The sequence below is a fragment of the Kolteria novifilia genome (assembly GCA_007748055.1).
Classification (GTDB): Bacteria; Planctomycetota; Planctomycetia; order Kolteriales; family Kolteriaceae; genus Kolteria; species Kolteria novifilia.
In genome coordinates this window covers 2,768,234-2,998,919 of sequence record CP036279.1, presented here as the reverse complement: position 1 = coordinate 2,998,919, position 230,686 = coordinate 2,768,234, and the positions used below count along the sequence as shown (strand labels likewise).

151 protein-coding genes, 3 tRNA genes and 1 pseudogene (1 of these 155 only partly in view) are annotated in these 230,686 nt (G+C 61.6%); 71 read left to right on the top strand and 84 right to left on the bottom strand.

Translation table 11 applies throughout. The annotated features are described in order from the left end of the window. The first annotated feature begins 145 nt into the window (after window positions 1-145). Together Pan216_RS11070 and Pan216_RS11065 are read left to right on the top strand one after the other, a co-directional pair. The gene (locus tag Pan216_RS11070; protein WP_419193519.1) at window positions 146-559 is read left to right on the top strand and encodes a PIN domain-containing protein; all 414 of its coding nucleotides are present in this window, start codon (window positions 146-148) and stop codon (window positions 557-559) included. Window positions 560-1,728: 1,169 nt separating this feature from the next. Further along, entirely contained in the window at window positions 1,729-2,241 is a 513-nt protein-coding gene (locus tag Pan216_RS11065) for an REP-associated tyrosine transposase (RefSeq protein ID WP_145258052.1), read from the top strand. Window positions 2,242-2,597: 356 nt separating this feature from the next. Here Pan216_RS11065 and Pan216_RS11060 read toward each other — a convergent pair whose 3' ends face one another. The 3 genes from Pan216_RS11060 to Pan216_RS11050 form a co-directional block, all read right to left on the bottom strand. After that, the gene (locus Pan216_RS11060; RefSeq protein ID WP_419193518.1) at window positions 2,598-3,938 is read right to left on the bottom strand and encodes an ABC transporter permease; all 1,341 of its coding nucleotides are present in this window, start codon (window positions 3,936-3,938) and stop codon (window positions 2,598-2,600) included. Window positions 3,939-4,152: 214 nt separating this feature from the next. Beyond that, on the bottom strand, window positions 4,153-5,943 hold the full coding sequence (locus Pan216_RS11055) for a permuted SH3 domain-containing protein (RefSeq protein WP_145258051.1): 1,791 nt from the start codon (window positions 5,941-5,943) through the stop codon (window positions 4,153-4,155). Continuing rightward, window positions 5,940-9,239, bottom strand: coding sequence for a TolC family protein (locus Pan216_RS11050; protein ID WP_145258050.1), 3,300 nt, complete (start codon window positions 9,237-9,239; stop codon window positions 5,940-5,942). Before Pan216_RS11050 ends, Pan216_RS11055 begins: the two co-directional genes overlap by 4 nt. A gap of 816 nt (window positions 9,240-10,055) precedes the next feature. Between Pan216_RS11050 and Pan216_RS11045 the strand changes: the two genes are divergently transcribed. Beyond that, entirely contained in the window at window positions 10,056-11,798 is a 1,743-nt protein-coding gene (locus Pan216_RS11045; protein ID WP_145258049.1) for an LIC_10190 family membrane protein, read from the top strand. A gap of 169 nt (window positions 11,799-11,967) precedes the next feature. Here Pan216_RS11045 and Pan216_RS28250 read toward each other — a convergent pair whose 3' ends face one another. The 3 genes from Pan216_RS28250 to Pan216_RS11035 all read right to left on the bottom strand — a co-directional run bounded on the left by Pan216_RS28250 (window position 11,968) and on the right by Pan216_RS11035 (window position 14,014). After that, window positions 11,968-12,126 (bottom strand): hypothetical protein, encoded by a 159-nt coding sequence (locus Pan216_RS28250; protein ID WP_419193517.1) that lies wholly within the window; start codon window positions 12,124-12,126, stop codon window positions 11,968-11,970. 164 nt (window positions 12,127-12,290) lie between these two features. Further along, window positions 12,291-13,481: a M20/M25/M40 family metallo-hydrolase gene (locus tag Pan216_RS11040; RefSeq protein WP_145258048.1), complete on the bottom strand. Its 1,191-nt coding sequence runs from the start codon at window positions 13,479-13,481 to the stop codon at window positions 12,291-12,293. Window positions 13,482-13,537: 56 nt separating this feature from the next. After that, window positions 13,538-14,014, bottom strand: a complete 477-nt coding sequence (locus Pan216_RS11035) for a GNAT family N-acetyltransferase (RefSeq protein ID WP_145258047.1) — start codon at window positions 14,012-14,014, stop codon at window positions 13,538-13,540. A gap of 226 nt (window positions 14,015-14,240) precedes the next feature. Here Pan216_RS11035 and Pan216_RS28245 point away from each other — a divergent pair, with 226 nt between their 5' ends. Continuing rightward, window positions 14,241-14,519: a DUF4404 family protein gene (locus Pan216_RS28245; RefSeq protein ID WP_419193516.1), complete on the top strand. Its 279-nt coding sequence runs from the start codon at window positions 14,241-14,243 to the stop codon at window positions 14,517-14,519. Window positions 14,520-14,686: 167 nt separating this feature from the next. Here the strand turns inward: Pan216_RS28245 and Pan216_RS11025 are convergent. Both Pan216_RS11025 and Pan216_RS11020 read right to left on the bottom strand, forming a co-directional pair. Further along, a tRNA-Ala gene (locus Pan216_RS11025) sits at window positions 14,687-14,759 on the bottom strand. Window positions 14,760-15,217: 458 nt separating this feature from the next. Next, a complete protein-coding gene (locus Pan216_RS11020; protein ID WP_145258045.1) occupies window positions 15,218-15,577 on the bottom strand; it encodes a hypothetical protein in 360 nt (119 codons plus the stop codon). A gap of 354 nt (window positions 15,578-15,931) precedes the next feature. Here Pan216_RS11020 and Pan216_RS11015 point away from each other — a divergent pair, with 354 nt between their 5' ends. Both Pan216_RS11015 and Pan216_RS11010 read left to right on the top strand, forming a co-directional pair. Further along, window positions 15,932-17,416, top strand: coding sequence for a sulfatase family protein (locus Pan216_RS11015; RefSeq protein ID WP_145263856.1), 1,485 nt, complete (start codon window positions 15,932-15,934; stop codon window positions 17,414-17,416). Window positions 17,417-17,494: 78 nt separating this feature from the next. Continuing rightward, a complete protein-coding gene (locus Pan216_RS11010; protein ID WP_419193515.1) occupies window positions 17,495-18,955 on the top strand; it encodes an outer membrane protein assembly factor BamB family protein in 1,461 nt (486 codons plus the stop codon). A gap of 1,204 nt (window positions 18,956-20,159) precedes the next feature. Here Pan216_RS11010 and murB read toward each other — a convergent pair. Then, a complete protein-coding gene (gene murB / locus Pan216_RS11005; RefSeq protein WP_145258044.1) occupies window positions 20,160-21,038 on the bottom strand; it encodes a UDP-N-acetylmuramate dehydrogenase in 879 nt (292 codons plus the stop codon). Window positions 21,039-21,500: 462 nt separating this feature from the next. Between murB and Pan216_RS11000 the strand changes: the two genes are divergently transcribed. From Pan216_RS11000 to Pan216_RS10985, 4 genes are read left to right on the top strand one after another with little or no spacing between them, the layout of a single operon-like run. Next, window positions 21,501-21,773 carry a WXG100 family type VII secretion target gene (locus Pan216_RS11000; protein WP_145258043.1) on the top strand — a complete coding sequence of 91 codons (273 nt, stop codon included), beginning with the start codon at window positions 21,501-21,503 and terminating at the stop codon, window positions 21,771-21,773. Between the two features lie 8 nt (window positions 21,774-21,781). Continuing rightward, window positions 21,782-22,384 carry a hypothetical protein gene (locus tag Pan216_RS10995; protein WP_145258042.1) on the top strand — a complete coding sequence of 201 codons (603 nt, stop codon included), beginning with the start codon at window positions 21,782-21,784 and terminating at the stop codon, window positions 22,382-22,384. Then, window positions 22,381-22,605 carry a hypothetical protein gene (locus Pan216_RS10990; RefSeq protein ID WP_145258041.1) on the top strand — a complete coding sequence of 75 codons (225 nt, stop codon included), beginning with the start codon at window positions 22,381-22,383 and terminating at the stop codon, window positions 22,603-22,605. Before Pan216_RS10995 ends, Pan216_RS10990 begins: the two co-directional genes overlap by 4 nt. 48 nt (window positions 22,606-22,653) lie before the next feature. Next, window positions 22,654-26,622 (top strand): FtsK/SpoIIIE domain-containing protein, encoded by a 3,969-nt coding sequence (locus tag Pan216_RS10985; RefSeq protein ID WP_145258040.1) that lies wholly within the window; start codon window positions 22,654-22,656, stop codon window positions 26,620-26,622. Between the two features lie 165 nt (window positions 26,623-26,787). Here the strand turns inward: Pan216_RS10985 and Pan216_RS10980 are convergent, their stop codons facing one another. Beyond that, complete coding sequence (locus Pan216_RS10980; protein WP_145258039.1) at window positions 26,788-27,198, bottom strand: hypothetical protein; 411 nt, start codon at window positions 27,196-27,198, stop codon at window positions 26,788-26,790. A 214-nt stretch (window positions 27,199-27,412) separates the two neighbouring features. Between Pan216_RS10980 and Pan216_RS10975 the strand changes: the two genes are divergently transcribed. Continuing rightward, window positions 27,413-28,120 carry a lysophospholipid acyltransferase family protein gene (locus Pan216_RS10975; protein WP_145258038.1) on the top strand — a complete coding sequence of 236 codons (708 nt, stop codon included), beginning with the start codon at window positions 27,413-27,415 and terminating at the stop codon, window positions 28,118-28,120. Window positions 28,121-29,618: 1,498 nt separating this feature from the next. Here Pan216_RS10975 and fliD read toward each other — a convergent pair. Together fliD and Pan216_RS10965 are read right to left on the bottom strand one after the other, a co-directional pair. Beyond that, entirely contained in the window at window positions 29,619-32,378 is a 2,760-nt protein-coding gene (gene fliD / locus Pan216_RS10970; protein WP_145258037.1) for a flagellar filament capping protein FliD, read from the bottom strand. A gap of 189 nt (window positions 32,379-32,567) precedes the next feature. Then, window positions 32,568-33,875 (bottom strand): glycosyltransferase family 87 protein, encoded by a 1,308-nt coding sequence (locus tag Pan216_RS10965; RefSeq protein WP_145258036.1) that lies wholly within the window; start codon window positions 33,873-33,875, stop codon window positions 32,568-32,570. A gap of 240 nt (window positions 33,876-34,115) precedes the next feature. Between Pan216_RS10965 and Pan216_RS10960 the strand changes: the two genes are divergently transcribed. Then, window positions 34,116-35,891, top strand: coding sequence for an ArnT family glycosyltransferase (locus Pan216_RS10960; RefSeq protein ID WP_145258035.1), 1,776 nt, complete (start codon window positions 34,116-34,118; stop codon window positions 35,889-35,891). 760 nt (window positions 35,892-36,651) lie between these two features. Continuing rightward, complete coding sequence (locus Pan216_RS10955; RefSeq protein WP_145258034.1) at window positions 36,652-38,136, top strand: OprO/OprP family phosphate-selective porin; 1,485 nt, start codon at window positions 36,652-36,654, stop codon at window positions 38,134-38,136. Here the strand turns inward: Pan216_RS10955 and Pan216_RS10950 are convergent. Further along, the gene (locus Pan216_RS10950; protein WP_419193514.1) at window positions 38,089-39,411 is read right to left on the bottom strand and encodes a cation:proton antiporter; all 1,323 of its coding nucleotides are present in this window, start codon (window positions 39,409-39,411) and stop codon (window positions 38,089-38,091) included. The genes Pan216_RS10955 and Pan216_RS10950 overlap by 48 nt on opposite strands. A 293-nt stretch (window positions 39,412-39,704) precedes the next feature. Between Pan216_RS10950 and Pan216_RS10945 the strand changes: the two genes are divergently transcribed. From Pan216_RS10945 to Pan216_RS10925, 5 genes are all read left to right on the top strand, one after another. Then, window positions 39,705-40,148 (top strand): hypothetical protein, encoded by a 444-nt coding sequence (locus Pan216_RS10945; protein ID WP_145258032.1) that lies wholly within the window; start codon window positions 39,705-39,707, stop codon window positions 40,146-40,148. Between the two features lie 403 nt (window positions 40,149-40,551). Further along, complete coding sequence (sthA, locus tag Pan216_RS10940) at window positions 40,552-41,955, top strand: Si-specific NAD(P)(+) transhydrogenase (protein WP_145258031.1); 1,404 nt, start codon at window positions 40,552-40,554, stop codon at window positions 41,953-41,955. 576 nt (window positions 41,956-42,531) lie between these two features. Then, window positions 42,532-45,324, top strand: a complete 2,793-nt coding sequence (locus Pan216_RS28240; protein WP_419193513.1) for a sulfatase-like hydrolase/transferase — start codon at window positions 42,532-42,534, stop codon at window positions 45,322-45,324. 168 nt (window positions 45,325-45,492) lie between these two features. After that, a complete protein-coding gene (locus tag Pan216_RS10930) occupies window positions 45,493-47,418 on the top strand; it encodes a DUF5060 domain-containing protein (RefSeq protein ID WP_145258030.1) in 1,926 nt (641 codons plus the stop codon). 29 nt (window positions 47,419-47,447) lie between these two features. Beyond that, window positions 47,448-49,424 (top strand): FAD-dependent oxidoreductase, encoded by a 1,977-nt coding sequence (locus Pan216_RS10925; protein ID WP_419193512.1) that lies wholly within the window; start codon window positions 47,448-47,450, stop codon window positions 49,422-49,424. A gap of 266 nt (window positions 49,425-49,690) precedes the next feature. Here the strand turns inward: Pan216_RS10925 and Pan216_RS10920 are convergent, their stop codons facing one another. The 7 genes from Pan216_RS10920 to Pan216_RS10890 all read right to left on the bottom strand — a co-directional run bounded on the left by Pan216_RS10920 (window position 49,691) and on the right by Pan216_RS10890 (window position 58,449). Then, the gene (locus tag Pan216_RS10920) at window positions 49,691-49,888 is read right to left on the bottom strand and encodes a cold-shock protein (RefSeq protein WP_145258028.1); all 198 of its coding nucleotides are present in this window, start codon (window positions 49,886-49,888) and stop codon (window positions 49,691-49,693) included. 54 nt (window positions 49,889-49,942) lie between these two features. After that, the gene (locus Pan216_RS10915) at window positions 49,943-51,304 is read right to left on the bottom strand and encodes a DEAD/DEAH box helicase (RefSeq protein ID WP_145258027.1); all 1,362 of its coding nucleotides are present in this window, start codon (window positions 51,302-51,304) and stop codon (window positions 49,943-49,945) included. Between the two features lie 482 nt (window positions 51,305-51,786). Further along, a tRNA-Leu gene (locus Pan216_RS10910) sits at window positions 51,787-51,869 on the bottom strand. A 124-nt stretch (window positions 51,870-51,993) separates the two neighbouring features. Next, on the bottom strand, window positions 51,994-53,439 hold the full coding sequence (locus Pan216_RS10905; protein ID WP_145258026.1) for a sulfatase family protein: 1,446 nt from the start codon (window positions 53,437-53,439) through the stop codon (window positions 51,994-51,996). A 100-nt stretch (window positions 53,440-53,539) separates the two neighbouring features. Further along, window positions 53,540-54,919 (bottom strand): Gfo/Idh/MocA family protein, encoded by a 1,380-nt coding sequence (locus Pan216_RS10900; protein WP_145258025.1) that lies wholly within the window; start codon window positions 54,917-54,919, stop codon window positions 53,540-53,542. A gap of 163 nt (window positions 54,920-55,082) precedes the next feature. After that, window positions 55,083-56,942, bottom strand: coding sequence for a sulfatase-like hydrolase/transferase (locus Pan216_RS10895; protein ID WP_419193511.1), 1,860 nt, complete (start codon window positions 56,940-56,942; stop codon window positions 55,083-55,085). 586 nt (window positions 56,943-57,528) lie between these two features. After that, window positions 57,529-58,449 carry a sugar phosphate isomerase/epimerase family protein gene (locus Pan216_RS10890; RefSeq protein ID WP_145258023.1) on the bottom strand — a complete coding sequence of 307 codons (921 nt, stop codon included), beginning with the start codon at window positions 58,447-58,449 and terminating at the stop codon, window positions 57,529-57,531. Window positions 58,450-58,729: 280 nt separating this feature from the next. Here Pan216_RS10890 and Pan216_RS10885 point away from each other — a divergent pair, with 280 nt between their 5' ends. Continuing rightward, window positions 58,730-61,702 (top strand): sulfatase-like hydrolase/transferase, encoded by a 2,973-nt coding sequence (locus Pan216_RS10885; RefSeq protein ID WP_145258022.1) that lies wholly within the window; start codon window positions 58,730-58,732, stop codon window positions 61,700-61,702. Between the two features lie 125 nt (window positions 61,703-61,827). Further along, a complete protein-coding gene (locus Pan216_RS10880; RefSeq protein ID WP_419193510.1) occupies window positions 61,828-63,705 on the top strand; it encodes a PQQ-dependent sugar dehydrogenase in 1,878 nt (625 codons plus the stop codon). A 57-nt stretch (window positions 63,706-63,762) separates the two neighbouring features. Here Pan216_RS10880 and Pan216_RS10875 read toward each other — a convergent pair whose 3' ends face one another. From Pan216_RS10875 to Pan216_RS10845, 7 genes are all read right to left on the bottom strand, one after another. Beyond that, the gene (locus Pan216_RS10875; protein WP_145258020.1) at window positions 63,763-65,022 is read right to left on the bottom strand and encodes an MFS transporter; all 1,260 of its coding nucleotides are present in this window, start codon (window positions 65,020-65,022) and stop codon (window positions 63,763-63,765) included. Window positions 65,023-65,314: 292 nt separating this feature from the next. Continuing rightward, on the bottom strand, window positions 65,315-66,475 hold the full coding sequence (locus Pan216_RS10870) for a VWA domain-containing protein (RefSeq protein ID WP_145258019.1): 1,161 nt from the start codon (window positions 66,473-66,475) through the stop codon (window positions 65,315-65,317). Then, window positions 66,472-68,796, bottom strand: coding sequence for a DUF5682 family protein (locus tag Pan216_RS10865; protein ID WP_145258018.1), 2,325 nt, complete (start codon window positions 68,794-68,796; stop codon window positions 66,472-66,474). Before Pan216_RS10865 ends, Pan216_RS10870 begins: the two co-directional genes overlap by 4 nt. 1 nt (window position 68,797) lies before the next feature. Beyond that, the gene (locus tag Pan216_RS10860; protein ID WP_145258017.1) at window positions 68,798-69,925 is read right to left on the bottom strand and encodes an ATP-binding protein; all 1,128 of its coding nucleotides are present in this window, start codon (window positions 69,923-69,925) and stop codon (window positions 68,798-68,800) included. Between the two features lie 2 nt (window positions 69,926-69,927). Further along, window positions 69,928-71,604, bottom strand: a complete 1,677-nt coding sequence (locus tag Pan216_RS10855; protein ID WP_145258016.1) for a DUF5691 domain-containing protein — start codon at window positions 71,602-71,604, stop codon at window positions 69,928-69,930. Between the two features lie 23 nt (window positions 71,605-71,627). Continuing rightward, a complete protein-coding gene (locus Pan216_RS10850) occupies window positions 71,628-72,956 on the bottom strand; it encodes an SWIM zinc finger family protein (protein ID WP_145258015.1) in 1,329 nt (442 codons plus the stop codon). A 99-nt stretch (window positions 72,957-73,055) separates the two neighbouring features. Then, entirely contained in the window at window positions 73,056-84,266 is an 11,211-nt protein-coding gene (locus Pan216_RS10845) for a DUF1583 domain-containing protein (RefSeq protein WP_145258014.1), read from the bottom strand. Window positions 84,267-84,671: 405 nt separating this feature from the next. Here Pan216_RS10845 and Pan216_RS10840 point away from each other — a divergent pair, with 405 nt between their 5' ends. The 5 genes from Pan216_RS10840 to Pan216_RS10820 all read left to right on the top strand — a co-directional run bounded on the left by Pan216_RS10840 (window position 84,672) and on the right by Pan216_RS10820 (window position 92,777). After that, window positions 84,672-85,676 carry an AAA family ATPase gene (locus Pan216_RS10840; protein ID WP_145258013.1) on the top strand — a complete coding sequence of 335 codons (1,005 nt, stop codon included), beginning with the start codon at window positions 84,672-84,674 and terminating at the stop codon, window positions 85,674-85,676. 39 nt (window positions 85,677-85,715) lie between these two features. Then, window positions 85,716-86,594, top strand: coding sequence for a DUF58 domain-containing protein (locus Pan216_RS10835; protein WP_145258012.1), 879 nt, complete (start codon window positions 85,716-85,718; stop codon window positions 86,592-86,594). A gap of 25 nt (window positions 86,595-86,619) precedes the next feature. Next, window positions 86,620-88,479 carry a vWA domain-containing protein gene (locus Pan216_RS10830; RefSeq protein ID WP_145258011.1) on the top strand — a complete coding sequence of 620 codons (1,860 nt, stop codon included), beginning with the start codon at window positions 86,620-86,622 and terminating at the stop codon, window positions 88,477-88,479. 1 nt (window position 88,480) lies between these two features. Continuing rightward, window positions 88,481-91,036 (top strand): VWA domain-containing protein, encoded by a 2,556-nt coding sequence (locus Pan216_RS10825; protein ID WP_145258010.1) that lies wholly within the window; start codon window positions 88,481-88,483, stop codon window positions 91,034-91,036. 238 nt (window positions 91,037-91,274) lie between these two features. Next, window positions 91,275-92,777: a coiled-coil domain-containing 22 family protein gene (locus Pan216_RS10820; RefSeq protein WP_145258009.1), complete on the top strand. Its 1,503-nt coding sequence runs from the start codon at window positions 91,275-91,277 to the stop codon at window positions 92,775-92,777. A 39-nt stretch (window positions 92,778-92,816) separates the two neighbouring features. On the opposite strand, the gene Pan216_RS10815 is transcribed toward Pan216_RS10820, so the two are convergent. Next, a complete protein-coding gene (locus tag Pan216_RS10815) occupies window positions 92,817-94,022 on the bottom strand; it encodes a glycosyltransferase (protein WP_145258008.1) in 1,206 nt (401 codons plus the stop codon). Between the two features lie 1,308 nt (window positions 94,023-95,330). Here Pan216_RS10815 and Pan216_RS10810 point away from each other — a divergent pair. The 4 genes from Pan216_RS10810 to Pan216_RS10795 all read left to right on the top strand — a co-directional run bounded on the left by Pan216_RS10810 (window position 95,331) and on the right by Pan216_RS10795 (window position 105,537). After that, a complete protein-coding gene (locus Pan216_RS10810; RefSeq protein ID WP_145258007.1) occupies window positions 95,331-98,837 on the top strand; it encodes a hypothetical protein in 3,507 nt (1,168 codons plus the stop codon). Between the two features lie 386 nt (window positions 98,838-99,223). Then, a complete protein-coding gene (locus Pan216_RS10805; RefSeq protein ID WP_145258006.1) occupies window positions 99,224-103,948 on the top strand; it encodes a NosD domain-containing protein in 4,725 nt (1,574 codons plus the stop codon). A gap of 199 nt (window positions 103,949-104,147) precedes the next feature. Next, the gene (locus tag Pan216_RS10800) at window positions 104,148-105,065 is read left to right on the top strand and encodes a DUF1223 domain-containing protein (RefSeq protein WP_145258005.1); all 918 of its coding nucleotides are present in this window, start codon (window positions 104,148-104,150) and stop codon (window positions 105,063-105,065) included. Next, the gene (locus Pan216_RS10795; protein ID WP_419193509.1) at window positions 105,055-105,537 is read left to right on the top strand and encodes a TspO/MBR family protein; all 483 of its coding nucleotides are present in this window, start codon (window positions 105,055-105,057) and stop codon (window positions 105,535-105,537) included. Before Pan216_RS10800 ends, Pan216_RS10795 begins: the two co-directional genes overlap by 11 nt. Before the next feature lie 71 nt (window positions 105,538-105,608). Here Pan216_RS10795 and Pan216_RS10790 read toward each other — a convergent pair whose 3' ends face one another. The 6 genes from Pan216_RS10790 to Pan216_RS10765 all read right to left on the bottom strand — a co-directional run bounded on the left by Pan216_RS10790 (window position 105,609) and on the right by Pan216_RS10765 (window position 115,992). Then, window positions 105,609-107,813 (bottom strand): FG-GAP-like repeat-containing protein, encoded by a 2,205-nt coding sequence (locus tag Pan216_RS10790; RefSeq protein ID WP_419193508.1) that lies wholly within the window; start codon window positions 107,811-107,813, stop codon window positions 105,609-105,611. A gap of 399 nt (window positions 107,814-108,212) precedes the next feature. Next, on the bottom strand, window positions 108,213-110,054 hold the full coding sequence (locus tag Pan216_RS10785) for a S1 family peptidase (protein ID WP_145258002.1): 1,842 nt from the start codon (window positions 110,052-110,054) through the stop codon (window positions 108,213-108,215). Window positions 110,055-110,838: 784 nt separating this feature from the next. Then, complete coding sequence (locus Pan216_RS10780) at window positions 110,839-111,648, bottom strand: response regulator transcription factor (protein WP_145258001.1); 810 nt, start codon at window positions 111,646-111,648, stop codon at window positions 110,839-110,841. Continuing rightward, window positions 111,645-112,130, bottom strand: a complete 486-nt coding sequence (locus tag Pan216_RS10775; RefSeq protein WP_145258000.1) for a hypothetical protein — start codon at window positions 112,128-112,130, stop codon at window positions 111,645-111,647. Before Pan216_RS10775 ends, Pan216_RS10780 begins: the two co-directional genes overlap by 4 nt. Before the next feature lie 293 nt (window positions 112,131-112,423). After that, the gene (locus tag Pan216_RS10770) at window positions 112,424-114,886 is read right to left on the bottom strand and encodes a RecQ family ATP-dependent DNA helicase (protein WP_145257999.1); all 2,463 of its coding nucleotides are present in this window, start codon (window positions 114,884-114,886) and stop codon (window positions 112,424-112,426) included. Between the two features lie 620 nt (window positions 114,887-115,506). Next, on the bottom strand, window positions 115,507-115,992 hold the full coding sequence (locus Pan216_RS10765) for a division/cell wall cluster transcriptional repressor MraZ (RefSeq protein ID WP_145257998.1): 486 nt from the start codon (window positions 115,990-115,992) through the stop codon (window positions 115,507-115,509). Window positions 115,993-116,642: 650 nt separating this feature from the next. Between Pan216_RS10765 and Pan216_RS10760 the strand changes: the two genes are divergently transcribed. The 3 genes from Pan216_RS10760 to Pan216_RS10750 all read left to right on the top strand — a co-directional run bounded on the left by Pan216_RS10760 (window position 116,643) and on the right by Pan216_RS10750 (window position 118,621). After that, window positions 116,643-117,185 carry a hypothetical protein gene (locus Pan216_RS10760; RefSeq protein ID WP_145257997.1) on the top strand — a complete coding sequence of 181 codons (543 nt, stop codon included), beginning with the start codon at window positions 116,643-116,645 and terminating at the stop codon, window positions 117,183-117,185. A 759-nt stretch (window positions 117,186-117,944) separates the two neighbouring features. Next, on the top strand, window positions 117,945-118,208 hold the full coding sequence (locus Pan216_RS10755; protein WP_145257996.1) for a hypothetical protein: 264 nt from the start codon (window positions 117,945-117,947) through the stop codon (window positions 118,206-118,208). Beyond that, window positions 118,208-118,621, top strand: coding sequence for an HNH endonuclease (locus tag Pan216_RS10750; protein ID WP_145257995.1), 414 nt, complete (start codon window positions 118,208-118,210; stop codon window positions 118,619-118,621). The genes Pan216_RS10755 and Pan216_RS10750 overlap by 1 nt, the downstream gene beginning before the upstream one ends. Window positions 118,622-119,631: 1,010 nt before the next feature. Here Pan216_RS10750 and Pan216_RS10745 read toward each other — a convergent pair. Continuing rightward, complete coding sequence (locus Pan216_RS10745; RefSeq protein ID WP_145257994.1) at window positions 119,632-122,037, bottom strand: serine/threonine protein kinase; 2,406 nt, start codon at window positions 122,035-122,037, stop codon at window positions 119,632-119,634. Window positions 122,038-122,222: 185 nt separating this feature from the next. Here Pan216_RS10745 and Pan216_RS10740 point away from each other — a divergent pair, with 185 nt between their 5' ends. Beyond that, window positions 122,223-122,564: a rhodanese-like domain-containing protein gene (locus Pan216_RS10740; protein ID WP_419193507.1), complete on the top strand. Its 342-nt coding sequence runs from the start codon at window positions 122,223-122,225 to the stop codon at window positions 122,562-122,564. Here Pan216_RS10740 and Pan216_RS10735 read toward each other — a convergent pair. Beyond that, the gene (locus Pan216_RS10735; protein ID WP_145257993.1) at window positions 122,558-123,676 is read right to left on the bottom strand and encodes an SGNH/GDSL hydrolase family protein; all 1,119 of its coding nucleotides are present in this window, start codon (window positions 123,674-123,676) and stop codon (window positions 122,558-122,560) included. The two genes, Pan216_RS10740 and Pan216_RS10735, sit on opposite strands and share 7 nt — an antisense overlap. Window positions 123,677-124,107: 431 nt before the next feature. On the opposite strand from Pan216_RS10735, the gene Pan216_RS10730 reads away from it, so the two are divergent. The 4 genes from Pan216_RS10730 (at window position 124,108) to Pan216_RS10720 (ending at window position 128,711) form a co-directional block, all read left to right on the top strand. After that, window positions 124,108-125,808, top strand: coding sequence for a PQQ-binding-like beta-propeller repeat protein (locus Pan216_RS10730; RefSeq protein ID WP_419193506.1), 1,701 nt, complete (start codon window positions 124,108-124,110; stop codon window positions 125,806-125,808). A 616-nt stretch (window positions 125,809-126,424) separates the two neighbouring features. Next, window positions 126,425-127,408, top strand: a complete 984-nt coding sequence (locus Pan216_RS10725) for a DUF1559 domain-containing protein (protein WP_145257991.1) — start codon at window positions 126,425-126,427, stop codon at window positions 127,406-127,408. A 104-nt stretch (window positions 127,409-127,512) separates the two neighbouring features. Then, on the top strand, window positions 127,513-127,656 hold the full coding sequence (locus tag Pan216_RS28235) for a hypothetical protein (protein WP_419193505.1): 144 nt from the start codon (window positions 127,513-127,515) through the stop codon (window positions 127,654-127,656). A gap of 200 nt (window positions 127,657-127,856) precedes the next feature. Further along, on the top strand, window positions 127,857-128,711 hold the full coding sequence (locus tag Pan216_RS10720; RefSeq protein ID WP_145257990.1) for an SDR family oxidoreductase: 855 nt from the start codon (window positions 127,857-127,859) through the stop codon (window positions 128,709-128,711). 242 nt (window positions 128,712-128,953) lie between these two features. Here the strand turns inward: Pan216_RS10720 and Pan216_RS10715 are convergent, their stop codons facing one another. Beyond that, window positions 128,954-129,193 carry a hypothetical protein gene (locus Pan216_RS10715; RefSeq protein WP_145257989.1) on the bottom strand — a complete coding sequence of 80 codons (240 nt, stop codon included), beginning with the start codon at window positions 129,191-129,193 and terminating at the stop codon, window positions 128,954-128,956. Between the two features lie 105 nt (window positions 129,194-129,298). Between Pan216_RS10715 and Pan216_RS10710 the strand changes: the two genes are divergently transcribed. After that, window positions 129,299-130,048, top strand: a complete 750-nt coding sequence (locus tag Pan216_RS10710) for an outer membrane lipoprotein-sorting protein (RefSeq protein WP_419193504.1) — start codon at window positions 129,299-129,301, stop codon at window positions 130,046-130,048. Window positions 130,049-130,365: 317 nt separating this feature from the next. Here Pan216_RS10710 and Pan216_RS10705 read toward each other — a convergent pair whose 3' ends face one another. From Pan216_RS10705 to Pan216_RS10695, 3 genes are all read right to left on the bottom strand, one after another. Continuing rightward, on the bottom strand, window positions 130,366-131,493 hold the full coding sequence (locus Pan216_RS10705; protein WP_145257987.1) for a hypothetical protein: 1,128 nt from the start codon (window positions 131,491-131,493) through the stop codon (window positions 130,366-130,368). 160 nt (window positions 131,494-131,653) lie between these two features. Then, complete coding sequence (locus tag Pan216_RS10700; RefSeq protein ID WP_145257986.1) at window positions 131,654-132,751, bottom strand: hypothetical protein; 1,098 nt, start codon at window positions 132,749-132,751, stop codon at window positions 131,654-131,656. Continuing rightward, the gene (locus Pan216_RS10695; protein ID WP_145257985.1) at window positions 132,723-133,472 is read right to left on the bottom strand and encodes a hypothetical protein; all 750 of its coding nucleotides are present in this window, start codon (window positions 133,470-133,472) and stop codon (window positions 132,723-132,725) included. Before Pan216_RS10695 ends, Pan216_RS10700 begins: the two co-directional genes overlap by 29 nt. A gap of 630 nt (window positions 133,473-134,102) precedes the next feature. On the opposite strand from Pan216_RS10695, the gene Pan216_RS10690 reads away from it, so the two are divergent. Continuing rightward, complete coding sequence (locus tag Pan216_RS10690) at window positions 134,103-135,896, top strand: hypothetical protein (protein ID WP_145257984.1); 1,794 nt, start codon at window positions 134,103-134,105, stop codon at window positions 135,894-135,896. Window positions 135,897-136,430: 534 nt separating this feature from the next. Here the strand turns inward: Pan216_RS10690 and Pan216_RS10685 are convergent. Then, complete coding sequence (locus Pan216_RS10685; RefSeq protein ID WP_145257983.1) at window positions 136,431-138,566, bottom strand: MGH1-like glycoside hydrolase domain-containing protein; 2,136 nt, start codon at window positions 138,564-138,566, stop codon at window positions 136,431-136,433. 168 nt (window positions 138,567-138,734) lie between these two features. Here Pan216_RS10685 and Pan216_RS10680 point away from each other — a divergent pair, with 168 nt between their 5' ends. The 3 genes from Pan216_RS10680 to Pan216_RS10670 all read left to right on the top strand — a co-directional run bounded on the left by Pan216_RS10680 (window position 138,735) and on the right by Pan216_RS10670 (window position 140,101). Continuing rightward, window positions 138,735-138,980: a hypothetical protein gene (locus Pan216_RS10680; RefSeq protein WP_145257982.1), complete on the top strand. Its 246-nt coding sequence runs from the start codon at window positions 138,735-138,737 to the stop codon at window positions 138,978-138,980. Window positions 138,981-139,267: 287 nt separating this feature from the next. Continuing rightward, complete coding sequence (locus tag Pan216_RS10675; RefSeq protein WP_145257981.1) at window positions 139,268-139,690, top strand: hypothetical protein; 423 nt, start codon at window positions 139,268-139,270, stop codon at window positions 139,688-139,690. A 147-nt stretch (window positions 139,691-139,837) separates the two neighbouring features. Beyond that, a complete protein-coding gene (locus tag Pan216_RS10670; RefSeq protein WP_145257980.1) occupies window positions 139,838-140,101 on the top strand; it encodes a hypothetical protein in 264 nt (87 codons plus the stop codon). Window positions 140,102-140,187: 86 nt separating this feature from the next. Here Pan216_RS10670 and Pan216_RS10665 read toward each other — a convergent pair whose 3' ends face one another. Together Pan216_RS10665 and Pan216_RS10660 are read right to left on the bottom strand one after the other, a co-directional pair. Further along, window positions 140,188-141,711: a sodium:solute symporter family protein gene (locus Pan216_RS10665; protein WP_145257979.1), complete on the bottom strand. Its 1,524-nt coding sequence runs from the start codon at window positions 141,709-141,711 to the stop codon at window positions 140,188-140,190. Further along, the gene (locus Pan216_RS10660) at window positions 141,708-141,938 is read right to left on the bottom strand and encodes a DUF3311 domain-containing protein (protein ID WP_145257978.1); all 231 of its coding nucleotides are present in this window, start codon (window positions 141,936-141,938) and stop codon (window positions 141,708-141,710) included. The genes Pan216_RS10665 and Pan216_RS10660 overlap by 4 nt, the downstream gene beginning before the upstream one ends. Before the next feature lie 605 nt (window positions 141,939-142,543). Here Pan216_RS10660 and Pan216_RS10655 point away from each other — a divergent pair. After that, complete coding sequence (locus Pan216_RS10655) at window positions 142,544-142,951, top strand: GxxExxY protein (protein WP_145257977.1); 408 nt, start codon at window positions 142,544-142,546, stop codon at window positions 142,949-142,951. Window positions 142,952-143,960: 1,009 nt separating this feature from the next. Here Pan216_RS10655 and Pan216_RS10650 read toward each other — a convergent pair. The 8 genes from Pan216_RS10650 to Pan216_RS10615 all read right to left on the bottom strand — a co-directional run bounded on the left by Pan216_RS10650 (window position 143,961) and on the right by Pan216_RS10615 (window position 153,467). Then, on the bottom strand, window positions 143,961-145,244 hold the full coding sequence (locus Pan216_RS10650) for an NAD(P)/FAD-dependent oxidoreductase (protein WP_145257976.1): 1,284 nt from the start codon (window positions 145,242-145,244) through the stop codon (window positions 143,961-143,963). Further along, window positions 145,241-145,819 (bottom strand): hypothetical protein, encoded by a 579-nt coding sequence (locus Pan216_RS10645; protein WP_145257975.1) that lies wholly within the window; start codon window positions 145,817-145,819, stop codon window positions 145,241-145,243. The genes Pan216_RS10650 and Pan216_RS10645 overlap by 4 nt, the downstream gene beginning before the upstream one ends. 8 nt (window positions 145,820-145,827) lie before the next feature. Next, a complete protein-coding gene (locus Pan216_RS10640) occupies window positions 145,828-147,141 on the bottom strand; it encodes a coproporphyrinogen-III oxidase family protein (RefSeq protein ID WP_145257974.1) in 1,314 nt (437 codons plus the stop codon). A 182-nt stretch (window positions 147,142-147,323) separates the two neighbouring features. Next, window positions 147,324-148,541, bottom strand: coding sequence for an outer membrane protein assembly factor BamB family protein (locus Pan216_RS10635; protein ID WP_145257973.1), 1,218 nt, complete (start codon window positions 148,539-148,541; stop codon window positions 147,324-147,326). 157 nt (window positions 148,542-148,698) lie between these two features. Then, entirely contained in the window at window positions 148,699-149,901 is a 1,203-nt protein-coding gene (locus tag Pan216_RS10630; protein WP_145257972.1) for an iron-containing alcohol dehydrogenase, read from the bottom strand. Window positions 149,902-150,190: 289 nt separating this feature from the next. Continuing rightward, the gene (locus tag Pan216_RS10625; protein ID WP_145257971.1) at window positions 150,191-151,450 is read right to left on the bottom strand and encodes a bifunctional 3,4-dihydroxy-2-butanone-4-phosphate synthase/GTP cyclohydrolase II; all 1,260 of its coding nucleotides are present in this window, start codon (window positions 151,448-151,450) and stop codon (window positions 150,191-150,193) included. 84 nt (window positions 151,451-151,534) lie between these two features. Continuing rightward, the gene (ispH, locus tag Pan216_RS10620; RefSeq protein ID WP_145257970.1) at window positions 151,535-152,494 is read right to left on the bottom strand and encodes a 4-hydroxy-3-methylbut-2-enyl diphosphate reductase; all 960 of its coding nucleotides are present in this window, start codon (window positions 152,492-152,494) and stop codon (window positions 151,535-151,537) included. A gap of 319 nt (window positions 152,495-152,813) precedes the next feature. Then, window positions 152,814-153,467, bottom strand: coding sequence for a YqaA family protein (locus tag Pan216_RS10615; RefSeq protein ID WP_419193503.1), 654 nt, complete (start codon window positions 153,465-153,467; stop codon window positions 152,814-152,816). A gap of 374 nt (window positions 153,468-153,841) precedes the next feature. On the opposite strand from Pan216_RS10615, the gene Pan216_RS10610 reads away from it, so the two are divergent. Further along, window positions 153,842-154,243 carry a hypothetical protein gene (locus tag Pan216_RS10610; RefSeq protein ID WP_145257969.1) on the top strand — a complete coding sequence of 134 codons (402 nt, stop codon included), beginning with the start codon at window positions 153,842-153,844 and terminating at the stop codon, window positions 154,241-154,243. A gap of 568 nt (window positions 154,244-154,811) precedes the next feature. On the opposite strand, the gene Pan216_RS10605 is transcribed toward Pan216_RS10610, so the two are convergent. Continuing rightward, the gene (locus tag Pan216_RS10605; RefSeq protein WP_145257968.1) at window positions 154,812-155,195 is read right to left on the bottom strand and encodes a hypothetical protein; all 384 of its coding nucleotides are present in this window, start codon (window positions 155,193-155,195) and stop codon (window positions 154,812-154,814) included. Window positions 155,196-155,269: 74 nt separating this feature from the next. Here Pan216_RS10605 and surE point away from each other — a divergent pair, with 74 nt between their 5' ends. Continuing rightward, window positions 155,270-155,968, top strand: coding sequence for a 5'/3'-nucleotidase SurE (gene surE / locus Pan216_RS10600; RefSeq protein ID WP_145257967.1), 699 nt, complete (start codon window positions 155,270-155,272; stop codon window positions 155,966-155,968). Window positions 155,969-156,028: 60 nt separating this feature from the next. Here surE and Pan216_RS10595 read toward each other — a convergent pair whose 3' ends face one another. Then, window positions 156,029-158,230, bottom strand: a complete 2,202-nt coding sequence (locus Pan216_RS10595; protein WP_419193502.1) for a hypothetical protein — start codon at window positions 158,228-158,230, stop codon at window positions 156,029-156,031. 527 nt (window positions 158,231-158,757) lie between these two features. Here Pan216_RS10595 and Pan216_RS10590 point away from each other — a divergent pair. The 3 genes from Pan216_RS10590 (at window position 158,758) to Pan216_RS10580 (ending at window position 161,758) form a co-directional block, all read left to right on the top strand. Then, entirely contained in the window at window positions 158,758-159,756 is a 999-nt protein-coding gene (locus Pan216_RS10590) for a hypothetical protein (RefSeq protein WP_145257965.1), read from the top strand. Window positions 159,757-160,205: 449 nt separating this feature from the next. Next, the gene (locus Pan216_RS10585; protein ID WP_145257964.1) at window positions 160,206-161,279 is read left to right on the top strand and encodes a DUF1559 family PulG-like putative transporter; all 1,074 of its coding nucleotides are present in this window, start codon (window positions 160,206-160,208) and stop codon (window positions 161,277-161,279) included. 80 nt (window positions 161,280-161,359) lie between these two features. Continuing rightward, a complete protein-coding gene (locus Pan216_RS10580; protein WP_145257963.1) occupies window positions 161,360-161,758 on the top strand; it encodes a transthyretin-like family protein in 399 nt (132 codons plus the stop codon). Window positions 161,759-161,955: 197 nt separating this feature from the next. Here the strand turns inward: Pan216_RS10580 and thiD are convergent, their stop codons facing one another. The 7 genes from thiD to Pan216_RS10545 form a co-directional block, all read right to left on the bottom strand. After that, on the bottom strand, window positions 161,956-162,741 hold the full coding sequence (gene thiD / locus Pan216_RS10575; protein ID WP_145257962.1) for a bifunctional hydroxymethylpyrimidine kinase/phosphomethylpyrimidine kinase: 786 nt from the start codon (window positions 162,739-162,741) through the stop codon (window positions 161,956-161,958). Between the two features lie 3 nt (window positions 162,742-162,744). Next, window positions 162,745-165,195 (bottom strand): DEAD/DEAH box helicase, encoded by a 2,451-nt coding sequence (locus Pan216_RS10570; RefSeq protein WP_145257961.1) that lies wholly within the window; start codon window positions 165,193-165,195, stop codon window positions 162,745-162,747. 56 nt (window positions 165,196-165,251) lie between these two features. After that, window positions 165,252-166,199: a bile acid:sodium symporter family protein gene (locus Pan216_RS10565; RefSeq protein ID WP_145257960.1), complete on the bottom strand. Its 948-nt coding sequence runs from the start codon at window positions 166,197-166,199 to the stop codon at window positions 165,252-165,254. 45 nt (window positions 166,200-166,244) lie between these two features. Next, window positions 166,245-166,478, bottom strand: coding sequence for a hypothetical protein (locus Pan216_RS10560; protein ID WP_145257959.1), 234 nt, complete (start codon window positions 166,476-166,478; stop codon window positions 166,245-166,247). Between the two features lie 34 nt (window positions 166,479-166,512). Then, window positions 166,513-167,619: a glycosyltransferase gene (locus Pan216_RS10555; protein ID WP_419193501.1), complete on the bottom strand. Its 1,107-nt coding sequence runs from the start codon at window positions 167,617-167,619 to the stop codon at window positions 166,513-166,515. Between the two features lie 199 nt (window positions 167,620-167,818). Further along, a complete protein-coding gene (mnmL, locus tag Pan216_RS10550; RefSeq protein WP_145257957.1) occupies window positions 167,819-168,808 on the bottom strand; it encodes a tRNA modification radical SAM protein MnmL/YtqA in 990 nt (329 codons plus the stop codon). Continuing rightward, window positions 168,805-169,815, bottom strand: a complete 1,011-nt coding sequence (locus Pan216_RS10545; protein WP_145257956.1) for a hypothetical protein — start codon at window positions 169,813-169,815, stop codon at window positions 168,805-168,807. The genes mnmL and Pan216_RS10545 overlap by 4 nt, the downstream gene beginning before the upstream one ends. 422 nt (window positions 169,816-170,237) lie before the next feature. Here Pan216_RS10545 and Pan216_RS10540 point away from each other — a divergent pair, with 422 nt between their 5' ends. Beyond that, the gene (locus tag Pan216_RS10540) at window positions 170,238-171,446 is read left to right on the top strand and encodes a coiled-coil domain-containing protein (protein ID WP_145257955.1); all 1,209 of its coding nucleotides are present in this window, start codon (window positions 170,238-170,240) and stop codon (window positions 171,444-171,446) included. Between the two features lie 117 nt (window positions 171,447-171,563). Here Pan216_RS10540 and Pan216_RS10535 read toward each other — a convergent pair whose 3' ends face one another. From Pan216_RS10535 to Pan216_RS10525, 3 genes are all read right to left on the bottom strand, one after another. Then, window positions 171,564-172,232, bottom strand: coding sequence for a hypothetical protein (locus Pan216_RS10535; RefSeq protein ID WP_145257954.1), 669 nt, complete (start codon window positions 172,230-172,232; stop codon window positions 171,564-171,566). 368 nt (window positions 172,233-172,600) lie between these two features. Continuing rightward, window positions 172,601-175,378: a hypothetical protein gene (locus Pan216_RS10530; protein WP_145257953.1), complete on the bottom strand. Its 2,778-nt coding sequence runs from the start codon at window positions 175,376-175,378 to the stop codon at window positions 172,601-172,603. Between the two features lie 235 nt (window positions 175,379-175,613). After that, complete coding sequence (locus Pan216_RS10525) at window positions 175,614-176,918, bottom strand: PQQ-like beta-propeller repeat protein (protein ID WP_145257952.1); 1,305 nt, start codon at window positions 176,916-176,918, stop codon at window positions 175,614-175,616. 296 nt (window positions 176,919-177,214) lie between these two features. Between Pan216_RS10525 and Pan216_RS10520 the strand changes: the two genes are divergently transcribed. The 4 genes from Pan216_RS10520 (at window position 177,215) to Pan216_RS10505 (ending at window position 179,485) form a co-directional block, all read left to right on the top strand. Beyond that, window positions 177,215-177,736, top strand: a complete 522-nt coding sequence (locus Pan216_RS10520; protein WP_145257951.1) for a UvrB/UvrC motif-containing protein — start codon at window positions 177,215-177,217, stop codon at window positions 177,734-177,736. A gap of 121 nt (window positions 177,737-177,857) precedes the next feature. Beyond that, window positions 177,858-178,178, top strand: coding sequence for a UvrB/UvrC motif-containing protein (locus Pan216_RS10515; protein WP_145257950.1), 321 nt, complete (start codon window positions 177,858-177,860; stop codon window positions 178,176-178,178). Continuing rightward, window positions 178,165-179,232, top strand: coding sequence for a protein arginine kinase (locus Pan216_RS10510; protein WP_145257949.1), 1,068 nt, complete (start codon window positions 178,165-178,167; stop codon window positions 179,230-179,232). Before Pan216_RS10515 ends, Pan216_RS10510 begins: the two co-directional genes overlap by 14 nt. Before the next feature lie 180 nt (window positions 179,233-179,412). Continuing rightward, a tRNA-Ala gene (locus Pan216_RS10505) sits at window positions 179,413-179,485 on the top strand. A gap of 54 nt (window positions 179,486-179,539) precedes the next feature. Here Pan216_RS10505 and Pan216_RS10500 read toward each other — a convergent pair. Then, window positions 179,540-180,397 carry a phage late control D family protein gene (locus Pan216_RS10500; protein ID WP_419193500.1) on the bottom strand — a complete coding sequence of 286 codons (858 nt, stop codon included), beginning with the start codon at window positions 180,395-180,397 and terminating at the stop codon, window positions 179,540-179,542. 65 nt (window positions 180,398-180,462) lie between these two features. Between Pan216_RS10500 and tnpA (Pan216_RS10495) the strand changes: the two genes are divergently transcribed. After that, window positions 180,463-180,810 carry an IS66 family insertion sequence element accessory protein TnpA gene (tnpA, locus tag Pan216_RS10495; protein ID WP_145257947.1) on the top strand — a complete coding sequence of 116 codons (348 nt, stop codon included), beginning with the start codon at window positions 180,463-180,465 and terminating at the stop codon, window positions 180,808-180,810. Here the strand turns inward: tnpA (Pan216_RS10495) and Pan216_RS10490 are convergent. From Pan216_RS10490 to tnpA (Pan216_RS10480), 3 genes are all read right to left on the bottom strand, one after another. After that, entirely contained in the window at window positions 180,732-181,778 is a 1,047-nt protein-coding gene (locus Pan216_RS10490; RefSeq protein WP_145257946.1) for an IS66 family transposase, read from the bottom strand. The two genes, tnpA (Pan216_RS10495) and Pan216_RS10490, sit on opposite strands and share 79 nt — an antisense overlap. Window positions 181,779-182,113: 335 nt before the next feature. After that, a complete protein-coding gene (gene tnpB / locus Pan216_RS10485; protein WP_145257945.1) occupies window positions 182,114-182,506 on the bottom strand; it encodes an IS66 family insertion sequence element accessory protein TnpB in 393 nt (130 codons plus the stop codon). 2 nt (window positions 182,507-182,508) lie between these two features. After that, window positions 182,509-182,862, bottom strand: coding sequence for an IS66 family insertion sequence element accessory protein TnpA (tnpA, locus tag Pan216_RS10480; RefSeq protein WP_145257927.1), 354 nt, complete (start codon window positions 182,860-182,862; stop codon window positions 182,509-182,511). 473 nt (window positions 182,863-183,335) lie between these two features. Here tnpA (Pan216_RS10480) and Pan216_RS10475 point away from each other — a divergent pair, with 473 nt between their 5' ends. Further along, on the top strand, window positions 183,336-184,580 hold the full coding sequence (locus Pan216_RS10475) for an ISL3 family transposase (RefSeq protein WP_145257944.1): 1,245 nt from the start codon (window positions 183,336-183,338) through the stop codon (window positions 184,578-184,580). Between the two features lie 1,773 nt (window positions 184,581-186,353). After that, window positions 186,354-186,572 (top strand): hypothetical protein, encoded by a 219-nt coding sequence (locus Pan216_RS28230; protein WP_419193499.1) that lies wholly within the window; start codon window positions 186,354-186,356, stop codon window positions 186,570-186,572. A 1,211-nt stretch (window positions 186,573-187,783) separates the two neighbouring features. On the opposite strand, the gene Pan216_RS10465 is transcribed toward Pan216_RS28230, so the two are convergent. The 5 genes from Pan216_RS10465 to Pan216_RS28225 form a co-directional block, all read right to left on the bottom strand. Continuing rightward, window positions 187,784-188,296: a hypothetical protein gene (locus Pan216_RS10465; protein WP_419193498.1), complete on the bottom strand. Its 513-nt coding sequence runs from the start codon at window positions 188,294-188,296 to the stop codon at window positions 187,784-187,786. Between the two features lie 474 nt (window positions 188,297-188,770). After that, window positions 188,771-196,450, bottom strand: coding sequence for an Ig-like domain-containing protein (locus Pan216_RS10460; RefSeq protein WP_145257942.1), 7,680 nt, complete (start codon window positions 196,448-196,450; stop codon window positions 188,771-188,773). Window positions 196,451-197,368: 918 nt separating this feature from the next. Beyond that, on the bottom strand, window positions 197,369-197,974 hold the full coding sequence (locus tag Pan216_RS10455) for a hypothetical protein (protein ID WP_145257941.1): 606 nt from the start codon (window positions 197,972-197,974) through the stop codon (window positions 197,369-197,371). A gap of 58 nt (window positions 197,975-198,032) precedes the next feature. Beyond that, window positions 198,033-198,458 (bottom strand): contractile injection system protein, VgrG/Pvc8 family, encoded by a 426-nt coding sequence (locus Pan216_RS10450; RefSeq protein WP_419193497.1) that lies wholly within the window; start codon window positions 198,456-198,458, stop codon window positions 198,033-198,035. Then, window positions 198,455-198,640 (bottom strand): hypothetical protein, encoded by a 186-nt coding sequence (locus Pan216_RS28225; RefSeq protein WP_419193496.1) that lies wholly within the window; start codon window positions 198,638-198,640, stop codon window positions 198,455-198,457. The genes Pan216_RS10450 and Pan216_RS28225 overlap by 4 nt, the downstream gene beginning before the upstream one ends. A 539-nt stretch (window positions 198,641-199,179) precedes the next feature. Between Pan216_RS28225 and Pan216_RS10445 the strand changes: the two genes are divergently transcribed. The 3 genes from Pan216_RS10445 (at window position 199,180) to Pan216_RS10435 (ending at window position 202,090) form a co-directional block, all read left to right on the top strand. Continuing rightward, on the top strand, window positions 199,180-200,205 hold the full coding sequence (locus Pan216_RS10445) for a LacI family DNA-binding transcriptional regulator (RefSeq protein WP_145257939.1): 1,026 nt from the start codon (window positions 199,180-199,182) through the stop codon (window positions 200,203-200,205). Window positions 200,206-200,277: 72 nt separating this feature from the next. Then, the gene (locus tag Pan216_RS10440) at window positions 200,278-201,483 is read left to right on the top strand and encodes an exo-alpha-sialidase (protein ID WP_145257938.1); all 1,206 of its coding nucleotides are present in this window, start codon (window positions 200,278-200,280) and stop codon (window positions 201,481-201,483) included. 118 nt (window positions 201,484-201,601) lie between these two features. Then, window positions 201,602-202,090: an SMI1/KNR4 family protein gene (locus Pan216_RS10435; RefSeq protein ID WP_145257937.1), complete on the top strand. Its 489-nt coding sequence runs from the start codon at window positions 201,602-201,604 to the stop codon at window positions 202,088-202,090. Between the two features lie 21 nt (window positions 202,091-202,111). Here Pan216_RS10435 and Pan216_RS10430 read toward each other — a convergent pair whose 3' ends face one another. From Pan216_RS10430 to Pan216_RS28215, 4 genes and pseudogenes are all read right to left on the bottom strand, one after another. After that, complete coding sequence (locus Pan216_RS10430; protein WP_145257936.1) at window positions 202,112-203,557, bottom strand: sulfatase family protein; 1,446 nt, start codon at window positions 203,555-203,557, stop codon at window positions 202,112-202,114. A 78-nt stretch (window positions 203,558-203,635) separates the two neighbouring features. Then, entirely contained in the window at window positions 203,636-205,441 is a 1,806-nt protein-coding gene (locus tag Pan216_RS10425; RefSeq protein ID WP_145257935.1) for an aspartate kinase, read from the bottom strand. A gap of 482 nt (window positions 205,442-205,923) precedes the next feature. After that, window positions 205,924-206,241 carry a maturase gene (locus tag Pan216_RS28220; protein ID WP_419193715.1) on the bottom strand — a complete coding sequence of 106 codons (318 nt, stop codon included), beginning with the start codon at window positions 206,239-206,241 and terminating at the stop codon, window positions 205,924-205,926. A 51-nt stretch (window positions 206,242-206,292) separates the two neighbouring features. Next, window positions 206,293-206,790 (bottom strand): annotated as a pseudogene (locus Pan216_RS28215) (reverse transcriptase domain-containing protein); the annotation flags it as partial. Between the two features lie 124 nt (window positions 206,791-206,914). Here Pan216_RS28215 and Pan216_RS10415 point away from each other — a divergent pair. Together Pan216_RS10415 and Pan216_RS10410 are read left to right on the top strand one after the other, a co-directional pair. Next, on the top strand, window positions 206,915-207,130 hold the full coding sequence (locus Pan216_RS10415; RefSeq protein ID WP_145257933.1) for a hypothetical protein: 216 nt from the start codon (window positions 206,915-206,917) through the stop codon (window positions 207,128-207,130). Between the two features lie 171 nt (window positions 207,131-207,301). Then, entirely contained in the window at window positions 207,302-207,697 is a 396-nt protein-coding gene (locus Pan216_RS10410) for a YciI family protein (protein WP_145257932.1), read from the top strand. A gap of 58 nt (window positions 207,698-207,755) precedes the next feature. On the opposite strand, the gene Pan216_RS10405 is transcribed toward Pan216_RS10410, so the two are convergent. Next, window positions 207,756-208,517, bottom strand: coding sequence for a DUF2490 domain-containing protein (locus Pan216_RS10405; protein ID WP_419193495.1), 762 nt, complete (start codon window positions 208,515-208,517; stop codon window positions 207,756-207,758). A 349-nt stretch (window positions 208,518-208,866) separates the two neighbouring features. Here Pan216_RS10405 and Pan216_RS10400 point away from each other — a divergent pair, with 349 nt between their 5' ends. Together Pan216_RS10400 and Pan216_RS10395 are read left to right on the top strand one after the other, a co-directional pair. Further along, complete coding sequence (locus Pan216_RS10400; RefSeq protein ID WP_419193494.1) at window positions 208,867-210,303, top strand: sulfatase family protein; 1,437 nt, start codon at window positions 208,867-208,869, stop codon at window positions 210,301-210,303. Window positions 210,304-210,327: 24 nt separating this feature from the next. Then, window positions 210,328-211,761 (top strand): sulfatase, encoded by a 1,434-nt coding sequence (locus Pan216_RS10395; RefSeq protein WP_145257930.1) that lies wholly within the window; start codon window positions 210,328-210,330, stop codon window positions 211,759-211,761. On the opposite strand, the gene Pan216_RS10390 is transcribed toward Pan216_RS10395, so the two are convergent. Next, window positions 211,745-213,004, bottom strand: a complete 1,260-nt coding sequence (locus tag Pan216_RS10390; RefSeq protein WP_419193493.1) for an MFS transporter — start codon at window positions 213,002-213,004, stop codon at window positions 211,745-211,747. The two genes, Pan216_RS10395 and Pan216_RS10390, sit on opposite strands and share 17 nt — an antisense overlap. Window positions 213,005-213,699: 695 nt before the next feature. Between Pan216_RS10390 and Pan216_RS10385 the strand changes: the two genes are divergently transcribed. From Pan216_RS10385 to Pan216_RS10355, 7 genes are all read left to right on the top strand, one after another. After that, the gene (locus tag Pan216_RS10385) at window positions 213,700-215,856 is read left to right on the top strand and encodes a vanadium-dependent haloperoxidase (protein ID WP_145257928.1); all 2,157 of its coding nucleotides are present in this window, start codon (window positions 213,700-213,702) and stop codon (window positions 215,854-215,856) included. Between the two features lie 924 nt (window positions 215,857-216,780). Beyond that, the gene (gene tnpA, locus Pan216_RS10380; protein ID WP_145257927.1) at window positions 216,781-217,134 is read left to right on the top strand and encodes an IS66 family insertion sequence element accessory protein TnpA; all 354 of its coding nucleotides are present in this window, start codon (window positions 216,781-216,783) and stop codon (window positions 217,132-217,134) included. Between the two features lie 2 nt (window positions 217,135-217,136). Next, the gene (tnpB, locus tag Pan216_RS10375; protein WP_145257926.1) at window positions 217,137-217,601 is read left to right on the top strand and encodes an IS66 family insertion sequence element accessory protein TnpB; all 465 of its coding nucleotides are present in this window, start codon (window positions 217,137-217,139) and stop codon (window positions 217,599-217,601) included. Beyond that, on the top strand, window positions 217,501-218,346 hold the full coding sequence (locus Pan216_RS10370; protein WP_419193492.1) for an ATP-binding protein: 846 nt from the start codon (window positions 217,501-217,503) through the stop codon (window positions 218,344-218,346). The genes tnpB (Pan216_RS10375) and Pan216_RS10370 overlap by 101 nt, the downstream gene beginning before the upstream one ends. Window positions 218,347-218,474: 128 nt before the next feature. After that, window positions 218,475-219,059 (top strand): hypothetical protein, encoded by a 585-nt coding sequence (locus tag Pan216_RS28210; RefSeq protein ID WP_419193491.1) that lies wholly within the window; start codon window positions 218,475-218,477, stop codon window positions 219,057-219,059. A 45-nt stretch (window positions 219,060-219,104) separates the two neighbouring features. Next, window positions 219,105-220,349: an ISL3 family transposase gene (locus tag Pan216_RS10360; RefSeq protein WP_145257924.1), complete on the top strand. Its 1,245-nt coding sequence runs from the start codon at window positions 219,105-219,107 to the stop codon at window positions 220,347-220,349. A 500-nt stretch (window positions 220,350-220,849) separates the two neighbouring features. After that, window positions 220,850-222,010: an ISAs1 family transposase gene (locus tag Pan216_RS10355; RefSeq protein ID WP_145257923.1), complete on the top strand. Its 1,161-nt coding sequence runs from the start codon at window positions 220,850-220,852 to the stop codon at window positions 222,008-222,010. A gap of 45 nt (window positions 222,011-222,055) precedes the next feature. Here Pan216_RS10355 and thrB read toward each other — a convergent pair whose 3' ends face one another. From thrB to Pan216_RS10340, 3 genes are all read right to left on the bottom strand, one after another. Then, a complete protein-coding gene (gene thrB / locus Pan216_RS10350; protein ID WP_419193490.1) occupies window positions 222,056-223,024 on the bottom strand; it encodes a homoserine kinase in 969 nt (322 codons plus the stop codon). A gap of 21 nt (window positions 223,025-223,045) precedes the next feature. Beyond that, window positions 223,046-224,347, bottom strand: coding sequence for a homoserine dehydrogenase (locus Pan216_RS10345; protein ID WP_145257921.1), 1,302 nt, complete (start codon window positions 224,345-224,347; stop codon window positions 223,046-223,048). A gap of 372 nt (window positions 224,348-224,719) precedes the next feature. Beyond that, entirely contained in the window at window positions 224,720-226,027 is a 1,308-nt protein-coding gene (locus Pan216_RS10340; protein WP_419193489.1) for a BON domain-containing protein, read from the bottom strand. A gap of 365 nt (window positions 226,028-226,392) precedes the next feature. On the opposite strand from Pan216_RS10340, the gene Pan216_RS10335 reads away from it, so the two are divergent. After that, window positions 226,393-228,030: a hypothetical protein gene (locus tag Pan216_RS10335; protein WP_145257919.1), complete on the top strand. Its 1,638-nt coding sequence runs from the start codon at window positions 226,393-226,395 to the stop codon at window positions 228,028-228,030. A gap of 193 nt (window positions 228,031-228,223) precedes the next feature. Here the strand turns inward: Pan216_RS10335 and Pan216_RS10330 are convergent, their stop codons facing one another. From Pan216_RS10330 to Pan216_RS10320, 3 genes are all read right to left on the bottom strand, one after another. Beyond that, a complete protein-coding gene (locus Pan216_RS10330) occupies window positions 228,224-228,676 on the bottom strand; it encodes a TadE/TadG family type IV pilus assembly protein (RefSeq protein WP_145257918.1) in 453 nt (150 codons plus the stop codon). 32 nt (window positions 228,677-228,708) lie between these two features. After that, complete coding sequence (locus Pan216_RS10325; protein WP_419193488.1) at window positions 228,709-229,242, bottom strand: TadE/TadG family type IV pilus assembly protein; 534 nt, start codon at window positions 229,240-229,242, stop codon at window positions 228,709-228,711. Between the two features lie 244 nt (window positions 229,243-229,486). Then, window positions 229,487-230,686, bottom strand: partial view of a VWA domain-containing protein gene (locus tag Pan216_RS10320; RefSeq protein WP_419193487.1) — the 3' portion only. Its footprint extends 1,026 nt past the window's final position; the window shows 1,200 of its 2,226 coding nt (coding positions 1,027-2,226); its start codon lies off the right edge, out of view; it ends in the stop codon at window positions 229,487-229,489.

Genomic DNA, 230,686 nt, shown 5'->3' with positions numbered 1-230,686 from the left:
GGGATGATTCGACGTCGCTTCTCGCCGTAAGTGGCCGAGAGGCTGACACTTGGCGGAAGCTGACGAACCTGGCCATGACGGCTGCCCGCTATTGGATACGCGTTGTATTCCGAATCCGCGAGCCGTCTTTCCGAGGACTCGACCGGTGGCCCCACCACGCCTCTTGCTCGACACCAACATCTTGATCGCTTCGGCGTACGCTTCCTCGTCGGCGAGCCGCTGGATTGTCGACGGTTGCCTCGAGGGTCGTTTTCAAGCGGTGATGACCCTCGCGGTCCAGCGCGAGTACGAACGGATCGGGCACGCGGCGCTCAAGCGTCCCGAGCAGCTCGCGCGGCTGTCGGAGCTTCTCGACTCGGCTCGGCTGGTCGAACCGGTCCCGACCCGTCGCGTGGTGCCTGACGATCCCGATGACGACAAGTTCGTCGCCGCCGCCCTTTCCGGCTCGGTCGACGTCCTGATCAGCAACGACCAGCACTTGCTCGACCTCGACGGCTTCGAGTCGATCCGCGTCCTCCGCCCCGGCCGCTTCCGCGACGAATGGGAGGAAGAGGACTGAGGGGAGTGGGAGTTTGTTGGCGATCCGCCGTCGTGGCAAACGTGTCGTCAATACCGGCCGGGTGGCCCAGGTTGCTGCTTCCACACATGCATGGAGCGCAAGTGTCCGGGTGGCCCAGGTTGCTCGTCAACCTGGGTGGCGAAGCCACAAGAGCCCCTTTACCAGAGAGCCCCGATTGGACCATCGACCGGTCTCCCGTGACAGCAGCGACACATTCAGAACGTGCTGAGGATCAGCTGTTCTCGGCGAGGAAGAACGTTGTTTCAACGAGATCGATCCAACAAGCCGCTTCTCGATCATTGAGGGAAGGATACACACTTGAATCAAGAAGTACCAAACACCGACGATGTCACTGGTCTGCCACTGGACGGGGTGGCCCAGGTTGCTCGTCAACCTGGGTGGCGAAGCCACAAGAGCCCCTTTACCAGAGAGCCTCGATTGGACCATCGACCGGTCTCCCGTGACAGCAGCGACACATTCAGAACGTGCTGAGGATCAGCTGTTCTCGGCGAGGAAGAACGTTGTTTCAACGAGATCGATCCAGCAAGCCGCTTCTCGATCATTGAGGGAAGGATACACACTTGAATCGAGAAGTACCAAACACCGACGATCTCACTGGTCTGCCGACGGACGAAGCAACTCGAGCAACCGGAGTCTTCGCACGTGCAGCAGTTCTCCGCCAACAGGCAGATACGGGCGACACGTGCAGGTAGGCAGTGGGCGGCTTGGTTTCGAATAGGTGAATGGTCGTCTCCTCCTGAGCCGGCGTATTGAATCGCGTTTCGATACAGCCCTTCTGGACGGTTCGAGAAGATGAGCGAGTCGATCAACCGCAACAGCCGACAGCAGGGCCTCTTGTGGCGGCGCCACCCAGATTGGCAAGCAATCTGGGCCACCCCTGCCGACAGCAGGGCCTCTTGTGGCGGTGCCACCCAGATTGGCAAGCAATCTGGGCCACCCTGCCGACAGCAGGGCCTCTTGTGGCGGTGCCACCCAGATTGGCAAGCAATCTGGGCCACCCCTGCCGACAGCAGGGCCTCTTGTGGCTTCGCCACCTAGGTTGGCAAGCAATCTGGGCCACCCCTGCCGACAGCAGGGCCTCTTGTGGCTTCGCCACCCAGGTTGGCAAGCAACCTGGGCCACCCCTGCCTTGTGATTCGGAGCGATGAATGGGTCACCGAGTTGTCCACGACGATGAGTTGTTCGCTCACTTCATCACGTTCTCGTGCTTTCGTAGGAGACGCATCCTTGATCTCGATTGGCCCAAGCGAATCGTTCTTGGATCACTTGTGGCTCAGATGGAGAGAGAGTCGGCGACGTGTGTCGGCTTTGTCGTAATGCCCGATCACGTCCACCTCGTGGTCTCCTTCTCTTCCGTGGGCAAGCTCAGTCACTTCATGCAAGGTTGGAAGCGGCGTCCCAGTTACGAGATCCGTCGTTTCCTTCGACGCAGCCACTCCAAGTACGAGGCATGGATCCGAGATGACGAACCGATCTGGCAAGCAAGGTATTATTCGTTCGAAATTTACACCCAGGACAAGTTGCTCGGGAAGCTCAAGTACATGCACGAGAACCCGGTGAGAGCTGGTCTCGTTGCGAATACCGTGGATTGGCCTTGGAGTTCGGCGCGTCACTACGAATTGGGCCAAACGGTCGGTGTGCCCATCGGGTCTGCGGGATGACGGGCCTCTTGTGGCGGCGCCACCCAGATTGGCAAGCAATCTGGGCCACCCCTGCAGACAGCAGGGACTCTTGTGGCGGCGCCACCCAGATTGGCAAGCAATCTGGGCCACCCCTGCAGACAGCAGGGCCTCTTGTGGCGGCGCCACCCAGATTGGCAAGCAATCTGGGCCACCCTGCGGCGCCACCCAGATTGGCAAGCAATCTGGGCCACCCTGCGCGGTGCGGAAAAACCGCATGACGGTAAATATGGGGAAGCAACCCCATCGCGACAACGGGGAGGGAGAGGGCCGCCTCTCCCTTACCCGCTCACCCGAAGGCACCCGAAGCAGGGAGATGCATCGAATCGCCAGCAATGCTATTCGTGACGAAGGGCTTCGATGGGGTCCATGAGGGCGGCGCGGCGGGCGGGATAGAGCCCGAAGAAAAGACCGACCATCATCGCGATGCCGAGCGAAACGAACACCGACCAGGGCGCCACCCGCGGCACGAGATCGCGGACTGCGTCGGGAAGGACCTGATAAACGTCGGGATAGAAGGCCTGCATGAAGTTCTGAAGCAGCCAAACACCCGTCCCGCACGAGAGCCCGAGCAAGACGCCAAGCAACCCGCCGGTCGCGGTGAGCACCAGCGTCTCGGTCAGGAATTGCCACATGATGTGACTGCGTTTGGCGCCCAACGCGCGGCGAATGCCGATCTCGCGGGTCCGCTCGGTCACTGTCGCGAGCATGATGTTCATGATGCCGATGCCGCCGACCAAGAGCGAAATCCCGGCGATGACCACCGACAAGAGCGAGAGGAGCATCCGCATGATCTCGGCCTGCCGCAGGAGTTCCTTCGGGACGACGACGGCGTAGTCGGGGGTATCGTGGTAGCGGCGCAGGAGTTCTTCGACCATCTCGGCGGTGCCGTCGACCTCGTCGAGACTGCCGACCTTGAGGGTGATCTGACTCAGTTCGACGATCTCGCCCTCGAAGCTGCCCGAACGTGCGGTGAGAACCTGGTCGCCGATGCGAACCCGCAGCGTCGAGAGCGGGATGTAGACATCGGCGTTGAAGTTTTGCGCCGAGAGGCTGCCGCCGATTCCCGCCGACGGGGTTCTCGACTCGGTTTGCCCGACGATGGTGTAAAAATCGTCGCCGACCTGAATGCTCTCACCGATCGGGTTCTCGAAGGGGAAGAGTTGCTCGGCGACCCCCGCGGCGATCACCGCGACATTGGACCGGGAGCGGACGTCCTGCTCGGTGAGGAATCGGCCACGGCCGACGCGAAGCTGGTTGATGCTCTGAAAAGCGGGCTTGGCCCCGACCAGTCGGCAGTCCTGTAGCCGTTGCCCATGCCGGACCGCCTTGGTGATCTCGCGCATCGGCACTGCCTCGACGATGGCGGGAATCCCGGTCGTCAAGCGGGTGAAGTCGTCGCGGAGGATGCCGTAGCGGACCATGAGGCTGCCGGGACCGCCGCCGGAGCTGACGTCGGTCGGCTTGACGCTGCGGACGATGATGCTGGTGGCGCCGAGGCTCTTGATCTGCTCTTGGGCGCGTTCGCTGATCCCCTCGCCCATCGCGACGAGCCAGATGACGGCGGTAACGCCGATGAGGATGCCGAGTACCGTCAGCGCCGAGCGCAGCTTGTGTAGGAAGAGGCTCTTGACCCCGACGCGAACCGTCAGCCATAGCGCCCGCAGCGAAAGATTCAACGCAGCCTATCCTCGGTGAAAGTCCCTCGAGTTGCCCGTGGCATGTTGTCGGCCTCCGCGTGGTGAGGGCGTGGTCTGGACATCACGGCCGGGTCGACGTCCTTGGTCGAACTCAAACGCCGGGCACCGTTCCCTTGGAGGGACTCTTGTGGCTGTGCCACCCAGGTTGACGAGCAACCTGGGCCACCCAGATGACCCTCGGTCGGTCCGTCAGCTAGCCCGATTCCGCGGGGGCCGAGGTGGGGCCGGCGCCGGCTTGAGCGCGGAACCGCTTCGCGGCGGCGTCGGCTTCCTGGGCGTCGATGCCGCCATCCTTGTTCGCGTCGAGCCGATCGAAGAAGCCCTTCATCCGATCGGGGACTTCCGCCTTGGTCACCTTACCGTCCTTGTCGGCGTCGTAGGTCATCAGCGGCTGACGCGGGGGCCCGCCGCTCTTCTTCGAGGCCGGCGGACGCCCTCCCTCGCTCGGCATTCCGGGCGAACGCGGCGGCTTGGCTTCCCCGCCCTTGTTGGCGTCAGCTTCCCGGTCATCTTCCGATTCCTTCTCACTCTCGCGTTGCTGGGCGTCGGTCATCTCGGTGCGGACCTCCGGAATGACCGCCCGCGGATTGAGGATGACCCGTTCCCCTTCGACCAAGCCGTCCCTGATCTCGATCGCGGTGTCATTGCTGGCACCGATGACGACCGGGCGTTTCTCGAAGCCCTTGTCGGTCCTGACGTACGCGAAGTAGTGGTCCTCGCCGATCTCGACGACCGCGAGCAGCGGCACCATCAAGACTCCCTCGTGCTCGGCGATGGTGATGGTGACTTCCGCCGTCATGCCGGGCTTGAGGTCCGAGAGCGACTCGTCGTCGATCGAAACGACCGTCGCGTACTCCTTGACCGAACTGGAGAACCACGAACCGGGTTCCGGTTGGTTGGCGACGGAGACGACATGGCCGTCGTACTCGTGGTCGAGCATCTGGATGACGGCGGGCATCCCGGCTTTGACCTTGCTCACCTTCGTTTCGTGAACCGAAACGCGGACCTGCATCTGGTCGAGATCGGGGAGGCGGATAATAGTCTGGAACTCGCGGACGGTGGCGCCTTCGTAGATGTCGATGTCGTTGTTCGACCGACGACGGCGGCTCTGCTCGTTGTTGTAGACGACCATGCCGTCACGGGGAGCGACGATCACCGTCGACAGAAGCTGTTCCTTGAGCCGCTCGAGTTTCGATTTCTCGAGATCGGCGGCGGCCTTCTCCGCGAGCATCTGAGCTTCGGCCGAGTCGCGGGCGCTCTCGAGTTCCTTGACGGTCTTCGGTTTGGTGTACTCGACCAGGACGCGCCGGGCGGTCGTCTGAGCGCCGAGATCGAGTTCGGCCTGCTGCACGGAGAAGCGATTGGCCTCGAGCTGCAATTGGGTAATGTAGCCCTTGCGGAACATCTTCTCGGCGTAGTCGAGCATGTTCTGGGAACTCTTAAGGTTCTCCTCGGCGAGGATGAGATTCCCCTCCGCGACCTGGAGTTCCTGCACGTAGGTCCCCTCGAAGTACTCCTTGACCGCGATCGTCGCCGACTCGTAAGTTTCGAGCGCTTGGATATAGGAGGATCGGGCCCGTTCATACGCGATCGTCTGTTCGGTGATCGCCTGTTCGATGTTGGAGGCCTCGAAGCGAACCAGTTCGGTCCCCTCGGTCACGCGGGTTCCGTCCTCAATGATGCTGAGGATGGTCGTCCCGCCCTGGACCATGCACTTAAGCTCGATGTTGCTGGCGCTTTCGACGTTGCCGTCCTCGGTCACGTTGATCCGAAGGGTCCCGCGGCGCACGGGAGCGGTCTGGATCGAGCCGGCGAGCCCATCGCCCGTCTCCAGCATCGGCCGCAGGAAGGTCGGCGACGTCCAGACGACCGCACCGATCAGGCACAGCGCGAGGATTGAAATGATCCACCGCGACGCGTAGCGAGGGCCGTCGGATTTGCTTCTCTTGGTCCGCGGAGTCGAGGCAGGTTCAGCGACGCTCATGGGGTGTCGTCTTCCTCTAGTGAAAGCGGTGCGCTTGGTGGCAGGATCTCGACCGGTTTCCAAGCCTTAGCCGGTGGAGTTTCCGAAATTGTACCAGTTCCGTCCTCTCGAGGGGGCGTTTGTGATCCGAGAGGAACCGTTTTTGTCTCTTCAGCGGTCGACGCGATCATCTCCACATGACGCGTCGTGGCCGGTTGCTGGCGAATCACTTCGGGCATCACCGAGTTGATCGCCCGCTGATACGCGAGCGCCTCCGCGGGACTCATCCGGAGATCGACCACGACGTCGTGCCAGCGTTCGCCTTCGTCGAGCCTCGACTTGATCTCCCCGAGGCGTTGGAGGAACTCCTGGCGGTCGGCGATCGGGATCTGGTTCTCAGGCTTCTCTCCGCGAAGACGGCCGACGAGACGATTCCACCACGAGGGCAACTCCTTGGGAGCGGCCTCGGAAGGCTCCGCGATCATGTCCGTTGTTGGCTCGTCCGCTTGCTCGGAACTCGCCGATTTGGACCCGATCTTGACGATTTTGGTCTCGTTTTCGTCCAAATCGTGTCGTTTCGGTGCCGATTCGCCCTCATTCTCGTCCAAAAAGGCGGCCAAATCCTCGATCTCGGGCGGAACCTCGAGATACCCCTCCGCCGAGGTCTCGTCGATCGGCCCCACGTCGCGGACCGCGTCCTCGTACTTTTCGACCTGTTCGTAGAAAGCATTGATCGGCCGCTCGCCCCCAGGCGGACAAGAGACCGGACACTTCAACCCCGCCAACGCCTCCCCAACCAACTGCTCAAACGGTTCCTCAATCCACAGATTGTCGTCGTTGACCCGCATCAACCCCAGATCGAACAGCAAGTTGAGTCGAATCGCCTCATAGTTTACCCAAACGCTGAGAAAATTATTCTGGGTATTGCGGAAGTCCGCCAACGCGGCCAGAAGGTTCTGGGCCAACGTCGGGCTGAGCTGCTGCGGCGGTTCACCCGGCAACGGTGGACTGAAGGGCTGATTCAGCTCATCCAACGTCAAATCGACACGGCGAATCGACAGAATCAACGCCCGCCGTTGGATCTCGAGGTTCTTTTCCAGACGATCGAGCTGCCGCAACTCCCGCCGCAATCCGAGCGAGACCTGGTCGACGAATCCCATGTAGCTGCGGCGCGTCTGCTGGTAATCGATCAGCGACTGGCGGAAGGTATTCTTCTCCGCGAACCGGTTCAGCGGAGCGCGGAAGGTGAGCCGTGCCTGCAAGTTGCTGCTGGGACTACGGAAACGGACGGGATTATTCCCGACGGTCCCCAGTTCGCCGTTGACCTCGAGATCCAACAACGCCTTGAGCCGGTTGGCGTTCAAGTCGACCAATCGCCACTGATCGACGACCGAGGCCCGGGCGTTCATCCAGTCCAGACGGTACTGCCGAGCGATCGAGAAAGCCTCGCAGAAGTCGAGCTTGACCGGCACAATGTAGATCTTCTCAAGCCGAAGCCGCGCGTCGAGAAGTTGGATCTCGCTCACCTGCGACTTCACCCGACGAATCGTCTCGACCAGGAAGTTCGCCGCTTCGGCACTCTCTCCGGCCGATTCCATCGCGTCAAACTCGTCGATTCGTGCGAGATTCGTGCGAAAACGCTCCCGAAGAGAGGCGATCCGGTCGGGAAGCCGCGCGATTTCCACATCAAACTGTTCGCGTTCGGCCTCTGTCTTGATGAGCTTGCGACGCTCCGGGGCGGCTCCGTCGAGCTCCGCCAAGTCCCGCGCCACCACCACGAAGAAGTCATTGACCCGATGGACCACTCCCGACAATTCATCACGCATCGGATCGAGCTGTTCCTTCGTCGCCTTCACGGGAAGTCGACCCGTCCGCTCCAGAAGACCCTCCAACTCCCGATTGGCGTCCATCAGTCTCGGGTCGACGAACTCGAAATCGGCCAACAGCGAATCGTCGACGACACAAGGCAGCGACGGCGGCAGATTGAGCGTCGACACCAGGAAGTTCTCAAATTGATCCTGGAAATTGACCTGCCGGCGGAGCAGGTTCGAGCGTTCGGTCTCGATACTCTGCCGAAACTCGTCTACCTGGACGGGGTCGATCAGGCCCGCTTCGAAGAGGGCATCGAGTAGCCCGAGCGTTTGAAGCTGGGCGTCGAGACTCTCCTGGGTCCGCTGAATTTCGTAGATGACCTGGATGAGCCCATAGTAGCCGCCGACGGTCCCTTCACCGCCACCCGCGAGGCCGGTGCCGGTTCCGCCGCCACCTCCGGCGAGACTTCCCCCACCAAACGTGTTGACGCCGAGGTCCTGGCCGACGCCGCCGAAACCACCCTGGCCGACGCCCGAGAAACCGGTCAGCCCCGCACCACCCTGGAAGCCGCCCAAACGCTGGATGCCATCGGTCGTCCCGATGCCGTAGGCGACGTTCAAGTAGAGCGAATTGACGAACCGGGCCCATGACCGAAGGTTCGACAAGAGGCGCCGTTCGACCAGCGTCAGCGGTTCGAGATTGAAGGCTTTGCCGCCAAACTGCAGAAAACGACGGACCACCGAGAAGCTGAGGATCGAGGTCGCGAAGTTCGTATGGTTGGGGCCGGCGAAGTTGAAGACGATCGAGTTGGCCGCCCCGACAAGGATCGAGCCACCGCGAGCGAGGTTCCGCTCCGCCTCGAAATTCGAGCGAAGGTCAAGCACGCTGAACGAGTTGCCGGTCCCTGGACCGGTCGCTCCGATCACCGCCCGTGGTTTATCCCCCTGCACTTGCTCGATGACATCGTTGCCGCCGGCGAACTTCAGATCGAACGCGAACCGTTCGAACGCGACGTCGAGGGCCGAGAGGTAGATCGTCTCGATCTCGCTGCGGTACTCACGTCGATTGAGCCGCGCCAGTGTCACCGCGGTCGGCAAATCGAGAACAATTTGCCCTTCCTCGTTGGTCGGTACGTAAGTTGGCAACAGCCGCAGCCATTCGGAGTTCTCCACGGAAGAAATCGGGCTGTTGGGCCGCCACTTCTTGAAGTTCTTGATGCCGTAAACGCAGCGCATGTACTGATGCGAGGCCGGATCGTCCGGAGGCATCGGCGGATCGTTGGGGTTGTAGGGCGAGAAGAGCCGCGAGCGCTGATCGGGATAGACGTCGAAGTCGCAGAACTGCCAGCGGGGGTTGTAGGACTTCTGCCGGACCAGCCGCGTCGCCTCGCGGTCGGCCTTCTTCCGGTAGTAGTTCCTTCCGCAACCGCCCACGAGCGTGAGCAGCAGCGTCACGGCCAGCGTGACACCGAGCGATTGCGTGCTGTCAAGTCGCAAGACGCGCATGGCATCCTTTCCAAGACATCGTCCACCCCACCGGCGCAATCGGGACGCATCCTACGTCGAGAAGAACCGTCGGATTCGGGTCTTCTGTGATTGTCGACCGATCGGTACGAAACGGATCAGGGCTTCGACTCGACCGCCCGCCAAGCTTCTGACAACTGCGAAAAGAGTGACGACTGTTCCGGTTGTGATGCCTCCGACGCCCTCGGACAAATGCACGCGATCATCAATTTGCCCCAGGACGACGTCGCCCCTTTGGTGGCTCTCCTCTGCCCCCCTGGTTCAAGGGGCGCCGGCATAAAGAGGGTAAGACTCTCGTGGCTTCGCGAGATCCTCCGGGGCGCTGCCTAAGACCCCCTCCTTCTCCCCCTTGGACAAGGGTGAGCAATTGGAGCGCCCCTTGGACAAGGAGGAGCAATTGGAGCGCCCCTTGGACAAGGAGGAGCAATTGGAGCGCCCCTTGGACAAGGGGGAGCTTTCGGAGAGCGATGTCGCCCCGTCGGGGCTCATCTCGTCGCTCGTGTCCTCCTGGCACTTACGTGCCAGGCATTACTTGGCCGCCGCTTCGTCGGTCGTCGGTCGTCGGTCGTCGGGTGGAGGAGCGGGTGCGTTGTTTCAACTTAGGGTAACGACGACGGTTGGAATATCCCTCGTTCCAAGTGATGCAGGCGGAGAATGGGCTTCGCTCAGGTGGGAAAAGTGGCTATCTGGGCCGAAATCGGGCCCGCATCGAAGTCTCGCCTGCACTGGTGGCAGGGGAACGTCGTCTCATGAACACTCCGAACGTTCGCGGCGTTCACTGGGCACAAGGAGTCCCCAATGTTCCCGATGATCAGCGCGATGGCCGCCGTCCTCGTGGCCTGGGCGCTCCTCTCGACCCTGCTGATCGGTCTCGGACTGGCCGTGGCGCGTCTGGCTGGCATCCGCCGACTCGACATGGATCAGTTGCTCGTCGCCTTCTGGATGGGCCTGGCCGCCACCATCGCGGGGCTACAGTGGTGGCACTTCCTTTTTCCAGTCACGGAGGCGATCTACCTCCTGCTCGTTCCTCTCGCATGGCTGGGCTTCCACGGACGCGTCGCCGAGATCCTTGGTCTCCTGCGTGGCGGCTTGAACTCGAGCCCCCTCGCCGTGACGAGCATCGTCCTCGCCGCGATTTGGTTGGCGAACCTCGCGATCGGCCCCTGTAACTCAATCGACAGCGGCATGTATCATCTAAACGTCATTCGCTGGACGACCGACTACGCGATCGTTCCGGGGCTCGGCAATTTGCACGTTCGCCTTGGCTCCAACCAGTCGGGCCTCCTCTTCAGCGCTCTACTCGATACCGGCATCGGGCGGGGTCGATCGCATCACATCGGCAATTCCTTGCTACTCGTGAATCTTGTCGTGCTGAGCATCTGCTGCCTGGAACGTTGGCGTTGCTCGAACCGGCGTTGGACGAGCGATCTCTTCGCCGGGATCCTCTTGGTTTCGGCGATCCAAATGGCGAATCACTGGATTTCGACCTTCAACACCGATCCCCATCCCGCGCTCGCCCTCTACATCGCCGCGTGGCGGTTGCTCGCCTACTGGGAGATGCGCGACGAGCCGAGCGCCACCCGCTCCTACGAACTCCTCGTCGTCGCGACGATGCTTGCGCTCGCGGTGGTGATGAAACTGACGGCGCTCTTCTACGTCGTCGCCGCCTCTTTGCTGCTGGTGACACTGGTCGTCGGCGTCCGTCGTACCTGCGACCGCCGTCACGCCCTGATCGGTTGGGCATGTGCGGGGTTGCTGCTGGTTGCCCCCTGGCTGGGGCGAGGCGTCCTCCTGACAGGCTATCCGCTCTACCCGAGCACCCTACTCGCCGCGCCGGTGCCGTGGCGCGTGCCGAGCGAACTGGTCGATGCGGAACGAGAACACATCCGAGCCTTCGCCCGCGTCCATGAATGGGCGTTCGACCCAATGCGGCGCGCGAGCTGGGAGGGCTGGAACTGGTTGGGACGCTGGTGGAGTCTCGCGGAGCGCGACCTGCTGGTGCCGGCGGGACTTGTCCTCGTGGCGGGGCTACTGCTGCCGCTCGCGTGGAGACGACTGAGCAGCGACGCCCGGCGAAGCCTGCTGCTTCTGATGCCGGCGCTGGTGGGAATCGTCTGTTGGTTCGGCACGGCTCCCGACCAGCGATTCGGGTTCTTTCATTGGTGGATTGCCGCGGGACTGATGCTCTCGCTTCTGCTGAGCCGGGCGAACATTGCCATGCGGCCGGGTTGGCGATCCTCAACGGCCCTCGCGGTCCTGTTGCTCGCGATGGCGAATATCAAGAATCCCTACCAAGGGACGGGAGAGGATGCTGGCTTTCATCCCCTGCCGGTCGCACGAGCGACGCCGCTAACGACCGACTCGGGACTTCAGGTGTGGGTGCCCCGAGAGTGGAAGCTTTGTTGGGACGCGCCCCTCCCTTGCACGCCTTTCTTCAATCCACTCTTGCGGCTCCGGCGTTCGGACGACTTGAGTTCGGGTTTCGTTCTCGATCCCCCTCCGGTCCGGCTGGCCGGTCCCGGACATCGCCCCCACTGGTGAGGTCGCACCAACCGTCCGGAAAACACTCTCAGATCCCATGCCCACAACACGCTGGGTTGGGTGCCATGCCCGCAACACGCTGGGTTGGGTGACATGCCCACGCCTCGTGGGCATGCGTGTGAGGATCTGTTGTTTCCGAACACCCCGGCGTCCCAAACGACGCGACGGTTTACACGTCCTTCTCGAGAAGAACCAAGGCGTACGCGAAATCGCCGGCGCTTCCCATCGGAGTCTCGCGCACCGGTCGCCAGCCCTCTTCGAGCATCCCTTGAACATTGTGGGTTCCACCGTTCTCGGTCGAGACGATGACATAGACTTGACGCTTCATAGGGTCGGTCTCCATAATCCGCCGGTCCCCGAACAAGACATGTCGTCGGCAAGGGACTGAACGAACGTCAGCCCGGATCGTCCGACGCGGGGACATCCCACTCGTGACATGACATCAACGGCACCACCCAAGTGTAGTTCCCCGCGCGCTGATCGCACGTTTCGCTAGAACTCTTCGTCGAGTGGTACCGCGAGCGACAGTCCGATGGTGCAGGCGCGGAGGTACTCGTCAATGTCGAGGAACTCGCGCACCGTGTGGGCGTTGTGCTGACCGCCTCCGAGCGTGACGGTGGGGATGCCGTGAGCGTTGAGCCAGTTGGCGTCGAGCCCGCCGTCGGAAATGTGAAGATCGGGATCGAGCCCCTCCAGCGTCAGGACCTGCTTGGCGATGGCGAGGCACTCTTGCGACTTGTCGAGCCGAAATGCCTCGTAGTCCATCTGGCTCGAGAACTGAACCGACGCCCGCTTTTTGGCGGCGTTGCGGACACCCTTGGCGGCCGCGTTGAACGCCTTGCGGTAGGCGTTGACGATCCGCTCGCGGAATGCGGCATCGTGGCTGCGAGCTTCCGCGCGGACCGAGGCGTGATCGGGAACGACGTTGACCGCGCTGCCCCCGTTCAGGATGCCGACGTTGCTGGTCCCCTTCTTGCGTCCCTTCTGAACGAGCCCGTGCCACCCCTCTTGATGAACGCTGGCGAGCGCCTCGGCCGCGACCACCAGCGCGCTGGCGCCGTCCTCGGGGTGAGCGCCGGCGTGGGCGGCGATGCCGTCGATCTCGATCTGCATGCGCGTCGCCCCGGTGGCGCCGACGATCAGACGTTCATTGGTCCCGCCATCGAAGTTGAAGGCCATCTCCGGCTTGCCCAATTTGTTCACGGCCAGGTGGCGGGCCCCAACGAGCCCGACCTCCTCCTGGACCATGAAGGCGAAGGTGAGCGGGGGATGCGGCAGGTTTCGCTCGAGAATTGCCAGCGCCGTCGAGAGCACGACCCCGACGCCGGAGCGGTTGTCGGCCCCGACCGCGGTTGACGAGGACCTGGGGACGATACGGTCGCCCCTGACGATCGGTTGGCAACCGACGCAGAGCGGGACGGTATCGACGTGGGCGAGCATCATCCGCCGCGGCGCGCGAAAGGTTCCCGGCAGTTTGACGATGAGATTACCGACCTCCCCGCCGTAGGGACTCTTCTTGTGGGCATCGTCGTAGGTCATCGCCGACGGCGCCAGTCCGGCTCTGGTCAGCTTCTCGACGATGAACGCGAGGATCTCTTCCTCTTTTCCCGACGGGCCGGGAATCGCCATCAATTGTTTCACCAAGCTGAGCAGTTCTCGTTTGGGAAGAGTATTCGCGCTCATCGGTTCCTTTCGAAAGGGGGAAACCTTTTTGTAGATCGAACGTCGCTTCTCCCAGTCTACACGAGTCCCTTGACCCAGAAACCCATCCCCCCGGGGACTCCCGAGGTCGGATCGAAACCGACGCGCTGGTAGAGGCGCTTCGCGGGGTGATTGTCGGCGCGGACTTCGAGCGTCAAGCGGCAACAGCCCATCGCCCGCGCCGCGGCCTCGACGTGCCCGAGCAACGCGGCGCCGACCCCCTTCCCACGCGCGGCCGGCGCGACGAAGAAATCGTGGACGTTGAGCAGTGGCTTCGCCGCGAAGGTCGAGAATCCCAGGAAACAAACCGCCAAGCCAGCCGGCGTCGCCCGCTCGCGCGCGACGAAAACGTGGGTCGTGGGATGGTTTCGAAGCCCCTCGATAACGCCGCCGGGCAACGGGAATCTTCCATTGAGCCCCATCGGGTCGCGAGCGTAGCCCTCGAGCAAGGAGAGAACCGCCTGCTGGTCGGCCCGCTTGGTCAAATCGGCTCGGTCGATGTTCAGACTCACCATCGCTTGTTCGCTCGCTCGCGTTTCTCGTGACGTCGGTCCCGTTCGCGGAACCTCGGTGACAGCATATGGGCAGCCTACGGAGACGGGCCGCCGGCGTCAGCGAGAACCGAGCGCCGAGCACGCGCCACGGGGGCCTCACAGTGGTATGAAAGGAGATGGGGCGAGGGATGTCGGTCAAGGTTGTCGAATCGACCCGGAGGGCCCCCAGCCAGAAAGGGACGCGGCGATGGCGGACAAGGTCGAGGAACTCAAAGCAACGTTGGCGCAGCTCCACCAGCAGCTTCAGGATGTCCCGGCGGACGCCCCCGACGTCAAGGCGATGCTCGAGGGAGCGATTGTCGACATTCATTCGACGCTCGACGCCGAGAAATCAGCCGACGAACCGCAGCACGACACGCTCATCGAACCGCTGACCGACGCGGCGAGCCGTTTCGAGGAGTCCCACCCCACCTTGGCGGGCGCGATGACCCGGCTCGTGGAACTCTTGCGCCACATGGGCATCTAGCGCACCGTCAACCGTCCAAATTCGGGTTGATAGTTGGGCGACTTGTTCTCACCGGCTGACAAGCAGCCGGTGGCGCCCGAGCGTCATGTCTTGGCGGTGCACGAGCAGCAAAAAATGGATGTCCAGATCGAGAGAGAAAAGACGATCTGGATAGAGAGGGGAAAAAGTGGAGCGAAGGGGATTCGAACCCCCGACCTCGGCATTGCGAACGCCGCGCTCTCCCAGCTGAGCTATCGCCCCTTTAGAGCCGCAAAGCGTTAAATCATACTCGCTTGCGACATGGTTTCAAGCCCCGGCGGACCAACTTTGGCCCGAGTCCTCCCCGTTGAACGGAAGCGACGTTTCCGGGATTGGCCGTCGGGGCCAATCGTGGCTCTCTCTTACTTGGATACCCCGAATCCGTCGTGTGGGGAAGTGGACAGATGAATATCGAAGACGTCATCGACGCTTCGAACACGTCGATCGCCTTTCTCGTGGTGCTCTTGGTCGTTCTCTTTCTGCTCGTCTACTCGATGGAAAGGCCGTGGTATTAGGCTGTAGGCTGCATCTCAAGAGGCAGCCCTGGCTTCGGCTGGCTGCGTCGGCGCTGGACTTGGTCGGTCTGTATCGACGAATCCAGCGGATTCACCTGCTTCGACCTTCTCATCCCGCACCAACTCGCTGAGCCTCGGGCCGACGATCAACGGTTGAGATGAAGCCTAGCGGCTACGAGCGGTTTGAGACGTCATCGTCGGCAAACTCGCCCGCGACGCGACGCTGGAGGAATTCATGAAGCGGCTTCGCTCGCGCGGCCGCCGTCGCATGGCAGCTTGCCGACCTAACTCATTGTCCCCCAGGTCATTGACGTACCGGAACGCCGCGGATACGGTCACGCCTCCGACGATCATGCCGACCGCGATCAACAAACCGCCCACCGCGGCGAGGCCAACCGTCGCGCCCAGGACTTGCCAATGCCAAGTCGACTCCGGAGCCATCGCGATGGCGTAGATCCCCGCTCCGGTCGCGACCGAGGCCACCGACCCCAGTGCCGGGACGAGGTGAAAACGGTGCGGACACATCGCAGTTCCCTCCCAATCTGAGTCTATTCTACAGACTCCGCGTCGCGTTGGCGGCGGTCCCCCCGGAATCGGACGCGTCCCGAACGGACGCGTTGCGAACGGACTTGTCGATGCGTGATGACGTGGTTGGCGGCGCCGCGCGCTGACGCCCCCAGTCTCTCCCTATTCTAGGACGAGATGCTCGTCCCTTCTCGCAAGCGCAACTCGCGCCCCCCTCAATCGGGCGACTGTGGATGAACCAGACGCGTTGGCAGTACAATGTCGGGCTGCGACTTCGCCGGAGAATGCAGGAACAAGGACTGGCCCGTGACCATTTGGAAACGCTCTCTCTTTTCGCTCTTCGGTTTGCTCGGTATGACTTCGACACTCGTCGGAGAACCGCCGAAGCAACCCGATCAGTCGCGGCCGCCGAACGTCATCGTCATCATGGCGGACGATCTCGGCTACGGCGATGTCTCCTGCTACGGGGCGACGGAACTCGAGACGCCCAACATCGATCGGCTCGCCAAGGAAGGTATCCGCTTCACCGACGGCTACTGCTCCGCCTCGACTTGCACGCCAACCCGGTTCTCGTTCTTGACGGGCAAGTACGCTTTTCGGCAACCGGGAACGGGAATCGCCCCTCCCAACGCCGCGGCGCTGATCCAACCGGGAACGCCGACGGTCGCCTCGATGTTCCAGCAAGCCGGCTACAAGACCGCCGTTATCGGCAAGTGGCACCTCGGGCTGGGAAAACCGCCCAAGCCCGACTGGAACGGCCAGCTCAAGCCCGGCCCGAACGAGATCGGTTTCGACTACTGCTACTTGCTGCCGACCACGAACGATCGCGTCCCATCGGTTTATGTCGAAAACCACCGCGTCGTGAATCTGGACCCCAAGGACCCGCTCTGGGTTGGCAACAAGAAGCCGAGTCCCGATCACCCGACCGGCGTCACAATCCGCGATCAGCTCAAAATGGACTGGAGCCGCGGCCACAATCACACCGTCCACAACGGCATCGGCCGAATCGGCTATTTCACGGGGGGGCACGCGGCCCGCTGGCGCGACGAGGACCTTGCCGACGAATGGGTCAAGCAATCGGTCCGCTGGATCGAGGAGCACAAGGACGAACCCTTCTTCCTCTTCTTCGCCTCCCACGACTTGCACGTCCCACGCATGCCTCACGAACGGTTCCAGGGCAAGACCTCCCTCGGCTACCGGGGCGACGCGATCGCCCAGCTCGACTGGTGCGTCGGGGAACTCCTCGCGACGCTCGACCGCTTGGGCCTCGCCGAAAACACCCTCGTCGTCTTCTGTAGCGACAACGGGCCGGTTCTCGATGATGGCTACAAGGACGGCGCGGTCGAAAAGCTCGGCGCACACCAACCCGCCGGCCCCTACCGCGGCGGGAAATACACGATCTTCGAAGGGGGTACCCGAACGCCCTTCATCACTCGCTGGCCGGGAACCATCAAGCCGGGCACGTCGGACGAGGTGGTCTGCACGATCGATCTTCCGTCAAGCCTCGCGTCGCTCGTCGGCGTCGAGCCTTCCAGTGACGCTTTTCCCGACAGCTTCGACGTGATAGGAGCGATGCTCGGGAAAGAGGGAGCCGAAGGGCGCGACCACCTCATTCAGCAAGGCAATGGTCGCACCGGCATGGCCCTGCGCGAGGGTGACTGGAAGCTCCTTCGAGGCCGGGTCGGCAAAGGAAAGAAGGCGACCACCGAGACGTTCCTCTTCAACCTCGAAAGGGACCCTAGTGAGCAACACAACGTCATCGACGAGCATCCCGAGATCGCCAAACGGCTCGATGCCCGGCTTCAGGAGCTTATCGATCGTGGTCGTAGCCGGACGTGACCGGCGCCGAGTAGGAAGTTCGTCGGAAGAGTTCGCATCCCCAACCCGGAGGAAGGAATGATTGGGACATCAAGCGGCATGGCTGCGCTGAGTCTGCTACTGGTTGTCGGAAACGCGCCGACGGAGAATTGGCCCCAGTTTCGCGGACCGTCCAGTGACGGCGTCGTCGTCGGAGAGAAGGTTCCCGTCGACTGGGACGCCGAGAAGAACGTCCTCTGGAAGTTCGACGTGCCGGGCGAAGGATGGTCCTGCCCCGTGATTTGGGGCGACAAAGTCTTCATCACGGCGGCGATTCCCGAAAGCAAGCCGACTGAGCAAGCAGCGGCACCACGCGAACGACGCGAGAGAGCCGAAGGCAAGGGTCGCCGTCCCGAAGGCGACGCGAAAGGGCGTCGAGGTCCTCCGGACGGAAAAGGGGGCGAACGTGCCAAAGGAAGAGGCGGACGAGGCCGCTCGCGTCGAGGAGGCGGCTACGGCGGTCCCGACCTGACCCAGACCAAGTATCGCTGGGAGATTTATTGCCTCGATGCCAACACCGGCAAACTCCTTTGGAAGGAAGTCGCCCGCGAAGGCAAACCCCCGCTGCCACGCCACCAGACCAACACCTACGCGACCGAGACACCCGTCACCGACGGCGAGCGGGTGATCGCCTACTTCGGCATGACGGGGCTCTACGCCTACGACGTCGACGGCAAACCGCTGTGGAAAAAGGATCTCGGAAACTACCAAATGCGCGCGGGCTGGGGGACGGCGAGTTCGCCCGTTCTCCACGACGGCAACGTCTTTCTTCAAATCGACAACGAGGAGCAATCCTTCCTCATCGCCCTCGACGCGAAGACCGGCGAAGAGATTTGGCGCGTCTCGCGTGACGAGCCGTCGCAGTACAGCAGCCCGATCATCTGGGAGAACAGCAAGGGAACCGAACTGGTGACCGGCGGACAGTTCTGCCGCTCCTACGATCCCGCCACGGGTAAACTCCTCTGGCAGCTCGACATGCAAAAAGGACGTAGCTCCGCGACGCCCCTCGCTCACGGCGATCGGCTCTACGTCGGCACCGAGCATCGCAACCGGGGTGGATCCGACGATGGGGGCGGCTTCCTCTTCGCCGTCAATGCCGGCGCCAAGGGCGACATCACCCCTTCCGGTGGCGCGACCAATAGCAAGGACATCGCATGGGTGTGTGATCGTTCGGGAATCCAGATGGCCTCGCCGGTCATTTGCGACGGCCGTATCTACCTCTTCGAACGCCGCAGCGGTCTGGTCAGTTGCATCGACGAGAAGACGGGAGAGGTCCTGTTCCGCAAACGGGTTCCCAAGGCGGCGGCCTTTTGGTCTTCGCCCTGGACCCACGACGGCAAAGTCTTCGCCCTCGACGATTCGGGGACGACCCACGTCATCGAGCCGGGTGACGATCTCACGATTGTCGACACCAATCCGATCGACGAGCAGTTCTGGTCGACACCAGCCTTCGCCGGCGGCAAGCTCTATCTCCGCGGCGCCAACTTCCTGTACTGCATCGGGAATGAAGGCGGCAAGTAGGAGGTCCGTCTGGCCAACCTTCGTGGTTGCTCAAGACCCACCCGCTTACCAGGCCTCTCTCCCACTCGGGAGAGGGGCCTGGGGGTGAGGGAAATTTTCTTTCGCCTGGGCGTACGAAGCACGCAAGAACAAGATGGTTCGCCGCAGGCCCACCCTACTCTTGGCCAGCCCAGGTTGCTCCGTTGCCAACCCTTTCAACGTCACCACGGAAGGGGGCGCCGCCCCCGGAGAATTAGAAAAGTAGATCGGCAATGCATCAGCTGCGGAGCAGCGCAGGTTAGGTGAACGAAGGATTTGGATCGAGCCCCGAAGGTCGCGACGGTTACCTTCGAATGACCTGCGCCCCTACGGGGCTTCGTGAATCGACTTGCTTCCTTACCAGGGGTTGCCACCCCTGGCTATTAAACTCCGCCGCTTCGCGGCTCAAGAGGGATGCAGAACGAAGGATTTGGATCGAGCCCCGAAGGTCGCGACGGTTACCGTCGAATGACCTGCGCCCCTACGGGGGTTCGTGAATCGACTTGCTTCCTTACCAGGGGTTACCACCCCTGGCTATTAAACTCCGCCGCTTCGCGGCTCAAGAGGGATGCAGAACGAATGATTTGGATCGAGCCCCGAAGGTCGCGACGGTTACCGTCGAATGACCTTTGCCCCTACGGGGGTTCGTGAATCGACTTGCTTCCTTACCAGGGGTTACCACCCCTGGCTATTAAACTCCGCCGCTTCGCGGCTCAAGAGGGATGCAGAACGAATGATTTGGATCGAGCCCCGAAGGTCGCGACGGTTACCGTCGAATGACCTGCGCCCCTACGGGGCTTCGTGAATCGACTTGCTTCCTTACCAGGGGTTGCCACCCCTGGCTATTAAACTCCGCCGCTTCGCGGCTCAAGAGGGATGCAGAACGAATGATTTGGATCGAGCCCCGAAGGTCGCGACGGTTACCGTCGAATGACCTGCGCCCCTACGGGGCTTCGTGAATCGACTTGCTTCCTTACCAGGGGGTTACCACCCCTGGCTATTAAACTCCGCCGCTTCGCGGCCTAGGGGATCGGACACAGTCGATAGGAATGAGGGGGCAACAGATACCACAACCTGCGTCCCCTTAGGATCTTGCCTGCGAACACTCCTTGCCCAATCAGTTCGCAAACGACTCTCCCAATGCGTCATGGGCCGCAGGCCCACTCGACGGCGGATGGGATGCGATCTACCAAACGTCGATTTGCAATTCGAGGCTGACGCCGGTCACCTCCGCGACGCGACTGCGAACCAAGTCGATGAGTCGAAGCACATCCCGACTACTGCAAGGATCGTGGGCGACAATGAAGCGCGGATCGCGTTCGGACAACTCGGCGCCCCCCACACGCGTGCCGCGAAGCGAGACCCGATCGATCAACTCGACCGCGCTTTGACCACGTGGGTCGCGGAAAATGTACCCCGCCGCTTGGAATCCGAAGGGCTGGGTCGCCTTTTTCGAGATCCAAAGCTTCTTGATGCGGCGAACGATCTGATCCTGGTTGTCCTCGATCAGTTCGAACGTGGCGTCGAGGATCAGGGCATCGTCGAGATCGCTCTGCCCGTAGCTGAAACTGATGTCGGCACGACCGCGAACGACGACGTCGCCCCCATCGTGCATGACAGTGACTTCCTTGACGTACTGCCCGACGTCCCCGCCCCGATCGCCGGCGTTCTTGCGAAGCGCGCCGCCGACGGTTCCGGGAATCCCGACGAGCACTTCGAGACCCGACGCCGACGCCCGTGAGGCTTCGGCGATGAGGTCCGAGAGCAACGCTCCCGCCCCGGCCCTGATGGTCGTCCCGGTCGCGCTGATCTCGCGAAAGGCCGGCTCGGTCAACGCGATGACGACGCCGCGAACGCCCTCGTCGGGAACGAGCAAGTTCGATCCCCCGCCCATGATGGCGAAGGGAATGCCCTCGGAGCGGCACGTTTGAACAAGTTTGGCCAGTTCCTCGATCTGGCGAGGTCGGGCCAAGTACTCGGCCGGTCCACCGATCCCGAGGCTCGTATGCTTCGCGAGTGCCTGTTCCTCCGTGACAATCTCCGCGAAGTCCGCAAGAGCATTCATCCCAACCTCACCGCTTCTGTTACTGGGAACCGATCCCGTCCGTTGACGTCCTCGCGACCGGCTCCTCCCGGTCCGCACTTCCGTCGCGTGTTCCGAAAGATTAGGAGTCTGGCCCCCATGGCGGCAACGCGAACGCGAGTGTTATACCAATCCGCCCCTCGCTGGCGGCACGCGGACCGAGCGTTCTGGCGCGCATTCTCGATTCGACCGAGAGCGGAACTGGCCGGTTCTCGCGGGGTCAATCGGCACGGGACGAAGCCCGATTCGCAAGGACGACGCAACCCCCTGGGGCTCGATACTTTACTGTCGCTATGTTCACCGGTAGACTCTCATAGTGGGCCGAAGGCGCGTCGATGAGCGATTTGTTTTACGTTTGGAACAATTGATGGCGGTATTGCTCCAGCGAGGGGCTTGTCGTCGCTCGGTGGTCCGACGAAGGATCCATACGCGAGGAGATCGAGGATGCCGCAAGCCGTAGTCGACCCGGAAGAGGTTCGACGATTCGCGAAGCGACTAAAGCAGTTCAGCGAAATGACCCGGGGAGAGATCGGACGACTCCATTCCCAAGTCCAATCGCTGGGAGCCTCCTGGCGCGACCAGGAACACCAGAAGTTCATGGACGAGTTCGAGCGGACCGTCAGCGACGTCAACCGCTTCCTGGACGCGGCCGACGAACACGTTCCGTTTCTGCTTCGCAAAGCCCAACGCGCCGACGACTATCTCCAGCAACGGTAACGAGCCCCATGAGCCAAGGCGTCAACGTTCGCTCCTTCGAATCCCTGAAGGTCTTCCGCTCCGCGTTTGTCACCTTCGGGGAGGATGCCGGGTCCGCGCTCGAGGAAGCGCGGATGGAACTCAACCGCTTTCTCGACTGGATTCTCGAGGACCAGCCTCGCTACTGGCGAGGGCAAGTGCGCCAGCGGCAAGAGAAGCTCGCTCAAGCGAAAGCCGATCTCGCCCGAAAGAAAACCACGGCCCCCGAGGGAGCCGCCCGCGAGCAGCAGACCGCGGTCCGCAAAGCCAAGCAGCGCGTCGAGGAGGCCGAGGAAATGATCGTCGTCGTCCAGAAATGGGGACGACGAGTCCAAGACGCCGTCCGTGAATATGATTCCCATGCCCGTCGGATGGAACAGGTGCTCGAACGGGACCAACCGGAGGCCGAGCAACGGCTCGGGCGGATGCTCGAGGCCCTGGAGGCCTACTTGGCGATTCAAGCCCCCGACGTGCGTTCCTCCTCGGGGGCCGGCTCTCTATCGAGCGTGCGTCAGGATGTGACCGAGTCGGAGGAGCCCCGTCCTCCGGCTCCTTCCGCCAACGAGGATGAACCGACCAAGGAGTCCGAATGAATCTCAGTGGTGGAGCGGGCAAGCTGCGTGACGCGTTCGAGACCCTGCGGACGCGTTGGGAAGACGTCAGTGAGACCTGGGACGACCCGGCGAGTCGTTCGTTCGGCGAGGATGTCATCGAACCCTACGCCCAGCACGTGACCGGCACGCTCAACGCGATGCGTCGACTTGCCGAAGTATTGGATAAAGCACAACAGCAGATCCGCCAAGATTCCTTCTGACGAGTGGAACACCCTGGGATCTTGCCAACGGACCGAAAGTCGCCAGCGATGAATGGGCTCCCGATCGACCAGCAACTCGAGAACCTCCTCAAGCAGATCGAACGTCTCGTCGGGCGTCGGTCGCTCGCCGAAGACCGTATTCCGCGCGAAGCCGAGGCCGAACGCGAACAGGCCAACGCCGAACGGCAAAAGGCGCGCGAGACGATCGCCTTCTACGTCCAACACGAGAAGGACAAGCTCGCCGAGAAGCAGCAACAGGAACGGACCAAGTTCGAGACCGAGCACGCCGCCGAGCGCCGCCGGGTCCAGCAGGAGGGCCAGCGGCTCGCCGCCCAAGAGGAAGAGGCCTTCGCCGAGGAGATGAACCAGGCGACCGAGGAGCATCAAAACACGCTCTGGACCGCCGAGACCCTCTACGAAGCCTCCAAACGCGACCGCAAGCAAGAGTACAAGGAGATCGAGCGTTCGGTCATCGCCGGCGGCGAACGGCTCCACGAACTGCGCGGCCTCGTCCACAAGCAGCTCAAGACCTGGAATCAAGAGGTCCCCGAAGCCGAGGAAGAAAACGGGAAAGAAGTCACCGTCGACCCCACCGAGCCGCTCGGCCTTTTCCGCGAGCAACTCGGCGCGACCGAGGAATCCTACGAGAGCCTGGCGAAGCTCTTCTGGCCGCGCCTGCTCCAGGGCAAACGCCCCGTCTGGCTCGTCGTCGGCATCCTCCTGATCTCGTTGCTATTCGGCGTGTTACTTGGGAAAGCGATCTGGGATGAACTCATTATCGGTACCAGCATTGGCATCGGTACCGGCATCGTCGCGTCGCTGATCTTCCTCTTCTGGGTCAAGCGCCGCTCGCAACGCGAGATCGACGAGATCATGGGCCCGCTGCTGGTCTCCTTCAACGAAGCCAAGACCGCCCGGAAGAAGGGACACGACATCGTCGTCGAGGCCTACCGTTCCGACCTCGCGAAGTTCAAGCTCAAGTACGAGACGGAAATCTCCCAGGCGCAGCGCGCCTTTGACGAGTACCGCGAGAAACGCCTCAAGGAACACGAGGAGTCGATCCACGAGACGACCAGCGGGTATCCCAAGCGTCTTGAGGCCCTCCAGGCCAAGTACACCGAGGCGCTCGCGGCGCTCGAGAAGAGACACAAGGCCCAGGTCGAGCGCATCGACAAGGCGGGCGAGGAGAAGTTCCAGCTCGCCGACGAGAAGTACGACGAGAAGACCGCGTCGAGTCGCGCCCTCGAGAAACAGCGCTGGGAATTGATCACCCGCGAGTGGAACAACGGGCTCGAACGGTTCCTCGCCAGCGTCAAGGAGATCAAGGAAGCCAACGACAGCCGCTTCCAATCGTGGGCGAAGCTGCTCGAGGAAGGCGTTCCTCTCCCGTCGGAGCCGACGCCGATCGTCCGCTTCGGCGACATGAAGTTCTCCTTCTCGAAGATGAAGGGGGGCATCCCCAAGGACGAGCGTTTCGACAAGCCGGAGCCGAAAAAATTCCAACTGCCGGCGCTCGCGCCCTTCCCCGAATGCGGCGCCCTCATCATCAAGGCGCAAGACGAAGCCCGTCGCGGCGCCGAGTCGACCCTGCAAGCGGTCATGCACCGGGTGCTCACCTCGATGCCACCCGGCAAGGTTCGACTGACGATCATCGACCCGGTCGGCCTTGGGCAGCACTTCGCCGCCTTCATGCATCTGGCCGACTATGACGAGTTGCTCGTCACCAACCGCATCTGGACCGAATCGCGGCATATCGACGAACGTCTCACCGACCTGACCGCCCACATGGAGACGGTGATCCAGAAGTACCTTCGCAACGAGTTCGCCTCGATCGGGGAGTACAACGAGGAGGCGGGCGAGGTCGCCGAGGCCTTCCGCCTGTTGGTGATCGCGAACTTTCCGGCCAACTTCTCCGACGCGGCCGCCCGCCGACTTGTCAGCATCGTCTCCAGCGGCGCTCGGTGCGGAGTCGTTCCCCTCATCAGCGTCGATACCAAGCAGCCGCTGCCGCGCGAGTTTCAACTCTCGGATCTCGAAGAGCATGCGGAAGTGCTCGAGTGGGATGGACAAGCGTTTCGCTGGAAACGCGGCGAATTGGAGCACTACCCACTCACGGTGGAGGAGCCCCCGAGTCCCGAGTTGGCGACGCAGCTCATGCAGCGGATCGGCGAACGCTCCCGCGAGGCCAGCCGCGTTGAAGTTCCCTTCGACTTCATCACCCCCGCCGAGGAGGATTGGTGGAACGGCGACTGCTCTCGCGAGCTGAGCGTCGCGATCGGTCGTTCGGGAGCGACCAAGCGACGCCACCTACAGCTCGGCCACGGCACCTCGCAACACGTGCTACTCGCCGGAAAGACTGGTTCGGGTAAGTCGACAGTGCTTCACATTCTCGTCGTCAACCTCGCCCTCACCTACTCTCCCGACGAAGTTCAGCTCTACCTAATCGACTTCAAGAAGGGTGTCGAGTTTAAGACCTACGCCACGCACCGGCTCCCGCACGCGCGGGTGATCGCGGTCGAGAGTGAACGCGAGTTCGGTCTCAGCGTGATGCAGCGACTCGATGCGGAAATGAAGGCCCGCGGTGACCTCTTCCGCGAGATGGGCGTCAACGACCTGGGCGACTTTCGGGAAAAGGCCGCTCAGGAGAACCACGACCGCGCCCCCCTTCCCCGCATTCTGCTCGTTGTCGACGAGTTCCAGGAGTTCTTCGTCGGGGATGACGCGATCGCGCAGGACGCGGCCTTGCTCCTCGATCGTCTCGTCCGGCAAGGCCGAGCGTTTGGTATTCACGTCTTGCTCGGATCGCAGACGTTGGGTGGAGCGTACACCCTGGCGCGAAGCACCATCGGGCAGATGGCGGTCCGCATCGCCCTTCAGTGCAGCGAGGCCGACGCCCATCTGATCCTCGGCGAGGACAACAGCGCCGCCAAGCTTCTCACCCGTCCGGGCGAAGCGATCTACAACGACGCCAGCGGCGCTCTCGAGGGCAATCATCCCTTCCAAGTCGCGTGGCTGGATGACTGGAAGCGCGATCACTACCTGGCGCTGGTGAGCGAGAAATCGGCGAGCACGGAACATCACGACTTTGGACCGCCGATCATCTTCGAGGGCAATCGCGCCCCCGATCTCCGGGAGTGCCAGCCGCTCGGGCGTGCCCTCGCGAGTGGGACGTGGGTGGAGCAAGTTCCCGCCGCCAAGGCCTGGATCGGCGAAGCGGTCGCGATCAAGGATCCGACCGAGATCGTCTTTCGCTCCCAGGGAGGAAGTCACGTCCTGATCGTTGGGCAGAACGAACAGGGAGCGACCGGCGAAGTCGCGGCGAGCGTCCTCTCGCTGGCCTCCCAACTCGCTCCGATCTCGGCGGCCGAGGGCGTGCTCAGCGAGCGGTTCCTCCTTCTCGACGGGACGCCGGCCGACGCTCCAACCGCGGGCGTGCTCAAGGGGATCTTCGAGCGACTCCCCCAAGACACGACCGTCGCCAGCCCCCGCACGAGCAAGAAAGTAATCGAGAATCTCTGGGCGGAACTGCAACGACGCCAGGAGTGCGGCGAAGAGGAGTTCGCCTCGATCTACCTCTTCGTCCACGACTTGCAGCGTTTCCGGGAGCTACGCCGCGACGAGGATGACTTCGGCTATTCGCGTGGCGACGAACCGCCAACACCCGACAAGCAATTCGCCGGGATGCTCAAGGACGGGGCGGTTTTCGGGATCCATGTCGTCTGCTGGTGTGATTCGGTCAACAACTTGAACCGAACGCTCGAACGAGCGTCGCTGCGCGAGTTCGAGTCGCGCATTCTCTTCCAGATGAGCGCCAACGATTCGAGCACGCTGATCGACACGCCCGCGGCCGGCCGCCTGGGCCGACATCGCGCCCTCTACGTCAACGAGGAACAAGGGATCTTCGAAAAGTTCAGGCCCTACGGCATCCCCAGCGACGAGATGATCGAGGACGTCATCGGCCGACTCGCCGAGCGTCCCGCCCCCATCCAAGAGCCGACGATCGGCGAGGGCGCGTAGGCTCCTACGAGCGGTTCGCGACTCGACCAATATTGGCAATGCGTTCCATGCCCACACTTTGCATGGGGATGCGGGCAGGATCACGCAGAGCCTGGGCATGACATCAAGCGGACCTTCCGCTTGTTCCACCTTTGCGGCCGTCCAGCGAAGGACACCGTCGGGAGACTAGGTGAGTGGCCAGTTGCTCGACTTGCCCTCTTGTTCGATGTCGGTCAGCACTTGAAGCGAGACATCGAACTCTCGAGCGACCCCTTTGAGGTACTTCTGCTCCAACTGCCGCTGAATATCGACAAACTTCGGGTCGGTCACGCCGACGGCATCCTCCGCCTCGTCGATCGAGCGTTTTGACGCGGCCAGGGCCGATCGGTAGATCGTCTTGCGACGCTCGACATCGAGACCGTTGGCGGACGATTTGATCGGGGAGCGCGGCACGACGCGACCGGGTTGCTTGAGGTCGACAGCCGCCTGTTCGTGAGAACGCTTGGGCTTGGAGTTCCCTCCAGTAGCCACCAGAAGCAGCACCACGATCACCGCGGCCGCGGCACCTCCCGCGACCATCAGAAACTGCATGGACACGAGTTAAGCCTCCCTCGTACGATGCGACGACACCCTCCGACAGAACAAAGGATAGCTTTCAATTACACTGGATGACCGGCCCCGACCATCAAGATCGCGTGAAATGGTTCGATCCGACCACCCAGACCGCCCCTTTGGGCTGGCCTCGCCCGCCGGAATCAGCTAAAGGGCCACTGGCGAGGTTTGCGAATACGGAACAAAACGGACTGCGGTGATGTCGAAGAAACTAAAAGAGGCGGCTCTGATGCATGCCGCCGAGTCAATTGGGCCTCTCGTCCTGCGATCGTGGATTGGGAGTCTACGCACGAAGGTCGTCTCCGAGAGTCCTAAACCGCACTTTCTTCGGACTGATTTTGAAGGTTCGTACCTTTACGCCGTCTGGCACGAGGTCCTTCTCCTTCCCGCCCTGCTTGCCAGCATCCGCCATCCTTACGTGGTGATTAGCAATAGTCGTGACGGATCCTACATCACCCGCATTGCCGAGGGACTTGGCTGGAACGTCTTGCGGGGTTCCTCGAGCCGTGGCGCCTTCAGCGTGGTTCGCCAGATCCTCGAAGCCCACAAGCAGGGAGACATCGTCAACCTCGCCTTCACCATCGACGGTCCACGAGGTCCGCGCCGAGAAGCCAAGGGCGGGCTCGCGTATGTTTCGGCTCAGACCCGCTTGCCGATCATCGCGGTCGGTAGTGCTCACGATCGGCCCTGGCGAGCGAAGAGTTGGGATCGCTTTGTCCTGCCGCGTCCCTTTTCGAAAGCCGCGATGTACCTTTCCGAACCGATCGCCCCTCCACGCAGCACCAGCGAATCCGACGTCGAGGCGACGCGTTTGGTTCTCCAGAGTGAGATGACCCGCGTTACCGCCGCCGCCGAGTCCATCGTCGCGGGGGAACAAGCAGCCAAGTTCGTCCGTAAGGCCGCGTAGCCCGTCGCAAGTCATCAGGTTCGTCCAGGGTTCCGCGTGGCGCCCCCCGGCAAGCCGGAAATGGGTGCCAACACGGCGTGGCGATCGCGGCAAGCCCGATTTGTCCAGGGTTCTGCATGGCGACCCCCAGCAAGCCGGAAATGGGTGCCAACAACACTGCATGGCGACCCCGGCAAGCCGGATTCGTCCAGGGTTCCGCGTGGCGACCCCCGGTTGATTCAACCGGGGCCGACGAAGTCGGCTGGAAGTCTCGGGCAAAGCCCTCTTCTGGCAGCGATCATCCGGGCCCGGCGTTCAAACTCCAAACACGACTTCTTGCGGCTCCGCCGCCCCGGTAGCACAGCAACCGGGGCTAGCCGGAATTGGGTGCCAACACGGCGTGGCGACCGCGGCAAGCCGGATTCGTCCAGGGTTCCGCGTGGCGCCCCCCGGTTGATTCAACCGGGGCCGACGAAGTCGGCTGGAAGTCTCGGGCAAGACCCTCTTCTGGCAGCGATCATCCGGGCCCGGCGTTCAAACTCCAAACACGACTTCTTGCGGCTCCGCCGCCCCGGTAGCACAGCAACCGGGGCTAGCCGGAATTGGGTGCCAACACGGCGTGGCGACCGCGGCAAGCCGGAAATGGGTGCCAACAAGGCGTGGCGACCGCGGCTAGCCGGATTCGTCCAGGGTTCTGCATGGCGACCCCCGGTTGATTCAACCGGGGCCGACGAAGTCGGCTGGAAGTCTCGGGCAAGGCCCTCTTCTGGCAGCGATCATCCGGGCCCGGCGTTCAAACTCCAAACGCGACTTCTTGCGGCTCCGCCGCCCCGGTAGCACAGCAACCGGGGCTAGCCGGAAATGGGTGCCAACACGGCGTGGCGACCCCGGCAAGCCGGATTCGTCCAGGGTTCTGCATGGCGACCCCCGGTTGATTCAACCGGGGCCGACGAAGTCGGCTGGAAGTCTCGGGCAAGACCCTCTTCTGGCAGCGATCATCCGGGCCCGGCGTTCAAACTCCAAACACGACTTCTTGCGGCTCCGCCGCCCCGGTAGCACAGCAACCGGGGCTAGCCGGAATTGGGTGCCAACACGGCGTGGCGACCGCGGCAAGCCGGATTCGTCCAGGGTTCCGCGTGGCGACCCCGGCAAGCCGGAAATGGGTGCCAACACGGCGTGGCGACCCCCGGCAAGCCCGATTCGTCCAGGGTTCCGCGTGGCGACCCCCGGTTGATTCAACCGGGGCCGACGAAGTCGGCTGGAAGTCTCGGGCAAAGCCCTCTTCTGGCAGCGATCATCCGGGCCCGGCGTTCAAACTCCAAACACGACTTCTTGCGGCTCCGCCGCCCCGGTAGCACAGCAACCGGGGCTAGCCGGAAATGGGTGCCAACAACACTGCGTGGCGACCCCGGCAAGCCGGAATTGGGTGCCAACACGGCGTGGCGACCGCGGCAAGCCGGATTCGTCCAGGGTTCTGCGTGGCGACCCCGGCAAGCCGGAAGTGGGTGCCAACGCAAGATTAGCCTCTTGCCGCCGCTTGGACGGAGGAGGCGAGTCCGGAGAGTTGCGAGAGGGCGTTCTGTTGAGACGTGAGCGTGGCGATCGCCCGTTCCATCGCGACGAATTCGAGTAGGAGTCGCTCTTGGCGAATCTCGAGCCGTTCGCCGATCTCCTCGATCGCCTTGTTCTGGCGTTCGATCGTCCGGGTGATGTTGTCGACCCGGTTGCTGATCAGGCCGTCGGTGTCGTTGAGGCCGTCGACGAGGGACTCGAACTGATCCGACACGCCGGTCCCCGACGCGCCGAAGAAGTCCTGCACCCCCTCCGGGTCACTGTTCAAGACCGAGCGGAACTTCAGCCGATCGAATTGGAGCTGGCCGCTGCGGTCGAGCGTGATGCCGACATCGCCGAGCGTCCGGACGTCGGATCCCGTGTTGGTGAAGAGCTGATTGGCGAAGTTGACCAACCGCCGCTCCGACGAGCGGATCGAGGACTCGGAGAAGAGCAATCCCGATTCGTTGGAGGTCGTGTCGAAGCTCGCGTTGTCGTCGATGAAGGTGCGTAGCTCGTTGTAGTTGTCGACAAACCCCTGGACCGCCTCGAGAATCGAGTCGGTGTTCTGGTTGATCGAGACCGTCACCGGCGACGTGGAGACCTGATTGAGCGTGATGTCGAGGCCCGGAATCAGGTCGCTGAAGGTGTTGCTCGAACTGGTGATCTGCGACTGCGAGCTGTTGGCGTTGCCCCCGCCCAGCAGGACGATCGCGTCCTGACCGCGCGAGACGTTGGTGAAATCGAGCGAGGTCGCCCCCGGGTCGATCAGCAGTCGGCCGGCAAGACCGCTCTGCCGGCTGGTGAGCGAGAAGCGGAAGGGATTGATCGCCGAGCCGTCGTCGATGATCGTGCTGAAGACCGGCGCTCCCGCCTCGCGGAGTTTGTCCTGAAGGTCCTCAAGCGAGTCGCCGGCGCTGACGTCGATCTTGTATTCGAAACTACCATCGATCGAGCCTTCCAGCGGCTCGCCGGTCGCGATGGGTGAGCCGGTCAACCGCAAGTCCTGCGCGGTCCGGCCACCGTCGAGATCGGTGACGCTGATCGAGCCGGTTCCCACTTCATTGACCAACAGGATCCCGTCGCCGGTGTCGTTGATACGCGCGGTGATGGCGAGGCTGGTCGCGTTGATCTCCTCGATGACGTCCTGAATCGTGTCGTCGTCCGACTGGCGCAAGTCGATCGTCGCGGCTTGGCCGTTGGCGTCGGAGAGGACGAAGCGGCCTTTGCGTACTCCCTCGCCGGCGTTGAGCGTATCGAGTCGCGTCGTTTCGCTGATATGTTGAAGCTCGGCGTCGGCACTGATCGAGCCGCTGGAGGAGATGCTGGCGAGCCCCACCGTGTCGAGCAGATTGCCGCCGTTCTCGTCGGAGAGTTCGAGATAGCCGCCTCCCGAACGTTCGACGACGAAGCCGTTGCCGACGTCGTTGGCGCGAATTGACACCCCGAGGGCCGCACCGTCGGCCGCGGTGTTGAAGGAGTCGATGAATTCCTGCGTCGTCTCGGTCGCGCCAAGATCGAGAACCGTCGTCGGCCCGCCGGAAGTCAGCGTGACGCCGACCTGGAAGGTCGAACCGGCTCCCGTGGTCAACTGGGTATCGGTGCCGCCTTGGTAGCCTCCGCCGAGGCTGGTCAGAAGCGGTGACCCAAGACCGCCCAAAACGTTGCGACCGTTGACGACGGCCGGATCGCTGTTGTCGACGCCGAAGCCTGACAGTCCAAGCTCGAACGCCGCCAAGCTGCCGTTTTGGGCGGTGATTGAAAACGCGGGGGCGGCCGCGGTGGAATTCAGCACGATTCCGTTGTCGGAGAGGGACGCGGTGATCGTCGTTCCTTGATCGTTGATCGCGTCGACGACATCGCCGATGGTCTCGAGACCGAGCAAGTCGACCGAGACGACGTTCTCGCCATCGTCGATCGTGAAGTCGGCACCCGCCGCGGAGGTGATGCCGTTGCCGTCGTTGAGGAAGCGAAGGTTGGTGTCCTCACTCAAGACGAAGACGTCGGAACCGGTCAGCGTGTTGCCGACGGCGGCTCCATCGAGGCCGAGGTCGGCGGCGACGGATCCGGAACCGACGTCCGAAACGCTGAGCTGGGTCGTCGTCAGACCGGTGTTGTCGGTCAGCACGAAGGCTCCGCCCTCGGTGCTGGCGGTGACGTTGATGTTTTGGGCCGCGTTGATGCGGTTGAGGATGTCCTCGCTGGTAACCGATCCGGAAAGGTCGATGACTTCGGACGCACCCGATCGATCGGTGACGCGCACGCTGCCCAACCCGACGCCGTTGCCCCCGTTGAGTAAGTTTAGGTCGGTCGGCGCATCGATGAATCCGCCGAGCGAGATCGAGAGGGTCGTATCGGCGTTGGCGATCGACGCTTCGGGAGAGCTAACGCCCGTCGAGAGAAACTGGTCGGTGGTGACCAACTGCACCGGCGAGAACGAGAACGCGCCGATCGGAGCGTTCTTCCCGGCCGAAGCGGTGATCGCGGGGCTCGAGGTGGTCGTGTTTCGTTCCCCGAAGACGCCACCGATGCCGAGTTGGGCGACGGAAAGACGCGAGCTGACGAGGTTGAGCGAGAAGTTCTGTAGCAGGCCGACGACTTCGGTGTTGGCGTCGACATCTTGTTGGATCAGTTGGGCCGGACGAGCCTCAAGCTCGATGAGCTGCTCGACCAGCGTGCCGATATCGATGCCGCTGAAGGGACCAATACTACTCTGGATGGTGCCCACGTCCACATACTCCGGGCCAAGGTCTTGCCACGAGAATCGGATGAGCTCGCAATCCTCCTCCCCTCCGCCGACGCGCGGAGGGACGGCGAGCGCCGATTCTGCATCACTGAAGTATGGGACTCGAACCGGGGAGTGTCAAACGGCGATCTAGCCAACATCACCATTCGTAAATCATTTCTTAACAAAGCGTTACGCGGCATTCCTGCCGAATGGCCCCGCTGACCCAACGGAAGAAGACCCCAGCTCCACTGACAGGGCTGCTTCGCTTGGACCAGGAAACCAACGCTTGATCACCGCCATCGTCCCGAGGAGAAGGAGAAAGGTGCCGGCGATCCCCGCCCCGCGCAAGTCGCCCGAGGGCCCGACTTCAAAGATCGCGAGCACCGCGGACAGGACACTCGCGAGTCCCACGCGCCACTTCCACGACGTCGACGGATCGAAGATGATCCGCGCGATCAAGAAAGCGCCGAGCAGCGTCACGACCGCATGATGTGGCTGAAAGAGCGGGCTGATCATCAGCGGGAACATCGTCAAGGCCGCCGCGTCCATCGCCAGACGCCACGACTTCGGCAACTCGCTCCCCGTCGCCCTCGGCAGGAGAAGGAACGCGGTGACCAGCCCCATCCAAGCGAACTGAATCAGCCGCGTCAGAATCGCCACCGTTTGGGGTGCCAGTTGATCACCGAGAAGATGGTAGAGCAGAAACTGTGGAGAAATGACGTAAACGTTGAGTTCTAGGACGTTGGTCCCCTGCCCGAGTCCGCGAACGGTCGCGAGCCAGCTCATCGTCATGTTCCAGGCGTCCGACCAACCGAGATAGGCAACCGGAAAGAGGACGAAGAAGACCGCGATGCCCGCGAGTGTCGCGAAGAGGGCCTTCCACTGTCGTTGCCACCAAAAGTAAGGGATGAAGAAGACACTGTAGAGTTTGAGAGCGGCGCTGAGCGCGATCAGCAGACCGCAAGTCCAGCCACGCTCGTGTTTAAGGGCCAGGAGAGCTCCGAGCACCAGCGCGAGGTACATGCCGTTGCAGTTCACCGCGCGCAAGTCCCACTCGACAACGTACTTGACGCTGACGACCGCCACGAGCGCGATCAGCCAGCGATAGGGATGGCGCGAGACGTCGAGCAGTCTCATCAGCAGCAGCAAGTTAATGGGCACCGCCGCCGTGACCATGATCAGCCAGACAAGCGAGCTGGCCGATCCGAAGACCTGTTCGAACAACCACGATCCGATCACGTTCGGCAGCGGGTAGGAAAAGGCTCGCAGCGGCTCGCCCTCGGGCCAGTAGCTGGCGTCGCCGAGCACCCGTTTGATCTGATGGGTGTGAAGGTTGCGATCGCCGAAGTTCTCCGGCACAAAGCCTTTGGTCACTTGATGATGAAACGCGACAAAGAGCGTGGCGCCGAGTATCGAGAGTATCGCGACCCCGTTGACGAAACCTGGATGGGTCATCCAACTAGACAGGCGATCTCGAAGAGAGAAGCTATGATTCATCGGCGTCGATCTGCTCACGAAGGGCCCCGTCGTTAGGAACGTGGCGGGAAATACGGGCTGTCGAGGAGCCTGTCAAGCCACGTCCCCCTCGCTCTTGACGCGGTTTCCCAGCCAACGTATCGTCCCGCGAACGCTCTTAGCCGCGGCCACTCTTCCCTGTGGTCGAGGTACGAATCAGCGTCACACTTTCGGTGGGCCGACCGTTCCCCAACTAGTGCACCGTGAGCGGGAGTTCTCTTCGTGCAGACGACCCTAGACGACAGTTGGAACGAGCGACGACTCCGGCGATCGGACGTCGCGGTTCTAGTGCTGACCTCGGCGCTTCTCTTCGGGTACTCGCTCTTTGGAGGGCGCCCGTTGACGATGCACGAAGGCGTGCTGCCCCAGAGCGCTCGCGAGATGTGGCAGGAAGGCGAGTGGATCATCCCGCTTAGCGGGGGACGTCCCTGGCTCGAACGGCCGCCGCTGCCCCAGTGGATCACCATCGGGGTAACCTCGTTGGTCGGGACGTGGGATGTCTGGTCGGTACGCATCGCGCCAGTGCTGATGGGGATGGCCGTCGTTGTCATGATGGCTCATCTCGCGGCCGGCTGCTTCGGGCGATCGGTGGGGCTCCTGTCGGGGCTACTGCTCGCCACCAGTTTCGAATTCACCAACTACGCCTGGCTCGCCGAAGAGGACATCTTCCTCTGCGCGGTGGTGACGGGCGCGGTAAGCCTCTTCGCCTACATCGAATTCTTCCAAGCGCGCGGCGAGGTCGAGTCGGACCTGCGCTTCTTCGGCTCTCGCCCCTGGAGCGTTTGGGGGCTCTTCGCCCTTGTCGGCATGACAAACCTCGCCAAGGGTCTCGTCTTTGGCATGGTGATGGCGTTGTTGCCGATCGTCGGCTTCCTACTGCTCAGCGGTGATCTAGGCCGGATCCGTCGCTACCTCTGGTGCTGGGGCGGCTTACTCACGATCGCGATCTCGGTGGCGTGGCCGATTGCGGCTTGGTTTCGTCATCCGGATGTCCTCGATCTGTGGACGTTCGACCTCTTCGGCCGACTCAGTGGCAACTACACGGCGATCAACGAGCCATGGTGGTACTACCTCGAAGCGCTGCCCGTGGCGCTTCTCCCCTGGCCTCTCTTCGCCCTGCTCGGGCTTGGAGTGCTCAGCGGCAAGGGCCTTCGCGAGCGGTTCTCCCCGGAGCGTTTCTTCGTCCTCTGGGCGATCTTGCCGATCTTCGTCTTCTCGCTCGCTTCCGGTAAGCATCACCACTACCTCGTGCAATGCTTGGCTCCATGGTCGGTCCTTGGGGCGATCGGGCTCAAGCGTGTGGGAGAGTGGATCTTCGAGGCTCCCCAGTGGGTCCGCAGCCCCGTGGCGGCGCTGTTGGCTCTGGGGCTTCCCGCGGCGATCGCCATCGGCATCTGGGGGGAACACTTGGCCGGACCGAGTTGGCTGCCGACGGCGCTGCTGGTCGGTTTTCCGGTCCTCGCCCTCTGCCTGGGATGGAGCCTGCGGACGCGCGATGGCGTCTTGGCGATGACGACCATTCTCACCGGAGTCATCGCAAGCTACATGTGGGTCTACACCTGCGAACTTCCTCCGCGCGATCAGTGCCAAGATGACACGGCTTTCCTGCAACAGGTCAACGATGTCGTCCCCGAGGGAACTCCGGTGCTCGTCAACGCGGACCTCAACTCCATGGACGCTTTTCGGATTCACTTCTACCTGAATCACCAGGCCCGCTGTTTGCACAACCTGAGCTTCCTCTTGGATGAGCGTCTGGAGGGGGACGACTTCTATCTCATCACCCGGCGCCGCGACGCGAAGAAGCTGACCCGTATCGCGACGATCGAAACGATCGAAGAGAGCTGTCGCTCCCGGCGCGAATCGTGCCCCAGCGATCGGTTGACGCTCTTTCGGATTCACCTCGATCGCAGCCTGCCTCGACTGCCCGGCCCGACGCGCGTCTCGCCCATGCAGGCGATGGGTCGCGAGAAAGGCCCCGTTCTCCCCAACCCGTTCTAGTGCACCGGTCCATTTAACTCTTGGGGCGCCACTGGCTGCTTGTCAGCCAGTGCCTAGGGGTTAGCAGTCCGTTGATCTTTCGCTACCGGCTACGAATGGCCATGTCACAGGCATCTAGCGCATGTCCACGGAGAGTGGGCATGGCACCCGAAATTCTCCTGGGCAATGAATTGGCCAATCAGGACGCTCGGGATAGGCTACCCGTCGCTGCTTTCAGGCCTCAGATCGAATCTATTCGTGAGCATGACACCCGGCGTCTTGGTGCTAGGCTCCGTCTCAAAAGTCGGCTCTGGCTTCGGCTGGCTACGTTGGCGCGAGACTTTGTCGGTCTGCATCGACGAATCCAACGGATTCGCCTGTTTCGACCTCCTCGTCCCCCACCAACTCGCTGTGCCTCGCGCCGACGATCAACTCTTGAGACGAAGCTTGGCCTATCTCGTTATGTCACTGGCCGACAACGGCCTCTAAACGTCATCCAGGCCCAAGCATCAACGAGTGTCTGGGTGTCCCAAGACCCGAACGTGCCCCATCGCGTCTCGGGCATTTAGGCCTTCCACGGAAACGCGCGATCCTTGGCCACAGAGACAGCCGGGGCGATCGCGGCAAATTCGCACTTGAGCCAATCATGAAGATTCCCACCTCAACCACCGCCGCTAGGTGGAATTAATGGAACAACCGTCACAACTTGCCGATGGAGCAAATGGCAGATGATTGATGTCGACCCGATGTGGTCGTCGGCGGTAGTGGCTAGGAGAGCCCAATGGTCGGTCGTACGTTTCCCGTGCTCGCGTTGTTCCTGTCTCTGATCGTGCCAACGTCAGCCATCTCCAGCGACGATTCCACGGCGGAGCCGACAAGTGCGGCCGAAGTGGAAGTGATCAAGGAGCGCATCGAGTCGCTCGAGGAAGTGATCGCGGAGCTGAAGAAGGAACTCGGCGACGACGAGCCATCCAAGAAGGATGAGCCCGAGCGACTCTCCGACGAGTTCATGGAGAAGATCGAAAAGCGCATCGACGAGTTCGAAAAGAAGATCCCTCCCAAGCCCGACACGTTCAACAAGGCCAACATCAAGCTCCAGGGTCGCGTTCACATCGACTTTGTGAACTTCCCGACCGCCACCAGCGGCATCGGATCGTTCGAGAACCCATCGACCGGCGACCAACCGCAGAGCCGGTTTCTCTTTCGACGCCTGCGCCTCGGGGCGAAGGGAAACATCTTCCAGAACCTGAAATTCAAGACGATCATCGAGTTCGCCGACCCAAGTTCGATCGCGATGAAGGACGCCTACCTCGAGATGAACCACCTCCCCATCGTCGAGGATGTGTTGGTCGGCAACTTCAAGCGTCCGCTCGGCATGGAAGCGATCAACAGTAGTAACAACAACGTCTTCATGGAACGCTCGCTGCCGATTCAGGCCTTCAACGAGGACGAACGTCGCTTCGGGTTGATCTCCTACATCGAAACGGACGACGAACGGGCGACGATGGCCCACGGCTTCTTCACGACCAAGAACATCGCCAACGACGGAAACTACACCGGCAGCTTCGGCAACCTCTCGTTCAACAACCGCTACACGTACTTGCCGTGGTGGGACGAATCGTCCGACGGTCGCGGGTTTCTCCATCTCGGTATCGCGAACATGGTGGCCAGCAACGATCCCGACTTTGGCTCGAGTGACCCCAACAACCAGGCTCGCTTCTCGAGTCGCCCCGAACTCCGCTCGGTCAGTCGCTGGGTCGACACCGGCCGCATCGCGGACACGACGCTGTGGGACACGATGGGTCTTGAGATGATGCTCAATGCCGGGTCGCTGTCGGTCGTGAGCGAGTTCCTCCCGACGTGGGTCGTTCGTCCCGGACAAGAGAACCTCTTCTTCCCCGGTTGGTACACGATGGTCGCGTACATCCTCACTGGAGAGACCCGCGAGTATCAACGGTTCAAGGGGGCGATTGGCGGCATCTCGCCGCATGAACCCTTCTTCCTCGCGAAGACGTGCGACGGCCCGAAGATGGGGATTGGAGCCTGGGAAGCAGCCGTTCGCTACTCGTACGTCGATCTCTCCGACGCCGACATTGAAGGGGGCGTTCAGTCGGACGTGACCGCCGCGCTGAACTGGTACCTCAATTCGTGGTCGCGGGTGCAGATGAACTACGTGATCGGCGACATCAAGCAGCATGCCCCGGTCAACGGTTTCACGTCAGGCTCGTTCACCGGCTTCGGCGTCCGCTTCATGGCCTACTATTGATGGATCCTCGCGGGCCTCGCAGCGGCGAAGCCACCGCGCGAAGTCACTGATGGTCAGCCCCTGAAAGACGATCGAGAAGACGACCACGCAGTAGGTGACCGAGATGACCCGATCGCGATGAAGCCAATCGGGCAGCGAAAGGGCCAACGCCACGGAGACCCCACCACGCAGGCCCGCCCACGTCATGAAAAACACGGTCCTCAACCGAAACGCTCGCCGAACCCCGTGGAACATCCGAGAAACGAGAATCCCCAAGAAGCGGGCGACGAGGACCACGGGAATCACCGCGATCCCCTGAAGCAAGTCGCTGAAGAGGAACTTGATCGCGATCATCTCCAGACCAAGAAGCACGAACAGCAGCATGTTCAGCACATGGTCGATCAGCTTCCAGAAGGTGGCCGTGGGCGAGAGACGGCCATGCTCGTCGACATGATTGAAAGCTCGGCGTCGACCGACCAAGAGGCCGGCGATGACGATCGCCAGCGGGGCGGAGACTTCCAACACGCTCGCCAGCGCGTAGCCCCCCATCACCAATGCCAGCGTGATGAGGATCTTCAATTCGTCCTCTTCGGATCGGTCGAGCATGCGGGTCGCGATCGAGCCGATCAGGAGTCCGAAGAGGACTCCGCCCACCATCTCCCGACCGACAATGCCCACAACACTCGACGCGGTCAGTTCCGACGTTCCACCGGCCATCCCGAGCAGGATCAGGAAGGTGGCGACGCTGATACCGTCGTTGAAGAGCGACTCGCCCGCGACCCGTAATTCGATCTTCTTGGGAACGCACGCGTTTCGCATGATGCCGAGGACCGCGATTGGATCGGTAGGGGAAATCAGCGCGCCGAAGAGAAGACAGTAGATCAGATCGACATCCGCGCCGGTCGACGAGAAGAGCCACCACGTCAGGTAGCCCACGCCGAAGGTCGAGACGAGCGTGCCGATGACCGCCATCGCCGCGACCGGCCACTTCTCCGACGCCAATTCGTCGACATCAATCGCGACCGCCCCCGCGAAGAGCAACAGCCCCAGCATGAAGTTCAAGACGAGCGTCTGAAAGTCGATCGTGCCGAGCACCTTGTCGGCGACGTCGATGTCGACGAACGGCGTCCCCTCGGTCATCATCCCGTACTGGTGCCACAGAATATGGACCAGCGAGAGAGCCAGGGCGAAGACCATCACCCCGATCGAGGATGGGAGCTTGAGAAATCGCTGGTTCACGTAACTCGCGAAAGCGGTCACCGTCACCACGATGCCCAGAACATTGAACCATTCCATGGAAGGGTCTCGCGTCACCACGGAGAGTCGGTCGCGACTCGAACGCGACGTTCGTGAGGGAGGTATGAGGCGCTCGGCGACCGAGTCAAGACTTGGCCCAACGATCCACCCTCGAATCGACACCGGATCGTCGGCGCTTTGCCTCATCCGATGACGAGAATCGTTGCCGGATCGCGAGTCCTCGGCATGGCAGTTGCTCTCAACGGGGAGCACTCGCAAGAGCGTTCATCGACTCGGTGTCTTGTCTTCACCGATCGTTCAAGGATTGCCCAAAACTTACCGAGGGAGCACCCATGGCTGGTTCTCAGTACTCGACCCATCCCGCTTGCGACGAGAACGGCGCCCCGAAAGGGCGTCTGGCCACGATCCTCGATACGGCGATGGATCCCTACCTGCACCGCGTTTGCTCGCTGCGCGACGCGTTGGAGCTTCTCGGCGAGTGCCAGCGTCCCACGGGCAAGGATGGCGATTCTCCAGGGGAATCGGCTTCGGAACTCGCGGAAGAAGCCCTCCTCCTGCTCCAAGAGATCGACCACGGTCTGGTCCACATGCTCGACTGGTTCACGCGGAATCCCAATGACGGTCGGCGCATCGTGGCGATGCTTCAGCAGATTCAGTTCGGCGTCTCTCCCGACGCTCCCTCCGAACGAGCGACCTCGTCCCGACGTGGGTCGCAACCACTGGCGAGCGGTTTCGAAACGCGCGAGTCCCAACAACCCGTCCTCGTATCAAATTGAGAATCATTGCCGCCACTGTCTCAGGGCGAGAATCGTACCAAGGACATTTCTCGCCACGCTGTTCGTGAATTTTGGGCGAGATGTCGACTGGGCTCTTTCCACGTCGTGGCCGAACGAACCATCGGACCCTTTCTCCGTTGGGCCATCCGTCCCGCCCACTCCATCTGCCGCCACCCATCCTGCCGAGAGCGATCGACGAGAAGCGGACGACGCCGGCGCTTCCTCCATGCTAGTCGGAAGCCGCGAAAACCGGACGAGTTCGAGAGAGATTCGGCCATTCCCGCTGTGATTGGCGCCGTTCGCGAGAGGAATCACTACGCTACCGGTGATTTTCGGGCGGCGTCGGGCAACCGACGAATGCCCTTGGAGAGGTGTCCCTACCATGCTCGAGGAAGCAAGGCCCATGCGGCATTTCGATTTGGTGGTGATTGGAACGGGCCCCGCTGGCCAGAAAGCGGCGATCCAAGCATCGAAGCTCGGCAAGGACGTCGGGATTATCGAAAAGAAGGAAGTCGTCGGCGGCTCCTGTCTCCACACGGGAACGATCCCGTCCAAGGCGCTGCGGGAAGCCGTGATGGCTCTCACCGGCACCACGGGACAGCGGGAGCGCTCCCGCCCCCAGAAGAAGATTACCCTCGATGACGTCATCTTCTGGAGCAACCGCGTCATTCGTTCCGAGATGGAAATCATCGAAGACCAAATGATGCGCAACGGTGTCGAATTGATCCGGGGCACCGGCCGCTTCGAAGATGCTCACACCCTCAAGGTGACGAGGGAACACTCCAGCGAACGGGTTACCGGCGACTACTTCGTCATCGCGACCGGCACGACTCCCGCACATGACCCGATGCTCCCTTACGACAACATCAATGTCGTCGACTCCGACGGGCTGCTCCATTTGAAGCGGCTTCCGCGAAGCATGGTGATCGTCGGCGGCGGCGTCATCGGCACCGAGTACGCGTGCATCCTCGCCACGCTCGGCGTGCAAATCACCTTGATCGAGGGACGCGACAGCCTCTTGGGATTCGTCGATCACGAAGTCATCGAGGCGCTGCAATACCACATGCGGCAAGTCGACATCACTCTTCGCTTGGGTGAACGTGTCGAGCGTGTCGAACTCTCCGATCCGGAAAACCGGCCCGGTTTTAGCAACAGCCTCGTCCGCGCCACGCTCGAAAGCGGCAAGCACATCCGATCCGACACCCTGATGTATTGCATCGGGCGAAGCGGCGCGACTCAGTCGTTGGGATTGGAGAACGTCGGGCTCGAAACCGACCATCGTGGTCGAATTAAGGTCAACGAGTTCTACCAGAGCGAGGTGCCGCACGTCTACGCGGCCGGCGACGTGATCGGATTTCCCGCGCTGGCGAGTACCTCGATGGAACAAGGACGCCTCGCGGCTTGTCACATCTTCGGCGGATCGACGAACTCCTTCCCCGAGCTCTTCCCCTACGGTATCTACGCCATCCCCGAAATCTCCATGGTCGGCAAGACCGAGGGGCAACTGACCGAGGAAGGCATCCCCTACGAAATGGGAATCGCCCGCTACAAGGAGTGTGCCCGCGGGCAACTGCTCGGCGATGACATCGGCATGCTCAAGATGCTCGTCCACGAAGAGACGCGCGAATTACTCGGCGTTCACATCATCGGCACCGGAGCGACCGAGCTGATCCACATCGGCCAAGTCGCGATGGCCCACCATGGAACGCTCGACTTCTTCATCCAGAACGTCTTCAACTACCCGACCCTGGCCGAGGCCTACAAGATCGCGGCGCTCAACGCGAACAACAAGCTCGCCACCGCGTAGCGAATTAGTCCATCATCCTTCTTCGGATGCCATCCTTCTTAGGGTACCACTGGCTGCTGGTCAGCCAGTGCCAAGGTTCCGCGCGTCACCACAACGCTCTCCACGTTGGAACAACCTCCAACATTCCGCCATTGTCTATCGTGCCAAGTGACTCACGCAATGCCCCCGCCTCGGGGCGTTGGGGAAGGCTGGTCACGAGACCCGTGAATTCCACAGGTTCCCCGTACCGCGCAAGCGGTTTGACCGTCCCACCTTGGACCAATCCGATCCACGGAACATCAATTCTTCACCGTTCCGACATCGCGACTTCACGACTCAAGGGTACAACGTCCGGCGTACCCCTTTGCTCCTTATCCTTCCCCACTCGGTGAGTCGCCCCCCCCAGGCGGCTCACCTCACCTCTTTCTTGCCAGCGTGATCGCTCTCCCCCGTCGACACGGGACGTCGAATGAAAACGTCGCTGCCCAAGGCCTTAGCCGTTACACTGGGAGCTTGAGTTCGGCTCGCCTTCCGAGATGTTTCACTCTGGAGCCGTATTGACCGACCCGCGATCCCCCCGACAGCTATAGGGAAACAATGAACCGACTTTCGATCCTGCTCGCGCTCCTGCTACTCGCCCCATCGCATGCCCGAGCCGACGCGAAACCCAAGGTCGCCAAACCGAACGTCATCTACATCCTCGCCGACGACCTCGGCTACGGCGACCTCTCCAGCTACGGCCAGGACAAACTCCAAACGCCCAACATCGATCGGCTCGCCTCCGAAGGCATGAAATTCACCGGTCACTACTCCGGCAACACCGTCTGTAGCCCATCCCGAGCCGTGCTCATGACCGGTCAGCACTCGGGCCATTGCTATCTCCGCGGCAACCTCCCCAAAGAACAGGGAGCTTCCCTCGATCCCGACATGACCGTCCTTCCCGAGGTCTTTAAGAAGGCGGGCTACACCACCGGCGCGTTCGGCAAATGGGGACTCGGTCCCACCAATCTCGAAGGCGATCCCAACCCGCTCAGTCACGGGTTCGATGAGTTCTACGGTTGGAAGAGCCAGACGATCGCCCACACCTACTATCCCACCAGCGCCGTCCACAACGGCAAAGAGATCCCGCTTGAGGAAGGGACCTTCATCCACGATCTCGTCATGGACAAGGCCCGCGACTTCATCCGAACGAGCGCCGAGAACGACGAGCCCTTCTTCTGCTACATCCCCACGGCGGTTCCCCACGCGGCGATGCACGCCCCCAAGGACCTTCACACCAAGTGGCGTAAGGTCTTTCCCCAGTTCGACAAGAAGATCGGCAAGTACGGCGCCGGCCCGGAAGAGCCCTGCCCCGACGTCCAAAACCCCATCGCCGGCTTCGGCGCCATGATGGAGAACCTGGACAACGAAGTCGGCTCGATCCTCGAACTGCTTGAAGAACTCGGCATCGACGACAACACGATCGTCATGTTCAGCAGCGACAACGGCGCCCACAAGGAAGGGGGACACGACCCGAAGTTCTGGAATTCCACCGGCGGGCTTCGCGGCCACAAACGCGACATGCACGAAGGCGGCATTCGCGCCCCGATGCTCGCGCGCTGGCCGGGCACGATCAAGCCCGGCTCGACGACCGATCATCTCAGCTCCTTCCAAGACGTTCTTCCGACCTGCGCCGAGCTCGTGGGTGAAGACGCTCCTCAGCAGAGCGACGGCATCTCCTTCCTCCCGACCCTCAAGGGAAAGGGCGCCGACCAGAAGGAGCACGACTACCTCTACTGGGAATTCTGCAAGGGACGCGATCAGAAGATCTACTCCCAGGCGGTCCGAAAGGGCAAATGGAAAGCCTACCGTCAGGCCGGCAAACCGCTCGAACTCTTCGATCTCGAAAGCGATCCTTTCGAGGAGCACGACCTCGCGAAGAAGTATCCGGGACTCACCGCCCAGATGGCGGCACGGATGGACGAAGCCCACGAGCCCCTTCCCCCCGCGACGACACAAGCGGTCACCCGAAAGGAACCCGCCAAGAGCACGGACGGTTCGCCCCGTCCCAACGTCCTTCTGCTGTGCGTCGACGACCTCCGCCCCGAGCTTGGCTGTTTCGGGGCCTCCCACATCAAGTCACCGAACATCGACCGTCTCGCGAAGACCGGTCGCGCGTTCAGCCGGCACTACGTCCAAGCCCCCACGTGCGGCGCCTCCCGCTACACCCTGCTGACCGGCCAGTACGGCGGAGCCAGCAACAACGCCCTCTTCCAACGAGCCAAACTCCTGGAAACCTCCCCGGAGTCCGTCTCCCCCAGCATGCCTGCTTGGTTTCGCCAACACGGCTACACCACGGTCTCCGTCGGCAAGGTCTCCCACCATCCCGGCGGTCGCGGCGGAGCCGACTGGGACGACTCCTCGAAACCGGAGATGCCCAAATCCTGGACGCGACACCTGATGCCCACTGGGCCGTGGAAGCATCCACGCGGCGCCATGCACGGGCTCGCCCATGGAGAGATCCGCACCAAGGCCGACAAGATGGATGTCTTTCAATCGACCGAAGGGGCCGACGACGTCTATCCCGACGGATTGACGGTCAAGGAGGCGATCGCCCAGCTCGACCAACTCGCGGCGGACAAGAGGCCCTTCTTCCTCGCGGTCGGCATCATTCGTCCCCACCTTCCCTTCGGTTCGCCGGCCAAGTACCTCGCGGACTACACGGACGCCGAACTCCCCAAGGTAGCCCATCCGAGAAAGCCGGAGGGGAAGACGACCTGGCACGGGTCGGGCGAGTTCATGAAGTACAACCGATGGGGCCGCGATCCCAACGAGGACGCCGCCTTCTCCGAGGACGTTCGCAAGCACTATTCGGCTTGCGTGACCTACGCCGACACCCTCATCGGCCAGTTGCTGGCGAAGCTCGACCAGCTTGGGCTCGCGAAGGAGACGATCGTCGTCCTTTGGGGCGACCATGGTTGGCACTTGGGGGAACATGCCGTCTGGGGCAAGCACACGCTCTTCGAGGAGTCGCTTCGTTCGCCGCTGATCATCTCCTACCAGGGCCTTTCGCAACCGGGGGCGACGAGCGCCGCGGTGGTCGAATCGCTCGATCTCTTTCCCACGCTCTGTGAGCTCACCGGCGTCGAGACGCCCGATGACGTCACGGGTACGTCGCTGCGCCCCATGCTCGACGATCCCGGCACGGCGGGGCACTTCGCGTACGCCTACAAGAACAACGCTTCGACCGTCCGCACGCCGACGCACCGACTCATCGTCCACAAGAACGGTCACGCCGAGCTTTACGATCACACGTCGCCCGAAAAGGAAACGCGCAACATCGCGAAGGACCACCCGGAACTGGTCGCGAAGCTCACCAAGCAGCTCGAACAGCGACTCGCGTCGCGGTAGCGCACCAACGACCTGTTCCCTCCGATACTGGATGCCATGTCAAGGCAAGCGTGGGCACGCAGCGAGGCTCACGCTCGTGTGTTCACGCGGGAGTCACCTGTCGTTCGACGACGATGACTCCCATCGCGCCGGAAGTCCACTTCATCGCGTCAGAGAGGGAACCGATCGATGCTGCGTCTCCTTGTTGTGTCTCTCATGGTCGTCACCGTGGGTACTCCGCTGGAACTCCATGCCGACGAAAGTTCCCCCTCGTCCAAGAACGAGCGTCCAAAACCCGGCGGGGACGGCTCTATCGTGGTGAGTGGCGACCAGAGGCAGTGGCATAAACTCACCCTGTCGATGAGTGGCCCTCAGGCCGACGAACTCGACAACGATCCCAACCCTTTCACGGACTATCGCTTCACGGTGCGATTCACCCACGAGTCAGGATCACCGGCTTACACCGTCCCGGGCTACTTCGCCGCCGATGGGGATGCCGCCAACACGGGCGCGACCTCGGGAACGACGTGGCGAGCCCACCTGTCCCCCGACAAGCCGGGCCGCTGGAGCTACGCGACCTCGATGCGACGGGGAAAGAATGTCGCCATTAACTCCAGCGCGAAGAGTATGGAGCTTCCGGCCTACGCGAAGAGGGGCCAGTTCACCATCGCTCCGACCGACAAGACCGGCCGCGACTTTCGTGCGAAGGGCCGACTCGAGTACGTTGGCAAACACTACCAACGCTTTGCAGGCAATGGAGAGTACTTCCTCAAGGCCGGCCCCGATGCTCCCGAGACGCTCCTGGCCACCATCGACTTCGACGGCACTCGCGCCAACAAGGGGCAGGTCCCTCTCAAGAGGTGGGCGCCCCATGTGAAGGACTGGCGTCCGGGCGACCCGACCTGGAAGGACGGCAAGGGCAAGGGCTTGCTCGGCGCGATCAACTATCTCGCCGCCAAGGGCTGCAACACGATCTCCTTCCTCCCCTACAACGCCGGTGGCGACGGCGACAATGTCTGGCCTTTCGTCAGCCGCGACGACAAGTTCCACTACGACTGCTCAAAACTCGCCCAATGGCAGATCGTCTTCGATCACGCCAACAACCGGGGCATGCATCTCCATTTCAAACTTCAGGAAACCGAGATGGATGACAACCGCCACGGGAAGAACTCGCGGACCAAATCGACTCCCACCGCGCTTGACGACGGCCGGCTCGGCCCGGAGCGCAAACTCTACCTCCGCGAACTGATCGCTCGCTTCGCTCACGAGTTGGCTCTCGTCTGGAATATCGGCGAGGAGAACACGCAGACGCCCGCCGAGCAACGCGACATGATCCGCTACCTCCACGACACCGATCCCTATCGCCACAACATCGCGATTCACACGTTCCCCAACCAACAGGACAAGGTCTACCCGCCGCTGTTGGGCTCCAAGTCACTCCTCACCGGTGCTTCGCTGCAGAACAACTGGAACGCGGCCCATCAACGGACCCTCAAGTGGGTGCGCGAGTCGGCTCGCGCCAACCGGCCCTGGGTGGTCTGCAACGATGAGCAAGGCCCCGCGGCCCACGGCGTCCCCCCCGACCGGGGCTATCGCGGACACGACGGCCTCGCGGGCGAGAAGAAGACCTATGACTTGCACGACATTCGCAAGCTGACGCTCTGGGGAACCCTGATGGCGGGCGGCGCGGGGGTCGAGTATTACTTTGGCTACAAACTCCCCGAGAACGACCTCCTCCTCGAAGACTTTCGCAGCCGCGACCAAACGTGGGACTATTGCCGCGTCGCGCTGGCCTTCTTCAAGGACCACGCGATCCCCTTCTGGGAGATGACCAGCGCCGACGCGTTGATCGGCAATTCGAAGTCGACCAACAGTCGATTCTGTTTCGCCAAGCCAGGCGAACTCTATCTCGTTTACTTCCCGACCGTCGAATCGACCAAACTCGACCTGAGCGACGCTGCCGGCACTTTCACCGTTCGCTGGTTCGACCCGCGGCACGGCGGACCGCTCGCCACCGGCTCCGTCACCGAGGTCACTGGCGGGAAAGCCGTTTCGCTCGGGACACCACCGAGCGCCCCCAAGGAAGACTGGTTGGCGGTCCTGCGGCGACAATGACCATCGTCGCCGACGAAAGGTGGAACCGAATGCCCTTTGAATCGTCGTGTACCCTTTGCTTGCTCGTCGTGATCGGCACCATCGCCGGCGCGAAGGAGAAGCCCAAAGCGATCGAGGCCGACGTTTGCGTCTATGGCGCGACGCCCTCGGGGATCGTCGCCGCGATCGCGGTCAAACGCGAAGGCCGCTCGGTCGTGATCGTCGAACCGAGTCGGTGGGTCGGGGGCGTTCTGGGCGCTGGGCTCAAGCCGCTACAGGACTGTCCCAGCTACGCCGCCACCGGAGGGCTGACCAAGGAACTGCTGCCGACGTTGGGAAAGGATTTTCCCTGGTGGGAACCTTCGGAGAAGAACGACGCGAAGACGGGCGGCGACCGCGTCTACGGACCTGACAGCATCCGTGAGGACTTCGAGTCGCTCCTCAAGGTTCACGGCATCGAGGTCATCCGGGAGCACCGCGTGGCCACTTGTGATCTTAGGGACGCGACGATCGTCAAGGCATCCTTCGATCTCGCCCCTTTCGACGACCTGGGCTGCCCTCCCGCCGAAGCGACGGCCGAGAACAACCTGACCGTCGCCGCGAAGGTCTTTCTCGATGCGAGCTACGACGGCGACTTGATGAAGCGGGCAGGCGTGAGCTACCGCGTCGGACGCGAGGCCGCCGCCGAGTTCGATGAGCCCAATGCCGGGGTCCAGCCCCCCATGCTCTTAACGCCGATCGATCCCTTCGTCACCCCTGGCGATCCCTCGAGCGGCTTGCTCAAGTGGGTCCTCGCCGATCATGGCAACGACGGAGGGGCCGCCGATGGCTACACCCAGGCCTACAACTATCGCTACTACACGACGTCCGATCCGAAGCGACAGTACCCCATCACGCCACCCGCCGACTACTCACCCGAGGACTACGAACTCGTCGGCCGCTACGTGTCCTATTTGGTCGACACGATCGACGACCCGGCGAAGCTGCGCAAGAGTCTCATCGGGATCTTCCCCGGCTGGAAGAACTCCGGAGAGTGGAACTACCAGCGCGACACCCTCTTCTCCATGGCGCCGCTGGGGATCAGCTACCTCTACGCGGATGGCGACTACGCCACGAAGAGCCGCGTCTGGAAGGCGCACCAAGACTATCTTCGCGGCTTGCATCACTTCATGAGCACCGATCCTCGGGTGCCGAAGTCGTATCGCGAGGAGGTCGCGGCGCTTGGACTCGACGCCCGCTTCCATCACGAGACTAAGGGCTGGCCACACCAGCTCTACGTCCGCGTCGCCCGCCGTTTGAACGGCCCCTATACCGTCACCGCTCACGACGTCTACAACCAGACGAGCGTCGACGATCCGATCGGCCTGGCCCAGTACGGTATCGACGTCTACCCCGTCCGAAGGATCTGGGTGCGCGACGGCGATCAGGTCAAGGTCGGCGTCGAAGGCAAAATGTTCGTCGGCGGCAGCAAAGGACCAACCAACGTTCCCTACCCAATCTCCTATCGGGCTATCACGCCGCGTGCCGAGGAGTGCGGAAACCTGCTGGTACCGGTCTGCTTCTCCGCCACACATCTCGGCTACGCCTCGGCGCGGATGGAGCCGGTCTTCATGATCTGCGGCGAGTCGGCCGGCATCGCCGCCTGTCACGCGATTGATGAAGGCACCAGCGTCCAAAAGATCGACATGGCGACTTATCGCCAAGCTCTCGAGAAGGCCAAACAGAAGCTCGTCTGGGATCCGAACGTCGACCATCCGGTCCGCCCCCCGCGAGGTTCCAAGCCGCGAAGCTATTCCTTCGAGAGCCTCCTCGACCAAAGCGACACCAACGGCGACGGCGTCGTCTCCCTAGACGAGTGGAACGCCGCGAAACCCGACTGGTCCTGGCTCTTCGTTGTGACCGATTCCAACAACGACGGCCGCCTCACCGGCGCGGAGTACCTCGCCCTCCAGAAGTTCAAGACCGAGAATGCGGACTGGCAGGTGTTGCTGCGGAAGCAGGGGAGTTCGTCGCTCGAGTCACCCTAGGTGACGATGCGTCGAGAGTGCGAAAGGCGAATTGAATGGTGATGGGCAGTGCGCCGCGTGAGGCCGGCATCGAGGAACGCGTCACGTGAACCGGCTATGAGGCACGGCTCGCATCGTCGTCAATCCTGACGGCGCACTCCAAGAAAAACGAAACCCTCCATCTTTCAGGAGGGTGTCCGACCAGCGGGCCATCAACTAACTTGAAGCCCGCTGGGTCTCGGCGGGCGACCGAGTGACTCGATGCCCGCATTCGCGTTGACTGTCAATTAGACAGGGCGAACGTTCTCGGCGCGCGGGCCCTTGGGGCCTTGGCCTTCCTCATACTCCACCGTCTGATTCTCTTGGAGCTCTTCGATCGTCGTTCCGACCAGCGCGGAATGATGAAAGAAGATTTCGTTACGTTCGCCTTTGATGAAACCGAAGCCCTTGTCGGTGACAAGCTTCTTGATCGTGCCTTGGGGCATTGCGTTCTCCCTCACAAAAAGATGATAGCCATGAACGTGTTTCAGCGCATTGCTCTAGACCGCACGCTCGCTCGGTCGACGCGGTTTCCGCGTTTTCTTCTTGGGACGATCGTTCGACCGGCCCGATGTCTTGACAAAGTTCCCGGAGGAGTGCTGAGCACCCCGCCGCTTCGAACGAGGTTTCGATCTCGCCGCCGGAGCCGGCGTTCGTTCCACCGTCTCCGCGGGAGCAGCCATCGCCTCGCCGGACACCTCGCCCGACTTTCCCTGTATCGATTGAACGGGAACCGGCTGGCCAGTCAATCGTTCAATCGAACGAAGCTGATTTCGCTCGTCCCGAGAACAGAACGAGATCGCCTGACCCGACGCTCCCGCACGACCCGTTCGCCCAATGCGATGGACGTAAACCTCCGGCGTGTCGGGCAAGTCGAAATTGATCACGTGCGAGATCGACGAGAAGTCGAGCCCCCGCGAGGCGAGATCGGTCGCCACCAACACCGTGGGTGTGGGCGAGTTGAATTTGCGAATCGCGGCCTGGCGTTGGGCGTGGCTCTTGTTGCCGTGAATCGAGACCGCGCGGATGCCGTCACGCTGCAAATTGCGGGCGATCTTGTCGGCGCCATGCTTCGTGCGCGAAAAGACAAGCGTCCGGGAACGGGGCGTCTCGTGGAGGAACTGCGTCAGCGTCGCTGCCTTGTCGCCTCGTTCGACGAAACAAACCGATTGCGTCACCTGCCGCGGCGTCGAGGAGACCGGCGAGACGTTGACCTCGATCGGCTTGGTCAGCCACTGCTTGGCCAATTCGCGAATCTGCTTCGGCATCGTCGCCGAAAACATCAGCGTCTGGCGCTGCTCGGGAACGTGGGTGACGATTCTCCGCAAGTCGTGGATGAAGCCCATGTCGAGCATCTGATCGGCTTCGTCGAGGATCAGCACCTCCACCGCGGATAGATCAATGAATCCCTGATCGACGAGGTCCAGGAGTCGCCCCGGCGTCGCGACGAGGACGTCGACGCCCGACTGGAGTGCCCGCACCTGTCTGCCCTGAGGAACGCCGCCGAAGATGACGGTGTACCGAAGGCTCGTATGCTTGCCATACGTCATCAGGCTCTGGCCAACCTGGCCGGCCAGTTCGCGCGTCGGGGCCAACACGAGGGCGCGAATGACTCGGTTGCCGCCGCCCTGCCGTCGTCGTTTCCCGCCTGAGGAGGGGACGGAGGACTCCTCAAGCCGATGCAACGTGGGAAGGGTGAACGCGGCGGTCTTGCCGGTACCCGTTTGGGCACAGCCGAGGATGTCCCGCCCCGCGAGGAGCTTGGGGATGGCCTTTTGTTGGATGGGGGTCGCTGTTTCGTAGCCGGTCGTTTTGAGGCTACGGAGAATTGGCTCGCAGAGCGCGAGATCTTCAAATCGCATTCGTTCTCGATCTTTCTTCGACAAAGCACTGTTTCGGCCGCTCACCGGAGCGGGCACGAGGTGCTGGCAGCGTGAACACACTGACAGCCGATCAATGGTGGAGCAAGCGAATCAGTCTCGGTCGGAAGGAAGATACCAGGAAGAAAGCTTCAATCGGTTGCGGTTGAATCATCGTCCTGGTGACTACAGTCTCGAATTTGAATGAACACGGCCAAACTCATCGAGCTTGCCGGTCTCGCGCCATGTTGTCCGATCATAACACACGTCGTTCGTCCACGATAGATCACCCGGCGACTTTCCCTCGCACGAGGTGCTCCTCACGCCCGCGGGAACGGAAGTTCTCCCATCCCCTTCCAGGACGCATCAAACTCATCGCGACCGATGAAACTTCGCACGGTTCCGCGAACCGCCATCGCTTCGAGGGTCCCGTCCAGCCAGTTCGTCGAGGTGATGGAAGGAATCCGTGTCCGAGACGACTCAAGTGCCGAAGGTGGGACTCGAACCCACACTCAGTTGCCTGAACTGGATTTTGAATCCAGCGCGTCTGCCATTCCGCCACTTCGGCTTGAGATGCAAAAGAACATTCTATGGCCCAGCAGGCCTCCCGCCAATGTCTCGGCACGCATCGTTTTTGGCAAAGAGGATGCGTGAGCCGATCAATCGAATGAGGTGCCACGATCGTCGTAGGTTCACTTCTTCTTGCGATGGACCCCGGAACGGCGCTCGTCGATGGGGGCCAAGGGACCGCCGTGGACCGCAACCTCTTCGTCGCAGCGGGCCCGCATCGTGTCGAGGACCGAGGCGTACGCGGGATTGCTCGCGAAATTCGTGAGTTGGTCGGGATCCTTCTCGAGATCGTGGAGGAACTCGTACACGGGCCACTGATCGAAGTAACGGGCGTAGACATAGCGCGGACCGCGAATCCCCTCCCACGTGATGTTCGGCGCCAGCGAGACGTGCTCGCAGAAGAAATCGCGGCGCCAATCGGAAGTCGGCTCTCCGGCGACGAGCGGCGCGAGGCTCTCACCCTGATACTCGCTGGGGATCGTCGTGCCGGCCCAGTCGAGAAAAGTCGACGGCAAATCGAGGTTGAGCACCATCCGCTCGTCGACGCGACCACGCTTCTCCTTCGGCAGCCGGGGATCGACGACGATCATCGGCACGCGCAGCGACTGCTCGTAGTGCGACCACTTGCCGGCGAAGCCACGGTCGCCCATGTAGTAGCCGTTGTCGGCGGAGTAGATGACGATCGTGTTGTCGGCGAGCCCCCGCTCGCGCAGAGTCTCGAGCACGCGGGCGATGACGCCATCAATGCCGCTGATCATGCGGTAGTACGCCCGCATATTGGTCTGATACTTCTCCGGCGTGTCCCAGCGCCAGAAGTAACGTTCGCGATTGAGTGAGTTCTTCAGGAAGTCGGGTTGGCCGGCGTAGATCGCTGGGTCGTCGAGTCGCGGTGGCGCCATGGTGAGGTCGTCGTACATTCCGTCGACCGCCTTGGGCCAGGGGTAGTGGCCGATGCCCGGACGCTTGTCGCGGTCCTCGGCGTGGGCGGCGTTGAACCAAAGATTGAGGCAGAAGGGCTGATCCTTCGGCTGCGACTCGAGAAACGCGACGGCGCCATCGCCAATCAGTTCGGAAGTGTGTCGCTCGGTCCCATCGGCCTGCTTCTTGAAGTAGGGATTGCGAGAAATCTTCTCGAACTCGTCGTAGTGGTCTTTGGGGTTGAAGCCTTTCGGCGTGTGGGCGTGCCACTTGCCGTAGAAGCCGGTGCGGTAGCCCGCCTGGCGCAGGAGATCGGGATAGAGTTGGCCGAGCGCTTCGGGCTTAATCGCGTCGGGCTGCGTCGGCGTTCCGAACGAGCGGGCGGTCAGCCCCGTCAGGATGGTCGACCGGCTGACCCAACAGATCGACGTGGTGACGAAGGCATTGTTGAATCGCACGCCCTCGGCGGCCAAACGGTCGATCGTCGGCGTCTTGACGATCGGATGACCGGCACAACCAAGCGTGTCGTGGCGTTGGTCGTCGGCGAAGAAGAAGAGGATACTCGGAGGTTGCTCGGCGCCAGCCTTGGTGGCCGTGACGAAGGTCGATCCGATCGCGATCGCGACTATTGAAGAGAGCAGTCGTTGCATGGAGGCCTCTCGAAAACAAGATCCCCGCGCGAGGGAGAAACCAGGCGCGGGGACTCGTGTGATCGGTTCGCGGAGCGAATGAGGACGCTTGCGTCCGAGGTTACAGTTCCCAGCCGGAGCGGTAGGTCGGCTTGATCAGGGCCGCGGCTTCGGGAGCATTGGTCGCCTTCATCGCGGCGCCGTCCCATTCGATCGTCTTGTTCAAACGGATCGCGAGGTTCCCGAGAAGAACCGCCTCGGTGAAGGGACCGGCCTGGGCGAAGTTCGACTGGGCCGCGGGACCGCCCTTGCACGCCTCGAGCCACTCCGCGTCCTCGTTCTTGCAACGCGGCAGCGTCTTGGGCGTCTTCTCCTTATACTCGGCGACACGTTTGGGATCGGTCGCGATGAAGTTGGTGTTGCCACGATTGCCGATGAGTTTGCCCTCGTCGCCGATGAGCAGGTAGTCGAACTTCGTGTACTTGATCGGCTGCGACTTGCCCTCCTTGTCCTTCGAGGTCAAGTCGAGCCCCTCGAAGATTGCCATGTCGGGGTTGCGGTTGCCGTCGTACCACGCGAAGGTCAGCCCGTCGTGAGCGTAGTCGTTGCCGGGGAAGGTGTAGGTAACCGTCGCTTCCTTCGGACCGGAGACGTCCGTGTTGCCCTGGGACGTGGCCGAGACCTTGGTCGGCTGCTTGAGATCGAGCGCCCAGTAGGGCGTATCCATGATGTGGCAGCCCATGTCGCCAAGGGCTCCGGTGCCGTAGGCCCACCAACCGCGCCACTTGAAGGGACAGTACTCCGGGCTGTAGTCGGTATAGTCGGCCGGCCCCAACCAGAGATCCCACGCGAGGGTCTCGGGCACGGGCGCCCCCTTGGGCAACTCGGTCATGCCCTGCGGCCAGATCGGACGGTTGGTCCAGGTGTGGACCTCCTTGACCTTGCCGATGACGCCCGCACGAACCAGTTCGACGGCCCGGCGGACGCCTTCACCCGCATGCGCCTGGTTACCCATCTGAGTGGCGACGCCGGTCTCCTTGGCGAGGTCGGTCAGGTAGCGTGCTTCCCAGATCGTCCGCGTCAGCGGCTTCTGGCAGTAGACGTGCTTGCCCTTCTTCATCGCCATCGCGCTGGCGACTGTATGAGTGTGGTCCGGCGTCGAGACCGTCACCGCGTCGATCTTGTCGCCCAACTTGTCCAGCATCTCGCGAAAGTCGTGAAAGTAGGGAGCGTCGGGGAACTTCTTGACCAGGCCGGGGCGTTTCTCGCTTCCCTTGGCCTGTTTGTCATCGACATCGCAGAGGGCGACGATCTGGCCGCCGGCGTTGCTGACGTCCATGACGTCGGAGTAGCCCTTGCCGCCGATACCGATCCCGGCGACGGCGACCCGTTCGTTGGCTCCCCAAACTCGAGAGGGAATATAGGTGAACGCGAAGGTCGACGCGGCGGCGCTCGCCACGAACTTACGGCGTGACATTCCCTTCTTGGCGGGCTTCGACATGATCTTCTCTCCTCTTGGGTGGGATCGGTCAGGATGGTCGATGGACAACGCGCCCGAGCGGGCCGCTCTTCGGTCTCCCCCCTGCTTTCAACGTCCGAACGAGCCGGCAACGCTCACCGTTGAATCCGGCGGTGAGCCGATGACGCGCGATGATGGTGCCATGCTACATTTGCTCAAACGCTTCCTCCAGAGAGAATGTGACAAACATCCAACGATCGTCCTTCTCCTGGTTGGGCTTGGCGTCCGCGAGCAGCTCCCGCATCCGGGGCAGCAGCGGGCGGGCATGATCCCCCAGCAGTTGTGCCGTCCGCGTGGCATGGAGGACGACGTCGAGATCGTCGCTGCCCATTTCCTCCCGCAAGACATCCAACGCCGCGCGATCATCCCGACGCCCGAGCGCGCCGGCCGCCTCGATCCGGACACTGGGGGATTGGTCGCGAAGAGCTAACCTCAGCGCCTCGATGCCGTGCTTGGGCAAGTCGGGATGAGCATGGAGCCCGACCGCCGCCCAGTAGCGGATTGCCGGGTCGTCGTCCTCGAGAAGCGAGATCTGACGGGACAGCGCCTCGGGACGCCCGACGAGATCCGCGACCTCCAGCAACCGCTCGAGCGGGTAGTCATCACTCCCGGCCATCGCGATCGGCGTCCTCTCGCCCGATCGGCGCCACGCCTCTTGCTCAGTGAGAAATCCGAGATCGCCGGTCTCGAGCATCCAGCGGCGCAGTTCGCCACGTAGCCGCTTCACCTGGAAGGCGTACTTGGGGTCGTCGGCGAGATTGTGGATCTGGTGAGGATCGTGCTGAGAGTCGTAGAACTCGACCAGTGCCCGGCGCGGTCCGGCGTAGCCCATCTGGGTGACGTTCAGCTTGCCTTCGGCCGCGAGACGGGTGATCTCCCGACGCATCGGGGCGTTGTCGGAGTAGCGTTCCGGCTGGTTCCACGAGCGATGCGGCATGTAGTTGCGGATATAGAGCCAACGACCATCACTGACACCGCGGGCGACGTCAAAAGCTTCATCAACGCGATCGCGAGCACCGAAAACGTACTGCCTTGGAGCCCCCTCGGCGTACCCTAAAAACGCGACGCCCTGCATGCGCTTGGGAACTGGCAAGCCGACGAGGCTCAGCATCGACGGGGCAAAGTCGACGAAGCTGACCAAGCGGTCGGTCGTGGATCCCGCCTTGCCGGGGGCGAGATGAGCGAAGCGTTCGGGCACGCGAATCACCAAGGGGACGTGCAAGCCGGACTCGTGCAAGAGCCGTTTGCCGCGTGGCATCCCCATACCGTGATCGGAGAAGAAGACGACGATCGTCTCGTCGGCGAGGCCATCCTCGTCGAGCTGCCGTAGGAGTTCGCCCACCTCGGCATCCATCGCTTGCACGCAGTCGTGGTAGCGGGCGATCGACCGTCGTACCGTCGGCGTGTCGGGGTAGTAGGGCGGCACGTGCACCGTCTTGGGTGACTGCCGGTGCTCGGGATCGAGCTGCTTCGCCACCTTCTGCTCGAACTCATCCCAAGGCCAAACGCTGGTACGGGACTGATGCGACGTCATCAGGTTGAAGACGCTGAAGAAGGGTTTGCCCCCGGGTCGGCTTCGCCAGTGAGCCTTGGCACTGCTCTCGTCCCAGGCGTCGCGAATGAAGGCGGCTTCGTTGGCGACGTTGTAGTCGGTCTTGACGTTGTTCGTGCAGTAGTATCCCGCTTCGCGCAGCAACGCGGGAAAGCCGCGAACCGCCTCGGGAACGGGGAACCGCGAGCGAAGCCGTTGGGTGCCGAGCGAGGTCGCGTACATCCCCGTGATCAGGCACGAGCGAGCCGGCGAGCAGACGGGATTCGTCGCGTAGGCGTGGGTGTAGCGAACGCCCTGCCGGGCGAGTTGGTCGATGTGAGGCGTCCGCGCGTCGGGGTCTCCGTAGCAGCCGAGGTTCGGACTCATGTCCTCGGCGGTGATCCAGAGGATGTTCGGCCGCGAGTCCTCCGCGCCGCCACTGGCCAGCAAGAGCGCCAACAACAAAGAACCCATCAACAAATCTCCTTGTAACCTCATCACCGAAGGGCATATCTTGATTCCCCTCTCCCGCGGGGAGAGGGGGCTTGTATTCGGGATTTACCCTTGCTTTACGAGCCGGAATATCCCTCAACGACGTTTGCGTACCTCTCCGTAACCAAGCGAGTTGCTCATGTCAGGCAATAGCCTGACCTACCGGTCCGTCTATAGTTGCTCATGTCTCCGCAACCAAGCGAGTTGCTCATGTCAGGCAAGTAGCCTGACCTACTGGTCCGTCTAGCTCCAAGTGTCAGGAGTTCCTCACCTCTCCTTGGGGAGAGGTCGGCGAGCGAAGCGAGACGGGTGAGGGAGATTCCGGCTCGGAAATTCAAGGCTCGTTCGCGAATGGGAACCCCCTCACCCCTAGCCCCTCTCCCGCGGGGAGAGGGGAACCCTAAAGCCTGATGCTTGGGCCTAGATGGGCCACGACCGGGTCCAATTCATGCCCACGCAAACATCATCCACGCCGCATGCCCTCGATGAGCGCGAGTCGCTTTCCATGCCCACGGATTTCCGTGGGCATGGCACCCGAGAGGGACTCAAGTCGACATGAATTGGCTGGCTACGTCGCGAGACTCTTGCGAATGCGCTCGAGCAGCTTCTGCGTCGCGAGCACGCCGTCGACTTCGCTCATCTTCGATCCCTCGAACTCGATGGCGACGGGGCCTCGGAATCCCGAATCGACGATGATCTTCATGATGCGCGGATAGTCGATGTGTGTCTCCAATCCCTGCTCGTTGAAGTCGTGCGACTTGGCCGAGACGACCGCCGTGTAGGGCATCAGCGCCTTGGTTCCTTCATAGGCGTCGTAATTGCCGAACTTGCCGAAGTCGGGCATCGCCTTGCAGCGAGCGTGCCCAAGTTCCTTGAAGACGCTCGCGAGCCAGTCGCCCTGTCGAGCGAGGTCCGACGCCCCCGGCTCGATGACAATCGTCAGGTCCCGCGATTGCGCGTAGTCGGAGAGTTGCCGAAGACTCTCGACCGCCAACGCGCGGGCTTCGTCGGGACTCTTCCCCCCCGCCTTGAGGAAGATGCGAACGTATTTGCATCCGAGCAGCGCGGCGCGATCGAACCAAGGCTTCGCGGCGTCGACCGCCTTGGCTCGCTTCGCGGCGTCCTTGGAGGCGGTGTCGAGCGGCCCGATCATAAGCAGGAACAAGTCGGTGCCCGCGTCCGTGGACCGCCCCCTCAGTTCCTTGTAGAAGGACTCGCTCGCTAGCTTTTCCTCGGGGAAGGAACCGTTCCACAGGTCGATCATGTCGATGCCGAAGGTCTTCTTCGCGAAGTCGGGATAGTCCATGACATCGAGTTCGCCCTTCTTGAGCATGCGGTGTAGCGAGTATTGCGAGAGGGCGATCGTGTAGAGGGAATCGGTCGAGTCCGCGGCGAACAGCTCGCGCGTCGCAAGGGGCGATAGGCCGAGTCCGGCCGCCATTGCCGCGCCGCGAGAGAGAAACTGACGCCGGGTAGATTGCTTACTCATCTTGCCCTCGAGTGGCTGATTGCGGTTCAATTTGGAATGCCAGGAGGATCGGTTTCCCGTCTGGTTGTCGACCAGGTTACCAACTCCGAGCCAAGGGTGACATCAGGAAAGGGCGAGCGGAAAGACAGCGCGCCGCCATATACTTAACAACACTAAATATATCTTGCGTGGAGGCAAACTCTCGCGGACAATGTCCTTGAGGTGACCAGACCACACCGACACTCGCTACGTTTGACATGCCTATCCCCTACTGACTTGCCCAGAAGGAAACGACGACATCATGGTTGGCCGCTACTCGCATGGGACGCTCTGGGCTTGCCTTGCCTTCTTCTGCTCCGGTCATTCGCTCCTTGCCGACGAGCCTCCGAACATCGTCCTCATCCTCGCCGACGACTTGACCTATGACGATCTCGGCTGCGAGGGCAATCCCGACGTCCAGACGCCGAACATCGACCGCCTCGCCACCCAGGGAAAACGGTTCACCCACTGCTTCACCGCGACCGCGATGTGTGCCCCGACACGGCAGCAACTCTACACCGGCATCTGGCCAGTGCGAAATGGGGCCTATCCCAATCACAGCAAGGTCAAACCCGGAACCAAAAGCATCGTCCATCACCTACAAACACTCGGGTATCGTGTCGGGATTCACGGGAAGACCCACTTCGGACCTCCGCGCTCCTTCCCCTTCGAAAAGGTCACGAGCATTGACGACTTCATCAATGACGGCGATCGGCCCTACTGTCTGGTCGTCGCCTCCAACGATCCCCATGTTCCCTGGAGAAAGGCGACCGACGTCGACCCGGCAACGCTGACGCTTCCTCCCTATCTCGTCGACACCCCACAAACGCGACAAGCCTGGGCGAACTACCAAGCCGACATCAAAGCGCTCGACGACGAAGTGGGCAAGATCGTCGATACCGTCGACCGATCCGCGAGCGCCGACAACACGCTGGTGATCTTCACGAGCGAACAAGGTGCGCAGTTTCCTTCCGGCAAGTGGACCTGCTACGAGAACGGTCTGCGCACCGCTTTCATCGTCCGTTGGCCCGGTCAGGTAAAACCAGACACCGTCTCCAATGCGATGATTCGCTACGTCGATGTCGTTCCGACGTTGGTCGAGATTGCGGGCGGAGATCCGAAGAGCATCGATACCGGGCGCGACGGAGCCCCCGACGGCGGCCGGGGCTTTGATGGTTCGAGTTTTTTGCCGGTGCTCCTGGGCAAGCGCCACTCGCACGCGCGATACACCTACGGCGTGCATACGACCGAAGGTATCATCGCGGGAAAGCCCTATCCAATCCGTTCGATTCGAAACCGACGCTTCAAATACATCGCGAATCTGATGCCTGACGAAACGTTCCAGAACACACTCATTGCCCACGATGGTTCGGGCTACTGGAAGTCCTGGGTCGAAGCGGCGAAGACCGATCCGAAAGCCGCGAAACTCGTTCAACGCTACCTGAAACGCCCCGCGGTGGAGTTCTACGACCTGTGCGTCGATCCCCACGAACTTGACAACCTCGCCGATCGACCGGAGTACAGCAGCCGCAAGGATGAGATGCGCGGGCTATTGAACGCCTGGATGGAGCAACAGGGCGACCGCGGAGTAGAAACCGAACTCGCCGCGAAGAAGGCGCAACGCCGCGGGCGCCGCAAGAAGGCGAAGGCACGCGGCAATATGAAGTCCGATCGCCCCAACATTGTCTTGATCATGGCTGACGACATGGGGTTCTCGGACATCGGCTGTTACGGCGGCGAGATCGAAACCCCGACCCTCGATCGGCTCGCTCGCGAGGGCTTGCGATTCACTCAGTTTTACAACACCGGTCGATGCTGCCCGACACGCGCTTCGCTGCTGACCGGCCTGCATCCCCATCAGACGGGGATTGGGCACATGACCAACGACCCGCGAGGCCCCAAGTCGAACGACCGCGGCCTTCCCGGCTATCGCGGCTTCCTCAACCGGCGCTGCGTCACGCTTGCCGAAGCGCTCAAGAGCGCCGACTATCACACGCTCATGGCGGGCAAATGGCACGTCGGCTACCACGGCCAGGAGAAATGGCCGCTGGCTCGCGGGTTCGACCGCTTCTATGGCATTCTCTCAGGGGCCAGCAACTATTTTCAACCGCTACCTCCACGCGGATTGACGCTGGGCAACGAGCCGGTCCTGCCTGAGGGGGACTACTACACGACCGACGCGTTCACGGACTATGCCATCGACTTTGTGAACGAAGCGTCCAGCGCCGACGATCGCCCGTTCTTTCTCTACCTGGCGTACACCTGTCCACACTGGCCGCTCCACGCTCGCCCCGAGGACATCGCGAAATACCGCGGCAAGTACAAGTTGGGCTGGGACAAGCTTCGCGAACAACGGCATCATCGGCTCAAGGATCTTGGCATCGTCAACAAGGAGTGGGCTCTTGCCCCCCGCGACGCGCGTGCTTGGGACAATCTCGATGCCGCCAAGCAGGATGAGATGGACGAGCGGATGGCGATCTACGCCGCCCAGGTCGACCGCATGGACCAGAACATCGGCCGACTGGTCGGTGCCCTCGAACAACTCGGGGAATTGGACAACACGTTGCTGCTCTTCCTCGTCGACAACGGTGGCTGTGCCGAGGGAGGCGAACTCGGCGGGGCTCCGCGTGGGGACCTCAACAACCGCGAGAAGTATGGCGTCATTTCCTATGGCCAAGCCTGGGCGAACGCCTCGAACACGCCCTTTCGGCGCTACAAGCACTACGTTCACGAAGGGGGGATCTCGACGCCGCTGATTGCCCATTGGCCCAACGGGATCGCGGAGAAGGGATCGCTACGCCACCAACCCGCCTACCTTCCCGACATCATGCCGACGTTGGTCGACGTCAGCGGGGCGAGCTATCCCACCACCTTTCGCGGACACGAGATTGAGCCCATGGAAGGGATGAGCCTGCTAGCCGCGTTCGCGAACGAGCCTCTCGAGCGTGAGGCGATGTACTGGGAACATGAGGGCAATCGCGCGATCCGGACGGGCGACTGGAAGTTGGTCTCGGCGCGGCGAAACCGGATCATGGGCGGCCCGTGGGAACTCTATGACCTTGCCAGCGACCGGACCGAGGAAAACGACTTGAGCGGCGAACATCCCGATCGGGTCAAGCGGATGGCGCAGCTTTGGACCGAATGGGCCCAGCGATGCCAAGTCCTGCCCCAACGGCCGACGAAGAGCGAGGCGAAACGAGTTCGGACGACTTCTCGGACAAGCCCTTCATTTTGAGGTCGCGCTGTCGCTACGATAGGGGCGGCGACGAGCGAGCCGAGAGCATCGGTTTCCCGCGAGGTCGCCGGTCAAGGGAATCTGACGTTGGAGTCAAAGCAATAATGACGAGATCAGTCTGCGCGATGCTGCTATCTGGAGCTGTCGCGATCTTCGTTTCCGGCGATGCCGGGGCGGCCGAGAACACACTGAGCGATTCGGAGGAGAAAGCCGGCTGGAAGCTGCTCTTCGACGGCGAATCGACCGACGGCTGGCGCAACTACAAGAAGGACACCATCGGCGACGGCTGGGTGGTCGAGGATGGTGCTCTCGTCCGTGCCGAGAAAGGCGCCGGCGACATCATCTCCAAGGACAAATACGGCAGCTTCGAACTCTCCCTCGACTACAAGATCAGCGAGGGGGGCAACAGTGGCATCATGTTTCACGTCACCGAAGACAATCCCAAGCCGTGGCAATCGGGGCCCGAGATCCAAATTCTCGACAATGCCTCCGCCAAGGAGGGGCAAAAGGCGGGATGGCTCTATCAGCTCTACAGCCCTGGCAAGGATCGCGTCAGTGGCGAAACGCTTGACGCGACGCGGCCCGCTGGCGAATGGAACCACGTCCAGCTTCGCGTCACGCCCGCCCAAAGCGAGATCAATCTCAACGGCTACCGCTACGCGACCTTCCGCAAGGGCTCGAAGCAGTGGGATAAGAAAGTCGCCGAGAGCAAGTTTTCGAAGTACGACGGTTTCGGCAAAGCGACTAAGGGACACATCGCCCTGCAAGATCACGGCAATCGCGTCGCCTTCCGCAACATCAAGATCCGCGAACTGCCCGACGACGGCAAGGCCCCCGAGCCAATCGACGGCGAACTGCCCGTCGCGGTGGAGCAGGCCTTTCCGAACATGAAGTGGGCCGATTGGTCTCCGGTCAGCGAGGAGGGCGAACTGCAAGAGTTTCGCCCGATCGTGCTGACTCATGCCAATGATGGCTCGGGGCGGACATTTCTCGCCACCCAGCAGGGAGTGATCTACGTCTTCGACAAGGACGCCAGCGCCAGTTCGAGCAAGGTCTTCGCCGATTTGCGCGACAAGGTGGTCTACAACCCGAAGCAGAACGAGGAGGGATTCCTCGGCCTCGCGTTTCATCCCGACTACAAGGACAACGGCGAGTTCTTCGCGTACTACACGACGACCGATAAGCCGCACACGTCGGTGATTTCGCGGTTCAAGGTCTCCAAGGAGAATCCCGACAAGGCCGATCCCGAGTTCGAGGAGGAGTTGTTGCGAATTCCTCAGCCGTTCTGGAATCACAACGGGGGAACCATCGCGTTCGGCCCCGACGGTTACCTCTACATTGGACTCGGAGACGGTGGCGCCGCCAACGATCCGCACGGCAATGCCCAAAACCTGGGGACCCTGCTCGGGTCGATCCTGCGTATCGACGTCGACAACAAGGACTCCGGCAAGAACTACGCGATCCCGAAGGACAATCCCTTCGTGAACAAGGAAGGGGCCAAACCCGAGATCTATGCGTATGGCGTGCGCAACATTTGGCGGCTCGCGTTCGACCGCGAGACGGGAACGCTGTGGGCGGGCGATGTCGGACAAAACCTCTGGGAAGAGATCGATATCGTCAAGAAAGGGGGCAATTATGGCTGGAATTTACGCGAAAGCATGCACGGTTTCGGCCCAAATGGCTCCGATTCGCGCAAAAACCTGATCGATCCGATCTGGGAATACGACCATCAGGTCGGCAAATCGATCACCGGCGGCACCGTCTACCGCGGTAGCAAGGTCCCCGAACTCAAGGGCAAGTACCTCTACGCCGACTACGTCAGCGGAACGATCTACGCCCTCACCTACGACGAAAAGACGGGGAAAGTGATCGCCAACGAACTCATTCCCAGCCAGAAGATGCCCATTCTCTCCTTCGGCGAGGACGAGGACGGCGAGGTCTACTTCCTGATGGCGACCGCCAACGGGAAAGGCGTCTACCGCTTCAAGTCCGCGTCCAACTGAGACGACATCACTCGCCAGCGACGCTTCCGCTCCCGTACTTGGGAGCGGGCGTATCGCTCAATTGTCCACGACGCTTCCGCTCCCGTACTTGGGAGCGGGCGTCATGGTGATCACCGTGGGCTTTCGCTGCCACGACCCCCTCATCCCCACCGCGACCAGCACCGGAGCGACGGCCGCGATCGCCGAAAAGACGAGAAACGTCGCGAAGTAGCCATAGTCACCGGCCAAATCGTACGCGATCAGCGTACTCAACGAGGATCCGATTCCCTGGGCGGTTTTGACGAATCCCTGCCCGAAGTTGAACGTCCCGGTCCCCTCGGTCAACTTCGCGACGACCAGAAAAAACAACACCCCGAACATCCCCGCTCCGAGCGCGTCGAGCACCTCGACCGCCAGCGCCATGCTGGTCGTCGTCGTGAACGCGAAGAGAACGCCGCGAATCGGCAAGACGCCAAACGCCACCAACAAGAGCGGCCGCAGCCCCCACGAAGCCGACTTGGCGCCGACCACGTACGAGACCGGAATCATCGCGAGTTGTGCCACGATCACGCAGCTCGAGATGATCGAAATACTCTTCACTCCCGCATCACCGGAGAGCCGATCGCCGATCAATGGGAGCATCGCGTTGTTCGCCATGTGAAACACGAGCACGCTGAGCGTGAAGAACATGAACGGACGATTGAGCAACGTCGCGTTGATGATCGCGGATCGGTGCGACCGTCCTTCGGTCCGCCGCGTCCCACCGCGGGCGACGACATGATCGACCGCATTGGACGGGATGCTCATCACGCAGATCGCCGCCCCGAAGGCCAAGATCGCCGCGATGTGAAAGACGGCAACTCCCGAGCCGAAATAGCTCGCCCCTCCCGCCACCACCGCGAGGAGTATGCAGCCGACATGATTGAACGCTTGGTTCGACCCGGTCTGGGCACTGAACCGTTCTGGCCCGACAATCCCGAGCGTCAGCGCCGCGATCGCCGGTTGGATCAAGGCGCCGGCCGCCCCGATCACCGCCGCGAGAAAGCAGACGACGTAGAAGTTGGGATAGAGTGGGATCGCGAGGCTCGAGAGCCCCGACGCCACCGCGACGAAGGCCAACCACTGCCGCTTGTAGCGGGTTCGGTCCAGAAGATAGCCCGCCGGGGTTTGAGCCAGTACCGTCGACGCCGTCAGGGTCGTGAGCGCGATCCCGATCAGCGGCAAACCCCAATGCCCGAGGCTAAGCAGGTAGACGGCAAGAAAGGGAGCAAGGTTCTGTCCGATGTCCGAGGCGAGAAGGTTCAGCAAGTTCAGTCTTGCTGCGTACGGTCGCGACATGGTCCATCACTGCTTCCTACGCCTGGCGCGGGGTCGGCCCGAAGAGTTCCGTTGACGCTGGTGCACACTCGAACGATCAAGTTCGCGATGACGGTGACACCACTCGTTCTCACTGGCTGACAGGCAGCCCGTGGCACCCGAACGTTAAATCTCGAGAGAAGACGGGCGACTCGATCGCCGGCGCGTGCGGATGAAGCGCTTGCGGCCCGCCCTCGGGCGACCGCCGCCCCGGCGTTCTAGGGACGTTCGCGCTCCCGTCAACCGCCCCCCATTCGGCACCCGGGGCCCGTCGCTACGAATCAATATTTCCCCCCGCGAGGACAACGTTGTTGCGGGCTGCCCACTGACCGATGTCCTGCCGGCTGATGGCCGTCGCGATCAGCTCGGGAAACTGGTCCGGCGTGCAACCAAACGACGGAACCCCAAGCTCCGCCAACTGGTGGGCGTTGCCTTCATCGAACATCGGGGTCCCGTCGTCGCTAAGGGCCAAAAGGCAGATCACGTTCACGCCCGACGCGACGAGGGCGGCGATCCGGCTCAGCATCTGCCGCTCGTCTCCCCCCTCGTAGAGATCCGTGATCAAAACCATGATGGTCTTGGACGGCCGGGTGACATGTTGCTGGCAGTAAGCGACGGCCCGGTTAATGTCGGTGCCGCCACCAAGCTGGGCGCCGAAGAGAAGATCGACCGGATCGTCCATCTCGTCGGTGAGGTCGGCGACTTCGGTGTCGAAGACGACCATCCGCGTTCGAACGGCGCGAATGGACGCGAGCACCGCGCCGAAGATCCCCGAATAGACGACCGATGTCGCCATCGAGCCACTCTGGTCGACGCAAAGAATGATGTCTCGAAGTGAGCTGCGTTTGCGCCCCCAACCGACCAGTTGCTCGGCGATGATCGTGCGTTTCTCCGGGAGGTAGTTCTTCAGGTTCTTGCGGATGGTCCGATCCCAGTCGATCTCGTTGGGACGCGGTCGGCTGGTACGTGCCGAGCGGTTCAGGCTCCCACGCACCGCTTGAATCAGCGAGTTCTTCAAGCGGGATTCGACTTGGCGGACGACGCTACGAACGACCGCGCGCGCGGTCTCCTTCGTCTTCTGAGGGATGACTTTGCCCAGCGACAGCAACGTCGCGACCAAGTGAACATCGGGCTCGACCGACTCGAGCAATTCGGGTTGCAACAGCATCTCCGCGAGCCCAAGCCGATCGAACGCGTCCTGTTGCATCACCCGCACGACTGACTTCGGGAAGAACTTCCGAATGTCCCCGAGCCATCGATTCACCTTCGGCGCCGAGCCCCCCAATCCCGCCCCGCGCCCCTCCGCTCCGTAGAGCGATTGCAGGACGCGGTCCATCTCGAGAACCTCCCCTTGCAGACCGCCACAGCTTTGCTCGGCATCCTGCCCGAGAATGAGTCGCCAGCGTTCCAGTCGCGTCTCTTCGCTCGCGCTCATCGATCACTTCCCTCCTCGCTCGATGGGTGATTGATGTCGACGCCGAGAAGGTGAGCGAGCACCGGCAACACAAGCCGGGCACGTTCGTGGTCGACGGCAATTCCCTCGACGGCCCTCGGCCTGCCTCTCGCTGCTGTTCCCCGCCGATGCTCGAGACTCTTGACCTTCTCGCCCATTGCCCGGCGTTCGGGCCCCTGGAATCCCGCGAAGGCACGGCGCAGCAACGGGACGAGTTCCGTGAAGACATCGCCGCTAAGTCCCGCGAGCCACTCGTCCAGCGCGAGCCAGAGTCCATCCTCGTGGAGCAGCACTTGCCCGCTTCCGGTCAAGAGTCCCTCAAGCCACGTCGCCGACTGGTGCGGCGGCACCGCCCTCGAGAGCGCGAGGCGGGCGCGTCGGCAGAGTTCCTCGTCGCTGATCGCCCGTCGTTCCAAAAGTAACCGGCAGGTCCAGCCGCGCACGAGACCGTGAATCGTCTCGTCGTCGGTCAGGGCGAAGAGCGTCTCCTCCCACTCTTGCTGAAAGCCCTCGACGTCGAGAAGATGCAAGCTCTCGTGGACCGAGCCGATGCTCCTGCACATTTGGCTGGCGGCTTCGTCATCGAGCGATGAGCAGGCGGGAACCAGACCGACCACGATCCGTTCGAAGAAGCCTTCGATGATGGGACGAATCTGTTGGGTGGGCGTTTGCCTGACATCGCCGTAGCGGAGCAAGTTCGCCAGCGGAGCTAGTGACTCCATGAGATGACGCACGTCGGCCGAGACCGCGGCGATCGCTTGTAGTCGCGACAGGATCGTCTCGATCGCGTCGGGCAACTCCGCGAGCACCGCGCCGTCGAGCAGTTCGGAAAGCGTCGGAAGGTCCTCGGACTTGAGAGCGTCGTGCGAGACCCGAGCGGCGCTCGCCTCCTCGATCGTGTTTCCCCACACGCTGGCGTCGATGAGCTGGACGACGAACTCGACTTGCCACTGGAGTTGCCAGATCTCGTGGAAGGTTCCACTCTTGCCGCGCACCCGCTCCTTGGTCGCCCACGGAACCCCGATCAAGTCGAGTCGGTGAAAGAGGAGACTTCGGGCTCGGTCGTTCTCCTTGCGCAGGTCAAGATCGAGGGTCTTGATCTCGGAGGTGGCCTTGAGCCGCAGCCGCTTGCTCAGCGTTTCGAGGTCCTTCTGAATCGGCACCATCGGCGTGTCGTCGGGCACGTCGCCGATGCGGTCGCCAATCTCGAGTCGGTCTCGAATCAGCGCGAGCGGCGACGGCTCTCCTTGGCAAAGGACTGCTTGAACCGACTCGGTTAGTTCCTCCAGTCCCGGCATCGGCAACTCGCGGAGGGCCGCCATCGCCTCGGCAAGCCGCACGGTCTCGATCACGCTCGCGCTGGACGCATCGAGGTCGTCGTCGCGCAACAGACGAGCCGCCCGCGTAACCCAGCGCACGGGAGCCCCTTCGGCGGAGTTCCACAGATGCTCGTACCAGCCCGGCGAGCGAATCCCCGCTCCGTAGCCGCTCCGGTAGGAGAGCCGCGAATGCGTCCACGGCACCCACGTCGTCGCCACCTTGGTTCGCGGGAGGCCCTTCAGCACTCTCGCGTCGGCAGTCGCCGTCTGCTTGCCGACGAGCGCGGGCGCGTGCCAGGCGCCGCAAACGACCGCGATGCGCTCGAAGCCCTCCTTGATGGCCTTGCGAATCCCTTGGCGCATCGAGGCTTCGCGTTCGGCCTCGTCGTGGTGCCTCGCCGAGCCGGGCTCCTTGGCCTTTCCCTGGCGCAGTTCGGTCATCGCCTCCATGATGCCCTGAAAGAGTCCCGTCGGATCGATCCGCTGCTCGATCTGATGTTCCCACCAAAGCTCGCGGTCTTGATAACCCGCCGCCAGCGCGAGCGCCCCGAGCGGATCCTCGTCGAGGGGAAAGGACTCGTCCTCGAGTCCCCTCTCGGCGTCGTGTTCCTCGTCCGTCTCCCCGTCGTTTTCGCGCTCGGCCGACATCTCCTTCGCGGCGCGATCCATCGCGAAGCGTTGCCGCAGCGGCAGATCGATGAACCGACTGGGAACTCCGGCCGCACGAGCGTACTGGAGCGCCTGCCACTCCGGCGAGAAGAGTGCGAAGGGATAGAAGACCGCCCGCTTCGGTTCATCGGGAGGATAGACCAGGATCGCGACCGGCGGCTTGAGCTTCTCCCGTCCGACGAACTCGATGATGTCGTCGGCGTCGGGTGGGCCTTCGACCAGGACGATGTCGGGCCGCATCTGTCGCAGCGCCATGACCAAGCTGCGGGCACAACCCGGCCCATGGTGGCGGATGCCGAAGACTTCGACCGCCATCTCAAATGACCTCGCGGCATGCGCGGTAGAGGTCCTTCCAACCGTCGCGTTCCTTGGCGACCGTCTGAAGATACTCCAACCAGACGATCTGATCCTGCACGGGGTCCTTGACGATCGCTCCCGAGAGGCTCGCCGCCAAGTCCCCGGCTCGCAACACGCCGTCGCCGTAGTAGGCGGCCATCGACAAGCCGTTGCCCACCACCGAAATCGCCTCGGCCGTCGAGAGGGTCCCGCTGGGAGACTTGACTTTGGTCCTGCCATCGATCGTCACACCCTCGCGTAGCTCGCGGAAGATCGTCACGACCCGCTTGAGTTCTTCGAGGGCCGGCTTCTCCGCGGGGAGTTCGAGCGCCCGGCCGAGTTGGCCGACGCGCTGTTCGACGATCGACACCTCGTCGTCAAAGCTGTCGGGAACCGGAAGAACGACGGTGTTGAAGCGTCGCATCAACGCGCTGGAGAGTTCGTTCACCCCTTTGTCTCGGTTGTTGGCGGTCGCGATGACGTTGAAACCCTTGCGAGCTTGCACTTCGGTGTCGAGCTCCGGAACGGGGAGCGTCTTCTCCGAGAGGATCGTGATCAGCGTATCCTGGACATCGCTGGGCATCCGCGTCATCTCCTCGACGCGAGCGAGCTTGCCGGTGCGCATCGCCCGCATCATCGGACTGGAGACCATCGCGTCGGGGCTCGGTCCCTCGGCGAGCAGCCGGGCGTAGTTCCAGCCGTAGCGAATGGCGCTCTCGTCGGTGCCGGCGGTCCCTTGGATCAGGAGGGTCGAATCGCCCGAGATCGCCGCGGTGAGATGCTCGCTGACCCACGACTTGGCCGTGCCGGGAAGACCGTAGAGCAGAAGGGCGCGGTCCGTGGCCAAGGTGGCGACCGCGATCTCCATCAGGCGATCGTTACCGACATACTTGGCGCTGATCTCGACCCCGTTGTCGAGTTTTCCTCCAACGAGGTAGAGCTTCACCGCCCAAGGAGAGAGTCGCCAGTTCGGCGGTTTGGGCCGATCGTCGACCTCTTCGAGCACCGCGAGTTCCTCGGCGAACTCCTCCTCGGCGTGGCGCCGCAAGACGGCGACGTCGCCCTCGGCGGGTGACGCCTCCTTGGTGGTCTTCTGCTTGGCGGCCATTCCTACTCCTTGCTCCCGTTCGTTTCGTTGTCGGTCGACGATCGGTCGGCGATCGCCTCGTGGAATCCCTTGCGTAGCCGAACAATCTCGGTCAACTGGTCGATCGCTCGTCCCAATATGCGAAGGCGGTAGTGGTCGGCGTTCGGAAGTTGCCAACGCCGAAGCACCTCGTCGAAGCACGAGGCCGGCACCCGATGGGCGGCAAGCACCAACAGACTCGGCCAGGTCTCCTCGACCGCTCCTCCCCCGCGCTCGAGCTTGACCGGTGACATGGTCGCGGCATGCTCCCTCCCCGCGCCCAGGACGGCCTTCGCCAGGCTCTCCGACCAAGGGGTCGGGAGGTGCTTAAGCGCCTTCTCGGCAAGGGGAACCAAGCGCGGATCGCCGATCAGGGCCCGCGCCTTGGACTCGACGGACTCGGTGGGCATCGCCTCGAGCAATCCGCCGAGTAGCTCGCCGGTCGTTCGCAACTCGTGCGGGGTCGGTGGTCGCCCATGATCGCGGAAGAGCAGCATGTTCCAGCAGGCCTCCAACCACGAGGGTTCGCGAAACGAGATCGCCGCCTGGGCCCAACCGTGAACGAGATCGAACGAGTACTCGGTCTCCCCCGCCGCCAAGAGCAACTCCTCGGCGCTCGCGCCGAGTCGCTCCGACCAAACGGTGGGCGGGACGAGTGAGAGGAGTTGGGTCAACGCGAACGCTCGGACGCCGACGCCGGTGGGGGGATGGTTGCTCATTCCCTCGGTGAACCATTCCTTCGGAATCTTCTCGGGAAGATCGATGCCCAAGCGGCCCTTGGGGGCACCTCGTCCCGCGAGCTTGCCGAGTGCCCCGGCGACCATTCCCTTCTTCGGCGCTGGCTCGAAGGAGATAATCTCCGTCGCTCGCTGCCGCATCCGCTGGGAGAGTTCCGAGCTGGGCAAACGAACGAGAAGGCTCAGCAGCTTCGCCCGCACGTTGCTGCTACGATCGTTGGCCAACGATTGGAGAAATGGCAGGTCCTCGTCGGAGAGACCTACGTGCAGCACCTCGAGCAACGCGACGCGCTGATCGGCCTTCTCCTTCGCGATTCCCTCCTCGAGCCACGTACGGGCTTTCGCCGGATCGTTTCGACGCACTCGCGCGAGCAATGTCCGCCGAGCCGCGGGACTCCCTTCGTCCCAGAGCCGTTTGGTCTCCTCGTCGTCGGCATCCTCGCTCGCACGCGCCGTCGACTCATTCAGAAGCCAGGCCCAGTCGGGGTTCTTCGCCGCCAGCCAACGCCCCCGCTCGCCCCCGACGAGCGCCAACTGTCGACGTAGCTCCCGATCGCGCACGCGCAGCATCGACGGGAGAAGTTCGGGCGGAAGCACGAGTTCTCGCTCCCCGAGCAAGGTGAACGCCTCGAGGAGGAGATCCCTGTCGGAAACCGACCGCGAAAGAAACTCGTCCAAAATCCGCCCAGCGCGATCATTGCAGACGGGACACCGCTCCGGCGGAGCCCCTTCGGGGACATCGAGATCGGCGAGCGCCGCTTTGCCCGCGGCCTGATAGGTCGCCAACGTGCCCGCATGCAACAGGAATCGCCCCTCGACATCGTGATCGGCGGGCAACTCGACCGACTCGAGAATGGAAGAAAGCGAAGGTGGTGGCGGATGCTTCGCGGTGCCAAGCAACGCCGACTTGAGAAGTTCGTCCATGAACGCGAATCCCCTCCACCGTCCTACCGCTGCGTGGTGCCAAGCGAGCGAAACGTTCCATCCGCCATGTAGCCGAGTGGCCAGAGCTGCGCCGTATCCCACTCGGCGATCAGCTCGACCGGATGACCGCCGCTGCCCGCGAGGAGTTGCCAGTGTTCGCCGCGCGCAAGCGGAAGCCCCGACCGGCATTCGTCAACGACCAGCCAAGGCTCCTCGTCGCGAGGGACGATGACGACGTTCCGAAGAATGGCCAGATGCCGGCCCAACCAAGGCTGACGCGCCAACGACTCGGCGACCGCGAGGAGGAAACCGTCCACCGACGCGTGCCCCGGCAACGCCGAATCAAACCGGGAAAGCTCTCCCCGTCGTTCCTTGAGCATGGCCCGTTGCGGTTCCGCCCCTGGATAGAAAACCACAACGCCGTCGAACCAAGTGCCAGCGAGTAGCGCCTGGCCGAAGGGCTGACTGGCGACCGCGAACTGAATGACCAGAGCATGCCGACCGCTCGAACGCCCCACGAGCCAATTGCGGCGAACCCGGAGCCGTTCCTCCTCTTCCTCGGTGTGCGACACGACGGCCCAACGATCACCGATCGATTCGCCGACCCGGTCGAGTTCGTCCTGACTGACCGTCCAGCCGACGAGTTGACGGATGTCGGCCTGAAGTTTCTCTTCGAGTTCATCGAGGCGGCGATAGGCATGCGTTAGGAGCGCGAGCCGTCCCATCGCGGCAAGGAGGCGCTGGGGCCAATCGACGCCCGTCCCCGGGATCTCCCCCATGCGGCGGACGCGGCCGGCAAGCCCTTTGGCCTGGGCGTCGACGAGCCGCTTGGCCTGCGATTCCCAGTAGGAAGGAGGCTTCGTTTCCAGACCGGCGATCCCGCCGCGAACGGTGTCCTTGAGCCAGAGATCGAGCCGCTCGAGACCATCCAGCACCGCGCGGTGCCGTTTGGCGAAACGTTTGGCTTGCGCTTCGGCATCGACGGGTTTGTCGCGGGCGGCTTTCTTTTCCTCGCGGCGTTTGGAGGTCGCTTCGCGCTTCTCGAGCCACGTCGTCACCCAGTCGGGTGGCTGGGCGTTCGGAAAGTCGCTTGGCGATGTCGCCGCCCAGAAGAGCAACCCGAGCACGTGCTTGCAAGGGAGTTTGCGGCTCGGACAGGTGCAGTTGTAAGCGAGGTCGGAGAGGTCGATCTTCGTCTGGTAGACGGCGCTGCCTTGGCACTCGCCCCAGAGGGCTTGATCGCTCGTCCCTTGATGGCGCCACGTCTTGCCCGACCCGAGCTTGCGACCCGCGACGGCCGCTTTCTCATCGGGAGCGAGAGCGGCGACTTGTTCCGTCGTCAACTCGATCATCGCCGCCTATCCCTGGCCATCATGCCTTGGTAACCGTCCCGGCGATCGCGGGTCTTGCCAGATCATACCCTCTCCATGGGAAACGTGCAGGGGAACTGACTACTTCGCCCCGACGTCGCCCTTGCCCGCACCCTCGAACCACGTGTCATCGGCGCTCAACTCCTTCGGCCAGTTTCCACGATAGGTGACGTTGCGAATTCGCGCTTTCGGCAACTCGGGGTAGCGAAAGAAACCAAAGAATCGACGATTGCTCGACTCGATCGGGCGTTCGTAGACGAGCGATCCGTTGAGGGACACCTGAACGATATCCCCCTTCACCGTGAGCGAGACCTCATTCCACGCGTCGCGCCGGAGCGGCACTTCCTCCGAACCTCGGCGATGCGCCGGCTCGTCGACGAGGTTGTCGCTATCGAGGCTCGACCGATTGTGGGGCCCGTCCGTGAGCCGATGGAGCCTCACCCCTTCCTCATCGATCATGAAGCAGAGCCGATCAAGAGCGGGATGAACGTCAACGCGATCGCCGTCGTGGTGGAACTCGTAGGTGATGGTGCCATCCCCGGCGAGCGGGCGGTGATAGCGAAGCAGACTCTGTTGGTAGGGCATGAACCTGATGGACCTTGTCGGAGCCACAATCTCCGTACCACTTCCACTCCAGAAGGCATACTTTCCGGAGATGCTTTGACGAAAGTAGGTAGCGTTCCAACGGTTCGAGCCCTCCCAGCGATCACCGCCGGAGAGCCGGATCTCGGCGGGAATCGTCGGCTTGCCGGAAACGCGAACGTGCTCGGCCACAAACCGACGACCGTTCGGCGGACGTAGCGCGAGCCAAGGATCGACGACGTTGCCCAGTTCGCGCTCGTGTACCTTCTCGCCGTGGAGGAAATAGCGAGCGACGCCGTCCGCGACTTGAAGACGGACGTCGACGTTCTTCTTGGGATCCTCGAGCGGCTTCGCGAGCTTCGTCGTCTTGAGATCGGAGCCAGCCGCTCCGTGGTAGACAACTTTGCCATCGTGATGGACGCCGAACCAATAGTCGTCGTACAGGAGCGCCATCGAGTAGTGATCACGTGACAGCGTCATCGTGACGTCGAACGTTCCTTCCAGCGGAACGGCGAAATAGGCGAGGTCCTTCGTCGTCCCTCCCGCGACTTCGATCGACTCCCCCTTGAGGGACCAAACCCCGGTGGGAAACCCAAGGCCGCGCCTCTCGGCACGCTGCCGCGAGACCGGGTGCCAGAACGGATCATCGGCGAGCAGGCGCGCCTTGTCCTGACGAACGAGCGACGCGAGGTATGCCTGGGCGGCCCAGGAACGAACCCGACTCTCCAGTTCCGGACCAAAGCGATGCCCCTTACCGATCTGCCTCGTGAGCATGACGTCGAGCAGCGCCGCGGATGAGGATTCGAAGCCCGGTTTGTCCAAGAGCTCAACGGCGACGACGACCTCCGGCCACCGTGCTCGAGCAGGAGCCTCCTTCGCAATCGTCTCGAGGTCCGCCCTGACCTCCTTGAGGAGTTCGTGCGCCTTGGCGGTCTCTCCACGAGCGGCGGCCACAAGCGTTTGGAGGGCTCGGCGACCACGTGCATCGAGCGGCGTCTCCCCCTTGACATGGTCAATCGCGGTGGCCAACTCCTCCAATCGTCCGAGGTCGCGTGCCGTCTCGATCAGGAGAACCGCCGGCGAGATCAACGCGCCCGCCGCCGGCTCGTTGGGCAGGACAGGGTCGGGAGCCCAGTCGACTCCGACGCGAACGGTGTCGTGATCCCTCGACGGCAAGACCCAGCGAAGAAGTCGTTCGTAGCGTTCCTCCGGCGGCAAAGCCGTCGCCCGACGGTGGATGCCGAAGGGCTCGCGGTTGATCACTTCCTCCCCGGTCAGGTCGTGCCTCAAGGCGGCTTCCTTCGCGTCGAGGGGAGCGATCGGCGACGTCATCCGCGCCATCACCTCTTTCGAGAGGGACGCTGGCCAGTCCCCACGCAGGACGACGTCGCGAACTCGCGCCGTCCCGCGGTCCTTGTAGTGGAAAAAACTGAAGAGACGATCGTTGCCCGGTTCGAGTCGATACCGCAGGATCTCCTTCCCGTTGAGCGTAAGCACCGCCGTCTCCCCTTCGAGCGTCAGCTTCACCCGATTCCAATCGTCGACCTTGAGCGGCAACGCCCCGGAAGAGGTTGATCCCTCGGGAACTTCGATGGCATTGGCGGGAGGCAGTGCACCGGCGAATTCATCCTTGGCCGTCATCCAGTGCAGACGAACGCCATCGGGCTCGAGGAGGAAGGTCAAGCGATCGAGAGCGGGATGAACGACCAATACGTCCGGTCGATAGAAGAACTCGTACTCGATCGACTCCTTGTCCGCGAGCGGTCGATGGTAGTAGATCCGACTCGGTAGCGGCATCGTGTCATTGCGACGAGCCACCCGTGGCCCCTCAAGCACCCCTTCCCTGGCCGACCAGTCGGTTGGTTCGTCCAAGACGGTCGGGGGCGTGTAGGAAGCGTGGTTCGCCGAGGCACGTCCGCCGTGGTGGACCGGAATTTTCTCGCCGTAGGTGTCGGCAACCCACCCCTCCATGCGATCGCCATCGATGAGACGAACGGACTTCGGGATGCTCGGGTTCCCTTCGAGACGGGGAAATCGGAAGACCGTCTTTCTACCCGCATCGACAACGAGCGAAATCCACGGCGAGGTCGTACTCGGATCGCCCTCCTCGTCGACGAGTTGGCCGTTGATGAAGTGACGGATGGCCTCGGGACTCACTTCCAGGCGGTGACGATTGAAGTGACCCGACGATGAGCTGGGAACGCGCATCGGCGAGATCATGGTGGTCTCGCGCCGTCCCCCGTGTTCGGACCGACGGTAGATGGACCGCATTGAGCTGAACGCGGGAATGTTGGAGATCAACTCGCCGTAGCCGACGTTGGCTTGCGTTAGAAATTCCTGGTAGGCCTCGACCTCGAACGTGAAGCTTCCTTCCAGGGGATAGCGAAAGCTGAGCGTGTCGCGGCCCGGGCCGGCAAGGTGCGTGATGACGTCCTCGTGCACGACCCACCAGGGCCGGTCGAGGCCGGTCGCGTGCTCGCCGCGTTGACGTTCGCATCCGGGGAGCCACAGAAAGGGCCCGATCTCTCCTAGCGACTGATGACCGGCGTTCTGTGTCCTTGCCTTCCGAATGGCGAAATCTCGGTCAACCCGCGTCCGCGCGAACAACCATTGACGCTGGGTGGCCCAACGACGAAGCCAATTCTGAAGCCGTGCCGTCTGCTTCTCCAGATCGGGTCGCCGCATCAATGCCCGCGCGAGAAGGTACTCGTTCCAGAACCTCCGCTCATTCATCTTCTTCGAGGACAGCCCCAACGCTTCCACATCGGCGAGGCGGTTGTCCACGGGCGGAATGACATCGCGATCGTCGGCCGCGGAGAGCTTCGCCATCAGCAGGACGTCGGCCGCTTGAGGAACCTTCCGCTCAACGAGCCCTTCCAAGCGTGCGATCAGCTCGTCAAGCTTGCCGGCCTCCTCGGCGGCGTCGATCAGGTGCAGCGTGGTACTGAAGAAGGTCTCCGGTGACCGTGAACCGGGCTCACCGGCGGCCTCGGCACTCTGCTTCGGTGCTTGCCGCTCCTTGGTGTCGCTACGCAGAGTGAAGGACGCGGGAGGCTCCTCCTCATCGAGGAATCGCGCGATCGACCGGATCTCGCGATGGGGGGGCATCGGCAACGCCCAGCGCCGGAGGACGTCGTAGCGTTCGGTCGCGGGCATCGCGCGGAGCTTCGTTTGAAGGATCTTCGCGATGGGATCAAGGGTGCCAATGAACAGATCGGCGTGGTGGGGTTGTTTGGCGATCCCCTCCATCTGATCGAGCGCCTTGGTCACGTCGCCGGTCAGCGCGTGGAGCACACCAGCGTGTGGTGAGATGGGAAGGGTCACGTTCCCCGCCGCCATCCCGAGGAGCGTCTGGATGACGCCCTTGGTTCCCTTGGTCGTGTGAAGCATCTCCAGGGCGGCTTGATAGTCTCCACGACGAGTGAAGCTCTTCACTAGCGCGTCCTGGAGCGCGGCGGCAGGGAACTCGTTCCGTTTTGACTGGCGGCGAATCTCTCCAAACGCCTTGCGGACGATCTCTTCGGCCAACTCGCCGTTCGCGGAATCCTCCAACGCGGGAAGGATCCCAAGGCACGCACTGATCGCCGACTGGTAGCGGTTTTCTTCGAGATGCTTCTGTAGCGCTAGCAGTCCTTCGCGGGTCAACGTGTCGTCACTGGCGGCGAGTCCGAGCTGGACCTTCAGGATTGCCGCGGGAAGGGTCGCTCCCGGTTCCCCCTCTCGAGCCTCGATCCGTTGGCGCAAGTCCTTGACGTTGTCGGAGCGGACCGCCCACCAGCAGAGCATCTGGCCGATGCTATCGGGACGCTGATTGTCGGTGGCGCCATCGCGATAGAGCAGAACCTCCCCCTTGCTCGACTTGGGAAAGACGACGCCAGCGAGGACCTCGTAGACGCGAGCGGGATCGATGTCGGCTTCACGCCACCCTAGATCGAGCTGACCAACGGTTCGGACCACACTCAACGATGTTTGGGCCCGCGAGGCATTGGCGACCATGGCTTGAGTCGTGGCTCGAACATTCGGGTTGCCCGTGACCAGTTTCACGGGATTGCCGCCATGCAGTGTTTGTTCGACGAAGTCGAGGGAGATGTCCTCCATGCCGATCTGTTGGGCGAGACGCGCCGCCTGCATCGCTTGCTCGAACTGCTCCTGGGTCACGATCGACGGCCGTCGCTCGTCACCATGAGCCGCGTTCCGGTTCGGTAGGATGCGCTCGAGCATCCTCTCGACGTGAGGTCGCGCGGCGTCGGTATCACGCTTCGCCAGTTCGGCGAGGGCCAACTCGTTGAGGATCGCGAGTTCCCAGATCGGCTCGGCCTGCATCCGCGCGGCTTCCAGCGAACGCTCGACCAGCGGCTTCGCACGGTCCTTGAGCGAGGGAACGAACAACGCGTTGCGCGCGACGAGCCAGACGGGCAACTGCCGCAGGGCCCGCGCCCGCATGCTCGACGTCGGCGAACGTCCCTTCTTCGGCTTGGCGAGAGGTTGCTTCTCGAGGATCGCGACCAAGCGATCGATCGACCGCTCCGCCCCCGCGGCATCGTTCACGGCCAGCAAGAACATCGACTCGGCGACCGCGACCGACAAGTCGTCCTTCCTCGCTTGGCGGAGTTTCTCCAAACGATTCCGAAGGACCTCGAGATCGGTCCCGCGTTCGAGCGCTCCGGTGAGCGAGAGTTCAAACAACCCGCGAACGCGAGCCGAACTGATCTCCCGAGGGTGAACGAAGAGAAGATCGTCGATCGCGCTAGTGGCATCGGCGGGAACGTCCGCGGGAACGATGCGGAGCGGATCGACCGACACGTTCGCGTCGAGCTGGGAAAGCGATCGGTCGACACCCTCCCGAACCTGCTTGCCGAAATAGTCGGGTTCGTGTTGGCGGAAGCTGTTGGCGGTCTCGAGGCTCTCGCGATCGTTCTTCAGTCCGGTATAGACGCGAAGCGCGTCCCCCGGTTCCTTGAGTTCGAGCAACTCGTGGGCGATCGCCAACCGGTTCTGGATATTCTCGTACGCCGCGTAGCGTTGGTCGTAGTTGTTCGGCATCCCCTTGGCGGCTTCGCGAACGAGATAGTCACGAGCCTTCTCTTGATCTCCCCGTTTGCGATAGAGGGCCACCAGGCGCTTGGCGGGACTGTGGCCGAACGAGACGTGTCGCGACTCGTCATCGAAACTCCCCTCGTAGAGCTTGAGAGCCCAGGGCTGCATCGCTTCCGCCTCGCCGAGTTCTTGGGCGATGACCCAGCGGGCATAGCTGGGAACCCCGTCGAATCCCTTGCCGAAGAGCTCCTCCAAGATCGACGTTGCCTTCTCGGTCTCCCGCGTTTGGAGGGCGAGCAGAGCGAGCAGCGCCCGTCCCCCTTTCCAACCGGGAGTCTTCTCGAGCTGCTTCTCGATCCGTTGGTGAAGCCGTTGACGAACCTTTTCCTCGCGCGAGGCATCGAGCAGTGTCTTGACGTTGCCGGTGACGATGCCGTCGCTGCTCCACGAATAGATTTGGTCGACGCTGAACCAGGGGTTGCTTTTCGCTTGGTCATCGTTGGGCAGCGTGCTGGCGACCAGGAGTTCGTAGAGTTCCTCGTTCTTCCACCAATTCTTCAGGTTCGACAAGCTGTTGACCAAATAGTGACGTTGATCCGGGAAGACGTCCCAGAGCCGGCGAAAGAGCCGAACGCCAAGCTCGTGGTGCTTCGGGTCGGCCGCCATGATCTGGATCGTTTGCGCGAAATAGTAGGGATGTGTCCCCCCCTGATTGAGGTCGATCGACTCGAGGAGCTCGACGTAGGGCTCGTAGTCCTTCGAGCGCCGCAGCAAGTTGTTCACCGCGTTGACGTGTTGTTGAAGCAGGCGGGGTTCGAGTTTGAACGCATCGAGGTAGTGCTTGAGAGCGGCCTTATCGTGTCCGGCTTTGGCGAGACTCTGAGCCGTCTTGACGAGGAGCGAAGTGTCGTGGGGCCGAAGCTTGCCGAGCTTCTTCAGCATCGCCAGCGAGTCCTCGTTGCGTCCCGCGGCGACGTAGTAAGTCGCCAACCGTTGGCTGAGGACCTCGGAGCCCGGCGTCCGCTCGAGTTGTTCCTCGCTCTGCTTGATCAGCTCCTCAAGCTTGCCCGATCGCTTGATCACTTGGAGCGCGGCCTGGCCGGCCGCATCATCCTGATTGTTGCCACTGGCAGGCGCCCGCCGCGATGACGCGTTGCGCAAGAGCTGATGGGCGATCTCCAGGGCGACCTCCTTCTTTCCCTGCTTCTCGTACTCGGTCATCAAGTTCATGAGCACGCCCGACTGCCTCCCGGCACGACTCCGGACCCGCGCCAGGACCGCGTCGGCCATCTCGTGCATCGAGAGCTGCTTCATCTGGTTGGCCAGTTGCAATTGCGAGGGATGGTCGAGGCGGATGCCGAAGAGCCTTTCGGCGGCCTTGCGTGCTCGCTCGATGTCGCCGACGCGGATGGCGAGCTTCAGCGCGAGTTGTTCGCGTCGTTTGACCGTCGACTGGTCCGTCGCATCAATGGCGTCGAGCACCTCGAGTGCCCGCTCCTGATCCCCGAGGTTCGCGTAGAGTTCGGCGACTTCGATCTTGAAGACTTCTCCGCCCGGTAGTTCCGACGCAGCTTCGATCTCGGCGATCGCCTCGTCCCGATCCTCGTTCCACCAATGGAAGTAGCCGAGAGCGAGACGGGCGTAGAGCCGATCGACGTCGGATTTGGACTGTTCGGCTCGCTGAGTGAAGTGAACCTCGAAGTCATCGAGACGCTCGGCCGACTTGAAGAGTTCGTACGCGGCGCGCAGTACCATGATCGCGGTGGCGTCGAAGAGTTCATTCGTCTTCGGGTACTTGATCGCGATCTGTGTTTGCCCCGTCTTTCTCGGCATGCTGAGCGCGACCGGCCGAGAAGCGTTCAGCCCGGAGTGTCGCGACGAACGATGGTTGGCGATCAGCCGATGGGTCGCTGCCAACACCGCGTCGACCACGGTGAGGAGTTCGTCGTGGCGTTCGACTTTCTGCGCCAGGTGAACGAGCAACAACACGATCGTCGGAGCCTGAATCGCTTGATGAATGCTCCCCGACGTTCGCCGGGGAAGATTCGCGAGTTTGTCAAGCAGTTCAAGCGTCAGCTCCACGTCATAACTCTGGGCGGCGAAGTTCAAGTACTGATGAATCTCAGCCGGCGTCTTGGCACGAGCGACCGCTCGCTGATGAAGGCGCTTGGCCTCGTCGCCGCGGTTGGCGAGTCTCAGTTCTCCGAGCACGATGGAGACCGTGTGAGGTCCATACTGTCCCGTATCGTGACGTGCGAGGATTCGATCGGTGTACGCGACGATCGCGTCGAGTTCGTCCTTGGGGAGGGCGTCGGGCGCCGGTTGCGCCTGATCGCCCGCGTCGCCCGCGCGGCGTTGCGTTCGCAGGCGCCCTCGCAGGGCGAAGACGTAAGCGAACTCCGCGTCCAATTCACCGGAGTCGCGAAGGAGTTTCGCGGCCGTGTAGGTTCTCTGCCCCGTCCTTCGCGCCAGTTGCAGATAGTACCAGTCCCAGCGGGCTCGATAGTTGGGAGGTTCCGCCTCCGCTCTCTTCTTCCACTCCTTGTCAAAGTCAGCATGGGCATCGTGTCGTTTGGCGGCGGCGTCGAGGAACGCGATCGCGACCATGCGGGCCTGCCCGAAGTCGGTCGGCGACCAAATGGATTGGCTGCGCGACGAGATGTTCTGCGTCACGAGGCCCGACACCCTGGCCGCCTTGTACGCCGCTTGCCAGCGTAGGAGCAGTGGAGTGACCGTCCTCTGGTGGCGAAAGGAGGCCCCAACCCGCGACGCTCTCCGAAGTCCCTTCACTAGGATGCTCGACTCATCGTCGTCGAGGCCCAGCGCGAGGATCTGTTCGCAATCGTCGACGAGCTTGTCGTCCTCCTTCTCGAGTCGGCACAGGTAGGCCGAACGATAGAGAGCTTCCCAGTCCTCCTCGTCGCTCGCGAGCAGACCGTCGACAAGTTCGCGGGCCGCCGTGCGCTTGCCGGTGAAGAGGAGTCGGTCGATGGTTCGCAACGTCCGCAGGCGATCGCCCGTCCCGAGCCGCTTCCAGATCACCTTGGCGTCGTCGAGCTTGCCGAGGGCGACGTAGAACCTCGCGAGTCGCTGCTGACTCTCCTCGCTCGGGGCGACTTCGTTGATCTGCTTCTGGAACCTGGCGGCCGACTCGAGATCCCCTTCCTTCTCGGCGATCATCACCAGTTGTCCAAGCAGGACGGTGTCGCGCGAATCGTCCCCAACAAGTCCTTCGAGCTGAGCTCGGGCGCTGCCATAGTCGCCGGCGGTGAGATGAACCTGAGCCTTGCAAAGGACCGCTTCGCGATCGGCTCGGCGGTCACGGCCGTAGCGATCGAGTCGCGTGAGGAGTCGGTCGAGGTCGTTGGTCCGCAGATAGAGTTCGGCCAACTGACTCACGATCGAGAGTTTGCCGTCGAGGTCGTCCGTCATCGCGAACGCTCGCCAATAGAGCGAGACCGCTTCCTCGGTTCGGAACTGCTCCGCCAACGTGGAGGCCAACGTCATCAGCGACTGAGGGTCGGAGGGATTCGACCGCACCGCGCGGCGGAGCGCGTCGAGTCCGCTCTCCTGCTCACCGAGGCGGAAACAGATCTGGGCGAACGTCTGGTAGTGCTCGGGACTACCGGGGGCGGCCGCGAGCAAGTCGCGTCCGGCCTGGAGAGCTTGGTCGCGTCTCCCCAGTTCCAACTCGACCTCGGCGAGTTGGGTGAGATGATCGGTTCGAAACCGCCGATCGATCGTCGAAAGATGGCGCAGCGCCTCGGAAGCCTCCTGAAGATCGCCCGTCAACCGGAAGATCTCCGTCGCGGTCAACCAGACGCGGACCGAGGCATCATCGCGCGCGATCGCCTTTCGAATGGCCGCGAGCGCTTCGGCCGATTGTCGACTCGCCAAATGGTACCGAGCCAGCGACATCCACTGATCCGCGCTCGGATTCTCCTCGGCTCGAAGGCGTTCGGCAAGGTCGGACGTCGCCGCGGCAAGTTTCCCATTCGCCTCGAGAGTCCCGATGCGCGCTCGCAGGCACTCCTCCATCTCCTCATCGGACTCGGCAAGTCGCTCCGCGACGTCGATCTGCGCGAGAGCCTTGTCGAAGGCCTTCGCGTCGGCGAGCAAGCGAGCGTATTGCAGCCGATACGGGAAGTGATCCCCTTCCTCCTCGATCGCCTCGGCCAGCGGAACCAGCGCCTCTTCCTCGTAGCCGAAACCGTCGAGGACCTCGGCAAATCTCACGAGGTTCTCCGGCGACCGATTCGCTCCCTCCGCCATCCCAGCCCAAGTCGTTCGGGCCTCCTCTCGTCGATCGAGCGAATGAAGGTACTCGCCGAGGTACTCTCGATACTGCGGCGCCGCGGGAGCCAACTCGATCGCCCGTCGGTAAAGCTTGACGGCGTCCCCGCGCATCTTCGCCTGTCGGAAGAGATCCGCGACCTGGGCCGAGATGACCGCATCGTCGGGGCGAGCCTCGACGAGTCCGTGCCAAAGCTTGGCCACGGCGGCTTCACGCTCCCTCTTGGAACGCGACTCGTCATCAAGGATGATGCCTCCCCACTCGCGCAGAAGGTCGGGATCGTTCGGCTCGATCTCGTTGAGCGCTTCGAAGTGGGCCAGCGCCTCCTTGATCTTCTTCTCGTGGAGGAGTTGGTCGATCAGCGAGCGTCGCAGGCGTGTATCGGAAGGGGCTTTCTCCACCGCCTTGGCGAACCAGTCGCGGGACTCGGCAACGCGCCCGAGGTTCGCCAGCGTTTTCGCGAGACGAACCATCGCGTCAATGTCATCGGGATGGTCCTCGATCCATTCGGCGTAGTAGCGAGTCAGGCCATCCAAGTCATCGTTGCGCAGGAAGGCCTGATCGATGCGTCGCCGAACATCGCGGTAAACCCAGCTCTTCGGATTGAGGTCGCCGAGCAGCTTCTCGAATCGCGTGAGCGCTTCGTCGCGCTTTCCGAGACGCAGCGTCAAGTCGGCGGCTTGGATCGCGAACGTCATCTTCTGATAGCGGTCGTCGGTCTGCTCAACGAGCTTCTCGTAGCGCTGCAGCGCTCCCTCGTGCTCGCCTTCCTCCGACAAGATCGTGGCGATCCGCTCTTGAACCCGTCGGTCCCCGGGAAAACGTTCTTCCAAGCGATTCCACACCTCAAGCGCCTGCTCGTGGCGGTGCGCCCGCTGATGAACTCGTCCGAGAGCTTGAAAGACATCGACCATGTCGGGGCGTTTCGGCTTTCGGTCGATCGACTCCTCGAACGCCTTGGCGGCGAGATCCCCCTGACCGGTCAGCACCAGCATCTGCCCGAGGTAATAAGGGGCCAGCGCGTTGTCGGGAAGAAGGTCGCGAGCCTGCCGGTAGGCTTTGATCGCACCGGCGTCGTCGCCCCGCCGCGTCTCGATCAAACCGAGCAGCATCCATCCCGTCCCGTCGGCCGGATCACTCGCGACGCGTTGCCGATAGCCCTCGACGAACTGGTCGAGGGTTCCTTGATCGACGTGGTGGTCGTAGAGTCGATCGAGCGCGGCGCCACGGCGGGGGTTCCTCTCGAGGAGTTGCTCGAAGCGTTCCGCGATACGATGCTGCCGCACTTGCTCCGCCGTCGGTTCCTCCTCGGCGCGAAGGGACGTCGATAGCCCGACCACCCCGAGCAGCAACCAGCCAAACACCATTCGTCTTGCCATGACGAGACAACTCCTCTTCGGGGGTGACGAGACTCGAACGGCTATATCGAACAAGTTCGCCGGAAAGGCTTGGTGATGGGACACCACTTCTGGCAATCTGCACAATTCGATGCAAGGCCGCCAGAAAAAAGTCCGGAGGAGAAAATCTTCGGCTAGTCCTGGACGACCCGCCCCAAGCTTGGCATCTTTGGTGTAGCAAGTCGCCAGCAGCGGAGTCTAATCTTCAGTCGGAGGATGCGGGAGCGAGGTCGTTATCCACACACTTCGTCCCTCAATCGGAACATCGGAGCGCTGGATCGTTCGCCGAACGCGGCCCGGAATGATCGCCAGCATCGCGGAGTTCCCATCGCTGTCAGCCTTTCGCCATCGAGACAACAATCCCGCGTTCCCGAGGAGGGGCAGTCCATGGACGAAGCCGAGGAAACCAAGGGACACCTCGACAAGTTTCGGCGCGAATTCGAGACGCTCCGCTCCGAGGTCGCCAAGGTGATCGTCGGACAGGAGGAGATCGTCGAGGGGACGTTGCTGGCACTGATCGCCGGTGGACACGTGCTGCTCGAGGGGGTTCCGGGACTTGGCAAGACCCTCCTGGTTCGGACGCTCGCCGATGCCCTGCACCTCCAGTTTCAACGCATCCAATTCACGCCCGACTTGATGCCCGCCGATCTCATCGGCACCAACGTCGTTCTGGAAACGCCCGAGGGTCAGCGTCGTTTCGAGTTTCAGAAAGGGCCGATCTTCGCCAACGTCCTTCTCGCCGATGAAATCAATCGAGCGACCCCCAAGACTCAGTCCGCGCTGCTCGAAGCGATGCAAGAGCACTCGGTCACCATCGCGGGTCAGACCTACCGCTTGCCGGAACCCTTCTTCGTCATGGCGACCCAGAACCCACTGGAGATGGAAGGAACCTATCCCCTTCCCGAGGCCCAGCTCGATCGTTTCCTCGCCAAGTTGATCGTGGAATTCCCAAGCGCCGACGAGATCGAGGAGATCCTCGACCGAACCACGGAGGTCACCGAAACCAAGGCCGAGGCGGTCCTGCAGGGCGAGGAGATCCTCCGCATGCGTCACGTCTCGCGGGAGATTCCAATCGCCCAGGAGATCCGTCGGCACGGGGTGAACATCGTCCTGGCGACGCACCCGGAGCACGAACTCGCCTCCCCGCTCGTCAAGCGCTTCGTTCGCTACGGTTCCAGTCCGCGCGGCGCGCAGTCGCTGATTCTCTCCGCCAAGATCCGCGCCATTCTCGATCACCGCTATCACGTCGCGCGAGAGGATCTCGACGAGATGGCCAAACCGATCCTTCGCCATCGGCTCATTCTCAATTTCGAGGGTCAAGCCGAGAGTATCAATGTCGACGACGTCGTCGAGGATGTCATCCAATCTCTCTCGGCGCCGGCGGCGGTGTAGCGTGGCCCGAAGCTTGGCACGCAAAGGAGTGAATCGACCGTGGCACTCTTCGGTTCGGACTTCCTGCGGAAACTCGAGTACCTCTCGCTCGTCTCGCGACGGACGTTTCGTGGCCAGCTCCTCGCGCAACGTCGGACGATGCAGCACGGGGGCGGCATCGAGTTCTCCGACCATCGCGACTACGCACCGGGCGACGACTTTCGTCACCTCGACTGGAACGTCTTCGCCCGGCACGACGAGTTGCTCCTGAAGCGTTTCCAGCAAGAGGAGGATCTCCACGTCTACCTCCTGCTCGACGCGTCGAAGAGCATGGGATTCGGAAATCCCCCGAAGTTCGATCTCGCCCGACGACTCGCCGCGGCCCTCGCCTACATCGCGCTGGCGGACCTCGACCGGATCGCGCTGACGGTCTTCGCCGACACGATCGTCGACGACTTCCCGCTGGCGAGGGGCAAGGCCCGGATCCTGACCTTGATGGCCTTTCTCGAAGGGCTTGAGCTTCGGGGTCGCGACACCGACCTGCGCGGCGTCGTTCGCTCATTCGTCCATCGCTCCCAGCGGCGTGGTCTCGCGATCGTCATCAGCGATCTCTTCGATCCCAAGGGCTACGCCGGCGGCATCGACCTGCTACGACACCACGGCTACGAACCGCATCTGCTTCAGCTTCACGATCACACCGAGGCGAACCCGACGATGTTGGGCGACGTCGAATTGGAAGACATCGAGAATGGCTCGGTTCGCAAGGTCACGGTGACGGAAGCCAATCTGCGCCACTATCGCCAGCTCTTCGAGGACTTTCAGAAGGGCGTCGACGACTACAGTCACCGTTACGGCATCGGGCACACGCGTTCGACCGCCGACGTCCCCTTCGACGACTTGATCCTTCGCATGATGCGTGCCCAGGGAGCGGTCCGTTGAAACAGTCATCGTGGGAGCAGCGGCGATGAACCTGACGAGTCCCTCGGCGCTCGGCTGGCTCGCGTTGGCCTTGCCCATCGTCATCCTTTATGTGCTGAAGATCCGCATGCGCCGCGTGCCGGTCTCGACCGTGCTCTTCTGGCAGCAGATCTTCGACGAGCACCAGCCGCGATCCCTTTGGCAGAAGCTTCGGCACCTGCTTTCGCTGCTGGTGCAACTGGCGTTTCTCGCCCTGCTCGTGCTCGCGCTGACCAAACCCTACTTTCCCTGGGAGTCGACCGCGGCGCGCCGCGTCGCCCTGATCGTCGACAACTCGGCGAGCATGAACGCCACCGACGTCGCGCCCGACCGTTTGGGCCAAGCGAAGACGATCGGCCAGGGGATCATCGATGCTTTGCGCCACCGAGACGAAATGACGATCATCACCGCCGGCACCGCCCCACGCGTGGCCTGCGGATTGACGGGTCACCAGCGAACACTGCGGGGCGCTCTGGCCGACATTGAAGCGACCGACGGTCCCACGCGCGTCGCGGAGGCGGTCACGTTGGCCCGCCGATTGATCGGTGATCGCGACCAAGGCGAGATCATCCTCTTGAGTGACGGCTGCTTCGAGGATGACGAAGAGATCATCGGCGCGGAAGACCTCCAGTTCGTCTCGATAGGTAAAGCGACCGACAACGTCGGCATCACCCAGCTTCAGGTTCGCCGGAGTCTCGGCGACCCTATCGGCTACGAGATCCTCACCCAAGTCAGCAACCTCGGCGAAAGCGAGGTCTCCTGCCGTCTCGAGATCGACCTCAACGAGGAGATCGTCGACGTCGTGCCGTTGACACTCGCTCCGGGAGAAACGTGGTCGCGTGTCTTTGAGAAGACTTCCGCCCTGGGCGGCCGACTCGTCGCGCGACTGAACCACACCGACCGTTTCGCCCCCGACAATCAAGCGTATGCGGTGCTGCCCGACCGTCCGCCGCAAGAGGTCTTCCTCGTCGCGAAGGACAATCTCTTTCTTCAGAAAGTGCTCGAGGCCCATCCAGTCGTCCGGCTAAGCCTCGCCGAGCGGCCTCCCGAGACGGTCCCTCCGGGCGCGGTCCTCGTCCTTCACCGTCACGCGGGAAATACGCTCCCTACGGGAAACGTCCTCGTGATCGAGCCGGGCGGGTCGACTCCCCTCTGGACGCTTGGAGAGACGCTTTCGAACCCGATCGTCGTCAAGGAGGAACGCTCCTCCCCCCTTCTCCGGCACGTTCGTCTCAACAACGTTCTCATGCCCGAAGCCCGGCGGCTCGAGCCGCTCACTGACGCGGATGTTCTCGTCGAGTCGGTCTCCGGCGATCCGCTCTATCTCACCTTCGACCGCGGCGACGAGGGGAAGGCACTCGTCCTCACCGTCAACCTCGACAAGGGCGATCTGCCGCTCCGAACCGCCTTTCCGATCCTGGTGACCAACGCCCTCCACTGGTTCGCCGGCGACCAAGGGGAGCTGCGCGAATCGTTGACCACCGGTTCCTTGACGGAGATTCCGATTCCCTCGACCGAGGCGGCCACGTGGAACCTCGTCGATCCACGAGGCGAGGAACTCGCGTTGTCCATCGCCGACGGCAAAGCGACCATCGGCCCGCTCGACCACGCGGGCATTTGGACCGTTCGCCCTTCGAGCATCGAGTCCGCGGAGGACGAGAAACGGGTCGAGCCCGCGCGGATGATCGCCTGCAACCTGGCAAGCAAACGCGAGAGCGATCTTCGCGTCCCTCGAGCCTCGCTCGACGAGTCCGCCCTGCTCCGAGCCGGTTGGGGCGGGCGTCCGCTTTGGTTCTACTTGGTCGTCCTGGCGTGGCTGCTGGTGACGGCGGAATGGTGGCTCTATCAACGCCGATGGATTGGATGACATGTCCGAAGCTTGGCTCGACAATCCGGGGTTCGAGTTCGAACTGACGCGACCATGGTGGTTGCTCGGGCTCGTCGCGTTGCCGATCCTTTACCTCACCTTCCGTCACAGCCTCGTCGACTTTCCTCGCTGGCAACGCCGCCTGTCCTTGGTTGTCCGAAGCCTGGTCGTCGCGCTGTTGGTTCTCTCTCTCTCGGGGCTCGCCCTACTGACCACCACGCGGGAACTCTTCGTCGTTTTCGTGTTGGACAAAAGCTTGAGCGTCGCCGACTCCTCAAGGGAACAAGCCGCCGCGTTCGTCGATCGCGCAGTCGAAGAGGCTGGCTCCAACCGAGTCGCGTTTCTCTCCTTCGGCCAGCGGCCGGGAGCCATCCGATCGGAGCGCATCGGCGAAACGGAAGCTCCACCCGAGCGAGGGACCGACATCGCCGAGGCCATCACCGTGGCGACCGCCGCGATGCCCCCCTTCTACGTGCCCCGGATCGTTCTGCTCTCGGATGGGAACGAGACCGCCGGCGACTCGCTCACGGCCGCTCTCCATGGCGGTGTCCCCATCTCGACCGTCATGCTCGAAACGCGAAGCGATCCGGAAGTCCAAGTCTCCTCCGTCGACGTCCCGGCCCAAGTCGCTCAAGGGGAGCCGTTCCACGTCGAGGTGCTCATCGATTCCAATCATGACGACGAAGGGCTCATCGAGGTCTACAACGGCGCGATCAAGGTCGTGGGAGAACGACGCAAGATCCAGAAGGGAGCCAACCGCTTTCGCTTTCGCCAGTCGATCGACAGCAATCGCTTGGCGGAGTTCACCGTCCGCATCAGCGGCTTCGACGATACGCTTGTCGACAACAACACCCACTCTGGCCTTGTCTTCACGACCGGCAAACCGCGAGTCCTTCTGATCGAGAGCGAGCCGAGCCAGATCCGCGACTTGACGTGGGCTCTCGAGGAAGAGGACATCGCGATCGAGACGCGTCCTCCCGTCGGCATGCCCGAGAGCCTCGCCGATCTTCAGAACTTCGAACTGCTGATCCTTTCGAACGTTCCCGCGACCTCGCTGACGGCGAAACAGATGGAAGTCGCACGGTCCTACGTGCAGGACCTCGGCGGCGGCTTGATCATGCTCGGCGGCGATCAGTCGTTCGGATTGGGTGGCTACTACAAGTCGATCCTCGAGGAGGTACTCCCCGTTCGCAGCGACTTCGAGAAGGAGAAGGAGAAGCCGAGCCTCGCGATGGTGCTGGTGATCGACAAGTCCGGCTCGATGGGCGGCCAGAAGATCGAGCTCGCCAAGGAGGCGGCCAAGTCCGCCGTCGACCTTCTCGGTCCGAGCGACAAGATCGGCGTCATCGCGTTCGATGGTCAGAGCTACTGGGTGGTCGACGTCCGCCCCGTTTCCGACAAGTCGACCATCCTCGAACGCATCAGCACGATTGAGGCCGGCGGTGGCACGACCATGTATCCAGCGATGGAGGAAGCCTATCTCGCTCTCGGTCAAACCGTCGCGAAACTCAAGCACGTCATCGTGATGACCGATGGCATCTCCTCCCCCGGTGACTTCGTCGGTCTTGCCGAGACGATGGCTCTGGAGCGGATCACTCTCTCCACCGTCGGCGTCGGCGATGGGTGTGACGAGGTGCTGCTCGAGGACATCGCCCGGACCGGTCGAGGACGATACTACTTCACCAACGATCCTCAATCGATCCCGCAGATCTTCGCGAAGGAGACCGTCACCGCGAGCAAGTCCGCCATCAACGAGGAACCATTCATCCCTCAAGTCATCCGACCGACGCCGGTTCTGTCGGAAGTCGACATCGAGTCGGCCCCCTTTCTCCTCGGCTACGTCGTCACCCGCCCGAAGCCGACCAGCGAGTTCATCCTCGCCACCGAATCGGGCGATCCACTCTTGGCGTGGTGGCGCTACGGGCTTGGGATGAGCGTCGCGTTCACCTCGGACGCCAAGAGTCGCTGGGCGGCGGAGTGGCTCTCCTGGCCCGGCTTCGGTAAGTTTTGGGCTCAGCTCATTCGGCACGCGATGAGAAAGAGCGACTCGAAAGGGGTCGTCGTCAAGACCACGCGCAAGGATGGTCACACGAAAGTGGTGATGGACGCGGTCGATCCCGCTGGGCGATTTGTCAATCGCGCCGAGACCGAGCTGACGGTGATTCGTCCGGATCTGGCCAACGAGCAACTGACGATGCGGCAAACCGCTCCGGGTCGCTATGTCGGTCACGTCAAGACCGACCAGCCGGGAGCCTATCACTTGCGACTGACCCAGCGCCGCGACGGAAGCCTCGCCCATCAACAGACCCGCGGCACGATCGTCGGCTATCCCGAGGAACTTCGGCTTCGTCCCCCAGATGAGCAACGGCTTGAAGCGATCGCCCGAGCCACGGGCGGCATTCACCAAATTGACTCTGGGGAGGTCTTCGCCACACCCACGACGACCGCCAAGCGGGCGTTTCCGCTTTGGAGCTATCTCATCACCGCCGCGTTGTCGCTCTTTCTCGTCGATGTCGCCCTTCGTCGGATTGACTGGTCGCTGGTCCTCGTGTCCTGACCGGCAAATTCGATTCATGAAGCGTCGTTCATCGTTCGTACAGGATGTTGCCGAGTCGAAGGTGTCTTCCGCATGCCCACGGCCAGCGTGGGCGTGGCCCCCAAGAGTTCTTGGTGGTTGAACGAACCAATCAGGACATTATGTCGACATTGGCGGCATCCGTTTGCCTAGTTGGACCGAATCGTGTACCTTTGGTTAGATTCGCATCGAGCCGATCACTCGAACAAGGGAATGAGCCATGCGTGAGGAATTCCTGTCTCGAATCGCGAGCGTTCGCCGTCGCCAGCACTGGTCGCTCCTGCAGCGAGCGATGATTCGCGGGCTGCTCATCAGTTCGTTGGCCGGCATTCTTCTGGGTGGTTGGCGTCTCTTCACTCATGAGCCCATCACGACACCGCAGATGGCGTTGATCCTCCTCTTGGGGCCGGCGTTATCCTTGCTCCTCGCGTTTGCTCGACTCCTGGCCGGTGACGGGACCAAGAGCGCCGCGAGCGCCATCGACCGGCAATTCGGTCTCAAGGATCGCATCCTCACGGCCCTTGAGTTTCTTCGCGGCGACGACTCCGGCACGCTCCAGTCCCTGCAAATCGAGGATGCGACCGATCATCTCCGCCGTGCTGATCCCAAACGGGTCGTCTCGCTGGTCCCCGCTCGCGAGTTCTACTACGGGTTGGGAGCCTGCTGCCTAGCGGTCGGCTTGCTCGTCATCCCGTTGCCCACGCAGGAGCCCCTCGCCGCGAGCCCGGTCGTCCTGCCTCACATCGAGCAGATCTCTCGCGTGATGGCGGAGGACCTTGATGAACTCGATCAACTCGCCCAGGAGGAGAAGGAGGTCGAGTTTCAAGAGTTGGTCGAGGAGCTACGCGAACAGACGCGGGAACTCGAACAGCCGGGAGTTGATGAGCACGAGGCCCTCGCCAAGCTCTCGGAGATGGAAGCCTCGATTGCCACGCTACAGTCCGAGCACAACGTCGCCGCCGTCGACGCGGCGCTGGCTTCCCTCGGCGACGCGATGAGCGCGGCTCCCGCCCTCGCGGAAGTGGCCGATGCGCTCAAGAAGGGCGATCACGACAAGGCGGCCGAGTCCCTGGAGTCGCTCGAACAGGCCAAGCTCTCGCGCAAGGAAGCCAAGGCGGTCGCCGATCGCATGATGAAGGTCGCCAAGCGCATGAGCGACAATGACATGGGCCAGACCAGCAGCGCCGTGCGTACGATGTGCGAAGGGATGTGCGACAACGACGGCACGAACAAGCGAATGTGCCAAGGCGCCCGGATGCTCGCCAAGCGTTGCCGGTCACAATCGCGTCGAAAGCGAATCGGCTTCTGTCTGCAATGCCAACTCGCCAGACTCTCAGAGTGCAAGGGCAACTGCAACAAGAACAGCTACGTACGGCTACACATGCCCAAGAAGTCGACGCGTTCGTCCCAGTCGTTCGCCATGAGCAGCAGCGGCAATGTCGACGGCGAAAAGACCAACCTCCTCTCGCAACGACAGCGCGAGGAGATCACGGGAATCCAAGGCGAAGGCCCATCGTCGGTCGAGACCTCTAGCGCTCCCGAAACCCGACAGCAGGCCGGGCGTGGATTCCGCGAAGTCTATGGCAAGTACCGCAAACTCTCCGAAACGGTGCTGGAAAGCGAACCGATTCCGCTTGGCCACCGGCAGACGATCCGCCGCTACTTCGAGTTGATTCGGCCCGACCGGCAAGACCTCGACGCGATGGCGCCGCCCGCCCCATGAGCACGGTCGATTCGCGAACGCTCCTACGTCGACCAGGGCTCACTTGCCGCCAACGCTTTGATACAACTTGAGCATCTTCTCGAGACACACCGGCAAGCTGTACTCCTCACGGATCAGCCGAGCGGCCGCTTCCCCCAGCCTCCGATAGCTGACGGGGTCATCGAGCACCCGATGGGCTTTCTCGACCATCGCGTCGAGATCGAAAAAATCGGTCAACAAGCCGTTGTTCCCATCGACGACCACATCGCGCACCGGCGCGGTGTCCGAAGCGAGCACCGTCGCTCCACACGAGAGGGCGTTGAGCAGCGACCACGAAAGGCAAAAGGGAACGGTCAGATAGACGTGAAGGTCGCTGATCGAAAAGAGCTTCGCGAGTTCCTGGGGCGGAATCCTGCCTAGGAAGCGAATCCGCGTAAGATCGTAGTCGTCCTGCGCGAGCACCCAGTCCTTGAACGACGGACCGCCGATCGCTTTCTCGTCGCCGCCGTAGCAGATCCGATCCTCGCCAACGACCAGGACGATGAGGTCGCGTCGTTGATCGCAAAGGCGTTTGGCCAGCTTCATGAAGATGTCGAACCCACGCATCGATTCGAAACCGCGGGACACGTAGGTGACGACCTTCATCTCCTTGGGGAGTTCCTTGTCGCCCATCATCCGCGTGACATTCTCGCGGCGGCTCCAGAGATCGACGTTGATGCCGTCGAAGATCGTCCGCACTTTCGGATGAAAGACCTCGGGCAATCGGCTCCGTTGCCACGGAGTCGGGCTGTAGGCCGCGTCGCAGTTCTCCAGATCCAACAGCAGCATCGCGTTTCGGGCCTTGGCCCGCAGACGGACGATCTCCTCGGAGGTGAATTCGGGGCGAAAGTCGATGTCGGACTCGCGCGGGTGATAGAAGTACTCGAAGTAGTTGATGATCGGGCAGTCGTAGAGTTCGCGCAGAAACAGGGTCGATCCGAAACCGGAATGCCCCACCACGAGGTCGGGCTTGATGTCGGGGCGTGCCTTGAGCGCCTCGAAGACCGCGTGGGTGTGCCAGATCGCGTTCTCGAAGGTCCGACTGCAGAAGTGACTCTTCGAGGTGGCTCCGCCGCGGATCTTGTATTGGACCCGCTCGATGCCTCCCCTCTTGCCGGCCGGTTTCTCGGAAACGAACGTACACCGATAGCCATGATGCTCGACGAGATAGTTGGCGATATGGCCAAACTGCGCCGGGTAATTTTGGTGCACGAACAGCACATGCATGAAACGACTCCACCCTCAAGCAACGCAAGGATCGCTACCGAGGCGTGTGAGGCTTTACGTCGTCAACGACGGATGTCCCACCATTTCCCCCCGGCCAAAGAGTGAAGATCCTAGCCAAAGCCGGGTCGGGGCGACAGGTTCATTTGCCGACCGAACTTGTCGTCTCGGCGAGTCTTCGATGGGGTGAGTTCGAACAACACGGGGGGTGGTCCCTCGAACTTCCCGCCATTCGCGGGAGTCGGGGTCGGCGAATTTCAGAAATTTTCTAACGCCAGGGTGTCAAAATGAGAACCATCGTCCATTCACCAAGAGTGTAATCCAATTCTCGCCAGACATCGGGGCCAATCCCTCCGAACCAATGCTAGACCATATCACCCACACGCAGAGAATGGAGCAATTTCCAGCCTAAGGAGTCGACTCTCCCATCCCCCTTGTAAAAGCCTATTTTCGGACCGACAGATCCTGTTTCCACGGCATAGTCCAACGATAGTGAATCACGGGCGCTCTCGAATTGAGAACACGACACTTCGAGGCCCGTACATCCGTTAGATTCTTCCCCGCTTTCCTTGACAAACGTTGCGTCGTTACCGAATAAATGGAGCATGTGAAGAAGAGAAAAAGGTTTGATGTTTGAACGATGTGGTTCAGCCGTGATTGCGGGTGCGGCTCGATCCACTCCTCAAAGCGGATGCGTTGCAGCACCGCATCCGGATGCAACGGTCCCAGCACCAGATTCAAAATTTGGAGAACCCGCATGCAGCAACCCCCACCTGATCGACTCACCGCGTGATTTCGGATCACCCGACTTCACCGGCGTATTCACCCAATGACACTCGTTCTTGGTTCGCCAGCTTCCTGATGCGGCAGCGCCGTGTCCTGAGGGTCTTCTACCGTCCGAAGACAACGAATGAACCACGAAACCAACGAAATGCCCTCGTTCATCGCAGTTCCACCATGTGACCGTCTCCATGGAAGAGAACGTCAGGAAAGATACTGATCGCCCGGAAAAACGATTCCCAGGTTTGGTCGGTCTCCCGGGCCGCAACGAACGAGCTGGCTGCGGCATCGGACCATCGGGCTCCGATGCCATTGAGTCCCGTATTCCTCGAACAAGTTGCCGCCGATGAGCCCGTCGAAATGAAGACGACGTCGCCCATCCGTTTGGAGAACGATGTGACTATGAACGTTTCCCCCTCACGTTCGCGCCGACTCTCTGTCGAGAGGTCGCCGTCGCGACGAGTCTTCACCGAACCCGTCTTGCGCGTGATCGGTGCGTTCCTTGAAGGCGCGGGAAGGCAGCTTCCGTCCGTGCCCAATCACCTTCGGCTCGAGGAACTCGAGAACCGTTGGGTTCCCGCCACGCTCTTCGTCGACGACGACTTTGTCAGCCCCTCCGGCAACGATTACGCGACGATCCAGAGCGCAATCGACAACGCCGCCGTGGGAGACGTCATTGAGGTCGCGGCTGGAACCTACAACGAGAATGTCGTCGTCGATGTCAATGATTTGACCATCCTCGCGACCGATGGCCCCGATGTTACGACCATCAACGGTCAATCGGGCAACGGCGCCGTTCGCGTCGTCGCGGGGATCACCGACTTCGCCTTCGGTGGCGCGACGACCGGTTTCACCGTCAACGGGGGTGCAAATCAAAACGCCGCCCTGTACCTGGGGGCCAACGGTACTTCTTTCGAAGTCACTGGCAACCGCCTCAACGCCGCCGACGGCGAAACCGCCATCGAAACCGAAGGTGGACAGGCGAATCACGTCTTCACCGACAACATCTTCGACCTGGTCGACGGCGCCACCAGCAGCCGCCCGCTCGTCTACGTCAACGGCCGGTTCGTCAACAACGACTCGACGAACATCGATTTCATCGGCAACACCTTTTCCGCGACGGCAACCCCGAGTCCGCTTCTCGGTCTCGAATCGGGCGACGGGCTGATCGAGGGCAACACCTTCATCGGAACGACCCAGTACGCGAGCATCGAAGTCTTCACGGGCGGAAACACGATCGTCGATAACGTCTTTGAGGGTCCCGCCGCGCCCGGCGTCCGAGAATTCTTGGATCAAACGAGCCTCGGAACCGGTGGTGGGACGGCCTACGACATCCCGACGGTCCTCGCGAACAACACCTTCTCGCATTCGGTCATCGTCGATCAAGGGGGCGGGACCTTCTTGCCCGCGATTTGGGCCAACATTCAAGACGCCATCGATGCCGCCTCGGCGGGCGACACGATCTTGGTCGGGGCCGGGACCTACGACGAAGATGTTGACATCAACAAGAGCTTGACGCTCCTTTCCAGCGCCGGCGCGGAAGAGACCATGATCAACGGTCAAGCCGGAACCTATCGCGGCGCCGTCCACATTCTCCCGAATCTCGCGGACATCACCGTCGGGGGCGAAGACCAAGGCTTCACGATCAACGGGGCCGCCGGAGCCGAAGCGGCGTTCTTCGTCAACCCGAACGTCGACAACCTGCGGATTGAGGACAACATCATCAACGCCCCGCAAGATGGACTCGGGCTCGAGTTCGGCGGCGGCCAGACCAACCACACGATCATCGCCAACACCTTCGGGATCGTCGAAGGGGGAACCAACAACAAGTCGATCGTCTACCTCAACGGTACGATCAGCGTGAACAACGCCTCGACGAACGTCGACTTCATCGGCAACGTCTTCGGCGGCGTCTCGACCGTCAGCCACCTCATGGGCTATGAGGGCGAAGGCGGACTGATCCAGGGCAACACCTTCAGCGGTGCCAGCACCACGGGAAGCCTTGGCATCGGCGGCCTCAACAACACGATCGTCGAGAACATCTTCAACGGACCACCGGCTCTCAACAAGATTGAGTTCGAAGACGCCTTCGATCTCGGCTACAACATCCCCGAAATCCAAGCGACGAACGAATTCGCCCAAAGCGTGCTCGTTATCCGAAACGGCGAGTATCTTCCCAGCATCTGGGCAACGGTTCAGGGCGCCATCAACGCCTCCCAAGCCGGGGACTCGATCTACATCGGCCCGGGCACCTATGAAGGCTTCGTCGTCGACAAGGACGTGACGGTCTACGGCTCGGGCGCCGACGCGGTGATCGCCGGGCCCGTCGTCCTCGAAGCCCAGGGTTCGACGATCATCGACGCGAAGATCGCCTTCGAGCTCACTGGCGAGGAACCGGGCGTCGAACTTCGAGGCGATCAAACGGGAATGGCTCGGACGGTCCTCGAATTCACCTACGATGGAGACGCGACCGGCAGCGACGTCTTGGTCACCGGGAGCAACGCCTTCCTCCTCGGCCTCACCGTCAGCCGCTTGAGCGACGCCAACACGCGGACCGAACCGCAAGTCCTCATCGACGGGGCCAGCGGCACCCAGCTTCTCAACAACAGTTTCACCGGTCAGATCGAGGCGATTCTCGATCCGAACGCGACGCTGTCGGTCTCCGGAAACAGCATCACCACCCCCGCTCCCAATAAGATCACCGTCGCGGGGCCGGGAACGAGTGCCGTCCCGGAGGGAGTGAGCGTCAACCTTTCCCAAAACAATTTCGCCGGCGGCGAGCTGATCCGTTTCCTCGCCGTTTCCGACGCCGGCATCTGGAACTACTTCACCAGCGCCACCGCGGCGCAGGACTTCCCGGGAACCGTCTCGATCGAGGACCTCTTCCCAGGGACGCCGTACATCATCACCGGGTCGTTCCCGGTCGAGATCGCCGGCACCGATCCTGGCGAGTTCACGCAGATCACCGTCGTCGATCAACCGATCGAAATCGTCGACGCGACGCTCAACGTCCTGCTCGACCCGCTCTACGCGGCAACGGTCGGGGATAGCTTCCTCATCATCAACAACGAAGGATTCAATCCGATCGTCGGCACCTTCGAGGGAGTCGCGGAAGGAGATCGCTTCGCGGTCGATGGCGATACCTTTGAAGCGACCTACGTGGGCGGGGACGGCAATGACTTCGTCCTGACCGTCGTCGAGGTGACGCCGCGCGACGTCGGTGGCCAAGGAATCGGTGTCGCTCGTGGTGCCGGCTTCACCTACAACACCAGCCCGCTCTCCGCGTTCGACGCCAGCCAGTTCTCCGAGGTCACCTTCGGCCTCGTCGACGACTTCAAGGTGATCGGTGACTGGGACGGCAACGGCACGCCGAATGTCGGGATCGCTCGTCCCGTCGACGGCGTCCTCCTGTGGGCGCTCAACACCAGCGAACTCAACGCGTTCGATCCGAACGCGTACGTCTCCGGCACCTTCGGGGTCGCCGGTGACACGCCGATCATCGGTGACTGGAATGGCGATGGGGCCACCGAAGTCGGGATCTATCGATCGGCGTTCGCCTCCTGGACGTTTGATCTAAACGGAAACCTTGGCTTCGATCAGGATGATCTGAATCTAACTTACGGCATCGCGGGTGACCTCCCCGTTGTCACGGCCGTCGGAGCGGAGCAGTTCGCTCAGATCGGCGTCGTTCGCGACGCCACTTGGTTCCTCAACAATTCCCCATCGGTCTCCGAGTTCGATGTCGCCAACACGCTGCCCCCGTTCGTTTTTGGACTCGGTGGTGACACTCCCGTCATCGGCGATTGGAACGGCGATGGGGTCAGCGATGTCGGGATCTTCCGCGATGGCGTCTTCTCCCTGAACGTCAACGGCGACGGGGAGTCGTTCACCAACTTCTCCTTCGGACTCTCCGGCGACATTCCCATCGTCGGCCTTTGGACCAATCCCTTGACGCCCGTGACGACGTCCGAGCCACAAACGGAGGGTCTCATCGACTCGATCATGTCGGACGACGAGGAGGACGACCTCCTCGGTTGAGTTTCCTAGCAACCCGTCGATCAACGCGGGCCGTTCGTAGCCGTCAGCAAATCAAACGCCGGCTACGAAGTGTGGTAGAGGAACGAGTCGTCGCCAATCCATTGGTGCTTCTTCGGCGACGGCTCGACGCGAAGCGACCCGCCACCTGGATTCCCCGGATCAACAAAAAACGTGACATCAGCGACAGCGTTCGACTCGGAGTCGCTTCTTCCGGGGAATTCCGAGAAAAAGGCTGTCGTTGACATTCACGTGGCACAGGTAGAGTCCTCATGGAGTGTGTACTCGTCCTGCGTGCTCCCCCCCGGTAGAGCAGCGATCGGCGGCCGGGGAAAGTCTCGTCCAGCGATTGATTCGCCCTCTTTCTTTGTGTGGAGTGATCAAGACTCATGTTCCTAGCCCCTCCTCTTCGCCGGTTCGTCGGTGACCTACTCCGCCAGCGACCGACTGCCTCCAAGGACGCGCGACTCTTCGAACCGATCGAGGATCGCATCGTTCCGGCGATCGTGACCGTCGGCGCCTCCGGTGCCGACCACACGACCATCCAAGCGGCACTCGACGCGGCTCTCATCAATGGCGACGCCGACGACACGATTCAGATCGCCGAGGGAACCTACACCGAGAACATCTCGATCGTCGAGGACGGGATTACTCTCGAAAGCAGCGGCGACGCGGCCAACACGATCATCAACGCCCCCACCGGAACGGTCGTCTCGATCACCGCCAGCGGCGTGACACTCGATGGACTGACCGTTCAAGCGAGTGACCAGCGGGCGATCAAGCTCGATGCCAACGTCACTGACCTAACCCTCGACGATGTTCATGTCGAGGGTGACGGCGACTCGAGCAACAGCGACGTCGGACTTCACATCGGCACGACGATCGACGTCGATCAGCTCACGGTTCGCAACTCGAGCTTCAACGAGCTCAACTTCGGTTTCTACATCGCCAAGGATGTCGGCTCGGGACCTGGCGGATCGAACGTCACCAACGTCCTCGTCGAAGACACGGTCTTCGAGAACAACAGCCACAAGGGCATCTATGCGGAGAAGCTCTCCAACGCCACTTTCACGCGCGTGACGGTCACCGGCACGAACCTCGCCACCTACGACTTCACCGCCGGGATCGACATCAACCTCAAGGGCGAGGAGTCCTACGAGAACCTTCGCTTCGACCAGTTGACCGTCACCAACAACGGTATCGACTCCACCTACGGCGTTGGCTTCACCATCAAGGCCCGCGACGACGGCTCCTATGCCGCCAATCCAGCGTCCCTCGACAATGTCGTGATCACGAACTCGATCATCAGCGGCAACGAGCACGGTCTACGCTTCGGCGAGTTCCGTCAACTCAATGCCGGTCCGACCAACGTCCACGTCAACCAGAACGACCTTTCCGGCAACGTCGGTGACGCGGTCCATCAATTCGTCGCCGCCGACATCGACCTCACCGGCAACTGGTGGGGGAGCATCGCCGGCCCGACGACCGCGACCTACACCGTCGCCGCCGCTGAAGTCGACGACACGCAGGTCGACGATACCGCGACGCGCAACCCCGGCGGACTGGGCGCCACCATCGTCACCAAGAGCGACGCGGGCGCGGTCGACTTCTCGCCCTGGCTCACCGACGGAATCGACGCCGATCCCGGAACGCCCGGTTTTCAGCGTTCCGCCGTCATTCAAGTCGTTGGCGGCTCGAACAACAGCCTCGCCGACAACGACTATCGCCGCTTGGCCAACGCCATCGCGACCGCGACCAGTGGGCAAACGATCGAACTGGTCGGCACGTTCGACTGGACGAATCCGCTGGCCGCGGAGTCTTGGGCCAACGGCGTCGACGGTATCGACGACGGCGCGTACTTCGGCGATGGCGACGGCTTTACGATCCTCGCCGCCGCCGACCAAGACGACGTCACAGTCACCGCCGCGTCGCTCGGCGCCGCCACGATCCTCGGACCCGGCGACCTCACGACGGAGAACCTCGAGTCGTTTCTCGTGGTGACCGGCGGCGGGTTCGACGGCTGGGAGATCTCGAACCTCGAAATCGTCGAATTCGACATGGGTATCTACATGGGATACCAAGAATCGACGTTCGAAGATTTCAAGATCCTCGACAACCACTTCGTCCTCGCCTCCGACACCACCGACGACGTCAACCAGAACATCGCGATCCACCTGGCCCACGGCAACATCCTCGTCCAGGGCAACACCATCGACATTCACGGCGACGGTGTGGGGGGATCCGATGTCGGCCTTCAAGGTAGCACCCACGGTGGCGCCAACTACGACGGGTTGATCATCGACTCCAACACGATCAACGTGCTCGAGGCCCCCACGATTGGCGACCCGCAACGGATCATCGGGATTTGGGAAAATGGGCACGCGCACCAGTCCAACATCCTCGTGACCAACAACCAGTTCCTCAATCTCGCTCCGGGCAACGATCCCGAGGACAACCAACAGTGGGCATTCCAGATCACCTCCCATAGCTCTCCGACGACGTCGGTCGTCTATGCCAACAATACCGTTGTCGGGGCCAACGTCGGCTTCAATTGGCTCGACAATTCCCGCTACGGGGACGACACCGGCGATGCATTCGCGGGCCAGGATCCCATCCAGGTCTATTTCAACACCTTCGAGGAGGTCGGCACCGGCATCCTTATTCGAGAGGGTGGTAGCGCTGATCTTCAAAGCAACCTCTTCACCGATGGCAACACGGCGGTCTTCGTCTCGCAGGAAGGAGCCGTCACTAGCCGCGACGACCAGATCGAAGACTTCGACATCGGCTTCCAGTTGGTCGGGGCCAGCAGCGCCGACTTGCGGTTCACCACCATCTTCGACAGCGGTGATGGGGTCTCCATCGACGAGGGAAGCTCGCTCGTCGCGACGCAGAATCACTTCCACGACGTGACGCGTGGAGTCTTCGTCAACGACGGCACCGCGACGATCACCAACAATAACTTGGTCGATTTCGGCTCGGTCGCGATCGTCAACCTCACCGGCACGACCGTCGACGCTCAAGGCAATTGGTGGGGCACCACCAGCGAGACGGCGATCGCCGCCCTTGTCACCGGCGACGTCGATACCTCAAACTTCCTGACGGCCCCGATCGACCTCGACGAACTCTTCGGCGGGACCTCGTCGGACTTTCAAGCCTTCTCCCTAGGAAGCGTCGACGGCCAGGGAGGTTGGAGCGTCACCAATCCGAATATCGATCAAGAGATTGTCGACGTGGACGGCAACAACGTCATCCGGCTCTCCAACGCCTTTACGATTGGCTCTTTTGGCGACCAACTCCAAACGCCATCCTCGGGAATCGTCGCGGGCGAGTCGCAAGGTAGCCTGAATCAAGACGGGACGGTGCCAACGACTTCCAACCGCTTCTATGCCCAGTTCGACATCACGTCGGCCACCGGAGCGGCCCAACCAGGCCTGAGAACGACCGTAAGCCCAAGCAACCCCGATCACTCTCGGATGAGCTTCGTCTCGATCGACGACGATGGCGCAAACGGATACGACATCACCTTCTTCGACTACACGACCGCGGACGGTTTCCGAGGGACCACGCTCGATCTCGACCTCCCCTACGACGAGTGGCACGAGATCGCGTTCGAGATCATCTTCATCGATGGTGGTCCAGCGAACGACATCGTCAATCTCTACGTGAATGGCGAACTGGTTCACACTGGGACGACCTGGGAAGACTACTACGTCGACCAGTCCGGCCTCGAACAACCGGTATGGGTTGGCCCACGTGGTGTCGATCGGCTCCTCTTCCGCCAATCGGGTGACGCGGTTTCGGAGACGGCTGGCGCAGGCTTCTTCCTCGACAACGTCACGGTGACCGATTTCGGACCGGCACGGCTCTACATCGAGGACATCGCGGCGTCGCCTCCTCCGCCCACTCCCACGGTGCCACCCGTCTCCGAGCCGGAACCGGAGCCCGCCCCCGAACCCGAGCCAACGATCATCAGCGATGACTTTATCGTCGAGATCGAGGGAACCGAAGCCGGCGCGTTCACCCAACTTGGCGTTGAAGGGACCGTCGAGATCGCCGGCGCCAACCTCGTGGTCATTGTTGATCCCGCCTACACGGGCGTCGTCGGCGATGAGTTCGAAGTCCTCACCAACGACGGGACCGACCCGATCGTCGGCACATTCGTCGGTCTGGCCGAAGGGGCTTCGATCGTCGTGGAAGGCCTCGAGTTCGAAGTCTCCTACGACGGCGGCGACGGCAACGACGTCACCCTCACCGTCGTCGGTCAGCCGAGGGAGGTCGACTTCTCCCAAGGGATCGCCGTCACCCGCGGCAACTCGTTCCTCTTCAACACCAGCCGACTGTCGAGTTACTCCTCCGACAGCCTACTCGAGGTCCAGTTCGGCTTCGGAAGCGACCAGCAGTTCGTCGGCGACTGGGACGGCAACGGCACCATCAACGTCGGCGTCGCCCGCATCGTCGACGGGATTCTGCACTGGTTTCTCAACACCAGCGAAATCAATGACTTCGATCCGTCCCAGTTCACCATGGGACTCTTCGGCATCGAAGGCGATCAAGCGATCGTCGGCGACTGGGATGGCAATGGACGAAGCGACATCGGCATCCATCGCTCGAGCACCGCGACCTGGTCGTTTGACATGGACGGCGACTTCGCCTTCGGCCCAGCCGATCTCAACCTCGTCTACGGCAATCCGGGCGACACTCCCGTCGTCACCGCCGTCGGAGCCGAACAGTTCGCCCAGATCGGCGTCGTCCGCGGCGCCACCTGGTTCCTGAATCAGTCCTCCTCGGTGAGCGCCTTCGACCCCGCCAACTTCCGGACACCCTTCGTCTACGGAGTGGGCACCGACTCGTTCTTCATGGGCGACTGGAATGGGGACTTCGTGTCGGAGATCGGGATCTTCCGTCCGAGCGTTTTCTCACTCAACGTCAATGGCGATACCGTCAGCAGCACGGACTTCCCGCTGGGCACGGATGGAGATCTTCCGTTGGCCGGCTTCTGGTTCTCGGAAACGACCGTGGTCAACGAAGCCTCCTTTCTCTCCTCCGTCGCTTCCTCCGAGGACCTGATCGACTCGATCATGGAAGATGGTGACGAGGAGCCGACGCTCTTCTAGGAGACGCGACAACTCGCGATCCCTAGCGATATCGACGGTCCCGCCCCTTCGGGTGCGCGGGACCGCTTCGTTACTTGCGGCGTCTTCCAATTCCCCCTTTCGCGTCGCGTCGAGCCCGATTCCCCGAAGAGCACCCAGTCGCTATCCTTAAGAGTGGTCTTTTCCCGAAACAGACTCTCGGCGCGAGAGAGGGGACACGATGCGAACATGGTGGGACAGACTCGCGAGTCGACGTGCCGTGATGGTTTGCTTGCTGGTGGCCGGTCTTACTCTTTGGACGGTGAAGGATTCGAGCACCGCGGACGAGTCGCGCTCCTCACAGCGATCCAAGGCGATCGCGACACGGCAGCTCGCCAAGCGTTGGCCCAAGATCGCCGCCTCTCAACCACGAGGTTTGGCGCTCGTCGAACTCTACACCTCGGAAGGATGCAGCAGCTGCCCTCCAGCCGACGCCCTGTTGAGCGAACTCGCCACGTTGCGCCACAACGATGATCTGCCCATCTATGCTTTGGAATTCCATGTCGACTACTGGAATTACCTCGGTTGGGAGGATCCCTTCAGCCGGCGCGCCTTCACCGATCGCCAGCGACACGAAAACCAGCGTCTCGAAACGGGACGGGTCTACACGCCGCAGATGATCATCAACGGGATCGCGGAGATCGTCGGGTCACGCCGCCAACTTGTCGATGAGGCGGTCGGGTTGGCGCTAGAGATTCCCGAGGAAGTGACCGTTCGACTTCGCCTGTCCGAGCCTGGCCCCACCGATCGGATCGACGTCGACTACACCGTCGCCGGAGCGTCCCACGGAGCCCTCCTCAGTCTCGCATTGGTCGAGAGCGGTCTGGCCAACGAAGTCGATCGAGGCGAGAACGCCGGCCGGCATCTCGTTCACGCCAATGTCGTGCGAGCCATGAGGACGCTGAGGCTCGACAACCACGGGAAGGCGCGCGTTCGGCTGCCCATTCCCGAGGACCTCGACCCTCGGCGTGCTCGGGTGATCGGGTTCGTTCAAGACGGCAAGACCCTTCGCGTGCTCGGTGCCAGCGACGTGACACTAGACGCTCGCGTGGAGGATGGTCGCCATCCCACGGAACAAGGAGCCCAGCGTGCCGAGTAGCCTCAAGCAAGCCGTCGGCTTGATCGTCGCACTTGTCATCTGCTACGGCGCCGCGGGCATCGGGGCGATGGCGACCTATCCAGGGCTAACCCCTTGGTACGCCGGTCTGGTCAAGCCGTCGTGGACACCACCTAATTGGGTCTTCGGGCCGGTCTGGACATTGCTCTACGGGATGATGGCGGTTGCCGCCTGGAATGTGTGGCGTTTGGAGCCGACGCGACTTGGGCGACTGCCGCTCCTTCTCTTTGGGTCACAGCTTGTGCTGAACACGTTGTGGTCGGTGCTCTTCTTCGGACTCCGCTCTCCGGGACTCGCCGCGGTCGACATCATGGTTCTTTGGGGACTGATCGCCGCGACGATCGGAACGTTTCTCCGTGTGTCGATCCCATCGGGAGCCCTGCTCGTCCCCTATCTCCTATGGGTCAGCTACGCGGCCGCGCTGAATATCGTGATTTGGCGACTCAACGGGTAGTCCCTCCCGCACCCGACGGGAGAACGGCCATGGGCGGCGACCACGTTCCTCTCGGTTCGGTGGCACGACGACTACCCTCCCGGCACGTTGGGCGGCGGCGGGGATGGTGGCGAGGGCGGCGAGGGGCCTTCACTCGATTCGGTCGCCCAGAGCCCGACGATCGGTTGATCCCCGGGTAGGCCGAACGTCAGGTCGCTGAAGGACGAGAGATCGCCATTGAGATTGAGGGCGAAGTTGCCGTCCCGAAAGATCCCGACCTCGTCGAGTCCGTCCCGGTTCCAGTCACCGACCACCGGCGTGTCGGTGGTCACCCCGAACGTGAAGATCGGTAGGTTCGCGAATGGGTCGAACGCTGTCACCGACGTGGCATTGCGAATCCACTCGGCGTTGCGGCGAAGCCCGAGCGAGGTCGTCACCGAGGAGGTCCAGTTCGCGACCACCGGCGTGTCCCCCTCGGCACCGAACGTCAACTCGACGTCGCCCGGCCCGAAGACCCGGTCACCGGTGACGTCCAGCGACCACGCCGCCGTCGAGGGACGGAAGATCCCGACGGTGTCGACGCCATCGCCGTTCCAGTCCCCGACCACCGGCGTGTCACCGACGATGCCGTAGCCAAAGGCGATGTAGTTCCCCGCGTCAAAGCTCGAAATCTCGCTCAGGTTGAGATACCACTCCGCGGTCGACGGCCGGTAGACGCCGACGTTTGTCGTTCCGTTGCCGTCCCAGTCGCCTGTCAAGCCAATGTCATCGGAGAGGCCGAAGTCGATTTGGAAGAAGTTCTGCGGAATGAATGCACTCACGCTGCTGGTGTTGAAGATGAAGGTCGCTCCACGCCGAACGCCGATCCCGTCGACCAACACGTCGCCGGAATCCTCGACCGCGACTTGCAGCGAGCCGAGGAACCCGGGACTGACGCACAGTCCGCCGACATCGCCGACCTGAAGCGGCAAGAGCGTGATCGCGTAGTCGCCATTGTCGGACGAGTCAAACGTTCCCCCCGGAGCGCTGATCTGGTAGGTCGCGGTCCGTGGCGACCCGTTGCCACCGGGCGAGACCGAGACGAAGGTGGCCAACTGCGAAAACCCGTTCGGGCCCGTGACCTGAATATTGGTGCTGCTGAGCGTGGCGACGTTGATCGCGTTTTCGCCACTGTAGGTCACACTGAACTGCGTCGTCGCGACGGCGGAGGTCACCGCGGGAGCGCTCGTCAGTTCGGCGATCGGCGCCCGATTGTCCAGGACCGAGACGGTGCTCGTTCTCGTGTTGACCGCGATCAGGTCGAGGTTGCGGGTGTTGGTCAGGTCGGCCACCGCGAGTCCCGTCGGCCCGCCCCCCACGTCGTAGGAGGGCCCCGGAGCAAAGTTGCCCAAGCCGTCCCCCACGAGGATCGCGACCCGGTTTTCTCCGGTCAACGTCACGGCGAGGTCGGCCGGCCCGGCGTTGTTGAGGTCGCCCGAAACGATCGCCGCCGGCTGCGAGTTGGCGATCGTCCCCACCGCGATCTGCTGAACTTGAGTGAACACCCCGGTACCGTCGCCGGCGAGAAGTGTCACCGAGCCCCCACCCGTGTCGGCCACCGCGAGATCGAGGTTCGCGTCCCCGACGAACAGCCCGGCGACGAGGTCGGTCGGAGCGATGCCCGCGTTGTACTCGAACGGCGTGTTGAACGTGCCGTTGCCGACGCCTTGTAGGAACGAGACGGTGTTCGAACCGGCATTGGCGGTGACGGCGTCGAGGATCCCGTCGCGGTTAAAGTCCGCCAGCGCCGTGTTGCCCGGCCCCACACCGGCGAAGGTGTTGATCGGCGTCCCGAAGAAGCCCGAGCCATTGTTGAGGATCGCGGAGATCGTGCCGCCGGTCGTGTTGGTGGTCAAGATGTCGAGACTGCCGTTGCGGTCGAGATCGGCGATGTCAATCTTCTCGGGGCCGCCGGAGACGATGATGTCGACGAAGGTCGAGAAGGTGCCGTTGCCGAGTCCGCGGAGCACCGTCACGCTGCCACCAATCGTGTTGGCGACCACGAGGTCGTTGATATTATCCCCATCGAAGTCGGCGCTGCGAATCCCGTTGGGACCGATGCCGACGAGGGTATTGCCGATGAGGGTGAAGCCCCCTTCGCCATCGCCGAGCAGGATCGAGACCGACTGGTTACCGCTATTGGTCACCGCCATGTCGGGCAAGTCGTCGTTGTTGAAGTCCGCGATGGCGACATCCTGGGGAGTCGGGCCGACGGCGACGGGAACTTCGACGAAGAAGTCGATCCCGCCTGTCAACACCGTCCGATCCTCGAGCCCCTCGAATCTCAGTGACCGGTTCGTCGTCCCTTTGGAGGAGACGCGCCTTTTCGCGCCGCGTGCCCGATGAAATCTCATTGCAGCCATGTCCTTGATCGTCGCCGATGACTGTCCGTTGCCCAAGAACGAAGTGGTCGGTAGAGTCCGAACGCTCTCCATATTGCCCCCAGACTACCAGGCCATTCGCGATTGTATAGCAGGACGCGGAGAAGTGACGACGAACATCCGAGCATGAGACCGTTGCAAACGGACTGCGACGGGGCGAGTTGGAGGCGCGGAAATGCGACCTCCCTGGGGATCCGTGGTGAAGAAGGTCCGGCGGACACTCCATCGAATGAGCGTCCACCGGATACCGGCTCTCTCCCGATTCCCGCTGCGACGTTAGACGAAGAGAAAGTCGAGGTCCGAGAGGGCAAGGTCGACCGCCTCGGTCTCGGAGAGGGAAGCACCGGCCGAGCGGCGGCGCGTTGACTCCATCGTCGTGGAGTCACTGTCGGAGTCGACGACATCTCGCGAGTCCGTGTCCGCGGAGGTCGTCGCGATCGAGACAAGGTAGGATGTCCCCGTGGCAGCCGTGGAAGACGTCGGCATCGCCCAGTAGGACTCGGCGCTTCGGGAGGAAGCATCAAGGACGGAGGCCTGGCGGGCCTGGTCGAATCGTCCGACAATCGGAACGTCACGCTCGGAGCCGAAGTCGACGGCACGATCGCTCTCATCCCAGATCCGATTGCCGTTCATGTCGAAGATCCAGGTGCCGTCGCGATAGAGGGCGAACTCATCCCTCCCGTCACCGTTCCAGTCGCCGGCCAATGCTCGATCGCCGACGGTGCCGAAGTAGACGGTTTCGTCCTGGTCGTCCCAAACCCCGTTGGCGTTGGAGTCGATCGACCAGGATCCGTTGCGGAAGACAACCATGCTGTCGACGCCGTCCCCGTCGAAGTCACCGGCGAGCGGTTGATCGCCCGCGACGCCGAACGCGACACTTCGATCAGCGGCGTCCCACTCACCGTTGCCGTTGAGGTCGATCGCCCAATTCCCGTCACGGAAGATCGCGACCGCGTCGAGGCCCAGGCCCGCCCAGTCGGCGGCGACCGGCGAATCGCCGGCAAGTCCGAATTGCACATCGCGATCGAACGCGTCGGGAGCCCCATTGGGGTTGGAGTCGCTGAACCACCGACCATTGTCGAAATAAGTCAACTCGTCTTGTCCGTCACCATTCCAGTCGGCGGCGACGGGAGCTTCCGCCCCGGTACCGAACGGAAGCGCGACGTCGCTGGTACTCCAAGCTCCATCGCCATCGGCGTCGAGATACCACTGATCGCCGCGAACGACGGCGATCACCATGCCGCCTTGCAATGTCGTCGACGAAGGAGCGTCAGGCTCGGGGGCCGGGACCGGTTCCGGATCGACCGATTCCGGCGTCCAAGCGAGGATCGAGTCGATCCAACTGGCGTAGACGTCGACGCGCGTGTCGAAGGAAAAGTCGCCCAGTCCCGCGGTCGAATTGGTTCCCCCGGAGGTGACGCCCGCAACGTAGAACTGCCCACCGACCTCCAAGAAGCCGGGACCGCCGGAATCGCCAGGAGCGGTGTTAGACTCCGACGAATCGTCGAAATCCCAGCCGATCAAGGTCGAGGTCACCGAATCGAGGTCGGTCGAGCCCGCTCGCTTGATCCCGAACGACCCGTCGTGGAACCCAGTTCCGTCACCGGTCGCCCCATAGCCGACGAGGATCAGCGACTGTCCCAATACGGGAGTTCCCCGAAAGATCGGGCTAGGGGTGACGTTTAGCACAGGACGATCGAGCCGTAGGATTGCCAAGTCGTTGGCGCTGTCGGTACCGAACTCGCTCTCGTTCCACTCGGGATGCAGAAAAACGTTGGTCGTGGAGTAAGTCTCACCAGCCAAGGTAAAGCGACCGGAGTCGTCGTTCATGCGATCGGTGGGGTGAGCGGCCGTGAGCACGTGATACGGGTCGATGAGGGTGCCCGTGGCAAATCCGCGAAGGGCGTTGCCGACGATGCCGACGGCATCAAACGAGTCCGCGACATCGGCGTTGATGATGCTGGCGGTGACTTGACCGGGTGCTCCATCAGGAATCTCGACAACGTTTCCCACGGTGAGGAGCCGCCGCTCCTCGAGCATCTCGAAATGAACGGATGATCGCGACGGGCGCGTGTTGGAGGGAGAGAAGATCGAACGTGTGGACGACCACCATTCCATGTTGCGAAACCTTTGGTGACGGTGAGCGCGCACGGGTAGCGGAAAGAGGTCGATGGCGACCTCTTCAACGGCTTCCGCACGTCGGCATCACATCCTGCCGAGAACGGTAGGCAGGTAATTCCTAAGCGCAGACGGCTACCCTGCCGCCCACTTCCAGGAGGGGGTTGATTTCATCAAAGCTGAATCAAACGGTTTCTCACCACGACCGAGAATGACGGATTGAGCGAAACGGGATTCGCCGCGACTCCGTTAAATCTGACTTTAGAAAATGATAGGTCACGAATTGATAATGTTCGAAGAATGCAGTGCTAAACTTCCTTAATAGTCTCACCTCGCATCCTAGGAGGCATCTCAAAAGATGCAGCCATTAGACAAATAACCCACTCGTCTTGCGCCGATCTTCATCACTTCTTATTCCACCACCACCATACCCTCCAATTCTTTGCAGCCACACGAATCGGAAGACTCTCTCCATCCAATCGAGAGTCCCAAGCGGCCCTGTGCATCGTCAGAGGTAGTCAGGACAACCAGTTCCATGGAAATGATGACGCCCCAGGGAACTCCATGCGGAACTGATTTGCGAAACGGCCGTGCGGACTGGGGGGAGAGATAACGCGAGCCTCCCCGCGCGGAGAGCGTGGGTCGACGCTCGGGATGCTCTTTGGAGCTGAAGATGTGAACGGCGAGAACAGTGCCCGGTTCAAACTTGAAGCGTGCGTTGGCCCAGAACGGGCGCCGGCGGACAAGCAGCAAGTGGCCCGCTAAAGTCAATTGGACCAGCGCACTAGGCCGAGCGGAAGGGACGGGTCAGCACGAGTTCGTGGGGATGCAGCGTCTCCACGAAGGATCCGCCCAGCTTCTGTTCGACGCTCGGCTCGCCAACGACCGATTCGTGGGAGAACGCATCACGAACGGCCTTCCAACCGCCGTTGCTCCGATTCGGCTCCCCGTCGTAGTTTACGACATGACGGAGCCGGTCGTCGAAAATCTCGCACGTGAGATGGACACTTCCCGGAGCGACGTCCTCGGCATGATGGTCGAGGAGTTCCCGACCGACGTCGAGGAGCACCGCGCACGTCTCGGCGATCTCCGCGGGAGCCATGGGAGTGGTGTGAAAGAGATCGGCGACCAACTCGTCGACTTGCCCGCGATAGTTGGGTCCGTCGACGACGTCGATACGACGCCGCCGGCGCAGGCCCACCTCGGAGCCATCCGGGGACTCGCGTAGCGACAGCAGTTCGCGCAACACCTCGTTGGGATGGAAGGGTTTGGTCAAATAGCGGTCCGCTCCGAGCTCGAACGCGCGAACTCGGCTCTCGTGGTCGCTCCGCGCCGACAAGATAAGGATGCCGACGGCCTCTTGTGGTGGCTCGGCGCGCAACTGGCGGCAAACCTCGAATCCATCGACAAACGGGAGCATCAGATCGAGGATCAGGGCATCGGGCCTCCACTCGCGCGCGGCGTTGAGCCCCGTTTCGCCATCCCCTTCGCCGTGCGTGACGAAGCCGTGGATGTCGAGAAGCTTGCACACCAGCTCGCGAATCGCCGGCTCATCCTCGATCACGAGGATTCGTTGCTGCTCCTGGAGTGTCACGTCCTGTCCCCCTCAGAGCTGCCCGGTTGGGCATCCGAGAGATAGCGCCGTAGTAGGCCTTCCTGGGTCGGAAGTCCTTCCTCCGCCCATCGCGACTCGATACGTCGAGCCAATTCGAGATTCCTCGCCTTCAGTTGCTGGACCTGGTCCCACTCGGGATGATCAGGCTTAATACCTAGATCATCGTGCGTGTCCACACCTAGTACGAAACCCGGGGCTTCGGAATAGGGACGAATCCACATCTTCATGTGGGGGTACCAAGCGTTGCCGATCCGCAGCGCATTCCCGCCGGTCGCCCCCGATGACTCCTGGGGAAGCTTCTCGACGCCGGTCTTGGCGAGGATTTGCTCCAACGTCGCCGAATCGAGGTCGTCGACGAACTGCGCCCGGTTCTTGGGCACGTTCCCATCGGGGTAGGCCAACTCCACAAAACAACGGATCGCCCGTCGTGCGACCTCGGCCTCGAACTCACCCAGACTCATCGAGCATCTCCAGCTCCCCCTTGAGTATTATTCGCCTGAACTACAAGAACGTCAGTACACCCAAGGTTCTACATTCACCAAACTCACCACTATCGTCTCCGCACAATCGCTTTCGCGCGGAGAATCGCGCCCGACTCAACCTAGGCGGCCCGTTGATCTATTCGCCGCCGACTACGAACGGCCCTTTTGACCAATCTCCGCGTCTGGGAAACGCGACGAATCGACGGACTCACCAGCGTTTCTTATCTTCAATCCTGGCCAACATGGCGCGTTCTCGCCTTGGCCCGCCTAAATCAACGGACTGCTAGGCAGCGACGCAACTCCTCCACTTGGGCCATTAGATCGCTCTCGAACGGGTAATCCTCGAAGGGCTCCCAAGGGACACCGACTCCACGTCGCGCCGCTCGCAGTGCATCCGCGAGCACACGGTCGGCCGTCATCCGCCGAATCAGGGCACACTCGCTGATCGAGAACCCCGCCTCGAGCAAGCGACACGTCCAGTGCTCGTCAGGAACCCTCCCGCTCTCCTCGGTCGGGGTCGCCGGAGAGGTGGAGGACTTCGCGGACACCTCCGCCGCCGACTCCTCTCGTGATGCCGACGTATTAGTGCCCTCCCCCATCCCAGCCGACAAGGGCACACTGATGCACTGGGCCATTTTCGCCCAAAGCTCGCGCGGCAGCGGCAGTCGGCTCGGCAGGAGACCCGCGTCCCGCAGCATCGCCGCCCCCTGGGCATTGAGCTTCACCGTCGGCCGCAAGCGATCGCCACTCTGCTCGAGGGCTCCCGCTTGCAGGAGCGCTTCGACCATCGTGATGACATCACGCTGCTGAAATTCGAGCAGCTTCCCAAAGCATTGCTTACGACTGAGCCCGGCCTTCTCGATTTGCTTCGATTTCGACCCGGTCAGAGTCTCCGCGAGACGTCCTTTTCCGAACCGTCCCCGAAGTTCGGCTGCCCCTTCCAAGACCGCCACCAGCACCGCGCGCGAGCGATCGTCCATCGCGATCCCGGCATCACCCTCGAAAGCGCTGCCCGAAGTACGACGCGAACCGCCCACCATGTCGCATTGATCGCAGTGACCACAGGCATCGCTACGCTCGCCGAAGTAGCCGAGGATATGTTGACGACGGCAATCGCGACTGGTCGCGTACGCGATCACTTCATCCAGCTTCTCATACTCACGCTGCCGCCGCCGCTCCAACTCCTCGAAATCGATCGGCAGCGACTCGGCGGGGGTCGTTAGATCGAGCACCCGCGTGGCACTGCCGCGAAAGGGCGGAACGTAGTCGATGTCCAGCCGCGAGCGAAGTTCGCCGATCGCCGCGACCATCGACGAGCGATCGATCTCGAGCGCCGCGGCCGCTTGTTCCGGACGGAAGTAGCACTCCTGGCCGCGACGATCGCCGACGAGTCCTTGCAGAAAACGCAGCACCGCCCGCTGGGTCTTCGCGTTGGCCGGCAGCAAGTCGGTCAGGTCCGGCCCCGACTCGTGAATGGTGATGGTCGCCAGGTTCTCCCGAGGCCTCAACCGTTCGACGACGCCGGCGGACTCGAGGAGACGAAGCGCGGTCCCGACCGCCATCTCCGCCACACCACCGTTAAGTCGCTCGCAAATCTGGGAACGGGTCCACTCGACCAATTCCTGCCCTTGGGAGCGTAGGACGTCGAGCACGTCGTAAATCACACGCCGCTCGGGATACTCATTCTCGATGAAAAACTCTTGGATCATGCGATCGGCCATCGAGAAGAGTAGCTCGCAACGAGCCGGCTGACCATCGCGCCCCGCGCGACCCGCCTCCTGGTAGTAGGCCTCGAGCGTCCCAGGGATGTTGTGATGCAAGACCGCGCGGATGTCAGGCTTATCGATCCCCATGCCGAACGCGTTGGTCGCGACGATGATGTCGCTTCGCCCACTCATGAAGTGGTCTTGAGCTTGCCGCCGATCGTTGGCCATGAGTCCGGCATGATAAACCCCGACCTTGCGACCGCAGCGTTCGCGCAAATGCGCCGCGACCTCCTCGCAGCTCTTGCGGCTGGAGGCGTAGACGATGATCGATCCGGGAGTCTCATGAACCACGGCGCGCAGGCGGGTCAACTTCTGGGCCTTGGTCGCGGCGGCGGTGACGCCGTAGTGGAGGTTGGGGCGATCAAACCCGCGAATGAAGACCGCGGGGTCGTGCAAGTCGAGTTGGGTCGCGATGTCCCGGCGCACCGCGTCGGTGGCGGTCGCGGTCAGCGCGATCGTCGTCGGATCACCGAGCTGACGGCGAACGTAACCCAGACGAGCGTAGTCGGGGCGGAAGTCGTGCCCCCATTCACTGATGCAGTGTGCTTCGTCAATCGCCAGGAGGGAGATATCGAGCCCACCGAGCATCTCGCGGAAGCGTTCGCTACGCAGTCGCTCGGGCGCGACATAGATGAGGTCGAAGGCCCCTTCGCGAATCCCGCTGAGTCGCTGCTGCCGTTCCGCGGGGTCGAGTCCACTATGGAGGGAGGTCGCTTGAATGCCCAGCCGAGCGAGCTGGTCCTCTTGGTCCTTCATCAGCGCGATCAGCGGGCTGACGACGAGCGCGGGGGACTGAAGCAACGCGGGGAGTTGGTAACAGAGGCTCTTGCCGCCGCCGGTGGGCATCACGCAGAGGACGTCGCGACCACCGAGCACGGTCTCGATCACCTCGCGCTGTCCCGGCCTGAAGGTGCTCAAGCCGAAGCGGGGCAACAATTCGTCGATGGGGCCGCTCGGAGCACTCACCATCCCTGATCCATCCGACTTCCCTTGCGTGACCGAGGCACCGCCTCCGACCCGATCGCCGACGCGGCACCGTGGCGCTCGGCCTCATGAATTAGGTTTAGGCGAAAATGGGGGATTCATCCAGGAGGAAGATCGATCGGAAGTGGCTCCAAGAAGGCGGAATCCGTCCACAAAATGGAGTGTTTCCTACCGAAAATCGACCAATGCTGACCGATTCAGAGTGGTTGGGAGGTGTTTTCGACGCTCAAACGGTGGCAACGGCGCTGAATCGGGCCCTTGCCGTTCATCCCGCTCGCATCCTCGCGGGCGGGAGTGTGTCATTGCCATCGGTGATGAAAATGGGGCTTCCGTGCCCAACACCTCTCCTTGGAAAGGCGGCCTCGTGCCCAATGGCAATGATTCGCTCGCGTCCCCACGCGGTCTCAGATGCTTCGTACCACGGAGCCCACAGCATTCTTTGACAGTGGGCATCCTGCCCGTACCCCCGGTCGCGCGAGGGCTAGCGTCTTGCTATGCGTCGTCGTGGTGTTCCAAAGAAGAAGAGGCCCCGTGGCCGAAGCACGCGCTGGGACTGCACGCACGTTTCCCTTTCAGAGAACTCCGATCTCCGAACGAAACGTGACTCAACTGATCAACTCCTTGAACAGGTCGTTGAACTGACCGATGTCATCGCGCAGGTACTGCACCCAGATCTCTGGATTCCAGATCTCCAGACAAAAACCGGCGCCAACGATGATCACTTCGTTGTTCGGTTCGACGGCGAGAAACTCGCGAAACCCCTCCGGGACAAGCAAGCGTCCCCGCTGGCCAAGTTTGACGGGACGGCTCCGCGTCGAGAGTAGACGCGTGAAGCGTTGAACCTTGGCCATGTCGAACTGCAATAGATTCAGTTCGAGCTTCTTTCGCAGAAGCTCGACTCCCCCCTCGATGCGCTCTTGCCAGAGTTGTGCGTTCCACAGACTGAGGCAACCTTCACGTTCCTTCGCGAGTACGCAATCCGCGGACGGCTGCGTGAGCGTCTCAATGCTCTCCATTGGCAATGCAATGCGATAACGGTCGTCATAGACGCGTCGAAATTCACCCGTGATGAGCTGGGGTGCTAGCGTCATTCCCGTTCCGGCTCATGATGAGCCCAAGTTGAGCTCGACGACCAAATGGGCGTCCCTCCCACAAATCTCGCTTCCGTGGAGCTTGGTGGGGCTGTTCTCCCACCGAGGCAGAATCTAGCAGATGCTCCGGACCCCTGCAAACACCTTTTTGCCCGCTCTCGCTCTCCAGGCCTCCAACCCCATGATTTGGGGTGTCGCCCAGAGAACCACCACAAGATCGTGGGGTGCGGCCTTTCACGAAAATTCAAATTTTTCCGATTCTGACCCTCCTGACGCCGCCCACTCCCGGCCCATGAAGAGACACCCTTCTCCTAACACGCTTGCTCCGAAAGAGTTGGGCCGATTGCCAAATCGGTGGGATACCCGCCCACAGCCCGGGAGCTCCCGCGGCCTCCAATGACGCAGGGCCTCTTCCAAGCTGGAAATCCCCGATCCGGCTGCGAGGAATGTGACGATCTCGACGCTTCCCATTCGGCACGGGTCGCGTTTTTGGGGGAAGGAATTGTGGGAGGACGTCCCACGCGGCCGATCAAGTTGGTGGGTGAACGTCACCAGCGTGGTGTGTCCCTAGGATCGAGTCGGACCCGAGCGGGATTCGCATCTCCCTCGAGCCGTCGCGACTCTCCGACTCCAGACATGGCGAGCCTCCTATGAGACCCGGTCGCTTTATCTCGAGCGTCGCCGTCACCGGCTTCTTTGCCGGCTTGATGGGCTGCGGCTCGACTCAATCGACATTCGATCGCGACCCCTTCGTCATGAATCATCTGACACACGGCAAGGAAACGCCCGCCCTTCACGCCTCCGATAGCGACTCCAAGAGCACGCTCGACTTCGCTTCCGACGAGAAAATGATTCCCGGTGAGTCGATCTCCCGGAAATCGACGAACGCTCGTGCGGGGAGCCGCCCCATGGCGGTTCCCCGCGGGAGAGAAGCGACCTTCGCTCACGATCCCGACTATCGATGGATCAACGGCCGCCTGACCCACCAGGAAGGCCGCCGTCCGGGCTGGTACGTCCGCTTCGCCGAGAAGCACGACGACGACGAGTACGACGGCGCCCTGCTCCTGGCCAACGACCCACGGCTGGGGATGTTCCGTGAAGGGGATCTCGTCCACGTCGAAGGCACCGTCGTCGAACACGGTCTCGGCGACAACCGCTACCATCTCGACAACATCGCCCTCATGGGTCCATAACCCGCCGTTTGCCCATTCATTTCATTGACACCGCAAAGCTACCCCCCGGTTGATTCAACCAGGGCCATCCAAGACGGGCACATCCTCCGCAGGGCTACCCCCGGTTGATTCAACCAAGGCCATCCAAGACGGGCTCACCCTCCGCAAGGCTACCCCCGGTTGATTCAACCGGGGCCATCCAAGACGGGCTCATCCTCCGCAAGGCTACCCCCGGTTGATTCAACCAAGGCCATCCAAGACGGGCACATCCCCCGCAAGGCTACCCCCGGTTGATTCAACCGGGGCCATCCAAGACGGGCTCATCCTCCGCAAGGCTACCCCCGGTTGATTCAACCGGGGCCGACGAAGTCGGTCGGAAGTCGCGGGCAAACCTCTCCTTCGCCGGCAACCATCCAATCCCGGAGCGCAACCTCCGCCAGCGACTTCTTGCGGCTGCGCCGCCCCGGTAGCACAGCAACCGGGGCTACCCAGAATGGCGGTAGCACAGCGACCCAAGAACGCGTTGCTCCCCCGCAAGGCTACCCCCGGTTGATTCAACCAAGGCCATCCAAGACGGGCACATCCCCCGCAAGGCTACCCCCGGTTGATTCAACCGGGGCCGACGAAGTCGGTCGGAAGTCGCGGGCAAACCTCTCCTTCGCCGGCAACCATCCAATCCCGGAGCGCAACCTCCGCCAGCGACTTCTTGCGGCTGCGCCGCCCCGGTAGCACAGCAACCGGGGCTACCCAACAAGGGCGACCCTCTGATATAATCCAGTCATGATCAGGCACACGGAACTCCTCAGCGAAATCCTCGAACCCGTCGGTCGCTGCCTGACTGTCGAGGCAGCCCGAGAGCTCTTGGCGGTTCGAGCCCCCGAGTCAGTTCAGGAACGAATGCGTGAGTTCGCCATGAAGTCGACGGCGGGAACGCTGACGGACGACGAACGGGCCGAGTACGATTCCCTCGTCTCCGCCGGCAATGTCGTCGCCATCCTTCAAGCCAAGGCTCGACGGCTTCTCAGCCAGTCTTCTGAAGCCTGATGAATCAGGCGCTTCGATCTCAAGTCAGAACCCGCGAGGGCAATCGGTGCGAATATTGCCTCATTCACCAGGAGCACGATTCGTTCTTCACATTCCCCATCGATCACATCGTCGCTCGGCAGCACGGAGGAGACACGACCCTGGGGAATCTCGCGTTGAGCTGTTTCCGCTGCAATTCTCGCAAGGGCCCCAACATCGCGAGCATCGATCCACTCAGCGGCAGGTTGACGGAGTTATATCATCCCCGTCGGGCTCGATGGAAACACCACTTCGAATGGATAGGACCGATGATCAACGGGAAGACGGACGTCGGAAGAGCGACGGTTTCGTTGCTCGCCATGAATCATCCCGACATCGTCCTCCTTCGCGAACTTTTGATCGAAGAAGGCACCTTCCCGCCCGTTGTTGACTGAGTTTTCCGATGAAACCTATCGCACCGCAAGGGCTAGGGGCCGACGAAGTCGGTCGGAAGTCGCGGGCAAGCCTCTCCTTCGCCGGCAACCATCCAATCCCGGAGCGCAACCTCCGCCAGCGACTTCTTGCGGCTGCGCCGCCCCGGTAGCACAGCAACCGGGGCTACCCAGAATGGCGGTAGCACAGCGACATCCAAGACGGGCACATCCCCCGCAAGACTATTCCCGGTTGATTCAACCAAGGCCATCCAAGACGGGCACATCCTCCGCAAGGCTACCCCCGGTTGATTCAACCGGGGCCGACGAAGTCGGTCGGAAGTCGCGGGCAAGCCTCTCCTTCGCCGGCAACCATCCAATCCCGGAGCGCAACCTCCGCCAGCGACTTCTTGCGGCTGCGCCGCCCCGGTAGCACAGCAACCGGGGCTACCCAGAATGGCGGTAGCACAGCGACATCCAAGACGGGCTCATCCTCCGCAAGGCTACCCCCGGTTGACTCAACCGGGGCCGACGAAGTCGGTCGGAAGTCGCGGGCAAGCCTCTCCTTCGCCGGCAACCATCCAATCCCGGAGCGCAACCTCCGCCAGCGACTTCTTGCGGCTGCGCCGCCCCGGTAGCACAGCAACCGGGGCTACCCAGAATGGCGGAAGCACAGCAACATCCAAGACGGGCTCATCCTCCGCAAGGGCTAGGGGCCGACGAAGTCGGTCGGAAGTCGCGGGCAAGCCTCTCCTTCGCCGGCAACCATCCAATCCCGGAGCACAACCTCCGCCAGCGACTTCTTGCGGCTGCGCCGCCCCGGTAGCACAGCAACCGGGGCTACCCAGAATCGCGGTAGCACAGCAACATCCAAGACGGGCACATCCTCCGCAAGGCTACCCCCGGTTGATTCAATTGGGGATATCCGACGGAAAATGCAGGAACAAATGCCGCTTCAGCGAGGACGTGGAATGGCGATGACAGCGACGAGCGACGGTGGGATCACGTGCTCCCACCGTCGCACAAGGCGTGACTCAGTCGACGACGTCGATCGTCACGAGTTGGTGATCCCAATTGCTGATGACGCGATGCGGCGGGACGATGAGAAGCTTCTTGCCCTCAATGACGCTGTCGTGAATCCGCTTCTCGATCTGGGAGGTGGGAAAGACCTTCGTGAGCACTTCGGGATCATCGTGTTCGTACTGGACCGTCGCGTAGACGAGGGGTTCGTCGGTGACGTAGATCGCGAACCGCTCTTCGCCCGGCGCTGAGGTGATGAAGCTGCCGTTGGTTACTTGCCGAGTGACACCGGCTTGCCACTTGTCCTTCAAGACATCGGCGCCAAGGATCGTGATCGTGCCTCGGTCAAACTCGACCACGGTGACGTACGCCTCACGGTCGACTTTCACGTGGAGCGTAAACGGTTCGCCGACCTTCACCCGATCGACCACGTCGCCACTGGCGTTGCGAACCTCGGCCTTCATCGTCATTTTCGCATTGGGTGGAGGCACGATCTCGTGGAGGCTCAGGATCTGAGAGAGAGCTTCACGAGCGTTTGACACTTCCCGAAAATGTGCGGGAGAGAGGTGATCGAGTTGCCAGCCGTGGAACGGCCTGGCGAGACGATCGGTCTCCTCTTCGACCCCTTTGGTCATCTTCGCGACCATCGCGTCGGTTTCGAGCTGACTGAGCGGCAAGATCGTTCCCGCGTAGTCGATCAACTCCTGCGTGTTCGCCCAAAGGTCGCTGTTACGGCGTTGGTGCCTGGCGAGCCATTCCTTCGCCTCACGCTCGCGCCGTTCGCGGGCCCGCTCGAAGGTCAACGTCGCCAGCGCGCCATCGGGAGCGACAAGGTCGCGCGCCTCGTCGAGATCCCGTCCGCCGCTGAGTCGTTTCGCTTGCTCATAGAGCGGCGCGATGCTGGGCCAATCCTTGGGATGCTTGGACTGGTACTCGACGAGCCACGCGGGCGGAGGGTCCTCGCGCAAGAGCGTTTTCTTTCGTTCCTTGGTCAGCTTCACGAGGAGGGATTGGAAGTTACCGAACTGCTCCTTGGTCTTGATCTCGCCGAGACTGGAGAAGCCCTTCCCCGCGATGGCCGCCTTGAGCGACTCGACCGACGGCCAGACGTCGGGATCCTGCGACTGGGCGAATGCGAGCAAGTTCTCGGCGCGTTGCTGAAAGGATGAGTTCAAGAAGAACGACCCGATCCCGACCCAGATTCCTCCCGAGAGAAGCAGCACGAGGACGACGCCGAAGATCGGCACCCACGGCGAACGACTTTTCGGCTTCCGGATCTCGTCGCTGGCGCGGAACCGGGGAAGTGTCTTCGCCGAGAGTTCCCCGGGACAGGCGAACGGGCGCAGGGCATCAATCACCTCGAGCGCGGATTCGAAGCGATCTTCCGGCTTCTTGGCGAGCATCTTGTTGATCACCGCATCCAACTCGGGCGGGATCTCGCCGCGATGCGACGACGCGGGAGGCGGTTCCTCGCGAGCGCACGCCCGCATCAGCGCGACGAGATCCTTCCGTTCGAAGGGAACGTGGCCGGTCAACAAATAGAAGAGGGTCGCTCCCAGGGCATAGATGTCCGAGGCGGGTTTCACCGCGGTCGCGTCGGCCCACTGCTCGGGAGGCATGTACTCGGGCGTCCCCATGCCACGGCGCTGCGCGGTCAAGCCGGCCGAGGTCGACTGATCGGGGTCGGCCAGCCGAGCGATCCCCATGTCCAGGACGATCAACTTGCCCGTGGCGGTGACCATCAGGTTCGCCGGCTTGATGTCCCGGTGGATGACGTTGTGCTGATGGGCGTGCCCGAGGGCGTCGGCCGCTTCGCTGATCCACTCGCAACAGGTCTTGATCGAAACGGGCGCGCCCGCTTGGAACGCGTTGTCGACCCGGGAACGCAGATCCTCTCCGGTGACGAACTTCATCGCGATGTAGTCGACCCCGTTGACGTGGCCGACCTTGTAGATGGGGACGATCGCGGGGTGCTCAAGCAGGGCGAGCACGCGCGCCTCTTGCTTGAAGCGCTTAAGGACCGCTTCGGACTTGTTCGCCGAGCAGCGGATCGTCTTGATGGCTTCGGTCCGTCCGAGCACGCTATTGCGGGCTTTATAGACCTCGCCCATTCCGCCTTCGCCGAGCTTGTCGAGCAAGACGTAGTCGTCGAAACAGATGTCCGAGGCGCTACCGCTGCGCAGCCGTTCGGCTTGAAACGGCGTCAGATTCCCGGACTGTTCCAGGGCGTCGACCACGGTGGTGGGATCGCCGTTGGGCCCGATCGTCTCGTAGGCGCTGTCAAACTTGTCCGCCTTGACGACCTCGAGGGACACAAGCTTTTTGCGCAAATCCTCGACGGAGACCTCGAGCCGTCCGGAGACGGAGCGGGAGGTCGACGACGGTCGTCTCGTTCTTCCGAAATGGGAGTCTTCTGACACGAGTCCTCACCTACCCGGTGAAGGGTCGAGCAACAAATCGCCCTACGCTTCTACAATACGCCCGTGACGGTCCGCGGAAAGCGGTAGGCGGGCGGACGTCAGCCGGAGGGCCGATCGGCTCGATTGTAACAGAAACCCTGCTGCACCAAAGGGTGTCGGGACTAGGAAACCAAGGAGTTGACCGAATGAGTGAACAGATGCCGACCAGTTTTACACAAATTGACCCGAAGGAACTCAAATCGAAGCTGAACGGCACCGGCAAGCCACTGGTCGTCGACGTTCGCGAAGCCCATGAGGTCGCGATCTGCAAGATTGATGGCTCGGTTCACATTCCGCTCGGTGAACTTCCGCAGCGGTATCAGGAACTCGACCCCGAACAGGACATGGTCATTCACTGCAAAATGGGTGGCCGGAGCGCCCAAGCCTGCGTCTTCCTGAAGCAGCAAGGTTTTGAGAGAGTGGCGAACCTCAATGGCGGGATCGTCGCATGGCGCGAGCAGATCGATCCGTCGCTGAACCTCTACTGACGGTCGGTCGCCGAAGGATTGGTCGCCTGTCGAGCGGGAAGTGCGGACTGGGCCGCTAGGTCGGCAAGGTGCTCGACGACAAGCCGGGCGGCGACGTCATTGCCCTTTTCGTTCCAGTGGCCGACTTCGAGAAAGTAGCAGCTCGCCGGATCCTCCAGCTCCCTAAAACCATTCACCATGGGAAGATACGAGATCCCCTGGTCGTGACATAACTTGCCAAGCCGCTGCTCGGGATAGTTGGGATCGTACTTGCCGGCCGCCGCGGGACCAACCGTCTCGATGAGCCGGTACCAGTACTTCTCAACGAGTTGTTCGTGGGCGGGGATCCCGACGACGACGACTTCGGCACCACTCTCCCGGACCTCCTCGGCAACCGTCGTGATCAGCCGTTCGGTCACTTCCCAGGCCTCGGCGGTCTCGCCGGTCGGCTCGGAATCGAAAATGTGGAAACCGGGCGGTAGTACGTTGGCTGTCTCGCGGAAGAGATCGCGGACCTTGCGGGTTTGGTGCTTCTGCCAGACGTAGAACTGGCTGTACTCGGCGAGCCAACGCGACAGCGTCGACCGAACTGGCTTAAGCGGAACGAGTTGCAGCGACCCGCCCTCATTAAGAACGAAGTAGGGACGGTGCCCGGAGCTGCTTCCGTGATGATTGTCCGCCAGATCGTTCCCGTTGTAGAAGCAGAGAAGCACCAAATCGGGGTCGTACTCACGGGCGAAATGACGCCAGGTGAGCAGGGATTGGCCGGTGCTGAAGCCCGAAACCCCAAAGTTCATCACCTCCCACTCGGCCCCCGAGTCCGCAGTCACCAGTTCGACCTCGAGCCGTCCGACGAGCGAATCCTCTTCCTCAACCGCGACCGCGGCGATGAACGAATCTCCAAGCACGGCAACACGTTGCAGCCCGCGCGGCTTGGTTTTCGGGCGATCGGGACCGCGAAAACCCTCGGCGTTAAAACGGAGCATCACTTCTCGGCCGGCCTCGGGCACGTAAGTGCTTTCGAAGGTATCCCTTACATACCGCTGCCCAACGAGGGTATCCTTGACGAGAAGGGACTCTCCCTCCTGGGAGACCATCCGAATCGCGACCTCAAGCATCACGATTCCAATCACCAGACTGGTCCCCAGCAGCGCCAATTTGGGCCACAAACCACCAAATCGGGACTTTTTCTGCGCTGTTAGGTGCAATTCCGTATCAGTTTTCATCGAATCGGGACCACTTTCGGCCAGAAATGGATCCATTGACGGCTTCTCAGGTCCCGGCACGCCCGCCGGGACTTGACCCGAGCGCGATTCTCGGGGGCGGTGCACCGTAGCCGAACATCGAAACGAGACAACGGCTCCTCGGCCCAATTTTCCCCGCCCGGAGGCGTGAAGATCGCCCGTCTCCACGGGTCGACCAAACCTCGAAGCGCGGGATTGGGATTTTGCCCAAAAGCTGGCGTCCCACCATGTCGGCCGGATTGCTACAGTGGATGACGTGGGCGAGTTTTGCCCTGATGCTTCACAGGATGGGCACTTGGGAATTGCCGTGGAGGAAGGCGATGGCGGAGCAAGGTAACGAGGCTGGCCGGAGGCGTGGACTCTGGTTTCCTCTCGCGGTCATCGCCCTTTTCGTGGTCGGTCTCGGTGGTCTCTGGTTGCTCATGCCGGGCTGGGAACGCGACCTCAGAATCGCGATCACCATGGGCGCCACCGCGCTGATGGGGCTGGTTCTGGCCTGCTGGTTTTGCTTTTTCAGTCCCTTTTCCCTTTGGCTCCGACTCCCGCTCACCCTCCTTGGTGCCACCGGTGTGGCACTCTTCTCCGCCTTCTTTCGCGTCGAGTTCAACGGTGATCTCACTCCGGTCGGGATCTACCGCCAAGGCGACATGTCCCACGACGATCATGTCGTCGCCCACCGCGAGAGCCTCGCCTCCAAGAGCATTCCCGACGGCTTCGTTATCGATCCCACGATCGGAAAAGACGACTACCCACGCTACCTCGGCCCTGGACTCGACGGCATCATCGAGGGCCCCGAACTAGCCACCCAGTGGGAGGGCGACACCCCGCCGATGCTTTGGCGTCAACCGGTCGGGGGCGGTTATGCCTCCTTCGCGGTCGCCGGCAACATCGCGGTCACCCTCGAACAGCGCCACGAGAACGAAGCGGTCGTCTGCTACGATCGCCAAACTGGACACGAACTCTGGGCCCATGCCTACCCGGCTCGCTTCGAAGACCCGATGGGAGGCGACGGCCCGCGAAGCACCCCTACCTTGTTCGACGGCAAAGTCTACTCCTTCGGAGCGACGGGCATCTTCTGTTGTCTCGACGCGAAGTCGGGCGACCTCCTCTGGCAAAAGGACACGCTCGCGGAGAACGGCTCCAAGAACATCTCCTGGGGACTCTCGAGTTCCCCGCTGATTCACAAGAGTCTGGTGATCGTCGCTCCCGGCTCGAGCACGCCCAAATCGCTCGGCCAAGCGATCATCGCGTATGACCACGACACCGGTGAGAAGGTTTGGAGCGTGGGCAACGAACCGGCGGGCTACAGCTCGCCGATGATCGCCACTCTCGCCGGCCAGACCCAGCTCATCCTCTTCGACGGCATCGGGCTGGCGGGCTACGATCTCGGCGAACATCGCGAGTTGTGGCGTTTCCCCTGGCGCACGTATGAGCAGATCAACGTCGCCCAACCGATGCTCCTCGACAAGGACCAGGTGCTAATCTCCTCCGGTTACGGCATGGGCGGCGCCGTGCTGAAGATTCGGCCCGAGAACGGCATTTGGAAACCCGAGCCCCAGTGGGAAGCCAAGACTGTTCGCTGCAAGTTCACCAGCCCAATCGTCCACAACGGCTACGCCTATGCCCTCGACAATGGCATCCTGGGCTGCGTCGACGTCGAAACCGGCAAGCGGATGTGGCACAAGCGCGGCGATCGTTTCGGCCATGGCCAAGTGATCCTCAGCGGCGAGACCCTCGTCATCGTCACCGAGTCGGGCGAGGTCGTTTTGGTGGAAGCGACCCCCGAGGAGTATCGCCAGCTCGCCAAGTTCCAAGCGATCGAAGGCCGGACCTGGAACTGCCCCGCCCTTGCCGACGGGTACCTCTACATTCGCAACCACCTTGAGATGGCCTGCTATAACCTCGCCGCCTCACGTCGGGAGAGTCCCTCTTCCGAAGTGCTCCCCACCGCCGATCCCGGCGAGTCCACGAAGAAACTTCCCCCCAAGATCACCGACCGAGGCCCCAAGGTCCCCAAGTGACACGAAATAGTCACCGCGGAATTCACAGAGATCACCGAGCGCCGTAGGGTGGGTATTGACCCACCGTCTCTTGGGTGGCCCCGATGGCTCGTCAAACTGGGCACGCATTCCCAAGGACCAATTCCTGTGCGTCCAGGGGAAATGGGTGACTCAATAGGCTCTTGAGAGAACGCCGCGCTGACCAGCAAGTGATCCCTACCGGCGTTCGCCCGTTCTATCGGTCATTGTCCCGAGAGAGCACGTGGTGCCCGAGACCTCTTGCGTGCTGCGCACGTCCCGGTAGCGGAGCAACCGGGGCTACCCAGGAGTGCGGACCGAATCGGTGCCTATGGTAGATCTTGCCCGAACTTTCTCTGCCGCTACGGGTTCACGAGAACCATTCACCGGACAGTGACAAGCAGTCCGCTCAAGAATGGACGATCGGACCCTCCTTCCCCTCTTCGTCACCCAAGAGATGTGCGTCCCGAAGGCGGAAACGCCGAAAATCTCGCCTTTTACTTCGCGACCGTTGTGGTTCCTCTCATTTCCGTCTACCATTCCGGAATGATGTGCGCGACGTGACCATCCGTTTGAATACCTGCCTACGTCTCCGTTGACCTTCTACACGAGGTATCTCATGGTTATCTATCGGCATTCCAGACTTTACCGCCCTGCTTTTACTCTGGTCGAACTCCTGGTGGTCATCGCCATCATCGGCGTCCTTGTTAGCCTTCTTCTGCCCGCGGTTCAGCAAGCCCGCGAATCCGCTCGCCGAGCCTCCTGCACGAACAACCTCAAGCAAATCGGCTTGGCGCTGCACAACTACCACGACGGCGCGGGCACGTTTCCCGCCGGAGCGGTCGGAACGAGCACCCAAGCGAACTCCGGGAACTTTTGGCTATCGATCCTTCCCTACATTGGGAAAACGCCGGTCTACAACGAGTGGCAGTTCCAGCGCAATAGCCAGAACCTCGCCTCCAACGTCGCGGTCGTCAAGCTTCTGAGCAGTTCGAAGGTGTTCTACTGCCCCTCCAGTTCGCTTCCTCTCTCGGTGGAGTCGGGAACAAACCAGGGAGCGCCCCTTCCGATGTATGCCGGGATCAGTGGCGTCGACGATACGAGTTCGATGGCCACCGGCCGTGGTCGAGTGAACTCCAACGGCGTCCTTCCTCCGAACATGTACATCAGCATCGGGAAGATCACCGACGGGACGTCCAAGACGTGGATGGTCGGAGAGCAGTCCGACTGGGCGATCGACACCAGCGGCGTCAAAGTCGAGATGCGGTCTTCGGGGGCCTTCAGCCTTCTGGCAAGCTGCAATTTCCCGGGAACCCCGGGCGCCGGCGGCTGCTGTTCGTCGGGCGATCAAACGTACAACCTGACGACGCTTCGCTACCCGCTCAACGACAAGGCCTACAGCAGCACGCGGACGGACGGCAAGGGCAATTCGAGTCCATCGACGCTCGGAGGCGAAACGAACAAGCCACTCCAATCGGTCCACTCGGGTGGCGTCCAGATCCTGTTGGCCGACGGCTCGGTGAAATTCGTCAACGAATTCATGGACTTCGACACGGTCAAACTGTTCTGTCAACGAGCGGACGGGAAGATCATCAACGAGTGACGCCATCCCGTGCCGACACGGTTGGTCATCGTAAGACCGCTGTGTCTCGACAAGGCGAGTGAGCCTTGAGTGCCTTCTTCGAGTTCCATTCTCAGGTGACTACAGTGCCAAAGACAACCAACATCGTCAGCCTTCTCGTGGCGGCTTGCGTGTGCCTCATGATCGTCGGTTGCGGTTCTCCCGAACCTCCGATCGAAAAGCAAATCGAGAAACTTGAGGTCAAGAAGGTCGAGCCGACCGAGACGTGAACCCCACAGGCGGGCCCTTGCCCGCTGAGAACGCTGGTGGGCCCTCGCTGGCCCTACGAGAAGAATCAGTGCTCGCCGACACGGAAATAGGATTCGGCGAGCGATTGCTTGTGACCGGTCGGCTAGAATGAACGCGGGGATAGACTGTGCGCCCGCTGGGCGAATCCACGATACCGAGACCGGCCGCGAGACTCACCTTGATGACCGACCAACCGATCGCCCTCACGGGAGTTACCGGATCGCTGGGAGCCAACATCGCCAGGTGTTTGGCGACGAGCGGGCGAACGCCACGACTGATCGTTCGCGATGCCGGCCGGGCGCCGGCGCTATCCCATGCCGACGTGCGCGAAGCGAGCTATCAGGATACCAACGCCTTCGCCAAGGCGGTCGAGGGATGTGAGAGCGTCTTTCTCGTCTCTCTACCGGAATCGGCCGAGCGGCGATCCCAGCATCGTTCGGCGGTCGACGCCTGCCAACAAGCGGGCGTGAAGCGGATCGTCTACACCTCCTTCATCAACACCGCGCCGGATGCCACCTTCACGCTCTCCCACGACCACTACCATACCGAGCAGGCCTTGGAGGCGTCCGGTATCCCGTTCGTGGCGCTTCGCAACAGCTTCTACCTGGAGATGGTGCCCGCCCTGGTCACCGATGGCGTCATCCGTGGCCCCGGTGGTTCGGGCAAGATCGCGCCCGTCGCCCGAACCGATGTCGCCACCGTCGCGGCGGCGGTCCTTATGGACGGCTTCGAAGAAACCCTCCGACTCGACGTGACGGGGCCGGAGTTGCTCGACCTCCACGAGATCGCGCGAATCATTGCCGAGATCACGGGGGAACCGGTACGTTACGACGAAGAAACAATCGATCAAGCGTACGCTTCGCGTCGTCACCTCAACGCGACCCAACTCGAACTCGACGCGTGGGTGAGCACCTACACAGCCTTGGCGAAGGGCGAGTTCGCGGTTCTTAGCGAAACGGTCAAGAAGATAACCGGCCGTCCGGCGCGAGCGCCGCGCGAGTACCTGAGCCGCCTCCTCGACAAGACACGTCCTTGACGGTCATGTGGCCGGTGCTGGCCTTCCTCTGAACGCAAGATGGGGGAGAGTCGTCGGTGGCCGCGATCATCCCACGACCGGATCACGCGGTGCTCGATCCCGAAGTGATCAGTTGCGTTCCAGCGAGTCCCGATGACCCAACGCTTCCAAGAACGCGCCGAGGGCCGCTCCCATGGCACCTCTTTGTGCATGCCGAGCGGCCCCCGTTCAACCTCGCGGTTCAGAAAGTCTCAAGGACGACGCTAGTCGAGCCCGTAGGCGAAGAAGGCGTCGACGTTGTCGGCTTGCGGCTTGTATTCAAACTCGATCTTGGTGTAGTTCAGGCTGATCTCCTCGGTGGGGCGATCGTTCGCGGCCGATGATGGCGCTTTCGCGAACGACAGCACCGGATCGAGCTGGGTCATCTCCGGCGACTCGATCTTCGGGTAGTCGAACGAACCGCCCTTCAACTCGAGCTCAATTTCCACCTTCGGCGTCAACATTTCGGTCGCGGGTAGCCGCCGAAACGAGAGCAGAGACCTGCTATACTCGCGGTCGTCGCTATTGGGATGGCGCCGATTGTCTTGTTGGGAAAGGGAACCGAAGCAATGCGAACCGCACGACTCATCGCCCTCGCCACCACGTTCGGGTTCTTCGGAGGGCCCAGCGCCGGCGCTGCCGAGCCCGACCCGACCGCTAGGACGATCATCGCGAAGCACCTCGAGGCGATCGGCGGCGTCGAGGCCCAGAAGAAACTCACGACGCGCAAGTCCGAAGGGACGGCGATGCTCAACCAAGTCGGGACGCTCTGGAAGATCACCGTCATCCAAAAGGCTCCCGACAAGAAGCACTTGCTCGTCATGGACGACACCCAGCTCATCGTCGAAAAAGGAACCGATGGGCAAGAGGCTTGGCAACGGTTCGCGGGGAACCAGGTGCAGTCGATCGAGGGCGACAACCTCAACTACGAACTCAAGGACGCTCGCTTTCATAGCGGACTGGAGATGATCGAGAAAGGCGAGTTCACCCACGAGGGCGACGAGGAGATCGATGGCTGGAAGTACCACGTCCTCAAGGCGACGTTCGAGGACGAAAGCCCGCTGCCGGGGAAAAACCACACCCTATACATTGACCGCGACACGTATCTGCTCGGGCGAATGAGATACGAGCGGGAACTGGGAGGCGCGACGGTTCCGCACACCATCGCCCTGAGTGGCTACGAGGAGGTCGATGGCATTCCGGTTCCGACCTCGATGACGATCTCGGTCAACGGCACCCCGTTCGCGACCGTGACCTTCGACCGAATCACTCACGATGTCGACGTCGACGATGATCTCTTCCGCAAACCACTCCCGTAGTGCCCTGGTCCTTCTAAATTTCGGGGTACCACTGGGGCTGCTTGTCGGCCAGTGTCAAAAGGTTGGGTCGACACCAACGCAGGCTTTGGCAGTCCGCAAATTCAAGCGGGGCCAAGGCGAGAACGAGCCATGTTGGCCAAGGTCGAGTTTCGTCAACGCGGAGATTGGTCAAAAGGGCCGTTCGGAGCCGGCAGCGAATAGATCAACGGGCTGTTGGGTGGGACCAGAACCTGTAGTCTCATGTCCGCTGGACAACGCCGTGGGCTTGCGGTGGACGTCTCTTCGTCGCACGAATCCGCCGCGATCGGGTGACCGCGCTACTTGCTGGCTGGAACAGCACTCTTGAAGCGTTCGAAGCCGTAGACCCGGTCATAGTAGATCGTCAATCCGTGCAGTGCGTGATAGAGAGCGCCCGACTCCATCGGCTGCGATTGGTACTCGAGGAACATCAGCGCCATCGCGCCGGCGGCATCCTGCATCCAGGGCTCCTGGAGTTGTTCGTCCGTGAGCGCGATCGAGAGCCATTCGAGCGTGTGGCCACTGCTGTTCATGCGGTCCTTGGCGTCGGCGGTCGTCCCGGGACCGCGAAAGTAGTTGGTCGAGAAGTTGCCGTCGGCTCCTTGGTACTGCCTCGCCAACGCGATGTGCTCGCGGACCTTGGCGTCGACCTCTTTCCAGAGAGGCGTCATCTTTCCCCCGCGCCGACGGTGCTCGTTGAGCGCGAGCGTCAACCCATAGAGCCGATGGGTGCCGCCGCAAGCCGCTTTGTCGATCGTGGCGTCGAGTTCACTTCTAACCAGGTCGTCGAACGTCAGTTTCTCCCCCGCCCGATTGGTCCAACTGGCGTCGGTCCCGACATAGTGGCTGATCGCGATGATGCTCCAACTCAGCTCCTGGCCAAGACGGGCGTGGGCCTGGATCTCGCGAACGAAGTCCATGATAGTGTAGGCCTTGCCGTGAACGATGACCGGTTGATCGGGGGCCAAGTCCCACTGGGCGCAGATGGCGACAAACTGGTCCTGGTGCCCTTGCCCGATGAAAGTCGGCCCCATCTGAACGTCGAGACCCGACTCGGTCGGGATGAACCCCAAGCCGCGAATCCGGCCGAGGTCGTTCCGCCCGGAGAGGATGTAGTCGAGAGCGGGAACGTACTCTTCGGCGTCGGGCGTGCGCAGCGCGAGCCCGGGCCCAAACGCGAGCACGCCATGAAAGACCGTCCAGAAGGCGTTGGTGGTCAGCAAATCCCGACTGCGTGCCAGATCGATCGCGGTCTCGATACGCGTCTTGAGGGGATCGGAGGTGGTGGCGGCGATGGGGGGAGTTGGGACGACGGGTGTCGTCTGCTCCGGCAACTCCACCGCCGCGGGAGGCGCGGTCGGAACCGGGCTCGGTGCACAGCCGAGTCCTGCGATCAATGTAAGCACGATGGCTACGCGCGGGGTCATGTCACGAGCGTCCTAGCAGACTGATGTCACGAGCAAACTTGGCACGGAGCGCACACGGTTCCCCCGGGTACGGCTGATCTCGATCGTTCCACCGACAAGGGTCAACGTGGGTGGAAGGTCGTCATGGACTCCTTCCCGGGCTCCCATGTCGCGTCGACCGCTATCCCCTCGCGGAGGCCGACGCGAGCGGTTCGCGCTGCGGCACCGCCGGCGTTTCCGAGGGCATGGGCGTCCGCGAGAGCCAACGGCGCCATGTCGTCCCCGGGACGAAACTAAGACAGCCGATCAAGAGGGCCGGTCCAAAGAGGGGCAATCCGAAGAGCAAGGAACATCCCAACCATCCAAGGAACGCCCCCCCAAGGACAAGCGGCCGCGCCCCATTCTTCCACGCCATGAACGGGAAGCAAATCTGCCACGCCAGCACGGCATAGGTCGCGATGTTGATCGCGAACATCAGCAGTAGCGGCTGACCACTCTCTTTGATGGCGAGCACCTCTTCCAGAGTCGTCTCAAAGGGCGGGAAGAGCGGGAACCAAAGGGCGAGCCCCGCCCACCAAACGCTGATCTGCAGTTTATGCAAGCCGCTGACGAAGATGACGATCGCGATGTGGATCTGAAGCAACCGAAGCGCGATGGTCGCCGCGGTGCTCTTCGTTCGGCCCTCATCCGATGAACGCCAACGGGCGAAGAACTCCGCATCGCGACTTCCGAGCAGGAGGTTTCGCGCCGAGCGGGGTTGGCTGTGCAAGCCGTAGAGCAGATAGCCGACCATGAGATAGAAGCTCAGGATTAAGAGCAGAACATCCCCGCCGTAGCTCAGAGCCGGGTTCGAGGTGAACGCGATCACCACCAACCAAGTCAGAACGGAAGTCAGCCGCGTCGCGATGCCGAGCGTGAAGAGCACCAGCACCAGCATCGAGCCTCCGTAGAGCAAATGCGCGAACCACGGCGAGCTGGCCAGAAAGATCGGCGACCAACCGATCGGGGCGGGTGGCCCCTCAGGCAGTCCGAGAAGTTCCCGGTAGGCCTGCCGATCGACCCAGCCGTCCATGCCGAAGAGAGCCCCTTGATGTCCGAGGAATCCAAGAAGCCAACTGAGCAGCAAGATACCCGTGCACGCACGGACGACGTGTAGCCCCAACCCATCGCTGGGGGTGAACCAGAAGCTGTCCCAAGCGCGTAGCAGTCGTGCCAGCGGACTCGGGGCACCTGCCCCGTCGGGCAATGATTCAGCGTGCGTCGGTGCCGTCGTGGGCATGGGTCTCTCCAAAGGTGACCGTCGAGTCGTCAAACGCCGCCTCCTGGGGCACTCCATCCAGGAAAAGCACATCGGGAGGAATAGACGGGCGCGAAGTCCGCGAGATTTCCACCGCCGCGGCGTCGTGGTGGCGAAGCAAATGACGCGCGTAGGAGCTGGCGAGGATCATTGAGGAGCGCGACGGTCCCAGCGTCGGCCGATCGCGCGGCACCAGATGTCGTGGCACGGCCTTCACGGCTCCCCGTTGCCCTTCGCCCATCTGCCAAATGAGGACCCGCTCGACGCGTTGATTCGCGGCGGGCACCATCTCCCCCTCCGTGGGAACAACCAACTCGTCCTCGGCGAGGGCTCGGGCAAGCAGTCGTTGGCGATGCCGCACCGTCCCCCAGGCCTTGGGATCGGGAAACGTGAGTTCGTCAATCGTCTTGCCGTCGGCATCCAGAAGTTTGGCACGAAAGCGCGCATCGGGTCCGCCGTCAGGCTGCGAGGAGATGAAGTTCTCCGCGAAGTGGTAGTTGTGCGTCATCTTGAGCGAATCGAGATAGGGGCCGACTTTTTCGGCGCCAAACTGGGCCAACTGGGGCGGTGTCGCCCAGTCCGCACCCTGGGCGACGGCCCAAGGTCCACTCGGCGCCGCGAGGGTCATCACCGCGACCGCGCCGAGATGGCCCGCCGCGAGCAGACTCACCACGCCGCGAAGCCAGTACGGAATCGGATTCATCGAGCACTCCTCAACCCCACTCCTCGCCGGACCCGCCGCTGGGGCACCAGGTTCCCGACATGGAGCAAACTCCACCTCTCTCACGATACCCGCGGAATCGGGAAACTTAACGCCAATCGCCAAGACTTGCGCCCGCGGAGGCGACTCGGGCGTCCGATTGGGAAGGTTGTCGCGAAGTCTACCGACTGTAGCGGTTCTGCGAGGGGATCGACGGGCGTGCCGCGATGGCTGTGGGACTCGACGAGAGGTCCGTCGAAGGACGAAACGAACTCATGCAAGCAAAGGAGCAAAAACTATCTTCATGTTTCCGGAAAAGTCTCCGGTGGAAGGTTCCCAGCCCTACTTCCTGGCATGATCGATCCATTGCGACCGACCATCGCAACATGTTCGGCAATTCGGGGAAAGCACGGAAGATTCCGAGGTCGGTACGCATGCAAGCTGCGCGGAGCGTCGATACAAGTTTCGAGCATTGCGCTTCCCAGGCGAACACCTATGAGATCGCACGGAAGCAAACCAGCACTAGCGAGCCGAGACGGGGAGCGGGCATCGAGCCAAATGAAGCCGAAACGGTTGCGTTGTCTCCGGGCTCACCAATGACTGGAAGACCTACCGACTAAGGAGAGTAAGAAAATGGCGAGAGTTCACGTGTCGCTCTTCATCGCGCTCCTGGGCGGGGTGATGGCGGCGCAGACTGCCGAGGCAGCACACTGCGGCTCGGTCAAGCATTCCTGCTGTGCGCAGGCGCCGGGTTGTGGTGATGACTGCGACTTGGGCAGCTGCAAGAAAGAATGCAAGACCGTCTACAAACTCTGTCCCAGAAAGGTCAAGAAGAAGGTCTGCACGGTGACGTACAAAGACGTTACCGAGACGACCTACAAGAGCGTCTCGAAGACCTGCTACAAAGAGGTCTGCGAGAAAGCGTACAAGACCGTCAAGCGTCAGTGCTGCAAGAAGGTCCCTCAAACCTGCTACAAGGAAGAGACCTACACCATTTGCAAGCCCTGCTACAAGACGGTCGTGAAGGAAGTTCCCTACACGGTCTGCAAGCCCGTTAAGGAAACCTGCTACAAGGACGTTTGCTACACCGTCTGCAAGCCGGTGAAGGAAACGTGCTACAAGGAGGTTTGCTACACGGTCTGCAAGCCGGTCAAGGAGACTTGCTACAAGGAAGTCTGCGAAACGGTCTGCAAGCCGGTCACCGAGTGCTTCACGAAAGAAGAGAAGTACACGGTGTGCACGCCCAAGACTGTCTATCGCCAGAAGACCCGTCAGGTCTGCGAGAAGACGACCATCCGCGAATACCTCCCGCCCGTTCGTCGGGAAGAGGACTGCGGTAGCGACGCTTGTGGCGACTCCTGCGGCGACGGCTGCGACAGCGGCTGCGACAGCGGCTGCGACAAGGGATGTGGCTGCAAGAAGAAGAAGTGCTTCGCCAAGCTGAAGCGGTTCTTCAAGGTCAAGTGCGATCCTTGCTGCGGGTCCTGCGTCGCCGGTTGCGGTGAGTGTGGTGACGGCTGCGATGGCGGCTGCTCCTGCACGACCGACAGCTCGGTCGTCGAGGCTCCCGGCTGCTGGGTGACCCGTCCGGCCACGCGTCGCAAAACCATCACCTGCACCATTCCTTGCACCATCATGGAGAAGAAGGAATGCTCGCGGATGGTTCCCTGCAAGCGGACCAAGATGGTCAAAGAGACCATCACCAAGAAGGTCCCCTACTGCGTGACCCGCATGGAGAAGGAAACCCGCACCAAGAAGGTTCCTTACTGCGTCACGCGGATCGAGAAGCAGACCTGCACCAAGAAGGTTCCTTACACCGTCTGCAAGATGGTCAAGGTCCAGTGCACCAAGAAGGTCTGCGAGAAGGTCTGCGAGATGGTCAAGAAGGAGTGCACTCGCAAGGTTCCGTACACGGTCTACAAGACGGTGCCCTACGAAGTCTGCGAGAAGGTTCCCTACACCATCCGGAAGAAGGTCCCGTACACGGTCTGCCAGAAGGTGCCGGTTTGCACGACCCGCAAGGTCGCCTGCAAGTCGTACCACCACGTCTGGGAAACCAAGTACGTCAAGGTGCCTTGCAAGGTCTGCACGATCACGACCGTCACCTGCGACGAAGCCAACGCCTGCATGGCCACTCCCGAGGAGTGCGAAGCGGCTGGCATCGACGACTGCGGTAAGATCGAGCCCTGCGACGATGGCTGCGGCAGCGGCTGCTGCAAGAAGGAAGGACTCCTCAAGCGGATCCTCTCCAAGTGCAAGAAGAACAAGTGCTGCGACTGCGGTTGCGACACTTGCGACACCTGCAGCTCGTGCAGCACCTGCGATTCCTGCGGCAGCAGCGAGGTGGTCGAGGTCGCTCCTGAAAAGGTCGAAGCCCCGGCTGTCGAGCTCAAGAAGGCTCCCAAGCCCGACGCGGAGAAGAAGTAAGCGATTGACTCCTGAGTCGATCTGCTGATCAACCCACGCCGGCCGGATCTCTCGATCCGGCCGGTGTCATTTCTTGCCCACACCTTCCCCCTGCTCTTCATCCCAACGCCACCTCGCACCAGCCACGCCGATCATGGGACGACGGACGCGTCGCACGCAGCGTGGGTCTTGACCCACCACCTCTTGCGGGCAACGGCGATCGTGAGTGGATGGAGTCGTTGAACGTAGGCTGATTCGGTGGCCCACGAGCAGTCCGTTGATCTAAGCGGGCCAAGGCGAGAACCAGCCATGTTGGCCAAGATCAAGGAGGAAAAGCGCAGACGAATCCGTAGATTCGTCGAGGTTTTCCAACGCCGAGATTGGTCAAGAGAGCCGTTCGTAGCCGGCAGCGAATAGATCAACGGGCTGCTAGGTCTTGGCGGGACATTGGACTCACAAGAGACCGTCGGCTACGCGTTGGATGCCATGCCCACGCTTCACGTGGACATGCTCAGTGGACGAGGCGCGCCGCGAGATCGCCGCGACCGAAACGCCCTACGACGCCTTGATCTGCATCGGCCAATAGTCGGGCAACTTGATCGACAGGGCTTGGCCAACCGGCGCGTGGCCGGCAGGACGTTCGTTGATGTGAACCGTCAACCCGGCGCGGTGATCCCAAGCGACGTCGATCTCGTGCTCCCCCACGAAGCATCGGCTCAACGAGAACCACTGCAACCGGAAGGGCAACGGATCGATCAGAAGATGGCCATCGGCGCTCGGACGTACGCCGCTGACATAGCGGATCAGATGGTCGATCAACCATCCGCCCCCCTCGTGCGACCGTCCCAAGAAGGCCGACGGCCGACCATTGAGCGGGTTGTAGTGCTCATGGAAGGCCGGACGTTCCCCGTCACCTTCCGGGTAGGCCAACCGCGTCACCCGATCGACGAGTTCCACCAAGACCATCCGGTCGACCGGGGCCCGGAACTCGATCGATTTGCCCAACGCGTCGACGATGAGCGAGTTGAGCGTCGGCCAGACACGCCCGTGATACGGACGATCGATCCGCAGGTAGTCCCAGCGACCATCGGGATTGAAATCGCGGTCGTCGCGGCTCAGCGACGGCACCGGATGAACCGTCCAGAACATTTCGGGGTCGCAGAGCCGATCGAGCAGCACCGAGAGCTGATCCTCATCGGCGAGCGACACCAGCATCGGAAGAAAGCCCGCGGCCGGTTTGACCTTGCGAGTCCCGCCATTCGAACGAACGTGATCGACGAAGAAGGCTTCGTCCTTGTCCCAGTGCTCCTCGACGATCCGTTCGCCGAAGCGACGGATATCGGCCTTCAAGCTTCCGACGTCCCGACCAAGTTGTTCGTTCAGCCAACAGGTCAGCTTGAGCAGATCGAGCCCAAAGACCTTCTCCTGCAGCGAGGTCGGTACCGGAGCGTTCACCTCGTCGATAGCGACCGAATCGGACTCGGCCGAATCGTCCTGCTCGAGCATGCGGCGGACGATCGGTCGAAAGCGAGCCTCGAGCGTCGTCAGGAAATCGAGATCGGGCTGGAGCGAGAGGACCTGGCGAACCGCGTGCGCCAGCGACACACTCGCCAGCATGTCGTCGTTTCGCGAGAGAAGCGAACGAAGCTCGGCGTGAACCAAGTCGGGCACGTGGTGCCAGGACATCTCGATCAGCCGGCCGACCGGGTCATCCCCCTCGGCGGTGATCCGAAACTCGTCATCGGCGGAGGCCGGAGCATCGGTCGAGTAGCCGCCCCAGATCTTCCGCTGCGCCCAGCGGTACCAGTAGAGCCGCTGGAGTTGCGGATCCGAACACGTGAACTCCGGCACGTCGTCGAACCAGTTGATCCACTCTTCCTCACTCTGTTGAATCGGGTTGATCATCGCGCAAGCGCGGTCGAGGTGACTGCGGGCTTGTTCGACATCGGGAGCGAACGCCGCGGCGAAGGTCGCCACCAGCCGCTCCCCAGGGGGGACTTCGAACGGATACGCCAAACCGACGTAGACGTCCCCTGCCCCGTTGTCGCTTCGCGAGGAATGGCCGGGCAGTCCGCCGGGAGCCATCAAGTCGTAGAAGGGACTCGCTTCCCAGTTCAGGCCCGCCGAGGGCGACCCGCTGGAGGGAATCGCGTCGACCGACCAGCTATCGGCGTCAAAGCTCGCCCCGAGCGCGCAGCCCCACTTGAGGCTCGGCAAATCGGGACCGCGATCGATGGTCTCGAGCAGCGAGATCCCTTGCGGGTTGGCTTCGATGTCGGCCAAGCGATGCCCATCGCGAGCGTTGGGACGTCTGGTCCATAGTACGAGCCAATAGTGGCGCGAGACCTCCGCGGCATGGCTCATCGTCCAGCGGCTGACGCAGGCATCGAGGCCCAGAACGGTCCGCTGTTCGGTGACGAGCGCTTGCGGCGAACGGTACTTGACCTCGAGCCGGGCCGGGTTCCACTCGCGCGAGGTGCGTTCGAGGCGGATCGGTCGGGCATCGCGGTCAAGCAGGGTGATGCCGAAGACGGGATCAATGGGGTAGCCGAGATAACTGCCGGGATCGCGGAAGCCTGGCTCGTCGAGGAAAGCCGGAGTCCGTGGAGCCCAGACGACTCGTCGGCCGCCGCCAAGCTGCCATTCGTCTGGCAGCGACAATTCCAAGTTGAGGACGTCGAGTCCGGTCACGGCGGTCCCTGTACCTGTGGTTCGGAGAGACTCTCGGTATAAGAGTCGGCGTGCCGCTCTTAACGGATTGTCCGACATCGCCAAAGAGCAATTTGGCCGTCGGCCGACATTTTCATTGCCGCGTCGGAGTAGGATGAACCAATCGCGGAAAATGGGAGAAGGCGACAGGTGACTGACAGCGACGAACATGCCCAAGCAGAGCCGCGGGAGAATCCCTACGCTCCGCCGGCGGGGAAGCGGATCGAAGGGGCAAAGTCACTCTGGCGGTTCGTCCCAGCCACGATCTCACTGCTCTTGGCGGCGGTGTCGGTCTGGGCCGGAATTGCGAGAGGCGTTGCCATCATCGAAGAGACACCGCGATTTGTGCCCGCGAAGCTGGGACTCATCGTCGCATCGTCGGTGGGCTTCCTGTAAGCGCTCTGCGCGATTGCCATGGTGGCAACGGCCATCGTCTGGTTCAAGGCTCGCTACCTTTGGGCGACCCTCCTCTTCTTCTCGTCGTGCCTTGTCCTCCGAAGCCTTTATCGACAGACCAGGCGTTTTGCCTGGTTCTGGGTTTGGCTCTATACGTGAGCGGGGCGACCATGCCCATAGTGGCGATCACCACCCGGTTGACGAGACGAGAACAGTGAACACTTGTTGACGCCTCCCGTTTCGTCGGCTATCATGACCTCGCCGCGGGTTGCAAGAGCGACCCAATCATGTCCGACCACCAACAGCCGGGAACCACGCCGACGACGTCCGTGGCGTCTTCCGGTCGTGCAGGCAATCCCTACACGCCGCCCAGTTCGCGCTCCGTATGGAGCGGTGGCGACTCCTCGATTCGTTTCCTCCGCTGGCAGGCTATCCCCGCACTCGTTTGCTTCCTCTCGGCGCTCGTCGGCGTCTGGTGGGTCTTTCTTGGGGTGACGATTCTCCTCGGTCCAGATGTTGGCCATGGCTACGAAAAGGAAGACGCACTCGTGACGATCATCGCCACCTGCCTGCCGAAGATCCTCTTCATGGGGTACGCGGGAGTCCTTTGGCTCAAGGGAGCGAACCGCTGGGCAGTGCTCGCGATGCTCGGCTGGTGGTTCACCAGCGCGTCGCTGTCGTACTTGATTGATCCATTCTGGCGCCCGTGAGATGCGAGTCCGCGAATCCGTCTTCTTGCATCGGAGCAAGCGATGTCCAGCAACACCAATTCCAACCCAACGACCGCCCATTCAACGGCCGCAAAGGACGGGAGTGACCGACCGCGTCGACCACCCTCGATCGACCAGAGTGGACGAATGCTCCCGGCGGCGATCTGGCTGGCGGCGGGCCTACTCTTTCTGCTGGGCGGATGGAATCGCCTGCAAACGGGGGACTCCCCCATGCAGGCCTTCGCCATCGGCCTCTTTCTGATTGGTGGCGGCATCGGCTGGCTCAGGGGCTCGACGAGTTGGGCCCTCATCCTGACGTTTGGGGCGTGCTGTTCGTTCTTCTACTGGGACTGGCTGGTGTTCTCGACCATCGGCGGAGTCCGCATCCGCTACCAATCCCTCGGGTATTGAGCGACAAGGTGGCGTCATGCCGCGCACAGTCAGGTTGAGTCAACCTTGGCTCCCCAAGAGAGGCCAGTTGCCGATCGAACGCCGGGCTAATTGGGCGGATGGAACTTGGTGAGTGTCTCGTCCGAGGGGGGAGGCGTGAGGAGGGATACGACAACCATCGCGAGACTCGACGCCAACAGCATCGCGATCACCGGATGGACGGGGATGCCGAAGGTGCTGGTCCCCGGACCAAACCCCTTGCCGGGCATGTAGTTGGCGTAGAGGAAGTACGCTCCCAAGCCCGCGACCGCGAGTGCCGAGGCGATCGCGCCACAGGCGGTGCTTCGCTTCCAAAAGAGAGCGGCCAACGTGATTGGGGCAAGCGAGGAAAGCCCCGCGAAACACCACGTCCCGATCGTGAAGACCAGGCCAATGTCGAACAGCGAGATCACCCACGTCACCGCCAGGATCGCGACCACGAATCCCCGCGCCAGCCAGATCTGAACCCTCTCCGAGAGTCGGTCTTGACCCAGGTAGTGGTTGATGACGTCGGTCGTGAACATCTCGCTCAGGGCCAAGGTCTGCGAATCGAGCGACGACATCACCGCCGCCAACACCCCCGCCGCCAGTACACCCGCCAGGACCGGACCGGCGCTTTGCTTGATCAGCACCACGAGGACGGCATTGGCTTTCGCCGCCGGGAGCGAGAGTTCCGCCGCCGCCATCGTCCCGATCAGGGTCGCCGGCAACCAGACCACCATCAGGCACAACGGGTAGAGGATGATCGCCGGACGGAAGGTCCCCGCTCTCTTGGCGGTCATCCAGTGCATGTTGAGATGAGGCATCATCACGCTGGCGAAGGTGATGAAAGTGTAGCTGAAGAACTCCGACGGGGCGAAATTCCCCTGCATCACCAGTCGGCTCGGTGCTTTTTCGGCCACCGACGCCATCGCGGCCTGGAGCGACTCGAGGAAGCTGCCGCTGCCTCCGATGTGTCGCGTGATCACGACGAAGGCAATTCCGCCGACCACCATGAAGACGATCGTTTGCAGCGCATTGGCCCACGCGGTCCCGCGCAGGCCCCCCATGAAAACATAGCCCGTCGTGACGCTGACAATCAGCAGCGACCCGAGCCAGCGTGGAACGCCATCCCCAGCCCCCGGCGCCGAGGTAGTCAGAGCGTTGAAAACGACCCCGCCTCCCACGACCCCCATCAGCAGATAAGGGATCAGCATCGCGATCAGCAGGACGAACATCAGCAGGCCGACCAGATCGCTCTCCCAACGGGCGCGGAAGTATTGGCACTGGGTGACAAAGCCGTGGTCCTTGCCCACCCGCCAAATGCGCGGAGCGATGAAGAAGATCACCAGCGGCGCCGAAAAGGCGGTCGACGCGGCCATCAGCCCATAGACGCCGATGCCCGAGACATAGGACTTCCCCGTCGAGCCGACGAGCGAGAACGCGCTCATGTGGGTCCCGAAGAGCGACATCAGCATCAGGAACGGGCCGATGCTTCGCTGAGCGAGGAAGAAGTCATCCCGGCTGCCGCGTCGGGCCATTGAGGCGGTGATGGGACCAATCGAAAGGACGATCCCGAGATAAATCAGCACGACGATCAGGGAGGCGCTCACCGGCTCTCCTCCTTCCCGCCGCTTAGCGGCTGGGGCTCATCGGCGTCCTTGGGCCAAGCGAAGAGGACAAGCGCCGTCATCCAGCCGCACACCACGAGGGTGTAGCCAAGCTGATAGGCCAGCGCGGCCGGGAAGATGCCGAAGAGCATTCGCGGGTCGTTCCAGAAGAACCAGTCCTGGTGAAGCAAATACAAGACCGGCAGCCCGGCAAGGAGGATCGCTTTCATGGCGGAGTCGTTCGTCGCCCGAGGAAGGAATCGTCGCTACAGACGTGACAGGGGAACACAGCCAGCCGGAACAGTCAAGCAGAAGTCGTTCAACGGGATCGCGAAATGGCGGGCGGAAGAGGAAGAGAAATGGAACCACGGAGGACGCAGAGGAACACGGAGCGAAGAGAATCAAGATCGGAATGAACGCCGACTGCGGTAGCCACAGAGATTCAAGCCGGTGGGCCGAAGCTCCACGAGCAGTCAGCAACCGAAGGTGACATTGCTCCTGGACTCATCCTCGCCTTCCCCCTCTGTGTTCCTCCGTGACCTCGGTGGTGAAATGTCTTCCACGCCTAAACAACGCCGACCAGGGGAAGATTCTGAACAACAGAGGACGCAGAGGAGCACGGAGAGAAGAAAATCAAGATCGGAATGAGCGCGGATGGCAGTGACGCTGAAGCGGGAGCCAAAGAGCCGGGCGATTCGCCAATGAACTACGGAAGAAGGAGACATCGCTCCTGGATACTTCTTCTTCCCCCTCTGTGTTCCTCCGTGACCTCTGTGGTAAACTTTCCTCCTTCTTCCCATCGGGCGACTTGGTTCCACCGTGGAGGGCAGCCAAGATGGAAACCAACGACATCACGGGAACGATCGTCGATGCGGCCATGAAGGTCCACACCACCCTCGGACCGGGACTGTTGGAGTCCGCGTACGAGGCCTGCTTGACCTACGAGTTACGCGACCGTGGCCTCAACGTCCAAAGCCAAGTCGGCCTTCCGGTCGTCTACGGCGAGATCCACATCGACGTGGGCTACCGCGTCGATCTCCTCGTCGAGAAATCGGTCATCGTTGAGCTAAAGGCGGTCACCGCGTTGCTCGCCATCCACGAAGCCCAGCTACTCTCCTACCTTCGGTTGAGTGGCTGCCATGTCGGCCTGCTTCTCAACTTTCATGTCCCGAGGCTCAAGGACGGCATCAAGCGAATCATCAATGGACACGGCATACTTCCGTCGCCACGGGGTCGATCGTGACAAAGAAGCGATTGAGCAACAGAGCCACCATGGGAAATGGTGAGCCCAATAAAGGCCAAACCGAGAACAGATCACACGCCCGCACGCTGGTCAACATCCTCCCCAATCCGGTGACAACAGAAGGAAGAATTTGAACCACAGAGGACGCAGAGCAGCACAGTGGCAAGAGAATGTAGACCGGAATGAACGCCGACGGCGATATCCACAGGGCTGCAAGCCGGTCGTCGGCCGGTTCACGAGCAGACAGCAACAGAGGGTAACATCGCTCCCGGATGCTTCACCCCTCCGTGTTCCTCCGCGACCTCTGTGGTGAATGATCCTCCAAAGGGCGGTGACAACAGAGGGAAGAATTTGAACCACAGAGGACGCAGAGCAGCACAGTGGCAAGAGAATGAAGACTAAAATGAACGCCGACGGCGATATCCACAGGACTGCAAGCCGGTCGTCGGCCGGTTCACGATCAGACAGCAACAGAGGGTAACATCGCTCCCGGATGCTTCACCCCTCCGTGTTCCTCCGCGACCTCTGTGGTGAATGATCCTCCAAAGGGCGGTGACAACAGAGGGAAGAATTTGAACCACAGAGGACGCGGAGGAGCACAGTGGCAAGAGAATGAAGACCGGAATGAACGCCGACGGCGATATCCACAGGACTGCAAGCCGGTCGTCGGCCGGTTCACGATCAGACAGCAACAGAGGGTAACATCGCTCCCGGATGCGTCACCCCTCTGTGTTCCTCCGTGACCTCTGTGGTGAATGATCCTCCAATGGGCGGTGACAACAGAAGGAAGAATTTGAACCACAGAGGACGCGCAGGAGCACAGTGCCAAGAGAATGAAGACCGGAATGAACGCCGACGGCGATATCCACAGGACTGCAAGCCGGTCGTCGGCCAGTTCACGAGCAGACAGCAACAGAGGGTAACATCGCTCCCGGATGCGTCACCCCTCTGTGTTCCTCCGTGACCTCTGTGGTAAATGATCTCTTCACCCGTCCAACGACTCACGTTCTCACGCGGTGACGGTCGCGGTGGAGTTGGGATCGCGGGTGGGAGGCGAACCGTCGTAGGGCGTCAGTTCCCCCATCGCGGCGAAGATGTCGTCGACGCCGGGCTTGTAGACGTCACCGATCAAGAGGTCGATCAGGTTGTCGCGGTGTTCGGGGTGCTGGCGAATGAAGCGACCGACGCTGAACTCGTAGGAGTAGAAGGCGTGCACCAGTCGCCGAAAGCTCTCGATCGCGCGGCGATGGGCGTCACACCAGCCGCCAAGTTGCGTCGCGGAGAGATCGCCCTTGGAGAGTCCATCGACGATCGCGTCGGCGGCGAACTCACCTGACTTCAGCGCGAGCAACACGCCGGTCGAGTAGACCGGATCGAGAAAACCGAAGGCATCGCCAATCAGCACCCAGCCGTCACCGGCCGCACGGTCGGTGGCATAGGAAAAGTCGCGGGTCGCGCGGAAGTCGTCCGCCTGCTCGGCACCCTGAAGGCGTTCCTGGAGGTTGGGGCATTCGGCGAGCAAGTCGGCGAAGGCGTCCGCGGGCTTACGGCCACCACCGAGGAGATACTCGCGGGTCGATACCGCCCCGACACTGGTGATGTCGTCGGCCAGCGGGATGTACCAAAACCAGCCCCGCTTGCCTTCGGTGCTGAGGATCACGGTCGCACCGGCATCGATGCCCGGCGGGCGATAGGCTCCCTTGAAGTAGGTCCAGACGGAGGCCTGCTTGAGATACTCGTAGGGCCGGCGGAGCTTCAAACGATTGGCGATGATCGAACTCTGGCCGCTCGCGTCGATGACCACACGGGCGGGTACGTCACGGACCTCGCCGTCGGCATCGCGGACGCGGACCCCTTCGGCTCGTTCGCCGTCGAAGAGGACGTCGGTCACTTGCGTGTCGTATGCCATCTCGCAGCCCGACTCGGCGGCGTTCTCGAGCAGCATCTTGTCGAAGGCCGAGCGCGTCACCTGCCAAGTCACCGCGCTCTCGTGAGGATTGCGACGGAAGAAGTAGAAGGGCTGCGTCTCTTTGCCAGTCGCGGTCACGAACTGGACCGAGTACTTGCGGACAAAGTCGCTCGCCTTGAGCTTGCCGAGCATTCCCAGTCGTTTGAACGTGTTGTAGGTCATCGGCATGAGCGATTCGCCGACATGGAACCGCTCGCCGGAGGAGCGTTCGAAGAGGCGAACGCGTTTGCCCGCTCGGGCCAAGAGCGTCGCCGCCGTCGCTCCGGCGGGACCGCCGCCGATGATCACCGCATCCAAGACATCATCGTTCATCTGATCGTTCATGCTGATTCCTCGTCCGCGAGCCCCTTGCGAAGACCGGGCCGCACGATCTCGAGCAGATCGACGGCCGGTTTGCCATCGCAGAAGATGGTCGCGATGCGCCCATAGGCGGCACGTGCCTCGGGGAGTTCAAACCGCGAGATCATGGGATCTTTCGCATCGATCCGCAAGTAGGTTCGCGAAGAAACCTGTCTAAGTATATTGTTCTCGATCAAGATCCGGCCCAGCGGCGTCTTCTCCTCGAGGATCAGATCGCGCACCTTGTCGGAGCAGAACGAAAAGTTGAAAAGCATGATGCCGGTCATCACGACCAGGTTGTCGTGACCGGTCCGCAGATCGAGTTTGCGGGCATAAAGGCCGCCGTCGCGTTTGACTTGGTAGGGATGAACGCTGACCTTTGACCCGCAGAATGTTTCGAGTGTCACCGTCATGTGGCCATCGTGCACGAGCAGGAAATTGTAGGGCTCGGGCATGTCGTCGGGGTCGATCTCGTAGCACTGGGGCAGATCGGACTCGCCAAAGAAGGCGAGCATCAGCCGCAATTCCTTGCTGGGATCGACGAGTTTAGTCTCGGCCATGACGTCCCTCACGTATAGCGGTCGGCGCGATGCTCGGGGAGGAAGAAGGGCGGCAGCATCGAGTCGACCCGAAGGAGTCCGTCGCGATTGAGCTGTAGCCGATCCCCGTCGATCGAGCCATATCCACTTTGGGTGATCTCGCCGAACTCTTCGGCGAAGTCGCTGAAAATCTCTCGTCCGAACTTTTGGCGGAAGTAGCCGGCGTCGAGCCAGCCGAGCTTCATTTGCAGGATCATCTCGCGAATGAGCGCTTCTTCGGCGTTGATCGGCAACGCCCTCCCGAGCGGGAGCTTCTTTTCGGCGAGCATTCCCTGGTAGTTCTCAAGCCCATCGACGTTCTGATAGTGCACCCCCGAAAGGTGACCGAAAGAGGCGACGCCGGTGCCGAGCAGATCGGCCCCATGCCAGAGATTGTCGCGGTAGAGGAAGCCGGTTTTCTTCGAATCCTTGACGGCGGTGTAGGCGCTGCCGACATGGTAGCCCGCTTTCTCGAGGGCCGCGAAAGCCTCCTCGACCCAACGCCGCTTGGTCGACCAGTCGGCGACACTTCCCGGCTGATTGAGAATCGACAACTCGTTGGCGTAGCGCGTGTTGTAGGGGAGTTCCATCTGGTAGATGGTGACGCTATCGGGAGCCAGGTCGATCGTGCGCTGCACGCAGTCTTCCCAGTTCTCCTGGGTCTCGCCCACCATGCCGGAAATGAGGTCGATGTTGACTTGGTCGAACCCGATCGCCTTGATCCAGTCCCACGCCCGGTAGATCTCGCCGGAGAGATGGGCCCGGCCATTCTCCTCGAGAACCGCGTCGCTGAAGTTCTCGACCCCCAGGCTCAGCCGCGTGACGCCGATCTCCTTGAGGGCTTCGAGTTTCGACTCCGATAGCGTGCCCGGTTCGCACTCGAAGGTGACTTCCTCCGCGTCGTCCCAGTTGATGTGCTGACGAAGGCGCTCGACCAGCCCACGCAGTTGCTTCGCCGCGAGATAGGACGGGGTTCCGCCGCCAAAGTAGACGAACCGGATCGTCCTCCCCTCAATCGCCCGCTTGGTCGCGAGGAGCTCAATCTCACTGGCGAGGCTGTCGACGTACTCCTGGATGGCGGCGGCGTTGACGTCGGTGTAGACGCGGAAGTAGCAAAACTTGCAGCGCTTGCGACAAAACGGAATGTGCAGATAGAGGCCGAGGGGCACATCCTCGGCGGGGATGGTCTCAAACGCCTCTTGGATCGCCCCGACCTTGTCCTTCTTCCAGAACGAAAAGGGAGGATAATTGGCAATGAAGTAGTTGCCGAGTTCCGTCTTATCCTTCTTGGTATCAGTCACCATGATGTTGTCGGCTTTCCTGCGGCTTGGTTGTCGTGGCTCTCGTCGCCTTCGCGGCCGGCTCGACCGAATTGTCGTGCCGGTTGAATCAACGAAAGACCACTCCCCCTGTCGTTACTAGTCCCTACGTGGCGGATCTTAGACACCAAGGGGCGAACTCGGTGTCTCCCTTGCCCGTTTCCGGATCACTTTCGCTTGGCGCCGAAGCAGTACAGATTGCCCTTGAAGTCACCGATAAGGAGCCGCCCCTGGGCGATTGCCGGGGAGGCCTCGACGCTGTCGGCGACCACGTAGTTCCACGCTTCCTCACCCGACTCGATGTCGATCGCGCGGAGGATTCCATCGTTGCCTCCGACGAAGACTCGCTTGCCGACCACCACCGGCGAACTGTCGATGCGAGCCTTCGTTCGGTAGGACCAAAGACCCTCGCCCGTCTTGCGGTCAATGCTGTGGAGCATCTTGTCGCGTCCGGCGATGAAGACGCGATCCTTGGTCACCGCCGGCGAGGAAAAGAACGGAAACTGACGCTTCGGATGCTCGAAACGCCACAAGATCGCCATTGTTTGCCAGTCGACCGCGAGGACCTCGTTGGACATCGTGCCGAAGTAGAGTTGGTTGCCCACCACGGCGGGGGTCGAGGCGATGTTGCCGCCGACTTCGAGCACGCCGGTCTCCTTGCCGTCGGCCACCGAGACCATCCGTAGCATGCCGTCGCAACCGGCGACCGCAACCGTTCCTCCCGCCAACGAGGGCGAGCAGTGAATCGGTCCATCGGTCTCGAACGACCAGAGCAAATCGCCCGTGGTGGCATCGAAGGCGTAGAGGAACTGGTCGTAGCTGCCGACGATCACCTTGCCGTCGATCAACGTCGGCGAGGAGAGGATCTCGGCCTGACTCTCCGTTTCGTATTTCCAGCGCAGCGTGCCCGTACGTCGATCAAGGGCGCGGATCACGCCAAAGCTGTCGCCGTAGATGACCAAATCGTCGGTCAGGCACGGGGACGACTTGATCTCGTCCATCGCCTTGTTCTCGAAGGTCCAGCGGACCTTGCCGCTCTTGAGCGAGAGCGCATGAAAACGCCCCGAGAGCGATCCAACATAGACACTCTTTCCGGAAACGGCGGCGGTGGCGCCGATGGCGTCGTCGAGATCGACCTTCCAGAGCAGTTCAAGGTTGTCGGGCAACTCCGCGGCCGAGTTGCCGGTCATCTTGACGTCGCCGCGGAACATACTCCAGGCGTCGGCCGGCGCCTGGTCGACTTCGGTCCCGGAGAGACTCGTCACCGGCGATTCGCTGGCGGCGTAAACCGAGCAAGCTTGGCACGCCATTAGGAACAACGAAAGGGCGAGCGCCCACGTTGGGCGATGGAGCAGGCGATCGCGAAGAAAAGTGACGCTCTTCATGGTGGTGCTCTGCAAGTTGGTGGCGAGTCCAGCGTCCGACGGACCCACCTTATGGTGGGATCACCGGTCTTGGGGCACCGTCCACGAGGACGGTCCGAGGGCTATTCCTGGCGACGCTCTCTTTCGCGGTTCTCATTGTCCCGCGAGAGCGTCTGGCTCAAGCGACACTCTCCATCGCGGCCTTAAAAGCCCCGCGATAGAGCGTCTCGAAGTCGTGAACCGCGATCGGGCGCGGGTTAAACTGGGCGGTCCACTGCTGAGCCGCTTCCTCGGCCAGCCGGGAGACGTCCGATCGGGTGACGTTGACATCGTCGAGGGTGGTGGGCAGATCGGCCAGCCTGAGGAAGTGGGTCACTTTCGCGGCCAGCCATTCCCCGACCTCACGAGCCGCGCCGGGGGCGCCTTCGAGGTCGGCGTAGCCCGTCCCCTCGTCGGCGGCGTTGTAGCGAATCACGTGAGGCAGCATCAGTCCGACCGCGAGCCCATGGGTCACCCCGAAGCGAGACGTCAAGGGGTTGGCCGACGCATGAGCCGCCCCGAGCATCGAGGCCTCGATCGCCGCTCCGGCGAAATTCGCGCCCAACTGCATCGCGGCGCGGGCCTCGAGGTCCGCCGGATCGGCCAAGACCCGAGGAAGTCCTTCCGAAAGGAGTCGCCACGCCTCGGTCGAGTAGAGACGCGAAAGCGGATTGCGTTTGCGGGTCACGTGCGATTCAAGGGCATGCGCGACGGCGTCAATCCCGACCAGCGCCGTCACTCGCGGCGGTTGCGTCACCGTCAGCGCCGGATCGAGAATGGCGATCGTCGCTGCCGCCTTCTTGTCACCGCAGGCCATCTTTTGATGAGTCTTCTCGTCGGCGATGAGCGCGAAGGACTGTGCCTCGCTGCCGGTCCCGGCGGTCGTGGGGACGGCGACGAGGGGGAGCATCGGCTTGGTCGCTTTGCCGATTCCCCAGTAGTCCTGCATGCGCCCGCCATTGGTGAGGAGGAAGTTGGCTCCCTTGGCGGTATCCATCGAACTGCCACCGCCGAGCCCGACGATGGCATCGATTTTGTGTTCCTTGGCGACGTCGACGCAGTGTTCGACATGACGCGTCGTGGGGTTCTCCTCCACCGCGTCGAACACGAAGGGGGCCAGGTTCGCCGCCGAGAGGCTCGCGACCGCTCGATCGACGTGGCCGGCGGAACGGATCCCGGGGTCGGTGACGATGAGGACTCGCTTGACGCCGAGCTCGGCGGTCAGGTCCCCGAGGCGCTCGAGGGTCCCGACGCCAAAGACCAGTCGCGTCGTCGGAAGGTGATCGAAAGCGTGCGTTCCATCGCCTAGCAGGCTCGATTCGGTCTTCACCGGTCGACTCATGCGTTGAACATCCTTTCAATGATCCGCAACGCGGTTCTTGGCATCAGGCGGGCAGGAAGCTTGATGGAATCGCCGTCGGCTTGCAGACGACGGGCCTCGCGGGGTCGAGCGGCATGGTTCGGCGCCGCTCACTTCCCTGCATTGTGCCGTGCGAATGAAGATTCAACAATCGGAATCCTTTCCGATTCCCGTCCCGACGGCCGGAACGGGTCTTGTTTCGGGTGACGCGTCATTCGTCCTTGAACACTACGTCGCCAACCAGGGGGATGGTTCATCCCTCGGGAGAAAACTAGTCGCTCTCGTCGCGGTGGAGGTGCCCCATCTTGGTCCGTTTGGTCTCGAGGTACCTCTCATTGCACGCATTGGCGGGGATCTCGATCGGGATCCGCTCAACGATCGACAGGCCATAGCCGTCGAGTCCCACGACCTTCTTCGGATTGTTGGTCAGAAGCCGGATCTCGCGGACGCCGAGGTCGAAGAGGATCTGGGCTCCGATCCCGTAGTGACGCAAGTCGCCCGGAAACCCGAGCTTTTGGTTGGCCTCGACGGTGTCGAGCCCCTCCTCTTGCTGTAATTTGTACGCGCGAAGCTTGTTGGCCAGCCCGATCCCACGTCCTTCCTGCCGCATGTACAGGACCACCCCACGCCCCTGATTACCGACCATGTCGAGGGCATGATGTAGTTGCGGGCCGCAGTCGCAGAGCAGACTTCCGAAGACATCCCCGGTGAGGCATTCGCTGTGAACGCGGACCAGGACCGGTTCCTCCTGGATCGGCACCTTGCCGTTGACGGGAATTCCGACACCACCAAAGCAGAGCGCCACGTGCGGCTGGGAATCGACCGCCGACTCGTAGCTAATCGCGTCGCACTCGCCGAAACGTGTCGGCAGCTTGACTTGGACCTCGCGTTTGACGAGGATTTCGCGCGAACGACGGTACTTGATCAGCTCCTCGATCGTGCACATCTTGATGTTCCAGCGACGCGAAAAGCGCACTAGATCATCGGCACGAGCCAGCCCACCATCCTCGCGAAGAATCTCGCAAATGACCGCGCCGGGCTTGAGACCACCCATGCGGCAAAGGTCGACGCCCCCTTCGGTATGGCCCGCGCGAACCAAGACGCCGCCATCTTGAGCGCGGAGCGGAAAGAGGTGGCCGGGACGAACCAGATCGGCCGCCGTCGCCCCGTCGTCCATGCAGACTTCGACGGTCCGTGCGCGATCCATCGCCGAGATCCCCGTCGTGATCCCCTCCTTGGCATCGACGCTGACGGTGAACGCGGTACCCAACGACGCGTTGTTGACCGGGGACTGCGGGAAGAGCCCAAGACGCTCGGCGTGCGTCGACGGCAGCGCGAGACAGAAGAGCCCGCGGCCGTGGGTGATCATGAAGTTGACGATCTCGGGAGTCACCATTTCGCCGGCGGCGACGAGATCGCCCTCATTCTCGCGGTTCTCGTCGTCCACGAGGATGATCATGCGACCGGCGCGGAGCTCGTCCAGCGCTTCGGAAATGCTGCAGAACACCTCTTCGGCGTTTGCGATACTCATGGGCTTGCGACTGTCGCTCCTTGGTTCGGGAGCCGACTCGGCAAGCCAACACTCGCCTCGCCGGTCCCCTCGCTCGCCAGCGCCTTAGGGAGCACTCTCGGCGGCTACTTCGTCTTGAGAAAGGATACGCAGGTCCTTCGGAAGCGGAAACGTCACGTGCTCATCGCGGACCACACGGTTGTGCACCGACGCGCCGAAGAGCTCCGCGAGGTAGTCGACGCACTCCTGGACCTTCTCTTCGGGAGCACTCGCTCCCGCCGTGATCATGACGACATCCTTGGCTCCAAACCAACTCGGCTCGATCTCCGAGGCACCATCGACGAGGTAGGCCCGCTTCCCTTCCGCCTCGGCGATCTCACGTAACCGCTGGCTGTTGGAACTGTTCTGACTTCCCAGCACCAACACGACGTCCGCTTCGGGAGCGATTTGCTTGACCGCTTCCTGGCGGTTCTGCGTCGCGTAGCAGATATCGTCCTTCGACGGTCCCACGATCAACGGAAAACGCTCGCGCAGGGCCCGAATGATTCGTTCGGCATCGTCGATCGACAGCGTCGTCTGCGTCAGATACGCGATCTTCGACTCATCGGCGACCTCGAGTTTCGCCACGTCGTCAACATTCTCGACCAAGACGATGCTCTCAGGAGCCTCGCCGAGGGTTCCGACAACCTCGTCGTGGCCCTCGTGCCCGATGAGGACGATTGTGTAGTTCTCCTTCGCGAAACGAATCGCCTCGAGGTGGACTTTGGTGACGAGAGGACACGTGGCGTCGATCGTCCGAAGACTGCGTTGGCGCGATACCTCGCGAATCTTGGGCGAGACCCCGTGAGCGCTGTAGAGCAGCGTGGCGCCGTGTGGTACCTCGTCGACATCGTCGACAAAGACGACTCCCTTACCCCGAAAGCGACCCACGACGTACTTGTTGTGCACGATCTCGTGATAGACGTAGATGGGGGCGCCACAGAGTTCCAGGGCACGATCGAGCGTATCAATGGCCATGTTCACGCCCGCGCAGAACCCGCGCGGATTCGCCAGCAACACATCCATCAGGACACATCCTCTCCTGGTTGCTTCGTGCGTCGTCAGTCGCTCGAGGCCAACCGACAACGTCGCAATCGGTTTTCACTGGCCGACAAGGAGCCAGCGGCCCCGAGTTCCAAGGGCTGACACGGCATTGGTCCGCTCGGGACACGTTGGAGCGGACTGACTTCCTCATGCTCGAGACGCCGCGACTCCCGCGGGAGTCGCTTCCGGGCGACCTCCTGCCCCCATTGTAGGATCACGGCGGCCGATTGGCTGAGGGAGAAGCCCCAAGGCGAAAGCTCCTCCCCTTCAAGACAAAACTCTCGTGGGTCTTGCCGAAGCCTCAATGCTTGAGGTACTTGATCGCGACGAATCCGCCGACCAGGAGAATGGCCATGACGACGGTGGCGATGTTGAAGTACTTCTCGATGTACTCCTTGACCTTCGGGCCGAACTTGTAGATCACCGCGGCGACGAGGAAGAAGCGAGCACTCCGTCCGACCAGCGACGCGACGATCAGTACCGGTAGCCCGACATGGAAGACGCCCGAGGCGATCGTGAAAATCTTGTAGGGAATGGGCGTGAAGCTCGCCAAGAGGATCGAGGCGAACGCGTTGCCGTGATACCAGTCGCGGACCAGCTCAAAGTTCGCGGTCGTGAAACCGGGAACGAAGTCGAAGAAGTAGGGCGCCAGCGCCGTCCACAGACAGTAGCCGATCACCCAGCCGAGGACTCCGCCCAGCACCGACCCGACCACGGAGACCGCCGCGTAGAAAAAGGACCGCGTCGGCTTCGCGACCGACAAGGCAATCTGGAGGACGTCGGGAGGAATGGGAAAGAAGGAGGACTCGGCGAACGACATCACGAAGAGGGCGGGCGTCGCGTAAGGCGTATCGGCCCACGCGATGCACCAATCGTAGAGTTTGCGAATCGGACCGCCGCTAGCCGCATTCGCCGCGGCCTCCTCCACCGCCGTGACCGTCTCCTTCGAATCCATCGAATCCCCTTCCACCGTTGACTTTACGATCATAGCGTCCCTGCCTTCTCTTGGTTGTCGTCGGAGTGATTCCAGCGAAACCACCATCGGTGGCCCGCCCTTCGCCAACGAGGATGTTCACACGTCGCTACCCGTGGCGCCTGCAACCTTTAGCAAAGATCCTCGTCCGCGCAAAGTGCGAAGCTTGGTCGTGGTCGCATCCCTTGCCCGCCTTCCGCGCCCCGCTTCCGTCGTGCGCACCCATCTGGTGCTCGCTTCCCGAAACCTCTGTTGCTACACTCTTCAAGTGATCGCCGGAACGTTCTCTTGAACGCGGACACGGCGAGAGATAGTAATTTCCGCGACACCAGCCCTCAGGAAATGGGAGAAGTCGGGTGGAATCGCTGATCGAGATTGGTTCGGCCCTTGGGCAAGTCATCGCCGCTCTCTGGCTCCTCCTCCAGACGATCGTTTTCGCCGTCGCGACCCACTGGGTGATGGTGGCGTGGATCTGCTTCTGGCTCTTCCTGGTCCGCTGGGCCGATTTTAGCGCCCAACTGCAAAAGGGCGGCTGGCCAGCGTTCGGCCTTCTGTACGTCATCACCGCCCTGACCTGGGGCCTGGTGACCGAACCGAGCTACATCAACGCTCCGAGCATTCTCGAGAAGTTCCTCCTGCTCGCCTTCTGGATCGCCATCGCTTTCATGTGTGGCGCTCTTCAGGAGGCCGCTGGTTGGGCTCCGCAAAAGATCGACATTCATCTCCCGCCCGAGGACGGCGTCAAAGCCGGCCACTAGCGCACGTTCAAACATCTAGCTTCGGGTTGCCGGTGACGTCACTCGTGCTCACTGGCTGACAAGCAGCCAGTGGCCCCCCAACATCAGGTCTTGACGGAGCCCTAGTGGTGTTACTAGGCCTAGGTATCAGGCGCTAGGGTTCCCCTCTTCCCGTGGGAGAGATGAGCCTCTTGTTCCCCTCTCCCCGTGGGAGAGATGAGCCTCTTGTTCCCCTCTCCCCGTGGGAGAGATGAGCCTCTTGTTCCCCTCTCCCCGTGGGAGAGATGAGCCTCTTGTTCCCCTCTCCCCGTGGGAGAGGGGTTAGGGGTGAGGGGGCTTTCCTATTGCCAATCACCCAGCAGTTCCGCGCGTTCCATCCCCTCAACCGACTCGTTCCCCTCGCCGAACTCTCCCCGTGGGAGAGGGGAGACTCTTGTTCCCCTCTCCTCGTGGGAGAGGGGAGGAATGCCTGACCTACGGTACCTCCATGCGAATGACTGATCGGAGGAGCGAACACTCCCCGCATGCCCACGCAAGCGTGGGCAAGGCACCCGACGACATTGCGTAGCAGCTTTCCAATCGGGAGAAGCTAAGCTGGCGGCTTGATCCCCAGCGACTCCCGTTCCGCGAACGCGTCGGCGTCGACCGCCCCAGTCTCGTCGACAATGAGGCCGTCGCCAGCCTTGGCCACTCCCCAAGTCAGACGATTCCACGCCCGCTGCATCTCCTGGTCGGCGTTGCCGAAGGCGAGCAGCGACACCGCGTCATCTTGCCGCCGAATCGTGATCATGCCCGAAGAGGTACCGACCCGAATCTCGTGCCAAGTTTCCGGAGGAGTCTCGTCGGGAAAGGTCAGCTCGTTGTCGACCATCCTCAACTGCAACTCTTCGCCCTCCGCGGCCATGAGCTCGCACAACGAGGACCAAGGGGGAAACGCCCCCTGTTCGAACTCTACTCTCCGTTCGATCCCCATGAACCGGCTGCCTCCAATTCGTTTCCCTACGATGCAGATTCGAAACCAAATGATCCTGCTAGCGAGAGACCGTTGTGAGCATTCTTATCACCAACGACGATGGCATCGAAGCGCCGGGCATCGCGGCCCTATATCGAGCGGCCGAGGGGCTCGGCAAACGAATCGTGGTCGCCCCCCGCGACACCCTCTCGGGATGCAGTCATCGTATCACCATGGATCGTCCGATCGCGATCGGGCAGCGGACCCCGACCAGCTACGGCATCGACGGAACGCCAGCCGATTGCGTGCGTCTGGGTCTGTTCGAATTCGCTCCCGATGTGTCGCTGGTCCTTTCGGGCGTCAACGCCGGAGGGAACATGGGGGCGGACGCCTTCTACTCGGGGACGATGGCGGCCGCGCGAGAAGCGTGCCTGTTCGGGATCCCCTCGATCGCCTTTTCGCAGTTCATGCGCCGCGGGCTCGTGGTCGACTGGGAAGTCGTCGTCACCTGGACCCGGCACGTCCTCGAGGCTCTCCTCAAACGCGGGTCCAACGACGGCACTTTCTGGAGCGTCAATTTCCCACATCTCGAAGAGACCGACGCCATCCCCCCCATGGTCGACTGTCCATTGGAGAAGAGCCCGCTGCCGCTCAACTACGACAAGGGGCACCACGTCTTCCACTACCAGGATCGATATGCGAACCGGGAGCGGACCGAAGGGAGCGACGTTGAGGTCTGTTTCGGTGGTCGAATCACTGTCACGAAGGTCCGGGCGTTCGCCGACGACGCTTAAGTCCGTTGATCTACTCGCTGCCGGCCGAATCTACGGATGGCGAAAGCACCAGCCCGTGAGCTATCGCAACGAGGACCAAACGCTCGAGGCGAAGTCGCTGTGCCGCTTGATGGCGTCGTCGAGGTCACCCGTCGTTTCAAGCTTCATTCGCCGCGCCAGGTAGCAAAACTCACGCGTTCCGTTCGGGGGGACCGTCAAGTCCTTGGCGTGTCCGCGAACGACTCGAAGGGCGTCGATCACCCGACGAAGAAAGCCGTAGGTCGAAAGTAGCTTGGTGGCGAAACGCTCGTCAAACCATCCGACGGCGGCCAGACTGCGAATCCCGAGCCTGGTGCTCGGCAGGCGAACGCTGTGGTCGCGTCGCCCCACTTCGATCTGTTGCGACTGAACGTAGTACTCGACATCGACCAAACTTCCGGGACTGTGCTTGGCCGAGTACATGCCGTCGGGCACGAGTTGCCGCATCTGCATGTAGCGGAGCTGGCGGATGTTGTCGTAGTCGATCGGTTCGGCGCCGTAGACGAATTCGTCGCGTGCCTGCTCGACATCGCGGCGAATCGAGCCCTCGCCGGTGATCGCGCGCAGCTTGACGAGCGCGAGCCGTTCAAACTGTTCGCTCGGCCCCGAGGAGCTGAAGTACTCGCGGAAAATCTTGAGCGTACAGGCCTGATGACCGCCCCGGCCGAAAGGACGTAGCCGGAGGTCGATCTCGAAGATACCGTCGCGCGCGGTGCGGAAGATGCGAAGAAACTCGTTGGTGAGCCGCTCGAAGAACTCGGTATTGCTGATCGATTCCGGCCCGCTGGTCATGCCGTGATCCTCGAAGACGAAGAGCAGTTCGATGTCCGACGCGAACCCCATCTCGCGACCACCGAGTTTGCCGAGGGCGCACACCGTCCATGGACAGGGCCGATTGCCCCGGAGCATCGGAACGCCGTAGCGTTTCTTCAGCGGGATCAGCGCCAGTTCGCACGCCTTGGTAACCGCCACTTCCGCGAGATCCGACAACTCATTGGCGAACCGCTTGAACTTGATGCGATCGGTGATGTGCCGCAGATCGATCCGAAAGATCTCGCGATCCTTGAACTTGTTGAACTCCTCGATCTTCCACGCGGGATCGTCGCTGCCGCGAAGCTGCGAACTGACTTCGGCGCGGAGTCGGGGAATCGACTTCGCGTGATCGAGTGCTGACGTGTCGCGAATGAGCGGAAAGAGCCGCTCGTGTTGCATCCGCAGGAAGTCCTGCCACAGAAAACGGCTCATCCCCAGCACGTCGGCGAGCGTCGCCAATACGCGATCGGAATGAAGCGTGTGCAGATCGCTACGCCAGTCGGCACGCGAGAAGAGATCCCCAGTCAACTCGACGAATTGCCGGAGCGCCAACGCCGGATCAGGCGAACGAGGAAGCGCCTCGGCGAACTGCTTGATCAACGCGGTGCCAAAACGGAGCTGACTGAGCTGCTCGAGCGATTCGATCTTCTGGCCGCGCGGATCGTTGATCCAGAGCGTGTCGCGAACCTCGGCGTCGACGGTGCGGATGCACGCCCGTTCGACGTTGAAATTCAAGAGCGCCAGTCCGATCAGTAATTCGTAGAGGAACGCGGGCTCATCGTTCCCGAAGACGTTGACGACGGTCAGTTCCTCGAAGGTCTGATTGTCGACGTCGATGCGGATGGTGCGAAGCGGGTCGAAGCGACGCTGCATTTGCTCCTTCTGCTTGAGAAAGAGCCGACCCATCAGTAGCTCGCCGACGCGGCAGAGACCGTGCTCGCGTTTCTCCTGAAACAGCTCCTCGAGTTCATCGCGGAACGCATCCCAAAGCGTCGAGGACATCGGCCGGTGAACGCTAACCTCTAGGATGTCGAAGACGCGACATTCCTTCGACTGGCGATTGGGCGGCGTGGCGAACGGGCCCGACCGGAATTTCCCTCTCCGCAGCCGTTGCCCGATGGTCTCTGATCCACTCACCTCGCGCCGGACGGTGTAGGCTTCACCGCGAACGATATCGAAGCGGTGGACCGCTAGGAGCCCGGAAATGATCGAAAACGCGCCGACCTCGTCGGGGGTCGTCACGATGACTTGCCACCGACCGCTGCTCGACGGCTCGGCGAAGACGTGCACGCGGTGGGCATCGTCCGGTTCGTCGAGCAAGTGGGCGTAGGGTTCGCAAGCTTCTCGCGACTCGTCGGAGTCCCACGTCCAGTCGGGCTGACTGGAGGAGAGGTTCATCGGCCGGTAGCGGTGATCGAATGCGTGGGTCATCGGTTCAAGTTCAAACAGTTCAAAACGGCCTGGTACCATCAATGCGCGATCTCGTCGTTGGATCCGGGACCATGAGCCGAATCCAAGAGCCGAGCCGTTGCCCCGGCGACTCGTCTACTTAAATTCTATTTCATCGTTTCCAACGAAGGAAGATCGTTCCCGCTCCCCCACGGAGCGAGTTCTCACTCGTTCCCGATGCAGATTGCGTTCCAAACCTCTCAATCGACACGAGGAATCTCGCACCCGCTTCGTCGGCGATTTGAGGGAACTCGGTCACGTCGTCCGGTTCGGCCAAGAAGCGGATCTGCACCACTTAGCCCGCAGATTTGGGCCTCAATGCGACCGAAATACACGATTTCCTCACCAAAACGTGAGCGATTCCTGTTCAAATTGGTCAAAGTTTCGACAAGTTGGCCATTCACCTGTCCCTATTTTCGTCGCAATCGCGATGGAGATAGTACGCTGCAAGCGTGACTTCAGCACCGATGAAACGACAACGACTCACAACCGCACCGGGAGACAAACGCGTGAAACGACTATCTCTTGGGATTGCCCTCGGCTGTCTCTGCTTGGCTCTCGTCGCCCCCGACACGTTGGCGGGGCCAAGAGGCCGATCCGGTGGAGCACGACGCTCGAGCCCCTCGAGTCCGTCCGGACGGACGAATCGCAGCAACTACGTCAGCCCCGAACGCCGGGCGACGCCGGAACGACGCTCCACCCCGAGCGAACGCGGCCGCACGCCGGGCAATGCCAACCCGGGCCAGCGTTTCGAAGGCCTACAGCAGTCCAATCCCGCGATGCGGACCGAGCGAGGTGCCGCCAACGCGGGGAATGTCGAGAGCTTTCTCGGCCTCAATCCCCAGAACGCCAATCGGCAGCCCGGCCAGGCTCAAGAGCGTTTCCGTTCGGCCTACGAAACCGGCCCCAAGCCCTTCTCGCCCAGTTGGTACGCTCAACATCCCAATGCGTGGAAAGTGACCCATCCCAACGCCGACGTTTGGCTCGCCGCTCAACCGAACCGGTTGGGCCGTTGGATCGGCGTCCCCGTGGCGGGTGCCGGGGGCACGACGGTCGTTGAGTCTTCCTACGGTACCGGCGAGTCGGCCGTCGTCTCCGACGCTCCGGCAGAGCAAACGACCACCGCGAGCACGACCGATTCCGCCACGGAGAGCGACACCACCGCCTCCGCCGATCAGAGTCAGAACTTCATGACGATCGGCATCTATGGCCTGGTCCCCGCCGGCGAAGCCGAGGCGACCCGCATGGTGCAACTGACGACCGATCCGGAAGGCACGATTCGGGGAACCTACTTCGACGTGCTGACCCAGAACAAGGGCTCGCTCTCCGGCCAGATCGACAAGTCGACGCGGGCCGTGAGTTGGACCCTCGGCGAGAATGGCAAGGTCACGTTTAACACGACCCTCGACGACTTGACCAAGCCGGAGAGCAAGGTCTCGGTCGACTACCCCAATGGCAAAAAGAGCACCTGGCAGATGGTCATGATGCAGGAACAACAAGCCGGGTAAGTCGATCGTCGTTCATATTCACTCGTCCCACGCTCACCCCGCAGTGAGCGTGGCGCGTCCACAAGACCGAGCCCGCCTCCTCCTCACCCCCTTCGGTAACCAATCGCCAAAGCTTACTCCCTCGCGCCTTCGCCGAGTCTCGCCTTTCCTCTTCGGTTCCAGTAATTGTAGAACCACTAACTCCACTCTTGAGAAGTTTGGTCCGCTGAGGCATCCTAGAGAGCCTTGGGGCCATCCGAACACTCTTACACTAGACGAGGCTTGGCACTCCGTTGATTTAAACGGGCCAAGGCGAGAACGAGCAATATTGGCCAATATCAAGGAGGAAAAACGCAGGCGAATCCGTAGATTCGTCGAGGTTTTTCAACGCCGAGATTGGTCAAAAGAGCCGTTCGCGGCCGGCAGCGAATAGATCAACGGGTTGTTAGGCTCGGAAGAGGGAAACGTCGATGCGTACCGTCTATCAGAGACCGCGGCGAGGAAGCCGCTCCGGATTCACGCTTGTGGAGTTGTTGGTCGTCATCGCGATCATCGGTGTCCTGGTCGCTCTCCTGCTTCCCGCCGTCCAACAAGCTCGCGAAGCGGCCCGCCGGGCTCAGTGCCAGGGGAACATGAGGCAGTTCGGTGTCGCGATGGCCAACTACCACGACGCTCACCAATGTTTTCCTCCCGGGGTGGTCCGACGCGACGGCATCAACAACGACATGCTCGACTCGACGGCGAACTGGGGTTGGGGAGCGTTTCTGCTTCCCTACCTCGATCAAGTCTCCCTCGCGGAACAACTTAACTACGACAAGCGCTCGTTTAAGAATGCCCTCGCCGATCCCGATACGCTCGCGAAGATGCAGCATCCTCTCTCGGTCTTTCGATGCCCCTCGGATCCGAACAACGGCCTGACCAACTTTCGCAAGATTCCCGTTCCCGGCGGCCCCCCCGTCCGAGCCTATGGAGGTGGCACGAACGTGATCCCGGTATCCCTGTCGAATTACGTCGGCGCATCGAGTAGCAGCACCTCCTCGTGGGGAGATGGAGACCCCGACACCGTGGGGGGACTCACTCGCGGCAACGGCATGTTTCTTTCTCCCGGCGTGACGCCCGCGAGCCACGCTCACCTCGGCGGATGTCGCCGAGCCCGAGAGATCACCGACGGACTCAGCAAGACGGTCGCCATCGGCGAACGAGCCTCCCTCCTGCCCAACCGGGCGACAGGGGGATCGCTCAACTGCGCGGCGGGCGTCGTCTACGGCGTGGCCGACATCCAGCACTACACCCTCCGCGGCGATCACGGGTTGCTCGATACCCTCTTCGCGGGCAAACGAGGCATCAACCCAGCCAACGAGGATGAATGCCGCATCGGCGTCTCGAGTCTCCACGCCGGCGGTGTCCACTTCGTCTTCGCCGACGGTTCGGTTCGCTTCATCAGCGAGAACATCGACCACGACCCGTCGAACAATGCCGTCGACAGCACCTACGAAGCTCTCATCGGCATCAACGATGGTTCCCTTCTCGTCAACGAGTTGTAAGTGAATACTCGGGCCGCGAACAAGCGGTTCGGCACGCCCGAAGTCGAAGAACTGACCAAGTACAAGAAGGAACTCGAACCGTGATTCGTACGTGGCGATACTTCAGCCTCCCCGTCGGACTCTGCGTTCTGCTGGTGGGCTGCGGTGGCGGCGACGGAAACTTCGGGGTGGTGCGTGGCGTCGTCACGCTCGACGGCGAGCCGGTCCCAAACGCCGAGGTTGTCTTCGTCCCCAAAGAAGGGGGGCGGTTCTCGAAAGCCAAGACCAACGATGCCGGCGAGTATGTCCTGATCTACTCCGCGTCGAAGGCCGGGGCGATCGTCGGCATTCACGAGGTCCGCGTAACGACAGGCGTCGAGACTCCGAGTGGCAAGATCGTCAACGAAACCATTCCCGCCAAGTACAACGCCGAGGGCTTTGTGGAAAAGGAAGTCCAACCCGGCAACAACGTCATCGACGTCCAACTAACCAGTGGCTAGCGGCCTGCTAGTCGCAGCCGGCAGCGAATAGATCAACGGGCTATTAGTGTCCCGATGGGCAAGTTCGTTCCATGAAATCTCGGCCCTCGGATCGTGCGGGAAATTGCCAAATGACAGGCGTTTCCCGTATGCCCCCGGCGAGCGTGGGCAGGGCACCCAAGAGACTCTTGGGCAATGAATTGACCAATCAAGGACTGCTAAGCTTCCGCGATCGGCACGTCGAAGTTGACCGGGCCACAGCCGCGGCCGAGACCGGGACTGGTGCGGATCGCCTCGGCGACGAACCTCTTCGCTTGACCGACGGCTTCTGAGAGATCGACCCCGCGGGCTAGGAGCGATGTTAGAGCGGAGGAGAAAACACAGCCCGTGCCGTGCGTATTGGGATTGTCGAGATGTGGGCCGTCGAAGCGGAGGACTTCGCCGTCTGACCAAAGGACGTCGACCGCTCGGTCGGCGAGCCGTCCCCCTTTCACGATCACATGCCTGGGGCCCAACGCGGCGATGGCGCGAGCCGCTTCCTCAAGAGCCTCCACACCGCCGATCTCGATTCCGCTGAGAGCCTCGGCCTCGGGAATGTTCGGCGTCGTGACGAAGGCGTGAGGCAGGAGCCGCCTCTTGAGGATCTCCACCGCATCGGCATCGATCAACGGATTGCCCTGTTTGCTAACCATGACCGGATCGACGACGAGGGGAAACGAGAAATTCGGGGCGAACTCGGCAACGAGGTCAATCATCGCGAGGCTCCCGAGAGCTCCCGTCTTCGCGGCATCGACGGGGATGTCGGCCAAGACCGACTCGAGTTGCTGCCGTACCAGGTCGACGTCCATCATCGCGACCCGCGTGATACCACGGGTGTTGCCGACCGTCAGGAGCGTCACGACATTCATCCCGTAGACGCCGAAGCGTGTGAACGTCTTCAGGTCGGCTTGGAGACCCGCGCCGCCCGAGGGTTCCGATCCCGCGATCGTCAACGCCACGCACATCGGCTACTTCTCTCCGCCATAGAGATTCTCGAACGTCTCCTCCCAACGGCGTTCGTCGTCCGCATCCGATGTCCCTCCCTCGGAGTTCGTCGGGACGCGATGCTCTTCGCCTTCCACCACATCGGCGGCATGAGCCTGCTCGATCGCCTTCTCGGTGCTGTCGGGATCGACGCTCCGGCACGACTCAATCAGCTTCTGGGAGATGTCGATCATCTCGGCGCGCCACTCCTCCGGCGTTGTCTCACTCGGGCAAACGTTGACGAACTCGCCGCACAGGAGAATCATCCGTAGCAGATGACGGAAGATGATCCCCTCTTGCTTCACGAGGTTGTGAGCGCGGATGTACTTGTTGAAGTCGCCATTGAATCGCAGGAGTTCTCCGACGGACCAGACCGGGCTGGTCTGTACGTCCTTCACATCGGGATAGGTCGCGTCGAAGAGGAGACGGAGCTTCTCGGCGAGCGGCGGTTCGAACTCCTCCTCGTCGTCATAGCCGTTGTCGTTCTCTTTCTCCTCGTCGGGAACCTTCGCGAGCATGAGCCCGCGTTTGATCAACTCCGTGTCGAGCCGCGTCGTCTGAAGCGGACCAGGCGGGACTTCCTCCTTCAGCGGCACCCGCACCGACCGCCAAAGGGCTCGCGGCAACCCCAAGACACTCTCGAACGCTTGAATCCTTTCGTCACGGTCGGCGATGCCGAGATGCTCGAGGAGAAAGGCTCCGTAAATCGGATGGATGCCGCGAAATTGAAGGAGGCTGCCGAGTTTCGGTGTCGGCGTCGCGAGTTCGGGCGAGTAGCGCGGTTTAGCCTCGACCTTCTCGTCCTTCGGTTTCTCCTTGGTGACGTTGGTCAGAATCCCGTCGAACATGCCCGAACCGGTTGGCGCTTCCGGCTTTTTCTTCTCCTCCTTCTCGACCACCTCCTCCTGCTTGGGAGGTTCCGGCGTGAGGGTCACGAAGCCCCCCGCCCAGAGCGAGAGGAGCATGCGATCGAGGTCCTTCTCCGCGGCCTCGATTCGGGGTTGGTCGAGCAGTCGCTTGCGGATGACGCCGCGCACGCGTTCGACCTCGGGCGACTTCCGCAGGAGGTACGCCAGCAGGCGCCAGGGCAACGGACCCTTGCTGTAGAGTTTGCCGGGAGGAGCGGCGATCAGCTTGTCGAACTGGGCCTCGTTCCAGTATTGCTGGGTGTCGCGACGCGTTGGCTTCTTCTTCTTGAGGGCCTTCTTCGCTTTGAGGAGTCCGGGATCCTTGGTGTTCTCGGGGATCGAGTCGTACTTCTCCTGCCACCGAAGGATCTTGACGTCGTCCTCGTGGGCCAACGCGTAAACGTAGCCGCGATCGTCGTACTGTGGTCGTCCGGCGCGCCCGAAGATCTGATGCGCGGTGCTCGCGTCGATCAGCTTCTTCTTTCCCTTCGGCCCCTTGAGCAAATTGGTCAATACCACCGAACGAGCCGGGAGATTGATGCCCGCCGCCAGCGTCTCGGTGCAAACACAGACCGAGAGGAGTTTCTGTTCGTAGAGCCGTTCGACCAGCCGCCGGAAACGGGGCAACATCCCCGCATGGTGGACGCCGACGCCGCGTCCCAGGATCTGGCGGATCTTCGGCCCGGCCCCTTGAGTGAAGTCGAACCTCTCCATTTCCTCCTTGATGCGTTGGCGTTGCGGACCAGTGGTCAAGTCGAGCCCCTTGAGGTGCTCGGCGACGGACCAACACTCCTCGCGATTGAAGCAAAAGACGAGCGCGGGTGTGCGCCGCGAATCCCCTTCCCCGCCCGCCATGTCGACCATGTGTTCGCCCAGCAAACGATCGGGAATCCACTGGTGGGCCAAGGGAACGCGTCGTTCGGTTCCCTCCACCAGTTCGAGCTTTCTGTTGTGGCAGCGTTCGAGCCAGTTGACGAACTCGCGCGAATTACCGACGGTCGCGGAGAGAAGCATCAAGCGAACATGAGGCGGCAGCAGCGCGAGCGAGAGTTCCCAAACAATGCCGCGTTCGGCGTCGGCGAAGTTATGGAACTCGTCCATCACGACCGCCGAGACGCGCTCGAAGTCGAAATTCTCCGCGTTGAGCAGTCGATTGAGCAGGATCTCCGCGACAACGACCAGGACGCGGGCGTCGGGATTGACTCGTCGATTCCCGGTGACGAGACCGACATCAGTCTCGGAGAAACCCCAAGAGACGGCGCACTGCTGGAGTTCGTGGAATTTTTGATCGGTCAGCGCGATCAGCGGCGTGGTGTAGTAGGCGATCTCGTCGCGATGCAGCGCCTCGTAGAGGGCCGCGTGGGCAATCATCGTCTTGCCCGTTCCGGTCGGGGCGCAGACGAGCACCCCCTGCTCCGCGGTCATCCAAGCCAGCAGCGCCTCTTCCTGAACCGGATAGGGCTCCACTTGCAGGCTCGAAAGATAGCGGTCTCCCAGTTCGTCGCGACTCGGTACGGTGGCGTCCATTCAGTCCTCGGATCGGCAAGGTGCGGCTCGTAGTGCCGATCTTCGTTCTCGGTTGTTTATGCCACCGGGTCAACCTGTGTTGCAAACATCCGCCGACGGAGCATGCGTCGATGGATCACCATGACCGGGACCGAAGCGACTAGCGATACCGCTCCATAATAGAGCACCACGAAGAGGACGCCATCGGCGATCGCTGTCGACGAGACACCTTCGGCCCCCGACGTGAGAATCGCCGCCGCGGGAAAGAGAGAGGCCTTGACCAGGAGGGCCAAGTTGACGTTTCGCACCGTCACTTCCATGCCGACCGCGATACGATCGGGCGACGGCCAACCGAGAAACCGGAAGGGAATCATGCTCAATTGCTGGGCGACGACACAAAAGAGGATGATCGCGGTGGGGACCCGCCAGCCGTACGCGTGGGGGTCGATTCGCCCGCTGCCGAGCGAGCCGACGACCATCGCCGCCAGGAGCACGAGCGCGAAACGCATCGCCCAGCGCGACAGCTTGCCGCGATAGGGCCGGGCGACTTGGGCGAAGCCGTACCCCGCCACCAGGGGCAAAAGGAGAAAGAGAAAGACTTCGCCCACCACCCGATCGATGGGAAGAGCAAACCCCGCGGGCATGTGCTCGGAGGCGAAAAGGGCCAAGATCAACGGAATCGAGACGAGCGACCCGAGCGTGGCGCACGCGGTCAGCGCGATCGAAAGGGCCACGTTTCCCTTCGCGAGGAACGTGAACAAGTTCGACATCGAGCCCCCCGGCATCGCCGCGACGACGATCAATCCGACCGCGACGCCGGGCTCGAGCCGAAAGAGCCGAATGAAAACCAGCGCCAACAGCGGCACGCCAACGAGTTGGAGGACTCCGCCCGCCAGAAAACTGCGGGGTCGGCGGAAAATGCCGATGAAGTCATCGAGCGAAAGCGTCGCCCCCATCGCGAGCATGACCAACGCGACTTGGCTCGACGCCAGCATGTATTCGTAGCGTGGATAGTCTAAAAACATGGGTTCACGGCCGCGTCCTCAGCAACAACAACGTCGATCGAGATCTCAGCCTTTATCGGCAATCGGTTCGATATCGTCGTAACTATTCTCGAGCGTCTGAGCCATTCGGCGTAGAGCGTTCTCGGGAGTCTCGCCGTAAAAGCGTGGCATCGCGGCCTGCGACTCCTCAGCGGGAGCTTCACAGCGAGCGACGAAGTGGTCCCCTTCCGGTTCCACGATGATGACAAACCGGGTCTCGCTTCCGTCCCCGCTCGTGGCGCGAACGCAATGCCGCGGCATGGCCACTCCCTCCGACGACCGACTCTTCCCTCGCTCAGTTCAACTCCTCGTAGAGTTGCTCGTACGCTTGAACCATGCGGTCAACGCTGAAGAGACGTTCGACGCGGTCCTTCCCCTCGGCCCCCAAACGCTCGCGCAGCTCGGGTTCGTCGAGTAGGCGATTGATCGCCTTGGCCAGCTCGAACGGACGCAGCGGTTCGACCAGGAGTCCGGTCTGGTCGTGGACGATCAGCTCATCGACTCCCGCGATCCGGGTCGCGACGACCGGCTTGCCAATGAGCATCGCCTCGAGAGCGACGTTCGGCATCCCCTCGAACCGGCTCGGAATGACGAGGATGTCGATCCCGTGCAAGAGACGCTGGGCGTCGTCGCGATGGCCGAGAAAGTGAACCTGTTGTTGAAGCTCCAGGTTGCGTGAAAATCGCTCGAGCGCGCCGCGTCGTGGGCCGTCACCGACGATGAAAAGGGGCGTGTCGCGTCCGCTGATGCGGAGGACATCGACGGCCCAGATGAGATCGCGAACCCGCTTCTGGGGCCAAAGTCGACCGATGAAACCGATCGTCACCTTCTCGCTCGGCACTCCGAGATCGTCCAGGACCTCGCTCCGTTCGGGCGCCGGTGTTCCGTTCGACTCCGCTTCGATCCCGTTGGGAATCACCACGAGCTGGCTTCGGGGAATCCCGGCCTTCTCGTAAAAGGCGCTGACCGCCTTGGTGTTCGCGACGACGCGGTCGGTGAAACGGGCTAGCCAACGATCGATCGCGAGTTGGTAACCCGCCTTCCACGAATCGACACAGCGTTCCGACGCGATCAGATGCGGCACGCCCGCGGCCCAGGCGGCGACTCGGCCGTAGCAGTTGCCCGCGAAGAGCCACGTGTGGACAATGTCGGGAGCGATCGACTTGACGAGCCGAAAGAGGCGCCACAGCGTCAACGGATCCCAAGAGAACCGCTTGTGGAGGCAGTGGACCGTCAGTCCCGCGTCGCGCAGGGCCTCGGCGTAGGGCCCCTCTCGCGTCAGCGCACAGACCGTGACGTCATAGCGATCCGCGGGCAACCGAGTCGCCAGAAGCATGAGCTGCTTCTCGGCGCCACTCCGATCCAGGGTCGGAATCACATGCAGGATTTTGCGTCGCCTCATGGGCGGTCGGCTTGCCCCTCGAACGTTTGGAATGATTGTCGGCATCTCGCGAAAGCGATGTCGCCCTTGATGGCTAACGCGGGACAACCTTTCTCCAGATCCACGGCGTCGCCGGAGCGACAAGTGATCGCCGAGGACCGGTCGCGAGCCGAAGTGGGTATATTACTCATCCATCCAGGCGGCACAAATGCCAACTCGCTCAGCTTTTCCGAACCGGCGACGGCCGAACGAGCTTTCCCTGCCAGGTGTCACGCCGCTGGAACTCCCGATCGAGTTCCTGAAGAAACGACGCTTTCTTCTCCACCCACGCCGGCGCGACCAAGTAGTTGTCGGGCGCATCCCCCGTCACGCGCTGCACCACCATCGTCTCGGGAAGGCGTTCCAGAAACGCGATCAAGACTTCCATGTACTCAGAGCGATCGAGAATCGCGATCTCCCCACGCTGGAACTGCTCCTCCATCGGCGTATCGCCGACAACGTGGAGATTGTGGATCTTCACCGCATCGACATTCGAGGCCACCAATCCCTCGGCGGTCTGCATCATGTCGTCAAACGATTCGCCCGGCAGTCCGAGGATAACGTGGGCGCAGATGTCGATTCCCCGTCCGCGGGTCCGTTCGACGGCGTCGTAGTAGCAAGCGACGTCGTGACCGCGGTTCATCCAATCGAGCGAACGCTGGTGAACCGTCTGCAAGCCATATTCGAGCGAGACGTACATCCGTTTCGCGTAGCTCTCGATCAAATCGAGCACCGGATCGGCCACGCAGTCGGGGCGCGTGCCGATCACCAGCCCCTGGATGCGGGGATGGGCGACGACCTCGTCGTAGAGCCGTTTGAGTTTGTCGAGACTGGCGTAAGTGTTGGTGGCGGCCTGAAAATAGGCGAAGTAGCCATCGGGGCCATAGCGGTCCTCAAGCATCGCGATGCCACGATCGATCTGCTGGTGCAAGGGCACGCGCGGAAGACGTCGCGTCGGGCTGAAACTGCGATTGTCGCAGTAGACGCAGCCGCCAAGGGCGACTTTGCCGTCGACGTTCGGACAGGTAAATCCGCCATCGACGGTGACGCGAAAGATCCGTGCCCCGAAGCGCTCGCGAAGGAACTGGTTGTACTTGTAGTAGCGTAGTCCCGCCTCGCGCCAGCCGCGCGGCGGGGCCTCGACCACCTCTTCACCGACCGACTGACTCATCGCCCCTCCACCTTTCGAGCCTCCTGCTCCTCCACGTGACGTCGTGCCTCTTCCATCGTCGGCACAAAAAGGGGTGAATCGACCGGCAACGCGAGCAGAGCTTGGCGGTAGAGTTCCCGGGCCTTCGTCGGATTGGCTTGCCGCTGCAAGCGAGCCGTCGAGATCAGCCGCTGGGGATCGGGCCCTTCGAGCGGACGAGGAGCGATCGGCGGCGTTTTTTTCTTCGCGAATTCCGCCGACTTATCCACATGCGTCTCAATGCGATCGAGCCGCGCGAGCGCCTCGCTCGCGTGCAGGGACGCCGTCGTTCCCTTCTTCCTCGCGGCGAGTCGGTAGTAAACTCGGGCGAGTTCGTGCTTGCCCTTCATCTCGGCCGACTCCCCTTTGACATAGTGATTCATCGCGGCGGCCCCATGCTTCGGCTCGGCATTGGCCGGATGTTCGGCGAGTTGCCGGTGCGCCGCATGGATCGCGGGATCGCTGATGACCAGCCGGTATTGCTCGAGCACTTCCTCGATCGCCCGCAGCGCGGCGCCGGGATCATCGCTCTTGGCTTGCTCGAGGGCCTTTCGGGCCTTCGTCATCGCCAGCGTCTTGACGGCGGCCAGGATGTCTCGCGCGTGCCGTTGCCGTGCCGGGTCGACCGAAGACTCGGCGAGTTCGCGATAGATGTCGATCGCCTCGGCGATGCGACCGGACTTGTAGAGTCCCGCGGCGTGAACGAAGTCGCGTTCCTCGGCCATGCTCCGCAAGTCGATGATCTGGGCATCGGTCATGATGTTGCCGCCGCGCGCCACTCGGTCGAGGGCGATGCCTCCAGGCAACGCGACGCGCCGTCCCGCGCCCGTGCCAACGCCGCCGATCACCGCTCCACCGCCGCTAGGCACCGCGACGGTGGTCTGCACGCTCTGCACGCCAACCGTGGGCAACTCGATCGTCGCTTCGGCCTGTCCGAACGCGAGGGGCGTCGCGGCCAGAAGGACCATCATCGCCGTCGCCTGTTTCATCGCGGTGCTCCTTATTGGAAGCGGGGACATTGGGCACGTTCGTGACCGATCAATACAGCCGTCCATCAAAAATGTACTCGGCATGCCCACGCCAGACAGGGCATGGCACCTGGCGAAGACGGAAGAGAATGACTCGTTCGAGCGATGGACGACGAGTCGACTCATCAGGCCGCGGGAGCGAATCCATGCCGACGGGTGACCCAACTCGCTCTCGTCCTCCGGGAACCCGATGCGACCGTTTCCCAACGATCTAATGTATCAGGTCGGGGTGATGCGCGAAAGCATGGGGATCCGACCACGGTTTTGGCCGATTGATTGCCGAGCGATGGGGGTGATGTATGATCAAAACGGGGGGGGAGCAGCCGTCGCCCGTCGCTCGCGACGCGACTTCCTCGACGACAACAGCCTTGGGTGAGGATCAGATGTCCGAAGCAGAGAATTCGGCGGAACGGCTAGCACGGACCCTCGAGGGACTCCGCGACCAGCTCCGAGACGCGGCCGGCCGTTGCGATCTCGCGAGCGGCGACCTGGTCGATCTGCTAGGCTCCCTCAGCGAAAACCAGTCGTCGCAGCAAGCCCCAGAAGCGACGGCCTCGGAGGATCTCGCGAATCAGCTCGTTCAGCTCCAGGAGCAGCTCGCGACGAAGGATGCCGAGCACGAGGCGCGCATCGCCGCCTTGCAGGAGGAATTCACCAGCGAACGATCGCAGCTTCACGAGGAACTCGATCTGCTTCGCGGGCAGTACAAGCGGGAAATCGACGATCTCAAGGCCCAAGCGAGAGAACCGAGCGCGTCGGGCGATGCGGAAGCCAACTCCGAGGGTATGCGGCAACTGCAAGAGCAGATCGAAGCCGAACGGCAAGAGTTCTCCAACAAGCTCGAAACGCTGCGTCAGGACTACGAGTCTCAGCTCGAGCAAGTCCGCTCCGGTTCCAATGCCGAGGAGATGCGGACCGACGAGGCCGTGCAACGTGTCGGTTTGCTGACGCAGCAGGTCGAAACCCAACGGGCCGAGTACGAAGCGCGAATTTCCGCCCTCAAGGCGGAAGTCGAACGGGAAAAAACTCGCCTCAAGGACTTCGTTCGCGACGCGGCGGCCCAGTTGAGTGAGAGTTCGCGGCGTGGCGACGAACTCCAGCGTCAGCTCCACGAAAAGGACGAACTGCTGAGTATGCGAAACGAGTCGGAAGACCTCGGCACGCTGCGAGACGAGAACGAGCAACTCCGCCAAGCGGTGGAACAGTACCGCACGGAACTCGCCAACCAACCGCAGCTTCCGACCGACCTCGCCGAGTACGAACGCGAACTCAACGAATTTCGGGAGCAACTCGAAGGAGCCCAGGAGTCACTGCAGGAGCAAGAGCAGGAACTTCAAGAGAGGTTGCGGGCAAGCGAACTTCAGCTCTCGACGGAACGAGCCGAGATCCATCGCGAAAAGGCTTCGATCGAACGCATTCGGCTCGAGCTGAAGACCGAACTCGCCCATGCCGAGCGAGAGGCCCAGATTCGCAATCAGATGGCGGGCGTGAAGCAACTCCAAGAGGAAATCCGCACCCAGGGCGATACCGAGGAAGTCGACGAGAACTCCCTCGCCAGCAAGATTCGCCGCCTCATCAAACGACTCGGCTGAATCGGTCGTTCGTTCTCGCGACCAAACCTCCCCACCCAATGGAAACGGATGGAGACGTCCGAAGACGCTCCATCCGACGATGGTCGACGAGTTGTTCTGCTGCCGAGGCTCGCAGGCCTACAGGTCGCTCACTTCATCGACGTAGCGGTGTGGAACGACGTACCAAGAGAGATCGCGTGCGATCTTCCGCAGGAAGCGACGTCGGAAATGGTCCTCGCTGATCACCTCCGTCAACGGCACCGACCGGTTGGGTGGATAGCTGCACATGTACATGTCGTTGAAGACCACCATGTCCTTGTTCACGTCGTGAACGCGGAAGATGACTCGCGACTTGCCCTGCAGCAGGTATTGATTCTTCGTCTCGTTGAGCGAGAACTCCTGCACCTCGGTGAAGATGACGTAGTCGACGTCGAATTCCTCGCCGATTTCCTGCAAGCTCATCTCGCCCCAGTGGGAGTTCATGTCACGCCAGTGACGAACCTCACGCTCGGGAACGACCGTGAAACGTTTTTCGTTCGAGGCGATGTTGAAGCCAAGGAGTTGGGCGATCTCCTCATCAATCGCGTCGTGACCGAAACGTAGCCCGCTGTTGGCGTAGCTGAGCACGAGCACGCGTTTCTCATCGCGACGCCCGTCGACCAACTCGATCGCCGGCGGGGCTTTCGACTCGGCACCGATGAGGTAAAAGGGCAGCGCCATCATGTTGACGAGACAGCCGCTGGAACCAAGGGCGGTCGCCAGGAGGAGTCCAGCCAGCATCCAATTTCGACGCGGTAGAACGTGCATGATCGGTCATCCTCGCGCAATCATTGACGTCCGGAATGCCGCCTCGATAACCGACCCCGATCGGTCACGGGCTAACCGGCGCGTCAATCCCCCGATTGATCCTTCGCCACGATTGGCGTCGCGACAGCCTCCGAACCCCCGTTCGGCAGTTGGGTCGCGCGACAACCGAAGTCGATGCCGTCGTCCAAAGAAGCAACTTCAAACAGTGCAAGCGGGCCTTGCGCTGACACTGGGGTCGCGCAGGCGGTATCTGATGCTTGCCTCATTCCGTTCGACGTTGGGTGAATCTTGGTCTTCGTGAGCAGGGCCTATAGACGACGCTTCAACACCATGCAAGATCAATCCGTCCGGCCTGCTCAAGCGGCCAACTAGAGACCGGCGGGCTCCAACGCGCCGGCAAGCGGCACGGTCGCGTCGTCGGTGACTTGAATGTTGAGATTGTCGAACTGGACGGCGCCGAGACCGGTCATCGCCAGGTGAAGGCGGACATCGGTGTCGCGATTGACGGGCCGCAAGAGTGTGAAGGATGTCCAGTTCGGCGAGTGCGTCACGCGTCGCGCGAGCGATTCTCCCCCGAGCGAGTCCCACATCATCGCGCCGTCGACACTTCCCGCGACACCCGCGGGCAGCCGGACCTGTCCGGTGATGCGTACCACCTGGCCGCGGCGAACACTGACCGGCGGGCTGACCAGCTCGACCCGTAGGTGCTCGGCCACCGCGACCGGAAGCTCCCGCTCGGCATCGAGCTTACCGACCACGCGCAGTTCCAGCGCCTGCTTGCCCTCCTGCGCCGAACCGACCAGTAGCGCTTGCACGTCGACTCGATCATCCCCAGTGGCTTTGTAGCGCCAACCGAGAGCGTCGAGATTTCCCTGGGTCTCGAAGTCACCGCTGGGCAGCAAGTTGTCGCCGAACTGGGCTTGCTGGAGACCAGCGCGAAAACGACGCGACTCGGGCAACGTGAAGAAGGAAACCGCGTAGGGATCCGCGACCGGCGAGTCGAGGCCGTGGATCGCCATGTGCCAGTGAACCTGTCGCACGAGCCTGGTGAGACGAAGGCAGCGTCGGGCTTCCGAGACGGTCTGGCGGAAGTCGCGTCGTTCATAGGCTTGCCGGCAAGCCTCGAGTCGATCGCGAGCCTCGTGCAGCGTCCCAATGTTCTTTTCCAGCCGCTGGTCCGACGATTCGAGTTGAACGTTGATTCGCTCGGTCTCGGCCAGTTCGATCTCCGCGAGTTCCTTGGACCAATCGGCGGCGTGCGGCAAGACCTGGTGAATCAACTCCTGGTAGTGCTGAAAGAGCCCCTGCTCCGTCGAAAGGACGACGAGACTGGCGATGTCGAACTCCGGGACCGTGACCCGAATGCCGCCAAGATCCTTTCGACGTTTGAGCGAACGAATCTCCGCCAAGCTGACTTGGAAGACCTGCGCCGCCTCGGGAGCGTTCTCGACCATCACCTGCAAGTTGGCCAGCGCGGCCTGCCCGAGGACATACTGCGAGTTGCCACCACGCCAGTAAGGCACGACGAGCGTCCCGCGTTGATGCCGAAACGAGGTCGCTCCGACTTCCGGATGGGAGGTCTTGGCGGGAATCGGCGGATTGCCACCAGCCAGGAACGGCTCGATGAGCGTCAATTCGAGGTTGAGAAGCGCGATCTGAAGCATGCGGGCTCTCCCCTGGGCCGCTTCCGAAAGCGCCTTGTCGGAGGAGAAGACGAGTCCGCGATAGCCGGCCGCCAACGCGTGATACGTCATCGCCTTGATCTGCCCTGGGGCGGGACCGATCGGCACCTGAAAGGGCTGGGACAGATCGTGACCGTAGATCAGCTCGGCATACTCCTTCGGCACGTGGGTCTGGATCTCGGTCCAGTAGAGCGTACCGGGACGTCCCAAGTGCTTCCGTTCCAGGAGCCACTTGCGATAGGCGTTCAGATCGAGACTCGTCATCAGCGGGTAGCGGTGAGCCCCGACCATGTCCAAGTCGCGGGTGTAACTTCGCATGGCGTTGGAGACGTCGGCGGTGATCGGCCTACCCTTGATCGGGTCCTGCGAACGAATCGTCCGCACCACCGACGCGACGGTCGGCTCCTCTTCGCGATCGAGTCCGCGACCGAGCAGATAGGCCATCTCCCGAGAATCGAACTCCAAGTCGATGAGCCCATCGTTCGATTTGAGCGCGACTTGTCCCTGGTTGGCCGAGACGAGCGTGGCGCGACTCGCCGAGGTGATCGGCAGCACGGGGAGGACTTGCAGCCCCCGCTTCTGGGCGTCGTTCATCAACTCCGAGTTGATGGGCCAGTCCATCAACACCGTGTTGAGACCGGCATCGCTGAGCGTCGAGAGAGGAGCGTCGGTTCTCCGGATCCCCCGCATGAAAAACGGACGATCGCCGACAAGGAGGCGGTCGTGCAAGATACGAACTCGCTTGCGATCTTGGTCGCTGGCGACCTGGGGCCGATGCACCTTCGGCACTTGTCCCTTCTCGTCGCGAAGGACGATCGGCACGCTCTTGTCGCCGCGCATCTCCGCGAGCCCGGGACGCAGCACGATCGGTCCGATGTTGACGTCATCAATGCGAACGTCGACATCGCCGACGCCGGTATGGACGTTGAAGACGATCTGGTCGACGAAGGCGTCGGAGACGTCGACGTTTCGTCCTCGTTCGGCTTGAAGTAGCTGCTGTTGTTTGCGCAAAAGTAGATCGGGTCGGCGGATTTGAAGGCGTCGCCAGCGATCGGTCACTTCGTACGCGTCGCCCGGCAATAGTGTCGTCAGCGGTTTTCCCGTCTCCGGATCGACCTCTTTCGGCAACACCACGCGCGCCTCGAGACGGGTGCCGGGCCGGTCGGAGTAGACCCAAGCGCTGATCTGCAATTCCTCGAAGACCAGTGCTTTGGGCGGAAGCAACTCGATGTAGGCGAATCGGCCGCTCGAGAGACGGACCTTGAAGCGTTCGGCTTGGTTGCCGCTGTGGGCAATATCCGAGACGAGCCCGTGTTCGAGGAGGCGGACTTGGCCATCGGTGATGCCCAAGCGCATCTGGGTCTCTTTTCCCTCGAACGTCTCGCGGTGGATCTGCTGGGCGGACGCATGGGAGACAAAGGCGCCCAGGATGGCGATCGCTCCGAGGACCCGGGGGTGGTTCATGGTGTGGTCTCCCGCTGAATACTCGTCTGTCGACCGGGTTGGCGGTCGCTATCTCGTCGCGCGCTGAGTCCGCGCCGCCGAGCCTATAGCAAGCAAGAAGAACCGCGCGAAGTGATATCGCGGGCCGAGATGGGAGAAACTGGGTGCTCTGGAAGGGAAGGACGCCCGATTCTTGGCGAACCGGGCGTTTTGGGAAACACAAGACACTCCCCGCGATCGAGGAACACCTGGACGTTCAGGACTTCGGGGGAGCCTTCGCCGCCTTCGTGGACGGATCGCCCAGGCACCAGAGAAAGTCTTCGCCTCGGACGAACATCTTGCCGTTGGCGACCGCGGGAGTGCTCAGGAAATGATCCTCAAGGTTGGAATCGGCGATCGGCCGATAGGCGGACTCGGCCGCGATCACCTTCACGTCACCCTGCTCGCCGAAGATAAAAAGCCGGTCCCCCAACAATAGCGGCGAGGAGAAGACACGCCCGCCGAGGTTCATTCGCTTCGTCCAAACTTCCTCGCCGGTCTTCGCGACCACGCAACGAGCCAGCCCCTGATCGGTCACCATGAACAGATGCGGCCCATGCGCGACCGGCGTGACGCAGTAGGGAAGCGAACGCGAACTCTCCCACGCGACGTGGGTCTCGCTTACATCCCCCTTGCCGTCGGGACGGACCGCGACCATGTTCTTGCCGCTATTGCCACTGCCGCATGTCGCGACGATCAAGCCATCTGCCAGGACGGGCGAACCGACCGTCCGCATGTCGAACCGATCGCAGACCCAGACCTGCTTGCCGGTGTCGGCGTCCCGCCCCTCGATGCCGCCGATCGAGGAGAAGATCAGTTGGTCCTTGCCGTCGACATTCATGACGAACGGAGTGCTATAGGCCGCCTTCTCCGACGCCCAAGTCTCCTTCCACACCGGCTTTCCGGTCTCCTTGTCGAGCGCGATGATGTAGGAGTTGGAATCGTCATCATTGAAGATGATGAGCTTGTCCTTGTGGAGAATTGGCGACGATCCGGAGCCGTGGCCGGCGTCAAATGCCCCGAGCGAGCGTTTCCAGATTTCCTGACCGTCAACCGTATAGCAGTAGACGACGTGGTCCTCGGGATCGGTGAACTCGAAAAAGACCAACTCGCCATCGGTCACCGGCGTCGCGGTCGCGTAGGTGTTTTGCTTGTGCTTCTTGTGAGTGGCGAAGGGGAACTGAGCTCGCCAGAGGAGCTTGCCGGTCGTCACGTCGAAGCATTGGATCAACCGGACACGCCCCTCGTCCTCCGCGGAGGTCAAGAAGACTCGGTTTCCCGCCACGACGGGCGACGAGTGGCCCAAACCGCCGAGCTTCGCCTTCCACAGGACGTTGCTCGGACCGATCTCCGACGGCATCGAATCGCTTGAGGAGGTCGCCGTTCCGTTGGGCCCCCGGAAGCGCGGCCACGACTCCGATTCGGCGTGGGCGGCACGAGTGCTGGTCCATGCCAACCAAGTCACCATGATCGCGAGCCCAAAGGCGCGCCCATGCCCAGGGATCAAGTTGCCGAGCGTCATGAATTCACTCTCCTGATGGATTGTTCGTGCCTCGACCGCCGGCGCGGCCGATCGACATCGGTGGGTGGAAAGAGTCTGGCGGGTTACCTCGATCGAGCACCACTTCAACGGGGTGTGCTTGACGTCAATCTGGCTGGTGATACCATTTTGCCAGGAGCAACCAAACCGTCAATCCTGGCCGTCACGCATCCAGTATTCGCGTGTCGTGGGCAATTTGCAAGAGCCCGGCCGCCTCGTCGCAAGACTACAATGCCAGAGGTTGCGGTCCCGATGGAGCCTCAGGTAGGAACGTCGCGATGAAGCTCAAGTGCCATCAGTGTCCCGAACGCGCGGTTTTTCACATCACGGAAGTCGATGATGGCGGGCAGTACTCGGAAGTTCATCTTTGTCCGAAGTGTGCCCACCACTACCTCAACGCGACGCCGGAGCAGTCGGTGACCTCGGCGGCTCTCGCGGAAGTTCCCGAGAAGCCCAAGGCGGAAGTCTCCGTCGGTCTACCCAGTTCGCCGTTGGAAACCGACATTGAATGCTCGGTCTGCGGAATGACCTTCGCCGAGTTTCGCTCGAGCGGCCGCTTGGGCTGCCCGCACGACTACGACGCCTTCCGCGAGCACCTCATGCCGCTCATGGAGACAATTCACGGCAACACCCGTCATGTGGGAAAAGTCCCCGGCCGACTCCCCGCCGACACGCGCGTTCAGACCGAGCTGATCAAGCTCCGCCAGGAACTGCGGCAAGCGATCGCCACCGAGGACTACGAGCGGGCCGCCGAACTTCGGGATCAGATCGACCGGCTTCGCGGCGATCATGCGGAGTAGCCTCTCCGCGACAGACCGGGGCACTGGCTGATGATGATTTGATTCAGTGACAGCGTAGCGCGTATGCTGGACTCGCGGTGTTCGAAGCATGGGTGATCGAGTTGTGGGAAACTGACGTTCGATGACGACCGAACTTGCCAAGCTTCAGTGCCCCGATTGCGGGATCAAGTACATGGAATTCCGCAAGGAGGGGCGTCTGGGCTGTCCCTACGACTACGTGATCTTTCGCGACGGCATCGTCCCACTACTTGACCGCGTTCACCGGGCAACGCATCATACTGGGAAACGCCCACGCCGATCATGTGAGTCGGTGGAGTCCCCCAACGCCATTCGGGGACTGCGTTACCGCTTGAAACAAGCGATCCACACCGAGGATTTCGAGGAGGCGGCTCGATTGCGCGACGAGATTCGGGCCAAGGAGCGTTACGATGGACTTTCATGACCTCGCAACCAGGAGCGGCGAGTGGTTGCGGGGAAACGGACCCGAATCCGATATCGTGATCTCCAGCCGACTGCGGCTTGCCCGAAACCTGGCTGACTTTCCCTTCTGCAACCGAGCCAGCGACCTCGAAAAACGCGAGATCGAAGCGACCTTTCGCACCGTTTCCGACGACCTGGAGTTCGGAGAGGATCTCCACTACCTCGATGTCGACAAACTCGACTCGATCGATCGCCAGTTCCTCGTCGAGCGACAACTCATCAGCCGGGAACTCGCCACCACTGATGGTGCACGCGGGGTCGCGATCGCGCTGAGTGAGGACGTCAGCCTGATGGTCAACGAGGAGGACCATCTTCGGATCCAAGTCCTCCGCAGCGGCTACAGTCTCCAGGCCTGCTGGGAACTCGGCAACCGAATCGACGACCTGGTCGAGGACAAGGTCCGCTACGCCTTCAGCGAGGAATTCGGTTACCTCACCGCTTGCCCCACCAACGTCGGCACCGGCATGCGCGCCAGCGTCATGCTGCACCTGCCCGCGCTGGCGATGACCAAACAGATCGACCGCGTCTTCCGAGCCCTGCAAAAAATTCAGCTCGCCGTCCGCGGCCTCTACGGCGAAGGCTCCCAGGCCTCCGGCGACTTCTACCAGATCTCCAACAACGTCACCCTCGGCAAGACCGAGGCGGAGATCCTCCGCAACATCGAGGTGGTCGTCCCCCAGATCGTCCAATACGAGCGCACCGCTCGGACCGAACTCGTCAAAGAGAGTAAGCAAACGCTCCACGATCGCGTCAGCCGGGCCTACGGCATCCTCTGCACCGCGCAGACGATCAGCTCCGAGGAGACGATGCATCTCCTCTCAAGCGTGCGAATGGGAGTCAATTTGAACCTGATCCCCGACGTCAACGTCGGCATGATCAATGATCTCTTCATCCATACCCAGCCGGCCCACCTTCAGAAGATCGAGGGCCAGCCGCTCGAGAGCGAAGAACGCAACATCGCTCGAGCGACCTACTTGCGTCGCCGCCTCACCAACACCAGCGAGTCGGCCAACTAGACCAGCACCGCGTCATGTTCCTGCTGGGGTCGATGGGCGACGTGCTCGCTCGTCTCAATCGTTCGCTCGGAACATCAAAATCATCGAGTTCGATGGATCCCGCCAGCTCATTCGCTTGCCGATGAGTTCCTTGAACCGTACGATATCTGTCTGTGGCGGGTTTACCCTCCGCCACCGTTCGGGGGATTAGCTCAGTTGGGAGAGCGCTTGAATGGCATTCAAGAGGTCAGGGGTTCAAGTCCCCTATCCTCCACTTTCATAGCTTGACGATTCGGCTGGCCCCGCAGTTGACTGTGGGGCTTTCTTTTTACCCGCGTCCAGCCTCGAACGTCCAACGCGATCCGCGGTTTCGCATCCCATCCGCCCGATCTCTGATCTCTTCGCGGCGGGAAAGCGCCGTCCTCGATCCCAGCAGCGATCGGGCGAACTCGCGCAAGAGCCAATTGACGACCAGCCCGAAAATGGAGATCGCCCCGAACGCCATGATCATGATCGGGGCGCAGGACGCCTCGACGGCGAACTGTTCGCGGGTCACCCGAGCGAAAGGGGTCGCCACGACGATGATCATGTTCCGAGTGCCATCTCCCACCCCATAGGTAAAGCGTCTGCCAACCGCGATCTCATCGGTGCTTTCGGTCCGGCGCAGCGAGAGCTTGTCGACGTCGTCCGCCGCACCGACGATCGGATCGAGCTCGGGCCCAATGTCGATAACGCTTCCCCGCGACTCGTCACCAAGAGACACCAGCTTTCGATCCTGAAACAGCGCGAGCCATTGCCCCTCCGCGGAACCGACTGCCAGCGTGTCCGCATGATGAACCAGTAGCTCCTTGCCCGCCGAGGGACTCAGCACGATCTCGCCGATGCGAGCGCTGATCACCAATATGCCGATGACCTCGTTCCCATCACGACGCAAGCGAAACGCACGATCGGAGTTGGTGAACCGTTGTCCGAGCGAACGATCGTCGGGTCGGTCACGAGGTCGGATCGAACGCGTTCGACGCGTTCGACGGCGGTTGCGGCGCGCCGAGCGACGTGGGGCAATCGTGAGCCGATGGGCTGACTCTTCGTGGACGAAGTAGTAGTAGATCCCCTCTTCTTCCATCAGCCGACTCGCGAACTCGAAATCCGACTCGCCCGCTTGGTCCGTATAGTGTGAGCGTTGCAACGGTGGCGTCTTTTTGTTTGCGGTAGGCTTGGGTTGGTTGGCCCTGGTTTGTCGCGAGGCGGAAGATGCGAGTTCGTTGTGCGGAGAAGGAAGCGTATTGGCGGAAGGTCGTTCGTCGGCAAGAGGAGAGCGGGCGGGGCGTTCGACGATTCTGCCGGGAAGAGGGGATTTCGGAGGCGTCATTCTACGGTTGGCGGCGTGAGCTACAGCGACGCGATCGAAAAGAGGAACGGTCGACTGCGGTCGATGGCGGTGGAACGTGTCCGTCGCCGTTCGTGGCGTTGCGATTGGCGCCGACGTCAACGAGCGTGATCGAGATCGTTCATCCCCGAGGCTACATCGTGCGGAAGCCGGCGAGGAACTGTTCCGGTCCATCGCGGCTGCGGTCGGGCGTGAAGTGGAAGCAGTCGTAGGGATGGGCATTGTCGCCGACGGTGCTCCAGAGATAGGTCTTGGTGCAGCCAGGCGGCTCGCCCGCCAACATCTTGACCGGCGTTTCATCGCAGCCCAGCACCTCGGATTGCAACGCCAGCCGACGCATGAGTTCGACCAACGGCGCGACCGCCAAGGCCAAGGCGAAGAGCCAACGCTGCTGCGTGCCGCGGCCGATGCGGCAGCCGTGGCGAGCGAGGATGTCCTCTTGTCGGTAGTAGGGCAGATGGTCGGCGAAGCGACTGGCGGTCAGATGAGCCCAGAAGCCGGGGCCGGTGTAAGCGTCGATCAACTGCGGCGGTTTCTTCGCCGTGGCGATCGTCGTCTCGCCCGATGCTTCGTCGCGAAGGATCACCTCTTGGTAATGTTCGATCACATGGATCGAAGCGGGCGTGAACTCCAGTTGCTCGCTGGTCTTCTTGAAGAACCGCCGGGCGGTCGGGTCGCTCCTCAGTTCCTCGGGAATCTCTTGCTCGTCGAGTTCGTGACGGACCGTCTTGCGCGGCAGCAGGTCGGGGAAGAGACGCCGGCCGCGTCCCTTGCTCGTGCGGCGTTCCGGTGACGGTTCGTCGTCATCGCTCTCTTCGTCGTCATCGCTCTCTTCGTCGTCATCGCTCTCGTCGTCGTCGCCGGAGCCTGAATCGTCGTCCGCCCCGACGATTGTCGAGTCGAACAAAAGCCCCTGCTGGGCATCGTCGACGAAGCGTTCCCGCCGCCGGCCGTACAAGGTCCGCTTGAGCAAGTCGACGTCGCTCTGCAAGCGATCGATCGTCTCCTGCTGCTGAGCGATGATTGCTTGTTGTTGGGCGATGGTCTCTTGCTGCTGGGCGATGGTCTCTTGTTGCTGGGCGATGACGGCGGCTTGCCGTCGGCGCTCCCGATCGAGTTCGAGGATCAACTCGTGGCAGGCGTCGATATCGTGGGGGAGGTTCATGTCGAAGGCGTCCATCAAACCGATCTCAGTTGTCGCGGGGACACCCTAGCACGTCGACATCGGAGGCGCCAGAGCAGTTTCAGCAATTTCGACGGAATGACGAGAAAACCTGCGAGTCCACCTCGTCGCTGCCATCACCATGACATCGTTGTCGCTCGCGAAGAGAACGCCAGGGTCGATCGTCCAACGAGATTGGCAAGCGAAGAACCCTGGGCCCGAGGACAACCGAAGACAAAGCTCGGTTTTGGTCGCGTGCCGTCCCATGGCTTCCAGGCTCTCGCCGCCGCGACGGGGAACTGGCGTCACGAAGGAGCAGCGGCGAGCATCATTCGGGAAAGAGTGAAGGGAAGTCACGAACGACGGGACGACGGCGTGTCACGGTGCTGATCGGAGACTTGAAAGCGTTTGCGATGCCGGACCGAGGAGAGGTTGATGCCCTCGAGAATGAGTGACAATTGTCCGGCAGTGATCTCGATGCCGGCCTCGTCGTCGGCCGACTGGACGTCGGGAAGCTGATAGCTCCCTTCTTCCAACTGCTGATACCAAATGCAATAGCCGACGCCGCCCCAATAGAGAACCTTGATCCGATCTCTGCGGCGATTGATGAAGACGAACAGGTGGCCCGAAAGCGGATCTTGCTCGAGCACCGATTCCGCCAAGGCGATGAGCCCGTGAAAGCTCTTACGCATGTCGACCGGTTCCCGAGCCAGGAATATCCGCACCTGATGAGGGACCGACCACATGCTCACTCCTCCTCGACGCTCTCGAGGGCCGCAAGCACTTTGCGCAAGGCGTCGCTGTCGACTTGGGCCGGCGCCCGCACGATGTAGCCTCGGGGATGAACGATCTCGATCACGCTCGTCGATTCGGGGACCACCCGCAACGCCACGAACGGCGACGGACACGCCCCACCGCCATCGACCGCAGTCGACCGTTTCTCTTTTCGATCGCGTCGCTGTAGCTCACGCCGCCAGCCGTAGAACGACGCCTCCGAAATCCCTTCTTCCCGGCAGAACCTCCGAACGCCCCGCCCGCTCTCCTCTTGCCGACGAACGACCTTCCGCCAATACGCTTCCTTCTCCGCACAACGAACTCGCATCTTCCGCCTCGCGACAAACCAGGGCCAACCAACCCAAGCCTACCGCAAACAAAAAGACGCCACCGTTGCAACGCTCACTCTTCTCCGACACCCACGACTTAGATGTGTTCAAATTCGACATCTTGTATGCTTTCCTCCTACCCAAAGATTTGTGGCTCTATTGCCAAATCTGTGGGTGGTGAGTGTCTTCTCCGTTCCGCTTGGTAGTGGAGGTTACCGCCGTATGCCAAGGGCCGCGTCCGGCTGCTGCTTTGCCTTGTCTTCTCGCTTCGCTCGCCCTGCATTCTCGCCATCGTGGCTCGGCTTCGGTCGCCCGGCAAAGACTCCTCCTTGGCCGTTGGCGGGGAGGATGTTCCACTGGTCAAGCGGAAAGGAGAGAAGTCGGCAGGAGGCCAAAAAAGAGCATCCCGCTCTCGAGTGGCGCATGATGGAGTTTGCAAGGACTTCTTCAAACGCCAGCCGCGAGAGACGGGATGCGACTTCAGGTTATCCTCAACGCCTTGGAGCGTCACGGGAGTTTCGTCTACGAATCGGTGGTTTGGGCCGATTCGTCGAAACGGGGACTGCTGGTTCGGATTCGCCCACGGCGTCGCAGCCGGCCGATCTGTTCGGGTTGCGGGAATCGTGGCGGCACGTACGACCACTTGCCGGAACGCCGTTTTCAGCACGTGCCGTTGTGGGGCCTGGCGGTCTGGTTCGTCTACGCGGCGCGGCGGGTCGCATGCCCTGCTTGCGGGGTGAAGGTGGAACGCATTCCCTGGGCCTCGGGCAAGGAGCGAACGACGTCGAGCTTCCAATGGTTCCTGGCCCGTTGGGCCAAACGCTTGAGCTGGTGCGAGACCGCCGAGATTTTCGGCACGAGTTGGCACACCGTCTTTCGTGCGGTGAAAATGGCGGTTTGCTGGGGAATCCGCCATCGCGACCTGGAAAGGATCGAGGCGATCGGCATCGACGAGGTCGCCTACCGCAAGGGCCATCAGTACTTCACCCTGGTCTATCAGATCGACCGCGGATCGCGTCGTCTGCTTTGGGTCGGGCAAGACCGGACCAAGGAGACGCTCGGTCGTTTCTTTCGCTTCTTCGGCAGGCGGCGAACCGAGCGGCTGAAGTACATCTGCAGCGACATGTGGAAGGCCTACCTGTCGGTCATCGCTCGCGAGGCCAATGGGGCCCTGCACATCCTCGACCGCTTCCACATCATGCAGTTGTTCAACAAGGCGATCGACAAGGTGCGGGCCCAGGAGGCTCGCGAACTCAAACGCAAGGGCTTCGAGGTGCTCAAGCGGACGCGTTGGCTGCTGCTCAAGCGTCGCGGCAACCTCAAACGCAAGGAGGTCCTTCGTCTCAACGAGTTGTTGACGCACAACCTCAGGACGGTCAAGTGCTACCTGATGAAGGAAGACTTCCAGCGGCTTTGGGACTACAAGGCTCCCTGGCGGATCGGATCCTTCTTCCAGGAGTGGCTCGACCGGGCCTTGAGCACACGGATCGAACCGATGCGCAACCTGGCACGAACCCTCGAGCGTCACGCCGAGCAGATCTTCAATTGGTTCGAGGCAAAAGGAGAGATTTCCGCGGGCGCCGTCGAGGGAATGAATCTGAAGGTCAAATTGACGACCCGCCGATCCTACGGCTTTCGCGACCCCAGCACCCTCAAATACGCTCTCTATCACAATCTCGGCAACCTCCCCGAGCCACCATCGACCCACGAATTCTGAAGACGAGGCAAGATTATTTACCCGAAGTTTGTAGGTGTTGCGGTCTTTGTACTTATCCGCAATCCATCCCTCCGATGCGAGCAGCTTTCCGAACGACTTCTTGTTTGGAATTGGTGTTGCCCCAGAATTTGCCGCTAGACGATTCGTCACGGCCAATACTGCGTCTGGTATCAAGTCGATCACGCCACCTCGGCCACCTCGGAACCATCCGACTCTCATCCCATGGGGACGATAGGGGAACGTCTCGAAGGTCATCTCCTCTTGGTCCTCGTCCTCCTCTTCTGCTTCGCCAGCCTTCTCTTCTCCGTCTTTATTAGACACGTCAGGAGCAATCGCTGCCACCCTGGAGTATCCAAGGAGTTCTGGCGGAATCTCGCACTCCCGCCCATCGCAGAAATCGAAGTAATCCCCAAGATCGTCGATCTCAAGATGACACATCTGTGAAGCGAGAGCTGATACCAACAGCTGAGCGAACCTTTCCGTGGGTTTCTCCTCAAGCGCATCCAAGAGCGCTTTGTGCTGCATTGCATACAATGCCTCAACGGTCTTTTGCAGATGATCGTCATATTCAGCGTCGGAAATAACCTTCATCGAGTTCGCGAGGAGAAGGAACTCAGACATTCCCGCGAAAAGGGCACGAGCCGCATCCGGAAACCGCCGATGGAGCTTCTCGTCAAACTCTAGTCCGGGGCCTGGATTGTCAACGAATTCCTGTATCTTACAATAGTTCTCCGCTACCCATAGGATAAACATCGTCATCGCGGTCCTGAAGACACCTGACCGCGCCAAGTCCTGACTCGAAGCGAACTGATTCCTCGGGTACCAGCTTACTTCTTCAATCGCGTTCGCAAAGCAGGATCGGTTGATCTCCAAGTTTACGGTCCGGCTCTTTAGGGACCCGAGGCTCTCCGGAAAATTCTCGCCTGTCACGATGACCAATCCGCGAGTAGGATCGTTGGGTCGAAGCGTCCCATCCGGACGGGCTCGCTCTCTACCGTTGCCGTTGACAATGGACCGGATAACGTTGTCCGCCTTCTCTGTTGTCGCGGACGACGCACGTGAACCAGGAGGCTCTTTGTAGTCGTCGACGACGACCGCCACGTTGCCGCTGACCGTGAAGCGGGCACGAATGGCATTTTCGGTGGATGCAAAACTTGCCAAATCCGACTCTTGAGGATTCTCAACGAAGAAGGACAAAAGGAGCAGGGCGAACGCCGTCTTGAGGGAACCCGTTTCTCCATACAGGAAGAGCGCGAACCGAGGGTCCCTCACGGCCGAGTAGAAGATGGCAGCCAGCGAGATGTACGTCACAGACGGATCGCCCAACGTCAACAAGGCGAGAGTACAGTTTAGCGCATTCTTTATCTCCTTTTCCGTATACGATTGGAGTTCGACGAACCGGTACTTCGCAAATTGCTCGGGCAGTTCGACGACGACGTCGTCGATGGAGATCTTCCCGCCTCCGAGAATCGGAACATCGGAACAGATCTTATCGACGTCGGCCAGACCATAGGGATTTGGCGTTCCGAGAGCATTGCTGGTCCCGGAACCGAACTGCTTCGAAGCGGAACGGATGACCCCGCCGGCGTGGGCGAAGCTGGGCTTGCCTCCCCAAACGAACCATCCCAACGAAGTCACCACGGCAACGTGCCGGGCGGTTTCAAGCTGACGCATTAGCATTGAGCGAAGCTTGTGAAACGCCCGATATTCCGAGGCGAGCGAGAACCCCGGGGGAACCGCACGGAGGAACGACCGTTCGTCGTCGAGGTCAGCATGCGTGACCTCGACCTCGACGGAGCCAAGCTCGGCGTGGAACTTCAGGACGTAGCGCACCTCAACTTGGCGACGGCGAATCACGAATCGAATCTCGGCCACTTGGACAGCGTGACTCGCGAGTCTCACCTGATCCAGTTTGCCACGCCGGTCTCTTCGCAATTCAAACGATCCGGTTTCGGTAATCTGGAACTCCTCCTTACCGATGGTGGATGGTAGCTTGGGAAGCGAGTGTGTCTGACCATTCGGGTTCGAATCTTGCTTGGTATTCATAGCGTTTGTTCCTTATTTGCCGCCGTGCAGTTCCGGCCATCGTCTGAGCTGGAATCCACGAAGCGGAAGATACTTACTGACGACATTCATGAATGAATGGACATGCGGTCCAAGGCGGACTTGAGTTGCTCGGCGGTGTAGGTCACCGTGCGGCCCACGCGAGTGTGAGGTAGCTCATGCTGAAGGCGTGCGTCCCGGAGGACATGAGGCTTGACGCCGATGCAAGCGGCGGCCTCACTCTCCTGGAGAGCCGCTCGACCGAGTGGCCACCCTGGGAAGGAATCCACGGATCGCAGGACCTCCTCGACGAGAAGGCGGAGCGATTCGATTGAAACAAGGAGAGGGAGCGCAGTCTCCTTGGACCCGTTGACGGGCTTTTGCCCTAATGCCATACGCCATCCTTTCTTCGAAAAGGATGAGACGGCGGTCGTCAGGAACGGAGGCAAACACTTTGTCTGGGAAATGCGCACCGCAAGACCGCCGATCTCTGTTGATCGGAAATCTCGCGGAATGCGATTGGGGCATCGCAATGACAGGCGAGGTAGAGCGTCACAATGCTCATGGAGTCGAAGTCCGTCCCAGCCTCCCTTTGGCGGAACCCTGTCGCTTTTGGCGACCAGCAAGAGTCTTCGAAACCGGGGCAGTCCTTTCCCCAAAACTCATCCTAGCTGGGGGCCTCGAAGGAATCAAGCATTCATGATCGCATCGTTGAGTTGGAAGTCGACGAGAATCTGACCCTATCGGATTCGATGGACGACGACACCGTCAACGGAAGTCCGTCGGGTCGGACTGTTGGTTCGATCGTGTCATGGGGTCAGCGAAGACACGCGATCGAGCGAGCGTCCCTTGGGGCACGGATCTAGGCACGGAATTCGAGGAAAAATGTGCAACACATGAAAAGCTTGAAAAGCAAAGAGGCGTGTCTCCCGAGGAATCCTCTCCTCGTGCGCCTGACTCTCCCAATAAGCGGTCGTACAGCGATTTGACCGGGAAGTCTCTTCGGGATCGTCTCCTCAACACTGCACATAAAGGGACACCATCATCTCGTTGGCCAGACGTCTCAAATGTCGACAATTCAATCCATCATCTGTCTTATGAGTCACATCGAGGCCTGACGACACTCCTATGCCACGTGCCAGAAAGTACTTCAAGTATCCCTACTCTGGCAACACAGGATCCAGAATGGAACCTCGGCCCTTCTCGGGCGCCTTGCCGAAGAGCTCGGGTGATTCGAGGTAGACTTCCCGAACACGTTCTGCAGTTGAGTCATCGACCGGATCCCGTTCATACAAGTTTAGCGATTCAATGATCTGTGCTGCTTTCATGCGATGATTCAAATCTGGATGGTCAAGCTCCATAGCGAGACCTGGTATCGCTTCTTTCCCCAGACACATGATGGCACTGCGTGCAGCAGAGGACTCTTCCACATCGTCCGACAGATATGCCAAAATCCATTCTTCTGTAGAACGCCCGACCTGTGGAGGAACCGGGTACCAATCCTTGGGCGGCCACGTTTCTCCAAGGTAGTCGACCCCTCGATAGTTCGTCTGATGTCGCAGAATACGTTTATTTGTATCCAAGGGCTCAAAATAGAAGTTCTTCCAACAATGCCTTCGCGCGAGCTCAACGACCGCCATGCTACAACATGTCGGCCCCGGGAACTGCTTCATCGTGAAAAAATACGATCCGTCCCAAGAGCCTAACTTCGGGATTAGTCGTTCATATCGCAATGGAACCTGAGGAGTACCCAAGTTGCTGTTCTCCAATTCAACATCGATCTGGCTCACGATTGCGACGTGACAGTAGTCTGGGACAGACGATGCCTGCAATCGCTTCGGCATCTTGTCAACCACAATAGGGAATGCCTCCAAGCACTGTGACCCTGATAGTACAGTCGTGACGACCTCCCTTTTTAGAAGCAGTCGCCACCCTCTAAACGATAATGATGCGATATCTGGCCACTTCGAACCCTCCTTGACGGTGACATGTATTGGGTCACGTATGAGCGGTGGCCCTCCAACCGGCATTGGCTCATACGATCCCGAAGACACAAACGCGCAGAACCCCCTGGTGAAATCAGATGGACTGACTCTGAAAAGAGCCGGGACAAGGTTCATGATGACAGTTCTCCAAAGGAGCCACACTTACGGATAGAGTCCGGTACCTCGCAAATCAAACATCTTAGTTTGAAGCTCTAGTCGAGTATAGGGCCGACCAAGTGCTGCTTCGTCTTCGAAGAATTCACGCCATTGCCTATTGTACGCTGCCGTCCAAGACTGGTGTGTCCCAGTGGGACTTCCGTCTACCCACCGCATATAGTAAAGGCTATACGGATCGATGCCGCGTGCAAGGAATTCGTCCTTGAACGCTTCCGGAAAATCATGGTGGGGCTGAGGATTCGCCATGTGCCCCGGAGCGGGAACCGCTTTACGATATGACTTGAGCGATGCTTCGTAGGTGCTCACAGATCTCAAGAACTGGCTATCGACCAGAAACTGCCGCTCTTGAATCGTCAGCATGGATCCGAGTTGTTCGAGTTCAGTCCACCGTTCAGCGTACGACCTCTTCTTTGACGCTTTCTCTACTGCTTCCAGTGTGGGCCCAGCGAACCGCAAGGATTCGCCAGCATGCCTGATGATGAGGCCTTTTCCGGAGCGAACTGCCGCAGCACACAGAAATGGACAGAAGCCAATCCATGCTTCCCAATTCCCCTTCGAGATCTCTTCGATTGTCAAGACCCAATCCAAAGGTTCGCTGACAATCGACAGGCCACTGATGTAGGCATTCAGGTATGCTGCAGCAACAGGCTTGGCCGTCTCTCCAATCTGCTTGACACCGCGCGCATATCGGCCAAGGTCTTCGAAAGGGACTCCGTTGTTGAGCAGATTGTTCTTGTAGTAGGAAAGGGATTTCTCAAGACCCTCAAAGAGATACTCTGCAGCACCCACGGGATTCGTCGTCGGATCTATCTGTATCTTCAATGATTCGCCGGTGGCAAACGTGAAGCTGTACTTCCAAGGCCACCAAAGGGGCATCGGCGTTATTTCGAAGACGGAGCCCGTCTGCTGCTGGTAGGCAGCCAGCAGGCGGAGTCCCTCGTCGCCATAGATCTGTTCGAAGTAGATGAGAAGCTTCTCCATCGTCAGCGTAGGACTGGAAAGCTCGCTAGACGGTGGATTGGGAATCGGATCTTGACCCATGACAAAGACTTTGGCGTCTTTGAGCGCCGCGTTGTTGCTCACATTGATAAGGCTCGCTGTGATGTAGCCACCCTGATTGCGTATCTGTAGGTTGTCGATCCCGACGTTCTCTGGTAGCTCGATGGACGTTTGGATCACGAAAACACGAGGACGATTGTCAGGAAAGTTCGGATTGATGACGTATTGCCGTTCCGGGCTGTACGTGAACGGCGCGACCTCTTGGGCAACACCGTTGATCTCGATGGTGACAGCATCAACCGTTTCTTCGTGAAGACCTTCGACTGCAAGTACCCTTGTCTGAATCCATCCCTTTGGCGACCCTTCTCCCTCGATTGGCTCCCCAAGCAAGGGAGCAAAGACACCAACCGGTAGATCACCAATTTCGGAGGTGAGGATTGTGGCGTTGGGCAGGAGCGTCTCGACCTGGGTGAATCGCAAGCTGTCCGGTCCGGACTCGAAGAAAGTCCCTGTTGTGTGAAAGACCGTACCGTCATCCAAGGTGTAGGTGATCGGCGCGGTGAACTGATCGATGACGCCTACGGTGAAAGCGAGATCGAGAGGGAGCTGAACCTCGATCGTCGAGGTCACATCGTCGGATGTCGAAAGGTCACCTACAAAAAGTTGGGAGCCGGGGTCAGCGACTTCGAGAAGAACTGGATCGTCGGGCGTCGAATCACGATCACCAACGTACGCCTGAACGGCGTCCAGCGTCAGCAGATCCATGGGGCCATCGAACGCGAGAGAGAGCCCCAAATGGGTTGATCCGCTGTTTGGCTCAATGACTCCAACCTGTTTCCAGTCGACGGAGACATAGGCCGAATCCCAACCAATCTCGCCGGCTGCGTTTGCCGACGTCTCGGCTCGCAACAAGTACGAAGAGCCTCCCGGGCTGGGAATTGTGAACATTCGTTGCACGACGACCTCGAACGGATAGGGACGCCATGGTAGTTGTGGCGTACCTCCCGCGATACTCGGAAGGCTGGTGACTGTCTCAACGGCCACTCCATCAATGGTGAACGTCAATTCCTGTAGCCGGTTGGCAGGATCCTCCATGAGCTCCGAAAGCTCGTCGTAGACCAAAGCCTCAACCGTGATTTGTAGATCTCCATTCGCGACAATCTGTTGGTTAACAACCGACAATGAGACTTCTGGAATTGGTTCCGCATCAACCGCGACGTCGTCTGCGGGCACTGGTTCACCAGTATCGGGATCGGGGGAGTACCAGGCAAACTTGAGAACGTTGAAGTTGACGATTTCCGAGCCGGAGGTGAGACCGTCGTGGCTAGCCCAGGAGACCGTCACACGGCCGGAGTCGTATTCCGCGCTCGTGGCGACACCTTCGACGTAGAGCTGCCCGACATCCGTCGAAGTGAGAGAACTCCCGCTCGCCACAAGCATTGTCTTTTCGCGGTCGAGGTAGAGCCGAACGAAATTGCTGTCGTAGGTAAAGGTGTAGTCGCCGTACGCTGCGTAGGGGTCGAGTTCGATGACCGCTAAATCCTCATCGCCCGTGTCGACGTCGGGATCATCGTAGTCAACGACCCCATCGAGATCGTCGTCGTTGTCGTTGAGGAAGATGAATGGACCGGGGGACTCCTCTTCGTGATCTGGCACGGTGCGTCCGTTTGGCAGCTTCACCTTTGCCAGATCGAGCACCGTGACGAATAGTTGCGACGTGACTTCGAATTCACCGTCCGTTACAACATACTGATAGGAGTTGATCCCCGAAGAAGTAGTGGCCGCAAACGCAATCGCACCATCGGAAGTGTAGGCAATCTGACCATACCCACGGTCTACTATTCGGCTCACTTCAATTGGACTGTCGCCTATCGCGATGTCATTTGACAATAGGCCAGCGGCCGCGTCAACATCAAGCGAATACCCCGACACAACGAAATAGCTGTCGGGAAAAGGAACTGGGACCAGTAGCGTCTCGTTGTCTTCGGTTACACCATCGATATCATCAACGCCATGGTGTCCGTCCAGAGAATCGTCTCCAGATCCGCCAATGAGCGTGTCACGCCCAACCCCTCCGGACAAGGTGTCGTTACCGTCGTCACCGTGTAGCAGGAACTCACCGTGCCCAAACAAGGAGGTCGTGCCGGAAGTGACCAACCAATCATCGCCGCGTCCACCATAGAGAGAATCGTAGCCCGATAGTGCGTAGAGCCTATCGTTGCCATCACCCCCCAGGAGGACATCATCACGTCCACCACCAAAGTAGTAACGTGAATCGAGGCCACCTGTTGATAGCGGGTTTCCCTGATCCGCATAGAGACTGTCGTTCCCGGCACTACCTGCGAGCGTATCGTTGCCACCAGCCCCATAGAGCCGGTCATTGCCAGGCCCTCCAACGATTGAGTCATCTCCTATGCCTCCATAGACATCGGTGTCTTCCGGCGTAGCAACCAGTATTGTGTCGTTACCCGCTTCTCCGAAGACAAAATGATTCCCCCCACCTATTGCCGTCAACAGATCATTTCCGGTCCCACCGTAGATCCTGGTGTCTTGGGTTCCGCCTGCCCTTACAGTGTCGTGCCCTGCGTAGGCATAGATCTCAATCGCGTTAAACTGAGAGCTGAGAACCTTGATGTCATCGTCGAGTTCTGTTCCGTAAACCCGGGCTTTCTCGAAGCCGAGAGCCATCGTAATGGCACTCATCTCTCCATCTGTAGTCGTTATAGAATTCCCAACTTGCTCGAACTGGCCGCTCGCAAATGCATATAGCCAGTCACCCCGTTCATCCTCTCCTCCATCGAGCATGTCTGCTCCCGAATGCCAACGAATAACATCCTCACCTGCGCCCCCGTGAACGATGTCGTTTCCGGCATCACCTTGAAGCTGGTCGGACTCGCCAGATCCGTACAACACATCGTTGCCGTCCCCACCCGACAAGAAGTCTTTGTGAGCACTTCCCAGGACCGTGTCGTCACCATTGTTTGACCATACTGTGGTCTTTGCATACCTGTTTGTTAGCTGTAGATTCCTTAGATCAATATAGTCGTCACCATCACTTCCGTTCACCGTTACGAGGATGACGTCGTCCACTTCCAAAGGGGTTGAGAAAGGGTCGCGGCCATTGATCCTGATGAATCCACTCTCAGTCGTTACTACTACGGCATCTGCATCAATGTTTGTTATTTCAAGAAGATTACTGTCGTGTTCGACAATGATGTTATCAGTTATACCGACCTCAAGATGGGCGGTGCCCAAAGAGCTATCTCCGCTGTCGTTGGTTGCCTCGTAGCTGAATGTGTCATCGCCAACAAAGTCGGGATTAGGTACGTAAGTGAATGTCCCATCTGGATTGCCCGTCAAGGTTCCGTGATCTGGCCCATCAACGATCGTCACTGTGAGGACACCGCCATCTGGGTCGGTGTCGTTGCTCAAGAGGCCCCGGACAAGATCGATCGACATTGTTTCATTGTCGGGGAGAGCAAAATAGTCATCGAAGACGGAGGGTGCGTCAGGAGTCGGAGTAACGGAGACTGTAACCGTGGACGTGTTGGTCGCAAGCACGCCATCGAAAAGCCGATAGGTGAAAGAGTCTTCCCCATATCGGTTGGTGTTCGGGGTGTAGATGAAAGTACCATCCTCATTGATGTCTATGGATCCGTAGTGTGGTGTTGTAACGAGATCGACTACAGTTCCCGGAATGATGGTATCGTTGACTAACAAACCAACCGTCCTGTCGATGACGAGCGGAGTGTCTTCATCCGTGTCGTAGTAGTCGTCTACAGCAATGGGCGTCTCTTTCACGGTGAAGTGGACATCGATAGGAGCAATTGCATTCCCAGCGAGATCATTCGCTTCGATGTAGAGGTGGTGATTACCATTCTCTAGAATCCCAAACGGATGGTCGAATGTCATTCCAGCATCGACGGCTACCGAGGTCAGAGGGCCGCCGTCTAGCATGTAGTGCAGAGATCCCGGAAACGAAAGATCGGCAATGGAGCCAACGAGCGACGCATCCGCCGTGTAGCTGAAGCCATCGAGGGGGGCTGAATGGTTTATCACTGGCGCCGTCCTATCAAGCGTGAACGGCAGACTTTGACTCGTGAGTTCCGAGTCATCGACATCAAGAGCTCGAACGTATAGCGTGTGTTGGCCATCGGCGAGCGGACCGAGAAGTGAATCGATCTCGGCATTCGTGAGGCTGAATGCTCCCAGCGTTGCACTGATCGATACGTATTCGTCCTGCGACATGCTGTCGAGGCCGATGTTCAGAAAGGCATAAACTCCATTGATCGTGCCGCTGATCGATGCGTCGTTGGTGATCAGGTCATCGTCGAAAGCACCGCTGTCGCTGACGAGGGAGAGGGTAATCTCGGACGCAAGGGGGCCTGCCGGAATCTCATCTACGCTGAAGTTGTCGATCGTGGATCCGCCCCAATGATTTCGCAACCCAACCTTGCCTGGACCGGTGAGCGTGTCATCAGTGACTTCCGCTAGGAGCACATCGTCCAGGGAAAGGGAAAGTGTGTTGCCGATGACATCGAATCGCAGCCGTCCCGATTCCGTCGAGGAGACGCCAGACGCCAAGGTGGTCCATTGACCATCGACGGCAACGTAAATGTAGCCTCGGACCGTCCCGTTGATGCGGCGGAGTTTCCCGGCGTACATCGTGGTGTCGCCATCACCCTGATGACGGGCGATCAAGCCCACATCCTCATTGTCCGTCGTAGACTCAAGGGCTACTTCTGCGCTGAGTGAGACGTCGGTTGCGGTCAGTCCAGCAACTGTCGCGACGGATCGTGAAGAGTTGACTGCCTTGCCTGAAGCGATACCGAATTTGCCGAATTCGTTGATCCATCCGAGACCGAGGTTCGGACTGTCAACTCTCTCGAAGTCGTCCGAATACGGGAATTCGGCTGCGGGGACTGGGTCGGACGTCAATTCCTCCGCACTGAAGTTGTCCGTCGTGGAGCCACCATAGTGGTTTCGAAGTCCGACTTTTCCCGGCCCGGAGATGGTATCGTCTACTGCATGCGCAAGGAGCTGGTCATCCAAGTACAGGGACATTGTGTTGTCGTAGACGTCGAAGCGAAGCCGACCCGACTCATCGCTCGTCGTCCCGGAAGCCAGGAGCGTCCACTGTCCACCCTGGGCTACGTGGATGAGGCCGCGTACCGTTCCGTTGGTTCGACGAAAAGTCGCTGCGTACATCGTGCCGTCACCGCTACCTTGGTGACGAGCGATCAATCCCGTGTCTTCGTTGTCAGTACCTGCCTCAAGGGAGACGTCGGCATTCACGGAAACGTTTGTCGCAGTAACTCCGTAGAGTGTCGCGACCGAACGCGAGGTGTTCGTCACTGCCCCTGATTCAACACGGAAGTTGCCGAATTCGTTTGTCCACTGGGTACCGAGATTTGGGCTGTCAACACGTTCAAAGTCGTCGGCGAAAGGAAGCGTGACCGGAGGAGTGGGGTTTGCGGCGAGCTCATCGACGCTGAAGTTGTCGGTTGTCGAACCGCCATAGTGGTTGCGCAAGCCCATCTTGCCGGGCCCGGAAAGGGTACCGTCCACGGCTCGGGCCAAGAGTGTGTCGTCGAGGTAGAGGGACAACGTGTCGTCAAAGACATCGAAGCGAAGGCGGCCTGATGTGGCACTCGTCGTACCTGACGCCAACGAAGTCCATTGGCCATCTTGAACGACGTGAATCAAGCCGTACACGGTGCCGTTCGTACGGCGAAACGTTGCCGTGTACATCGTGTTGTCGCCCGTCCCCTGGTAGCGAGCGACGAGACCGGTGTCGTCATTCTCGGTCCCACTCTCCAGAGCGACATCCGCGCTGACCGTCACGTTCGTTGCGGAAACTCCGTCGGCAGTTGCCACGGAACGCGTGTCGTTTGTTGCCTTGCCAGACTCGACACGGAACTGGCCGAATTCCTGACTCCATGAGGAGCCGAGATCTGGACTATCGGCACGTTCGAAGTCGTCCGAGAACAGCGTTGACGACGACTGGACCGACGAAAGGAACATTGGAGGGACGTCTTCAGGCGAGACTGGCTGGCGAGGCTGAGATGGGAGAGTGGGCGCAGCGCCAGGGGCTCCATTGTCCGCCCCTAGCGATCCTCCTGCCGACTGGATCTGACTTGCCTCCAGCGGGTTGGTCTGTTGGCTGAAGTTCGCTCCCGCGAAGAATGTCTGGTTGGAAGCCGGCCGCATCGTGTTTCCATTGGTCGACTCCCCTTCACTTTTCGAGGAAAGGAGGTCATCGGTGAGAGGATCCGAGGAGTCTTCCTCTTCGGACTCATCGGCTTCACTGATGGTATCCGAGGATGACGCTCTGCTATCGCGTCGAACTCGCGACCGCCGCGATCCATCTTCAAGTTGATCATCGTCGACTATCTCGATCTCAACAGGGGCTCCGACATCCGTTTGGGCTTCCACGGGTTGTTCGGAAGCCTCTTGGCGAGACTCGGCTTCCTCCGGCTCAGGCGTGCTAGCTTGAGACAGCCCGTAGACCATCGGAAGAAAAGGCAGTGAGGCCCAAGCGTAGTCCGTGGGAGTCTCCCTCGGCTCCAGCCTTTCGACACCGAGAGCCCGAGTGAGGCGTGACTTTGAGTTCGGCTCACGCTTGGAGTGGTTGTCGTCGGGGAGAATGGAGATCGGAAGGCGCATGTGGAAGCTCCCAGGCAGTTGAGTGTACTCGCATCACGATGGATCTGGGTGGCGAAGAGAGGGAGGAGACTCGTCGAGATCGTGAAAGCTTGATCTCTGTGAGCACAAGGATGGAATGCGACGCTGAGCGCGCAGCATCTACCCTTGAGCGACTCCTTCCTAGGTCGCCCGTCGTCCGTGACCTCCGGAGTGAACTAGCTGTGCCGCCAAGCATCGGCGTCATTGAGAAGCTAGTTCCCGGGCAACGCTTCATCCTCGAAGCGTGTCGAAGTATCCAAGCAGGTTGTGTTGTGTTGAAGCAGCCAGTAACCCGTGTGAGAAGACCGCTTTGACCTAGTGGTTTGACCGCCAGCAAGGTCTACCAATGACCAAGCTGGACGAGAGACAGTCGGATGACGGACCGAGCCAAGAATCGTGCGTTCCTGCACGCCTCGTGGCCCGAAGTATCCACCGCCCTGGCTCCCGATGGGCCAAATTTACCAGTATCACGCCCGATGTCACGCGTTTTCTTGATTGGGTTGGCCCGGCGAGTAGGTGGTTTGGCGCAGGCCCCTTGACTCATAATAGGTTGCGTCACGAGCTTCAATCGGAGATTCGGTCGAAGAACCGTCTCAATGTTGCGAGATGAACGCACCCATCGACGTACCTGTGCGGAAGCTATCCGGCTACAGCGGCATTCTTCCAACAATGAAGCGTCAAGAGGCAGCAGCCGAATCCAGGCACGGAAACGGGCACGGAATACTTGCAAAGGGCACGCTTTCGTGCAGAATAGGCGAAGCGTAAGTGGCTATTTTCAGAGGGTTTGAGGCTTCGGCCGGCTAAATGGCATTCAAGAGGTCAGGGGTTCAAGTCCCCTATCCTCCACTTTCATAGCTTGACGATTCGGCTGGCCCCGCAGTTGACTGTGGGGCTTTCTTTTTACCCGCGTCCAGCCTCGAACGTCCAACGCGATCCGCGGTTTCGCATCCCATCCGCCCGATCTCTGATCTCTTCGCGGCGGGAAAGCGCCGTCCTCGATCCCAGCAGCGATCGGGCGAACTCGCGCAAGAGCCAATTGACGACCAGCCCGAAAATGGAGATCGCCCCGAACGCCATGATCATGATCGGGGCGCAGGACGCCTCGACGGCGAACTGTTCGCGGGTCACCCGAGCGAAAGGGGTCGCCACGACGATGATCATGTTCCGAGTGCCATCTCCCACCCCATAGGTAAAGCGTCTGCCAACCGCGATCTCATCGGTGCTTTCGGTCCGGCGCAGCGAGAGCTTGTCGACGTCGTCCGCCGCACCGACGATCGGATCGAGCTCGGGCCCAATGTCGATAACGCTTCCCCGCGGCTCGTCATCAAGAGACACCGGCTTTCGATCCTGAAACAGCGCGAGCCATTGCCCCTCCGCGGAACCGACTGCCAGCGTGTCCGCATGATGAACCAGTAGCTCCTTGCCCGCCGAGGGACTCAGCACGATCTCGCCGATGCGAGCGCTGATCACCAATATGCCGATGACCTCGTTCCCATCACGACGCAAGCGAAACGCACGATCGGAGCTGGTGAACCGTTGTCCGGGCGAACGATCGTCGGGTCGGTCACGAGGTCGGATCGAACGCGTTCGACGCGTTCGACGGCGGTTGCGGCGCGCCGAGCGACGTGGGGGCGATCGTGAGCCGATGGGCTGACTCTTCGTGGACGAAGTAGTAGTAGATCCCCTCTTCTTCCATCAGCCGACTCGCGAACTCGAAATCCGACTCGCCCGCTTGGTCCGTGTAGTTGCGTTGCTGGTACTCGTCGCGGAGCGACAAGTCACCCAACACGATCGCGAGGATCTCGGGAACGCCCTTCTGCCGAAAGACGCGAAACCGACGATTGCGTGAGAAGAGCCGCAGGGGGGAACGACCTCGAGCGTGTAGTGGGTGACGACGTCGTCGAATCCCATTTCGGTGACCCGCGACACGCTCACGTGAAAGTAGCGTTTCGTCGGCGCCCCATCGATCTCTCGGGTCGCCGTCACTCACGCCAGTTTCGTGAGCAGCTTCCCGAAATCGATCGCCTGCTCCCTGACGGCGACGGCGTCGATCTCGAAGCGGTAGAGTTCCGGCAGCCCCTCGCGGCCGCAGTATCCCGTCGCCGCCAACACGTCCGCTCCTAACGGAGTCGACATGCTCAAGAAGCGGTTCTTCTGTGTGAAGGTTGGCATGGGTGCTCCGCGAACGTGGCTGCGTTGTCGCTTAACAGTCCGTTGATTTAAGCGGGCCAAGGCGAGAACGTTCGATGTTGGCCAAGATCAAGGAGGAAAAACGCAGGCGAATCCGAAGATTTGTCGAGGTTTTTCAACGCCGAGATTGGTCAAGAGAGCCGTTTGCAGCCAGCATCGAATAGATCAACAGGCTGTTAAGGTCTATTCGCAAGGTAGTCGGCCGTCGAGTCGAATGCCACCTCCTATTCACTGACATCACCCGAGGATCGACGTCACCGTGGGCAACCGCCATGCTCCCGTCACTCGGTCCCCTTCGCCGACCGCGAGCGACGGGAGCGCAGCGGAATGGCGAAGTAGAACGACAGATTAGTTCATGAATAACAGTGACGCATCCCTCCCTTCGACCTGTGAAATAGGGACACTCGCTACCGTATCGCCATACTATTCACGGAATATTCTTGAATAGATCTCGCGGGACGGCTAGATTCCCATTCGATGATCGAACCGAAGGGCACGAGGCGCGAACCCAATTGTCCACCGTGAAAGTTGCTCGTCTCGCCGGCGTCTCCCAAGCGACCGTCTCGCGGGTCATCAATCGACAGCCCGGCGTCTCTCCCGAAAACGTCAAGGCGGTCGAAGAGGCCATCAGGAAGCTGAAGTTCGTGCCGCGAACGCGCCGGCGGCGGACCAAGACCGTTCCCGAAGCGGGCGCTGGTACCGTCGCGGTCTTGCTACTCGACGACAGTTATGCCGTGCATTCCACCCTCGCGATGCTCAAGCTTCAAGGCGTCTGTCACGCCTTGCGCGAGACGCGCACCAATCTGATCTTCGCGTCCGTCGGCTCCGTGCACGATCTTCCGCCTCTGCTGAGTACCCAGCAAGTTGACGGCGTGCTGCTTTGGGGGCATCGGGCGCCCGCCGGGCTGCAGAAAGAACTTGGCGATCTCCCGAGAGTTTGGCTCTCCTCTCATGAGGGAGAGGGCCAACAAGGGACTCTCTTCGGCAACGAGGCAGTGGGACGAACGGCCGCGGAGCACTTGATCGAGCAAGGGTGCCGCCAATTGGCGGTGCTCAACGTGACGCACCACCTGCGAAGTCATCGCGCCCGCGTCGAGGGCTTTCACCTTGTCGCCCGTCGCGAGGAGATCGCCGCGCGAACCATCGGCGGTGAAGGGGATGACCCGACCGTCGATCAACGGGATGCCACCGCCCTCGAACGCCGGATCGACGCACTTGTCGACCGTCTGCTGAAGCTGAAAACGAGGGTCGATGGCCTCTTCGTGCTCAGCGATCAGTTGACCGCGATCACCCATCGGACGCTCAAGAGGAAAGGCGTCGATCTCCGCCAAGAGCTAACGATTGTCTCCGCGGGCAATGACGAGCCGTACCTTCTCGGCTTGGACCCGCGTCCGGCGACCATCGACCTCAGCCCGGAATTGACGGGCCAATGCGCGGCGCGGAAACTCCTCTGGACGATCAATCAACCGGACCACGCCGACCGAGTCGAGGTGGTCGTCACTCCCAAGCTGGTTCCCGGTGATCGTGACAACGTTCGAGGCTCTTGAGTCGATCGTTGGTTCACAAGCCATGAGAACACGACCATGGCAACTTCTCCCCAGTTCCGGAAGGGCTATCCCATGAGAAGTCTCCTCGTCAGTATCACCCTCGCTTCCATCTGCGTCGCGCAAACGAGCGAGGAGTATCCTCACCCGGCAAATAATCCCGACTCACCGAAGATGCTCGCCGGCGACTGGTTCGAGCACCCGCACGGCATCGACTTCACGGCCCTGCCGAAGATCCCCTCCCGACACGTGGTCGTCAGCGACGTCAAGAAGACCAAGGGAGTCAATCAGCACAACTACCTCGCCCACCACGATAGACGATACTGGGTCATGTGGAGCGACGGCCCTGGCGTCGAGGACCGCGCGGGCCAAGTCGTGAAGTACGCGACAAGTCCCGATGGTCTCGAATGGACGTCTCCGAAGCAGCTCACCCCCGATCCCAAGAACTCCGGTCCCGGCTCGGCGGTCTTCAATACGCGCAGTCCCAAGGGGTTTCGCTGGATCGCTCGCGGCTTCTGGCAACGAGATGGCGAGTTGCTGGCACTCGCTTCGTTGGACGAAGCGGCCGGCTTCTTCGGTCCGAGCCTGGCGCTACACGCCTTTCGGTGGAATGCCGACGACGAGAGGTGGGATGACCTTGGCGTCATTCGCGACAACGCGATCAACAACTTTCCGCCCAAGCAACTCCCTTCGGGACGCTGGATGATGTCGAGGCGGCCGAGCGACTACAAGAGAGTCGGCGTGTCGATGCTGGTCGGCGGAGACCGCTCGCTCCAGGAGTGGAAATCATTCCCCGTCTTGGAAACGAGCAGCAAGCTCGCCGCGGAGGAACCCTACTGGTGGCTCCTGCCCGACGGGAAGAGCATCGCGGCCCTCTTTCGCGACAATCGGCGGAGCGGCTATCTCTATCGCTCGTTCTCGGTTGATGATGGGCGAACCTGGAGCACGCCGGTGAAGACTGACTTTCCCGATGCCCGTTCGAAGTTTCACGGACTACGGCTCCGCGATGGACGCTACGTGCTGGTGTCGAACACGCACCCTCGTCGTCGTGATCCGCTGACGCTCTCCGTCAGTGAAGACGGACTCGTCTTCACGAAGATGGGCTACCTGTACGGCGGCCGCCATGTCGACTATCCTCATGTGATGGAGCATGATGGCCAACTCTTCGTTGCCTTCGCCGGCGGCAAGCAGAGCGTCGAGGTCCTCAAGGTCGACCTGGACGATCTCGACCTGCTCGACAAGATGCCCACCGCCATCGCTCCACGGATGCCGCTCAAGTGACGATGACGTCATCTCCGTGGCACCTTCGCTCCCGGCCTGGAAACCGCGAGGTCACTTCTGTTAGTCTCGAATGAGATGGACAGCGGTGAAACGAGTCCTTGGCGGAAACCCAGTCCCGATGAGCAACGAGCACTTGCCGAAATTGTTGGAGATTCCGCGAGGCGGGTCGCCCCCTTTTGAAGGGAATTGGCGATCGGTGGAGCAGCCGCTCGGGCTCGCGTTGCCGGGTAGCTACAAGACGCTCGTCGACCGCTTCGGAGCTTCAACCTGGGCCGACTTCCTGCACGTCCTCTCCCCCTTCGACGAGGAGTACAACCTGCAGGACGTCGGTCGCCAAGTGATCGAAGCGGACAAGGTCTCGCGTAGCAAGTTCCCTTCGCATTACCCGCTGCCGCTCTTTCCGGAGGCGGGCGGATTGCTTCCCTGGGCGGTGACCGACAACGGCGACGTGCTCTACTTCATCACCAGGGGACCCGCCGACGATTGGCCGACGCTGATCAAAGGACCACGAGCCCCCGAGTTCGAAGTCAGCTTCCTCGCGCCCGCGATGCTCGCCTACCGGATCGCCGCCGGGTTCTACCGTTCGACGATCCTCCCGGAGCTGTAGTGAAGCGAACGACTCGGTCGCTCAATCGACCTTGAGCTGCGTCTTCCACCAATCGAGGTAGGCCTCGGAATCGGGATGAGGCGGAAAGCCCCGTTTCTTCATCGCACGGCGGTACCAGTTGTTGCTCGCGTCGAGCATCTTGCGAACGACCTCGTTGTCGGGCTCGGGGAGTCGCCCCTGGTCGTCGCTCTCCTGCACCCACTGATCGAGGGCGCCACGCAATTGAGCCAGCGTCTCGGCCTGGCCGGGATCGCCCGCGAGATTTAGGACCTCGTCGGGGTCGGCCTGGAGATCGTAGAGTTCCTCCTCCGGTCGCCGCTCGCTCCAGAAGAGAGCGGGCGGTCCTTTGAGTTTGCCCTGCTCCTCGAGCACTTGAGCGACCGTCATGCCGGGGTAGGAGAGTTGCTTGTAGCCGCTGTGCTGCGAGTAGGGCAACTCGGGGTGGAAGTTGCGGATGTACTTGAAACGCTCGGTCCGCACCGAACGGATGCGATCGTTCGTCGTCCCACAACGATCGCGGGCCCCAAAGACCATCTGGTGACCCTTGAAGTCTTTCGCGAACATGTCCCGTCCATCCATCCACGAAGGGACAGCTACTCCAGCCAGACTGAGTGTCGTCGCGGTGACATCGAGAAGCGTGACGAGTTGCGTGTTCTCCGAGTCGGGTTTGAGGTGCCCAGGCCAACGAATGATCAGCGGCACCCGCAGCCCGCCGTCGTAGAGCCACTGCTTGTCGCGATAGTGCGGCCGGCCGTGATCGCCGAAGAAGAAGACGACCGTGTTGTCGGCGACGCCCTCTCGCTCGAGCCGTTCGAGCACCGCCCCCACATGACGGTCGAGAACTTCGATCGACGCGAGGTAGTTGGCCCATTCGGCCCGAATCACTGGATGATCGGGGTAGTACGAGGGGATCTCCATCGACGTCGCTCGCCGACTCGGATCGGCCTGCACGAACCCGCGATGCGGCTCGTGGATCTGCACCTGGGCGAAGAAGGACTGGCCCTTCTTCCTCTTGGACCAATCGGGACCGTCGTAGAGTTTGCCCTCGAAGGCGAAGTTGTAGTCGCTCTTCCCGGCCCGCTTCATCGACGAGTTGCCGTTGGAGACGAAGTAGCCCGCCCGCTTCATCAAGACCGGCAGCGGTTCGATCGGACTGCGCAGCGCCGGCTTGTCGGCCGTGCGATGATGATGGGTTCCGGTCGTGGTCTGGTACACGCCCGTGATGAAGGCCGAGCGCGAGGACGAGCAGACCGGCGCGGTCGCGAAGGCTCGCGTGTAGCGCACGCCCTCGTTCGCCAAGCGGTCGATGTTCGGCGTCTCGACTCCCTCGTAGCCGTAGCATCCCAGTTCCGGACTCAGATCATCCGCGACAATCCAAACGACATTGGGACGATCGTCGGCTTGGGCGGAGGAGGAAGGGAGAACGAGCGGGGCAACGAATATCGCGACCGCGCAAAGTGACCTCAAACAAAACCCCGGAACAAGTCGACACGTCACTCGATCGCTCCTGTTCAATGTCCGTTCGTTGCCGCCGATCGGCGCCGATCAGCTCTCCGCCAACTCCAGTCCGAAGGCTTCGCTGAGCGCCCGGCGGGCGTTGGAGGCGTCGGCTTGGTCGACGACGACGGTAATGTGAAGTTCGCTCGTGTTGATGAGGTTGATGTTCACCCCGGCCGACGAAAGGGCGCGGAAGATACGAAGCGCCACGCCGACGTGGCTGCGCATCCCGACACCGCGGACGGCGATTTTTGCCATCGTGCTGTCGCAGACGACTTGGCCGTTCGCCTCGCCGAGAGCCGCTTGAGCCTTGGCGGCCGCGGGCTCGAGATCGCCTCGGAGGGTGGTGAAGGTGAGGTGGGTCGCCTCGTCGCTGCCGACGTTCTGCACGATCATGTCGACCGCGATCCCCGCTTCGGCGATCGAGGAAAAGATCCTCCCCGCGACGCCCGGCTGATCGGGAACGCCATAGAGCGTGACGCGCCCCTGCCGCTCGTCGACGTCGACGCCGCTGACCAGAATGTCCTCCATCGAGGGAAGGTTCTCGACAATGGACTTAATCCGGTCGGCGGTGGAACTGGTCGGCTGGAGAGCCTTGTTCTTGAGCTGGTAGCGGATGTCCTTGGTCACCTCGGGCAGCGGTTCGTGAAGCCGGAACTCCTCGTGCAGCGCCGCGAGGGCGGCGACCGCGCGTTCTTGCTCGACAAGCATCGAGATCTTAATGTCGCTGGTCGAGATCGCCAGGATGTTGATCCCCTGCTCCGCCAAGACCGAGAAGGCCCGCTCGGCGACGCCGGTGTGTGTCCGCATGCCAAGACCCACGATCGAGACCTTGGCGATGTCGCTACTCGAGTCGACGTGACTGGCGCCGATCGCGTCGGCCACCTCGCGCATCAGTTCGAGAGTCCGCGTCAGATCCCCCTCGCTGACGGTGAACGAGACTTCGGTCCGTCCATCGCGCGCGGCGTTCTGCACGATCATGTCGACAATGACGTGTGCCTCGGCGATCTTCGAGAAGATCCGGTGGACGATGCCCGGCTCATCGGGGACGCCGTAGAGGGTGACCCGACTCTCCGCCTTCGCGAGGGCGCAGCCGCGGACGACAACGTGTTCGAGCACGGGGTCCTCGGGGCGGATGATCGTTCCGGGGTCGTCGGTGCCGGAGTTGCGCACGTGGATAATGACGCCGTACTTCTTGGCGAACTCGATCGAGCGCGAGTGCATCACCCCCGCGCCGGCGCTGGCGAGTTCGAGCATCTCGTCGTAGCTGATCTGTTCGAGCTTGCGGGCGGTGGGAACTTGTCTGGGGTCGGTGGTGAAGATGCCGTCGACGTCGGTGTAGATTTCGCAGACATCGGCCTCGAGCACCGCGGCGATCGCGACGCCGGTGGTGTCGGAGCCGCCCCGACCGAGGGTCATGATGTTTTCGTGTTCGTCGGCTCCCTGGAAGCCGGCGATAATGGCGATGTTGCCGTCGGCGAAGATCTGACGGATGCGTTCGGTCGAGATCTCGCGAATGCGGGCTTTGCCATGAATGCTGTCGGTGCGGATGCCCATCTGGACGCCGGTGAGGCTGGTCGCTCCGTGGCCGAGCGAATGAATCGCCATCGCCAAGAGAGCGATCGAGACCTGCTCGCCGCTGGCCATGAGCATGTCGAGTTCGCGGGCGGGCGGATCGGGATGAATCTCCCGCGCCAGGCCGATGAGTTCGTCGGTCGTCTTGCCGCGAGCGCTCACCACCACGGCGACGTCGTGGCCCTCTTGCTTGGCGTGAATGGCCCGCTTGGCGGCCGCGAGAATCTTCTCGGTGGTGGCGACACTGGTGCCCCCGAACTTCTGAACGACTAGACCCACGGACGTCTACTCCAACACCTCAAAGCCAATTCTCTTCCATGACGTCACGCGGTTCCTCAAGGAGACGCGCGCACGCTTCGCGAACCAATGCCGCCGCAAACAATTTATCCTAGGGAAACTGTCCCAGTCGAGCCAAAGGATCGGCGGAGAGGAGACGAAACGGAGAGCCCCGGTCAGTCGTGCACTGCCGGTTCATCGTGGATGGCCCCAGTCGGCGAGCTACCGGGGCCACCGAACGCGAAACGACTCGTATTCTCGATCCGGGCTGTGGGAATGGACTTTTGAGGCCGAGATATTGGTCGAGTAGACGGCTTCCTCCTCAAGCTGTAGGTCGATGTTTGTGTTCTCCGTTTGCCGTCTGGTTTCCCGACGGTGCCACAAGATCTCGACCATACCTGAGTTGTCAGCCGCCCCTCCCAGAACCGTGCTTGCGCTATTAACGCACACGGCTCCTCATATGGTTTGACCCCGGTGATGGTCCATCAGAACAGCGAGACCGTGATACGAGGCGAAGGCAACGGGAAACGCCGTTCCATCAGATGGAACTTTTCCCAGTTCATGCGACGTTTATCCCCGCGACGCCGTAGCCATTTCTGGAGTAGACGTCGGACCGCGTAGGCGAACCGAGCGATCCCGGGATGGTTGTCCGTCACGCCGTAGTAAGCGTAATGCCCCCGCAGTTTGGCGCACGCTAGCTCCCAAACGTAGCGGGTAGGCATTCGCGAGCGAATGGACTTGAGCCACTCCTTGAAGGCAGCCAGTTTCTGACGGAACTTCTTTCGCGATGTGACACGCTTCATACGGAACCTTCTCCCATTCCGACTGCGGCTGCAATAGTGCGTGAATCCGAGAAAATCGAAGGTCTCGGGTTTTCGTCGCCCCATGTGCTTGGCATGAGAAGACGCCTGCGGGCCGAACGCAAGGAGCTTCGTCTTTGTCGGTTCGATTTCGAGCCCGAACTGAGCCAGCCGATCAGGGAGTTCGTTCATGAACCGCCTCGCGTCTGACTCCCGCTGAAAGCACACGACGAAGTCATCCGCGTAGCGGATGAGCTTGGCGTGACCTCGGCACGCTGCTCGAAAGCGACGTTCAAACCAAAGATCCAAAGCGTAGTGCAGATACACGTTCGCTAACAACGGGGACGCGACACCTCCTTGTGGCGTCCCCTGGTCGTCTATCTGCAAGGAGCCATCTTCCATGACTCCTGCTCGCAGCATTCGTCTGACCAACCGAAGAACTCGCTTGTCGCCAATACGATGAGCCAGGAACTTCACCAACCAGTCATGGTCGACGTTGTCAAAGAAGCCTTTGATGTCGGCTTCCACGATCCAGTTGGGAGATATTGTCAACAGTTGTGTTCTGAGGAAGTTCAAGCGGCGTCCTGCAGGTCTCCGTCAACGAACGTCTTTCCTTCGAGCAGGGGGATGATCTTCTCGTAGCCGTTGAGTCGTCGCCACCCCTTCTGAGCGGCGTGTGCGCGATGAGAGCCGGCACGCGGAGCTTGAATGGGAAGAGCTACACGTCGATGGTCAGACGATGGAGATCTCCGACCCCGCACCGGACGACGGGCTACGCATCCTGACTTGTTGGCGCGAGGGCACCTTTGTCATCATCTTCTCGGACCTGCCGAGAGAAGAGATGGTTGCGATCGCGTTGTCCCTGACACCCGTTCAACCGCAGACCGACTAGGCATTGGACACGAATTCCAGCCCCCCCCCCCAAAGGGTGCTTCGCGAGCCTTCTTCGGAAAGTTCTACCCCGGCCTGTCGATTTCCCCTTCGCCCGTTCGACTAGCATTTGGAAGCTCGGAACAAGCGTGTTCGAGCTATTCCCTTTTGCGTTCATCGAGCGAGGCATGTCATGAAGTACGTCTGTCTAGGCTATATCGACGAGAGCAAGTTCGTGACCCTTTCCGAAGAGGAAGTGTCGAAGATCATGGAGGAGTGCCTCGACTACGACGATGTCCTCCGCCGAGGGGGGCACTTTCTGGGCGGCGAGGCGCTCGACTCCGCTCGCAACGCGGTCACGCTCAAGCCCGAAAACGGCGAAGTCGTCGTCACCGATGGCCCCTTCGCCGAGACCAAGGAGACGCTCGGCGGCATCTTGCTGCTGGAAGCTCGCGACATGAACCACGCGATCGCCCTGATGTCGAAACACCCTGGCGCCAAGATGGGACCGTTCGAGATCAGGCCCGCCGACGAGACGATCAACAAACTCGTCGCCGAGCGAGGTGCCGCGATCACCGACGAGGCGTGAGTCTCTTTGCATGCCCACGCAAGCGTGAGCACGGTACCCAAGAGTCACCCAGCAAGCACTAGTTCTCTTCGCCGACGGAGAGGAGGTCGTCGACCTGACTGGGGACGCGTTGGGAAACTTTCGGGCCGTAGGCGAAGTTGACGGAGAGCAAGTGGTTGGTGAGATTGCCGCGCCGCGGGCGGTTGATGTGCTGATTGAGGTACCCGATGTCCATCGTCCAGCGGCTCTCGGGTCTGTGCTTGAGGCCGATCCCGACAAAGCAACGATTCTGGTCGAACCCTGCGTCGCTCCCCCAATCGGTGTCGTTGAGATGAACGAAGATCTCGTCCGACAGGACAAACGAAAATCTCTTCGAGCGGGCGATCGGCTGCCGCCAGGAGGCGAGTTGCCGGAAGCGCCCGCCGACGTCGTCGCCGTTCTGGAGAAACCGCTGTTCGAGCCGCGATCGCAAGCCCAGCGGCTTGATGTCGAAGGGCTTCGACCAGGTCACTTGCTCCCAGACGCGATCTTCGCTGATGTCCGGAGAGCCGGGACGCGCGTTGACGAACCAACCGTACCCCGCCCAGATGATGACGTTCTCCTTGAGGGCGTAGCCGACCCCTGGGCGCACCACGCTTTGGCCAAAGCCTTCGGTCTCCTCGAAGAAGCGTAGCTGCCCATCGAACCACCACTTCAGACGATCGTCGAGTTTGGGCGCGAGGTTGCCATTGCCAAACGCGGCCAACCAGGTCCCGGTATCGCTAACGGCTTGGGCCTTCGCCATTGATTGGCCGAGGAGCACGATCGCCAAGATCCCCAGCGGTCCGCCCCACCGTCGCATCGCACGAATCTCCATCCCCGCCCTCACTCGGCGCAGTCTATCCCATCTCTCCTGATCGGCATTCCCGAGCCTGGGAGGTTAGGGTAAGTCGCGAGACAGGGAACGTGGTCGCTTGTCATTGATTCGAATCACGCCCGAGTCTTCGTACGGTCTCACGTTGGTCAGCCCCGAGTCTTGCCCCCTCCGACGCCGACCGACACGGTTTCCAGTCCCCACTTCTCTCCCCTGCTGGCACCTAAGCGTCCTTCCTGGTACCGTGGAGCGGCCATGGAGGAATTGGGGATCGACGGGTGCGCCTTGAGACCGGACGCGGGCCGGACAGGGCTACCGAACCGAGGAAAGAGGTATCATGAGAATCTTGCTCGCCCTCGTGGCGATGGGAGCCCTGTTCCCATTCTGCGCCCTAGCCGCGGAGACGCCGACGAAGCCGAACATCGTCGTGATCCTGGCGGACGACATGGGGTATGGCGACCTCAAGGCCTATAACCCCGAGAGCAACATCGCCACCCCGAACCTCGACCGGATGGCGGCCGAGGGCATCGTCTTCACCGATGCTCACTCGGGCGGGTCGACGTGCAAGCCCTCTCGGTACAGCCTGCTGACCGGGCGGTTCAACCCGCGGGCTCCCTCCTACGACGACCGGGCGGGGCCGATCATTCCCGAAGGGGAATCGACCATCGCCAGCTTGTTGCGCGACCACGGCTACTCGACCGCGATGGTCGGCAAATGGCACCTCGGCTTCGACCAGAAGGCCCCCACGAAGGCCCCCGACGGGTTCCGCTTCGACTACGACCAGTCCCTCACCGGCGGGCCGGTCGATCGGGGCTTCGAGTCGTTTTTCGGCATGCACGCCTCGCTCGACATTCCGCCCTACTTCTTCATCCGCGACCGCACGCCGACCGAGAAGCCGACCGACACCGTTCCGGCAAGCACCAGCGTCGGCGGCAAGGAGGGTTGGAACAAGATCCAAGGGGCGTTCTGGCGCGAAGGCCCGATCGCTCCCGACTTCAAGCACGGCGAGGTGACACCCCGCTTCGCCAGCGAGGCGATCAAGGTGATCGAAGCCCACGCCGACAGCGAGAAGCCGCTTTTCCTCTACGTCGCCCTCCCCTCGCCCCACACGCCGTGGCTGCCGACCAAGGAGTTCGCCGGCAAGAGCGACGCCGGCATGTACGGCGACTTCGTCATGCAAGTCGACAGCGTCGTCGGCCAGATCCTCGGCAGCCTCGAGAAGGCGGGGATGAAGGACGACACGCTCGTGATCTTCTCCAGCGACAACGGCCCGGTTTGGTACGAGAAGGACACCGAACGCTTCCATCATGCCTCGAGGGGCCCCCTTCGCGGCATCAAGGCCAGCATTTGGGAGGGCGGCCATCGCGTCCCCTTCCTCGTGAACTGGCCCGGCCACGTCCAGGCGGGATCGTCGAGCGATCGCCTCGTCGCGTTCGCCGATCTCTACGGCACCTTCGCGGAACTCATCGGCCAGGAGCCCACGGCATCGACCAAGGACAGTGCCAGCTTCCTGGCCCAACTCGGCGGCGGAACCGAAGCGACGCCCAGGCCACCCGTGCTTCATAGTCGAAAGTCGATTCGCGACGGCGACTGGAAACTCATGCTCCCCGGCGCCAGCCACGGTTTCAGCGCCCCGAAGAAGCGACCGCGGGAGACCGAACTCTACAACGTTCGCGAGGATCTCTCCGAGACCAGCAACCTCGCGACAAGCCAGCCCAAGCGCGTCGAGCGTCTCCAGAAGAAGCTCACGTCGATCCTCGATCAAGAGCAGTAGTCCATCCCGTCCCGGAGTCCGCGCATGCCCCTCCTCACGAACCGTTGGCGTCCCCTCCTCCCGGTCGCCCTTCTTCTGCTCATCCCCGGCATCTCGGCCGCCGAGGAGGAGCCGATCGTCAAGAACGTCCTCTACGTCATCGCCGACGATTTGAAAGCGAGCGTGCTGGGTTGCTACGGCCATCCGCTCTGCGAGACGCCGAACATCGACCGGCTCGCCGAGCACGGAACTCGCTTCACTCGCGCCTACTGTCAAGCCCCTGTCTGTGCCCCATCGCGACCGTCGATCATGTTCGGCCGCTACGGACGAAGGAACATCGACCACGCCAAGCACAAGTCGTTCCCGCAGGTCCTCAAGGAGAACGGCTGGTACTCGGCGCGGGTGAGCAAGATCTACCACATGCGCGTTCCGGGCGACATCGTCGAGGGGACCAACGGCGGCGACCACGCGGCCTCCTGGACCGAGCGGTTCAACTCGCCCGGCAAGGAGGAGTCAACGCCGGGGCTCTATCAGTGTCTCAATATCAACGACATCAAACGAGACCTCGACGACAGGCAGGGAGCGCGAACCAAGAATCGCGCCTACGTCGCGGTGATCGACGAGAGTGATGGATCCGATCAGCCCGACGCGAAGACGGCCGCCAAAGCGATCGAACTGCTGCGCGAGCACAAAGACGAACCCTTCGTCCTTGCGGTCGGGTTCGTTCGGCCCCACTACCCGCACGTCGCTCCCGAGCCCTACTTCGGTCGCTACCCGATCGAGAAGATCCGCATGCCCAAGCGTCTGGCCGACGACTGGGACGACATCCCTCGCTCCGGCATCTCGAGTTCCAACAGCCAGGCCAACGGGTTGGCGCGCTACCCCGACAACCAGAAGCGGATGTGGTCGGCGTACGAAGCGTCGGTCAGCTTCATGGACGATCAACTCGGCAAGGTCCTCGCGGAACTCGACCGCCTCGGGCTACGCGACTCGACCGCCGTCATCTTCACCAGCGATCACGGCTACCATCTGGGCGAGCACGATTTCTGGCAAAAGGCGAACTTGCACGAGGAGGCGACGCGGGTTCCGCTGATCGTCTCGATCCCCGGTCTGCGGCCCGGCGTCAGCGATGCGCCCGTCGAGTTGGTCGACCTCTATCCCACCGTCATGCAACTCGTGGGTCTCGACGTTCCCAAGCAGTGTCACGGCAAGAGCCTGCTCCCGATCCTCGAGAACCACGACGCGACAACCCGCGACTATGCCTTTAGCTACGATGGCCGCCGCAAGATGCCGACGCAGTTCGCGATTCGCGGCAAGCGTTGGGCGTACATGCAGTATCCCGACGGCGAGGAGCTCTACGACATGCAGCGAGATCCCGAGCAGTTCACCAATCTCGCCGGCGACGCGAGCCACGCCTCGGTGCTCGACCAATGCCGCTCGAAGCTCGCGGAGAAGAAGAAGATCATGCTTGGCCAATGACTCGTCGTGCCTGCCGCATCTTCTCCGGCAAGGATCGACAGTAGGTTTCGCGGATACAAAACATCGCCAACAGAACACCGATCGCCGCGGTGACGACAAACGGGAGCAACGCCCGGCTCAACTCGAGACGACCCGGATTGTCGATCCCGTCCAGCATCGTTTCGGGCCCAATCTGCAGCAGCGATCCCATCAGCACGCCGAAGACGTTGACCACCGCCAACGTCAATCCGAGAACGCGGCGCGGCGCGTTCTCGCAAGCGACCGCGAAAGCGAGCGGCGCGACTCCCCACGCGAACCCTTGTAAGAACAGAACCCATAGCAGAAACGACCGCGAGTACGGAACCAGCACGACCACCAACAGGACGTTGAACGCGAACGCGGCCAACGAGCCGAGCACCATCACGATACGGCGGCGGCGAATCATGTCGGAAAGAAGTCCGAAGATCGGGGCGCCCAAACCGTTGCCGCACCAAAGGATCGAGTTGAGCATCGCGGCGTCGTTGGCGCTGTCCTGCCATCCCTTCGCCTGCCACGTGATGAGCCAGAGCCCGCCGAAGCCGATCAGGTTACCGCACGTCGCCCCCGCGAAGAGCGCGCAGAAGAGAATCTGCGGCCGATCGAAGATCGCGTCGAATGACGAGACGATCGACGGCGTGGATCGCGTGTCGTGCTTGGTGTCCATCTCCACCTCGCGGTCCTCCTCCGGGAGGGTGACAACGAGCGCGATCAGGAGCGTTAAGATCACGCCGAGCCCAGCGCCTCCATAGAGCGTCTCCCGCCAGGAGTAGAGCTCGCTCAGGGCCGGATACATCACGTTGCCCGCGCCCGCTCCCACGATCGACGACAGCAGGATCGTCCCCCCGAAAACGACCGCGAAGGCCCGAGGGGGAAACCAGCGGCGGATGACGTAGCCCGCCCCGATGAACGCGAACGACGAGCCGAACCCCGCGAGCGTCCATCCCACCGCCACCATTAGCGCGTTGGTCGCACTGGCGAAGAGGGCGCAGCCGACCACCACCGCGGCGCACGCCGCGGTCAGCAGCCAGCGGGGATTGCCGCGATCGAGCAACAGCCCGACCGGCAACTGCATGACGCCCAACGCCACCGCGTAGAACATGATCAGAAAGTTGGTGAGATCCACGGTGAACCCTAGGTCCGACTCAACGCCGGACCTGACGATGCCGAACGACATCTGCACCAGAAGTTGGTAAGCGACAAAGAGCGTCACGGTCAGCCAGATCAAGCACGCTCGTCCCGTCGAGCTCCACACCATCCGCGACTCACTTTCGACCGCTTGCCAGCACTCGCCCCATCCCCGCCAGCAACAGGGGCCCACTCGAAGTCTAACGTATCACTTGTTTGGGGAGATGGGTAACGCCCTCTCGCGCCGCGCGAGCCGAGAGTTCTCCAGCGCCACTTCCCGACACCTCCCTTACCGATCGCGACTCCGTTGTCCCCCCCGGCTACTCCTCCGCCAACCCTGTCCATCGCCCTCACTTGACCTTCTTCGGTTTGCACATCCCCTTCTTGTTCTTTCTCTTCACCCCGCACTTCTGGCAAACGAAAACGATCGCCTTCCGCGAGGCGTCCGGTTTATCCTTCACGCACATCGCCTTCCTCCTTGGTTCATCGCGCGGACCTTGATCCATCATCATTCCCTCCGGCCCTTCCACACGCAAGGCGAGAACGCGATCCGCCTCGCTCCAACTCCCCATCCACGGCGTCCACCTACACCACCCCCTGCATTCGCCAGGAAAGCGACATTTTGACTGTAGATTCCAGAAATCGACCGGCGTTGACCTCAAGTAGAGCTACGAAGCGGGACGTAGCGCCAAGGACCGTGTTCGTTGAAATGCATTGGAGGCATTGCGGCAGTGGACACCGTGTCCGAGTGGGGGGTTAGCGCGGCGATCGAGCCGACACACAAGGAGAGTGGCAATGGGAGATGGCAAGAGTCTTCGAGTGGAGAGTCTGGAAACACGAAATCTACTGGCGGCCGACGCGGCGCTGGTCGAGGAATTATTTCCGACAGCAACACAAGATGCCGAGACGGTCGACATGAGTGGCCTCGAGGTCTCCATCCTTGGGACCGAGACCTCTGGAATACAAGACGCATCCGATGGGCAACACAATGCGCAATCGGACGTCGTGCTTGACTGGAACAACCTCTTTGGTGAGTTGTTGATCGCGGATGCCGTCAATCAGAACCCGGGGTACGCCTCGCGATCGATGGCGATGCTCAACTTGGCGATCTACGACGCCGTCACGATCGCCTCGGGCAATCCCGATGGCACCTTCTACGACTACGCGCTGGACGCCGAATCGACCTCCAACGTCGCGACCGACATCGTCGCATCCCAGGCGGCCTACACCGTTCTCAGTTCGCTCTACCCCGATCAGCAAGACATGATCGACTCGTTCCTCGATAGCGTCTTGACGGGACAAGAGACCAGTCGCGTCACCTCCGCGAGCCTGGCGTTGGGAACCGCGATCGGCAACCAGATCCTCGCTGAACGCGCCGATGACGGCTCTGACGACGTCGTGGAGTACGCGTTCACCGACGAGCTTGGCTACTTCCAAGCGGACCCCTTGAACCCCGACGTCTCCGCGTGGGGGCCTGGATGGGGCGAGGTCGACACCTTCTCCATCTCGTCCGTGGAAAGCTTCGCCCCCGAGACCACTCCGGCGCTCACCAGCGAGGAATACGCCGCGTCCTACAACGAAGTCTTGGAACTCGGTTCGGTCGACAGCACGACCCGAACCGCCGATCAGACCGAAGCCGGCATCTTTTGGGCCTATGACCGTGAGGGACTCGGCACGCCCCTCGCCCTTTTCAGCGACGTGCTGGAGACAATCGCCGTTCAGGAAGGCAACACGCTCGAGGAGAACGCCACCCTCTACGCCCAAGCGTCGGTGGCGATGGCCGACGCGGCGATCGTCGCCTGGCACACGAAGTTCACCGAGGAGTTCTGGCGTCCCGTCACCGCGATCCGGGCGGGGGACGCCGACGGCAACGATCTCACCGATGGCGATGACGACTGGACCCCGCTCGGGGCTCCCGACGACGGCGACGACATCGTCGGCTTCACACCGCAGTTTCCTACCTACATCTCCGGACACGCCACCTTCGGCGGTGCTCTCTTCGGCACCCTCCAGGAGTTCTATGGCACCGATGACATCTCCTTCGAGCTATCCTCCGAGGAACTGGAGATCCTCCTCGACGATCCCGAACTGCAAGCCGACTACGGACTCTACCTGGACGACGCCACGAGGTCCTTCGACTCTTTCAGCGAGGCAATGGCCGAGAACGGTCGTAGCCGAGTTTACTTGGGCATCCACTTCGATTTCGACGACCTCGTCGGCCAAGAAGTAGGCCAAGCGATCGCCGCGGATGTCGCCGACGATTTCGTCGTGCCGACCAGTGATGCCGAGGACTCGGTCCTGCGCTACGAGATCGCCGGGCGCCATGAAAGTGACGACCTGATCGTTTCGGTGGGCGAGTCGCGGGTCGAAATCATCGATGCCCGCAGTGGCGCGGTCCTCGCGTCGCGCTCGACCGAGGAGACTTCCCAAGTCCACATTGTCGACACCAGTCGCGGTGACACCAATGTCTCCGTCGACTTCCAGACCGATTCTTCGGCCCTTCCCGAAGGCATCGTCATCGACGGCGGCGACGGCCGCAAGAATGTCCTGGACCTCTTCGGAACCGATGGCGCCGACTCGGTCGTCGTCGATGGCAACTCGATCACCATCAACGGCACGGTCATCGAGTATCTCAACCTCGATTCCATCCACTGGTATGGCGCCCAGGAGGATAGCGTGACGATCGTCGCCGACGGAGACGCTTCATTCGTCGAGGCCAACGGCGATCGCGATCCCTGTCGGCACTCATCGCACGGGAAGCACGACTCGCGAGAGATGTCGGATCGGCACGGTTCCCAACGGGAGAGCCGTGGCCAGCAAGCCTCGAACGCAAGCCGAAACGATGTCGACATCGTCGATGAGGTCTTCCGGCAGATGGGCGCGATGACGCTCATGTCGCCGCTTGACCTCGATGACTTCGGCGACAATACCAACGCTCCGCGGCATCGCTGAGCCAGCGCGTCATCGCGACGCCGGCCTTCGGACGCGTCCATGGACTCCCTACGGCCTCTTGGGTGACCAACGGCCGTCGGGGGACCGTACCCATGCGCGCCCCGCTCGTCATTCAGCTCGCACCGGTGATGCACCAAACGTCATGGCCCCACACGTGCTCCATCGAGGCCACGATCGGTATCGTGACACTCCAACACCCGAGCCGCTTCGAACGGAAGGTCGACCGAAACCGTAACTCGTGAGGCTCACCATTCCCTCGCTCTCCTCTCCGAACGCTGAAAGCATTCTCTAGCGAAGCCCAGCGTCGCGCCCCGCGCACGCTCGATCAACGATCCCCAATTCTTCCGCTCCCCCTTGTCCAAGGGGAAGAAGGAAGGAGACCCGAATTCCGTGTGGCCCCGTTGTTTCGGCGCCCCCTTCCGGGCAGCCAGCGGTTACTCCGCTACCGGGGCGTGCGCGGCACGTCGGAAGTCTCGCGGAGAACTTCGTCCGCGGTCCGCGTCCATGTAGAAATAACGCCGCCAAACACCTCACCACCGTGGTCGCCCCGATGTTGTGAAGGAGACTTCCTTGGATTAACCACTCCGGCAATGGCTCGCCGACCGCGACGAGGCGGCCATCGACGAAGCCTTCTTCGACGACATTGGCTTCCATGAGGACACGGCTGGTTAGCCGTGGAGACCTGCGCCTTGGCGAATACACTGGCCATCGCCTCGATGTTGCTTCAATGAGGCCACGGCTGGTTAGCCGTGGAGACCCCGGCCGTAGCTGAAGTAGTCGCTCGCATCCGCGAGGCTTCAATGAGGCCACGGCTGGTTAGCCGTGGAGACCAGCCGTTACACAGCTGTGAGCGTTGCAACGGTGGCGTCTTGTGGGTTGCGGTAGGCTTGGGTTGGTTGGCCCTGGTTTGTCGCGAGGCGGAAGATGCGAGTTCGTTGTGCGGAGAAGGAAGCGTATTGGCGGAAGGTCGTTCGTCGGCAAGAGGAGAGTGGGCGGGGCGTTCGGAGGTTCTGCAGGGAAGAAGGGATTTCGGAGGCGTCGTTCTACGGCTGGCGGCGTGAGCTACAGCGACGCGATCGAAAAGAGAAACGGTCGACTGCGGTCGATGGCGGTGGGGCGTGTCCGTCGCCGTTCGTGGCGTTGCGGGTGGTCCCCGAATCGACGAGCGTGATCGAGATCGTTCATCCCCGAGGCTACATCGTGCGGGCGCCGGCCCAAGTCGACAGCGACGCCTTGCGCAAAGTGCTTGCGGCCCTCGAGAGCGTCGAGGAGGAGTGAGCATGTGGTCGGTCCCTCATCAGGTGCGGATATTCCTGGCTCGGGAACCGGTCGACATGCGTAAGAGCTTTCACGGGCTCATCGCCTTGGCGGAATCGGTGCTCGAGCAAGATCCGCTTTCGGGCCACCTGTTCGTCTTCATCAATCGCCGCAGAGATCGCCTCAAGGTTCTCTATTGGGGCGGCGTCGGCTATTGCATTTGGTATCAGCAGTTGGAAGAAGGGAGCTATCAGCTTCCCAACGCCCAGGCGGCCGACGACGAGGCTGGCCTCGAGATCACTGCCGGACAATTGTCACTCATTCTCGAGGGCATCAACCTCTCCTCGGTCCGGCATCGCAAACGCTTTCAAGTCTCCGATCAGCACCGTGACACGCCGTCGCCAACGGACTCTCGCGACGAAAGGAACGAGCATAATCCGCGCCTTCTACGGACTGACCGAAAACCCCTTCGCCACGCGCGAGCTTGAACTGCTTCCCCAGCAGCAAGAGATCCACGAGACCCTCAAGGTCCACTGCCAACAGGGGGGGCTCTGTCTCGTCCTCGGACTCCCCGGCACCGGCAAGAGTGTCCTCAAGCAGTCACTCCAGCAACTCCCCGAACAGCAGTACCTCGTCGCCACCGTCGCCCGCACCCTGCACACCTACACCAACACCGTCAAAATTCTCTGCGACGCCTTCCGCATCGAGTTCGACAGCTCCGCCTTCAAGTGCGAACGGCGGCTCATCGAGCAGGCCTTCAGCCTCAACCACACCGGCAAAGCCCTCACCACCGTCCTCGACGATGCCCATCTAATGGAGATGGCTAACCTCCGCAAACTGCGGCTCCTCTTCGAGGACTTTCCCAAGAACCACAACCTCGTCCTCATCGGCCAACCCTCGCTGCTGGCCAACCTCGACCTCGGCGTCAACCGCGACATCAAAAGCCGCGTGACCTATTCGGTCATCACCAAACGCCTCAACCCCGACGACATGAAAGCCTTCCTGCTGCGCGAACTCGATCGCGTCGGACTCGGCCACAACACCTTCACCGGACCCGCTCTGGACTTGGTCGTCCGCTCCGCCGACGGCGTCCTGCGCAAGGCCCGCAACCTCTCTCTCGCCTGCATGATCGAGGCCGTCCGCTCTTGCGGTCGCACCATCGACATCGACAACGTCAACCGCGTCCTCCTCCAGCCCCATTGGCAGAAGGAGATCGACCTGGCCGACTTCTGAGCCTCGTCAAGGAAGTGCCGCGGGCATCCGTGTCACCAAGGTGACACAACCACCTGTCCCGGTCGTCGCCACGAGGCGACCCGGGCTCGCGGCGATATTCCATGCCAAAGAGGGAGCGACACGACACCATGATCCCACCGAGCCTGCTACGTCAACTCCGCAACGACCTGCCCATGCCCGTCACCATCGAGTACCTCGGCAACCAGGCTCCGCCGTCGAAATACTTCGAGGGCTATTTCCGCTTCCTCTGCCCCCACTGCGGCGAACTCCGCGCCACCGTCAACCCACGCAACAACCTCGCCCACTGTTTCTGCTGCAAGCGAAACCTCAACAACATCGACCTGCTGCTCGAACTCGGCTACGACTTCCGCGCCGCCGTCACCCTCCTCGACCAATGGCTCCGTCGCTATCAGCTCCAAAAATCCCAAAACAAAAATCGGGCTCTATTGCCAAATCTGTGGGTGGTGAGTGTCTTCTCCGTTCCGCTTGGTAGTGGAGGTTACCGCCGTATGCCAAGGGCCGCGTCCGGCTGCTGCTTTGCCTGGTCTTCTCGCTTCGCTCGCCCTGCATCCTCGCCATCGTGGCTCGGCTTCGGTCGCCCGGCAAAGACTCCTCCTTGGCCGTTGGCGGGGAGGATGTTCCACTGGTCAAGCGGAAAGGAGAGGAGTCGGCAGGAGGCCAAAAAGAGCATCCCGCTCTCGAGTGGCGCATGATGGAGTTTGCAAGGACTTCTTCAAACGCCAGCCGCGAGAGACGGGATGCGACTTCAGGTTATCCTCAACGCCTTGGAGCGTCACGGGAGTTTCGTCTACGAATCGGCGGCTTGGGCCGATTCGTCGAAAGAGGGACTGCTGGTTCGGGTTCGCCCACGGCGTCGCAGCCGGCCGATCTGTTCGGGTTGCGGGAATCGTGGCGGCACGTACGACCACTTGCCGGAACGCCGTTTTCAGCACGTGCCGTTGTGGGGCCTGGCGGTCTGGTTCGTCTACGCGGCGCGGCGGGTCGCATGCCCTGCTTGCGGGGTGAAGGTGGAACGCATTCCCTGGGCGTCGGGCAAGGAGCGGACGACGTCGAGCTTCCAATGGTTCCTTGCCCGTTGGGCCAAACGCTTGAGCTGGCGCGAGACCGCCGCGATTTTCGGCACGAGTTGGCACACCGTCTTTCGTGCGGTGAAAATGGCGGTTTGCTGGGGAATCCGCCATCGCGACCTGGAAGGGATCGAGGCGATCGGCATCGACGAGGTCGCCTACCGCAAGGGCCATCAGTACTTCACCCTGGTCTATCAGATCGACCGCGGATCGCGTCGTCTGCTTTGGGTCGGGCAAGACCGGACCAAGGAGACGCTCGGTCGTTTCTTTCGTTTCTTCGGCAGGCGGCGAACCGAGCGGCTGAAGTACATCTGCAGCGACATGTGGAAGGCCTACCTGTCGGTCATCGCTCGCGAGGCCAATGGGGCCCTGCACATCCTCGACCGCTTCCACATCATGCAGTTGTTCAACAAGGCGATCGACAAGGTGCGGGCCCAGGAGGCACGCGAACTCAAACGCAAGGGCTTCGAGGTGCTCAAGCGGACGCGTTGGCTGCTGCTCAAGCGTCGCGGCAACCTCAAACGCAAGGAGGTCCTTCGTCTCAACGAGTTGTTGACGCACAACCTCAGGACGGTCAAGTGCTACCTGATGAAGGAAGACTTCCAGCGGCTTTGGGACTACAAGGCTCCCTGGCGGATCGGATCCTTCTTCCAGGAGTGGCTCGATCGGGCCTTGAGCACACGGATCGAACCGATGCGCAACCTGGCACGAACCCTCGAGCGTCACGCCGAGCAGATCTTCAATTGGTTCGAGGCAAAAGGAGAGATTTCCGCGGGCGCCGTCGAGGGAATGAATCTGAAGGTCAAATTGACGACCCGCCGATCCTACGGCTTTCGCGACCCCAGCACCCTCAAATACGCTCTCTATCACAATCTCGGCAACCTCCCCGAGCCACCATCGACCCACAAATTCTGAAGACGAGGCCAAAATAAAAGAGCGCGGAAATCGATCCAGAAACGAGGACACCCAATGTGGAAGCAAGGCAGATATAGATGGCACCCCAGATCACATCCGAAATCCCCGGGACTGGAATGATGAGTGACAAACAGAATGCGAACCCTGACAACACCCCAATTACACCCGATACTATACAGACTAACCACCATGCATCTGCAAATCTCTCTAGCAAAAACGCCCGACCAGGTTCGACACTCAATGCGTACGACACTTCGCCAGAAGAATCTTGGCTATCCTGAACTTCTTCTATCATCACATCTATCTCCTGAGAGGAATGCAGATTGGTTGATGCGCTCGCAACAAACGCGATATCTTACAACGCGCCTCGGGCTGCTACCAGGGCCATCGCGCAGTTTCGGGGGATTGGGCAACCGAGGAAGGGTTGCGCCAGTGGTGAGCGATGAGTAGAACGTCTTGCATGGGCCCGAGGGATGGTGAGCATGCAAGGAGAGGTTCTGATGAGCAAGGACGTTCGGGTAACGCTTGAGGATGTCATCACCCACTTCGAAGATTTGGAAGATCCACGCTCGTCGATCAATCAGCGTCATCCGCTTGTCAGCGTGGTGGTGATCGCGGTGATGGGCGTGCTCGCGGGGGCGAGCGGCCCGACCGGCATCGCGGAATGGGCGCGCATGAAGAAAGACTTGCTGCTGGGGACGCTCGAGCTTCCCAACGGCATTCCGGCCAAGGACGTCTTCCGACGGGTCTTGGCGGCGTTGCGACCGGATGCCTTTCAGTCCTGTTTTGTCAGTTGGCTAGAGTCACTGCGGCAGGCGGCTTGTGAAGAGGGTGCTGTTAGCCAACCGGTCTTTGCCGTCGATGGCAAAACGAATCGCCGCAGCCACGACCGCAAGCGCGGGCTGGGAGCGTTACACGCGGTGAGCTTGTGGGCTAGCGAATTGGGCCTGTCGTTGGGCCAAGTTGCCAGCGAGGAGAAAACGAACGAAATCACGGCGATTCCCGAGCTATTGCGGTTGGTCGATCTCCAAGGAGCGATCATCACCATCGACGCGATGGGAACGCAGAAAGCGATCGCAAAGCAGATCGTCGAGGGCGGAGCTGACTATGTGTTGGCAGTCAAAGGCAACCAAGAGAGCCTCGAGACAGCGATCGCCGACACCTTTCTGGCCGAGACCGAAGATGACTTCGCCAGTGGCAAGGTTCGCAAACATGAGACGACCGAAACCGCCCACGGTCGCACGACGACGCGGACTTACTATCAAATGCCGGCTCCGCGAAGCCTGGTCGACTCGGCCGCGTGGGCGGGACTTCGGACGATTGGCATGGTCATCGCGGTCTGCCTACGTGACGGGAAAGAGACGGTCGAGATTCGGCGGTACATCAGTAGTCTTGGGATGGGCGTCCAACGGTTCGCCCGTGCCGTCCGCGGCCACTGGGGGGTCGAGAATTCCTGCCATTGGATTCTCGACGTCGTCTATCGCGAGGACGATTCACGCATCCGCGATCAACGCGCCCGCGAGAATTTCGCCTGGCTCGATCGTTTCACGCTCTCTCTCCTGAAGCAACATCCAAGCAAGGACAGCATCGCCATGAAACGCCGAAGCTGCGGCTGGAGCAATGACTTCTTGATGGAAGTCCTTACAGGAACAGCCACTTAGTATGCGATGACCCTGGGGCCTGGCACCTGATAGCGAAGGCGCGTCCTAGAAGTTGTGGACGCCGAGGGAAATGGTGCCGGTCGGCTCGAAGGGCAGGACTTCGTAGCGTGAGGTCTGCTTCTTCGACGCGAAGGCCTCGACCATCGCCTCGCCGATGCGGGTGGCCCACTTGCTACCGATCGCCAGCAGCGCGGGCCCCGAACCAGAGACACAGACGCCGAGCGCGCCGGCTTCGTAGGCGGCGGCCATCACCTCGTCGCGACCACTGATGAGCTTGGAACGATGCGGTTGGTGCAGCGCGTCCTTCATCGCCTCGCGGAGAACGGCGTTGGTGCTTTTGCTGGGGCCCTTGAGAAGAGCGGCGACCAATAGGGACGAACGTCCAACGTTGTGGACCGCGTCGTCGAAGGTCACACGGTTGGGAAGCAACTTGCGGGCCTTGGCGGTGTCGACCGAGAAGTCGGGGATGACGACGACGTACTTCCACTTCGAAAGCGAGTCGAGTTCGACCGCGAGAGTCTCGAAGCTGCCGTCCTCCTTGGTGACCGAAACGGTCAGTCCGCCCATCAAGGCCGGGGCGACGTTGTCGGGATGGCCCTCGATCTCGGCGGCGAGTTGAAAGAGTTGGGGACGATCCCAGGGCCGACCACACAGTTCGTTGGCGAGAAAGACGCCCCCGACGATCGCGGCGGAACTACTTCCAAGTCCGCGCGAAAGGGGAATCCGATTCGTGCAGCGAACCCAGACGGGGACCGGCTTGCGTTTGAGCCGTTCGAAAGTTTGGTACATCGCCTGGACGACGAGGTTGTTCTCGTCGCGCGGCAGATCGTCCTCCCCCTCGCCGTGGACCTCCACGCTGGTCGAAGAGGTTCCGATTTCGGCGGCGAGTTCGTTGTGCATTCCCAGGGCGAGTCCGAGGCAATCGAACCCGGGTCCTAGATTCGCGACACTCGCCGGCACGCGACAGGCAGCCTTCAGTCGTTTATATCCTCTCGGGAGACTCACGGTAGCCATCGTCATCCTCTCGCTTCTCGTTCAGTCGGCCACATGCAGGCAAACGGTCGGAGCCCGCACGATGTCCAACGCGTCGGTTTCTCTCAGGGCGGTGCGTACCGCCCCCTCACGGGCGATGTGGGTCATGATGATCAGTGGAACGGCTGATCCGATGTCGTCCTCGCTCGTCTCATGCTGGATGACCGAGGCGATGCTGATCCCGTGGCCGCCGAGTATCCCCGCGATGCGAGCGAGCGTGCCCGGCTCGTCCCGGATCGAGTAGCGGAGATAGAAACGGTTGGGCATCGAACCGTCATCGGAGACCGGGGGGCCCGGCGGTGATTCATCCCACAACTTCAGGGAGCGGAAGGTTTCCTGGGCACGGCCGATCGCCACGTCGAGCAAATCCGCCACGACGCTGCTGGCCGTCGGCATCATCCCGGCCCCTTTGCCAAGATAGATGGTATCGCCGATCGCGTGCCCTGTCACCTTGATGGCATTGTATTCGTTGTGAACTTGGCCCAGCGGGTGATTCCTCGCCACGAGCGTCGGCGAGACCCGCAGCGCCAATTTTCCCTCCACTTCTCGGGCCACCGCCAGCAACTTGATGACGTAGCCCAGTTCCGAGGCGAAATGCAGATCGACATCGGCGAGGGTGTCGATCCCTTGTCGGCGAATCGCTTCCAACGGGACCCGCGACTGAAACGCCAATCGCGAGAGGATCGCCAGCTTTTGCAGCGCGTCGTTCCCATCGACATCGAGCGTCGGATCGGCTTCGGCGAACCCGAGTCGCTGCGCCTCGGCCAAGGCCTCGTCGTAGCCAATACCCTGTTGGTGCATCGCGGTCAGGATGTAGTTGGATGTCCCGTTGAGAATCCCCGCGAGAGAGGAAATACGGTTCGCCGCCAGCCCTTGCGCCACCGCGGCTACGATCGGGATGCCACCGGCGACCGCGGCCTCAAAGCCGATCACCCGACCGCTGGCGTTAGCGACGCCGAAGAGTTCGCGACCGTGCTTGGCCAAGACCGCTTTGTTGGCGGTCACGACGTGCTTGCCGGCGCGGAGGGAACGAGCGATGAGATCGCGTGCGGGGTCGATGCCCCCGATCAGTTCGACGACGATGTCGACTTCGGGATCGCTGATCGCGCGATCGACTTCGGTCGTGAGGATACCGTCTTCGAGCTCGATCCCGCGCGGCTTGCTCGGGTCGCGGACCACCACCCACCGGATGGCGAAGCGGGCGCCGCTTTGACTCTCCAAATGACGAGCTTGTTCACGAAGAATACGTGCAACGCCAGTACCGACCGTTCCCAGACCCAAGAGCGCCAAATGGATCGTTCGCATCGACCTCTCTTCGTGAAGGAACGGCGTCCCCGCAGGCGAGGAGCCCACTGTTGCTGCCTGCGACCCTCGGTGATTCACCAGGAGTGCGGGGCAATCGGTTGACGAGAGAGACCCCGCATGAGGAGAATCGCGAGGTCGCCCAAATTGTCTTAGTTAAGACGTAACCTGGTTCGGTTCAAGCACGAAGGTCATGAGATTTGGTGAGAAATCGATTCGAAACGTCGCAGAATCGGTCCTGATCCGAGTCTTTTGCCGCAACGGTTCGGAAGTCTGACGGGAAAGGACCATGAGACGATTGAATCAGTGAGCTAGAGTAACCAACGCCCGCTCAGAGCCGTCACCCAAGCTCACCATTACCGACATGACGGGTGATCAAAAGTCAGTGATTTGGAGCACGACGTCGTAGCGAAGGTTGCGGATCTCCATCACATTGTCGATCTGCTTGAGCACGAAGGTGCGATCCCGGGGGCTCTCCACCTCCCCTTCGATCACCAGCCCGTGGAGCGAATTGCGGATTTCCAGTTCCTCCAGGCGTTTGCCACAACGTCGCTTGATCGTCTTTTTTAGACTCGAGCGAAATCGCCAACTGTTGCCCGAGGTTCCATCCTGGGAAGAGCCGCCCCACGTCATCCAGTCCAACCAGGACTTCTCCTTGGCCGGCGCCTTCGTGGTTCCTTTAAAACGACCCCCAGGCAGGTTGCGTTGCAAACTGTAGGGACGACACTTGGCAACCACCTTGGTCACCCCATCCACTTCCGCGATCGCCTCGACCGCCTCTTCAACCTCTTCCTGCGATCCCAGATCTCCCGAGATCGTCACCTGACCGTAGTGGGCGTCGACCTCCAGCTTCAGCGCCTTGGCCCCCATGCGCACCGAGAGCCGATCGAGCGCGTCCTCGCGCACCTGGCGATCGAGGAGATCGCGCTCAGGACCATCGTCGGCGGCCACGATCGGCTTGCCCGAAGTCGTCCGCTGGCGCGTCGACTGCATGACGAACGCGTCGCTGAGCGGAGCCGCGGGGATCTTCGGAAGCGATTCGGCAGCGAGACGCCTTCCCTGGAGCTCACTGATGGTGATCGTTCCCAATTCGGGATTGACCGGAACTTCCAGAAGGCTCACCACCGCCAGACAGCCAGGTTGGCTCATAATTGCTTGTGTCAAAAGGAGTTTCGACTCGTACGAGGAGATTGTCCCGGTCAGCACGATAATCCCATCCTCGCCGGAGGAGACCGCCACATGCTCGGCATGTTCGGGAAATAGCGTCTGGATGGTCTCACGCGAGGAGCCGGCAAGATACCCCGGATCCTCCGACGGCAGGCTCCCCAGCCCCGGGTCGACGCGAAGCGATTCGCGAACGTTGAGCCCGCTGAGGCGTCGGGCGCCATCGATCACGTGCTTTTTGACCGCGGCGCTCGGCACACTCCCCTGAAGTTCGATCATTCCCGGCTCCGGATCGGAGACCGTCACTGGCAAGCGGGCGGTGACCGGAGCGGCAAGGAGGTCGAGTTGGACCAGGATCGCCGCATACTGCGTATACGACGGATCCTTTTTCAGTTCCGCGGGAACCTCGGCGACGGGAAGAGACGATTCGCGGCCGATGACCAGGCCGGTCGGGATGATCGCTACCACCAGCAGGAGCAGGCTGATCGCAATCGCCTTGAGGACGACGTGTGACGTCACCGTGGCCATCCTTTCTGTTTAGGGGACTCCAATTCGACCGCCCACCCCCATAGTCCCCTTCCTCAAGCGTTGCGAGATCAACTCGTACAAAATGAGAACTCCGCCGAGACGGGCCCTCTCCTCCATCAAGTCACCGCACGCTTCCGCGAATTTAGGGTAACGGGGAAGACTTTTGGGCCATCACACGTCCATCGCAATGCAACGCATCTCACCTACATTCCCAGGCCCAACCGATTATGACGAACAATCTGAATTGGTTGACAACCTCGCGGGGTTCGCCTGAAGCCCCAAGAGCCAGCTACCGATTTCTAAGGAAAGGCGCGATCCTGCGATCGCCGGATGACTCATGACTGTTCGGGAAAACCATGCGACTGGGGACGACCATCATCGTTGGCCTCCTATTGGCGACACTCGCCAAGGCGCCACCGGTGCGGGCGCAGGGCCCCGGTCTCGCCGGTCATTCCTCCACGCCCCTGGCCTCCCGCGACCCCTCGTTCCGCATTCCGTTCGACATCGACTCGGTCCAACGGCCGCGAATTCGGGAAGTGCAACTGCATTACTCGGGCGATCTTGGACAGAGTTGGCGCCACTACACCAACGCCGATCCCTCTGAATCGTCTTTCCTCTTCACGAGCCCCAAAGACGGGGAATACTGGTTCGCGGTGCGCACCATGGACCACCAAGGGAACGTGTCGCCCGCGAATCTCGACGGCATCGAGCCGGGACTTCGCGTTCGCGTCGACACCCGGCCCCCGACGGTGAAGCTGCGTGGCCAGAATCCCGTCGGCGACGAAGTCGGGATCAGTTGGATCGTCGATGACGAGGATCTCGACGTCGCGTCGCTGCGAGCGGAGTATCGCGTCGGGCCGTCATCGCCTTGGATTCCGATCGCGGTCCAGCCGCAAGAGAGTGGTTCGGCCAATTGGCGGCCCGAGGCTCGCGGAGGCGAACCGATTGAGATTCGCTTGCGGGTCTCCGATCGAGCCGGTAACGAGGCGACCAAGTCGATCACGCTACAGACTCCGCAGGGAATTCCCGCGTTCAGCCGGTCGCCGGCGCGTCCCAACAACGCCCCCGCCGCGCCGCGTCGCGACAATCCGTGGGACCGGGATCGCGGTTTCGCGCCTCCTCCACCGAATCTCAACCGACCGCGTGAGTCCGAGCGCAGCGCCTTCGACGATCGCTCGCGCCCGCAGGGTCGGTTTGTTCCCTACGCGCCGGCCGACACGTCGCGAGTCCCCGACTTCCGGGATCAGGCACAAAACAGCCGCACGCAGCCGCCAAACCAAAGCGAGCCCTGGAATCAGGACCGCTTTGCCGGCGCGCGCAGTCAGCAGACGCCGCGTCCGACGATTCGGCCGCTCCTGGTCAACTCGACGCGTTTCGGCATCAACTATGGTGTCGAAGAACTGGGCAAGAGTGGGCTGAGCTCCGTCGATCTCTACTACCTCGATCCGCGCTCCTGGCAGTGGGAGTACTACGGCGAGGACGAGGATCGCGAGGCTCCCTTCCTCGTCGAGGTCGATGGCGAGGGCGTCTATGGAATCACGCTCGTCGCGAAGAACGGCGCGGGACTCGGGCAAGAGCCTCCCGCGGCGGGGGATCAACCGGAGACTTGGATCGAGGTCGATCTGACGCCACCGGACGTCGAGCTTCATCCCCCGGAGCCGGGCCAAGGCGCCGCCGAGGGAATTCTTTCGATCTCCTGGAGTGCTCAGGATCGCAACTTGGCGGCAAAGGCGATCTCGCTCTCGTACTCCGAGACGCTCGCCGGGCCTTGGGAGCCGATCGCCAAGGAATTAAAGAATACCGGGCGGTACCAATGGCGGATGCCGGACGAGGTTCCCTACCGGTTCTACGTGCGGTTGGAAGCCGCCGATCGGGCGGGCAACGTGGGTCGCGCGGAGACGGACGCTCCGGTCATCGTCGACCTGAAGCGTCCCCGGCTCAAGATCATGGGCGTCGAGCCCAGTGGCGAGTTCGACCAGCCCCCCCTACCGTAAGCCTTGATTCCCGTTCGAGGAACCTATTGCACTGGCCCATTCTAACTCTTGGGGTGCTAATGGCTGCTCGTCAGCCAGTGCCAAACCGTTAGGGTTGCACGAACACCAACTTCAAGTTGGAGCAGAGCACTAGCGGTTACGCCACCCACCATTTCCCGCGCCATGCCTGGGCGACTGAAGACGTGAGGGTCGATTAATCGGGAGCACGCATCACGATCGACGCGTTGAGGTTCTGTCCTTGGAGAAAGACGGGGGTCAAGTAGGCGACCTCCGAGAACGGGATGCTGACGTTGATGCGGAAGAGTTCGCCATCCATGTTTGGGTCATTCAGGTTGGCGGTCGCCCCGGTCGTTTCGTTGAGGACCTCGACGGTGGCCTCATCGGCGGGAATGCCCTGAGCGTTGAGAATCTTGCGGATGTCCGCGATCACTTCATTGGTTTCGTTGTCCGGGGAAGTGATCCCCTTGAACTCGGTGGCCGCGCGGCGCCCGCCTTCGCGAACGGCCATCGACAGCATCTGGCTCACTTCCAACGCCCGCCCCAATTCAATCGCCCCGAGCACCAAGCCGACAAGCAGCGGCGCGATCACCGCCAACTCGACGGCGGCGACTCCGCGACGTTTCTCACTGCGATGACGAATCTTCACGAGTTCGCTCCGATGTTCTGTTCCAAGCGTGTCTAGTTGGTGAGGACGGAGGTTCCCAAGCCGTTGGGGTTCTTGCCTTCATGACGCATGACGGCCTGGCCCCGCAGGACGAAGTTCCCGGAGATGAACTGCGGCGTCAGCAAGGCGACCGAACTGAAGGGAAGCTCCACGCGAACCACGAAGAGTTGCCCCGGATCGACAATCTTCTCTTGCGACTCGCCATTGACCTGCTCGGTGAAGAGTTCGGGCAAGCCGCTGACGCTGTCCGGAAACGAGGAGGTATCCTCGTAGGCGCTCATGTCCTTCACGTAGATGGTCAAGTTGTCGGCGTTGGTCAGCGGCGCGAGTTGGGCTCGGATCGCGGCTTCAGCCTCCGCTTTGGTGCCTCCTTCGGTCGACGCCACTCGAGCCGCCTCGCGGGCCGCCCCATTGACCATGTTCATGGCGTTGAAGAATCGACCAAACTCGAAGAGTCCGAAGAGGAGAAGAATGAACACGGGCAACACGAACGCGACTTCCACGACCGTCGTGCCGCGCCGTTGCCACTTGAGGGAAGATCGTCGCACGATCTAGACTCCGTTACCGCGAGAGTGATGGATCATTATTGCCTATTGGACCGCCGTGAGCATCGAACTACTCGGCGAAGCGGCGCCGCCAAGGACGCCGGGCGGTTCTTCGATTCCTGATCGCGGGGGAACCGCTCTCGGTTCCCCTCTAGGTCGGATCGAGCGAACTCCTTGGAGTCCAGCTCCTCCCAACTCACTGAGATGCTACGGGCCATGTCAGCCAGCGGCATCCCGCGCGGCTCCACTACGGACCCGAGGGAGCGACGTCGATCGTCAGTTGTCCCGGCGGAACGTTCGCGGCGACCTGTCGGAACGCCTCGAGCATCTCCGCCTCCATCGACGCGATCGAGGCGCCACCGGCGACGGAAATATGGATGCCTCCACCCATGAAGGCGAGTGCGTCCATGAAGTTCCGGTCCGCGAACGCCCCGACCGACATGGTGTGAACGGTGATGCCTTTGGAGACGCAGATCATCGCCTCGTACATCGCGTACTGCCGGTTCTCGTCCCCGGTCGAGTAGTAGGAAGAGGGATTGTCCTCGTTGTAGCCCTGGGTGACCTCTCGCCAATTCCACCAGACGTCGTCGGAGGAGAAGGTCTCCCCATCTTCGTTCTCGCCTTTGCGGTTGGCTTGACCGTCGGTCAATACCATGATGACCGGTCGCGAGCCGTAGCGCTGCTTGGCCTCGAGCAACAACCGAGCCCGGCGAATACCATCGCCGATGCCGGTGAAATTCGAATAGTACGCGGCCTGGCGTTCGACCTGGATCGCGTCGAGCGCGTCGTAGTCGTCGGTGATCACTTCCTCGCCACTGATCTTCGACTCGACGCGAGCATCGTTTTCCGCGTAGCTGACGATGCCAACGTAGTCGCCAAAATCGAGGTCGTCGAGGAAGTCGAGGAAGAGGGTGACGCCTTCCTTCATCGCGTGGAACGGATAGGCGGGGGCGTTCCAGATCCCTTCGGATTGGTCGTGGCGTGGCTGACTGGAGAGCATGTAGTTCATCAGCGTCCGCGTGCCGTACTTGTTGCGGTAGCCGGCGTTGTTCGTGCTGCCGTCACTTCGCGACCACTTGATGTAGTTGCGCCACAGATCGCGGTTGCGTCCACCGACCACGTCGCCGTTGGAGGGCCCCGAGGGCATGCTCTTTTCGCTGTCGAACGACTCGATCTGCCCGTTGGTCCACGTCGTGTTCATGCCGGCTTGCGGATAGGGATTGATCGGGTTGCCATTGACGTCGACGTCGAGCAACCCCAAGTGATTCGCGATCGACGTCGCGACCGCGTTGCTGTCGTTGACTCCTTCGTAGGCCCCCAGAAGCCGGTTGTAACGGTCGGAGGTCCCTTCGTGAGCGGTGATGAGGGATTCGACCTCGGCGGCCGTCAGAGGCGACCCGAGCGCGGCGATCTCAAACTTGTTGCGACGATCGGTGGACCCGTTGGA

Excerpts from the sequence above, each read along its gene's own strand:
- Pan216_RS10930 (WP_145258030.1), top strand. The coding sequence starts at position 45,493 with ATGCTGCGTCTCCTTGTTGTGTCTCTCATGGTCGTCACCGTGGGTACT.
- Pan216_RS10975 (WP_145258038.1), top strand. The coding sequence starts at position 27,413 with ATGTCGAAGAAACTAAAAGAGGCGGCTCTGATGCATGCCGCCGAGTCA.
- Pan216_RS10925 (WP_419193512.1), top strand. The coding sequence starts at position 47,448 with ATGCCCTTTGAATCGTCGTGTACCCTTTGCTTGCTCGTCGTGATCGGC.
- Pan216_RS10585 (WP_145257964.1), top strand. The coding sequence starts at position 160,206 with ATGCGTACCGTCTATCAGAGACCGCGGCGAGGAAGCCGCTCCGGATTC.
- Pan216_RS28225 (WP_419193496.1), bottom strand. The coding sequence starts at position 198,640 with ATGCCAACCTTCACACAGAAGAACCGCTTCTTGAGCATGTCGACTCCG.
- Pan216_RS10730 (WP_419193506.1), top strand. The coding sequence starts at position 124,108 with ATGGCGGAGCAAGGTAACGAGGCTGGCCGGAGGCGTGGACTCTGGTTT.
- Pan216_RS10515 (WP_145257950.1), top strand. The coding sequence starts at position 177,858 with ATGACGACCGAACTTGCCAAGCTTCAGTGCCCCGATTGCGGGATCAAG.
- Pan216_RS10570 (WP_145257961.1), bottom strand. The coding sequence starts at position 165,195 with ATGGACGCCACCGTACCGAGTCGCGACGAACTGGGAGACCGCTATCTT.
- Pan216_RS10860 (WP_145258017.1), bottom strand. The coding sequence starts at position 69,925 with ATGGCCGCCAAGCAGAAGACCACCAAGGAGGCGTCACCCGCCGAGGGC.
- Pan216_RS28210 (WP_419193491.1), top strand. The coding sequence starts at position 218,475 with ATGATCCCACCGAGCCTGCTACGTCAACTCCGCAACGACCTGCCCATG.
- Pan216_RS11065 (WP_145258052.1), top strand. The coding sequence starts at position 1,729 with ATGGGTCACCGAGTTGTCCACGACGATGAGTTGTTCGCTCACTTCATC.
- Pan216_RS10840 (WP_145258013.1), top strand. The coding sequence starts at position 84,672 with ATGGACGAAGCCGAGGAAACCAAGGGACACCTCGACAAGTTTCGGCGC.
- tnpA (WP_145257927.1), top strand. The coding sequence starts at position 216,781 with ATGCGAGTTCGTTGTGCGGAGAAGGAAGCGTATTGGCGGAAGGTCGTT.
- Pan216_RS10985 (WP_145258040.1), top strand. The coding sequence starts at position 22,654 with ATGAATGGGCTCCCGATCGACCAGCAACTCGAGAACCTCCTCAAGCAG.
- Pan216_RS10855 (WP_145258016.1), bottom strand. The coding sequence starts at position 71,604 with ATGGACGAACTTCTCAAGTCGGCGTTGCTTGGCACCGCGAAGCATCCG.
- tnpB (WP_145257926.1), top strand. The coding sequence starts at position 217,137 with ATGTGGTCGGTCCCTCATCAGGTGCGGATATTCCTGGCTCGGGAACCG.
- Pan216_RS10435 (WP_145257937.1), top strand. The coding sequence starts at position 201,602 with ATGAGCAACGAGCACTTGCCGAAATTGTTGGAGATTCCGCGAGGCGGG.
- Pan216_RS11055 (WP_145258051.1), bottom strand. The coding sequence starts at position 5,943 with ATGAGCGTCGCTGAACCTGCCTCGACTCCGCGGACCAAGAGAAGCAAA.
- Pan216_RS10630 (WP_145257972.1), bottom strand. The coding sequence starts at position 149,901 with ATGAGTCGACCGGTGAAGACCGAATCGAGCCTGCTAGGCGATGGAACG.
- Pan216_RS10820 (WP_145258009.1), top strand. The coding sequence starts at position 91,275 with ATGCGTGAGGAATTCCTGTCTCGAATCGCGAGCGTTCGCCGTCGCCAG.
- Pan216_RS10830 (WP_145258011.1), top strand. The coding sequence starts at position 86,620 with ATGAACCTGACGAGTCCCTCGGCGCTCGGCTGGCTCGCGTTGGCCTTG.
- Pan216_RS11015 (WP_145263856.1), top strand. The coding sequence starts at position 15,932 with ATGACTTCGACACTCGTCGGAGAACCGCCGAAGCAACCCGATCAGTCG.
- Pan216_RS10660 (WP_145257978.1), bottom strand. The coding sequence starts at position 141,938 with ATGAAAGCGATCCTCCTTGCCGGGCTGCCGGTCTTGTATTTGCTTCAC.
- Pan216_RS10335 (WP_145257919.1), top strand. The coding sequence starts at position 226,393 with ATGCGACTGGGGACGACCATCATCGTTGGCCTCCTATTGGCGACACTC.
- Pan216_RS11040 (WP_145258048.1), bottom strand. The coding sequence starts at position 13,481 with ATGAGCGCGAATACTCTTCCCAAACGAGAACTGCTCAGCTTGGTGAAA.
- Pan216_RS10385 (WP_145257928.1), top strand. The coding sequence starts at position 213,700 with ATGGGAGATGGCAAGAGTCTTCGAGTGGAGAGTCTGGAAACACGAAAT.
- Pan216_RS10440 (WP_145257938.1), top strand. The coding sequence starts at position 200,278 with ATGAGAAGTCTCCTCGTCAGTATCACCCTCGCTTCCATCTGCGTCGCG.
- Pan216_RS10720 (WP_145257990.1), top strand. The coding sequence starts at position 127,857 with ATGACCGACCAACCGATCGCCCTCACGGGAGTTACCGGATCGCTGGGA.
- Pan216_RS10490 (WP_145257946.1), bottom strand. The coding sequence starts at position 181,778 with ATGGACGCCTTCGACATGAACCTCCCCCACGATATCGACGCCTGCCAC.
- Pan216_RS10475 (WP_145257944.1), top strand. The coding sequence starts at position 183,336 with ATGCGACTTCAGGTTATCCTCAACGCCTTGGAGCGTCACGGGAGTTTC.
- Pan216_RS10715 (WP_145257989.1), bottom strand. The coding sequence starts at position 129,193 with ATGTTGACGCCGAAGGTGGAAATTGAGCTCGAGTTGAAGGGCGGTTCG.
- Pan216_RS10875 (WP_145258020.1), bottom strand. The coding sequence starts at position 65,022 with ATGTCGCGACCGTACGCAGCAAGACTGAACTTGCTGAACCTTCTCGCC.
- tnpB (WP_145257945.1), bottom strand. The coding sequence starts at position 182,506 with ATGTGGTCGGTCCCTCATCAGGTGCGGATATTCCTGGCTCGGGAACCG.
- Pan216_RS10560 (WP_145257959.1), bottom strand. The coding sequence starts at position 166,478 with ATGCCGCGGCATTGCGTTCGCGCCACGAGCGGGGACGGAAGCGAGACC.
- Pan216_RS10460 (WP_145257942.1), bottom strand. The coding sequence starts at position 196,450 with ATGCGCCTTCCGATCTCCATTCTCCCCGACGACAACCACTCCAAGCGT.
- tnpA (WP_145257947.1), top strand. The coding sequence starts at position 180,463 with ATGCGAGTTCGTTGTGCGGAGAAGGAAGCGTATTGGCGGAAGGTCGTT.
- Pan216_RS10775 (WP_145258000.1), bottom strand. The coding sequence starts at position 112,130 with ATGAGTCTGGGTGAGTTCGAGGCCGAGGTCGCACGACGGGCGATCCGT.
- Pan216_RS10995 (WP_145258042.1), top strand. The coding sequence starts at position 21,782 with ATGAGCCAAGGCGTCAACGTTCGCTCCTTCGAATCCCTGAAGGTCTTC.
- Pan216_RS10565 (WP_145257960.1), bottom strand. The coding sequence starts at position 166,199 with ATGTTTTTAGACTATCCACGCTACGAATACATGCTGGCGTCGAGCCAA.
- tnpA (WP_145257927.1), bottom strand. The coding sequence starts at position 182,862 with ATGCGAGTTCGTTGTGCGGAGAAGGAAGCGTATTGGCGGAAGGTCGTT.
- Pan216_RS10635 (WP_145257973.1), bottom strand. The coding sequence starts at position 148,541 with ATGAAGAGCGTCACTTTTCTTCGCGATCGCCTGCTCCATCGCCCAACG.
- Pan216_RS10955 (WP_145258034.1), top strand. The coding sequence starts at position 36,652 with ATGGTCGGTCGTACGTTTCCCGTGCTCGCGTTGTTCCTGTCTCTGATC.
- Pan216_RS10690 (WP_145257984.1), top strand. The coding sequence starts at position 134,103 with ATGGCGAGAGTTCACGTGTCGCTCTTCATCGCGCTCCTGGGCGGGGTG.
- Pan216_RS10530 (WP_145257953.1), bottom strand. The coding sequence starts at position 175,378 with ATGAACCACCCCCGGGTCCTCGGAGCGATCGCCATCCTGGGCGCCTTT.
- Pan216_RS28220 (WP_419193715.1), bottom strand. The coding sequence starts at position 206,241 with ATGAAGCGTGTCACATCGCGAAAGAAGTTCCGTCAGAAACTGGCTGCC.
- Pan216_RS11000 (WP_145258043.1), top strand. The coding sequence starts at position 21,501 with ATGCCGCAAGCCGTAGTCGACCCGGAAGAGGTTCGACGATTCGCGAAG.
- Pan216_RS10695 (WP_145257985.1), bottom strand. The coding sequence starts at position 133,472 with ATGAATCCGATTCCGTACTGGCTTCGCGGCGTGGTGAGTCTGCTCGCG.
- thiD (WP_145257962.1), bottom strand. The coding sequence starts at position 162,741 with ATGTGCGTGGCGTTGACGATCGCGGGATCGGAACCCTCGGGCGGCGCG.
- Pan216_RS10640 (WP_145257974.1), bottom strand. The coding sequence starts at position 147,141 with ATGGTGACTGATACCAAGAAGGATAAGACGGAACTCGGCAACTACTTC.
- Pan216_RS10545 (WP_145257956.1), bottom strand. The coding sequence starts at position 169,815 with ATGAAACAGGCGACGGCGATGATGGTCCTTCTGGCCGCGACGCCCCTC.
- Pan216_RS10675 (WP_145257981.1), top strand. The coding sequence starts at position 139,268 with ATGTCCGACCACCAACAGCCGGGAACCACGCCGACGACGTCCGTGGCG.
- Pan216_RS10615 (WP_419193503.1), bottom strand. The coding sequence starts at position 153,467 with ATGGATTCGAAGGAGACGGTCACGGCGGTGGAGGAGGCCGCGGCGAAT.
- Pan216_RS28250 (WP_419193517.1), bottom strand. The coding sequence starts at position 12,126 with ATGAAGCGTCAAGTCTATGTCATCGTCTCGACCGAGAACGGTGGAACC.
- Pan216_RS11045 (WP_145258049.1), top strand. The coding sequence starts at position 10,056 with ATGTTCCCGATGATCAGCGCGATGGCCGCCGTCCTCGTGGCCTGGGCG.
- Pan216_RS10395 (WP_145257930.1), top strand. The coding sequence starts at position 210,328 with ATGCCCCTCCTCACGAACCGTTGGCGTCCCCTCCTCCCGGTCGCCCTT.
- Pan216_RS10360 (WP_145257924.1), top strand. The coding sequence starts at position 219,105 with ATGCGACTTCAGGTTATCCTCAACGCCTTGGAGCGTCACGGGAGTTTC.
- Pan216_RS11020 (WP_145258045.1), bottom strand. The coding sequence starts at position 15,577 with ATGTGTCCGCACCGTTTTCACCTCGTCCCGGCACTGGGGTCGGTGGCC.
- sthA (WP_145258031.1), top strand. The coding sequence starts at position 40,552 with ATGCGGCATTTCGATTTGGTGGTGATTGGAACGGGCCCCGCTGGCCAG.
- Pan216_RS10345 (WP_145257921.1), bottom strand. The coding sequence starts at position 224,347 with ATGCGAACGATCCATTTGGCGCTCTTGGGTCTGGGAACGGTCGGTACT.
- Pan216_RS10740 (WP_419193507.1), top strand. The coding sequence starts at position 122,223 with ATGAGTGAACAGATGCCGACCAGTTTTACACAAATTGACCCGAAGGAA.
- Pan216_RS10905 (WP_145258026.1), bottom strand. The coding sequence starts at position 53,439 with ATGCAACGACTGCTCTCTTCAATAGTCGCGATCGCGATCGGATCGACC.
- Pan216_RS10510 (WP_145257949.1), top strand. The coding sequence starts at position 178,165 with ATGGACTTTCATGACCTCGCAACCAGGAGCGGCGAGTGGTTGCGGGGA.
- thrB (WP_419193490.1), bottom strand. The coding sequence starts at position 223,024 with ATGGCTACCGTGAGTCTCCCGAGAGGATATAAACGACTGAAGGCTGCC.
- Pan216_RS10805 (WP_145258006.1), top strand. The coding sequence starts at position 99,224 with ATGTTCCTAGCCCCTCCTCTTCGCCGGTTCGTCGGTGACCTACTCCGC.
- Pan216_RS10785 (WP_145258002.1), bottom strand. The coding sequence starts at position 110,054 with ATGGAATGGTGGTCGTCCACACGTTCGATCTTCTCTCCCTCCAACACG.
- Pan216_RS11050 (WP_145258050.1), bottom strand. The coding sequence starts at position 9,239 with ATGCGCGTCTTGCGACTTGACAGCACGCAATCGCTCGGTGTCACGCTG.
- Pan216_RS10945 (WP_145258032.1), top strand. The coding sequence starts at position 39,705 with ATGGCTGGTTCTCAGTACTCGACCCATCCCGCTTGCGACGAGAACGGC.
- Pan216_RS10965 (WP_145258036.1), bottom strand. The coding sequence starts at position 33,875 with ATGAATCATAGCTTCTCTCTTCGAGATCGCCTGTCTAGTTGGATGACC.
- Pan216_RS10520 (WP_145257951.1), top strand. The coding sequence starts at position 177,215 with ATGAAGCTCAAGTGCCATCAGTGTCCCGAACGCGCGGTTTTTCACATC.
- Pan216_RS10540 (WP_145257955.1), top strand. The coding sequence starts at position 170,238 with ATGTCCGAAGCAGAGAATTCGGCGGAACGGCTAGCACGGACCCTCGAG.
- Pan216_RS10535 (WP_145257954.1), bottom strand. The coding sequence starts at position 172,232 with ATGCACGTTCTACCGCGTCGAAATTGGATGCTGGCTGGACTCCTCCTG.
- Pan216_RS10890 (WP_145258023.1), bottom strand. The coding sequence starts at position 58,449 with ATGAGTAAGCAATCTACCCGGCGTCAGTTTCTCTCTCGCGGCGCGGCA.
- Pan216_RS10400 (WP_419193494.1), top strand. The coding sequence starts at position 208,867 with ATGAGAATCTTGCTCGCCCTCGTGGCGATGGGAGCCCTGTTCCCATTC.
- Pan216_RS10765 (WP_145257998.1), bottom strand. The coding sequence starts at position 115,992 with ATGACGCTAGCACCCCAGCTCATCACGGGTGAATTTCGACGCGTCTAT.
- Pan216_RS10670 (WP_145257980.1), top strand. The coding sequence starts at position 139,838 with ATGCTCCCGGCGGCGATCTGGCTGGCGGCGGGCCTACTCTTTCTGCTG.
- Pan216_RS10725 (WP_145257991.1), top strand. The coding sequence starts at position 126,425 with ATGGTTATCTATCGGCATTCCAGACTTTACCGCCCTGCTTTTACTCTG.
- Pan216_RS10770 (WP_145257999.1), bottom strand. The coding sequence starts at position 114,886 with ATGGTGAGTGCTCCGAGCGGCCCCATCGACGAATTGTTGCCCCGCTTC.
- Pan216_RS10755 (WP_145257996.1), top strand. The coding sequence starts at position 117,945 with ATGATCAGGCACACGGAACTCCTCAGCGAAATCCTCGAACCCGTCGGT.
- Pan216_RS10750 (WP_145257995.1), top strand. The coding sequence starts at position 118,208 with ATGAATCAGGCGCTTCGATCTCAAGTCAGAACCCGCGAGGGCAATCGG.
- Pan216_RS10355 (WP_145257923.1), top strand. The coding sequence starts at position 220,850 with ATGAGCAAGGACGTTCGGGTAACGCTTGAGGATGTCATCACCCACTTC.
- Pan216_RS10870 (WP_145258019.1), bottom strand. The coding sequence starts at position 66,475 with ATGAGCGCGAGCGAAGAGACGCGACTGGAACGCTGGCGACTCATTCTC.
- Pan216_RS10845 (WP_145258014.1), bottom strand. The coding sequence starts at position 84,266 with ATGGCAAGACGAATGGTGTTTGGCTGGTTGCTGCTCGGGGTGGTCGGG.
- Pan216_RS28240 (WP_419193513.1), top strand. The coding sequence starts at position 42,532 with ATGAACCGACTTTCGATCCTGCTCGCGCTCCTGCTACTCGCCCCATCG.
- Pan216_RS10705 (WP_145257987.1), bottom strand. The coding sequence starts at position 131,493 with ATGACCCCGCGCGTAGCCATCGTGCTTACATTGATCGCAGGACTCGGC.
- mnmL (WP_145257957.1), bottom strand. The coding sequence starts at position 168,808 with ATGAGTCAGTCGGTCGGTGAAGAGGTGGTCGAGGCCCCGCCGCGCGGC.
- Pan216_RS10405 (WP_419193495.1), bottom strand. The coding sequence starts at position 208,517 with ATGCGACGGTGGGGCGGACCGCTGGGGATCTTGGCGATCGTGCTCCTC.
- Pan216_RS10990 (WP_145258041.1), top strand. The coding sequence starts at position 22,381 with ATGAATCTCAGTGGTGGAGCGGGCAAGCTGCGTGACGCGTTCGAGACC.
- Pan216_RS10555 (WP_419193501.1), bottom strand. The coding sequence starts at position 167,619 with ATGAGGCGACGCAAAATCCTGCATGTGATTCCGACCCTGGATCGGAGT.
- Pan216_RS28230 (WP_419193499.1), top strand. The coding sequence starts at position 186,354 with ATGCGTGACCTCGACCTCGACGGAGCCAAGCTCGGCGTGGAACTTCAG.
- Pan216_RS11035 (WP_145258047.1), bottom strand. The coding sequence starts at position 14,014 with ATGGTGAGTCTGAACATCGACCGAGCCGATTTGACCAAGCGGGCCGAC.
- Pan216_RS10880 (WP_419193510.1), top strand. The coding sequence starts at position 61,828 with ATGCTGCTATCTGGAGCTGTCGCGATCTTCGTTTCCGGCGATGCCGGG.
- Pan216_RS10625 (WP_145257971.1), bottom strand. The coding sequence starts at position 151,450 with ATGAGTATCGCAAACGCCGAAGAGGTGTTCTGCAGCATTTCCGAAGCG.
- Pan216_RS10655 (WP_145257977.1), top strand. The coding sequence starts at position 142,544 with ATGGAAACCAACGACATCACGGGAACGATCGTCGATGCGGCCATGAAG.
- Pan216_RS10710 (WP_419193504.1), top strand. The coding sequence starts at position 129,299 with ATGCGAACCGCACGACTCATCGCCCTCGCCACCACGTTCGGGTTCTTC.
- Pan216_RS10825 (WP_145258010.1), top strand. The coding sequence starts at position 88,481 with ATGTCCGAAGCTTGGCTCGACAATCCGGGGTTCGAGTTCGAACTGACG.
- Pan216_RS10900 (WP_145258025.1), bottom strand. The coding sequence starts at position 54,919 with ATGTCGAAGCCCGCCAAGAAGGGAATGTCACGCCGTAAGTTCGTGGCG.
- Pan216_RS10595 (WP_419193502.1), bottom strand. The coding sequence starts at position 158,230 with ATGACCCACGCATTCGATCACCGCTACCGGCCGATGAACCTCTCCTCC.
- Pan216_RS10950 (WP_419193514.1), bottom strand. The coding sequence starts at position 39,411 with ATGGAATGGTTCAATGTTCTGGGCATCGTGGTGACGGTGACCGCTTTC.
- Pan216_RS10915 (WP_145258027.1), bottom strand. The coding sequence starts at position 51,304 with ATGCGATTTGAAGATCTCGCGCTCTGCGAGCCAATTCTCCGTAGCCTC.
- Pan216_RS10800 (WP_145258005.1), top strand. The coding sequence starts at position 104,148 with ATGCGAACATGGTGGGACAGACTCGCGAGTCGACGTGCCGTGATGGTT.
- Pan216_RS10465 (WP_419193498.1), bottom strand. The coding sequence starts at position 188,296 with ATGAAGCAGTTCCCGGGGCCGACATGTTGTAGCATGGCGGTCGTTGAG.
- Pan216_RS10850 (WP_145258015.1), bottom strand. The coding sequence starts at position 72,956 with ATGATCGAGTTGACGACGGAACAAGTCGCCGCTCTCGCTCCCGATGAG.
- Pan216_RS10645 (WP_145257975.1), bottom strand. The coding sequence starts at position 145,819 with ATGGCCGAGACTAAACTCGTCGATCCCAGCAAGGAATTGCGGCTGATG.
- Pan216_RS10815 (WP_145258008.1), bottom strand. The coding sequence starts at position 94,022 with ATGCATGTGCTGTTCGTGCACCAAAATTACCCGGCGCAGTTTGGCCAT.
- Pan216_RS10700 (WP_145257986.1), bottom strand. The coding sequence starts at position 132,751 with ATGCCCACGACGGCACCGACGCACGCTGAATCATTGCCCGACGGGGCA.
- Pan216_RS10885 (WP_145258022.1), top strand. The coding sequence starts at position 58,730 with ATGGTTGGCCGCTACTCGCATGGGACGCTCTGGGCTTGCCTTGCCTTC.
- Pan216_RS10410 (WP_145257932.1), top strand. The coding sequence starts at position 207,302 with ATGAAGTACGTCTGTCTAGGCTATATCGACGAGAGCAAGTTCGTGACC.
- Pan216_RS10525 (WP_145257952.1), bottom strand. The coding sequence starts at position 176,918 with ATGACGCTCGGCAACTTGATCCCTGGGCATGGGCGCGCCTTTGGGCTC.
- Pan216_RS10650 (WP_145257976.1), bottom strand. The coding sequence starts at position 145,244 with ATGAACGATCAGATGAACGATGATGTCTTGGATGCGGTGATCATCGGC.
- Pan216_RS10605 (WP_145257968.1), bottom strand. The coding sequence starts at position 155,195 with ATGGGGATCGAACGGAGAGTAGAGTTCGAACAGGGGGCGTTTCCCCCT.
- Pan216_RS10920 (WP_145258028.1), bottom strand. The coding sequence starts at position 49,888 with ATGCCCCAAGGCACGATCAAGAAGCTTGTCACCGACAAGGGCTTCGGT.
- ispH (WP_145257970.1), bottom strand. The coding sequence starts at position 152,494 with ATGGATGTGTTGCTGGCGAATCCGCGCGGGTTCTGCGCGGGCGTGAAC.
- Pan216_RS11010 (WP_419193515.1), top strand. The coding sequence starts at position 17,495 with ATGGCTGCGCTGAGTCTGCTACTGGTTGTCGGAAACGCGCCGACGGAG.
- Pan216_RS10895 (WP_419193511.1), bottom strand. The coding sequence starts at position 56,942 with ATGGGTTCTTTGTTGTTGGCGCTCTTGCTGGCCAGTGGCGGCGCGGAG.
- Pan216_RS10760 (WP_145257997.1), top strand. The coding sequence starts at position 116,643 with ATGAGACCCGGTCGCTTTATCTCGAGCGTCGCCGTCACCGGCTTCTTT.
- Pan216_RS10865 (WP_145258018.1), bottom strand. The coding sequence starts at position 68,796 with ATGGCGGTCGAAGTCTTCGGCATCCGCCACCATGGGCCGGGTTGTGCC.
- murB (WP_145258044.1), bottom strand. The coding sequence starts at position 21,038 with ATGAATGCTCTTGCGGACTTCGCGGAGATTGTCACGGAGGAACAGGCA.
- Pan216_RS28245 (WP_419193516.1), top strand. The coding sequence starts at position 14,241 with ATGGCGGACAAGGTCGAGGAACTCAAAGCAACGTTGGCGCAGCTCCAC.